Annotated in this window: 153 protein-coding genes, 3 tRNA genes and 1 pseudogene; 112 read left to right on the top strand and 45 right to left on the bottom strand. The window is 59.6% G+C overall.

The features are described from left to right. Positions 1–345: 345 nt before the first annotated feature. From ACTQXO_RS01735 to ACTQXO_RS01755, 5 genes are all read right to left on the bottom strand, one after another. A tRNA-Gln gene (locus tag ACTQXO_RS01735) sits at positions 346–420 on the bottom strand. 38 nt (positions 421–458) lie between these two features. Further along, positions 459–1,364 carry a peptidoglycan-binding domain-containing protein gene (locus ACTQXO_RS01740; protein ID WP_441038911.1) on the bottom strand — a complete coding sequence of 302 codons (906 nt, stop codon included), beginning with the start codon at positions 1,362–1,364 and terminating at the stop codon, positions 459–461. 138 nt (positions 1,365–1,502) lie between these two features. Then, positions 1,503–2,516 (bottom strand): polyprenyl synthetase family protein, encoded by a 1,014-nt coding sequence (locus ACTQXO_RS01745; protein WP_441038910.1) that lies wholly within the window; start codon positions 2,514–2,516, stop codon positions 1,503–1,505. 128 nt (positions 2,517–2,644) lie between these two features. Then, positions 2,645–2,965 carry an HAD family hydrolase gene (locus tag ACTQXO_RS01750; RefSeq protein WP_441545382.1) on the bottom strand — a complete coding sequence of 107 codons (321 nt, stop codon included), beginning with the start codon at positions 2,963–2,965 and terminating at the stop codon, positions 2,645–2,647. Continuing rightward, positions 2,914–3,105, bottom strand: coding sequence for a hypothetical protein (locus tag ACTQXO_RS01755; protein WP_441038908.1), 192 nt, complete (start codon positions 3,103–3,105; stop codon positions 2,914–2,916). The genes ACTQXO_RS01750 and ACTQXO_RS01755 overlap by 52 nt, the downstream gene beginning before the upstream one ends. A gap of 224 nt (positions 3,106–3,329) precedes the next feature. Between ACTQXO_RS01755 and ACTQXO_RS01760 the strand changes: the two genes are divergently transcribed. Together ACTQXO_RS01760 and ACTQXO_RS01765 are read left to right on the top strand one after the other, a co-directional pair. Further along, entirely contained in the window at positions 3,330–4,049 is a 720-nt protein-coding gene (locus tag ACTQXO_RS01760) for a GntR family transcriptional regulator (RefSeq protein WP_441038906.1), read from the top strand. Between the two features lie 328 nt (positions 4,050–4,377). Further along, positions 4,378–5,172 (top strand): annotated as a pseudogene (locus tag ACTQXO_RS01765) (ABC transporter substrate-binding protein). A 114-nt stretch (positions 5,173–5,286) separates the two neighbouring features. On the opposite strand, the gene galE reads toward ACTQXO_RS01765, so the two are convergent. Beyond that, positions 5,287–6,348, bottom strand: a complete 1,062-nt coding sequence (gene galE, locus ACTQXO_RS01770) for a UDP-glucose 4-epimerase GalE (RefSeq protein ID WP_154515134.1) — start codon at positions 6,346–6,348, stop codon at positions 5,287–5,289. A 266-nt stretch (positions 6,349–6,614) separates the two neighbouring features. On the opposite strand from galE, the gene ACTQXO_RS01775 reads away from it, so the two are divergent. After that, the gene (locus tag ACTQXO_RS01775; protein ID WP_441545383.1) at positions 6,615–7,820 is read left to right on the top strand and encodes a PcsB-like coiled-coil domain-containing protein; all 1,206 of its coding nucleotides are present in this window, start codon (positions 6,615–6,617) and stop codon (positions 7,818–7,820) included. Between the two features lie 217 nt (positions 7,821–8,037). Here ACTQXO_RS01775 and murB read toward each other — a convergent pair whose 3' ends face one another. Next, on the bottom strand, positions 8,038–9,000 hold the full coding sequence (murB, locus tag ACTQXO_RS01780; RefSeq protein ID WP_441545411.1) for a UDP-N-acetylmuramate dehydrogenase: 963 nt from the start codon (positions 8,998–9,000) through the stop codon (positions 8,038–8,040). Positions 9,001–9,183: 183 nt separating this feature from the next. Between murB and ACTQXO_RS01785 the strand changes: the two genes are divergently transcribed. The 26 genes from ACTQXO_RS01785 to hisE all read left to right on the top strand — a co-directional run bounded on the left by ACTQXO_RS01785 (position 9,184) and on the right by hisE (position 35,337). Beyond that, positions 9,184–10,212 carry a LacI family DNA-binding transcriptional regulator gene (locus ACTQXO_RS01785; protein ID WP_118388843.1) on the top strand — a complete coding sequence of 343 codons (1,029 nt, stop codon included), beginning with the start codon at positions 9,184–9,186 and terminating at the stop codon, positions 10,210–10,212. Positions 10,213–10,416: 204 nt separating this feature from the next. Continuing rightward, positions 10,417–12,945 carry a phosphoketolase family protein gene (locus ACTQXO_RS01790; RefSeq protein ID WP_441031398.1) on the top strand — a complete coding sequence of 843 codons (2,529 nt, stop codon included), beginning with the start codon at positions 10,417–10,419 and terminating at the stop codon, positions 12,943–12,945. A gap of 446 nt (positions 12,946–13,391) precedes the next feature. Then, positions 13,392–13,880, top strand: a complete 489-nt coding sequence (locus ACTQXO_RS01795) for a hypothetical protein (RefSeq protein ID WP_441031396.1) — start codon at positions 13,392–13,394, stop codon at positions 13,878–13,880. Between the two features lie 38 nt (positions 13,881–13,918). Next, the gene (locus ACTQXO_RS01800; protein WP_441031394.1) at positions 13,919–14,686 is read left to right on the top strand and encodes a GntR family transcriptional regulator; all 768 of its coding nucleotides are present in this window, start codon (positions 13,919–13,921) and stop codon (positions 14,684–14,686) included. Next, positions 14,671–15,384 carry a GntR family transcriptional regulator gene (locus ACTQXO_RS01805; RefSeq protein ID WP_427719867.1) on the top strand — a complete coding sequence of 238 codons (714 nt, stop codon included), beginning with the start codon at positions 14,671–14,673 and terminating at the stop codon, positions 15,382–15,384. The genes ACTQXO_RS01800 and ACTQXO_RS01805 overlap by 16 nt, the downstream gene beginning before the upstream one ends. 193 nt (positions 15,385–15,577) lie before the next feature. Then, complete coding sequence (locus ACTQXO_RS01810; RefSeq protein ID WP_441031392.1) at positions 15,578–16,693, top strand: SIS domain-containing protein; 1,116 nt, start codon at positions 15,578–15,580, stop codon at positions 16,691–16,693. A gap of 60 nt (positions 16,694–16,753) precedes the next feature. Then, a complete protein-coding gene (locus ACTQXO_RS01815; RefSeq protein ID WP_441031390.1) occupies positions 16,754–17,815 on the top strand; it encodes an SIS domain-containing protein in 1,062 nt (353 codons plus the stop codon). A 46-nt stretch (positions 17,816–17,861) separates the two neighbouring features. Further along, on the top strand, positions 17,862–18,281 hold the full coding sequence (locus ACTQXO_RS01820; protein WP_427719849.1) for a PTS sugar transporter subunit IIA: 420 nt from the start codon (positions 17,862–17,864) through the stop codon (positions 18,279–18,281). A gap of 57 nt (positions 18,282–18,338) precedes the next feature. Then, positions 18,339–18,821: a PTS sugar transporter subunit IIB gene (locus ACTQXO_RS01825; RefSeq protein WP_427719850.1), complete on the top strand. Its 483-nt coding sequence runs from the start codon at positions 18,339–18,341 to the stop codon at positions 18,819–18,821. A gap of 60 nt (positions 18,822–18,881) precedes the next feature. Next, positions 18,882–19,655 carry a PTS mannose/fructose/sorbose/N-acetylgalactosamine transporter subunit IIC gene (locus ACTQXO_RS01830; protein ID WP_427794525.1) on the top strand — a complete coding sequence of 258 codons (774 nt, stop codon included), beginning with the start codon at positions 18,882–18,884 and terminating at the stop codon, positions 19,653–19,655. Beyond that, positions 19,636–20,469 carry a PTS system mannose/fructose/sorbose family transporter subunit IID gene (locus ACTQXO_RS01835; protein WP_427794524.1) on the top strand — a complete coding sequence of 278 codons (834 nt, stop codon included), beginning with the start codon at positions 19,636–19,638 and terminating at the stop codon, positions 20,467–20,469. The genes ACTQXO_RS01830 and ACTQXO_RS01835 overlap by 20 nt, the downstream gene beginning before the upstream one ends. 88 nt (positions 20,470–20,557) lie before the next feature. Beyond that, positions 20,558–21,448, top strand: a complete 891-nt coding sequence (locus ACTQXO_RS01840) for a DMT family transporter (RefSeq protein WP_441031387.1) — start codon at positions 20,558–20,560, stop codon at positions 21,446–21,448. Between the two features lie 225 nt (positions 21,449–21,673). Next, positions 21,674–22,447, top strand: a complete 774-nt coding sequence (locus ACTQXO_RS01845; RefSeq protein WP_035137735.1) for a PTS mannose/fructose/sorbose/N-acetylgalactosamine transporter subunit IIC — start codon at positions 21,674–21,676, stop codon at positions 22,445–22,447. Continuing rightward, positions 22,428–23,261: a PTS system mannose/fructose/sorbose family transporter subunit IID gene (locus tag ACTQXO_RS01850; protein WP_427794524.1), complete on the top strand. Its 834-nt coding sequence runs from the start codon at positions 22,428–22,430 to the stop codon at positions 23,259–23,261. Before ACTQXO_RS01845 ends, ACTQXO_RS01850 begins: the two co-directional genes overlap by 20 nt. Before the next feature lie 91 nt (positions 23,262–23,352). Continuing rightward, positions 23,353–24,567, top strand: a complete 1,215-nt coding sequence (locus ACTQXO_RS01855; protein ID WP_349100734.1) for an MFS transporter — start codon at positions 23,353–23,355, stop codon at positions 24,565–24,567. A gap of 170 nt (positions 24,568–24,737) precedes the next feature. Beyond that, a complete protein-coding gene (locus ACTQXO_RS01860; RefSeq protein WP_441031384.1) occupies positions 24,738–25,799 on the top strand; it encodes an SIS domain-containing protein in 1,062 nt (353 codons plus the stop codon). Between the two features lie 73 nt (positions 25,800–25,872). Further along, positions 25,873–26,709 carry a sugar phosphate isomerase/epimerase family protein gene (locus ACTQXO_RS01865; RefSeq protein ID WP_441031382.1) on the top strand — a complete coding sequence of 279 codons (837 nt, stop codon included), beginning with the start codon at positions 25,873–25,875 and terminating at the stop codon, positions 26,707–26,709. 464 nt (positions 26,710–27,173) lie between these two features. Then, positions 27,174–28,889: an ATP phosphoribosyltransferase gene (gene hisG, locus ACTQXO_RS01870; RefSeq protein WP_441031380.1), complete on the top strand. Its 1,716-nt coding sequence runs from the start codon at positions 27,174–27,176 to the stop codon at positions 28,887–28,889. Between the two features lie 105 nt (positions 28,890–28,994). Beyond that, on the top strand, positions 28,995–30,431 hold the full coding sequence (hisD, locus tag ACTQXO_RS01875; protein WP_441031378.1) for a histidinol dehydrogenase: 1,437 nt from the start codon (positions 28,995–28,997) through the stop codon (positions 30,429–30,431). Between the two features lies 1 nt (position 30,432). Continuing rightward, positions 30,433–31,548, top strand: coding sequence for a histidinol-phosphate transaminase (gene hisC / locus ACTQXO_RS01880; protein ID WP_441031376.1), 1,116 nt, complete (start codon positions 30,433–30,435; stop codon positions 31,546–31,548). Continuing rightward, the gene (gene hisB / locus ACTQXO_RS01885; protein WP_441031374.1) at positions 31,549–32,136 is read left to right on the top strand and encodes an imidazoleglycerol-phosphate dehydratase HisB; all 588 of its coding nucleotides are present in this window, start codon (positions 31,549–31,551) and stop codon (positions 32,134–32,136) included. Positions 32,137–32,273: 137 nt separating this feature from the next. Then, on the top strand, positions 32,274–32,975 hold the full coding sequence (gene hisH / locus ACTQXO_RS01890) for an imidazole glycerol phosphate synthase subunit HisH (protein WP_441031372.1): 702 nt from the start codon (positions 32,274–32,276) through the stop codon (positions 32,973–32,975). Then, positions 32,972–33,715 carry a HisA/HisF-related TIM barrel protein gene (locus ACTQXO_RS01895; protein WP_441031370.1) on the top strand — a complete coding sequence of 248 codons (744 nt, stop codon included), beginning with the start codon at positions 32,972–32,974 and terminating at the stop codon, positions 33,713–33,715. The genes hisH and ACTQXO_RS01895 overlap by 4 nt, the downstream gene beginning before the upstream one ends. A 3-nt stretch (positions 33,716–33,718) precedes the next feature. Next, the gene (gene hisF, locus ACTQXO_RS01900; RefSeq protein WP_441031368.1) at positions 33,719–34,501 is read left to right on the top strand and encodes an imidazole glycerol phosphate synthase subunit HisF; all 783 of its coding nucleotides are present in this window, start codon (positions 33,719–33,721) and stop codon (positions 34,499–34,501) included. 142 nt (positions 34,502–34,643) lie between these two features. Next, positions 34,644–34,973, top strand: a complete 330-nt coding sequence (gene hisI / locus ACTQXO_RS01905; RefSeq protein WP_154515095.1) for a phosphoribosyl-AMP cyclohydrolase — start codon at positions 34,644–34,646, stop codon at positions 34,971–34,973. A gap of 46 nt (positions 34,974–35,019) precedes the next feature. Continuing rightward, positions 35,020–35,337, top strand: a complete 318-nt coding sequence (hisE, locus tag ACTQXO_RS01910; protein WP_006235893.1) for a phosphoribosyl-ATP diphosphatase — start codon at positions 35,020–35,022, stop codon at positions 35,335–35,337. A 110-nt stretch (positions 35,338–35,447) separates the two neighbouring features. Here the strand turns inward: hisE and ACTQXO_RS01915 are convergent, their stop codons facing one another. Beyond that, the gene (locus ACTQXO_RS01915) at positions 35,448–36,359 is read right to left on the bottom strand and encodes a PHP domain-containing protein (RefSeq protein ID WP_441031365.1); all 912 of its coding nucleotides are present in this window, start codon (positions 36,357–36,359) and stop codon (positions 35,448–35,450) included. Positions 36,360–36,697: 338 nt separating this feature from the next. Between ACTQXO_RS01915 and larC the strand changes: the two genes are divergently transcribed. The 5 genes from larC to ACTQXO_RS01940 all read left to right on the top strand — a co-directional run bounded on the left by larC (position 36,698) and on the right by ACTQXO_RS01940 (position 40,605). After that, the gene (larC, locus tag ACTQXO_RS01920; RefSeq protein ID WP_441031363.1) at positions 36,698–37,183 is read left to right on the top strand and encodes a nickel insertion protein; all 486 of its coding nucleotides are present in this window, start codon (positions 36,698–36,700) and stop codon (positions 37,181–37,183) included. A 59-nt stretch (positions 37,184–37,242) separates the two neighbouring features. Beyond that, complete coding sequence (gene yfcE / locus ACTQXO_RS01925) at positions 37,243–37,791, top strand: phosphodiesterase (protein WP_427748071.1); 549 nt, start codon at positions 37,243–37,245, stop codon at positions 37,789–37,791. 2 nt (positions 37,792–37,793) lie between these two features. After that, a complete protein-coding gene (gene mazG / locus ACTQXO_RS01930; RefSeq protein WP_441031361.1) occupies positions 37,794–38,654 on the top strand; it encodes a nucleoside triphosphate pyrophosphohydrolase in 861 nt (286 codons plus the stop codon). Between the two features lie 168 nt (positions 38,655–38,822). Continuing rightward, complete coding sequence (locus ACTQXO_RS01935) at positions 38,823–39,584, top strand: hypothetical protein (protein WP_441545384.1); 762 nt, start codon at positions 38,823–38,825, stop codon at positions 39,582–39,584. A gap of 19 nt (positions 39,585–39,603) precedes the next feature. After that, a complete protein-coding gene (locus ACTQXO_RS01940) occupies positions 39,604–40,605 on the top strand; it encodes a Ppx/GppA phosphatase family protein (RefSeq protein WP_441545385.1) in 1,002 nt (333 codons plus the stop codon). A gap of 149 nt (positions 40,606–40,754) precedes the next feature. On the opposite strand, the gene ACTQXO_RS01945 is transcribed toward ACTQXO_RS01940, so the two are convergent. Both ACTQXO_RS01945 and ACTQXO_RS01950 read right to left on the bottom strand, forming a co-directional pair. Then, positions 40,755–40,839, bottom strand: a tRNA-Leu gene (locus tag ACTQXO_RS01945). 31 nt (positions 40,840–40,870) lie between these two features. After that, the gene (locus tag ACTQXO_RS01950) at positions 40,871–41,494 is read right to left on the bottom strand and encodes a hypothetical protein (protein WP_441545386.1); all 624 of its coding nucleotides are present in this window, start codon (positions 41,492–41,494) and stop codon (positions 40,871–40,873) included. Between the two features lie 163 nt (positions 41,495–41,657). Between ACTQXO_RS01950 and ACTQXO_RS01955 the strand changes: the two genes are divergently transcribed. Beyond that, entirely contained in the window at positions 41,658–41,945 is a 288-nt protein-coding gene (locus tag ACTQXO_RS01955; RefSeq protein ID WP_055252380.1) for a PTS sugar transporter subunit IIB, read from the top strand. 11 nt (positions 41,946–41,956) lie between these two features. Further along, complete coding sequence (locus ACTQXO_RS01960; protein WP_427718886.1) at positions 41,957–42,331, top strand: VOC family protein; 375 nt, start codon at positions 41,957–41,959, stop codon at positions 42,329–42,331. Positions 42,332–42,627: 296 nt separating this feature from the next. Here the strand turns inward: ACTQXO_RS01960 and ACTQXO_RS01965 are convergent, their stop codons facing one another. From ACTQXO_RS01965 to ACTQXO_RS01975, 3 genes are read right to left on the bottom strand one after another with little or no spacing between them, the layout of a single operon-like run. Further along, positions 42,628–43,923, bottom strand: coding sequence for a sensor histidine kinase (locus tag ACTQXO_RS01965; RefSeq protein WP_441545387.1), 1,296 nt, complete (start codon positions 43,921–43,923; stop codon positions 42,628–42,630). After that, complete coding sequence (locus ACTQXO_RS01970) at positions 43,907–44,692, bottom strand: response regulator transcription factor (RefSeq protein ID WP_441545388.1); 786 nt, start codon at positions 44,690–44,692, stop codon at positions 43,907–43,909. Before ACTQXO_RS01970 ends, ACTQXO_RS01965 begins: the two co-directional genes overlap by 17 nt. An 18-nt stretch (positions 44,693–44,710) precedes the next feature. Continuing rightward, positions 44,711–45,253 (bottom strand): hypothetical protein, encoded by a 543-nt coding sequence (locus ACTQXO_RS01975; protein WP_055252376.1) that lies wholly within the window; start codon positions 45,251–45,253, stop codon positions 44,711–44,713. Between the two features lie 556 nt (positions 45,254–45,809). Between ACTQXO_RS01975 and ACTQXO_RS01980 the strand changes: the two genes are divergently transcribed. Together ACTQXO_RS01980 and ACTQXO_RS01985 are read left to right on the top strand one after the other, a co-directional pair. Continuing rightward, positions 45,810–46,049 (top strand): hypothetical protein, encoded by a 240-nt coding sequence (locus tag ACTQXO_RS01980; RefSeq protein ID WP_427728509.1) that lies wholly within the window; start codon positions 45,810–45,812, stop codon positions 46,047–46,049. A gap of 85 nt (positions 46,050–46,134) precedes the next feature. Continuing rightward, positions 46,135–46,860 (top strand): metallophosphoesterase, encoded by a 726-nt coding sequence (locus tag ACTQXO_RS01985; protein ID WP_441545389.1) that lies wholly within the window; start codon positions 46,135–46,137, stop codon positions 46,858–46,860. Between the two features lie 15 nt (positions 46,861–46,875). Here ACTQXO_RS01985 and gluQRS read toward each other — a convergent pair whose 3' ends face one another. Then, positions 46,876–47,772 (bottom strand): tRNA glutamyl-Q(34) synthetase GluQRS, encoded by an 897-nt coding sequence (gene gluQRS, locus ACTQXO_RS01990; protein WP_441545412.1) that lies wholly within the window; start codon positions 47,770–47,772, stop codon positions 46,876–46,878. Positions 47,773–48,400: 628 nt separating this feature from the next. Here gluQRS and ACTQXO_RS01995 point away from each other — a divergent pair. After that, positions 48,401–50,344, top strand: a complete 1,944-nt coding sequence (locus ACTQXO_RS01995; RefSeq protein WP_441545390.1) for a DUF2207 family protein — start codon at positions 48,401–48,403, stop codon at positions 50,342–50,344. 272 nt (positions 50,345–50,616) lie between these two features. Here the strand turns inward: ACTQXO_RS01995 and ACTQXO_RS02000 are convergent, their stop codons facing one another. Then, entirely contained in the window at positions 50,617–51,258 is a 642-nt protein-coding gene (locus ACTQXO_RS02000) for a GNAT family N-acetyltransferase (protein WP_427728515.1), read from the bottom strand. 277 nt (positions 51,259–51,535) lie between these two features. Here ACTQXO_RS02000 and purH point away from each other — a divergent pair, with 277 nt between their 5' ends. The 4 genes from purH to ACTQXO_RS02020 all read left to right on the top strand — a co-directional run bounded on the left by purH (position 51,536) and on the right by ACTQXO_RS02020 (position 56,031). After that, entirely contained in the window at positions 51,536–53,143 is a 1,608-nt protein-coding gene (purH, locus tag ACTQXO_RS02005) for a bifunctional phosphoribosylaminoimidazolecarboxamide formyltransferase/IMP cyclohydrolase (RefSeq protein ID WP_441545391.1), read from the top strand. A 278-nt stretch (positions 53,144–53,421) separates the two neighbouring features. Next, entirely contained in the window at positions 53,422–54,129 is a 708-nt protein-coding gene (locus ACTQXO_RS02010; protein ID WP_441016061.1) for a hypothetical protein, read from the top strand. A 177-nt stretch (positions 54,130–54,306) separates the two neighbouring features. Continuing rightward, on the top strand, positions 54,307–54,978 hold the full coding sequence (locus ACTQXO_RS02015) for a response regulator transcription factor (protein ID WP_427728526.1): 672 nt from the start codon (positions 54,307–54,309) through the stop codon (positions 54,976–54,978). 9 nt (positions 54,979–54,987) lie between these two features. Then, positions 54,988–56,031, top strand: coding sequence for a sensor histidine kinase (locus ACTQXO_RS02020; protein WP_427728528.1), 1,044 nt, complete (start codon positions 54,988–54,990; stop codon positions 56,029–56,031). Positions 56,032–56,283: 252 nt separating this feature from the next. On the opposite strand, the gene ACTQXO_RS02025 is transcribed toward ACTQXO_RS02020, so the two are convergent. Continuing rightward, the gene (locus ACTQXO_RS02025) at positions 56,284–56,721 is read right to left on the bottom strand and encodes a universal stress protein (protein ID WP_154515052.1); all 438 of its coding nucleotides are present in this window, start codon (positions 56,719–56,721) and stop codon (positions 56,284–56,286) included. 242 nt (positions 56,722–56,963) lie between these two features. Between ACTQXO_RS02025 and ACTQXO_RS02030 the strand changes: the two genes are divergently transcribed. Further along, complete coding sequence (locus tag ACTQXO_RS02030; RefSeq protein WP_441040884.1) at positions 56,964–57,944, top strand: undecaprenyl-diphosphate phosphatase; 981 nt, start codon at positions 56,964–56,966, stop codon at positions 57,942–57,944. 146 nt (positions 57,945–58,090) lie between these two features. Beyond that, positions 58,091–60,994, top strand: a complete 2,904-nt coding sequence (locus ACTQXO_RS02035; protein ID WP_441545392.1) for an ATP-dependent helicase — start codon at positions 58,091–58,093, stop codon at positions 60,992–60,994. Between the two features lie 287 nt (positions 60,995–61,281). On the opposite strand, the gene ACTQXO_RS02040 is transcribed toward ACTQXO_RS02035, so the two are convergent. Both ACTQXO_RS02040 and ACTQXO_RS02045 read right to left on the bottom strand, forming a co-directional pair. Continuing rightward, on the bottom strand, positions 61,282–62,214 hold the full coding sequence (locus tag ACTQXO_RS02040) for a type I phosphomannose isomerase catalytic subunit (protein WP_441545393.1): 933 nt from the start codon (positions 62,212–62,214) through the stop codon (positions 61,282–61,284). Positions 62,215–62,286: 72 nt separating this feature from the next. After that, positions 62,287–63,006, bottom strand: coding sequence for a GntR family transcriptional regulator (locus ACTQXO_RS02045; RefSeq protein WP_427748088.1), 720 nt, complete (start codon positions 63,004–63,006; stop codon positions 62,287–62,289). Between the two features lie 340 nt (positions 63,007–63,346). On the opposite strand from ACTQXO_RS02045, the gene ACTQXO_RS02050 reads away from it, so the two are divergent. From ACTQXO_RS02050 to nhaA, 3 genes are all read left to right on the top strand, one after another. Then, entirely contained in the window at positions 63,347–64,300 is a 954-nt protein-coding gene (locus ACTQXO_RS02050; RefSeq protein ID WP_427728539.1) for an ROK family protein, read from the top strand. Between the two features lie 166 nt (positions 64,301–64,466). Next, positions 64,467–65,390 carry a manganese-dependent inorganic pyrophosphatase gene (locus tag ACTQXO_RS02055; protein WP_427748089.1) on the top strand — a complete coding sequence of 308 codons (924 nt, stop codon included), beginning with the start codon at positions 64,467–64,469 and terminating at the stop codon, positions 65,388–65,390. A 263-nt stretch (positions 65,391–65,653) separates the two neighbouring features. After that, positions 65,654–67,012, top strand: coding sequence for a Na+/H+ antiporter NhaA (gene nhaA, locus ACTQXO_RS02060; protein WP_154515038.1), 1,359 nt, complete (start codon positions 65,654–65,656; stop codon positions 67,010–67,012). Between the two features lie 100 nt (positions 67,013–67,112). Here the strand turns inward: nhaA and ACTQXO_RS02065 are convergent, their stop codons facing one another. Further along, a complete protein-coding gene (locus ACTQXO_RS02065) occupies positions 67,113–67,367 on the bottom strand; it encodes a hypothetical protein (RefSeq protein WP_441545394.1) in 255 nt (84 codons plus the stop codon). 158 nt (positions 67,368–67,525) lie between these two features. On the opposite strand from ACTQXO_RS02065, the gene ACTQXO_RS02070 reads away from it, so the two are divergent. The 7 genes from ACTQXO_RS02070 to ACTQXO_RS02100 all read left to right on the top strand — a co-directional run bounded on the left by ACTQXO_RS02070 (position 67,526) and on the right by ACTQXO_RS02100 (position 74,463). Continuing rightward, the gene (locus ACTQXO_RS02070; protein WP_427718927.1) at positions 67,526–68,830 is read left to right on the top strand and encodes an aminotransferase class I/II-fold pyridoxal phosphate-dependent enzyme; all 1,305 of its coding nucleotides are present in this window, start codon (positions 67,526–67,528) and stop codon (positions 68,828–68,830) included. Between the two features lie 66 nt (positions 68,831–68,896). Beyond that, positions 68,897–69,211 carry an STAS domain-containing protein gene (locus ACTQXO_RS02075; protein WP_154515032.1) on the top strand — a complete coding sequence of 105 codons (315 nt, stop codon included), beginning with the start codon at positions 68,897–68,899 and terminating at the stop codon, positions 69,209–69,211. A 153-nt stretch (positions 69,212–69,364) separates the two neighbouring features. Next, positions 69,365–69,937, top strand: coding sequence for a twin-arginine translocase TatA/TatE family subunit (locus ACTQXO_RS02080; protein ID WP_427718929.1), 573 nt, complete (start codon positions 69,365–69,367; stop codon positions 69,935–69,937). After that, a complete protein-coding gene (gene tatC, locus ACTQXO_RS02085; protein ID WP_427718932.1) occupies positions 69,937–70,734 on the top strand; it encodes a twin-arginine translocase subunit TatC in 798 nt (265 codons plus the stop codon). Before ACTQXO_RS02080 ends, tatC begins: the two co-directional genes overlap by 1 nt. A gap of 6 nt (positions 70,735–70,740) precedes the next feature. Continuing rightward, entirely contained in the window at positions 70,741–71,097 is a 357-nt protein-coding gene (gene hypA / locus ACTQXO_RS02090; protein ID WP_152068469.1) for a hydrogenase maturation nickel metallochaperone HypA, read from the top strand. A gap of 54 nt (positions 71,098–71,151) precedes the next feature. Further along, positions 71,152–71,835: a hydrogenase nickel incorporation protein HypB gene (gene hypB, locus ACTQXO_RS02095; protein ID WP_441545395.1), complete on the top strand. Its 684-nt coding sequence runs from the start codon at positions 71,152–71,154 to the stop codon at positions 71,833–71,835. A gap of 54 nt (positions 71,836–71,889) precedes the next feature. After that, positions 71,890–74,463: a DNA topoisomerase I gene (locus tag ACTQXO_RS02100; RefSeq protein ID WP_441545396.1), complete on the top strand. Its 2,574-nt coding sequence runs from the start codon at positions 71,890–71,892 to the stop codon at positions 74,461–74,463. 144 nt (positions 74,464–74,607) lie between these two features. Here ACTQXO_RS02100 and ACTQXO_RS02105 read toward each other — a convergent pair whose 3' ends face one another. After that, the gene (locus ACTQXO_RS02105) at positions 74,608–75,594 is read right to left on the bottom strand and encodes a zinc-ribbon domain-containing protein (protein ID WP_441545397.1); all 987 of its coding nucleotides are present in this window, start codon (positions 75,592–75,594) and stop codon (positions 74,608–74,610) included. 291 nt (positions 75,595–75,885) lie between these two features. Here ACTQXO_RS02105 and tmk point away from each other — a divergent pair, with 291 nt between their 5' ends. The 20 genes from tmk (at position 75,886) to nagA (ending at position 95,791) form a co-directional block, all read left to right on the top strand. Beyond that, the gene (gene tmk, locus ACTQXO_RS02110; RefSeq protein WP_427747986.1) at positions 75,886–76,569 is read left to right on the top strand and encodes a dTMP kinase; all 684 of its coding nucleotides are present in this window, start codon (positions 75,886–75,888) and stop codon (positions 76,567–76,569) included. Between the two features lies 1 nt (position 76,570). Then, complete coding sequence (locus ACTQXO_RS02115; protein ID WP_441048701.1) at positions 76,571–77,698, top strand: DNA polymerase III subunit; 1,128 nt, start codon at positions 76,571–76,573, stop codon at positions 77,696–77,698. Further along, positions 77,689–79,383 carry a PSP1 domain-containing protein gene (locus ACTQXO_RS02120; protein ID WP_427718946.1) on the top strand — a complete coding sequence of 565 codons (1,695 nt, stop codon included), beginning with the start codon at positions 77,689–77,691 and terminating at the stop codon, positions 79,381–79,383. Before ACTQXO_RS02115 ends, ACTQXO_RS02120 begins: the two co-directional genes overlap by 10 nt. Before the next feature lie 150 nt (positions 79,384–79,533). Further along, the gene (locus ACTQXO_RS02125; RefSeq protein ID WP_441545398.1) at positions 79,534–80,292 is read left to right on the top strand and encodes a ComF family protein; all 759 of its coding nucleotides are present in this window, start codon (positions 79,534–79,536) and stop codon (positions 80,290–80,292) included. 604 nt (positions 80,293–80,896) lie between these two features. Further along, positions 80,897–81,889, top strand: coding sequence for a substrate-binding periplasmic protein (locus ACTQXO_RS02130; RefSeq protein ID WP_441545413.1), 993 nt, complete (start codon positions 80,897–80,899; stop codon positions 81,887–81,889). A 317-nt stretch (positions 81,890–82,206) separates the two neighbouring features. Next, positions 82,207–82,791 carry a ribosome hibernation-promoting factor, HPF/YfiA family gene (gene hpf / locus ACTQXO_RS02135; protein ID WP_055285508.1) on the top strand — a complete coding sequence of 195 codons (585 nt, stop codon included), beginning with the start codon at positions 82,207–82,209 and terminating at the stop codon, positions 82,789–82,791. 80 nt (positions 82,792–82,871) lie between these two features. Further along, positions 82,872–83,825, top strand: a complete 954-nt coding sequence (locus ACTQXO_RS02140; RefSeq protein ID WP_427718953.1) for a DegV family protein — start codon at positions 82,872–82,874, stop codon at positions 83,823–83,825. Between the two features lie 98 nt (positions 83,826–83,923). Beyond that, complete coding sequence (locus tag ACTQXO_RS02145) at positions 83,924–85,003, top strand: NAD(P)-binding domain-containing protein (protein ID WP_427718955.1); 1,080 nt, start codon at positions 83,924–83,926, stop codon at positions 85,001–85,003. 5 nt (positions 85,004–85,008) lie between these two features. Continuing rightward, complete coding sequence (locus tag ACTQXO_RS02150) at positions 85,009–85,437, top strand: hypothetical protein (protein ID WP_427728604.1); 429 nt, start codon at positions 85,009–85,011, stop codon at positions 85,435–85,437. Positions 85,438–85,452: 15 nt separating this feature from the next. Further along, positions 85,453–86,151, top strand: a complete 699-nt coding sequence (locus ACTQXO_RS02155; protein WP_427718960.1) for a hypothetical protein — start codon at positions 85,453–85,455, stop codon at positions 86,149–86,151. 6 nt (positions 86,152–86,157) lie between these two features. Beyond that, positions 86,158–87,243, top strand: a complete 1,086-nt coding sequence (locus tag ACTQXO_RS02160) for an isocitrate/isopropylmalate dehydrogenase family protein (RefSeq protein ID WP_441545399.1) — start codon at positions 86,158–86,160, stop codon at positions 87,241–87,243. Positions 87,244–87,369: 126 nt separating this feature from the next. After that, positions 87,370–88,455, top strand: coding sequence for a hypothetical protein (locus tag ACTQXO_RS02165; RefSeq protein ID WP_441545400.1), 1,086 nt, complete (start codon positions 87,370–87,372; stop codon positions 88,453–88,455). Positions 88,456–89,100: 645 nt separating this feature from the next. Further along, positions 89,101–89,544: a PTS fructose transporter subunit IIA gene (locus ACTQXO_RS02170; protein WP_117743271.1), complete on the top strand. Its 444-nt coding sequence runs from the start codon at positions 89,101–89,103 to the stop codon at positions 89,542–89,544. Further along, positions 89,544–89,825, top strand: a complete 282-nt coding sequence (yajC, locus tag ACTQXO_RS02175; RefSeq protein ID WP_022094612.1) for a preprotein translocase subunit YajC — start codon at positions 89,544–89,546, stop codon at positions 89,823–89,825. Before ACTQXO_RS02170 ends, yajC begins: the two co-directional genes overlap by 1 nt. Positions 89,826–89,861: 36 nt before the next feature. Continuing rightward, positions 89,862–90,344 (top strand): PTS N-acetylgalactosamine transporter subunit IIB, encoded by a 483-nt coding sequence (gene agaV / locus ACTQXO_RS02180; RefSeq protein ID WP_154514998.1) that lies wholly within the window; start codon positions 89,862–89,864, stop codon positions 90,342–90,344. A 90-nt stretch (positions 90,345–90,434) separates the two neighbouring features. After that, the gene (locus ACTQXO_RS02185; protein WP_154514996.1) at positions 90,435–91,235 is read left to right on the top strand and encodes a PTS mannose/fructose/sorbose/N-acetylgalactosamine transporter subunit IIC; all 801 of its coding nucleotides are present in this window, start codon (positions 90,435–90,437) and stop codon (positions 91,233–91,235) included. Continuing rightward, positions 91,225–92,307 (top strand): PTS system mannose/fructose/sorbose family transporter subunit IID, encoded by a 1,083-nt coding sequence (locus ACTQXO_RS02190; RefSeq protein ID WP_138374505.1) that lies wholly within the window; start codon positions 91,225–91,227, stop codon positions 92,305–92,307. Before ACTQXO_RS02185 ends, ACTQXO_RS02190 begins: the two co-directional genes overlap by 11 nt. Positions 92,308–92,491: 184 nt before the next feature. Beyond that, the gene (locus ACTQXO_RS02195; protein WP_154514994.1) at positions 92,492–93,223 is read left to right on the top strand and encodes a GntR family transcriptional regulator; all 732 of its coding nucleotides are present in this window, start codon (positions 92,492–92,494) and stop codon (positions 93,221–93,223) included. A 114-nt stretch (positions 93,224–93,337) separates the two neighbouring features. After that, entirely contained in the window at positions 93,338–94,504 is a 1,167-nt protein-coding gene (gene agaS / locus ACTQXO_RS02200) for an SIS domain-containing protein (RefSeq protein WP_441048695.1), read from the top strand. A 117-nt stretch (positions 94,505–94,621) separates the two neighbouring features. After that, positions 94,622–95,791: an N-acetylglucosamine-6-phosphate deacetylase gene (gene nagA, locus ACTQXO_RS02205; protein ID WP_154514990.1), complete on the top strand. Its 1,170-nt coding sequence runs from the start codon at positions 94,622–94,624 to the stop codon at positions 95,789–95,791. Between the two features lie 75 nt (positions 95,792–95,866). Here the strand turns inward: nagA and ACTQXO_RS02210 are convergent, their stop codons facing one another. After that, positions 95,867–96,451 (bottom strand): flavodoxin domain-containing protein, encoded by a 585-nt coding sequence (locus ACTQXO_RS02210; protein WP_229770598.1) that lies wholly within the window; start codon positions 96,449–96,451, stop codon positions 95,867–95,869. 155 nt (positions 96,452–96,606) lie between these two features. On the opposite strand from ACTQXO_RS02210, the gene ACTQXO_RS02215 reads away from it, so the two are divergent. From ACTQXO_RS02215 to ACTQXO_RS02230, 4 genes are read left to right on the top strand one after another with little or no spacing between them, the layout of a single operon-like run. Continuing rightward, a complete protein-coding gene (locus ACTQXO_RS02215; RefSeq protein WP_154514986.1) occupies positions 96,607–97,488 on the top strand; it encodes an aldose 1-epimerase family protein in 882 nt (293 codons plus the stop codon). Positions 97,489–97,546: 58 nt separating this feature from the next. Beyond that, entirely contained in the window at positions 97,547–98,482 is a 936-nt protein-coding gene (locus tag ACTQXO_RS02220; protein ID WP_441545401.1) for a hexose kinase, read from the top strand. Between the two features lie 37 nt (positions 98,483–98,519). After that, the gene (locus tag ACTQXO_RS02225; protein ID WP_441545402.1) at positions 98,520–98,654 is read left to right on the top strand and encodes a hypothetical protein; all 135 of its coding nucleotides are present in this window, start codon (positions 98,520–98,522) and stop codon (positions 98,652–98,654) included. A gap of 32 nt (positions 98,655–98,686) precedes the next feature. Then, positions 98,687–99,160, top strand: coding sequence for a YhcH/YjgK/YiaL family protein (locus tag ACTQXO_RS02230; RefSeq protein ID WP_117778978.1), 474 nt, complete (start codon positions 98,687–98,689; stop codon positions 99,158–99,160). A 212-nt stretch (positions 99,161–99,372) separates the two neighbouring features. On the opposite strand, the gene ACTQXO_RS02235 is transcribed toward ACTQXO_RS02230, so the two are convergent. Beyond that, positions 99,373–99,448: transfer RNA gene (locus ACTQXO_RS02235), tRNA-Thr, on the bottom strand. Between the two features lie 206 nt (positions 99,449–99,654). Beyond that, positions 99,655–100,707, bottom strand: a complete 1,053-nt coding sequence (locus ACTQXO_RS02240; protein ID WP_441545403.1) for an aldose epimerase family protein — start codon at positions 100,705–100,707, stop codon at positions 99,655–99,657. A 205-nt stretch (positions 100,708–100,912) separates the two neighbouring features. Between ACTQXO_RS02240 and ACTQXO_RS02245 the strand changes: the two genes are divergently transcribed. Continuing rightward, on the top strand, positions 100,913–101,677 hold the full coding sequence (locus ACTQXO_RS02245) for a DeoR/GlpR family DNA-binding transcription regulator (RefSeq protein ID WP_441545404.1): 765 nt from the start codon (positions 100,913–100,915) through the stop codon (positions 101,675–101,677). Positions 101,678–101,952: 275 nt separating this feature from the next. On the opposite strand, the gene ACTQXO_RS02250 is transcribed toward ACTQXO_RS02245, so the two are convergent. Beyond that, positions 101,953–102,690 (bottom strand): GntR family transcriptional regulator, encoded by a 738-nt coding sequence (locus ACTQXO_RS02250; protein ID WP_055310562.1) that lies wholly within the window; start codon positions 102,688–102,690, stop codon positions 101,953–101,955. Between the two features lie 54 nt (positions 102,691–102,744). After that, positions 102,745–103,644, bottom strand: coding sequence for a DUF7916 family protein (locus tag ACTQXO_RS02255; protein WP_006234814.1), 900 nt, complete (start codon positions 103,642–103,644; stop codon positions 102,745–102,747). Between the two features lie 377 nt (positions 103,645–104,021). On the opposite strand from ACTQXO_RS02255, the gene ACTQXO_RS02260 reads away from it, so the two are divergent. Both ACTQXO_RS02260 and ACTQXO_RS02265 read left to right on the top strand, forming a co-directional pair. Beyond that, on the top strand, positions 104,022–105,716 hold the full coding sequence (locus tag ACTQXO_RS02260) for a PTS lactose transporter subunit IIBC (protein ID WP_195503282.1): 1,695 nt from the start codon (positions 104,022–104,024) through the stop codon (positions 105,714–105,716). Positions 105,717–105,878: 162 nt separating this feature from the next. Then, entirely contained in the window at positions 105,879–106,274 is a 396-nt protein-coding gene (locus ACTQXO_RS02265; RefSeq protein ID WP_441545405.1) for a DeoR/GlpR family DNA-binding transcription regulator, read from the top strand. Positions 106,275–106,315: 41 nt separating this feature from the next. On the opposite strand, the gene ACTQXO_RS02270 is transcribed toward ACTQXO_RS02265, so the two are convergent. Next, a complete protein-coding gene (locus tag ACTQXO_RS02270; RefSeq protein ID WP_138374621.1) occupies positions 106,316–106,621 on the bottom strand; it encodes a type II toxin-antitoxin system RelE/ParE family toxin in 306 nt (101 codons plus the stop codon). Next, positions 106,611–106,877, bottom strand: a complete 267-nt coding sequence (locus tag ACTQXO_RS02275) for a type II toxin-antitoxin system Phd/YefM family antitoxin (RefSeq protein ID WP_138374620.1) — start codon at positions 106,875–106,877, stop codon at positions 106,611–106,613. Before ACTQXO_RS02275 ends, ACTQXO_RS02270 begins: the two co-directional genes overlap by 11 nt. Before the next feature lie 731 nt (positions 106,878–107,608). Between ACTQXO_RS02275 and dcm the strand changes: the two genes are divergently transcribed. The 3 genes from dcm to ACTQXO_RS02290 are packed head-to-tail and all read left to right on the top strand — an operon-like array spanning position 107,609 to position 110,323. Then, the gene (gene dcm, locus ACTQXO_RS02280) at positions 107,609–108,781 is read left to right on the top strand and encodes a DNA (cytosine-5-)-methyltransferase (protein WP_117769896.1); all 1,173 of its coding nucleotides are present in this window, start codon (positions 107,609–107,611) and stop codon (positions 108,779–108,781) included. Further along, positions 108,762–109,979 (top strand): type II restriction endonuclease, encoded by a 1,218-nt coding sequence (locus ACTQXO_RS02285; protein ID WP_441545406.1) that lies wholly within the window; start codon positions 108,762–108,764, stop codon positions 109,977–109,979. The genes dcm and ACTQXO_RS02285 overlap by 20 nt, the downstream gene beginning before the upstream one ends. Before the next feature lie 38 nt (positions 109,980–110,017). Further along, positions 110,018–110,323 (top strand): hypothetical protein, encoded by a 306-nt coding sequence (locus ACTQXO_RS02290; protein WP_148346292.1) that lies wholly within the window; start codon positions 110,018–110,020, stop codon positions 110,321–110,323. A gap of 17 nt (positions 110,324–110,340) precedes the next feature. Here the strand turns inward: ACTQXO_RS02290 and ACTQXO_RS02295 are convergent, their stop codons facing one another. From ACTQXO_RS02295 to ACTQXO_RS02310, 4 genes are all read right to left on the bottom strand, one after another. Continuing rightward, the gene (locus ACTQXO_RS02295) at positions 110,341–112,065 is read right to left on the bottom strand and encodes a DUF2326 domain-containing protein (protein WP_441545407.1); all 1,725 of its coding nucleotides are present in this window, start codon (positions 112,063–112,065) and stop codon (positions 110,341–110,343) included. Further along, positions 112,046–112,291 carry an ABC-three component system middle component 6 gene (locus ACTQXO_RS02300; RefSeq protein ID WP_117769892.1) on the bottom strand — a complete coding sequence of 82 codons (246 nt, stop codon included), beginning with the start codon at positions 112,289–112,291 and terminating at the stop codon, positions 112,046–112,048. The genes ACTQXO_RS02295 and ACTQXO_RS02300 overlap by 20 nt, the downstream gene beginning before the upstream one ends. Next, the gene (locus tag ACTQXO_RS02305; protein ID WP_117769891.1) at positions 112,278–112,730 is read right to left on the bottom strand and encodes a hypothetical protein; all 453 of its coding nucleotides are present in this window, start codon (positions 112,728–112,730) and stop codon (positions 112,278–112,280) included. Before ACTQXO_RS02305 ends, ACTQXO_RS02300 begins: the two co-directional genes overlap by 14 nt. 139 nt (positions 112,731–112,869) lie before the next feature. Continuing rightward, positions 112,870–113,067 carry a hypothetical protein gene (locus ACTQXO_RS02310; RefSeq protein ID WP_117769890.1) on the bottom strand — a complete coding sequence of 66 codons (198 nt, stop codon included), beginning with the start codon at positions 113,065–113,067 and terminating at the stop codon, positions 112,870–112,872. Positions 113,068–113,230: 163 nt separating this feature from the next. Here ACTQXO_RS02310 and ACTQXO_RS02315 point away from each other — a divergent pair, with 163 nt between their 5' ends. After that, the gene (locus tag ACTQXO_RS02315) at positions 113,231–113,560 is read left to right on the top strand and encodes a hypothetical protein (RefSeq protein ID WP_368137029.1); all 330 of its coding nucleotides are present in this window, start codon (positions 113,231–113,233) and stop codon (positions 113,558–113,560) included. A gap of 76 nt (positions 113,561–113,636) precedes the next feature. Next, entirely contained in the window at positions 113,637–113,933 is a 297-nt protein-coding gene (locus ACTQXO_RS02320) for a hypothetical protein (RefSeq protein ID WP_117769888.1), read from the top strand. Here the strand turns inward: ACTQXO_RS02320 and ACTQXO_RS02325 are convergent. Continuing rightward, a complete protein-coding gene (locus tag ACTQXO_RS02325; RefSeq protein ID WP_441545408.1) occupies positions 113,902–114,801 on the bottom strand; it encodes a hypothetical protein in 900 nt (299 codons plus the stop codon). The genes ACTQXO_RS02320 and ACTQXO_RS02325 overlap by 32 nt on opposite strands. Positions 114,802–114,943: 142 nt before the next feature. Between ACTQXO_RS02325 and ACTQXO_RS02330 the strand changes: the two genes are divergently transcribed. Further along, positions 114,944–115,288 (top strand): hypothetical protein, encoded by a 345-nt coding sequence (locus tag ACTQXO_RS02330; RefSeq protein ID WP_117769886.1) that lies wholly within the window; start codon positions 114,944–114,946, stop codon positions 115,286–115,288. Between the two features lie 87 nt (positions 115,289–115,375). Here the strand turns inward: ACTQXO_RS02330 and ACTQXO_RS02335 are convergent, their stop codons facing one another. From ACTQXO_RS02335 to ACTQXO_RS02345, 3 genes are all read right to left on the bottom strand, one after another. Beyond that, the gene (locus tag ACTQXO_RS02335; RefSeq protein WP_171021499.1) at positions 115,376–115,534 is read right to left on the bottom strand and encodes a hypothetical protein; all 159 of its coding nucleotides are present in this window, start codon (positions 115,532–115,534) and stop codon (positions 115,376–115,378) included. A 310-nt stretch (positions 115,535–115,844) separates the two neighbouring features. Next, positions 115,845–117,266 carry a 6-phospho-beta-galactosidase gene (gene lacG / locus ACTQXO_RS02340; RefSeq protein ID WP_441545409.1) on the bottom strand — a complete coding sequence of 474 codons (1,422 nt, stop codon included), beginning with the start codon at positions 117,264–117,266 and terminating at the stop codon, positions 115,845–115,847. 75 nt (positions 117,267–117,341) lie between these two features. Beyond that, on the bottom strand, positions 117,342–119,099 hold the full coding sequence (locus ACTQXO_RS02345) for a PTS lactose transporter subunit IIBC (protein WP_441031294.1): 1,758 nt from the start codon (positions 119,097–119,099) through the stop codon (positions 117,342–117,344). Between the two features lie 284 nt (positions 119,100–119,383). On the opposite strand from ACTQXO_RS02345, the gene ACTQXO_RS02350 reads away from it, so the two are divergent. Continuing rightward, on the top strand, positions 119,384–120,385 hold the full coding sequence (locus ACTQXO_RS02350) for a LacI family DNA-binding transcriptional regulator (RefSeq protein WP_441031412.1): 1,002 nt from the start codon (positions 119,384–119,386) through the stop codon (positions 120,383–120,385). Positions 120,386–120,741: 356 nt separating this feature from the next. Here ACTQXO_RS02350 and lacG (ACTQXO_RS02355) read toward each other — a convergent pair whose 3' ends face one another. Together lacG (ACTQXO_RS02355) and ACTQXO_RS02360 are read right to left on the bottom strand one after the other, a co-directional pair. Then, positions 120,742–122,181, bottom strand: a complete 1,440-nt coding sequence (gene lacG / locus ACTQXO_RS02355) for a 6-phospho-beta-galactosidase (protein ID WP_154514977.1) — start codon at positions 122,179–122,181, stop codon at positions 120,742–120,744. A gap of 66 nt (positions 122,182–122,247) precedes the next feature. After that, on the bottom strand, positions 122,248–124,023 hold the full coding sequence (locus tag ACTQXO_RS02360) for a PTS lactose transporter subunit IIBC (RefSeq protein ID WP_427718986.1): 1,776 nt from the start codon (positions 124,021–124,023) through the stop codon (positions 122,248–122,250). A gap of 357 nt (positions 124,024–124,380) precedes the next feature. Here ACTQXO_RS02360 and ACTQXO_RS02365 point away from each other — a divergent pair, with 357 nt between their 5' ends. The 7 genes from ACTQXO_RS02365 to ACTQXO_RS02395 all read left to right on the top strand — a co-directional run bounded on the left by ACTQXO_RS02365 (position 124,381) and on the right by ACTQXO_RS02395 (position 130,944). After that, positions 124,381–125,385 (top strand): LacI family DNA-binding transcriptional regulator, encoded by a 1,005-nt coding sequence (locus ACTQXO_RS02365; RefSeq protein WP_427718989.1) that lies wholly within the window; start codon positions 124,381–124,383, stop codon positions 125,383–125,385. A 214-nt stretch (positions 125,386–125,599) separates the two neighbouring features. After that, complete coding sequence (locus tag ACTQXO_RS02370; protein WP_055252615.1) at positions 125,600–125,938, top strand: PTS lactose/cellobiose transporter subunit IIA; 339 nt, start codon at positions 125,600–125,602, stop codon at positions 125,936–125,938. Between the two features lie 415 nt (positions 125,939–126,353). Then, positions 126,354–127,364: a hypothetical protein gene (locus ACTQXO_RS02375; protein ID WP_441031291.1), complete on the top strand. Its 1,011-nt coding sequence runs from the start codon at positions 126,354–126,356 to the stop codon at positions 127,362–127,364. Between the two features lie 310 nt (positions 127,365–127,674). Beyond that, a complete protein-coding gene (lacA, locus tag ACTQXO_RS02380; protein WP_006234830.1) occupies positions 127,675–128,103 on the top strand; it encodes a galactose-6-phosphate isomerase subunit LacA in 429 nt (142 codons plus the stop codon). Between the two features lie 63 nt (positions 128,104–128,166). Next, positions 128,167–128,691: a galactose-6-phosphate isomerase subunit LacB gene (gene lacB / locus ACTQXO_RS02385; RefSeq protein WP_006234831.1), complete on the top strand. Its 525-nt coding sequence runs from the start codon at positions 128,167–128,169 to the stop codon at positions 128,689–128,691. Between the two features lie 379 nt (positions 128,692–129,070). Continuing rightward, positions 129,071–129,952 carry an aldose 1-epimerase family protein gene (locus ACTQXO_RS02390; RefSeq protein ID WP_427748000.1) on the top strand — a complete coding sequence of 294 codons (882 nt, stop codon included), beginning with the start codon at positions 129,071–129,073 and terminating at the stop codon, positions 129,950–129,952. Between the two features lie 56 nt (positions 129,953–130,008). Then, positions 130,009–130,944 carry a hexose kinase gene (locus ACTQXO_RS02395; RefSeq protein ID WP_441031288.1) on the top strand — a complete coding sequence of 312 codons (936 nt, stop codon included), beginning with the start codon at positions 130,009–130,011 and terminating at the stop codon, positions 130,942–130,944. Positions 130,945–131,213: 269 nt separating this feature from the next. On the opposite strand, the gene ACTQXO_RS02400 is transcribed toward ACTQXO_RS02395, so the two are convergent. Both ACTQXO_RS02400 and ACTQXO_RS02405 read right to left on the bottom strand, forming a co-directional pair. Beyond that, complete coding sequence (locus tag ACTQXO_RS02400; RefSeq protein ID WP_441031286.1) at positions 131,214–132,842, bottom strand: UDP-glucose--hexose-1-phosphate uridylyltransferase; 1,629 nt, start codon at positions 132,840–132,842, stop codon at positions 131,214–131,216. Beyond that, complete coding sequence (locus ACTQXO_RS02405; protein ID WP_441031284.1) at positions 132,833–134,038, bottom strand: galactokinase; 1,206 nt, start codon at positions 134,036–134,038, stop codon at positions 132,833–132,835. Before ACTQXO_RS02405 ends, ACTQXO_RS02400 begins: the two co-directional genes overlap by 10 nt. A gap of 383 nt (positions 134,039–134,421) precedes the next feature. On the opposite strand from ACTQXO_RS02405, the gene ACTQXO_RS02410 reads away from it, so the two are divergent. Together ACTQXO_RS02410 and ACTQXO_RS02415 are read left to right on the top strand one after the other, a co-directional pair. Continuing rightward, positions 134,422–135,408 (top strand): LacI family DNA-binding transcriptional regulator, encoded by a 987-nt coding sequence (locus ACTQXO_RS02410; protein WP_154515200.1) that lies wholly within the window; start codon positions 134,422–134,424, stop codon positions 135,406–135,408. Positions 135,409–135,537: 129 nt separating this feature from the next. After that, entirely contained in the window at positions 135,538–136,698 is a 1,161-nt protein-coding gene (locus ACTQXO_RS02415) for an FprA family A-type flavoprotein (RefSeq protein ID WP_441031280.1), read from the top strand. 65 nt (positions 136,699–136,763) lie between these two features. Here the strand turns inward: ACTQXO_RS02415 and ACTQXO_RS02420 are convergent, their stop codons facing one another. Further along, positions 136,764–137,567, bottom strand: a complete 804-nt coding sequence (locus ACTQXO_RS02420; protein WP_441031278.1) for a DeoR/GlpR family DNA-binding transcription regulator — start codon at positions 137,565–137,567, stop codon at positions 136,764–136,766. A 334-nt stretch (positions 137,568–137,901) separates the two neighbouring features. Here ACTQXO_RS02420 and ACTQXO_RS02425 point away from each other — a divergent pair, with 334 nt between their 5' ends. Beyond that, positions 137,902–138,759 carry a class II fructose-bisphosphate aldolase gene (locus tag ACTQXO_RS02425; protein ID WP_441031276.1) on the top strand — a complete coding sequence of 286 codons (858 nt, stop codon included), beginning with the start codon at positions 137,902–137,904 and terminating at the stop codon, positions 138,757–138,759. A 700-nt stretch (positions 138,760–139,459) separates the two neighbouring features. On the opposite strand, the gene vsr is transcribed toward ACTQXO_RS02425, so the two are convergent. Beyond that, positions 139,460–140,449, bottom strand: coding sequence for a DNA mismatch endonuclease Vsr (gene vsr / locus ACTQXO_RS02430; RefSeq protein ID WP_441031274.1), 990 nt, complete (start codon positions 140,447–140,449; stop codon positions 139,460–139,462). 262 nt (positions 140,450–140,711) lie between these two features. On the opposite strand from vsr, the gene ACTQXO_RS02435 reads away from it, so the two are divergent. Together ACTQXO_RS02435 and ACTQXO_RS02440 are read left to right on the top strand one after the other, a co-directional pair. Next, positions 140,712–141,497: an ABC transporter ATP-binding protein gene (locus tag ACTQXO_RS02435; protein WP_427719015.1), complete on the top strand. Its 786-nt coding sequence runs from the start codon at positions 140,712–140,714 to the stop codon at positions 141,495–141,497. After that, complete coding sequence (locus ACTQXO_RS02440) at positions 141,487–143,694, top strand: ABC transporter permease (RefSeq protein ID WP_441031272.1); 2,208 nt, start codon at positions 141,487–141,489, stop codon at positions 143,692–143,694. The genes ACTQXO_RS02435 and ACTQXO_RS02440 overlap by 11 nt, the downstream gene beginning before the upstream one ends. 528 nt (positions 143,695–144,222) lie before the next feature. On the opposite strand, the gene ACTQXO_RS02445 is transcribed toward ACTQXO_RS02440, so the two are convergent. From ACTQXO_RS02445 to ACTQXO_RS02460, 4 genes are all read right to left on the bottom strand, one after another. Further along, positions 144,223–145,254 (bottom strand): 3-deoxy-7-phosphoheptulonate synthase, encoded by a 1,032-nt coding sequence (locus tag ACTQXO_RS02445; protein WP_154514938.1) that lies wholly within the window; start codon positions 145,252–145,254, stop codon positions 144,223–144,225. Between the two features lie 304 nt (positions 145,255–145,558). Continuing rightward, a complete protein-coding gene (locus tag ACTQXO_RS02450; protein ID WP_441031269.1) occupies positions 145,559–147,415 on the bottom strand; it encodes an ABC transporter ATP-binding protein in 1,857 nt (618 codons plus the stop codon). Next, complete coding sequence (locus tag ACTQXO_RS02455) at positions 147,415–149,781, bottom strand: ABC transporter ATP-binding protein (RefSeq protein ID WP_441031267.1); 2,367 nt, start codon at positions 149,779–149,781, stop codon at positions 147,415–147,417. Before ACTQXO_RS02455 ends, ACTQXO_RS02450 begins: the two co-directional genes overlap by 1 nt. After that, complete coding sequence (locus ACTQXO_RS02460) at positions 149,778–150,227, bottom strand: MarR family winged helix-turn-helix transcriptional regulator (protein ID WP_154514934.1); 450 nt, start codon at positions 150,225–150,227, stop codon at positions 149,778–149,780. Before ACTQXO_RS02460 ends, ACTQXO_RS02455 begins: the two co-directional genes overlap by 4 nt. Before the next feature lie 250 nt (positions 150,228–150,477). Here ACTQXO_RS02460 and ACTQXO_RS02465 point away from each other — a divergent pair, with 250 nt between their 5' ends. The 11 genes from ACTQXO_RS02465 to ACTQXO_RS02515 all read left to right on the top strand — a co-directional run bounded on the left by ACTQXO_RS02465 (position 150,478) and on the right by ACTQXO_RS02515 (position 161,780). Next, entirely contained in the window at positions 150,478–151,227 is a 750-nt protein-coding gene (locus ACTQXO_RS02465) for an SDR family NAD(P)-dependent oxidoreductase (protein ID WP_427728112.1), read from the top strand. A 110-nt stretch (positions 151,228–151,337) separates the two neighbouring features. Then, positions 151,338–152,360 carry a 2-keto-3-deoxygluconate permease gene (locus tag ACTQXO_RS02470; protein WP_427794436.1) on the top strand — a complete coding sequence of 341 codons (1,023 nt, stop codon included), beginning with the start codon at positions 151,338–151,340 and terminating at the stop codon, positions 152,358–152,360. 469 nt (positions 152,361–152,829) lie between these two features. After that, positions 152,830–154,881, top strand: a complete 2,052-nt coding sequence (gene pflB, locus ACTQXO_RS02475; protein WP_441031265.1) for a formate C-acetyltransferase — start codon at positions 152,830–152,832, stop codon at positions 154,879–154,881. Between the two features lie 85 nt (positions 154,882–154,966). Next, positions 154,967–155,218 (top strand): autonomous glycyl radical cofactor GrcA3, encoded by a 252-nt coding sequence (gene grcA3 / locus ACTQXO_RS02480; RefSeq protein WP_055252439.1) that lies wholly within the window; start codon positions 154,967–154,969, stop codon positions 155,216–155,218. 457 nt (positions 155,219–155,675) lie between these two features. Continuing rightward, positions 155,676–156,530 (top strand): DegV family protein, encoded by an 855-nt coding sequence (locus ACTQXO_RS02485; protein WP_441031264.1) that lies wholly within the window; start codon positions 155,676–155,678, stop codon positions 156,528–156,530. 186 nt (positions 156,531–156,716) lie between these two features. Then, complete coding sequence (gene pflA / locus ACTQXO_RS02490; RefSeq protein ID WP_427718181.1) at positions 156,717–157,535, top strand: pyruvate formate-lyase-activating protein; 819 nt, start codon at positions 156,717–156,719, stop codon at positions 157,533–157,535. A 227-nt stretch (positions 157,536–157,762) separates the two neighbouring features. Continuing rightward, positions 157,763–158,881: a serine hydrolase gene (locus tag ACTQXO_RS02495; protein ID WP_441545410.1), complete on the top strand. Its 1,119-nt coding sequence runs from the start codon at positions 157,763–157,765 to the stop codon at positions 158,879–158,881. A 79-nt stretch (positions 158,882–158,960) separates the two neighbouring features. Continuing rightward, the gene (gene mtnN / locus ACTQXO_RS02500) at positions 158,961–159,698 is read left to right on the top strand and encodes a 5'-methylthioadenosine/S-adenosylhomocysteine nucleosidase (RefSeq protein WP_154514922.1); all 738 of its coding nucleotides are present in this window, start codon (positions 158,961–158,963) and stop codon (positions 159,696–159,698) included. A 42-nt stretch (positions 159,699–159,740) separates the two neighbouring features. Then, a complete protein-coding gene (yihA, locus tag ACTQXO_RS02505; protein WP_055252447.1) occupies positions 159,741–160,331 on the top strand; it encodes a ribosome biogenesis GTP-binding protein YihA/YsxC in 591 nt (196 codons plus the stop codon). Positions 160,332–160,432: 101 nt separating this feature from the next. Continuing rightward, a complete protein-coding gene (locus tag ACTQXO_RS02510; protein WP_441031257.1) occupies positions 160,433–161,116 on the top strand; it encodes a DUF3990 domain-containing protein in 684 nt (227 codons plus the stop codon). 31 nt (positions 161,117–161,147) lie between these two features. Next, positions 161,148–161,780: a helix-turn-helix transcriptional regulator gene (locus ACTQXO_RS02515; RefSeq protein ID WP_441031255.1), complete on the top strand. Its 633-nt coding sequence runs from the start codon at positions 161,148–161,150 to the stop codon at positions 161,778–161,780. Positions 161,781–162,144 lie beyond the last annotated feature (364 nt).

Raw genomic sequence — 162,144 nt, forward strand, 5'->3', positions numbered from 1 at the left:
GCGGCCGCGCCCCGCTGCGTCGCTCCGCTCCTTGCGTGCTGCGCTGGAAAACGCTTCGCGTTTCCTCAGCTCCGCACCCTTGCGGGTTCGAATCCCTCCGCATGCCCACAAAAAAGCGCCCCGGGCTGATGAAAGCCCGGGGCGCTCAGTTACCTTGGCTGGGACGGAGGGATTCCGCGTCCGCCCGCCGGCGGCCGCGCCCCGCTGCGTCGCTCCGCTCCTTGCGTGCTGCGCTGGAAAACGCTTCGCGTTTCCTCAGCTCCGCACCCTTGCGGGTTCGAATCCCTCCGCATGCCCACAAGAAAGCGCCCCGGGCTGATGAAAGCCCGGGGCGCTCAGTTACCTTGGCTGGGACGGAGGGATTCGAACCCCCAACAGCCGGCACCAAAAACCGGAGTTCTACCGTTGAACTACGTCCCAATGTGTGGTGCTGCCCAAAAGCAGCTCGTCTAGTTTACCTAATCTGCGAGGGCATCGCAAACGCCATCGAGCAGGCGTACGGCGAGTGTCTGGGCGTCGCTTGCGGTGAAGGTTCCGTTGTAGCGCGTCATGCCCGTGAGCTCAATGCGGATACGTGCAGGCTTTTGTTGCGCGGCGATATTGGCAGTGCGGATGCGCTGCGCCAGGTTGTGACATTCGGCAAGGGCGATCGTGGCGCGCGGCGCTGCATCTGCGGGCAGCCCATCGCTTGCGATCTCGAGTACCAGGTCCACGTCGGTCGGAACCTCGGAATCGCAAAGCATCATGCCGCTGTTGTCGGTCGTCGCCGTGGCGATGTTCCACATGCGCGATGCAACGCTGCGTGCGATGGGGTCCTCACCGATGACGGCAATCTGGAAGCGCTCGAGCACGTTGGCGGCGCGGGCAAAGCCGATGCGCGACTCGGCCTCGGTAACCGAGGGTTTGCCCTCCCACACGTGATGCAGACGGTTGATATAGGCGTAGGTATCCTGGAATGCCATGCCGTCGGCAAACAGGCCGACATTTTCTTGGAACTGCTGCAAGGCCGCCTCGGTGTGCGGGCCAAAGTAGCCGTCGTCCTCACCGCAGGCAAAACCCAAAACGTTGAGTGCCCTCTGCAGGGCCCGAACGTCGGCACCATGGAAATTGGGCATGCGCAGATAAAGCGTGCGGTCGCCCAGCTTATACGAGGCGTCTACCAGGGCGCTCCAACAGGGGATATCGACGGCGTAGCCAGCGGCAAGGCCGCTGTCGAGCCTAAAGGTGCCAACAGCCTGCTCGGTGGTGGTGCCAAAGCGCTTGTCGGCGACCTCGGCGTCATCGATTGTATAGCCGAGCTGCAGAAGGCGGGACTGGACGTCCTCGACGGCTGCTCCCTGCATGCCCGTTGTGATAGGTTCCATGAACGAACCCCTTTCGGCGTACCATTCGTACTATTTGAGCGTGTGTCGGATAGACAACGCAAAGGGTTGCATAAACATGCACTCAACAGTGTAGCAAGTTGTACCCAAATGCGCTGCTGACAGGTTTTATAACCCCCGCTAGTTAAGGCGCTCCACAAAGAAATCTGCCATGGAGTCGAACAGCTCGCGTGCATGCGGGTCGAGCTCGACACCTTCGATAGCGGCCTTGGCCTTGGCAGTCAGGTTGAGTGCGTAAGTGTGGGCGAAATCGACAGAGCCGGTCTGCTGGAAGATCTCCACGGCGCGTGCGAGTTGCGCGGGGTCCTCGGTGCCCGAGGAAAGGATTGCCTCGACTTCGTCGTGATAACGCTCGTCTGACAGGGCATGCACGGCGACGAGCGTGCGCTTGCCCTCTGTGATATCGGTGCGGAAGTCCTTGTTGGCGGCCTCCTTGGTGCCAATAAGGTTGAGCAGATCATCTTGGATCTGAAAGGCAAGGCCCGTGTGCAGGCCAAAGGCACGCAGCGCCTCAATCTGGTCTTCGCTGCCGCCACCGATAATGGCTCCGGCGGCAAGTGGCGCGGCTCCGCTGTAGTACGCGGTCTTGTGCGTCGCCATGTCCAGATAATCGTCGACCGAGATGTCAAAGCGCCCATCGCGGACCCAGCCCAGGTCGAGCGCCTGACCCTCGATGGTGCGAACGATCATCTCGGTGAGCTCGTGGAGCACGCGGAGCTTCACGTCTGCCTTGAGCGTGGGGTCGTCGAGAACCGTCTTGGTAACCATGGTGAGCGCTAGGTCGCCGCAGTTGATGGCAAGTCCCGTACCCTCGGTAAGGTACATACAGGGCTTGCCGCGGCGCAGCTGGCCGTTGTCGGCGATGTCGTCATGGATAAGCGCTCCCGACTGAAAGTGCTCGATGGCCGCCGCCGCGCTTCGGGCGCTCTCAAAGCTGCCGCCTACTGCGGTGGCGGCGAGCATGCAGATGAGCGGGCGGTGGCGCTTGCCGGCATTGGCCGTAAATGCCGAGAGCGGGCCATACAGGTAGCGCTCGATATCGGCAGAGGTCGCCTGTCCGTCAAAGAACGTGGCCAGATAGTCGTTAATCTGGTCAAAATGCTGGGCTAAAAAGCTGGTAAACGGACTGGACACGGGTTCTCGCATTCTTTCTTAGGTTGCATCGTTGCGTTATGCAGACAACATATTGCCACATTAGGGCATCGAGCGCGGCGGTTGAAGACGATTGAGCCATGTTGTCGCAAATGCGGCAAGAGGCGCGGCTAGATAAGTCCAAAGTGCTCGAGCGCGGTGACGACGCCGTCGTGGTCGAAGCTGTCGGTGACGTAGTCGGCCTTTTCCTTGAGGAAGTCCGGCGCGTTGCCCATGGCGACGCCAACATCGACCGCCTCCATGAGGGCGATGTCGTTGCTTGCGTCGCCGATGCCGTACACAGTGCCGTGATCTGGCCCCAGGGCGTCAAGCACGGCCTTGATTCCGGCCCGTTTGGTGCACTCGCGAGGCGAGATTTGCAAAAAGCAGTGGGAGGCGTTTAAAGACCGTCCACGAGCCGCGCTGGATGATAGCCCAAAAAAACATACCAAGGGGTTCCGTATACGGCGAGGTCGCCGACGATGTCCGCAGACGTTGCGAGGGCGGAGACGCCGACCATAAGGCCCGATATGGAAAACAGCATGGCGGGCGCGAACATTGCCCCGCCAAAGCGTTGGATTTTCTGCAGCATAATATGCCTTCCGGATGCAACATGCTGTGCGAGCAAGAACGTTTAAACAATGAACTCATTGTAGAGGACTGGCTGCTTGCCGCATTGACGGTTTTGATTCGGTCCGATTTGGGTGCCGGGGGAACCGTCGACGGTAAATAATCCGTGCTTTGCCGATAGACGGTTTAAACAACCCCAAGAAATGCTATCGTGCCTAGCCATACATATTCATTAGAGGTGAAGCCATGCCAAAAGCGATTTACGAAGGAATCTACCGCGAGATCCGTTCGCGCATCATTAACGGGACCTATGCGTTTCAGGAGATGCTGCCAACCGAAGCCGAGCTGACCGCAGAGTTCGACTGCACGCGCAATACCGTCCGCCGCGCCTTGAGCATGCTGGCCGACGAGATGTTTGTGCAGCCCATACACGGCAAGGGCGTACGCGTTATTTGGCTCAAGGGCGAAACCGACATGTTGGGTGCACTCGAGGAAGTCGAGTCGTTTGGCGAATTTGCAAAGCGCAAAAATGCCGTTGCATCGACGGACGTTAAGTCCTTTGAACATCTGGTCTGCACCGAGCAGCTCTCTCGTCGCCTGGGCTTTAAGGTGGGCGAGGAGCTGATTCGCGTAGTGCGTGTCCGAAGCCTCAACGGCAGCGCGCGCCAAGTGGACCATGGCTACTTTTTGGAGTCGATCGCCAAGGGTCTGACCCCCGAGATCGCAGCAGAATCTATCTACGACTATCTGGAGCACAGGCGCGGCATCAAAGTGATGGCAAGTCGCCGTACGGTGAGTGTCGAGCTCGCCAACGATGAAGACTGCAGCTATCTTGACCTCGGCAAATACAACTGCGTTGCCGTCATGGAGAGTCAGTCGTACACCTCGGACGGCATCTTGTTTGAGGTGACGCATGTTCGCACACACCCCGAGATCTTCCATTACCGCGTCAATTCCAAGCGATAGGTAACAGACGCATAAGCTTGCGTTTCGATATGAAGCGCCCCGTGCGGTCGATGGGATATCGGCCGCACGGGGCGCTTTAATTGTTTAGACAATATTTGTCAAGTACGAATGTATCAAGAACCGTTCACCGAAGTTTTTCTACCGCTCTAACAATACTTGTTCAGACAACTAGGCAAACAGCGTATTGCACAAATCAGAAAAAGGGGCAAAGTCCCCGAACCAATCTCCGAAGGCGGCGGCAAAGGGCGCCGCCACGGTCTTTGGCCTGGGTCTCGTGGGCTGCGGTGGCTCCGCCGGCTCCGGCTCCTCTGCTTCTGGTGACGCTGCCGTGGTCTACTTCCTCCAATTCAAGCCCGAGGTCGACAAGGAGTGGAAGGAGATCGCCAAGGCGTACAAGGAGGAGAAGGGCGTCGAGGTCAAGATCGTGACCGCCGCCTCCAACACCTACGAGGAGAAGCTCAAGTCCGAGATGTCCAAGAGCTCCGCTCCGACCCTGTTCCAGGTCAACGGGCCCACCGGTCTTAAGAACTGAAAGGACTACTGCGCCGACCTGTCCGATACCAAGGTCCGCGGTGAGCTCGTCGACGACTCCCTGGCTCTGCAGTCCGACGGCAAGGATCTAGGTATCGACTGGGTCCAGGAGAGCTACGGCATCATCTACAACAAGCAGCTCCTCGAGAAGGCTGGCTACAAGGCCGAGGACATCAACTCCTTCGACAAGCTGAAGGCTTGCGCCGATGACATTCAGGCCCGCAAGGACGAGCTTGGCGTTGACGGTGCCTTCACTTCCGCCGGCATGGATGACTCCTCCAGCTGGCGCTACACCACCCACCTCGCCAACCTCCCGCTCTACTACGAGTTCGAGAAGGAGCACAACCAGGAGGATGACGAGATTAAGGGCGAGTATCTCGACAACTTTAAGCAGATCTTCGACCTGTACATCACCGACTCCACCTGCGATCCTTCGCAGCTTGCCTCCAAGACCGGCGACGACGCCACCAACGAGTTCGCAACTGGCAAGGCCGTCTTCTATCCTTCTCGTTGTGGGGTCGGCCTGCCGATGGGTGTGCAGTCCGCCTCCGATGTTCTGATTCGATACACCTATTGTATACATGTTGTTTAAACATGTATAGGCAAGATAAAAAAGTTGGTCGATTTACGGCGAATGGTTACATGCCATGAAAAAGCCCCGGTCTCACATCGTGAGATCGGGGCAAGAACGGTGTGTAGGTTTTTGCTACTCGGCGTCGGCGAAGCCGTTGGGGTTGTGGCTCTGCCAGTTCCAGCTGTCGCGGCACATGTCCGCGATGTCGTACTGTGCCTTCCAACCCATCATGCGCTCGGCCTTGGAAGCGTCGCACCAGTTGGCGGCGATGTCGCCGGCGCGGCGCTCGCGAATCACGTAGGGCAGCTCTTTGCCACAGGCCTTGGAGAAGGCGGCGACGACCTCGAGCACCGAGGTGCCGGTGCCGGTGCCTAGGTTAAAGATCTCGACGCCGGTCTTGCCGTTCATCCAGTTGAGGGCGGCCACATGGCCCGATGCCAGGTCACACACGTGGATGTAGTCGCGCACACCGGTGCCGTCGGGGGTGGGGTAGTCGTTGCCAAAGACCTGAACGGCCTCGAGCTTGCCCACGGCAACCTGCGCGACATAAGGCACCAGGTTGTTGGGGATGCCCTTGGGGTCCTCGCCGATCAGGCCCGACGGATGGGCGCCGATGGGGTTGAAGTAGCGGAGCAGCACAACGTTCCACTCGGGGTCGGCGGTGTGAACGTCCATAAGGATCTGCTCAATCATCCACTTGGTCCAGCCATAGGGGTTGGTCGCGGGCTTCTTGGGGTCTTCCTCGGTGACGGGCGGGTTATCCGGATCGCCGTAGACGGTCGAGGAGCTCGAGAAGATGATGGACTTGCAGCCATGGTTGCGCATAACGTCGACGAGCACCAGGGTGTTCTCGATGTTGTTGTGATAGTATTCGACGGGCTTGCTCACCGACTCGCCGACGGCCTTAAAGCCGGCGAAGTGGATGACGCGGTCGATCTGATGGGTATCGAAGATCTTGTTCATGGCATCGCGGTCGAGCACGTTGGCCTCGTAGAAGGTGAGGTTCTTGGCGGCCTTGTCGCCCACGATGGTCTTGACACGGTCGACGGCGACGGCGCTGGAGTTGGAGAGGTCGTCGACGATGACGACCTGGTAGCCACCCTCGAGCAGCTGAACGACGGTGTGCGAGCCGATAAAGCCGGCGCCACCGGTTACGAGGACGCAGGTGTCTTTGGGGTCGAGTGCTTTGGACATGTAGTCTCCTATCGAATCAGGAACACTTCCTGAGGGAGTATAGCGCAGGCAGGGGCACCCAAAACGTGCAGGGCAGGAAAAGCAGACGAACATGCTAACGTACTCATGGAAATGTTTGGCGTGGGCATAACCTTGACTTTGACGTTTGCATACGAGCCGCCGACCATGGGGTTTGCTGCCGTTCGTGGAAATCGTTGGGACGTGTCGGATGTACGCTAATATGTATGAGTTGAGCGACATATAAATAAACATGTAACGGAGTAGATATGTCACCAAACAGCGATTCCATCCTTTCCCAGGAGCTTTCGCGTCGCACTGCCCTCAAGGCCTTGTTCGGCGCCGCTTCTGCAGCCGTTCTTTTTGGTCTGCCCGCTCGCGCCCATGCTGCGGAGGCCACCAAGGAAACCACCGACAAGCTCAATGCGGCCCAGGCTCAGCTTGACGAGGTCCAGGCCCAGCTCGACAGCATCGCAAATGAATACGCGGCGCTGGCCAACAAGAACGCCCAGACCCTCAACGATATCGAGAGCGTACAGGGCCAGATTGACAGCACGCAGGCGCAGATTGACGAAAAGAAGGCCGAGCTCAAAAAGAAGCGCGGCGATCTTTCCGATCGCGTTTCCGCCAACTATAAGTCGGGCGGCACCAACATCCTGTCGCTGCTGCTCGCCTCGGGCTCGTTTGAGGAGCTCGTCGCCAATGCGCACTATGTTGAGAAGATCAACAAGAGCGACCGCGACGCCATCGAGGATATCCAGACCATCCAGAAAGAGCTCGATACACAGAAGTCCGAGCTCGAGTCGCAAAAAGCCGACTTGGAGAAGCTCAAGGACCAGCAGACTGCCCAGATGCAGGACATGCAGGCCAAGCAGCAGGAGGTCCAGACGGTTCTGAACGGCCTCTCCGACGACGTCAAGGAGCTCATGGCCCAGCGCGATTCCGAGATTCTCGCTGCCGCCCAGGCTGAGGAGGCTGCCAAGAAGGCCGCCGCTGCCGCGGCTGCCGCAAACAAGAACAATTCCTACTCGGGTGGTTCAAACTCGGGTGGCGGATCGTATGCGCCCGGAAATCCGCAACAGAATGCCGGCTCGGGCAAGCAGCAGGCTGTCGTCAACGCATGCTACTCCACGCCTTCGCCTGGCCTAAACTGGTGCGCCGCCTGGGTCACCAACGTCTTCCGCAACGCCGGCGTGGGCTACTTTGGCGGCAACGCGTGCGACATGTTTAACGCCTGGTGCTACAGCTCCGATCGTTCGGCGCTGCAGGTGGGCATGATCGTGGCCGACTCGTCGCACAGTGGCACCGGTATGCCGGGTCTGCTGTACGGACACGTGGGCATCTATGTTGGCGGCGGCATCGTTATGAGCAACGAAGGCGCCATCACGTCGAGGTCGCTTGACTCGTTCATTGGGTTCTACGGCACTGGCTCTGGTGTGCGCTGGGGCTGGCTTGGCGGTATTGCGCTGTCGTAGCTGCGGCTTGGTCCGGGACTGCGGGCGAGGCATAAGGTTGCCTGCTCTACAGTCCTGCGCAAGACGAAGGCCACATTAAGTGGCCTTCTTTGCGTGCGGAACTCGCGACCAACCTTATGCCTCGCCCGCAGTCCCGGACCTTCCGGGTTCAAGGCGCGACACACCGGACTGGTTGTCTGAATTAAAGAAAGTGAAGGCCCCTTTTGGGGCCTTCTTTTTATAAAAATTCGCCTACTCGGTGGACTTCGGGTTCTAGGTCTACGCAGAATTGGTCTTTGACGGTTGCTTGGATGTGGCGGATGAGTTCGTCGACGTCGGCGGCGGTGGCGTGGTCGGCGTTGACGATGAAGCCGCAGTGTTTTTCGCTCACCTGGGCGCCGCCGACGGCATGGCCGCGCAGGCCGGCATCCATGATGAGCTTGCCGGCAAAGTGGCCCTCGGGGCGCTTGAAAGTGGAGCCGGCGCTCGGCATGTCGAGCGGCTGCTTGTCCTCGCGGCGTTGGCGGTAGTCGTCCATGTCGGCCTTGATCATCGCGGCGTTGCCCGGGGCGAGATTGAAGGTGGCCGAAAGCACGATGAAGCCGTCGTCGGCGATGCGGCTCTTGCGATAGCCCAGATTGAGCTCGTCGACATCGAACTCGATGATGCTGCCGCTACCGCGGGTGCCGTCGTCGAGCATGCGGGCGGGCTTGTAGACGCGTACAGACTCCAGCACGTCGGCCATGCAGGCACCGTAGGCGCCGGCGTTCATGTAGCAGGCGCCGCCGACCGATCCGGGGATGCCCGAGATGGGCTCCATGCCGGTGAGACCGGCCTCGGCTGCCGCGGCCGCAACATCCGAAAGCAGCGCACCGGCTGCTGCCGTAACGTGCGTGCCGTCGACGGTAATGTCGGAGAGGCCCTCGCCTAGCGCTACGACGACGCCGCGTATGCCCTTGTCGCCGACGAGTAGGTCGGAGCCGTTGCCCACGATGGTGAGTGGCAGATCGCAGCGATAGCAGGTATCGAGCGTGGCGACGAGGCCCTGCTCGGTGTCGGGCGTGACAAAGACGTCGGCCGGGCCGCCAATCTTAAACGTGGTGTGCTCGCGCATGGGCTCGCTCATCAACACGTTGTCCTCGCCGGCAACGCCAGCGAGCGCGCACAGCAGGTCCTCGTTAAAAAAGTCGTTCTCGTGCATCCGAATATCCGCCTTTTGGTGGTCGTTGTCATCAATCGATTGCAATATACCCCACCTGGACGTATTTGGTGCGCTGGCGGCGATAAAACAGCCGTCTACCGGATTGGTAAAGTGTTTATCACCGAGGTAGAGGGGCAGTCGCTATACTTTCAAGAGATTGCGCGTAAACCCGGAAGGAGCGAGATGGCCAACAAAGTCACCCTCAAGCAGATCGCCCAGGAGGTGGGGCTTTCCCCCTCGTCGGTCTCGCTTGTTCTCAACAATCGGCCTTGTCGCATCTCGGAAGAAAACCGCAAGCTCATCAAGGAGGTCGCGGCGCGCAACCACTATGTTCCCAACCAGATTGCGCGCAGCCTGGTCATGCGCGAGTCACGCACCCTGGGTCTTATCGTCCCCAACATCGAGAGCCGATTTTTTGCCTCACTTGCCGGTAGCTTGGAAAAGCGCTGCCGCGAGGACGGCTATGCGCTCTTTATTACCAGCTCGGGCGGAAGCGCCGACGACGACCTGGAACTGCTGCGCCAGCTGGTGACGCGCGGCGTCGATGGTGTCTTCCTGGTGGTAGGCGACGAGTTCTCGGACGACCGTGCCCTGCGCGAAGAGGTCAGCCATCTACCCATCCCTGCCGTGATGGTCGACCGCGCCATTGAGGGGCTCGAGTGCGACAAGGTGATGTTCGACCACGAGATGGGTGGCTATATGGCTACCCGCTATCTGATCGAGCAGGGCCACCGTCGCATTGCCTGCTTGGTTAATGCGCGTCGTTCCAATACGGGTCGCAAGCGACTTGCCGGCTATGAGCGCGCGCTGCGCGAGGTTGGCCTGCCTATCGACGCGCGTTTGGAGTTTGAAAGCGAGTACTACATTCCGAGCGCCTACGAGGCCTCGGAGGCGGTGCTCGCAACCGACGCCACTGCCGTATTCGCAAGCTCGGACAACATTGCCCTCGGTTTGCTCAAGCGTTTGCACGAGATGGGGAAGAGCATCCCGGGCGATATTTCGGTGGTGAGCTATGACAACTCGGCGGCCGACGTTCTCTTTGAGCCGGCGCTGACCGCCATTGAGCAGGATCCTGGTGTCCTCGCGGAACATGCTTTTGGCTGCATGTCCAAGCGTCTTGCCGGTAGGGGCGGTAGGCGTGCCGAAGAGGTCGTCCTGGAGCCGGCGCTTATCGTTAAGGGCAGCGTGCTCGAGCTTACTAAACATAACTAAACACGTTTATCAATTTGCAGAGACCGAATGTGGAGCACCTGTGGCAGACAATGCCGCAGGTGAATGTCGCGTTTTGTTGATCGATGTGATTGATAAGGGTGATAAAACGTTTTTTCACCACGATAAAACGTTTTAGCAAATATACTAGTCCCAACGAATGGTTGCCGTATTGGAGGGCGACCGCACAGCGGAGGGACATAAACAATGGCTAAAACACTGGGGACGCCGTGGCAAAAGCTGGGCCACGAGGTGCCGGCTTCTGAGCTCGAGGGCGTCGACCTGTATTGGCGTGCATCGAATTATCTGTCCGTCGGTCAGATCTACCTTCGCTCTAACCCGCTCATGCGCCCCGACTTTGTCGATGAGAAAACCGGCGAGGTGCGCGACTTTGGTCGCCCGGACGTTAAGCACCGCCTGGTCGGTCACTGGGGCACCACGCCCGGCATCAACTTCCTGTTCGGTCATGTCAACCGCCTCATCGCCGATCACAACCAGAACGCGATCTTCTTGATGGGCCCGGGTCACGGTGGTCCCGCTGGCACCGCCCAGTCGTTGCTCGATGGTACCTACCGCGAGATTCGCCCCGACATTACCAATGACGAGGCCGGCCTGCAGAAGTTCTTCCGCCAGTTTTCCTACCCCGGCGGTATTCCGAGCCATTTTGCGCCCGAGACGCCTGGCTCCATCCACGAGGGCGGCGAGCTCGGCTACACGCTCAGCCACGCCTACGGTGCCGTCATGGATAACCCGAGCCTGCTGGCCGTGGCTGTGGTGGGCGACGGCGAGTCCGAGACCGGTCCGCTCGCGACCTCTTGGCAGTCTAACAAGCTCGTGAACCCGGCAACCGATGGTATCGTCCTGCCGATCCTGCACCTCAACGGCTACAAGATCGCCAACCCCACCATTCTTGCCCGCGTGTCCGACGAGGAGCTCACCAAGTTCTTTGAGGGCATGGGCTATAAGCCGCATTTCTTTGTCGCCGGCTTTGACGACGAGAGCCATGCGAGCATTCATGCGCGTTTCGCCGCCCTGTTCGAGCAGGTCTTCGATGAGATCTGCGACATCAAGGCCACCGCTATGGCTCAGGCCACTGCGGGCGAGACCGTGGTCCGTCCGGCCTATCCCATGATCGTGTTCCGTACGCCCAAGGGTTGGACCTGCCCCAAGCAGATTGATGGCAAGAAGACCGAGGACTCCTGGCGCGCCCATCAGGTGCCGCTGGCGAGTGCCAAGGACACCCACGAGCACTTCCGCGTGCTGCGCGAGTGGCTGCGCTCCTACAAGCCCGAGGAGCTCTTTACGCCCGAGGGCCAGGTGCGCCCCGAGGTGACGGCCTTTATGCCGACCGGCGAGCTGCGTATCGGCGCCAATCCCAACGCGAACGGCGGCAAGGTACGCCGCGAGCTCGAGCTTCCCGATATTCACGCTCACGAGATCCCCGTCGCAAGTAAGGGCCACGGCTGGGGCTCCACCGAGGCCGCCCGCGTCTTTGGTGAGTACACTGCCGATGTTCTGGCCAAGAACATGGATGATTTCCGCATCTTCGGTCCCGACGAGACCGCGTCCAACCGCCTGCAGGCTGCCTATAAGGTGACCAAGAAGCAGTGGGATGCCGGTTTCTACGAGGACGATGCCAACGACGAGCTGCTGGCCGGTTCCGGTAAGGTTGTCGAGCAGCTGTCCGAGCACCAGTGCGAGGGCTTCCTCGAGGCCTACGTGCTCACCGGCCGCTCCGGTGTGTGGAGCTCCTACGAGAGCTTTGTCCACGTGGTCGATTCCATGGTCAACCAGCACTGCAAATGGCTCGAAGCAACCAAGCGCGAGATTCCGTGGCGCGCTCCTATCAGCGGCCTCAATATTTTGCTGTCGAGCCATGTCTGGCGCCAGGACCACAACGGCTTTTCGCACCAGGACCCCGGCTTTATCGACCTGCTGCTCAACAAGGCAAACGACACGCATGTCGTGAATGCTTATTATCCGGCCGATGCCAACATGGCCCTTGCTGTGGCCGAGCGCGTCTACCAGTCCACCGACTGCGTCAATGCCATCTTCTGTGGCAAGCAGCCCGCCCCCACCTTCCAGACGGTCGACGAGGCCAAGTCTGAGCTCGCCGAGGGCGTAGCGACCTGGGAGTGGGCATCGACTGCCGACTCGCTCGCCGAGGCCGACGTCGTGGTCGCTACTTGCGGTGACGTGCCGACGCTCGAGGCACTGGCCGCAACCGATATGCTACGCGGGCTGGGCATCAAGGTCTGGTTTGTCAACGTAGTCGATCTGCTCAAGATCCAGAACGTCTGCGAGAACGACCAAGCCATCAGCGATGAGCGCTGGGCTGAGCTGTTTGGCCGCGGCGAGAAGCCCGTGCTCTTCGCATTCCACGCTTATGCCGGCACGATTCGCCGCCTGATCTGGAACCGTCCCGGCCACGATGCCTTCCGCGTTCACGGCTACGAGGAGAAGGGCTCCACGACCACGCCGTTTGACATGCTGCGCCTGAACAACATGGACCGCTGGGCCCTGGCCGCCGACGTGCTGCGCATGGTTGACGCCGATAAGTTTGCCAAGCAGATTGATGAGTGGGAGGCCTTCCGCACCGAGGCCTTTGAGTTCGCGTGCGACGAGGGCTTCGATCACCCGGCCTTTACCGATTGGGTCTGGCCCGACGCCGCAGCCGCAACCGCTGCCGACGGCGTACTCTCCGCAACGCAGCTAACTGCCGGCGACAACGAATAGCATCCGGGACGGTCTCGCGCTGGGGCCGCCTCCGGGCGGGTGCCTTCCCCTGAGAAGTGGGCTTCGCGAACTTCTCAGGGGAAGGCACCCGCCCGGAGGCGGCCCTCTCGACCGTTTCGATATGCGGGGGCTGATTCTTTTTTATGTAATGGGGACCTTGCTAACGCTGCCTTAGAAGCCGTGCATCTAACTATGGTTAGCCAAGATTGCATTGCCGGGGCGGGGACGGGGGGGGGTGGGTTTTTTTTTTTTTTACCACCCCACCAAAAAAAAAAACACCCCCCCCCCCCCCCCCCCCCCCCCCCCCCCCCCCCCGCCCCGGCCCTCGTCCGTGAACTTTTCCGCTGGGCGAGCCATAGACACCACGCACCGATGCGGTAAAGCGGCGGCTTGAAATTGGTGCTATATTCAACTTGAGTTGTTTAATACTAGTACGGGAGGCTGATATGGGGCTGTTCAAGAAGAAAAACCCGCAGGATGCCTTTGATCCCGATGTGTTTACCATCACGGATACGATTTTGGACCCGCCGCGGTTTACATTTTTGCCGGCTATCTACCAGGATGCCACGCGCCGCAAGTGGGCCGTGCATCAGCGCGGCGGCGAGCCGAAGATTTTTGACTATGCGGACGTGCTGCAGTGCGAAGTGGCAGAAGCTGGCAATCCGGAGGCCGAAGAAGCGGTCTCCAAACAAGAATTTGCCCAGCGTATTCTGGCAAATCCCGCCAAGGCGGCAAAAATGAACGCTGCCAAGCGTAATATGTGTCTTGGTATGGGCGTTGTTGTGGCGGTTCAGACGGGAAAAGGCAAGGTTTCCAAATTAGAGATTCCCGTTATGACCGACGAAGTTAAACGCGATTCAAACCTATATAAGTCGTATCGGAATGTCGCCGAGAAGATCAAGGCCGAATTTGATGCCATGGGAGGGCTGGCCTAATTTTGGCGGCATACGTTTCTGAATGAGGAGTCTGTGCAATGGCAGGCGAATCTTATGCAATCCCCCCCAAAGATTGTGCTGTTGAGGGAATTCTTTGGTATATCCAGCACCATCAGCTTACCGGCGGCGATCGCCTGCCGGCTGAGCGAGTGCTGTGCGAAGAGATTGGCGTTTCGCGTACGGCGTTGCGCGCTGGCATCACACGGCTCATCTCGTGTGGAACGCTCGAGAGCCGTCGCGGATCGGGTACATATGTGTGTCCTCCCAAGCCGCTGAACATCTTCCAGGAAACGTATAACTTTTCCGATGCCGTGCGGACTGTCGGCCTGCACCCCTCTTCTCGTCTGGTTTCCACCGGGACCATCGAGGCGGATGAGGCGCTTGCCGACAAGCTTGGGGTGGCTGTGGGCGCTCCTTTACTCCGCATGCAGCGCATTCGACTTATAGAGGGCGAGCCGGCGTCAATCGAGACTGCTCACGTTAACCTGTCCCTGTGCCCATCGCTTCTCGAGCACGATTTTGAGTGTGAGAGCCTTTACGATGTCTTGCTCAAAGAAGGTGGCGTGCGTGTTGAGCATGGACGTGAGCATATCTCCATCTCGCGTTTGAACGCCGAAGAGGCCGAGCTGCTCCAGCAAGAAGAGGGAACGCCGGTGTTCTATGAGAGCACGATCGAATTTGATAAGGACATGCGTTTTGTGGAGCATTGCAAATCGGTGATTTTGCCCACAAAGTTCCGCTTTGCCGATAACGGCGAAAAGAACGGAATGAGAAGCGTGGCAGGTGAACAATGGCTGAAACAGTAGATGCCACCCCGGTTTATATGCGCATTCGACGCCGCATCGAGGAACGTATCGAGCGCGGTATATATCCCACGGGTTCCATGATTCCGTCCGAAAAAGACCTCGCCGAGGAATTTGGTACGACACGCTTGACCATCCGAAGCGCTGTCGATGAGCTGGTTCGGCGCGGGCAGATTCGACGCGTCCGCGGAAAGGGCGCGTTTGTGGCGCAGAAAGTACCCGTTGCCTACGAGCGAACAGGAGGCTTTCGCGAGTCGGTTCGTGCTTCGGGCGGCGAGCCGTCCGTCCGTATCCTCGCGCGTTCCAAGCGTTATGCGGGCCCATATTATGCCAACCTGTTTGGCATTGCCGAGGACGATTTGTTGTATTCGATTCGGCGTTTGAACTGCGTCAACGGCGATCCCGTATCGATTGAGATGGCGTTCATCCCGTGCCGGCTGTTTCCCACAATCGAAGATATTGACGTGTCGGTCTTCAGCTTGTACGAGACCTATGAGATGCTAGGCCGAAAGCCGGTCATGGCTCAGGAGAAGCTCGATATCGAGGCGGTGGGCGCACGCGACGCGGGCTTGCTTGGCTTGGAACAAGGGGATCTTGTTTTGCTTTTGGAATGCGTGAGCTATGACGCGAGCGGTCAGGCTATCGAGTATGTAAAGTCCTTCAATCGTGGCGATGCGGGCGGCTACACCTATACGTACTAGCTGGGGCTTTGCATCGCGCGCGGTAACAGCCGGTCTGTTTGGGCAATTTGACCGACTGTATATACAACCTTACATGGCTCAAAATCGACCGTTCGCCGAAGGGGATAAATTAATCGACAAAGAGGTATCAAAAAGCCGTAACCTGTAACTGTGATTGGTATCAAATACTAATGATTTGTTACGAGGTGAGACGATGAAGATGCTCGATTACGTTCAGCTTGCCCATGTGCGTATGGGAGAGAACCTCGAGCGTTCGTCTGAGCTGGTAGCGCAGCTCGTTGATATTTTCCAGTCCGGTTCTTTTGACGCGCTGCGCATCGTTGCTTCGGGTTCGTCGCGCCATGCTGCGGATTGCGCCCGCGATTACCTGCAAGATGCGCTGCAGATGCAGGTGTCCGTTGTGACGCCCGAGGCCTTCGTCGATTTTGAACACACCTATCCACAGCATGCGCTCAACATCGCCGTCTCGCAGAGCGGCTATTCAACCAATACGATTGCGGCGCTCGATTACATGCGCGCACACGATATGGCTGCAGTTGCGCTCACGGCAAACGTCGAGGCACCCATCAAGGAGCACACTGACATCGTTCTTGACTACGGTGTGGGCGTCGAGTCGGTGGACTTTGTGACTCTGGGCGTCGAGGTTCTCGTTGAGTACCTGGTGCTCTTTGGTATTTACGGCGGTCAGGCGCGCGGAACGATTGACGCCAAGGGCGTTGCCCAGCGTCTTGACGACCTGCGCGAGGCTATCCATGCCAATGCCGTGATGTGCAAGACCGCCGAGGCATATGTCCAAGACCACATGCTCGATCTTTCTGAGCACACGCCCGCCATGGTCGTCGGCAACGGACCCAACTACGGTGTTGCCGAGGAGGCGGCGCTCAAGCTGAGCGAGACCATCAAGATTCCTGCCATGCACCACGAAGGCGAGGAGTTCGTCCACGGTCCCGAGATGCAGATTGTTCCGGGCTATCTGGTGTTTATCGTCGACGATCCGCAGGGGTCGGAGCGTCTTGCGGATATCGCCGATGCGCTATCGAACGTTACGGCAAAAACGGTGCTGCTCACGGCCCATCCCAAGGGTAAGGCTCACGAGGTTGTGGTGCCTCAGGTGGCTCCGCTGCTCAGCGCAATTCCCAATCTTGTGTTCTTCCAGACGATTGCGGCAATGATCGCCGAGCGTCTGAAGTCATGGGACGTGCACCCGTATCTCGATGCCGTCTCCAAGCAAATGGAGGTCAAGGCAGAGGGCTACGAAGAGTCAGTCAATGCGCTTAAGGCCAAAGCGGCTGAGTGTTACGGAATGTAAGCGGGTTTTGATGCCCGTTGGCATGGGGGATGTGAAGACAACCCCAGAAAGGAGAGACAAATGAAGGAAACCGAGAAGATCGAGATCATGCATTTCGACCAGGAGGGCTACCTCGAGGACGGCAAGGCGCTCTACGAGACCGGCAAGAAGATGACCGCGCTCGCCGACAAGGTCGCCGACGAGGGCTACGACGCCGTGTTCCTGATGGGCGTCGGCGGCACCTGGGACGAGCTCATGCAGCTCGAGTACCTCATGAACAAGTTCGGCGACCGCGACCTCGAGGTCTACCTGATCCACGCCGCCGAGTGGAACGTCTCCGGCCACAAGCGCATGACCGAGAAGTCCGTCGTGCTCACCGCCTCCGAGTCCGGCACCACCCCCGAGGTCCTCGAGGCCGTCAAGAAGATGAAGGGCATGGGCGTGCGCGTCTACGCCATGACCAAGCCCGAGGGCCCCATCGGCCAGGCCGTCGGCGCCGAGAACTGCGTCGCCATGGCTTCCGACCATGGTTCGGGCGGCTGCGAGAAGGGCTACTACCTCGCCGACTGCTTCGGCCTGCGCCTGCTCAACCGCCGCGGCTGCTTCCCCAAGTTCGACCTGTTCATCGAGCAGACCAAGGACATCTGGAAGGACATGCTCGACATCCGCAAGCGCTTCGAGCCGCGCGCCGAGGAGCTCGCCAAGAAGTACGCCCTGGCCCCCTACACCATGTTCATCGGCTCCGGCGCCCTGTGGGGCGAGACCATCCTCTTCTCGATGTGCATCCTGGAGGAGATGCAGTGGAAGCGCACCCGCTACATCACCTCGGCCGACTTCTTCCACGGCACCCTCGAGCTCGTGGAGCCCGGCGTCCCCGTGTTCCTGTTCATGGGCGAGGACGAGAACCGCAAGCTCGACGAGCGCGTCCGCGCCTTCCTGACCCGCGGCGTGACCGGCGACACCGACGTCAACGTCATCGACACCGCCGAGTTCGCGATCCCCGGCCTTGACGATGAGTTCCGCGTCATCGTGTCCCCGTGGATTCTGACGGTGCTCGTTACCGACCGCCTGGCTCGCTACTACGAGACGGTCACCAAGCACAACCTCAAGTATCGTCGCTACTATCACCAGTTCGACTACTAAAGAAAACGGGTGCGGGAACGCGCCGGGCTATTGAGAGGAACACAGAATGAGACAGTACATCATCGCCAGCCATGCGCACTTCGCTACCGGCATCAAGGAGAGCATCGAGCTGCTCTCGGGCGCTCGCGACAACGTCCACGATCTTTCGATGTTCGTCGATGACCGCATGGACGTGGCCGAGGAGGCCCAAAAACTGCTGGCAGGCATGGCTGCCGACGATGATGTCGTCGTGTGCACCGACCTCTTTGGCGGCAGCGTCAACAACGAGTTCACCAAGATCGTCCAGACGCGCCCCCGCACGTACCTCGTTACCAACATGAACCTTCCTCTGCTCATTCAGCTGCTGTTCTCTGACGAGTCGGTGCCGGTTGAAGAGACGATTCGCACCATCGTCGCTGCGGACGATACGCGCGTGAAGTTTGTCAACGATCTTTTGGTCGATGACGACGAGGAAGAAGAGTTCTAATCCGCAGCACCTACTGACACGCCGTAAGACGGCACAAGACCTTTGGGGGGTCACATTATGATTCAGCTACTTCGCGTCGACCATCGCCTGCTTCATGGCCAGGTCGCGGTCTCTTGGGTTCAGGGCCTCGGCTCCAATTGCATCTTCTGCGTGGGCGATAAGGTCGCTAACGACCCGGTGTGGAAGACGACGCTCAAGATGGGCAAGCCTGCCGGCTGCAAGCTCGTCATCAAGGATATGGCGAATGCCATCGAGGCCATTAACTCGGGTGTGACTGACAAATACAAGATGATTATCTGCGTCGCCACCATCGCTGAGGCAAAGCAGCTTGTTGAGGGCTGCCCGCAGATCAAGTCGGTCAACCTGGGCAACACCAAGCCCAAGGACGAGAAGCGCCCCGATGCTCGTCAGGTCTCTCGTCAGATCTTCCTGACTGCGGCCGAGGAAGCCGATGTGCGCGAGATGCTGAGCCGCGGCGTCGAGGTCGAGATTCGTCCTCTGGCCGACGACCCCAAGGTCGACTGCGCAAGCGTGCTCTAGGCGTTTAATTTCGAAGAGCCTGCGGGTTCTTCGTAGTGTCCTATTAGGAAAGGGGGATGTATGCTTACCCAAGCAATCCTCATCGGACTTATCGCCGCGTTTGGTAAGTTCGACTACCAGCTCGGTACGCTCTATGCGTTCCGCCCCATCGTCCTGTGCCCGCTCGTGGGCCTGGTGCTGGGGGACCTGCAGTCCGGCCTCGCGATCGGTGCGAGCCTGGAGCTGCTGTTCATGGGCTCAATCTCCATCGGTGCCTACGTGCCGCCCGATGAGACGATCGGCGGCGTGCTCGCCTGTGCCTTCGCTATCCAGCTGGGCCAGAGCACCGAGGCAGCCATCGCGCTCGCTATGCCCATCGCCACGCTGTGCCTTGCCATCAAGAACATCCTCAACGCCGCCCTGCCGATTTTGGTTGACCGCGCCGATGTTTTCTCTGCCCGGGGCAACCTTAAGGGCGTCTATGCGATGCACTTCCTGATCGGTTCCACCGGTATCATCATGGCGTTCCTGTTGTGCTCGCTGTCGTTCTATCTGGGTGCTGACGCTATCCAGGGCGTGCTCGACTTTATCCCCGACTTTGTCCTTGCTGGCTTTGGCGTTGCCGCCAACATCCTGCCTGCCATGGGCTTCGCCATGCTCGGCCGCCTGGTGCTCACCAAGCAGCTCGTGCCCTTCTACTTCCTGGGCTTCCTGCTGTGCTCCTACGCCAACGTGCCCGTCCTGGGCGTCGCCCTGATCGCCATCATCATCGGCATCGACAAGTTCGACCTGCTCGGCCTGGGCGGAGCCCAGCCCCAGCTCTCCGCGGAAGGGGATGAGGACGATGACTTCTAGTCCCGAGAACAAGATCACGCGCTCCGACCTCATCAAGAGCGCCGTCAACACCGGCGCCCTGGGCATGGAGTTCTCCTGGACCTACTACAAGCAGATGAACATCGCCTTCTGCCTGATGGTCGCCAACATGCTCAAGAAGATCTACGCCGGCCGCCCCGACGACTACGCCGAGGCCCTGCACCGCCACTGCGCGTTCTTCAACATCACCGTCCAGTTCGCCCCGTTCGTCGGCGGCATCGCGATGGCCATGGAGGAGAAGGTCGCCCGCGGCGAGATCGAGCCCGAGAGCGTCAACGACGTCAAGGCCGCCCTCATGGGTCCGCTGTCCGGCATCGGCGACTCCATCTTCCTGTCGACGCTGCGCGTGGTCGCCGCCGCGGTGGGCATCAGCCTGTGCCAGGCCGGCAACCCCTTCGGCCCCATCGCCTTCCTGCTCATCTACAACGTCCCCGGCTTCGCGCTGCGCATCTGGGGCGCCGTCAAGGGCTACGAGCTGGGCGTGGGCTTCCTGGACGAGGCCCAGAGGACCGGCCTCATGCAGAAGATCATGACCTGCGTGGGAATCGTGGGCGTCATGGTCGTTGGCGCCATGTGCAAGGACATGTTCTGGGCCAGCATCCCGGTGGCCATCGGCTCGGGCGACGACGCCCAGACCCTCCAGGACATCCTGGACGGCATCATGCCCGGCATGCTCGGCATGATTGCCTTCTGGCTGTACTACTGGCTGCTGTCCAAGAAGATCAACCCCATGGTGCTGATCGTGGCCACCATGGCCGTGGGCATCGTCGGCGCGTTCTTCGGCGTGCTGGCGTAGGTTCCTGCGTTCTATTCTGCCCCCAAGGGAAACGGCGACCCATTGCGGTCGCCGTTTTTTATTACCGAAAGCTAGCTGGAGGTGCTTCGTGATTCGATCTGACAATCCACCCGATAATGGCGTGAGCGGGGCGATGTATCTATTTGGCACGGCGCTCTTGTGGAGTTTTATCGGCATCCTCGTTCGCGCCAATTCGCAGTCAGCTCTTTTGATCGGTGCCGTTACGGCAATATTTATGGCGCTCTTTATCCTGCTCGTCGGCAGGCCCGTCTTTCGCGTCAGCCGTCTTATTGTCCTTGTGGCCGTCTGCAACTTCGTGACGGGCACCACGTTTAACTTTGCCAACCAGCTCACGGCGGTCGGCAACGCGATCGTTCTGCAGTACACCTCGATGATTTTCGTTATCGTGTATCAATCGCTCGCAACTCGCACGTTGCCCTCGCCTGCGAAGATTGCCTCCGTGGTGGTTGCTTTTACGGGTATGGGACTTTTCTTTTTAGGTGATTTGAGTGCCGAGGGCATGCTCGGAAATCTGCTTGCCGTCATTTCGGGCGCCACCTTTGGGCTGTGTTTCTTTTTAAACTCTCGCCCCGATGCGTCGCCTATGGTGTCCTCGCTCATCTCCTGCGGCATCTCGATACTTCCGATCGTCTATTTTGCCGGCGACCTAGGCTCCGTGAAACCCTTTGAGTGGGGGCTTATGCTGGTGCATGGCCTTTTTTGCAGCGGCCTTGCGAGTGTGCTGTATGCCAAGGGGATTGCGCGCACCAACGCGTTTGCGGCCAACTTGGTTTGCATGAGTGAGGTCGTGCTCGCTCCCTGCTGGTCGGCGCTCCTCTTTGGCGAGGTCTTTCGCTGGAACGAGTTTTTGGGCGCAGCGATTATCGTTTTGGTGATTATGGCCAACTTGGCATCCGATGCCTTTGGCGATGGCTTTCTGGTGACGCTTGTCCTCCATCGAAACAAAGAGCGCGCCTGACGGGATACGTCTGCCGTTTACGGTAAAAAACACTCCGCTGAGCGAGTGGTATTAAATAGTAAGAACCTGCATACCTATAATTGGTATCAAATCATTTGTGCCTGGCATGGGTGTTAGCAGCACACCAGGTACGCTTCGAGCCGTGGAATCGAACTCCCGGAATTGATATCAACAACGCGCGCGACGGGAGTGACGACGGTTCGAGATTCCTTATTGGGAGGAATTATGCTTGTCCAAGCAATACTCGTCGGCTTAGTCGGAGCGTTTGGATGCCTCGACTACCAGCTCGGCACCCTCTACGCGTTCCGCCCCATCGTCCTGTGCCCGCTCGTGGGCCTGGTGCTGGGGGACCTGCAGACTGGCCTTGCCGTTGGCGCCAGCCTGGAGTTGCTGTTCATGGGCTCGATCTCCATCGGCGCCTACGTGCCGCCTAACGAAACCGTCGGCGGCGTGCTCGCCTGCGCGTTTGCCATTCAGCTCGGTCAGGGTACCGAGACGGCCATCGCGCTCGCCATGCCCATCGCCGTCCTTGCACTGACGATCGGCAACATTACCAATGCCTTGTTCCCTGTGTTTGTCGATATGGCAGACAAGTTCGCCCTCAAGGGAAACCTCAAAGGCATCTACGCCGTTCATTGGGGAATTGGAATCTGGGGCTGCGTCGAGTACTTCCTGCTGTGCGGCGGCGCCTTCTATTTGGGTTCCGACGCCATCCAGGGCCTGCTCGACTTCATCCCGCCCTTCATCATCGACGGTTGCGGCGTTGCCGCCAACATCCTGCCTGCCATGGGCTTCGCCATGCTCGGCCGCCTGGTGCTCACCAAGCAGCTCGTGCCCTTCTACTTCCTGGGCTTCCTGCTGTGCTCCTACGCCAACGTGCCCGTCCTGGGCGTCGCCCTGATCGCCATCATCATCGGCATCGACAAGTTCGACCTGCTCGGCCTGGGCGGAGCCCAGCCCCAGCTCTCCGCGGAAGGGGATGAGGACGATGACTTCTAGTCCCGAGAACAAGATCACGCGCTCCGACCTCATCAAGAGCGCCGTCAACACCGGCGCCCTGGGCATGGAGTTCTCCTGGACCTACTACAAGCAGATGAACATCGCCTTCTGCCTGATGGTCGCCAACATGCTCAAGAAGATCTACGCCGGCCGCCCCGACGACTACGCCGAGGCCCTGCACCGCCACTGCGCGTTCTTCAACATCACCGTCCAGTTCGCCCCGTTCGTCGGCGGCATCGCGATGGCCATGGAGGAGAAGGTCGCCCGCGGCGAGATCGAGCCCGAGAGCGTCAACGACGTCAAGGCCGCCCTCATGGGTCCGCTGTCCGGCATCGGCGACTCCATCTTCCTGTCGACGCTGCGCGTGGTCGCCGCCGCGGTGGGCATCAGCCTGTGCCAGGCCGGCAACCCCTTCGGCCCCATCGCCTTCCTGCTCATCTACAACGTCCCCGGCTTCGCGCTGCGCATCTGGGGCGCCGTCAAGGGCTACGAGCTGGGCGTGGGCTTCCTGGACGAGGCCCAGAGGACCGGCCTCATGCAGAAGATCATGACCTGCGTGGGAATCGTGGGCGTCATGGTCGTTGGCGCCATGTGCAAGGACATGTTCTGGGCCAGCATCCCGGTGGCCATCGGCTCGGGCGACGACGCCCAGACCCTCCAGGACATCCTGGACGGCATCATGCCCGGCATGCTCGGCATGATTGCCTTCTGGCTGTACTACTGGCTGCTGTCCAAGAAGATCAACCCCATGGTGCTGATCGTGGCCACCATGGCCGTGGGCATCGTCGGCGCGTTCTTCGGCGTGCTGGCGTAAGGGCCCGGCTGCATAGATTTTCGTTGCAACCTGGAAAGGGGATGGAGCAGGCCTATGCCCTCCATCCCCTTTTTGTATAGAAGGAGTTCGCATGTTCGCGAAGGATCGCGAAGCAATGCGCCTGACGCCGGCAGAGGTCAGGCTGATTCTTATTGAGTCCCTGCAGTGGTGCGCCAACAACGCGGTCTACTTTTTGGGGCTTATCGGTGCGGCCACGTATGATCTGGCCGGCACGGCCTTTTTGGTTGCCGCCATTACGCTCGTGCGTAATCTTATGACGTCGGCGGGCAATATGGTGTCGGGCTCGGTCATCGATCGCTTTGGACCGCGCCGGACGTCGTTTGTGACGTGCGTGATTACGGCAGTGCTATCGCTTGGCGTGGGGTTGGCGCCGTTGTCTGTCCCCGGGCTTGTGTTTGCCGCGTGCGTCTTGGGACTTGCGGGCGGCTTTATCAACACCTGCACGCATGCGTTTCCGGGATACCTGGAGTCGACCACCGAGGGCCGTACCCGCGTGAACGGCCTCATGGTGTTCTACAGCAATATCGCCTATACCGCTGGCCCGCTGCTCGGCGGTGCCATCGTGAGCTGTTTTGCCACGCAATCGGTCTATCTGCTCATGGCGGGCATGATGGGTGTGGCGGCCGTGCTCTCCTTGGGCTGTCACGAGTGTGTTGCTCCCGCAAAAGGGGAGAAGCCGAAGGGCGGTATTCTGGGCGGCATGGCCGAGGGCGCGCGACTTACGTTTCGCGACCACGACCTGCGTCTCATCTTTATCTCGGGCTTTTTGGGTTTCTTTGCGTTTGGCGCGTTCGATTCGCTGGAGTCGTTGTTCTACCGCGATGTGCTCAACGTGGATATCGTCTGGCTGGGCTGGCTGTCCTCGGTCGTGGGCCTCACTTCCTCGGTGGGCGCGTTCATCCTGACCAAGCTTTCTGCTCGCCATGTCAACCTGCGATTGTTGCTCGGCGCGCTCATGGCCGTGGGCATTGGGTCCATGGTGTACGTGGGCACCGATATGCTGGGGGTCGCGATTATCGGTCAGGCGATTAACGGTCTGGCCTGGGGATTCCTGGAACCGCTGCAGATGATCTTGATTCAGGAGCGCGCCGACATCAAATACCTGGGGCGCATTACCGGCTTTGTGCGTTTTGGCCTGATGAGCGCCGGTGTGCTGCCGCTGCTGGCGGCTCCTTTTTTGGCGGAGGCTTTGGGCGTCCAAGCGGTGCTATTTGGGGCATCGACCATTATTGCGCTGGTAGGAACGCTGTTCTTTGTCACACAAGGGAGGCGCCAGAGGTGTTAGCTATACATTCAATTCTAATTTAATACCACTCACCAGAGAATTTCGACCGTTCACCGAGGATTGGAACAGATTGATAAGTGGTATTAAAAACACCTTAGGTGTATGTCTATAATTGGTATCGAAAAGGAACGCGATGTATAGAGTCGCGTGCAGGACAGAAAGGAAAAGCCATGAAGGAAACCGAGAAGATCGAGATCATGCACTTTAGCCAGGAGGGCTATCTCGAGGACGGCAAGAACGTCTATGAGACCGGCAAGAAGATGATCGAGCTCGCCGACAAGGTCGCCGACGAGGGCTACGACGCCGTGTTCCTGATGGGCGTCGGCGGCACTTGGGACGAGCTCATGCAGCTCGAGTACCTCATGAACAAGTTCGGCGACCGCGACCTCGAGGTCTACCTGATCCACGCCGCCGAGTGGAACGTCTCCGGCCACAAGCGCATGACCGAGAAGTCCGTCGTGCTCACCGCCTCCGAGTCCGGCACCACCCCCGAGGTCCTCGAGGCCGTCAAGAAGATGAAGGAAAAGGGCATTCGCGTCTACGCCATGACCAAGCCCGAGGGCCCGATCGGCCAGGCTGTCGGCGCCGAGAACTGCGTCAAGATGGCTTCCGATCACGGTAATGGCGGCTGCGAGATGGGCTACTACCTCGCCGACTGCTTCGGCCTGCGCCTGCTCAACCGCCGCGGCTGCTTCCCCAAGTTCGATAAGTTTATTGAGCAGACCAAGGATGTTTGGACCCACCTGGTCGACATCCGCAAGAGCTTCGAGCCGCGCGCCGAGGAGCTCGCCAAGAAGTACGCCCTGGCCCCCTACACCATGTTCATCGGCTCGGGCGCCCTGTGGGGCGAGACGATCCTGTTCTCGATGTGCATCCTCGAGGAGATGCAGTGGAAGCGCACCCGCTACATCACCTCGGCCGACTTCTTCCACGGCACCCTCGAGCTCGTGGAGCCCGGCGTCCCCGTGTTCCTGTTCATGGGCGAGGACGAGAACCGCAAGCTCGACGAGCGCGTCCGCGCGTTCCTCAACCGCGGCGTGACCGGCGACACCGACATCAACATCATCGACACCGCCGAGTTCGCGATCCCCGGCCTTGACGACGAGTTCCGCGTCATCGTCTCCCCGTGGATCCTCTCCTCGCTGATTACCGATCGCCTTGCCGCTTACTACGAGACGGTCACCAAGCACAACCTTAACTATCGCCGCTACTATCACCAGTTCGACTACTAAGAGCAAATAACGTTTGTGTAATTGGGCCCCGCTCCTATATGGAACGGGGCCTCGTTTAGGTTGGAGAGTAATTATGAGCTACCCCCTGCTTGCCGTCATGAATATCAGCCATCGTTATTTTGACCTTGAGGAATTCTTTTCTTCGGCAGCGGCCTCGGGCTACACGTGTTGCGAGCTTTGGACCGGGGCGATGCATCTGTATGTCGATTGCCATGGATACGATTCGCTCGAGCAGGTGCGAAAGCTGTCGCAGCGGTATGGGGTTCGGATTGTGGGGCTTTGTCCCGAACAGAACAACCCCAAGCCGTGGAATATCGCGGCGCGCGGGAATGAGGCGCGTGCCCGCACGCTCGCGTACTTTAAGAACGTTGTGGATATCGCGGCGGAACTTGGAGCCGAGCAGGTCATGGTCTCGAGCGGCTGGGCATTTTTGAACGAACCGATCGAGGACGCGTGGGGTCGCAGCGCCTCGATGCTGCGTGCGATTGCCGAGCATGCGGGAGAGCGCGGCGTGCGACTGGTGCTCGAGGCCCTACAGCCGGTTGAGTCGATGATCGTGAACTCGGCGGCCGACACGAAGCGCATGATCGAGGCGGTTGATCATCCGGCACTTAAGGCGTGTCTGGATTTGGGCGCTATGGCGGTGGCGGGGGATACCATCGACGATTATTTCGATCTGCTTGGCGAAGATGTCGCCCATGTGCATTTTGTCGATGTTGCGGCAAACGGCACGACGCATCTTGCCTGGGGTGACGGCGACCGCGATATGCGCGCCGACCTGGATAGGCTGGTGGCGCGCGGCTATCGCGGAGTTGTTTCGGCCGAGACCTATGACTGGCGCTATTTTGCCGACCCCGCAGCTGCCGATGCGCAGGTAATGGCAGAGTATCGTCGTGCGATTGGCGCCTAAGTGGGACAGGGCGCCGAGCTGGCGTTTGGCGAATTTTAGTTTGGCGCTCCCTGAGAAATGGGACAGGCTTTCCGCTTGAAGCCCAACCGGAAAGCCTGCCCCGGAATGAGCTTCCAGAATGGGATGTACTTTCCGTATGCGGTCCCATCCGGAAAGTACATCCCATTCCAAGCCCAAATTCCGGGACGCACTTTCCGCTGAAGACCTCAACCGGAAACCGCATCCCGTTCTGGACTGTAATTTCGGGGCGCAGTTTCCGCCAGAAGTCTCAACCGGAAACCGCATCCCAGTTTTTGGCTGGCGGGCGGGATGTGCCTCCTCCAATGTTTCCAAATGAATACGCTGTGAGCCGAGGGGGACGGTTCTCCCCGCAAGCACTCTAGTATGCTAAAGTACCCAGAAGACCGGCGGAGCTATGCCGGTCTTTCGTTCTATATGAAACGCAGTATGAGGAGGCTCACCAGATGACGGCCACACCGTGGGGATTCCGGGACATATTGCCCGAGGAGGCTCAGGCACGCGAGGAGATCGCGTATACGGTGAAGGGCTGCTTAAGGGAGCATCATTACCTTCCGGTCGAGACGCCGCTGCTCGAGGACAAGGGTTCGCTCGAGGAGGGCGGCCTCATTGCGGACACGCCGTTTAAGCTCTTTGATGACGACGGCCGCCTGCTGGTGGTCCGTCCCGACAACACGCTGCCGATCGTGCGCCTGGTTTCGACCCGCATGCGTGCGGCCGATCTGCCCCTGCGCCTTCGCTACGAGGCGCCGGTGGTTCGCGAGTGCCAGCGCCATGCCGGTGGCTCGCGTCAGTTTACGCAGCTGGGCTTTGAGCTTATCGGTGCGGGCGATACCGCGGGCGATGTAGAGATTGTTTCGCTGGTGGCCGAGGCCGTGCGTAAGCTGGCGCTTCCCGATGCTCGTATTATCGCAGGTAGCGTGCGTCCTTTTAAGGAGCTGCTCGCGGCGTGCGAGGATCGCGAGCTGGCAGCCGAGGCCCTGCGCTGCGTGCATGCCAACGACTTTGTGGGCCTCGATGCCCGCGTGGCTGCCAGCACCGAGTCTGATGCCGTCAAGGCCGCCATTAGCGAGCTGCCGCGCCTGCACGGTGGTGCCGAGGTGCTCGACCGCGTGGACGCGCTGCTGGAGGCCGCCGGTATCGTCGCGCCGCCGACGCGCGAGCTGCGTGCCCTGGTCGAGGGTTTGGCTCCCGAGGACGCCCAGGTGCTGTCGTTCGATTTCTCCATCATGAACTCTTTCGATTACTACACGGGCCTGGTCTTTAAGGCCTATGCCGGTGGCTTGCCCGATCCGGTGGGTTCGGGCGGACGCTACGACTCCATCTTTACCGGCGCATTTGGCGACGGCATCGAGGTGCCGGCGGCGGGCTTTGCCTTTTCGCTTGAGCGTTTGGAGGCCGCGCGTACCTCGGCAGAGGAAACCGCTTCCGACGGCGATCACGCCGCGGGCCGTGGCGCCGAGGGCCCGCTGCGCATTGCCGTGCCCAAGGGCTCGCTTAAGGCAGACACGCTCGACGTGCTCGAGGCCGCGGGCCTGGACGTCTCTGAGTTGCGTGACCCCGGCCGTCACCTGATTGTGCGCGGTCGCGACATGCGTGCCGGTGAGGGCGCGATCGGCGATATCGAGTTTGTTATCGTGCGACCCAGCGATGCGCCCGCCTTTGTGGGCTGCGGTGGCGCCGATTGCGGCATCTGCGGCTGGGACTCGCTCATCGAGGCCGACCTCAACCTGCTGCAGCTGGTCGATCTGGGCTATGGCCTGTGCACCTTTATCGAGGCAGAGCCCGCGTGGCGCGCCGGTCAGGCCGAGCGCAACTATGCCCGCCGCGGGTCGCTTCGCGTGGCAACCAAGTATCCGCGCATCGCGAGTGCCTGGTATGCCGAGCGCGGTGTGAACGCCGATATCGTTTCGCTGCACGGCAACATCGAGCTGGGCCCCATTGTCGGCATGACCGATCGCATCGTGGATATTACCGCCACGGGTGCCACGCTGCGCGACAACGATTTGGTCATCACCGGCCGCATTATGGACTGCACGGCGCGCTTTTTTGTCAACCCGGGTGCCGCTCGCTTAGATCCGCGCGTACGCAATCTGGCAGATCGCTTGGCGGCGGCCGTTAAGGACAAGCATTTTGAGCCCGTTGCGGGCTCGGCACAATAGCGCGAGCACGCACGGGCGCCCCAACGTCTGGGCTGCGGGCCGATTGGCGCCGCCGCCCGGCCTCTCGTTTTTCGAACACAACCTCGACCGATAGGGGATACCGATATGAAGACTATCAAGCTTGCTCCCGGTGAGCGTCTCGTTACCAACCAGCTCAACCGTAAGGGCGTGCTGCCGCAAAACATCGTCGACGCCGCCCGCGATATCGTGGCCAACGTGCGCGCCAACGGCGATGCCGCGGTGCGCGACTACTGTCAGCGTTTTGACGGTGTAGAGCTGCAGAGCTTCCGTCCGCCGCAAGAGCAGATCGATGCCGCGCTCGAGGGCCTCGATCCGGCCTTTGTTGCGGCGCTCGAGAAGGCTGCGCGCCAGATTCGCGAGTTCCACCAGCGCGAGGTCGAGCAGAGCTGGTTTACCACGCGTGCAGACGGCACCATGCTCGGCGTTAAGGTGACCCCGCTTGCGGCGGCCGGCATCTACGTGCCGGGCGGTCGCGCGCAGTATCCCTCCACGGTGCTCATGAATGCCATTCCCGCCAAGGTCGCCGGCGTCGAGCGCGTGGTCATGGTGACCCCGCCGCAAAAAGATGGCCTGATCAACCCCTACACGCTCGCCGCGGCAAAGCTCGGCGGCGTGGACGAAATCTATATGGTGGGCGGCGCCCAGGCCGTGGCCGCGCTGGCGTACGGTACCGAGACCATTCCTCGCGTCGACAAAATCACCGGTCCGGGCAACGCCTTTGTTGCCGCGGCCAAGCAGATTGTCTCGGGCGACGTGGGCATCGACATGGTCGCCGGCCCCTCCGAGGTCTGCGTGCTGGCAGATGCCACGGCCAAGCCCATGGTGGTCGCGGCCGACCTGATGGCCCAGGCCGAGCACGATCCGCTAGCAGCCTGCTATCTGGTGACCTGCGACGAGCAGTTTGCGCGCGAGGTCGAGGCGGGTATCGACATTTTGGTGGCACAGTCCCCGCGTGCCGAGATCACGCGCGCCTCGCTCGACAACGAGGGCACCATCGTGGTGGCCGCCGATATGGCTGCTGCCGTCGAGGCGGTGAACACCGTGGCGCCCGAGCACCTGGAGCTGCACTGCAAGGATGCGATGGGCCTGCTCGGCGGCATTCGCAACGCCGGCGCCATCTTTGTGGGCGCTTGGAGCTCCGAGTCGCTTGGCGATTATGTTGCCGGCCCCAACCACACGCTGCCGACCGGTGGCACGGCCATGTTCTCCAACCCGCTTTCGGTCGAAGAATTCGTCAAGCGCTCGAGCGTCATTTGCTATACGCCCGAGGGCCTGCTCTCGGACGCTCCCGCGACGCAGCGCCTGGCCGAGGCCGAGGGCCTGTGGGCGCACGCGCTTTCCGCCGCGCTGCGTCGCCGTGTGCTGGAGCAGGGCGAGGGTGCCGTGAGTGCTGAGTCTCTGGCCGCGGCCGACCTGACCAAGGTCGCCTGGCCGGGCGACGCCGTGGCGACGGTCGCCGAGGGTGTGGACCTAGCGGCTGCAAGCGCGGATGGCGCTGGCGCGACCGGCGAGGAGGCCTAATATGGCCGAGCTGACGTCTCGCATGAAGGAACTCGTCCAGCCCTACTTGGCTGGCATTGAGCCCTACAACCCCAACTTTACGCCCACGCGCATCAACCTTTCGGCCAACGAGAACACCTATCCCGTGCCGGCTGGCGTGCGCGAGGCGGTCGACGCCGCCCTGGCTGCCACGCCGCTCAACCGCTACCCCGATCCCATGTCGAACGACCTGCGCGACGAGCTTGCCGCTTGGCATGGCGTGGCGCGCGAGAATATCTGCGTGGGCAACGGCGGCGACGAGCTGCTCTATAACTACCTGCTGGCGTTTGGCGGCGCGGGGCGGACCCTGCTCAACTGCCCGCCGTGTTTTAGCGAGTATGCGTTCTTTGCGTCGCTCTGTCAGACCGAGGTGTGCGACGTGTGGCGCGACCCGGCGACCTTTGAGCTCGACCAGGCTGCCGTGCTAGCGGCGGCGCCCGAGTGCAACTTGGCCATTGTGACCTCGCCCAATAACCCCACGGGTGACGTGGCACCGCTCGACTTTGTCGCGGCCCTGTGCGATGCGTGCCCCGGCATGGTGATGGTCGACGAGGCCTACGTTGAGTTCGCCGACGCTTCGTTTGGCGCGGTCACCACAGCGCAGGGACTTATCGCCGAGCATCCCAACCTGGTGATCCTGCATACGCTGTCCAAGGCGTTTGGCGCCGCCGGCACGCGTCTGGGCTATGTGATTGCGGCGCCCGAGGTCATCGACGTGTTCGCGGCGATTCGCCAGATCTATTCGGTCAACGTGCTGAGCCAGGCGGCGGCGCTTGCCTGCGTGCGCGCCCGCGATGCGTATGCGCCCGTGGTGGCACAGGTCGCATCCGAGCGCAAGCGCGAACTGTGTGCCCTGCGCGCAATGGCTGCCGGGGGTCTGCCCGTGGAGGCATGGCCGAGTGCGGCGAACTTTGTGCTCGTGCGCACGCCGCATGCTACGCGCGTGCGTGAGCGCCTGCGCGACGAGTATTCGATTTTGGTGCGCGACTTTAGCTACGCGCCGGGGCTTGCGGACTGTCTGCGCATTACCGTGGGCACCCCGCAGGAAAACGATGAGGTGCTGGCTGCGTTTGCCGCGCTGGTGAAGGAGGAGATGTAGATGAGCCGTTATGCCGAGGTGACCCGCAAGACGGGGGAGACCGACATTGTTGTCAAACTCGACCTGGACGGATGCGGCGTGTGCGATATCTCGACCGGCGTACCGTTTTTCGACCACATGCTCAACGCCTTTGGCCGCCATGGCCTGTTTGATTTGACGGTGCATGCAGTAGGCGACGTGGAGGTCGACGCGCACCATACCGTCGAGGACACGGGCATTGTGCTGGGTGAGGCGTTTTGCCAAGCGCTGGGCGACAAGGCGGGTATTACGCGCTTTGCAGACGCGGCGATTGCCATGGACGAGACGCTCGTGATGGCCGCCGTGGACATTTCGGGTCGCGGCCAGGCCTACTGCGAGCTACCCGTGCCGACCGAACGTGTGGGCAGCTTCGATACCGAGCTGGCCGTCGAGTTCTTCTATGCCTTTGCGCGCGATGCCAAGCTCACACTGCATGTGCGCGAGCTCGCAGGCGGCAACTCGCATCACATTATCGAGGCCGCCTTTAAGGTCGTGGGCCGCACGATGCGCCACGCCTGCGAGCTCGATCCCCGCGTGCAGGGCATCCCCAGCACCAAGGGCTCGCTGTAACCTACCAAAAAGGGACAGGTTTATTTTGGCAGGTTTTATCTGCGGAAATGCTGTCTCATACGGTGGGTGAACGTTTAACCGACCAAAATAAACCTGTCCCTTTTTGGCAGGTTTTGAATGGGAAAAAGGAGGGTCGCGTGGGCGAACCGAAGATCGTGGTGGTCGACTACCACAAGGGCAACTTGTCGAGCGTCGTGCGCGGGCTTGTGCGCGCCGGTGCCGCCGCCTGCACGTCGGACGATCCGGAGCAGATCCGCCGCGCCGACGGCCTGGTCATCCCGGGTGTGGGTGCGTTCTATGACGCGATCGCCTTTATGCGCCAGAGTGGCGAGGAGGCGGCCGTGTTCGACGCCGTCGCCGCCGGAACCCCGCTGTTCGGCATCTGCCTGGGTCTTCAGCTATTTTTTGAGCGCGGCAACGAGGGCGTGCCTGCGGACGAGGGCGCGGTCGCCGACGGCAGCGCCCCCGAGCAGGCTGGCGGTCCCTGGGTCGATGGCCTGGGCATTATGCGCGGTTCGTGCACGCGCTTGGAGTCGAGCCGCCTGAAGGTGCCGCACGTGGGCTGGGACCAGGTGCACATGACGCCCGCCGGTGCGGCCGATCCGCTGCTTGCCGGTTTTGCCGAGGGTGCCAACATGTACTTCACCCACAGCTACGCGGTGGCTGACGACGCCGATGCCGCCGATGTGCTGGCGTGCACACACTATACGCGGAGCTTCCCGTGCATCGTGCGCCATGGCAACGTGTGGGGCTGCCAGTTCCATCCCGAGAAATCCTCCGCGCTGGGTCAGCGCATCCTTAAGAACTTTGTGAGCATCGTCGAGGAGGTTGGCCGATGATCCTGTTTCCCGCAATCGATCTGATCGGCGGCAAGGTCGTGCGCCTGGAGCGCGGTGACCGCGGCCGCTGCAAGGTATATTCCGACGATCCCGTGGCCGTTGCCCGCACGTTTGCCGAACAGGGCGCGAGCTGGGTGCACGTCGTCGACCTGTCCGCTGCCTTTGGCGAGGACGAGGGCGCACGCGCTGCCAACTCGGCGGCGATTAAGGCCATCTGCGGCGTCGACGGTCTGTCCGTGGACGTGGGCGGCGGCGTCCGCTCGCTTGCGCGCATCGACGAGTTGGCAGGCTACGGCGCATGCCGTATCGCGCTGGGCACCGTGCTGGTGACCGAGCCGGGTTTTGCCGAAGTGGCAGCCCAAGGCTTTGGCGAGTTGCTGGTGGCAGACATCGCCGCGCGCGACGGTCAGGTCAAGGTGAACGGCTGGCGCGACGGCGCAGGTGTGGCGCTCGACGATGCCGTGGCGCAGCTTTCCGAGCTGGGCTTTAAGCATCTGGTGTATACCGACATCGCGCGCGATGGCATGCAGACGGGTATCGATGTGGCGGCGTATCGCCATGTGGCCGAGGTCGCGGGCTTTCCCGTCGTGGCTTCGGGCGGCATCTCGACGCTCGACGACATCCGCGCACTGGCCGCGGTGGGTGAGGGCGCGATTGAAGGCGCCATTACCGGCCGTGCGCTCTACGAGGGCAACTTTACGCTGGCCCAGGCGCTGGCCGCCGCCCGAGGGGAGGAGTAGCCCATGCTTACCAAGCGCGTAATTCCCTGTCTGGACGTCAAGGACGGCCGCGTGGTCAAGGGAGTTAACTTTGTGAGCTTGCGCGATGCGGGCGATCCGGTGGAACTGGCCCGCGCCTACGACCGCGAGGGTGCGGACGAGGTCGTCTTCCTGGACATTACCGCCACGAGCGACAACCGTGCGACGACCATCGAGATGGCGGCGCATGCGGCCGAGGAGCTCGCCATTCCCTATACCGTGGGCGGCGGCTTTCGCGACCTGGCGGGCATGCGCACCATGGTTGCCGCCGGTGCCGACAAGGTGTCGCTCAACTCGGCGGCCGTGCGCGATCCGTCGCTGATTAGCCAGGCCGCCGCGGCGTTTGGCAGCCAGGCCGTGGTCGTGGCGATCGATGCCAAGCGCGTCGGTTTGCCCGGCGCATCCGGTGCCGACAAGTGGGAGGTCTTTACCGCAGGAGGTCGCAACGCCACGGGCATCGACGCGGTGGCGTGGGCCGAGGAGTCGGCTCGTCGCGGCGCCGGCGAGATCTTGCTCACCAGCATGGACCGCGACGGCACCAAGGCCGGTTTTGATTTGGCGCTCACCCGCGCCGTGGCCCGCGCGGTGCCAATCCCCGTCATCGCGAGCGGCGGCGTGGGCACGCTCGAGCATTTTGCCGAGGGCGTGATCGAGGGCGAGGCCGACGCCGTGCTGGCGGCGAGCGTCTTTCACTTTGGAACCTTCAGCATTCGCCAGGTGAAGGAGTATATGGCCTCGCAGGGCATCCCTGTGAGGCTGGACTTCTAGCGCTGCGGCTTGCCCAGGCACCCGACCTTCCGGCTCCAACCCTCCTCGCGTACTTAAGTACGCGTCGTCGGGCTTGTCGCTCGGAATCTCGGGCACCTGGACAACCCTCGCCGACCTGCGAAGTTTGAATTTGGGGAGAGAAATGGAAGAGATAACCGATCCTTCAAAGCTTGCGTACGATGCCCGTGGGCTGATTCCTTGTGTGGTTCAGCAGTATGACACCGGCGAGGTGCTTATGGTTGCCTGGATGAACGAGGAGTCGGTGGGGCTGACGCTCAAGACCGGAACCACGTGGTTTTGGAGCCGCAGTCGCCAGGAGCTTTGGAACAAGGGCGCGACGAGCGGCAACATGCAGGAGGTTCGCGAACTCTGGGCCGACTGCGATAGCGACACGCTGCTGGTCAAGGTCGACTCGCCGGGTCCGGCCTGCCATACCGGCAACCGTACCTGCTTCTTTAAGAAACTCGCGTAGGGCGGGCGCTCGACCAGGCGCTTGGCCAACCAGAAAGGATTGAACCATGGGTGTGCGTACCGCAAATGTTCAGGATGGAAATATCGGCGAGACGCTAACGGGGCTGGCCGAGGTGATTCACGGTCGTCGCGATGCGTCGCCGCAGGAAAGCTATACCGCTCGACTGCTGACTGACGTCGAGGACGAGCTGCTCAAGAAGCTTGCCGAGGAGGCGAGTGAGGTGATCATGGCCTGCAAGGATAACGACCACGATCACATTCGCTACGAGGCTGGCGACCTGGTCTACCACCTGCTCGTGACGCTTGAGCGCTACGGCATTACCCTCGACGAGCTGGCCGGCGAGCTCAACGCCCGCCGCCACTAGTCGTTAAAGAACGCCCCCGATGACCATAGAAGTTGCGGTGGAATAGTTCTTGTTTGACGGTCTTAGGGCTATAAACAGGAGCTATTTCACCGCAACTTATGAAGGGATGGCTAGGCGAGGGGTGTGGACTCCCATTCGCCGGTGGGGTGGGGGATGTCGAAAGTTCGGTAGCCGCAGTCGTAGGCATGGGCTTGGGCCTCGCGGATATTCCAGCAAATATCACAGGCGCGGTGCGCATCCGAGCCAAAAGTAATCGGCACCTCGGCATGGGCGAAGCAGCGCAAAAGGCCGGTCGCGGGATAGTAGTCGTCGAGCCCCTTGCGCGGTGCGGCGGTCGAGACCTCAACGCGGCGGCCCGTATCGTGCGCACACTCGGCCATCTGCTGCCAAAACGGTGCAGGGTCAAAATCGGGCGCAAAGCCTTCCTTCGAAAAGCGCATGACCAGGTCGGGGTGAGCCATCACATCAAAGTTGAGCGAGCTTTCGCAGGCGCGGCACCAGTCATCGACATAGCGCTCCCACACGCCGCGCACGCCTAAGTTTTCCCAAACGTGCAGGTTGGTGTCGTCGTCGATCCAGCCGCAGCGTGAGTCGGGCGTATCGGGGCGTGCGACGCCCTCTGTCCCCGTCGCGCCCGCAGCGCCTGCCATGATATTGCCCGGGTTACCAATCCAATGCACGCTGCCCAGGCGTACGACGGCGCCCCGGGACCAGCGCTCAACCAAAGGCTCGCAGCCTTCGTACCAATCGCACTCAAAGCCATAGACAAGCTCGAGCTCCGGCGCAATCTGCGCGGCAAGCTTGCGGGCATCCTCAAAAGCCAGACGATGCGCCGGCAGGTCGCCCTCGACAACCTGCACCTCGCAGGTGGCATCCATGCTGGCAGGCAGGGTAAGGTGATCGGCCGAGACCATGGTGCGGCAACCGGCCGCAGCAGCGGCGCGGACGTTGTCTTCAAACGAGGCGTGTCCGTCCGAAAACGAGGTGTGAGTATGGCAATCGACCAGCGGGCAGGCAGGCATGGTGGCTCCTTTACGTCAAGCGAATCTGCTCCATTGTAACGGCGCGGCCCCCAGTGCGATGTACGCGCCGGGGGCCGAAATCGACTGGAAAGGACGGGCGGCGCATAAGGGCGGGCTCGCGACATCGGCCTTGCTTCGAATCATGTACCTCAGCCTTCAAAACCGACAAAAAATGACATGTTTGGAGGCTGAGGTACATGTTTGGCCGAGGCGGTGGAGTGTCGGTTCTTGCAGACAAGGAAAATCGCGCTCATCGCGCGCCGCCACACTTGCGCCGCTCGCGATGTGCTAGCGTTTGGGTGAATAAAACGAGCCCGTGCGGAAAGGAGCCGGACCGTATGCAACGTGGAACTACATCTCCGCTGTCCCGCGAGACCGATGCGCCCGAAACCATCGTCAAGCTGGAGTGCGACATCGACGACGCGTCGCCCGAGGTGCTCGCCTACGCCGCCGACCGCCTGCGCGAGGCCGGCGCGCGCGAGGTGCACTGGCTGCCCCTCTATTGCAAGAAAGGCCGCCCTGGCTGGCAGTTGCAGGTAATCTGCACCCACGAGGATATCGAGCGCCTGCAGACGATCATCTTTTTGGAAACCACGACCAATGGCATCCGCCGCCAGGTTATGGAGCGCGTTTGCCTGGCACGCCACTTTGAGCGCGTAACGACGCCGTGGGGCGAGGTGTCCGTCAAGGTGGCCACCTTGCCCGACGGCAGTGAGCGCGCGGCGCCCGAGTACGAAGACTGCGCCCGCCTTGCCCGTGAGCACAATGTGCCGCTCCAACGCGTGATGCAGGCGGCCCAGAGCGCGGCACTGCGATTTGAATAACGCGGCTGGTGGCGACATTCCGCGCTCGGCCACGTCAACCCCACCCCGAAAGGACCTCCATGAAATACCTCATCGCTTCTGACATCCACGGCTCGGCATATTGGACCGAGCGCCTCTGCGCCGCCATCGAAGCCGAGCAGCCCGACCGCATCGTCCTGCTGGGCGACCTGCTTTATCACGGTCCGCGCAACGACCTGCCGCGCGACTATGCTCCCAAGCGCGTGATTCCGTTGCTCAACGCCCTGGCCGACCGCATTATCGCGGTGCGCGGCAACTGTGACGCCGAGGTCGACCAGATGGTTCTCGACTTTCCCGTCATGGCCGACTACGCCACACTGTTCGACGAGGTCGGCCGCGAGCTGTTCCTGACGCACGGCCACGTCTTTGGCGCCGGCATGCACAACAGCGTCGATCACGCGCCCGCGCTGCCCGAGGGCTCCGCGCTCGTCTACGGTCACACGCACGTCAAGGTCAACGAGGAAAGCACCGCGCACCCGGGTCTGTGGCTCTTCAATCCCGGTAGCGTGAGCATCCCCAAGGACGGCACGCACAGCTATGGTATCTACGAGGGCGGCGCGTTCCGCCATGTGATCATGGAGGAGGACTAACCATGGCCGAGCACATGGCTCAGCAAAATGCCGAAGGTTCGCGCGACCTGTCCACGCTGGTCGATGCATCGGCCGAGTTACAACATCTGGTACAGACTATCTGGCGCCTGCGTCAGCCCGACGGCTGCCCGTGGGACCGCGAGCAGACGCACCAGAGCATTGGCAAGAACATGATCGAGGAGGCCTACGAGGCGCTCGACTGCATCGAGGCGGATGACGCGGCCCATCTTCGCGAGGAGCTGGGCGATGTGCTCATGCAAGTCGTGCTGCATGCGCAGATCGCGGCGGACGCCGGCGAGTTTACGCTGGCCGACGTGGCGCGAGATATCGACGCCAAGCTCATTCGCCGCCATCCGCACGTGTTTGGCGATGTGGATGCCGGCAGCTCCGACGAGGTGCTCAAGATTTGGGACGAGGTCAAGCTTGCCGAGAAGGCCGCCAAGGACCAGGCCGTGGCGGCGGGCGAGGCTGCGCCCGAGGGCCTGCTCGACGGCGTGCCCACGCATCTGCCGGCGCTGATGCAGGCTCAGAAGGTTTCGCGCAAGGCGGCTGCCGTGGGCTTTGAGTGGGATACGGTCCAGGACGTGTGGGACGAGGTCGCCGAGGAACGTGCCGAGTTTGAGGCCGAGGAGCCCGGCTCGCCCGAGCGCGAGATGGAGTTTGGCGACCTGCTCTTTGCCCTGGTCAACGTTGCGCGCAAGGAGGGCATCGACGCCGAGAGCGCCCTTCGTGCCAGCACGGCAAAGTTCCGCCGCCGTTGGGCCGCGATGGAGCAGATGGCGGCCGATGCCCATGTTGATCTTGCCGAGCTTTCGACCCACGGGCTCAACGACCTGTGGGATGCCGCAAAGGCAGAGGAGTAGGACACGGTGTTGGTCGGCGGGGCGTAAGGGCGGCGTCCCGTCGACTTGCCCGTTGGCGACCACGCGCGCTCGAGTAATGGATTTGTCCTACGGCTCGTCCGGCTGGTCCGCCCGCGTGCTATAACTAAAGGACTTAGCGCAAACAAACCTCAACCGCACAAGGCGCACATGGATCAGATTTACGACAACAGGCACTATTCCGCCGGTTCGCGCGAACCGTCACCTCGCCGTGCGCATTCGGTGCAGCTTGGCGGGTCTGGTTATGCTGGCGCTGATCGCTCCAGGTATAGCTCGCCGGCGACTTCGCATCCCAATGCTCAGCCAAATAGTTCCTCGGACAGTCCGGTGCGCCCATCGCGTTCCAAGCATACGTCGCGCCCTTCGACCCAGGCGTCCGACAAGCCGCGCCGTCCCTCAAGCCGTCTTTCGGGTTCGGACTTTATGCACTACGCCAACGATAACGCGGTGGTCAAGGCAATCTATGATTTTACCCACGGTCCCCAGCGAGGGCTGTTTGTTGGCATTGTCGTCGCCCTGGCGCTCGTGAGCCTGTACTTCCCCGTGCGCGACCTGTATGTGGCAAAACGCTCGAGCGACATCTTGGCCAAGCAGGTCGAGATTCGCGAGCAATATAATGACGACCTGCAAAAAAGCGTCGACAAGCTGCTCTCGGAGGAGGGCATTAAGGACGCGGCGACCGAGGACCTGGGTCTGGTTATGCCCGGCGAGAAGAGGATTGAAGTGCAGGGCCTGGACGACGATTCCGATGCCTCGTCGAGCCAGAAGTCGTCGAACGCTAAGAAGGCCAGCGAAGTTGCCAAGGAAATCGAAGAGGTCGGCAAGGACGCGCCGTGGTACATCCAGACGCTCGACATGCTGTTTGGATTTAACGGCGTCGAGGGCCAGACAGTCGTGTCCAATGGCGAGTAGCGCCCGGAGGGGGGCCGCAATGACGAATTGCAAACGATATAAGGTGGCGGCGATTGACCTGGGAACGGTGTCGTCGCGACTGGTGCTGGCCCAGGTCGAGGACGGGGCGATCGTGGAATCGTCCAAGCATACCGAGATTACCGACTTGGGCGAGGGCGTGGACGCAACGGGGCGCTTTTGCGAGGCGGCCGTTGGGCGCGTGCTCGCTGCGTGCCGAATGTTTGTGGACGAGGCCCGTGCCTTTGGGGCCACGTGCATCTGCACCACGTGCACGAGCGCCGCGCGCGATGCGTCCAATGCCGCGCTGCTGCTGGACGGCCTGCGCGAGCTGGGGCTCGATCCGCAGGTGATTCCGGGCGAGGTCGAGGCGCGCCTGACGTTTTTTGGCGTGGCGCACGACTTTGCCGGCGAGCGCATCATTGTTACCGATTCGGGTGGCGGATCCACGGAGCTCGCGACGGGCGTCTATGCGCCGGAGCGTGGGATCTTTGCGCTGGAGGGAACGCGCTCGCTGGACATCGGCTGTCGCCGCGTGACGGAGCGGTTTTTCTCGGCGCTGCCGCCAACGGGCAGCGAGCTTGCCGCCGCTGGCGCGTGGGCAAACGAGCAGTTTGCAGGCTACTTTAAGAGCTTGCCTGTCGACTTTGAGCGAGCCGAGCGCCTGGTCGCGGTGGGTGGCACCGTCACCACGCTCGTTGCGCTCGTTCACGAGCTGGAGCCGTATGATTCGAGTTTTGTGCACCTGCGCGAGCTTTCGCTGGACCAGGTTTCGGCCGCTATCGAGCGCATGTCCTCGCTGGATGTCGCGGGCATCGCCGCGTTGCCAGGCGTGCAACCCAAGCGTGCGGGCGTGATCCTGGCTGGTGCTGTGGTGATTCGCGAGCTCATGCGAGCCGGCGGCTACGACGCGCTCACTGTAAGCGAGAACAGTCTGCTCGCCGGAATGGCCGCCACCATCAACGAGGTTCTCGACGGCGCGACCCCCACCATCGCCTGGACCCCCAGCCTCAGCGTCCTTTAACTATCCCCTCATAAGTTGCGGTGAAATAGTTCCTAAATGGGCTGATAAACTGCCAAAACAGGAACTATTCCACCGCAACTTAGAGGCTTGACGGTGTCCAAAAGAAACGAGCCCGCATTCCAAAGGGACACGGGCTCGTAAACAATACGTGGTAGGGGCGGTGGGACTCGAACCCACAATCCTTGCGGCGAGAGATTTTAAGTCTCCTGCGTATGCCAATTCCGCCACGCCCCCGTAAGACTAGAAGTCTAGCACAAGCCGTCCGTTACGCGTTGACGGCCATCGAGTGTTGGCCCGACTTCTCGAGGAACTCTTGGAACTTTGCCTCGTCGCCCTTGTTTTGGTACTGCAGGGCCAGCAGGTACTCCAGTCGGCAGCGCTTGACCGGGTCGTTGCCGACATCCTCGAGCATGCGCTCCAGCTCGGGAATGTCGTTGTGGCGCTTGAGGATCATCGTGTCGTACATCAGCTGGCATTCGTGCGCGACTGCCTCGGCTTGGCCACCCTCAAAGCCCTTGATCTCGTGCAGCAGCTCCTTGGACTTTTTGCGGTCCTCCTGGCCAACGTAGTAGTTAAAGGCCTTGATCACCAGATCGACGCGCTGCATCTTGGGCAGGTTGAGCCCCAGCAGCAGGTCAAACATCTCGTCGGCGCGCTCGTGGTCCTCGCGCAGCAGATAGGAGTTCAGGCGCAGGTAGTCGCGGTTGTAGCGCGGGTACAGCATGCTGGTGAGTTTGCCGTCGAGCAAACGATCGAACTCGTCCCACTGTTTGGCGGACATGAGCCGCTGCAGGCGTTTAAACGTGGTGCGTTTTTTGATGCTAAAGAGCAGCGACACGGCGATACAGATGACAACGACGACGGTCCAGAGTGTGCGGGAATCGGGCATATTGAGCTCCTCGGTCGCTCGTAAAACAAGCGGTATGACAAAACGTACTAGATGTATTATACGCAGCGTGCAAGCAAACTGGCACAAAAGTGCATCGAGGCCGAGCGCCATCGCTCGCTGCGGTACACTTACCTAAAGTAAACCATGAAGGGAGACATTACCTATGAAGAAGATCGTTTTGGCTTGCGGTGCTGGCGCTGCTACTTCCACGCTCGTTGCCCAGAAGGTCGCCACCATGCTCGACGCCAACGGTTACGCCGGCAAGTATGAGATCGTGCAGTGCGCCATTTCCGAGGCCAAGGACGCTTGCGACGAGGGCGCCGACCTGCTGATCGCCACCACCGTTGCCCCCGAGGGCCTCACCTGCCCGTACGTGAGCGGCGTGCCCTTTATGACCGGCATGAACCGCGTCGCTGCCGAGAAGGCCGTTCTCGACGTCATGGCTCAGTAGACGCTGCCTGTATGAACGAGCAGAACGCCAACCCGGTCGAGCTCTTTGGCATGCGCGTTGCCCATGTGGGCATTAACGCCACCGACCCGGCAGACGCCCTGGAGATCGCGGAGCTGTTCTCGACGATGATGGGCCTGCCCGTCAGCGAGACCCCGATTTCGTACTTTAACGACTCGCTGGTCGAGATCATGAAGCAAAACGGTCGTGGCGCCAAGGGCCACATCGGCTTTGCCGTCAACGACATCGATGCTGCCGAGAAGTGGTTTGCCGAGCACGGGCTCGAGGTCAACGAGGAGTCGCGCGTGCTGCTGCCCGACGGCGGCACCAAGCTTGTGTACTTTAAGCGCGAGTTCGCCGGCTTCGCCGTGCACCTGTGTCGCGAGTAGCGCGCAAGCTGCTATAACGAAAAAAAGGGATAGGGCCGCATGGCCCTATCCCTTTTTTATGCCGAGGGGTCGACCTTTTGAGGGGACATGAAATCGGGGTCTAATACTTTTCCCGAGAAGTGAACGAGCAGAATTGGACCCCCGAAGCATCGACACTTTGAGGGTACCGTTTCCTGCGGTTTTGATGCTGGAATCCTGCGACTTTCCCGTCGAAAAATGTGGATGCTTCAGGGGTCCAAATACGCTCGTTCACTTCTCCGGAAAAATATTAGACCTCGATTCACGAGGGGGGCTTCCTACCGTGGCAGGCGAATCGTAAAGCGGCTGCCGACGCCCTCGACCGAGGTCACGCCAATGGCGCCGCCATGGCTATCGACAATCCACTTAGCAATGGCAAGCCCCAGGCCCGAGCCCTGCGCGCCGGCATCGCGTGCGTTGTCGGCGCGGTAGAACCGTTCAAACGCGTGAGCTGCAGACTCCTGGTTCATACCGATACCCTCGTCCTCAACACTTATGTCGATCGCGCCCGTGCCCGTATCGGGAGTTATGGCAAACGTGACGGTCGTTCCCGCGTTCGAATACTTGGCGGCGTTCTGCACGATCACGCGCAGAGCCTGCTTCACAAGCGCCACGTCGACAGGTGCGTCGCAGCGCGGATCGTTGGCAAATGCAGCGTCAAAAGCCAGCCGATACGTGTGCGCGGCGTCGATCATCTGCGATTCCTCGCACACCTCGCCGACCAGTGCGGCCAGGTTGGTATGCGCACGCCGCAGGACCGTGCGCCCGGCATCGCCGCGTGCCAAAAACAGCAGCTGCTCCACGAGCTCCTGCATATGCTCGCTTTCGGCCTTGAGGGACGCGATGGATTCCGCCAGCACGTCCGGGTCGTCTTTGCCCCAGCGGTCGAGCATGTTTACGTAGCCCTGAATCACCGCGATGGGCGTGCGCAGCTCGTGGCTTGCATCGTTGACAAAGCGCATCTGCTGCAGCTTGGCCTCTTGCATCTGGCGCAGCAGCCGGTTGAGCGCGACCTCGATGCTTGCCAGGTCGGCGTCGCCGGTGGTGACGCTTGGCGAGTCGACACTCGCGCGCTCGATGGCCTGCTCCAGTGTTTCCATCTTGCCGCCGGAGAGTTGCATGCGGCCGAGTTCGTCCACGCGCAGGGCCAAGTTGTTGAGCGGTGCCATGGTGCGACGCACGTGCCTTGCGCCGCCGAGCATGTTGAGCACGCTGATGACCTGCCAACCCACAACGACAAAGTAGAGAGGCCATAGCGCGACGAGGTCCTGCGCGAGGGGGAAGGTCTTGGTGGTACGCGCAAGCTCGACAGTATAGGCGAGCGTTGTCAGGTCCCAGTCGCGCGCGGGCTTCAGCGACATGCCGTGAACGGCGGCGCTGGGGATCCATCCTGCGGTAAACGCGCCTTCGGGCAGCGTCTGGTTGTATCCATAGACGAGGATCGCCGCCGCAATCACCATCAGCAGCAGATCGAGCCAGACGTAGCTCATCAGGCGGCGCCATATATAGCTCCAGTTGATGGCGCGGGCGATGGAGGTGACACGCTTGGCCTCGGCGTTACGTACGGCAGACATAGCCCACCCCGCGCACGGTCTGGATGATGCGGGCGCCGCCGGCGTCCTCGATCTTGGCACGCAGGTGCGCGATGTGCACGTCGACGTTGTTGGTGTCGCCCACGTATTCGTAGCCCAGCGCCTCGTGCGCGATGCGCTCGCGTGTGAGCACGGTTTCGGCATGTGTCATAAGCAGGGCGAGAACGTCGAACTCGCGGGCCGTGAGCGCGATGGGCGAGCCGCCGACCGTGACTTCGCGGCGGTCGGGGTCGAGCACGACCGAGCCCACGGTGAGCGCGGCGGGGGAGGGCGCGACGGTAGCCTTGGTCGACTCACTGACCGGGGGCACCGCAGCGGCGTCGCCGCCCGCGCCGCCCGCCATGCCCGCCCCAGCGCCGGCGCCGTCAACGCCCGAAGCCGCCCGCACGGCCTCCGCGCGCTTCAGCGCCACGCGAATCCGTGCGAACAGCTCCTCAATCGCAAACGGCTTGGTCAGGTAATCGTCGGCGCCGGCATCGAGCCCGGCCACCTTGTCCATCACGGCATCGCGTGCGGTGACCATAATCACCGGCACATCCTTGTGCTTGCGGACACGCCGCAAGACCTCCATGCCGTTGAGCTGCGGCAACAGCACATCGAGCAGAATCAGATCGTAGTCGCGCTCCAGCGCCAGGTCCACGGCGGTGCGGCCGTCGGCGGCGTGCTCCACCTGGTAGCCCTCGTGCTCCAGCTCGAGCGTCACAAAGCGGGCGATTTTCTCCTCGTCCTCTACGATCAGGATCTGTGTCATGCGTGTCCCCGTCTGCGATTACTTGTCGTCGTTCAGGTTTTGCTTGATGTCGTCCGCGGCGTCGGCGGCGTGATTCATAAGGTTGTTGATGCTGCCGGGCACGTCGCCGTCGCTATCGATGCGGTAGCGCATGCCAAAGAACAGGCCAATCAGCATGAGCCATATCGTGGCGCCCCAGGCAAACAGGGCGACGATGGGGATCAGAATGGGAATGTTGAGGATGATGGCGTCGCGGCGCGTGGCGATAAACTTGGTGTCCAAGCTCAGGCGGAAGAGCTTTTTGAGGTACTCCCACACGCTGTCCATCTTCTTGGAAAAGTCAGTCTTTTCGCTCGACTTCTCGTAGGCTGCCTGCGCGGCGACCATCTCGGCCGAGGGTTCATCGACCGGCTCGGATTCGGTGGCGGCGTGCGCCGATGTGGTCTGGGTCTTGCCTTGCGATTCGAGCCAAATGATGGCGTCCAAAACGTTGCCGTCGGCGGCGTCGAGCGCGGCCTTGGCATCGGTGTAGCTCACGTTGCACTTGGTGCGGATGGTTTCAACTTTTTCGAGGTCGTCCATGACCTGTCCTTTCGTTCGATGGGCGCGACGTCGGGCGATCTGCCCGGGCGCGAGCGTTGCGTTCGGCGGTCTGCGTTGCGCGGCGCCGCCCCGCCCTTGGTCGAACTTTATAGTGCAGGTTATAGATTAAGCGATTCTTGAGCCAAGATTAATGTTGGATGAGTTTTTGGGTGGTGTGGGGAAGGAAGAGGTGCCCTTCTGGGTAGCTAGCAGCGAGGTCTAATACTTTTCCCGAGAAGTGAACGAGCTAAAACGGACCCCCGAAGCATCGACACTTTAGAGGTGCCGTTTCCTGCGGTTTCGATGCTGAAATCCTGCGATTTTGCCGACGAAAAATGTGGATGCTTCAGGGGTCCAAAAACAGACGTTCACTTCGCGGAAAAGTATTAGACCTCGATAGCGGGGGATGGGGTGCCGGTGCAAAACGGCGTTAAGGGTTGGTCGAGCGGGCGGTTTCTCCATTGATGTCCGCACGGCATGTGACACTTACCCTGCCGCCCTGCTCTGCCGCGGCGGCATGTGCCCAAACAACGGCCCTCTAAGGAGCTCGATAGCAATGAGTGACAACACCAAGCATCTCGCAAAGAAGTGCGTTAAGGACGTGGGGCCGTGCCTCGCGCTGTGCGTGGTCGGCGCAGCGGTCGCGCTGCTGGCTGTTCTGGGGCCGTTCGACGCGCTCCGAAGTGCCAGCTCTCTGCGCGTTTGCATGGCCCTTGCCGGCGCTATGATGACCGGCGGCGTGCTCGATCTGATTTTTTGGGTGCTTGATCCGTTTGGATGGAAGAGCGAGGGGTAAGCCCTAAGGGATGGAAGGGCTGGAACGGTTGGCTTAGTGATCGTGCAGAATGTGGACTATCTACTTACGGGGAAGTGGTAATCCGATGACGGTCTATGTGACGGGCGATATTCACGGCGGCGTCGACATGCAAAAGCTGCGCGACTGGGATCTTGGGGATAGTCTGACGAGCGACGACCATCTGATTGTCGCGGGCGACTTTGGCTTTCCGTGGGATTTCTCTGCCGAGGAGTGCGCCGACATCGCTTGGCTGGAATCGCGTCCCTATACCGTGCTGTTCGTCGACGGCAACCACGAGCGTTTCGATCACTGGGCGGAGCGTCCCATGGAGCTGTGGCACGGTGGGCTAACGCAACGCCTGTCGGACACCTCTCCCATACGGCGCCTGACGCGCGGCGAGGTTTTTGAGCTCGACGGCTCAACGATCTTTACCATGGGCGGCGCCACGAGCGTGGATAAGGAATACCGCATTCCCTATTCCAGCTGGTGGCCACAGGAGCTGCCGGACGAGCGCAGCTTTGAGGAGGCGCGGACAAAGCTCGACAGCGTGGGCTGGAAGGTTGACTACGTGGTCACCCACACCTGCTCTACGCGCATGCTTTCGCCCACGCTCTATCCGGGGCCTGGCTGGAATTACCCCGCCGTTGATCGGCTTACGGCATTTTTCGATGAGCTGGAAGACTGCTTGGCCTACAAGCGCTGGTACTACGGGCATTTTCATCGGGATGCCAACCCTGCCGAGCGCCATACCGTGCTCTACGACTGCATCGTTCGCTTGGGCGACGAACTCCAGCCCTGGGACGTTGCGTAGGGGCGAGGTATTTGGCTACTCGGCCGTTACGGTGATGTTCTCGCGGTGCGCGCGGATGACATTCCAGCTAAAGTGCTCGACCAACTGCTCGGCAGAGCGCGACGTGGTGTCCGGCGCGATGCCCGTTTGCCCGGCGAGCCATCCCAGCAGTGCCTCGGGCGTGCCAAAGCGTGCGCGTAGCTCGCCCAGGTCCAGATCGCGGTCGCGCTTGGAAAGGCGGCGGCCGTCCGGCGACATGAGCAGCGGAATGTGCGCGTAATGCGGCGTGGGAAGTCCCAGCAGATGTTGCAGGTAGATTTGGCGGGGCGTGGAGCCCAGCAGGTCGCATCCGCGCACGACCTCGGTGACGCCCATGGCAGCGTCGTCGACCACCACGGCTAGCTGGTAGGCAAAAACGCCGTCGCTGCGGCGCACCAAAAAGTCGCCGCACTCGGTGGCGAGTGCCTCGCATTGGGCGCCGTACGTACGGTCCACGAATTCGATCACGTCGCCGGCGAGGTCATCGACGGTAGGCACGCGCAGACGCGTGGCCGGGGCGCGCAGAACGCTGCGGCGGGCGATCTCTTCGACAGAAAGGTTTCGACAGGCGCCGCGGTAGATGGGCGTGCCGTCGCTGGCATGCGGCGCGCTCGCGGCGTGGAGTTCGGCACGCGTGCAAAAGCAGGGATAGGTGAGGCCGGCGTCTTTCAGTCGGCGCAAGGCGCTCTCGTACAGGTCCAGACGATCGTGCTGGTAGTAGGGGCCTTCGTCCCACTCAAGCCCTAGCCAGGCCAGGTCGTCAATCAATTGAGCGGCAAGTTCCGGGCGCTTGCAGCGATCGTCCAGGTCCTCAATGCGTAACACGATACTGCCGCCCTGGCTGCGGGCCGAGAGCCACGAGCACAGGCAGCTGAACACGTTGCCCAGGTGCATGCGGCCCGAGGGCGACGGGGCAAAGCGACCCACGACAGGTACGGGAACGGAGGCGGGTGGCGTTGTTGGCGCGTTCGCGGCGGGCGTTGCTATGTTGCGTGCGTTGATATCCATGCGGACGAGTATAGCGCGGGGCGCGATGGGGAGGCGTCACTGCGGTCCGCAAGTTGTCGAGGCCCCGCATTGCGTATGGTGGGCCGCAGGCTCGGTGCTTTAATTCCTGTCGATCAACTCAGTACCTTAGACAACAGAAACCCCGGCAGCTCTTCGCAACTGCCGGGGTTTCCGCGGAAAAGGGGGACATGATCCTCGAGCGAACGGCAAAGGGGCAAACCGGTTTCGCTTAACTGCTTTATGCCCCTCGGCTGGCGGCTCAATCAGCGCGTGCCGCGCCCACACAAAGCTGCTACACCTGTGACGGAGCTGTGAAGTGGTATCTATTGCTGGCGCGGGCCATGCCAAGGGTGTCCCTCATGACTAGTCATTTAAGAACGTCCCCAATGACTAGCTGCTGGCGGCAGGCATGTCTTTCATCCCGTTTGGCGCTCCGGTCGCCTAGATGTTCGTCATGTGTACCCGCAAACGTGGGACAATGGCGCTGTTGGTTTTACAGACAAAGGATGTGCCTATGAACGCCCCCGTTGCCAATGCTTGTCGGCAGCGCTGCCCGTTTGCGCGATTTGCTTCCATTTGCGCACTCGTCGCGTGCGTGCTGCTGCTGTTGCCCGCCGTTGCACGTGCCGACGGGTATTCCATGACCCAAACCTATATCGGTGCCACGGTTGAAGCCGATGGGTCGCTGACCGTTGTCGAGGGACGCCAGTTTGATTTCGACGACGACATCAACGGCGTGTATTGGGATATCAATACGGGCACCAACCAGCAGGGTGGTACGGCGGGTGTCGATGTGCTGAGCGTCGAGGAAGATGATGCCGCGTTTAGCAGGGTTGACTATGCAAACAAAGGCGACAACGGCGTCTATACGGTTGAGCAGTCCGACGGCGGCGTAAAGATCAAGGTTTTCAGCCCCCACGAGAGCGGCGACAGCGCGATCTATTACGTGAGCTACACCATGACCGGTGCGGTTATGAACTGGTCCGATACCGCCGAGCTCTACTGGAAGTTTGTGGGCGACGGCTGGTCTGCGGACTCCGATGACGTCGAGATGGAAGTTTACTTCGCAAATGCCGCTGCCGGAACGGCGGCCGTCAAGGGCGATAACTTCCGTGCGTGGGGCCACGGTCCGCTCACGGGCGACGTGTCGCTCGACGCGGATGAACCCATGGTCACCTATACCATACCCTGCGTGCATCAGGGCGAATTCGCCGAGGCGCGCATCGCCTTCCCCAGCGATTGGGTGCCGCAGCTCGCCGCCTCGGGCAAGGAACGCATGTCGACAATTCTGAGCGAGGAGAAGGCGTGGGTCGAGGAGGCCAACGCCCGCCGCGCTCACGCCCGCATGATCGCCAATGCACTTGCCGTGGTTAGCGTTGTCGCGGCGGTGGCCTTTACCGGCACAATCGTTGTGCTCAAGCTGCGCAAACGCAAGCCCAAGCCGCTGTTCCAGGACGAATACTTCCGCGATGTGCCTTCGGCCGACCATCCCGCCGTGCTTTCGGCCCTCATGAGCTGGAACGAGGTGCCCGATCAGGCATATATCGCCACACTCATGAAGCTCACCGACGATCGCGTGATCAAGTTAGAGGAGGCAATCGCGACCAAGGGCAAGAAGGGCCTGCTCCGTCGCGAAAAAGAGGAGCAGACGTATCGTGTGACGGTGAGCGATGCGGGCTGGAAGTCGGCCAAGGGCATTGACCGCATGGTGCTCAAGGTCTTCTTTGCCGGTGCTAAGCCCGACGAGAACGGCGATCGCTCGCGCACGTTTGACGAGCTGCAACACTATGTTAAGCAGCACGCTACGCCCGTGGGCGACAAGCTCAAGGACTATCAGAGCACCGTTAAGGGCAAACTGGCCGATAGCGAGTACGTTGCCTCGGACGGCATTGTCGCAATGGTGTTTTGCCTGGTTCTTGGTACTCTGATCGCCTTTGTTCCCGTGGGATCCATCTTCTTTACCGACGGCGCACAGGTGAACATTGTCGCCGCGGTTATCTCGGTGCCGATTGTGCTGGTGGGTATTGGCGTGGGCCTTACGTTCCGCCGCCTTACGCCGGAGGGCGCCGAGGTGGCGGCTCGCTGCAAGGCGCTCAAGCATTGGCTCGAGGACTTCACGCGTCTAAAGGAAGCCGTCCCCGGCGATCTGGTGCTGTGGAATAAACTTCTGGTGATGGGTGCGGCGCTGGGCGTTTCCAAGGAAGTTCTGCGTCAGCTTGCCGAGGCCGTGCCGCCCGAGGTGCGCGAGGCCGACGGCTTCTACGACAATTACCCCTGCTACTGGTGGTACTACCATCACTACGGAAACCAGTCTCCGCTCGATTCGTTCGATGGCGTGTATCACGAGAGCATCCGTGAGCTGGCTTCGAGTTCCGATAGCTCGAGCGGCGGCGGCGGTGGTGGCTTCTCGGGCGGCGGGGGCGGCGGCGTCGGCGGAGGCGGCGGCGGAACGTTCTAGCGGTCCTAAATTATGGGATGGGCTTTTCTCGGCAGCCGTCGGGGAAAGCCCATCCCCTTTTTATGCGCCAAAATGCGCCGATCTTTTACTTTTGCCACCGCTATTTGCAGACTCCTCTATAGGGTGATGCCAGCGAGGGCTTCGGCGACTCTTTTGTTCAAGACTGTCCCCGGCGACTAGTCATTTAAGAACGTCCCCAACGACTAGGTGTGGTTGCTGCCAAGGAGTGTCCCGGGGCGCCGGCACAAAGGGGACGTCCCTAACTGCCGGTTTTAGGCTGTTAGGTCGAGTTCGTAGAGGAAGCTTTCGCGCGGCATGTCGTGGCGGCGCTCTTCGCGGTTGGCGCGGTGCGTGGCCGTGCGCTTAAAGCCGTGCAGCTCGTAGAACTTCCACGAGCAGTTGGAGTCGGTATACAGGTGCGCTCTCGACGCTCCGCGCGAGGACAGGTGCGAGACCGCGGCATCGAGCAGAACCGAGCCAACGCCCAGGCCGTGGACATCGCGATCCACGGCAAGCAACGTGACCTCGTTGTCATGCGGCAGCGGGCTGCTCTCGAGCAGGCGGTTGTTGGTCCGAATGGTGGCGCGCACAAACGAGAGATACTCGGCACAGGCATCGGGCTCCAGCTCACGCATCTGCGACAGCAATGCGCGTTCGGTATCCATCCAATGCTCCTTAACGGTGGCGCCGCTGCTTTGCCCCGCACGTGCGAGTGCAATGCCGCGCGCCTGGCCGTCGATTACGGCGACCTGCGAAAACGTCGAGGAAGAAAGGCAATAGGCAAGATCGCACGCGGCCTCAAGGCGGTTGTACTCTTCGTTATCCGAATTGTTATGCCAAAGCTGCTGCAAGATCAGCGCGATGGCGTCGAAGTCTTCGGTATCAAACGGTCGGTAGAGAACCCGCGAGACCATAGTGCCTCTTTCTATTGCGGATGCATATCGAGCACAGTTCTACCATGCCATTGGCATCTAATTATGGTGCCCCTGTGTTCCATCAACTCACCGTGCCCAGTGGCGCTCCTGCAACCCCCGCTCGCAAGCTTTTTCTGCACATGCGCCCGTTACGGGGTGCATCGATGCGCTCGATGCGCTACATTGAATCAGTATTTTCAATGCCGCTGCGCGAGCGCTGCAGATCGACGTATCACCGACTCACAGAGCACGGCGGCGTACCAGACAGGAGGACTGCATGGGATCTGATGTGAAGATCGCACGCGCGTTGATCTCGGTTACCGATAAGACGGGCGTCGTCGATTTCGCACGGACGCTGGTTGACGACTTTGGCGTCGAGATCATCTCTACGGGCGGCACGGCTCGTGCCATCGAGGACGCGGGCGTTCCCGTAACCCCCATCGAGGAGTTCACGGGCTATCCCGAGATGATGGACGGCCGCGTCAAGACGCTGCACCCCAAGGTTCACGGCGCGCTGCTGGCTCGCCGCGATTCCGAGCAGCACATGCAGGAGGCAGCTCAGCACGGCATTAAGCTGATCGACCTGGTCGTCGTCAACCTGTACGAGTTCGAGAAGACCGTCGCCAACCCCGAGGTCACCTTCGCGGATGCCATCGAGCACATCGATATCGGTGGCCCCTCCATGCTTCGCTCTGCCGCCAAGAACGCCGCGAGCGTTACCGTCATCTCCGACCCGGCCGACTATGATGCCGTCCTGGCCGAGATGCGCGAGACCGGTGGCTGCACCACGCTTTCCACCCGTCGTCGCCTGCAGGTGAAGGTCTACCAGACCACCGCCGCCTACGACACGGCTATCTCCCGTTGGCTTGCTGCCCAGGCAAGCGACGTGGCGGACACCTCTGCCAAACTCGAGGTCTCGCTGGAGAAGGTCGACGACCTGCGCTATGGCGAGAATCCTCAGCAGAAGGCTACGGTCTACCGCTTTGCCGATGGCTGCGAGAACTCCGCGAGCTCGCAGTTCCCGCTCGTGGGCTCCGAGCAGATTCAGGGCAAGCCGCTCAGCTACAACAACTATTTGGACGCCGATGCCGCTTGGAACCTGGTTCGCGAGTTCGACGAGCCTGCCTGCGTGATCCTCAAGCATCAGAACCCCTGCGGCTCCGCCGTTGCCGAGGACATCACGGCTGCCTACGACCGCGCCTTTGCCTGCGATCCCAAGAGCGCTTTCGGCGGCATCATCGCCTGCAACCGCGAGGTTCCCTTTGAGCTGGTTGAGCACTTTGCCGATCAGAACAAGCAGTTCGTCGAGGTCATCATCGCCCCGAGCTACACCGCCGAGGCGCTCGAGCGCATGGCCAAGCGCCCCAACCTGCGCGTGCTGGCTACCGGCGGCGTGGACCACGGCGCCGAGGTGGAGCTGCGCTCCATCGACGGCGGCATGCTGGTGCAGGAGATCGACCACGTGATCGAGGATCCCGCGACCTTTACGTTCCCCACCGACCGCAAGCCCACCGATGCCGAGATGGCCGAGCTTGAGTTTGCCTGGAAGGTCTGCAAGGGCGTCAAGTCCAACGCCATCCTGGTCTCCAAGGGTAAGGCCGGCATTGGCATGGGCCCGGGCCAGCCCAACCGTGTTGACTCCGCACTGCTTGCCTGCGAGCGCGCCGAGGACTTCTGCGAGCGCGAGGGCGTGGAGAAGGGCGGCTTTGCCTGCGCAAGCGACGCGTTCTTCCCGTTCCGTGACAACGTCGACGTGCTTGCTGAGCACGGCGTGACCTGCATCATCCAGCCCGGCGGCTCCAAGCGCGACGACGAGAGCATCCAGGCCTGCAACGAGCATGGCATCGCAATGGTCTTCACGGGCGCCCGCCACTTCCGCCACTAATGATCGTTACGCGGTTTTACCAAACCGCGTAACTGCTCGACGCTGTGCCGGCCCCAAGCACCTCATCTCGCCGCTCAAACCGTCGCTCGCGTACAGAAGTACGCGTCGCTCCTCTTTCGCGGCGACCTGAGGCACTTGGGTCCGGCTCGCTGGCTTATGCTCCACCAGCGGTATTGGCTCGCCCCGAACTAAAGCTATCTATTGCCGCCTGTGCCGGTTGGTGCAGGCGGCTTTTTTGGGTATAACGGTGCGGTGTATGTTTTTGAGAAAGGTTGGATATGGCCGTTGTGGATGATGCCGAGCTGTTTGGCAATGCCGAGGACCAGCGTGCGTACGAGGACTTTTGCGCCAATCAGGAGGCGGTCGAGAAGTTTACGCTCGACAAGCCCGCGCTTGTCTGCCGTTGGCGCATGTCCAACAAAAAGGTGCCCATGCTCAACCGTCACATTCGTGCGCTGTCCGAGCGCCTGGTGCAGGGCGAGCCGCTCACCCATAACATGCTCAGCTGGGCCAAGCAGCACGTTGAGTGGTCGCTTGCCGAGGGCGATTACACCGCGCGCGACGGCGTGCTCATGCTGGTGATCGACGTTAACGGCAATGCCGCCATGACGGTAGGGGAGTACGAGCCGCTGGCCGATACTTCGGCCAAGGCGCTGCGTGCCCGCTCCGCCGAAGCCCGCTCCGAGGCCGACGAAACCGGCGTGGCGCCCGAGCTGCTCGCCGCCGTCAACAACGGCGAGCTGGTCTTTGTGGCACCGGCGGACGAGTGCCTGTGTGGCACGGCGACGCTTATCGAGCAGCTGGCCCAGACCAAGGGCATCCCGGTCACGCGCGTGGACATTCCCGCGCAGCTCAAGGGCGCGCTGTTCCTGGTGAGTGACGAGCACGGCGTGGTCCCTGCCGCCGAGACGGACGCCGTCGAGTCCGACGCCGCTACGGTTGCCTTCTTTGCCGAAGGCTACGAAAAGCTCCGTGCCCACCGCTAAATGATTTTCCTGGGACGGGGATTTAATAATCATTTGATCCTCGCTCCCGTTGCGAGCGAGGGGCGAGCCAAACGCTTTCGTTCGCGAACAGTTCTGTCACCTTGGTGCCTCGCGAGGCACGCACCTGCGGCTCCGCGGTCATAATGGGGCAAGACAACCAAGAGGGGAGCGGAATCCATGGCGCTGATCTATGTCGTTGAGGACGACGAGCGCATTCGTCGTGAGCTTGTCGACATCCTTGCCCGCGCCGGGTTTGAAATCGAGGCCTGCGAATCGTTTGAGCATGTCTCGCGCGATATCCTTGCCGCCGCGCCCGACCTGGTGTTGCTCGACCTCACGCTTCCCGTCAAGGACGGCCAACATATCTGCCACGAGGTTCGCCGCGAATCCGAGGTTCCTATCATCGTCCTCACGTCGCGCACGACCGAGATCGACGAGGTCATGGCCATGACGCTTGGCGCGGACGACTTTGTTCCCAAGCCTTACAGCGCCCGTGTGCTCGTGGCGCACATCAATGCGTTGCTGCGCCGCACCGCGGCGGCGGGCGATCGCAGCACGCTCGTCCACAAGGGGCTGGAGCTCGACCTCGCCCGCTCCATGGTCACCAATACGGCAACCGGCGACAGTACCGAGCTCACCAAAAACGAGCTGCGTATCCTCTCGCTGCTCTTGGGCCGCGCGGGCAAGATCGTCTCGCGCTCGGCTATCATGCAGGACCTGTGGGACTCCGACGCCTTCGTGGACGACAATACGCTCACCGTCAATATCAACCGCCTGCGCACCACGCTCGAAAAAATCGGCATCAAGGGGTATTTGACGACGCATCGCGGCCAAGGCTATTCGGTCTAGGGGCCGGTTATGTCGTTTGCCAAGTTCTTTAAAGATGCACTGCTTCCCGTTGCCGTGTGGACCTGCGGCGTGCTGCTGAGCTGTTTTGTACTGACGGTCGCCGGCGCCCCGGCATCCATCGTGGTCGTGGCGGTCGGTGTGTCCTTTATCTTTGGCATGCTGGGCATCGTGATCGAGTACGTGCGCCGTCGTCGTTTTCTGTGCCAGCTGGAGCGCGCGGCAGAGGAGCTGGGGAGCCCCGCATGGGTGCAGGAGATGGTGCAATGCCCGACCTATGCCGAGGGCGAGCTCGAATATGAGGTCTTGCGCCGGGTGGGCAAAGCCGCTTGCGACGAGGTGGCGGAAGGTCGGCGCCAGACCGATGACTACCGCGACTATATCGAGAGCTGGGTCCACGAGGCCAAGCTGCCCCTGGCGGCGGCTCATCTGATTTTGGAAAACCTGGACGGCAGCGAAGACGACCTGTCGCGCGTGGATGACCTGGGTCGCGAGCTGGCTCGCGTGGAGCGCTATATCGATCAGGCGCTGTACTATGCGCGCTCGGAAGTCGTAGAGCGCGACTACCTAATTCGCCGCTGGGGTCTCAAGAGCTTGGTGACGGGCGCGATTAAAGCCAACGCGCGCGAGCTCATTGCGGCGCACGTGGCTCCGGTGTGCGAGAACCTCGACTTTGAGGTGTTCACCGACGAGAAATGGCTCGAGTTTATTCTGGGCCAGCTCATTCAGAACAGCATTAAATATGCACGTGAGGACGGCGCGAAGATTGTGTTTTCGGGTGCGTTGCTGGACGAGGGCCTGGCAAGCGAGCGCATCGAGCTTACCGTCGCGGACAACGGCTGCGGCGTGAGCGCGGCTGACCTGCCGCGCGTGTTCGAGAAGGGCTTTACCGGCGATAACGGCCGCACCACCAAGCGCGCAACGGGCATCGGCCTCTACCTGGTGGCGCGCCTGTGTTCCAAGATGGGCATCGACGTCACCGCGGCATCCGACTCCGGCGAAGGCTTTGTCGTAACATTCGCTTTCTCGACCAACAAGTTTCAATACTTCGAGTAGTCGGGCCGTCTTGTGGTGCGGATGGCCATGTTCCCGAGCGTGAACATGGCTATGAGGCTCTAAAAAATCACCCAAACAAAACGTGCCGCCCACCCAGGGCGGCACGCCATCTCTCTATTCAGCTAACTCGCTGAAGTACGGTGACGAAGGCGCAAGGCCGGGAGGGGCTATCTAAGCCGACATCCCGCAGCCGCGAAGCGGCGAGGACGTCGGCGTGATAACCCCGCAGGCCTTGCGCCGGCGGGAAGGAACCTACTTCACGACCAGAATGTCGCAGTCGGTGTTGCGCAGCAGGAATGTCGAAATCGAACCCAGGAGCGCATACTTGATCGAGGAAAGGCCACGAGCGCCGCAGAGCACCAGATCGGGCTTGACCACGTCGAGCATCTCGTCCTTGAGCGTCTCGCGAATACGGCCGGCGCGAATCATGACTTCGACCTCGGGAATGTTGGGATTAGCCTTGGCCTCTTCGAGCTGCTTGGCGATGGAGTTCTTAAAGGCCTCCTCCAGGCCGTTGACCAGGTCGACCGGATAGGAACCGGCGCTCTCGAGCGCCGTGGAATCGATGACGTGACCGATGATCAGCTTGGCGCCATTGTTTGCGGCGACCTTGATAGCGCGTGTGAGCACAAAATCCTGCTGCTCAGTACCGTCGAGTGAAACAAATACCTTGGTATAGCCCTCGTTCATGGTTTCCTCCTTGGTCTATCGCACGGGCGCGGGGCTCGTGCATCGGACGACGTGTTGGCCGCCGGACACTTTAGCTTGTTGCAGTTATACCCAAGGATTTCGGTTTGACCGCTCGCAATTCTGTGAACGGGCGAGATTTTTGGTAAGGGTGGGCGCGGCCGCGGCCGAACGGTTGATAATGGGACATCGCCCGCAACCGTCCGCAGAACAACTATCGGCGGGTGACAAACGAGGGGGTCCCTTTGGATATCATCGAGCTTCTAAAATCTGCCTTCATGGGCCTGGTCGAGGGCATCACCGAATGGCTGCCCGTTTCGTCGACGGGCCACATGATCTTGGTGGACGAGTTCGTCAAGATGAATGTGAGCGAGACATTCTGGAATATGTTCCTGGTCGTGATTCAGCTTGGCGCCATTTTGGCCGTTTGCGTTCTGTTCTTCTACGACTTAAATCCGCTCTCGCCCAGCAAGGGCAAGGAGGGTCGTCGCGACACCTGGGTGCTGTGGGGCAAGATTGTGCTTGGCTGTATTCCCGCCGCGGCGATCGGTCTGCCGCTCAACGACTGGATGGAGGAGCATTTCTATAACGCTCCCGTCGTGGCGCTGGCGCTCATCGTGTACGGCGTGTTGTTTATCGTGATTGAGAACTGGCGTGCGAGTAAGCGCGAGAACGCCGCTCTTGCCGATTCGTTTGGTTCGCGTGCTGTGGTGGCGGGCGGGCGTCCCGCCGGTGCACACTTCGCGGCGCCTGCGGCGGATATTGCCGAAGACAATGACAATGACGAGGATTTGGATTTTGGATCCATCGCCACGCTCGAGGACCTGAGCTGGAAGACCGCATTGGGTATCGGTTGCTTCCAGGTGCTTTCGCTGATTCCGGGCACATCACGTTCCGGCTCCACCATCATCGGCGGCCTGCTGCTGGGCTGCACGCGCTCGGTGGCGTCCAAGTTCACGTTTTTCCTGGCCATTCCCGTTATGTTTGGCGCGAGCGCGCTCAAGCTGGTCAAGTACTTCGTTAAGGGCGGTACGTTTGGCACCAACGAGATTGCCATTCTGGGCGTGGGCTGCGTCGTGGCCTTTGTGGTTTCGCTTATTGCCATCAAGTGGCTCATGGGCTTCGTTCGCCGTCACGACTTTAAGTGCTTTGGTGTCTACCGCATTATTCTGGGCATCGTGGTGCTCGCGTACTTCTTTGTTCTGGAGCCTATGCTCGGCCTGTAACTTGGTTGACGCTGCGCGGCGGCCAGAGCGCGGCGCACGGAGTCGTGGTGTGATTTGCATCGGTGTCCGCGCGGCTCGGTATACTGGTACGGCTCAAACTATGGCGTCGCCCGCAGGCGCGCCGTCCGTCAGATGAGGAGTCGCCCATGACCCAGCCCTTGCCCTGGGAAAAGAACGCCGCGGTACCCATGCCGCCCGCGCCGGAACCCGTGCCGCTCGATGCATACACCGCCCCCGCTGCGCCGGAGCCCGAGCTCGTTCCGCTCGACATCTACGACGCTCCCGCGCCGGCACCCAAGCCCGTCAAGCCGCTCGTCGACATCGACAGCCTTAATCCTGCCCAGCGCGAGGCCGTCCTGACCACCGAGGGCCCGTTGCTGGTCCTCGCCGGCGCAGGCTCGGGCAAGACTCGCGTCCTGACCTTCCGCATCGCGCATATGCTCGGCGACCTGGGTGTTAAGCCTTGGCAGGTTCTTGCCATCACGTTTACCAACAAAGCCGCGGCCGAGATGCGCGAGCGTCTGACGGCGCTCATTCCCAGCGGTACCCGCGGCATGTGGGTGTGCACCTTCCACGCCATGTGCGTGCGCATGCTGCGCGAGGACGCCGACCTGCTGGGTTACACCGGTCAGTTCACCATCTACGATGACGATGACTCAAAGCGCATGGTGCGTGACATTATGCAGGCGCTCGGCATCGAGCAAAAGCAGTTCCCCATCAACATGATTCGCAGCAAGATCAGTTCGGCCAAAAACGCCATGATCGGTCCCGAGGACATGCTCAAATCCGCCGATAGCCCCAACGACAAAAAGGCCGCGCAGGTTTACCTGGAGCTGGAGCGCCGCCTGCGCGCCGCCAACGCGATGGACTTCGACGATTTGCTCGTTCGCACACTCGAACTGCTGCGCACCCGCCCCGAGGTGCTCGACAAGTACCAGGAGCGCTTCCGCTACATTAGCGTCGACGAGTATCAGGACACCAACCACGTCCAGTACGAAATCGCCAACCTTCTGGCCGCCAAGTACCAAAACCTCATGGTTGTGGGCGACGATGACCAGTCCATTTACAGCTGGCGTGGCGCCGACATCACCAACATCTTGGACTTTGAGCAGGACTTTAAAAACTGCAAGACCGTTAAGCTCGAGCAGAACTACCGCTCTACGGGCCATATCCTAAACGCCGCCAACGCCGTGGTGCGCCACAACTCGCAGCGCAAGGACAAGCGCCTGTTTACGGCCGAGGGCGATGGCGAGAAGATTCAGGCCTTCCAGGCGAGCGACGAGCGCGACGAGGGCCGCTGGATTGCCGGCGAGATCGAGAAACTGCATGCCAAAGGCACGAGCTACGACGACATCGCCGTGTTTTATCGCACCAACGCCCAGTCGCGTATTCTCGAAGATATGTTCCTGCGCGCGGGCGTGCCCTACAAGATCGTAGGCGGCACTCGATTCTTCGACCGTGCCGAGATTCGCGACGTCATGGCCTACCTCAAGATGATCGTGAACCCGGCCGACGAGATGAGCGTCAAGCGCGTCATCAACACACCGCGCCGCGGCATTGGCTCCACCTCAATCCAAAAGATCGAGCAGCTGGCACGCGACAACCGTTGCTCGTTCTTCCAGGCTTGCGAGATCGCGTGCGCCGAAACCGGCATGTTTAGCGCCAAGGTGCGCAACGGCCTGTCGAGCTTTGTCTCGCTGGTGCGCGATGGCCGCCGCATGGACGGCGAGCTCAAGGACGTTGTCGAGATGATTGTCGATAAGACGGGCCTGCTGCAGGCGTTTCGCGCCGAGGGCACCATGGAATCTGAGAGCCGCGCCGAGAACATCCAGGAATTTCTGGGCGTTGCCGCCGAATTTGAGGAGACGCACGAGGATATCGAGGGTACGCTCGAGAGCCTAGAAGAGCTGCGCGCAGCCGGTGTTGCCGACGTGCCTGCCGGCGCCGAGCCCGAGCCCGTCATGGTGAGCGTGTCTGCGCCCGAACCGGGGCCATCTGTCCCGGCATCCTCGTTTGAGGCACTCGTCGGCGCCCGTGACGCCGCGGGCTCCAATCCGCTCGATGGCTTGGCCGCTCCGGCGCTGTCTCCGCAGGATGCCCTGGCCGCCGCCATCGCAGGCAACGCGTATGCCGCGCCGACGGAGCTGCCGGCGGCTGCCGTGCATGCCGGCGAGATCGAGCGTACCTACGGTCCGCTCACCTGTAAGGCGCTGCCGGCACTCATGGAGTGGCTGGCCCTGCGCTCCGACTTGGATTCCCTGGCCGGCGAGACGCATGCCATTACCATGATGACCATCCACTCCGCCAAGGGCCTGGAGTTTCCGGCGGTGTTCGTGGCCGGCATGGAGGAGGGTATCTTTCCGCACGTGCACGACTTTGGCGGCAGCGATGATCCGGGCAAGCTCGAGGAGGAGCGTCGCCTGGCCTACGTCGCCATCACGCGTGCCCGCAAGCGCCTGTTCTTGACCTATGCGGCCACGCGTCGCACCTACGGTTCGACCTCCGCCAACCCGCGTTCGCGCTTTCTCAACGAGATTCCGTTTGAGGATATCGAGTTTAGCGGTATCGGTTCTGCCGGTTTTGAGGGCACGGGCTGGGAGAAGCGCGGCGACCGTCGCGGCACCTTTGGCTCGGGCATGGGTTCGGATATGTATGGCGGCAAGGTGTTTGGTTCGCATACGCGCTCGACCGGCGGTTCCGGTTCGCGTGGCGGATCGAGCTTCGACGATTTCTTTGGCGGCAGCAGCTACGGGACCGAGCGCCATCGTGGGGTCTCGCCCGACGCCGGTCGCGTTGCCTCGACCTTTGGCTCGGGCGCACCGCGAGCCAAAAAGCCGTCGTCCAAGGTGTCCCCGACAGTGGAGCGCAAGGTCGATCGCGCCAGCGCGTCGCAGGACTTTGCCGCGGGCGATACCGTGAGTCATAAGACCTTTGGCACGGGTACCGTGATCTCGGTCGCTGGAGACATGATCGAGGTCCAATTCGAAAAGACCGGCCAGACCAAAAAGCTTATGAAGGGCTTTGCTCCAATCGTTAAGCTGAATGCCTAACTGCGAGGTTGGCCGGGCGCGCCGGGGGCTTTGGTCGCCTGCTCGGACAGTCCTGCTCGCACGGAGAGCACATTAAGTGCTCTCCGGCTCGTGCGGAACTCGCGATCGACCAAAGCCCCCGGCGCGCCCTCTTCCTTGTGGCGTTTTAGCCTGCAGCTTTCGAACCTCGCTCTGCTCGTTCGCTTTTTGATCTGGAGAACCGGGTGGGCTGATAGATAGATACGAGTAGGGGCTCTTCCGTACATGGTCGGGAGAGCCCCTTGTTGCGTTTTGGTTGTTGGCGCGACCTAGAGGTGGCTGATAATCAGTTCCATCTGGCCTTCGAGATCAATGGAGCTGACGGTGCTGGGTGCCAGCAGGTGACTTCCCTTGTGGACGGGGTCGCCGCAGACGGTGCCTTTGCCGTCGATGACTGACAGGCACATGAAGGGCCAGCGCTGCTCCAAGGTCTTGCTGCCGTCGACGCGCACGCGATCGACGGTGTAGCAGGAGTTAGACTCGAGCTCGGTTACGCCGTTCACCTCGGGCGCGGCCACCGTGCCGTCGGTCGGAGCCTGAGCATCAAAGTCGATGCAGTCGAGGCTCTGCTCAATGTGCAGCGGACGCAGCTTGCCGTCGGTGCCGGGACGGTCGTAGTCGTACAGGCGATATGTCACGTCGCTTGACTGCTGCGTCTCCAAAATGAGCGTGCCGGTCTTGATGGCATGCACGGTACCGGAATCAATCTGGAAAAAGTCGCCCTTGTGGATCGGCAGTACGTTGAGCATGTCGTCCCAACGGCCCCCCTCGATCATCTGTGCGGCCTCGGCGCGGTCATGCGCGCGCTGGCCGACGATGATCGTGGCGCCGGGCTCGCAGTCCAGCACATACCAGCACTCGGTTTTGCCCAGGCTGCCGTTCTCGTGCTTGGCAGCGTACTCGTCGTTGGGATGAATCTGGATCGAAAGGTCGTCCTTGGCGTCCAGAATCTTAACGAGCAGCGGGAACTCCTTGCCCTCGCACCTGCCAAAGAGCTCGCGGTGCTCGGCCCACAGCCACGACAGCGTGTGGCCTGCATACGGGCCTTCCGCAATCTGGCAGTCACCGTTGGGGTGGGCCGAGATGGCCCAACACTCACCGATGGGTCCATCGGGAATGTCGTAGCCAAATACGGTTTCGAGTTGACGGCCGCCCCAGATCTTCTCGTGGAAGATCGGCGTCAGTTTAATCAAATCGGACATATTCATACCCCATTGTGTTGCGCGGGCGTTGCACAAACAGCTCAAAACGAGCGCCCGCATGACTACAAAAACCTATGCCAACGTTACGTTGTGCAACTCAAAGCGGTCGCCAACGTTGCGCGAGACCGAATACTCAAAGGCCGCGCCGCTGTCCAAAAAGCCAATCTGGTTGAGCTCGAGCAGGGGAGAGCCAGGTTTGGTGTCCAGGCGCTCAGCCTCTTCCTCGGTTGCTGCCACGGCGCGAATGGTACGGTGGAAGCTCGAGATCTTCAGCCCACATTGCTCGCGGATAAAGCCGTAGACCGATCCGTACAGGTCCTTCTTTTTAAGGCCCGGAATCAGCTCGAGTGGCATATAGGTGTACTCGATAACGATGGGCTTCTCATCGGCCTGACGCACGCGCACGATGTGATAGGCAAAGTCATCCTCGGCAATTCCCAGCTGGGCTGCGATGTCCGCTGGTGGATTAACAATCGAGAAATCGTAGACCACCGAGGTCACCTTCTCCCCGCGGTGCTCATACGAAAAGCCCTGGGCACGGTCGTTTTTGCCCTGGAAAAACGCTTGGCCGGGAAGCCCCGCCGTGTCCTTAACGTAGGTACCCGATCCACGACGGCTGGTAACAAGACCTTCCTCGGTGATTTGCTCGATAGCTCGTTTGACGGTGATTTTGGAAACGCTATAGAGCTCGCAGAACTCAACGACGGTGGGAAGCTTGTCGCCTGGTTTAAGAGCGCCATCCTCAATACTTCGACGAATATCTGCAGCTATCGCCTCGTATTTGGGAATCATGAAACCTCCTTTCCGACTTGATTGAGTATAAAAGAAAGTATATTCAACACCTAAGTATCCCTATTGAGTCATTGAAAAGTTCGATAGATATATTACTAAAAGTCGCTTTGCGCTAAAAATAAAAGCGCTCTAAATAAATATACATTCGAATAATGTCGTGTTGAGAAATCTAATCGGTCCGAGGACGGGGCCGAACCGATTTAGCACCCAGCGAATCGAATCCTGTATTCTGCATTTCCTCAGATAAAACCTACCAAAACAAACCTGTCCCTTTTTGGTAGGTTTTTGCCTTGGGAGCGGTACCATACAGACAATGTTTAAACGAGAAAGGCGGGCCCCTATGGAACCTAAGCAGTACTACATCGGCATCGACGTCGGCGGCACTTCGGTTAAGGAGGGCCTGTTCGACGGGGATGGCAACCTGCTTGCGAAGGTCAGCGTGCCCACGCCTCCCATCGTTGACGCTGCGGGCTTTGCCGCGGTGACCGAGGCTATCGACCAGGTGGTCGCCAAGGCACAGATTCCGCGCGCCTTTGTGGCGGGCATTGGCCTTGCTGTTCCGTGCCCCATTCCGGCAGCGGGCGATGCCAAGGTCAAGGCCAACATTGCCATTAACCTGCCCGAGTTGAAGATCGCCATTCAGGAGCACTGCCCCGATGCGGTCGTTAAGTACGAGAACGATGCCAACGCCGCTGCCATGGGCGAGGCTTGGCTCGGTTCTGCCAAGGACGTGCAGAATGTGGTGATGGTCACCATCGGTACCGGCGTGGGCGGCGGCGTTATCGTCAACGGCGATGTGGTGTCGGGTGTTGTGGGCGCCGGCGGCGAGATTGGCCATATGTGCCTGAATCCGGCTGAGGAGCGCACTTGCGGCTGCGGCGGTCATGGCCATCTGGAGCAGTATTCCAGCGCCACCGGCGTGGTGAGCAACTATCTTGCCGAGTGCAAGAAGGCGGGCGTCGAGCCCATCGAGCTCACCGGCCCCTCCGATTCCAAGGACGTGTTCCAAGCCTGCCGCGAGGGTGATAAGCTCGCGCTGGCCGCGGCCGATACCATGGCCGACTATCTCGGCCGCGCCCTGGCGCTTATTGCCAACGTGGTCGATCCCGAGATGTTCCTGATCGGCGGCGGCGCCTCCGCCTCGGCCGATGTCTACCTCGATAAGGTTCGCGAGTACTTCCAGCGCTACGCGCTTTCCGCCTCGCGCGAGACGCCCATTAAGGTTGCCTCGCTCGGAAACGACGCCGGCATCATCGGTTCTGCCTACGTAGCCCTGCGCGCTGCCGGTAAATAGCTGGTGCAAGGGGGCCAGGTTACTTTGCACCAACATGGTGCAAAAGGGACAGCCTTGGCCCCCATACCTGCCACAAAATATGCCGTGGCCCTTCCGTCCCCAAAGGCCAGCTGCCAGCGTGCTAACATAGCTACGTCTAAGTACACATACCAAGTGGAGGATACCCATGGCAAACGTTCTTGTCTTTGGTCACCAGAACCCCGATAACGACGCCATCATGAGCGCCGTCGTTCTGTCTCAGCTGCTCAACCAGGTTGAGTATGCCGGCAACACCTATGAGGTCTGCGCTCTTGGTCAGCTTCCGGCAGAGTCCGCCAAGCTGCTCGCAGACGCCGGCATTGCCGAGCCCCGCGTGATTGAGTCCGTCGAGGCCGGCCAGCTTGTCGTTCTCACCGACCATAACGAGTCCGCCCAGTCCGTCGCCGGCCTTAAGGACGCCACGGTCTTTGGCGTCGTTGACCATCACCGCATCGGCGACTTTGAGAGCGCCGGCCCGCTGCACTACATCTGCCTGCCCTGGGGTTCCAGCTGCACCATCGTCACTAAGCTCGCCGGCGTGCTCGGCGTTGAGCTTTCCGACGTTCAGGCCAAGCTGCTGCTCTCGGCCATGATGACCGACACGCTCATGCTCAAGAGCCCCACCACCACCGATGTCGACCGCGCCGTCGCCGCCAAGCTCGGCGAGCAGGTGGGTGTCGACCCGGTCAAGTTTGGCATGGAGGTCTTCCTCACCCGTCCGTCCGGCTCCTTCACCGCAGCCGAGATGGTCGGCAACGACATCAAGATGTTCGAGCCCGCCGGCAAGAAGCTGCTCATCGGCCAGTACGAGACCGTCGACAAGAGCCGTGCTCTCGGCATGATCGACGAGATCCGCGAGGCCATGCGCGCCTACGCCGCCGAGAAGGGTGCCGACGGCATCGTCCTGTGCATCACCGACATCATGGAGGAGGGCTCGCAGGTCCTGCTCGAGGGCGAGACCGAGGCCGCTCAGAAGGGCCTGGGCATTGCCGACGAGCACGACGGCGTCTGGATGCCGGGCGTCCTCTCCCGTAAGAAGCAGGTCGCTGCCCCCATCATGGCCGCCTGCTAGGTTTTGTAACCTGCTACGACCGGACCGCGGACGCCCCGCGCTCCGGTCGTTTTTTGTGCGCGGGACCGTGTCCTCTATTGGACAGGGGCGCCCGTACCGTTGGGCAAATAATGTTCAACCTGTGGTTCCGCTTTTCGGCCACGCCTGCGTGCTTGTCGTGCAGGGTAGGCTAGATGCAAGCGTAATACGTTGGAGCGCGGTGCCGCCACTTGGGCGGGCCGTGCTTTTTTAAGACGGGAGCTTTCCCGTGAAAGGAGCCGCCCATGGCAGCAACTGAGCAGCTGTTCAACGTTCGTGAGCGCAAGCGCTTTGAACGTCATGACATCTGGGAGCGCATCGCCGAGAACGGCACGATTTCCGCCGCCGTCATGGTCATCGCCGCCATCGCCGCCGTTATCTGCGCCAACACCGATGTCTACGAGGCTATCCATCACTTTTTGGAGACCCCGCTGTATGTGGGTCTGGGCAACCTTACGGCTGGCCTCACCGTCGAGCTTTTCGTCAACGACTTTCTCATGGCGATCTTCTTTTTGTTGGTGGGCATTGAGCTTAAGTACGAGATGACGGTCGGCGAGCTCAAGAATCCGCGTCAGGCCATGCTTCCCATGCTGGCAGCCGTGGGCGGCGTCGTCGTTCCCGCCTGCATCTACCTGATCTTTAACCATGCCGGCGCCCGCAACGGTTGGGCCATCCCCATGGCAACCGATATTGCCTTTGCGCTGGGCGTGCTGTCGCTTTTGGGCAATCGCGTGCCCAACGGCGTGCGCGTGTTCTTCTCGACGCTCGCCATCGCCGACGACCTCATCTCCATCGCCGCCATTGCCATTTTCTACGGCCAGAGCCCTAGTCCGTTTTGGCTGGGTGCCGCTGCAGTTGTGACCTGCGCACTTGTGTGGCTCAACAAAACTCAGCATTATCGCCTTGCCCCGTACTCGGTGCTTGGTCTGCTGCTGTGGTTTTGCATGTTTAAGAGCGGCGTGCACGCCACGCTTGCCGGTGTCATCCTGGCCTTCACCATCCCGGCCAAGTGCGGTGTTAAGCTCGATAGCCTTACCGATTGGCTAGGCGAGTACCTGCCGTTGCTCGACGACCGTTACGACGACGAGGCGCACATCCTGGGCCAGCACGACTTTACCCTTTCGACTACCAAGGTCGAGCGTGTCATGCACCGTGTGACCCCGCCGCTCATCCGCATGGAGCGCCTGATCTCCACGCCGGTCAACTTTGTGATCCTGCCGATCTTTGCGTTTGTCAACGCGCAGGTTCGCCTGGTGGGCGTGGACATGAGCGTGCTGCTTACCGACCCGGTGACCCTCGGCGTGTACTTTGGCATGCTGCTGGGTAAGCCGATCGGTATCTTTGGCGTAACGTTTGCCCTGGTCAAGCTTAAGGCTTGCGAGCTGCCTCATAACGTTAACTGGCATATGATCGCCGGCGTGGGCATTTTGGGTGGCATCGGCTTTACCATGTCGATCCTCATCAGCGGCCTCGCCTTCCCGACGGCCCAGTTCGAGGTTCTGGCCGCCAAGGCCGCCATTCTTGCCGGTTCTGTTACCGCGGCCGTGCTGGGCATGATCTACATGAGCGTGGTCTGCAAGCACCCTTCGCCCAAGGACGAGTAGGAGCGCGAAAACCGGGGCCGGACATGCCCCGGATGCCCTCGTGTGAAAAAACGCCGTTTGTGAGCACTGTCACAAACGGCGTTTCATTTATTTGCCATTTTTATTCCACGGTGCCGTAGACGGCGCCCCAGCCGTGGGCGGCAAGGGCCGAGTTAAGCTGGTCGCAAAGCGATTGGCGGTCGTAGTGGCCGGGCGGCAAAAGATTCACGATTTCCATGAGATCGGGCGCCAGGTCCAAGATCTCCGCCTGAACGATTAGATCCAGGCGGTCAAGGGCCTTACGGTCATAAAACAAGCCGTCGACCAGACGCTGCAGGTCTCCGAACTCCTCGGCTTGAAAAGAGCCGTATTCCATACTGCCTCCTTGGATGTGCCATGCGGCTATACGGGTCATACGGTGGATATCGTAATTCATTGCGATGGACTTAATCTATCACGGCTTCATACCGTTGCGGCGGTAGCGGTCTATACTTAGACAAACTGCAACGTCCCGCTTTGCGAAAGGTCGCACCCATGCAGACGATCTACCAGAAGATGGAAACCACCGAACTCGATGCCGCCATCGAGGCTCTCAAAGCCGAGGTTGCCGAGGTCAAGGCCAAGGGCCTGGCGCTCGACATGGCGCGCGGCAAGCCGTCGCCCTCCCAGGTGGACATCTCGCGCCCCATGCTCGATATCCTCAATGCCGACGCCGATCTGCACGACGGTAACGTCGACTGCTCCAACTACGGCTGCTTTGAGGGCATCCCCTCGGCACGCAAGCTGGCGGGGGAGTTCCTGGGTTGCCCCGCCGATCAGACGCTCGTACTGGGTTCGTCGAGCCTTTTGATCGAGCACGATATCGCCGGTATGTTCTGGCGCTGCGGCTCGTGCGGCAGCGAGCCTTGGGAGGCTTATGAGGCCGCGCACGACGGTAAGAAGGTCAAGTTCCTGTGCCCGGTTCCTGGCTACGACCGTCATTTTGGCATCACCGCCGACCTGGGTATCGAGAACGTCCCCGTCGCGATGACCGGCAGCGGCCCCGACATGGACGAGGTAGAGCGCCTGGTTGCCGCCGACGACTCCATCAAGGGCATCTGGTGCGTGCCCAAGTATTCCAACCCCACGGGCATCACCTTTAGTGAGGACACCGTGCGCCGCTTGGTCGAGATGCCCACGGCCGCGCCCGATTTTCGCATCTTTTGGGACAACGCCTACTGCGTGCACGACCTGTACGACGAGACCGACGAGCTCGCCAACATCTTCGATCTTGCCCGCGCGGCGGGTACCGAGGACCGCGTGGTGGCATTCGCCTCGACGTCCAAGATCACCTTCCCGGGCGCGGGCATCGGCTTTATCGGTGCGAGTCCCGCGGTCATCGCGGAGTTCTCCAAGCGCCTGAAGGCCGGTCTTATCAGCGCCGACAAGCTCAACCAGCTACGCCACGTGCGCTTCCTTCCCACCATCGAGGCGGTCAAGGAGCACATGAAAAAGCATGCCGAGTTCTTGCGTCCGCGCTTTGAGGCCGTCGAGCGCAAGCTCACTGAGGGCCTGGGCGATACGGGTTGCGCTACTTGGACGCATCCCCGCGGCGGCTACTTTGTGAGCTTTGATGGCCCCGAGGGCTCGGCCCAAAAGGTCGCCGCGCTTTGCGCCGACCTGGGTGTCAAGCTCACGCCGGCAGGTGCCACCTGGCCTTATGGCAAGGATCCGCGCGACACCAACATCCGCATCGCGCCGAGTTATCCCACGGTCGAGGACCTGGAGGCCGCACTCGACGTGCTGGTGCTGGCCGTCAAGCTCGTCGCTGCCGAGCTTGCTCGTGCCGAGCGCGCCTAACGCGTAGGGCCCCGCAAATCCGCGTCCAGTACCATCCGCACTCTCGATACGCAAAGGAGCGTATACATGGATTTGGGTATTTCCACCAACCCCACGCCGGAGCTCTACACCATCAGGGTGACCGGTGAGATTGATATCTCTAACGCCGATAGCTTGCGTAACGCCATCGACTTGGCGCTCGAGCAGCCCACCGAGGCCGTTGAGCTCGACTTTGCCCAGGTGAGCTATATCGACTCGACAGGTATTGGCGTACTTGTGGGCGCCGCACACCACGCAGCCGATCACGACAAGCGGTTTGGCTGCGTCAACGTGCAGCCCCCGGTGATGCGCGTGGTTCAGTTGCTGGGTGTCGACCAGGAGATTTCAATTACGGCGGCATAAGCCCTGCCCCAAAAAGGGCGTGCCGTTTGGTATATGTTTGTGATGCGCTCGGATGTTTTGACGTCCGGGCGCTATACTTGACCGAATGAATAGACGAGTTCCGGCCGAATGGCGCGGTGCGGGCTCGACTCACATCGAGCCTTGGAGGTATGTGTGTTTGGTATTGGAGAGGGTGAGCTCGCGATCATCGTGGTCTTCGGCTTTTTGCTGTTTGGCCCGGATAAGCTCCCGCAGATGGGCCGCACGATCGGCCGTGCCATCCGTCAGTTCCGCGAGACGCAGGAAAAGATGACGGCTGTTGTTCAGTCCGAGATTATCGATCCGGTAAGCGAGGCCGCTTCGGCTCCGGTCAAGCCCAAGAAGGCTGCCGTCGATGACGATTCCGATGCGGACGAGGATGCCGTCGAGACGGCCGCGCCCGCAAAGAAGGAGACCTTTGCCGAGCGCCGTGCCCGCCTTGCCGCCGAGAAGGCCGCGAGTGAGGGTGCTGCCGAGGACGAAGGTGCTGCTGGTGAGGCTGAGGGCCCCGAGTCTGCCGCTGCCGCCGTCGAGCCCGAGCCTGCTGCAGAGCCGGAGCCGGAGCCCGAGCCGGCAGAGCCCACGACGGCTGACCTCTACGCCCGTCGTCCCCGAAAGCGCAAGGCCGTCGTCGACCAGCTCGCTCGCGAGCTCGAGGCCGAGGACGACGCCGCTGCCGCTCATGCCCCGAAGGGAGGCGATGAGTAATGCCTATCGGACCTGCGCGCATGCCGCTCTTCGATCATCTGGGTGAGCTCCGTCGTCGCCTGACCATCGTGGTCGTGTCAGTCTTTGCCGCCGCCATCGTGCTGTATTTCGCCACGCCCGTGGTGCTTGACATCCTGGAAGACCCCATCCGCTCCTTTGTGCCGGACGGCAAGTTCTACATCACCACCACGCTCGGCGGCTTTGGTCTGCGCTTTTCGCTGGCCCTCAAGATGGCCGTTGTCATGTGCACGCCTATGATCATTTGGCAGATTCTGGCGTTTTTCCTGCCGGCGCTTCGCCCCAACGAGCGCAAGTGGGTTGTGCCCACGGTGCTCGCCTCGACGGTGCTGTTCTTCCTGGGCGCAATCTTTTGCTACTTCATCATCATCCCTGCGGGCTTTGAGTGGCTCATCGGCGAAACCTCGGCCGTCGCTACGGCGCTGCCCGATCTGGAGAACTACGTCAACATGGAGCTGCTCTTTATGATCGGCTTTGGTGTGGCGTTTGAGCTGCCGCTCATCATCTTCTACCTGTCTGTCTTCCATATCGTGTCCTATGCGGCCTTCCGCGGTGCCTGGCGTTACGTATACGTTGGCCTGCTTGCGGGCTCGGCTGTGATTACGCCCGACGGCTCGCCCGTTACACTGGGTCTCATGTATGGCGCCCTGCTCTCGCTCTACGAGATTTCGCTCGCCATCGCCCGCGTGGTCATTACCGCGCGCGATGGCAAGGAGGGCTTGTTTGTGAGCCGTCTGGATCTGTTCTCGAACGACGACGAGGACGACGACGAGGAGTAAATCCGTATGCACGAGGTTGGCATTGTCAACGGCATACTCGATACAGTGATTCGCGCGGCGCGTGGGGCGGGGGCCTCGCGCGCTGTTTTGGTAACGCTGCGCATTGGGGATATGACCGAAGTTGTGCGTGAGGCGCTCGACTTTGCGTGGGAGACGTTTCGCGACGAGGACATGCTCACGCGCGGCTGCGAGCTTGCCGTGGAGGAAGTCCATCCACAAAGCGAGTGCCTGGACTGCCGCGAGGTCTTTGAGCACGACCGCTTCCATTGCCGCTGTCCTCAGTGTGGCGGCACCAACGTGCGCCTGCTGCATGGCCGCGAGCTCGACATCGCCAGCATCGAGATTGAAACCCCCGACAATTAACCAGCCTGCCATTTGGGGACGGGGTATAAATGGTAGAAGTAAGGAGTGCCGAGTATGGCCGAGAAAACTATTGATATCGCATCGCCAATTCTGTCGCGCAATGAGCGCCTGGCAGATCAGCTGCGTCAGCGATTCAAAGAGACAGGCACCTATGTGATCAATGTGCTGTCGAGTCCCGGCTCTGGTAAGACCACCACGATTCTGGGCACCAACGAGCGCCTGCGCGACAAAGCCGGCCTGCGCTGTGCCGTCATCGAGGGCGATATCGCCTCGGATGTCGACGCCATCACCATGAAGGAAGCCGGCATGCCCGCCATTCAGATCAACACGGGCGGTCTGTGCCACCTCGAGGGCAACATGATCATGAAGGCCGTTGACGCGTTCGACCAGGCAGTGGGCCTTCAAGACATCGATGTTATCTTTATCGAAAACGTTGGCAATCTGGTCTGTCCGGTCGACTTTGACCTGGGCGAGAACCTGTCCATCATGATTCTCTCGGTGCCCGAGGGCGACGACAAGCCCATTAAGTACCCGGGCATCTTCCAGCACGCTGGCGCACAGCTGCTCAACAAGGTCGATGTGGCCCCGGCTTTCGATTTTGACATGGATAGGTATACTAAGACACTCGATGACCTCAATCCGCAGGCGCCGCGGTTTGCCGTGAGCGCACGCAAGGGCGAGGGCATGGATGCCTGGTGCGATTGGCTCATCGGGCAGATCGAACAAACAAGGGCGTAAGTCGGCCGTCGTACGTGCGGGCGCAGCCGCAGACACACGAGATAGGAGCCTCTTTTGAAGCTCATCATCGCCGAGAAAAACGACGCCGCGCGTCAGATTGCCGAGCGTCTTTCCACGGGCAAGCCCAAAAAGGACAAGGTGTACAACACCGCCATCTACCGTTTTGAGTGGAAGGGCGAGGAGTGCGTGACAATCGGCCTTGCCGGTCACATCCTTGCGCCCGATTTTTGCGACAGCGTGCTGTTCGATAAAAAGCTGGGTTGGTACTCGGTCACCGAGGACGGCGAGATGCTGCCGGCCGACATACCCGATGGCCTGGCGCGTCCGCCCTATGACACCAAGCGCAAACCGTTCCTTGCCGACGGTATCTCCATCAAAGGCTGGAAGCTCGAGAGCCTGCCCTACCTTACCTGGGCGCCCGTTATCAAACTGCCGGCCGAGAAAGAACTCATTCGCTCGCTCAAGAACCTTGCCAAGAAGTCCGACAGCGTCATCATCGCCACGGACTTCGATCGCGAGGGCGAGCTGATTGGTTCGGACGCCCTCAACAAGGTGCGCGAGGTTGCGCCCGACTTGCCGGTTGCCCGCGCCCAGTATTCTTCGTTTACCAAGGCCGAGATCACGCAGGCCTTTGATAACCTCGTCTCGCTCGACCAGAACCTGGCCGATGCCGGCGAGAGTCGTCAGCACATCGACCTCATTTGGGGTGCGGTGCTCACGCGCTACCTGACGCTCGCCAAGTTTGGCGGCTTTGGCAACGTGCGTTCTGCCGGCCGCGTGCAGACCCCGACGCTCGCCTTGGTGGTCGAGCGCGAGCGCGAGCGCATGGCGTTTGTGCCCGAGGACTACTGGCAGATCCGCGGCATGGCTGCCGCGCAGGCTGCTGCCGAGGACGACCGCTTTAAGATCGCGCACAAGACGGCGCGTTTTACCGACAAGGATGCTGCCGAGATGGCGTACGGCCATGTCGACGGCGTTGCGACGGCAACCGTTGCCGCGGTGACCAAGCGCTCGCGCAAGCAGCAGCCGCCCACGCCGTTTGCGACCACCTCGCTGCAGGCTGCCGCTGCGGCCGAGGGCATCTCGCCCGCACGCACCATGCGCATCGCCGAGTCCCTCTACATGGCGGGTCTTATCAGCTATCCGCGTGTCGACAACACCGTGTACCCCGCGACGCTCGATCTGGGCGCCGTGGTGAGCGATCTGGCAAAGATCAACCCGGCGCTGGCGCCCGTATGCAAAAAGGTGCTCGCCGGTCCCATGAAGCCCACGCGCGGCAAGGTCGAGACCACCGACCACCCGCCTATCTACCCCACGGGCGAGGGCGATCCGTCCACGCTCGACGGTGGCCAGCGCAAGCTCTACGACCTCATCACTCGTCGCTTCCTGGCGACGCTTATGGGCCCCGCCACCATCGAGAACACCAAGCTCGAGCTCGACGTGAACGGCGAGCCGTTCGTGGCTTCGGGCGATGTGCTCGTGACCCCGGGTTTCCGCGAGGCATACCCGTACGGACTCAAGCGCGACGAGCAGATGCCGCCGCTGGAGCAGGGCGACACGGTCGACGTATTCGACATTAAGCTCGAGGCCAAGCAGACCGAGCCGCCCGCACGCTACAGCCAGGGCAAGCTCGTGCAGGAGATGGAAAAGCGCGGCCTGGGCACCAAGTCCACGCGCGCGAGCATCATCGAGCGCCTGTACGCCGTGCGCTACCTCAAAAACGATCCCGTGGAGCCGAGTCAGCTGGGTATCGCCATCATCGATGCACTGTCGCAGTTTGCCCCGCGCATCACGAGCCCCGATATGACCAGTGAGCTCGACGGCGACATGACCCGCGTGGAGCGCGGCGAAGATACCGAAGAGCATGTCGTGACGCACTCGCGCGCGCTGCTGGCCGGCGTGCTCGATGAGCTGCTCAAGCATACGCAGGAGCTGGGCGACGCCATCAGCGATGCCGTCACGGCCGATGCGCGCGTGGGCGCCTGCCCCAAGTGCGGCAAGGATCTGGTTATGAAGACGAGCGCCAAGACCCGCGGCAGCTTTATCGGCTGCATGGGCTGGCCCGACTGCGACGTGACCTATCCGGTGCCGAGCGGCGTCAAGGTGAGCCCGCTCGAGGGCGAGGCGGCCGTGTGTCCCGAATGCGGCGCACCGCGCATTAAGTGCCAGCCGTTCCGCCAGAAGGCTTTCGAGATCTGCGTGAACCCCACGTGTCCCACCAATTACGAGCCCGACCTTAAGGTGGGCGAGTGCAAGGTGTGCGCCGAGGCCGGACGCCATGGCGATCTGATTGCGCACAAGAGCGAGAAGAGCGGCAAGCGCTTTATCCGCTGCACCAACTATGACGATTGCGGCGTGAGCTATCCGCTGCCGGCGCGTGGTAAGCTCGAGGCGACGGGTGAGACCTGCCCCGAGTGCGGCGCTCCCATCGTGGTGGTCAACACGGCGCGCGGTCCGTGGCGTATCTGCGTCAACATGGACTGCCCGACCAAGGAGAAGAAGCCCGCCCGCGGCCGCAAGACGACGACCAAGGCGAGTACGGCGAAGAAGACCACGGCGAAAAAGACGACTGCCAAGAAGGCTGCCGCGAAAAAGACGACCACAAAGAAGGCGGCCGCCAGCAAGTAGCGGCGCAGCCGAAACATTGCCCAAAACAAAAACGGGCGAGGGTCCCATGATCCTCGCCCGTTTTTTGTTCGGCAGTTAGGGACGTTCCTTTTCTACCGGCAGTTTAGGAACGTCCCTAACTGCCAGCTCGGGAACGACAAAACGCTAGTTCACCTCGACGGGTTTGGCGCTGGGATAGCGGTCCTCAAAGTCCAAGCGATACTTGTTGCTGCTGGTTCCCGGCTCGTTGTCGCGTGCCAGCGGCGCCACGATTTCGTCCTTATGGTCCGAGGGCTTTGCGTACTTTAGGCTGATCTCCCAGGCATCGCAGATCGCGTCGATGCGGTGATCAAGGTCGTCATACAGGGCAATGATGTCTTTCCAGGAGTTGTAGTTCTTGGAGCTCATGGGGACGTTCAGGTCCTCGACGATATCGTAATACTGCTCGATGGTCTCCTCCGTGCGCTCGGCGACGTCGGCGAGATTTTGACGGGTGGTGCGATCTTCTTCCAGATAGCTACCATTGAAGGCCTGCGCGCAGGCGCGGACCTGGCTATCGAGGTCCGCGAGCAGGTCGTAGTATTCGCTCAGGCGACGGTAGAGGTTCTGCTCGGAGAGGGTTGCTTCGCCGCCAGCCTCGTCCTCGTCGTCATCGTCATCGTCGTAAAGGCTATTGGGGTCGCCGAGGGGCTTGAGGTCATCATCGTCAACATCGTGGTGCAGCTTGGTAACCTCGGCAGTCGTCTGCGTGGCGGAGTTGTCGAACGGTTTGATCACAAAGAAGATGACCAGGGCGATGATGATTGCCACCAGCGCAACGATAACGGCGACAAGCGCCCCGGTGCCGCTCTTTTTGGGAGCGGGGGTCTGTGGCGAAGCAGGCGCGTATGCGGGAGCCGGCTGCTGTTGGGGCGAGCCGCTCGTGACGGGTATGCACTGCGTGGTCTCGACGGCCGCGGGGCTTGCGGCGGGGTCGGGGCGATAAGCGAGGGGATCGTCCGCCTTGGCTTGCGGCGTATCAAGGGGCCCGGTCTGCTCAAACGCGGGTTGGCCATTGCCCGCGGCTATCTGTTCAACGGGCGCACCGCACGAGGTGCAGAACTTGGCATCATCTGCAAGAAGCTTGCCGCACGAGGCGCAATACCGAGACATTGCCACTCCTTTCGCCACATTTCAATACGACGATTATACCCAGCGTCCAAAATTCCCCATCATAAGTTGCGGTGAAATAGGGGCTGTTTGGCGGTCTTAGAGCTTCAGTCAGTCCCTATTTCACCGCAACTTTGGAAAGGCACCTTTAGTCATTGGGGACGTTCTTAAACGACCAGTCAATTAAGAACGTCCCCAATGACTAGGTTGGATTTGGGGTGCGCCTGCCCCTGGGGTATCATGATTTGGTTGATATATCTGCATTTACGCGCCTTGTAGGAAGGGACTGCGCCCATGGCTTTTGAGCCCGCTCAACATAGCTTTATCACGCTCGAGGGCGTCGATGGTGCCGGTAAGTCCACGCAGGCGCGCCTGCTGGCCCGTGCGCTCGAGCTCGCTGGCTACCAGGTCGTGACCCTGCGTGAGCCGGGTGGTACCGCCATTAGTGAAAAGATCCGTGCCCTGCTGCTCGACCCCGCCAATACGGCGATGGGGGATACCTGCGAGCTGCTGCTCTACGAGGCCGCACGCGCCCAGCTGGTGCACGAGGTCATAGCTCCCGCCCTTGCGGCCGGCAAGGTGGTCCTGTGTGACCGCTTCTATGATTCCACGACCTGCTACCAGGCGTTTGCCGACGGTCTCGATCGCCAGATGGTACGCGACGCCAACAACCTTGCTGTCGCGGGGACGCACCCGGCGCTCACGCTCGTCTATCACATCACGCCCGAGCAGGCGGCGCTGCGCATGTCCGCCCGTGGTGCGGTCGACCGCATGGAGGCCAAGGGCATGGCGTTCCAGGAGCGCGTTTACCAGGGATTTAGTGCCATTGCCGCCGAGGAACCAGATCGCGTGAAGCTCATCGACGCCACCGCTTCCATCGAGGACGTCTTCGCGCAGACGGTCGAGCAGGTTCGCGCGTACGGTCTCGACATTTCCCAGGACGCCGTCACCGCCACGCTTGCCCAGGAGGCCGAGTAACATGGCCCCCGCTCAGACAAGCCTGCTGGCCAAGCTCGACACCCAAGAGCGCGTACGCGATTTTTTGACCAACGCCGTCGCCAGCGGCCGCGCATCGCACGCCTACCTGTTTTTGGGCGCTCCCGGTGCCGGCAAGCTCGATGCCGCCTGGGCGCTCGCCCAAGCCTTCCTGTGCGAGCAGGACGGCTGCGGCTCATGCGATAGCTGTGTGCGTGTCGCCCGCCATACGCACCCCGACGTGCACTATTACACGCCCGAGAGCGCCACGGGCTACCTCATCGCCCAGACCCGCGAGCTGCTCGACGACGTGCCGCTGGCGCCCATCCGTGCCAAGGCCAAGGTCTACATCATCGACCGTGCCGAGCAGCTGCGCGCCAACACCGCCAACGCACTGCTCAAGACGCTCGAGGAGCCGCCCGAGGGCGTTATGTTTATCTTGCTGGGCACCTCGGCAGACGTGATGTTGCCCACCATCGTGAGCCGCTGCCAGTGCGTGCCGTTTCGGCTGGTGTCGCCCGCCGTGGCCACGAAGGCCGTGAGCCGCGCGACGGGCCAGGATCTCGCACGCTGTCGCATGGCGGTCGCCGTGGCGGGGAGCCCCACGCGCGGCATCGAGTTCCTTAAGAGCGCCGAGCGCCAGGATGCTCGCCGCCAGATGATCCGCGCCATCGATTCGCTCATCGCCGCCGACGAGGCCGATGTGCTCAGCCGCGCCAAGTCGCTCATCGTCGCCGTTAAGGCTCCGCTTGCCGAGGTCAAGTCCACGCAGGAAAAGGTGCTCGAGCAAAACGCCGATTATCTGTCGCGTGGAGCATTGAAGCAGCTTGAGGACCGCAACAAGCGCGAACTCAACGCGCGCGAGCGTTCGGGTATCATGGAAGCGCTGGCGAGCGCGCGGACGCTCATGCGCGACGTGCTGCTGACGCTTCAGGATGAGGCGGCAGACATTGTGAACGAGGACGTGCGCGACACGATCGGGCGGCTTGCCGCCGCGACGAATGTTGCGGGTGCCACCCGGGCGCTCGAGGCGGTCGCGACCGCCGAGCGCAACATTGCCAGAAACGTTACTCCCCAGCTGGCCATCGAGGTCATGCTGTTCGATATCAGGAAGGCACTGAAATGCCGTTAGTCGTACCCGTTAAGTTTACCTACGCCTCGCGCGACCTGTGGTTTGACCCGCAGGATCTGGATATCCTCGAGGCCGATTATGCCATTTGCTCCACCGAGCGCGGAACCGAGATCGGCCTGGTCACGGCCGATCCCTTCGAGGTGCCGCAAGATGAGATCGGTCAGCCGCTCAAGCCCGTGCTGCGTGTGGCGAGCGATATCGACCTGCAGCTTGCCGACGACCTGGCCATCCAGGGCGATGAGGCCATGGTCGATTTCCGCCGTCTGGTCAAAGATCTCGACCTCGAGATGAAGCCGGTGGGTGTCGAATACCTGTTTGGCGGCGAGAAAGCCGTGTTCTACTTTGCGGCCGAGGAGCGCGTCGATTTTCGTCAGCTCGTCAAGGACCTGTCCTCGACGCTGCACATTCGCGTTGACATGCGCCAGATTGGCGTGCGTGACGAGACTCGCTTGGTGGGCGGCTATGCCCAATGCGGACAGGAGCTCTGCTGCACGCGCTTTGGCGGACAGTTTGAGCCCGTCTCGATTCGCATGGCAAAAGAGCAGGACCTGCCGCTCAATTCGTCTAAGATCAGCGGCGTGTGCGGCCGCCTGATGTGCTGCCTGCGCTATGAGTTCGAGGCGTACAAGGACTTTAAGAGCCGTGCGCCCAAAAAGAAGACGCTCATCGATACGCCGCTCGGCAAGGCGCGTATCCAGGAATATGACACGCCGCGTGAGCAGCTGGTGCTGCGCCTGGAGAACGGTAAAGTCTTTAAGGTCAACTTGGCCGATATGACGTGCTCGGAGGGCTGCAAAAAGAAGGCCGCCGAGCAGGGCTGCAGCTGCCGCCCCGACTGCGTGACGCGCGATGTGCTCGAGCGCATCGAGTCGCCCGAGATGCGCCTGGCGCTCATGGAACTCGATCGCGAGAACGGCGTCGACGTGGGCGATGGCCTGTCGAGTGCCGACCGTCTGGCCGGCACGTCGATGCCCAAGCGCCGTCGTCGCGATGCCGAATCCGATGCTTGTGCCGGTCAGGGCCAGGGCGAGGGTCGTGGCCGCGGAAAGGGCCGCGGCAAGGCCGAGGCTTCCGAGGCCGAGGAGGCGGCCGGCGGCCGTCGTCGCCGCAAGCGCGCGGCGTCCGTCGACAACGGCGAGACCGCGGGCAAGAACGCCTCTCGCGAGCGCGAGGCTCAGCAGCCCCAGCAGCAAAACCGCGGCGGCGGCATGAACCCCACGCGCCGTCGTCGCCGCCACCTGTCGAGCGAGGAGCGCGAGGACGCCTTCCGCGCCGCAGCCGCTCGCGAGGCCGGTGCCGCTCCCAAGGGTGCCTCGGCCTCCGACGCGCCTGCCGACAAGGCTGGCAGGCCACGTGGCGAGGAGGAGCGCGCGCCGCGTCCGCGCCGTCGCCATTCCTCGGGCACGCAGCAGAAACCCTCGGTTCCTTCTGTGGCCGATCAGGTTTCGGATGGTGAAGTCAAGGTCACGCGCCGTCGCCCCGGCGATGGCGGAGGAGCTGCCGCCAAGGCTTCGCGCGGCGGTGCTCGCGACGAGCGCGAACCGCGTGAGGATCGCAGTGGCGAGGGTTCGGCCGACCAGAGTCAGAAGCGCCGCCGCCGTCGCCGTTCCCGCAAGCCGCGCCAGGATGGTGGCGAAGGCTCGACCCACACCTCGTCCGCACCGCAACCGCCTGCCGGCGAATAGCGCCCTCAAGCGGATTCGACTTGTCTGACCCCAAGTGCAACGGGGTATCATGGCACTGAATCGACAACCCTCCCTTCGCCCAAGCGTAGGGAGGGTTTTGTCATAAATAACTATCTGAATGGTTTGAGCCGCTTGCGGAGTGCCGGCATCTTGCCGTTTGCGGATGAATTGCTACCGTTTGCCGAGCGCGCGGCGCATGAGGCACTCGAGGTTCTTTCGCCCACGCGATGCGCCGGTTGCGAGCGTGCCGGTGCGCTTATTTGTCGGGAGTGCCTGGCGTCGCTCACGCTTGTCGATCCGCGCCACAGCTGCACGAGGTGCGGCGCTCCGTTTGGAGACCTGCTGTGTACCGAGTGCTCGGTCGAGGGTGCGTCTTCGGCGGTGGCTAAGGCCCTCGATCGCTGCCTGGCGTGCGCTGTCTATGCACATCCGTTGCCGCGCATCATCAAGGCATACAAGGATGCGGGCGAGCGCCGTCTGGCACCGTATCTGGCAGAGCTGCTCTACGACACCGCCTTGCATGCCCAGGCAGCAGCCCCCGACCGTTACGGCGGCGTGCTGTCCGGTGCCGACGCGGTGGTATTTGTGCCCGCGACTGCGGCGGCGTTTCGGCGGCGTGGTTTTGATCACATGGAAGCAATCGCGCGCTCGTTTTGCGATCTTTCGGGCGTGCCATTGCTGGACGCCTTGGTCAAATACGGTCATGGCGACCAGCGCGAACTCGGTCGCGCCGAGCGCCGGGAACATGCCCGGGACATGTACGAGACGGTCGAGGATGTATGTGGCTGTCGTCTGCTGCTCATCGACGATGTCATTACCACGGGCGCAACAATGGCAGCGGCCTCGGCGGAGCTTAAGCGCGCCGGCGCCAAAGCCGTCGATGGCCTCGCTATCGCACGCGTTTGGTAGGGGCGGTTTTGTGGCAGTGAAGATTGCGCGGCGCGTCGAGCCGGCAGGCGAGCAACTGGCAGCCTCTGTGATCCTTACCGGCGCCTCGGCGCTACGCATGATGCGCGCCGAGCGCCGGCATATGGGTCACATCAGTTGGAGGGACTTCCATCCCGATAAAGAGCGCCGTGTGCTGCCCGCCTCGACCTGCGAAATCTGTACTCGCGGTGCGAATGACGACCTAACCTTAAACTTTAGCTTGAACTTAGCTATAATGCGCTACGTTCCCGCCAGGCTGTGGTTGCGGACGGGCAATGCGCCCATCCAAGTCCAAGACAGACGCGGTCAAAGGGATCCACGTAAGCGACCGCGTGCGCGCGGCGCGATCATGGCGCGTCCTAGATGTAAGCCGCACCGTCCGTTCTACTTTCTTTGGGGCAATACCGCCTCGCGGGCGAGCGGGCCAGTCGTGAAGGTGGCTGCGGCCTCCCGAGCAAACGCCCCGGTGCGCAAGTGTGGGGTCAAATACCAGGTCAGCTGGTGGGAACAACCCGATATTCCGTGCAGGGCACGGATCGTATACGACACAGAAGGCAGGGTAGCGGACATGGTGAGGGGCAGCTTGATGCATGCAGCTCGGTTGGGTGCTGGGACCGCGGCGGTCATTGCCGTTTTGGGCCTGAGTGGATGCGCGTTCAATCCACTGTCCACGTTCACGACGCCCACGATCGACCAGATCGAGCGCGAGACCGTTACCCCCACGGTATCGGACGATGCCCTGGTCACGCCGGGAACCCTGACGGTCGCCCTCGATACTTCCGATGCCCCGCAAGCCATGCAGGATGCCGACGGAAACCTCACGGGCTATGCGGTCGATGCCGCTCGTGCCCTCGCATGCCGCATGGGTCTCAAGGTCGCTTTTGTCGATGCATCCTCGGCCGATTCCGCGCTCAGCGATAAAAAGGCCGATATCTTCATTGGCGACGTCAGCTCTACGGACGGCGATATCAGCTCGCTTGGCACCTGTCTGTACGACGCCCCCGCCGTATTCGGCAAGAGCAGTGACGGCGAGTCGCCGAGCGTTTCCACCGAAACCCTTAACACCGCTACCCTGGGCGTTCAGACCTTCTCGGCCTCGCAGGAAGCGCTCGCCAAGCAGGGCATCACGGCCAACCAAAAGACCTTCTCCAACATCAACGAGTGCTTCGAGGCACTCGAGTCGGGCGAGGTCGATTACGTGATCTGTGATTCCACGGCCGGTGGTTACCTCGCGCGCCTGATGAGCCAGATCTCCTGTGTCGGCACGCTCGAGACGCCCTCCACGCTTGGCGTCGCAGGCCTTAGCTCTAACGATGAGCTGTGCCGTGCCGTGGGCGATGCCCTCGACGACATCACGGTCGACGGCACGCTCGAGGCGGTCCACTGCGTCTGGTACGGCCAAATGCCCTATGACCTTACCGCCAAGACTGTTTCGGGGGCCAATGTGCAGGCATCCGAATCCACGTCCAACGAGACCGAGTCCTCCGATGGCGACACCTCCGATAACAACGGCGACAGCCCCTCGTCTAGCCAGGAGGGCGCCATCACCGACGATGACATCAACAAGCTCAATAGCTAGTTATTGGTAGGGGTGGCGCCTGCCATACATTGAACAAGGCGCTTCTTCACGGTTTCAACACGCATGGCCGGGTCTCCCCCATAGGGGAGCCCGGCTTTTCAATTTTGATAAAACCAGCAGCTCAAGGGCAATTTCCAGGAGAAAAACCAACTCCGCCGACGCCCTCATATAGCGCACTTTGCCGCGGAAAAGTGCGAGACTTCGGTATGCGGTATCAAGCAGTCGTTATTCGGGCCTTTGGGAATTCGGGTGATTAAATGCACGGCAATGGGTACATAGCCAGTACAGTAAGTCCCCGAGGCAGATTGGAGCCACGTATGGATATCAAGGTTTCTGGACGCAAGACGACGGTAACCGATGCTCTGCGTGCGCATGTGGACGAGAAGATCGGCGAGGCGCTCAAGGTTTTCGATATCGAGCCCATGACAGTCGACGTCGTGCTTCGTTATGAGAAGAACCCCTCGAACCCCAACCCGGCAATCGTCGAGGTCACGGTTCGTGCCCGCGGCTCTGTGATTCGCGTCGCCGAGCACGGCGCAGATATGTATGCCGCCATCGATCTCTCCGCCGATAAGGTCACCCGCCAGCTGCGCAAGTTCAAGACCAAGGTTGTGGACAACCGCCAGGGCGGTGCCAGCGCCGCGGATGTCGCACCGGTCGAGCGCGTCGAGGATCTGGCCGACCTGCTGCTGCCCGAGGAGGACGACGACCTGCTCGTCCGCGAGAAGGTCATCGATGTCACCCCGATGACTGAGGAGCAGGCGCTGGTGCAGACCGATCTGCTCGGCCACGACTTCTACGTGTTCGAGAACGCGACGACTGGCCTCATCAATGTGGTGTATCACCGTAAGAATGGTGGATATGGCATCATCAAGCCCCGCATCGAAACACTTGACGAGTAAAATACGTTAACTTGCATGAGTTAACGGTTGGCGGCCATCCCATGCGGGTGGCCGCCTTTTTTACGTAAGGAGTCGCTTTGATGGACAAGGCCGCATCCGCCGGTCATTCGGACCGTTGCCGTATCGTCGTCGATACCTGCTGCGACTTTAACCCCGAGGTCGCCGCGAACCTCGATGTCGATATCTTGGGCTTCCCTTTCATTATCGATGGCGAGGAGCGCACGGACGACATCTGGTCGAGCATGAGCCCTAAGGAGTTCTACGACCGCATGCGCGCCGGTGCCCGCGTGTCCACCTCGGCTGTGTCGCTCGGTCGCTATATCGAGTTCTTTACCGAGTGCGCCAAAGAGGGCACGCCCACGGTTTACCTGTGCTTTACCTCGGCGCTGTCGTCGAGCTACAACTCCGCGTGCCAGGCGGCAGATGCCGTGCGCGCCGAGTATCCCAACTTTGAGCTCTACGTGGTCGACAACGCTCTGCCCTGCGCGACCGGCGAGCTCCTGGCGCTTGAGGCCGTGCGCCAGCGTTCGGCGGGACTGACTGCCAAGCAGCTGGTCGATTGGGCAAACGAGGCCAAGACCTACGTGCACGGCTACTTTACGCTCGAGAGCTTCGATGCGCTGGCTGCCGGCGGCCGCATTCCGCCCGCGGCGGCGCAGCTCACGGCAAAGCTCGACGTCAAGCCCGAGCTCTCCTACGACCTTGCCGGCTCGCTGTCGCTGATCGGCGTCAACCGCGGCCGCAAGAAGGCGCTCAAGTCCATCCTCAAGTCGTTCCGCGAGAACTACGTGCCCGATCGCACCATGCCCATCGCCATCATGACGGCCGATGCCGAAAAGGACGGTGACTGGCTCGAAGCCGCCATCCGCAAGGAGGAGGGCTGCGCCGACGTCACGATCATTCGCAGCTCCGTGGGCCCCACCATCGGCTCGCACGTGGGCCCCGGCATGGTGGCCTGCGCGTTTTGGGGCAAGAACCGCACCGACAAGGCGTCGCTTTCCGACCGCATCGCCCGCCGCGTGCGCGGCCAGTAGGCAAGCGCTGCGTCCGTAATCGCCCTCGACTCACAGCTCAAACGCTGGCAACGAGTATTCAACCTGGTAATAACACCCAAGCCAAAAGGAAAGGTTTCATGGCAAACAAGCTCTCTGTCGCATTTATCGGCACCGGAATCATGGGTGCCCCTATCGCCGGCCACATTCTGGACGCTGGCTATCCCGTCACGGTCAACAACCGCACCAAGTCCAAGGCTGCAGCGCTTGTTGAGCGCGGTGCCGTCTGGGCCGATACGCCGGCAGATGCCGCGGCGAATGCCGACGTCGTCTTTACCATGGTGGGCTATCCCTCCGAGGTCGAGGAGCTCTACCTGGCGGGCGACGGTCTGCTCGCGTGCACTAAGCCCGGTGCGGTCCTAATCGACCTCACCACGAGCTCGCCCGAGCTGGCGCGCGACATTGCCGAGGCCGCCCAGGTTTCCGGCCGCATGGCGTTTGACTGCCCCGTCACCGGCGGCGAGTCGGGTGCTATCGCCGGCACGCTTACGGCTATCGTGGGCGCTACCGAGAACGACATTGCCCCGGTCCGCGATATCCTTTCCACCTTTGCGGCAACCATCTGCTGCTTCGATGGCGCCGGCAAGGGCCAGGCTGCCAAGCTCGCCAACCAGGTGTCGCTGGGCGCCTGCATGGTCGGCATGGCCGATGCGCTGGCGTTTGCCGAGCTGAGCGGCCTTGATATGGAGAAGACCCGTCAGATGATCCTGGGCGGCACCGGCAAGTCCGGTGCCATGGAGAGCCTGGCGCCCAAGGCGCTCGACGGCGACTACAAGCCCGGTTTTATGGTGGAGCACTTCATCAAGGACCTTCGCTTGGCGCTCGCCTATGCCGACGACCGCGAGCTTGCGCTGCCCGGCGCCGACGTGGCCTTTACGCTCTATGACATGCTCGACGCCATCGGTGGTGCCAAGCTGGGTACCCAGGCCATCAATGTCCTCTATAAGGAGGAGGCCGACGCCATTGCCGCCGGTCTGGACTGGTCGCAGTATCGTCCCGAGGAGCATGGTGCTCACGAGGAAGGCTGTGGTTGCGGCGAGCATGGCGACGACCACGAGTGCGGTTGTGGCCACCACCATGGCGAGGACCACGAGTGCTGCGGCGGCCACGGCCATGACGACGGCCACGAGTGCTGCTGCGGCCACCATCACGAGGAGTAGCGCCCATGAGCTGGACGTTCGTGGTGCTTGCACTAGTGCTCTTTCTCTTTGCGATCTACATTGGCTTTTTGTGCGGCCAGTGGGCGTGCGAAAAGCGCGTCGTCACCAAGCGCGACTACTGGATTGCCAACTTTGCAGGAGCGGCGGCAGTCGTCCTGCTGACCTGGGTGTTCTCGCTGTTCCCACTGGTGCAGTTTGCGCCGATCGGCTGGCTTGGCGGCTTTATCGCCGGCCTTAAGATGAGCTTTGGCGAGTCCGTTGGTCCGTGGCGCAAGCACGATGAGGTCTTTAACGTCAACCAGGCTCATCGCGCCGCCGCCGACGCAGGAGACGCCGAGGAGCGCCGCCGCGCGCGTCGCAATGGCGCGGCTGACCGACAGCTCATCTCGGTCACCGATGACAGCAAGGGTGCTGGCAGGCACACTAAGAAATAGTAAGAAGAGGTAACTATGGCAGAAAACAAAGACGAACAGCTCACCGACGAGGAGCTGGCACAGCTTCAGCTGGCAGAGGAGAACGAGAACACCGTCGACCGCTTGGTCCAGGAGCTCGGCTGCCCCACGCGCCGTATCCGCCAGTTTGCCGCCCGCGTGCTGCACCTGCTTGCCGAGCGCGACCCGCAGCGCGTCGTGCCCTGCGTGCCCGCGCTGATCGAGGCGCTCGACCGGCCCGAGGCTCAGACTCGCTGGGAGGCCCTCGATGCCCTGGCGGCGCTCGCCACCACCTGCCCCGACCAGCTGGGTGATGCCTTTGAGGGCGCCGAGACCGCACTGTTTGACGAGATTTCCTCCACGCTGCGCTATGCCGCCTTCCGCCTGCTGTGCGTATGGGGTGCCACGAGCGTCGAGCGTTCGCGCGAGGCTTGGCCCATCCTGGACGAGGCCATCCAGTGCTACCACGGTGACCTCGAGTATCGCGATATGCTCGGCTGCCTGTACGAGTTTGGCAAAGGCGAGATCGATGCCGAGATCGCCGAGAAGCTTGCGCTGCGCCTTAAGTTCGATGCCGAGAACGGCAAGGGCAGCTATCTCAAGGCCCGTTCGAGCGAGATTTGCGAAATGCTTGTTAAACGTTTTGGCCTGGATCTCTCCAAAAAGAAGAAGCGTGCTAGCGTTAAAAAATCTGACGACGCCGAAGACGAGGAGTAACAGATTATGGCGCACGATGTAGTCCTGATTCCCGGTGACGGGATCGGTCCCGAGATTACGCAGGCCATGTGCCGCGTGGTCGAGGCCGCCGGTGTCCAGATCAATTGGAACGTCCAGGAGGCCGGTGCCGGCGTCATGGACGAGTTTGGCACGCCGCTGCCCCAGCATGTACTCGATGCCGTCGCCCAGACCAAAGTTGCCATCAAGGGCCCCATCACCACGCCGGTCGGTACGGGGTTCCGCAGCGTCAACGTTGCCCTGCGTAAGTACTTCGACCTGTACGCCTGCGTGCGCCCCTGCCTGTCGCAACCGGGCGATGGCTCGCGCTTCCGCGATGTCGACCTGGTTATCGTGCGCGAGAACACCGAGGACCTCTACGCTGGTATTGAGTTCGACGAAGGCGCTGCCGAGGTCGAGGAGCTTTCACAGCTTGTCGAGCGCTCGGGTCAGAAAACCTTCGCCGCGGATTCCGCCATCTCGATCAAGCCCATCTCCATCGCCAAGAGCCGCCGTATTGTGGAGTACGCCTTTGAGTATGCTCGCCGCTGCGGCCGCAAAAAGGTGACGGCCGTGCATAAGGCCAACATCATGAAGGCGACTGACGGCCTCTTCCTGCGCGTGGCTCGCGAGGTGGCTGCCAACTATCCCGATATCGAGTTCAACGACAAGATCGTCGACGCCACCTGCATGGGTCTGGTTCAGAACCCCAACGACTTCGATGTTCTGGTCCTGCCCAATTTGTATGGCGATATCGTCAGCGACTTGTGCGCCGGTCTTGTAGGTGGCCTTGGCATGGCCCCCGGCTCCAATATCGGAGCCGACTGTGCCATCTTTGAGGCCACGCACGGCTCCGCGCCCGATATCGCTGGCCAGGATATCGCTAACCCCACGGCCGAGATTCTGTCTGCCGCCATGATGCTCGATCATCTGGGCGAGAATGAAGCTGCCAATCGCATTCGCGCCGCCGTATCTGCCACGCTCGACGAGGGCGAGCAGGTTACCGGTGACGTGCGTCGTGCCCAGACCGGCTCCATTGAGGGCGCCGTGGGCACGCAGGCCTTTGCCGATGCCGTTATCGCGCATCTTGCCTAAGGGGATACGGCTTCAAACGCCTAAGCGGTACTTATACGTTTGCGGATAACCTGAGAATGAATACGCCCGGCGCTCTGTCGGGCGTATTCTATTGAGGACTATGTTTCTTAACAAGGAGTAACTGATATGGGTCTGATTCAAAAGAAGGACGAAAAGGACGAGATCGACGGCATCCAGATCATCGAGCGCGGCAAAGGCCCCGACGGTGACGAGGACGAGAAGATCGATCTGGTCGCAGGTACGTCTGCCGAGCACATTGCTGCCGGCACGACCGCCGAGGAGGAGGACGCCCGCCTGGAGGCTCAGATTGCCGCGGATGCCGCCGACGAGAACCTCATGCCTGAGGAGCAGGACGAGGACGATGACTCCGACGTGGACGACAGCGCATCCAAGCACAAGAAGACGATGATTGCCGCCTTTGTGGTCGCCATCGTGATCGCTGCTGTGGTCGGCTTCTTTATCGGCAACGGTGGTTTTGGCGGCAAGGGCGTCGGCTCGGCGACCCTCACCGAGGACCAGCTCGATTCGACCGTGGCAAGCTACAGCTACAACGGCAAGAAGAGCGACATCACCGCGCGCGAGGCCATCGAGAGCCAGTACAGCCTTGATACCGTCAAGGATAGCGATGGCAACTACACCGCTCCCTCTGCCGACGTTATCCTGTCCTACGTGCGCAACCAGATTCTGCTGGACGCCGCCGAGGATGAGGGCATCACCGTCTCTTCTAAGGAGATGAAGAAGTACGCCGAGGATTCTATCGGCACTTCGGACTACAAGACCATGGCCACGCAGTATGGCGTGTCCAAGGACCAGGCCAAGCAGATCGTCCGCCAGTCCGCAACGCTGCAGAAGCTCTACAAGAAGAAGGTGGGCGATAGCTCCGCAAGCATGCCGATCGCTCCGACCGAGCCTTCTGACGGCAACGAGGACACCGCGAGCAAGGACTACGCCGATTACATCATCAACCTTGCCGGTGACGAGTGGGATAGCAAGAAGGGCAGCTGGAAGGACGCCGATAGCACCTACGCTAAGGCTTTTGCCGACGATGCCTTTACGGCCGATAGCGCTACCTATAAGCAGGCCATGACCGCCTATTACACCGCCTACCAGCAGTACTCTTCGCAGGCTTCGAGCGCCAGCTCCAAGTGGACCGAGTACGCCAACGGCCTCTACGCCAAGGCCAATATCAGCATCTACGGCCTGTTTGCGTAAAGATTACCTGAGCCTTCGAGTACGAAGCCGAAATATCTGATGAAGCCCCCTAGAACGGACATCGTCTAGGGGGCTTTTTGCGTTGGAGGGCTATCTATTGAGACGGAAAGGGCAGATTGAATGATCACGCACGTGCTTCATCGGGTCTCCCTAATTCATCTGGGAAAACAACTGCAAACGATTGCAAGTAACCGGCGAACGGTCGAAAACGACCGTTCGCCGATAATCTCAAAACTGGTTCAGACTGGTATTAAGTCAAAAAGACCAATTCACATATCTTCACAATGACCTGCAATTTTTCTACACGCTATTTTTAGCCGCCCTGCGTTGTTTAGACACGGAATAAGATCCGATCTTTTGCCAAAGCATTTCGAAACGGTTTCAAAACCGCAGGTAGATGTGTTAACGACCGGTAAACGGTCGAAATATCACCGTGAGCGGTGCAAAAACGTTTTACTGTATGAATCAACGAAAGCGACCTCTTCTGGGGTGATATAGTGACAACAACACGTCACGTGGTTACTACCAGTTGAGAAACCACTGGTCTTCAAAGAACGCTTTCCAAGAAGCTTTAAGGGCGAGCGCCCGCTGGCTTCCGAAAATCATCGGACTCAGATCGTACACACCTTCGGAAGGGAAATTTGAATGGTTGGCTTTATTCTTACCGGTCATGGACAGTTCGCACCCGGTCTCGCAAGCGCTATCGCTATGGTTGCCGGTGACCAGCCCGCTTTTACCGTCGTTCCTTTCGAGGGCGACCAGGCTGCTTCCTACGGTGAGGATCTCCGCGCCGCTATTACCGCCATGCGCGAGGAGTGCGATGGCGTGCTCGTCTTTACCGACCTGCTTGGCGGCACCCCGTTTAACCAGTCGATGATGATTGCCCAGGATGTCGACAACGTCGAGGTTCTGACCGGCACTAACCTCCCCATGGTTATTGAGCTTCTGTTCCTCCGCGGCAATGCCACGCTCGCCGAGCTTGGCGAGCAGGCAGTGACCGTTGGCCAGACGGGCATCACCGCCCAGACGGTCGCATCCGTTGCCGGCTCCGACGAAGAGGATATCTTCGGCGACGAGGACGGCATCTAATGGCCGATTTCGGAGCCAACGTCCTGAGCTCCTCGGTCGCCCTTTTAGGCCTGCTTGTCATCATGGGCTTGATTTACACCATCTGGTCGCAAATCAACATGAAGAAGAAGCAGAAGTACTTCAAGGAGCTGCACACCGAGCTCAAGCCGGGTCAGGAGGTTCTTTTCGCCGGCGGTATCTACGGAACCGTCAAGGGCATCGAAGGCGAGAAGGTCCAGATCAAAGTCCGATCCGGAGCCGTCGTAGATGTTTCGCGTTACGCGATTCAGGAGATCAAGTAACTGTCGTCAGCAAATAGCGAAAGGAAGCTGATCAACATGGCAGAACCCAACATTCTTCTTACCCGCATCGATAACCGACTGATTCATGGTCAGGTTGCCACCCAGTGGAACTCCACTCTGGGCTCCAACCTCATCCTCGTCGCCAACGACGACGTGTCAACCAATACCATGCGCCAGAACCTCATGAAGATGGCCGCTCCCGCCGGCGTCGCTACGCGTTTCTTCTCCCTGCAGAAGACCATCGACGTCATCGGCAAGGCGAGCCCGCGCCAGAAGATCTTCATCGTGGCCGAAACACCGGAAGACGTGCTTACGCTCGTCAAGGGCGGTGTGCCTATAAAGAAGGTAAACATCGGCAACATGCACATGTCGGAAGGAAAGCGCCAAGTCGCCACCTCCGTCGCAGTTAACGACGAGGATGTCGCTGCGTTTAAAGAGCTGCAGGAATTGGGGGTGGAGCTGGAGATCAGGCGCGTTCCGAGCACGCCTGTTGAGGACACGAGCAAGCTCTTCTCGTAATCCTCGTGATCCACATTGTCAGGAGTGAAACCCTGACGTTCTGTACGTGATATCAAAAGTGCGTACATGCATTTTGAAAGGAGGAGCAAGATGGAATACTCGATCATCCAGGTCGCTCTGGTCTTCATCGTCACGTTCGTCGCGGCAATCGACCAGTTCAACTTCCTCGAGTCTCTCTATCAGCCCATCGTCACCGGCGCCGTCATCGGTCTTATCCTTGGCGACCTCAACACCGGTCTTCTCGTGGGTGGTACCTATCAGCTCATGACGATCGGCAACATGCCGATCGGAGGCGCTCAGCCGCCTAACGCCGTCATCGGCGGCATCATGGCAGCCATTCTCGCAATCGCCACGGGCCTCGAGCCTAACGCGGCAGTCGGCCTTGCCATTCCGTTCGCTCTGCTTGGTCAGCTCGGCGTTACCTTGGTCTTCACGCTCATGTCGCCGCTCATGTCCTCCGCGGACAACATGGCTCACAACGCTGACACCAAGGGTATCGAGCGTCTGAACTACTTCGCCATGGCTCTGCTCGGCCTGATCTTCGCTATCGTCGTCACCCTGTTCTTCATCGCTGGCGCTACCATCGGTCAGACCATCGCTTCCGCCATCCCGGCTTGGCTGCAGACCGGTCTCTCCGCTGCAGGCGGCATGATGCGCTTCGTCGGCTTCGCCGTCCTGCTCAAGGTTATGATGAACCGCGATATGTGGGGCTTCTTCCTCATGGGCTTTGGCCTCGCGATCATCACCGTTGCCAACGATTCTCTGGCAACTCCTGCCCTGCTCATCCTCGCTCTCATCGGCTTCGGCATCGCTTTCTGGGACTTCCAGCAGCAGACCGAGCTGAAGGGTGCAGCTGTTTCTGACGGAGGTGACTTCGAAGATGGCATCTAATGAGTATGTGATCCCGGAGCACTACGAGGATCTCACTCCTGCTCCGCAGCTCGACCAGAAGACCCTCAACAAGATGGCTTGGCGCTCCTGCTTCCTGCAGGCCTCGTTCAACTACGAGCGTATGCAGGCCGCTGGCTGGCTCTACTCCATCATCCCCGGTCTGGAGAAGATCCACACCAACAAGAACGACCTCGCGGCTTCCATGAGCCACAACCTGGAGTTCTTCAACACTCACCCGTTCCTCGTCACCTTTGTTATGGGCATCGTGCTTTCGCTCGAGCAGAACAAGGTTGACATCCCCACGATTCGCGCCGTCCGCGTCGCCGCAATGGGCCCGCTCGGTGGTATCGGTGACGCCCTGTTCTGGCTGACGCTCGTGCCTATCACGGCTGGCATCACCTCCAACATGGCCATCAACGGCAACGCCGCTGCGCCGATCATCTTCCTGGTGATCTTCAACGCCGTCCAGTTCGCACTGCGCTTCTGGCTCATGAACTGGTCCTACAAGCTTGGCACCAGCGCTATTGACGCTCTGACCGCCAACATGCAGGCCTTCACGCGCGCCGCTTCCATCATGGGCGTCTTCGTCGTCGGTTGCCTGGTCGTCACCATGGGTGGCACCCAGATCAACCTCCAGATTCCCAACGGCACCACCCGTGGCCTCTCCGCTACTACCGTGATCGTCTCCGAGAAGGAGGCCGAGAACTTCACCGGTATGGAGGGCATCGATACCGAGACCGCTGAGGCCGGTACCATCGCCATGACCGATAAGGACGGCAACGCCCTCACCGCTTCCGATGCCGACGGCAACGCTGTCGAGTGCGGCGTCACCGATCTGGGCAACGGCATGGAGTCCGTGACCTACGGCACCGTTACCGAGGATCCGGTCAACTTCTCTGTTGCCGACACCCTCAACACCATCGTCCCGAAGCTCGTCCCGCTTATGCTTACGCTGCTGCTTTACTACATGTTCGCTAAGCACAGCTGGACCCCGACCAAGGGCATTCTGCTGCTCTTCGTCCTGGGCATCCTGGGCGCTGGCCCGCTTGGTCTCTGGCCGAGCATCTGGTAAGGCTCTAGCTTGAGGGGTGTGTCCCTACGCGGCTCACACCCCGACCCCTTAAGCCATGTGTATGTTAAAAGCCGCGTGCTCGAAAGAGCGCGCGGCTTTTGTTTTCTTGATGATTCGGATGTGGCAGACAGATAATGTTAACCACCCAAGGTAGTAGCCGAGTTTGAGAAAATGGGAGGATAGGATGGCGATCGGGGCGCGTAAGCAACCGCTGTACGATCAGCTGGTCGATATTCTGACCGAAAAGATTGACCATGAATATCGTGCCGGTGACATGATTCCTTCCGAGCGCGAACTTTCGGAGCGCTATGGTCTCTCGCGCACCACGGTACGCCTGGCTCTGCAGGAACTGGAGCGTTTAGGACTGGTGGTTCGGCAGCACGGTCGCGGTACCTTTGTGACCGACCGTTCGGCAAAGGCAACCAATCTTATGCAGTCCTACAGCTTTACCGAACAGATGCGCGCGATGGGTCGTGACCCCGAGACCACGATTCTCGAGTTTTGCGAGATGGAGGCCGATAAGAATCTAGCCGAGCATATGGGATTGCATATCGGTGATCGCGTTTTTAAGCTCAAGCGCCTTCGTTCTGCCGACAACATGCCCATGATGGTCGAACGCAGCTATCTGCCGGTTCGTCAATTTCTGTCCCTAAAGCGACCACTGCTGGAGAGTAAGCCGCTTTACGATGTGATTGAGCAGGACTTTCAGCAAAAGATTCGCGTGGCCGAAGAGGAGTTCTATGCGAGCATAGCCCGTCCCACCGATGCCCACCTTTTGGCAATTGTCGAGGGGTCGCCTGTGCTCGATTTGGTCAGGACTACGTATAACGAGTCAAACGAGGTTGTGGAGTATACGCTCTCGGTTGCTCGTGCCGATCAGTTTAAATACAAGGTTTACCACCAGCGTAGCAACTAGTGTTCGCATCGTTTCCATATGGTGATTCCTTGCATTTAACTGGTTACTACCAGATAACCAACCGAAGTGTATAATTGCACGTCAGAGGATTACTTCTAGAGAGAGGTATTAGAAATGTTCGAGAAGAGTGTCGAGGAGCTCACCGAGCTCGGCGCCCAGATCACCACGGCCGAGATTGCTCAGCAGCCCGAGCTTTGGCGTGATACGCTCAACATCTATCGTGAGAACAAGGAGGCCATCGAGGCCTTTCTGGCCGAGGCTCGCGCTATGGGCGAGGGCCGTCTGTCCGTTGTCTTCACCGGTGCCGGTACGTCTGACTACGTTGGCGATACCTGCGCCCCGTACCTGCGTCACGCTGGCAACACTGATCTCTACGACTTTAAGCCCATTGCCACGACCGACATCGTGAGCGCCCCGCGCGACTTCCTGCGTGCCGAGGATCCCACGCTCGTGGTTTCCTTTGCCCGCTCTGGCAACAGCCCCGAGAGCCTTGCCGCCGTTGCCGTTGCCAAGGAGCTTGTCCACAACGTCAAATTCCTCAACATCACCTGCGCTCCCGAGGGCAAGCTCGCCGTCGAGTCTGCCGATGATCCCAACGCGCTGACGCTGCTCATTCCGCGCGCCAACGACAAGGGCTTCGCCATGACCGGTTCTTATTCCTGCATGACCCTGCTCGCCACCCTTATTTTCGACACGGCCTCTGACGAGCAGAAGGCCGAGTGGGTCGAGACCATCGCCAAGATGGGCGAGGAGGTCATCTCCCGTGAGCCCGAGATCGCCGATTACCTCGCTGGAGACTTCAACCGCGTGACCTACTTGGGTTCTGGCTCCTTCGGTGGCCTTGCCCAGGAGAGCCAGCTCAAGATCCTCGAGCTCGCTCACGGCCTGGTTGCCACTTCTTACGACACTTCCATGGGCTATCGTCACGGACCCAAGTCCTTCGTCGACGACAAGACCCTCGTGTTCGTGTTCGTCAACAACGACGCCTACACCCGTCAGTACGATATCGACATCCTCAATGAGATCGGTGGCGACGATATTGCTCAGCACACCGTTGCCGTTCAGCAGGATGGCGCTACTGTCTACGAGGGTGAGTCCTTCACCTTTAAGGGCTACGAGGCACTTCCCGAGGGCTACCTTGCTCTGCCGTTCGTGATGTTTGCCCAGGCTATCAGCCTGCTTAACTCCGTGCGCGTGGGCAACACGCCCGACACGCCGAGCCCCACCGGCACGGTCAACCGCGTGGTCAAGGGCGTGACGATTCACCCCTTCACCGCTTAATCGCGTCCCCCTGTAAGGGCGCCCGTCCGCTCATAACGGCGGGCGGGCGCTTTTTGTTTTACGTGAGCTGGGTATAAACATCACCACAGTCAACTGCTTTAGAAGTGAGGAGTACATATGAGCACGTACGCAATTAAGGCTGACAAGTTCTTCTTGCCGGCAGGCCCGCAACTGGGCGGCTATCTTATGGTCGAGGACGGCGTCTTTGGCGCTTGGCAGGCCGACGAGCCCTCCTGCGAGATCAAGGACTACACGGGATCGTGGATCGCGCCGGGCATGGTCGACACCCACATCCATGGCTTCTATAACCATTCGACTACCGATAACGATCCCGAGGGCATCGATATCAGCTCGACCGAGCTCGCCCGTCGCGGTACCACCAGCTGGCTGCCCACGACGTTCACCGATGGCGTCGAGCAGATCAAGGACGCCTGCGCCGCCATCGCTCAGGCGGACGAGGGCCGTGGCCCCGACTTCTGCGGTGCTCGCATTCAGGGCATCTACCTGGAGGGTCCTTTCTTTACCATGAAGCACGTGGGCGCGCAGAACCCCGCTTATCTTATCGATCCCTCCGAGGAGGTCTTCGATCAGTGGCAGGAGGCTGCGGGTGGTCGCATCGTTAAGAGCGCCATGGCGGCCGAGCACGACGGTGCCGCTGCTTATGCGGCTGCTCTGAACGCCAAGGGTGTGGTGACCAGCATCGGTCACTCCGACGCCACCTACGATGAGTGCATCGCCGCCATCAACGCCGGTGCCAGCTGCTTTACGCATACCTATAACGGCCAGCGCGGACTGCATCACCGTGAGCCCGGTGTTGTGGGTGCTGCCATGTCCACGCCCGAGACCTACGCCGAGATCATCTGTGACGGCAAGCACGTAAACCCTGGCGCTATCAAGGCGCTGCTGCAGGCAAAGGGCTGGCAGCATACGGTGCTCATCACCGACTGCCTGGGTTGCGGCGGCATGCCCGAGGGCAGCTACACCAGTGGCGGCATGGACGTCATCATGAAGGACAACCTGTGCTGGCTCGCCGACGGCAAGAGCATTGCCGGCTCGGTGCTCACGCTTGCCCAGGGCGTTAAGAACATCGTCGACTGGGGCATTGCCAGTGCCGATATCGCCATTCGCATGGCAACCGAGGTGCCGGCACGCTCCGTGCACATCGAGGATAAGTGCGGCAGCATCATGCCGGGTCGCGACGCCGACTTTGTCGTGTTCGACCATGAGCTCACCCTCGTCGAGACGTATGTTGGCGGTCAGAGCGTCGGTAACGCCTTTACCGAGTAACGATAGAAAAAGACGGCGGGCCCGAATCTGCTCGGACCCGCCGCATGGGTTAAACGCTCAAAAGTACCTTCACAGTTACAGCTTGTTAGCGATCTTCTTTACCGTGCGCTTAACGCCGGCCACCAGGCCTCCTGCAGGATGCTCCTTCTCGTATGCTAGGCGCTTCTCGCGCTTGGCGTACTCTTCGACGATGATGTCGCCATACTCGTCTTCGATCTTGTCGAAGAAGTCGACGGCGCCCTTAATTTCCTCAGCGGTCGGGTGTCCCTTTTGGACACCGCCGGTGAGTTTGAACGGCCCCCACGTATCAAAGCCGGGGCAGCCGTAGACACCCATAAAGATGGCCTGCCTCATGCGGCAGATGCCATCGATATCCTTGCCGTACCACTTGTTTTTGCCGCCGTAGGTCATAAGGCCAAACACCTTGTCCTGCGGCTGCAGCACGTTGGTGAGCACGCGTGCCATGTCCTTGTCGATCTCGGAGTAATAGATGCCCGTGGCGACACCGATCAGATGATATTCGTGCAGATTGGGATACTCGTTTTTGCCGAGCGCCTTGACATCGAGGGTATCGATCTCGGGGTGTGCCTCGACGATGGCGTCCACGAGCTTTTTCGTATTGCCGTGATGGCGCGAGGCGTAGAGGATGATGGTTCGCATAAGAAGGCCTTCCAGCTGTAATTGCATCAATGTCTGTATGGTACCCCGTTGCATGGCTGGGATACCGGACACATCGTTGAGCGTGCGGGTTTGTCCTTTGGTCAGGGCCGAGACGGATACTTGCGAGCAAAAGCAGTTGTTCGAAAGGATGGGCAATGGTATACGCTCTCTCCAACGATTCGATTTCTATTAAGGTGTCCACGGCTGGTGGTTCGTTTACCTCGATTGAGGCCGGAGGCCGCGAGTACTTGTGGCAGGGCGATCCCGCCGTGTGGTCCGGCCAGGCACCGATTTGCTTCCCGATTTGCGGAGGCCTGCGCGATGGCAGCGCCATGACGTTTGCCGGGCATCATGTAAAGCTCGCTCGCCACGGGTTTGCGCGCAAACAGGAGTGGAAGCTGCTGAGCCAAAGCGCAAACGAGCTGGCTATGTGCCTGGCTTCGGAGGATAACGCCGCGCTGCTGAGAGATTATCCCTACCCGTTTAAGCTTGTCGCTCGTTATACGCTCGAGGACGCTGCCGTGCGCGTTTCCTATGAGGTGACCAACGAGGGCACCGAGGACATGCCGTTCTTTATCGGTGGACACCCCGGCTTTAGGTGCCCGCTCGACGAGGGCGAGGCCTATACGGACTACGAGTTGCGCTTCGAGAAAGACGAGGCTGCGGAGCTTTGCACCGCCGTACCCTCGACTGGCTTGATTGATGTAGCTAACCGTTCAAAGAATCCCATGGTGGGAAAGACGCTGCCCCTGTCGCATGAGCTCTTCGATTTTGCGGAGACCATCTTTGACGTGCTCGAGAGTCGTCAGGTCACGCTTTCCAAGAAGGGCGAGGACAAGGGCGTTCGCTTGAGTTTTGAGGGTTTCCCGTACCTCATCGTGTGGAGTAAGCCCGAGGGCGATTTTGTGGCAGTTGAGCCCTGGGGCGGCCTCTCGACCTGCTCCGATGAGGACGACGTACTTGAGCATAAGCGCGGCTGCCTTGTCGCCAAGCCCAAGGAGACCGTCGTTCGCTCGTTCACGATTGAGATTCTGTAATTCCGTTTTGTCGACTCGTATCGCGAGGCCCAAGGAGCCCGCGAGATAAGGAGCTAAAATGATCCTCACCGTTACGATGAACCCGTCTGTCGATACGCGCTATCAGCTCGATGAGCTCATTATCGACGACGTCAACCGTGTGACGCCCGAAAAGACCGCCGGCGGCAAGGGTCTCAACGTGGCCCGTGTGCTGGGCCAGCTGGGCGACGACGTTGTGGCAACCGGTCTGCTCGGTGGCCATATGGGCGCCTATATGGTAGAGCTCATGGATGCCAACGGTATTAACAACGACTTTGTGCCCATCAAGGGAGAGACTCGCATTTGCCTCAACATCCTCCACGCCGGCAACCAGACCGAGCTGCTCGAGAGCGGCCCGACGATTGCCCCCGAGGAGCTGGATGCCTTTACCGCCAAGTTTACCGAGCTTGCGAGCAAGGCCGACGTCGTCACTATTTCGGGTTCGCTGCCCCGCGGTGTCGAGGCAGACTACTATGCCAAGATTACGGGCATTGCCGAGAACGCCGGCGCCAAGGTGCTGCTCGATACCTCGGGCGCTTCGCTTGAGGCTGCCCTCAAGTCCGAGGTCAAGCCCGAGCTGGTCAAGCCTAACCTAACCGAGATCAACGGCTTGTTGGGCACGAGCTTTACCACCGACGATGTGGACGAGCTCCGTGCTGCGCTCGCCTCTGACGCCCGCTTCTCCGATATCCCCTGGGTCGTCGTGTCCATGGGCGCTGCCGGCTCCGTGGGCTTCCACAACGGACGTGCGTTCCGTGCCAAGACCCCCGATATTCCTGCCGTTAACGCTACGGGTTCCGGCGACTCCACTATCGCCGGTTTCGCGCATGCCATCGCTGCCGGCGCGGACGACGAGACGGTGCTGCGTACCGCCAACACCTGCGGCAAGCTCAATGCCATGGATCCCATGACCGGTCATCTGGTCATGGACCGTTGGGACGAGGTCTACAACGGCGTTGTCGTGGCCGAGCTGTAAGAACTTGGGCGTCGGCTCCGGCATCGGTTGTTTGCTTGTGGATAGAGCCAACGACAAGTGCGGTAGCATTATGCCGGGGCGCGACGCCGATGCTGTCGTGTTCATTCCCGACCTTACCCTGGTCGAGACGTATGCGGGTGGCAACAGCTTTGGCAACGCGTTTGCCGAGTAGCCGCCAAAGAAACGATCCGAGAGGGGATTTAGATGATTTACGGTGCATTGGGCGATATCGAGGAGTATCGCGGAATGCTTAAGGGCCTCGACGTGCTGATCGACTGGCTCGAGGAGAACGACCCGGCGGAGCTCGAGGTCGGCAGCCATCCGATTCTGGGCGACAAGGTCTTTGCAAACGTCATGGCTCCCACGACGCGTCCCGAGGCCGAGGCTCACTATGAGACGCATCAGCGCTATCACGACCTGCAGATCGACGTCGAGGGTCGCGAGGCCTTTAAGGTCGCCACGGGCAGCCTGACGCTGGTCCAGGAGTTTGACGAGAAGGACGACTACGATCTGGTCGATTCCGACGCCTCGATCGCCGGCGATCTTGCCGACGACAAGTTTGCGCTGTTTGTTGCCGGCGAGCCGCACATGCCCACGCTCGAGTTCCCGGGCGATGGCGCACAGCCGGTCAAGAAGATCTGCTTTAAGCTGCTTGCAGACGCTTACTGGGAGGAATAGCGCGCTGCTCTGCTGAGCTGTTCGTATGCCGGCGTGTTTTCCCTAAGGGAATCACGCTGCGACCCCGTTAATCGTGTTTTCCCTAGGGGAATCACGATTAACGGGGTTTCTGTTTTTGAATAGGGGAGCTGACGCTGTTGCGATGCGTGGGTGGGCGCGCGCACTCAAAATCGAAAACAAAAAAGCCGCCCGAAGGCGGCTGTCTTGTGCGATGGAGCCAGCGACCGGGCTCGAACCGGTGACCCCCGCTTTACGAGAGCGGTGCTCTACCAACTGAGCTACGCTGGCGGCCATGTGGTGACGCAGCTGAGGCGTCAACGGCTGTCTATGATACGGGACATCGCAAATCCGCGCAAGTGTTCTGACGGCTTTTCTCACGTTAAATGCACTAATCACTCAAGCCGGGATGTGCCTGGTTGCCTACAACTAGGTAGAAAAACGCCCGTCGGCGGTGTGCCGGCGGGCGCTGCTGTGCGATATGTTGCGTTATGAGCTTAGTGCCTCATAAAGTGGTATTCGATCACATTGCTGTAGGGATGACCCGGGCCCACAATGCCCTGCGGGAACAGCGGCTGGTGCGGCGTATCGGGGTACATCTCGGCCTCGAGGGCAAAGCCGGCGCCCCAGCCGTAGTTGGCATCGTCCTTGGCGTGCTCATCGCCTAGCCAGTTGCCGGTGTAGAGCTGCACGCCCGGGGCGGTGGTGTAGTAGTCCAGCTCACGGCCGGTCCACATCTCCTCGACGTGCAGGGCACGGCGCAGATTGCGGCCGTACTGATAGCCGCCAATGCACAGGCAATGATCGTAGCCGCGTGCCTGCTTAATCTGCGGATGGTCGGCCTCCATGCCAGGCGCGACGGGGCGTAACTCGCGAAAATCAAACGGTGTTCCCTCGACCGGAGCAATCTCGCCAGTAGGAATGTTCTGGTCGTCAATGGGCAGGTAGTGGGTGGCGTTGGCAACAAAGAAGTGCTCGCAGTCTATGCCGGCGTTATGGCCGGCAAGGTTAAAGTACGTGTGGTTGGTCATGGACACGTACGTGGCGCGGTCGCTCTCGCAGCCATATTCGATACGGAAGCGGCCGGTGTGCGTCACGGTAAACACGGCCGTAAAGGTGCGGTTGCCGGGCAGGCCCAACTCGCCATCCTCAAGTGAGGTGGTCATGCGCACGGCGTTGTGGGCCTCGTCGAGCTCAACATCCCACACGCGCTTGTGCAGGCCGTGTTCAAGATCGCTGTGCAGGTTGTTGGCGCCTTCGTTGGCGGGCATATGCCAGTCCGTACCGTCGATGGTGATCGTTGCACCCGCGGTGCGGTTTGCCACGGGGCCGATGGTCGCGCCAAAGCAGGCGGGGTTGTCAAAGTAATCCTCGAGCTTATCGAAGCCCAGTACCACATCGCGCACGTTGCCGGGAATGTCAGGCACATCGATACCAAGCACGGTGGCGCCATAGTCCATAATGCGAACGCAGATCTCGGGCCCGTTGAGGGTGTAACGATGAACGGGGGTACCGCACGGCGCGGTGCCGAAAAGCTCGGAAGTGATCATTTGGTTCCTAACAACGAGGTATTTCGGACAAACTGTAGCGCGAACAGGCGAGATTATCACTACACCCCACTAAAGCAGGGGGTATTTTTCTCAAAAAAGTGATGATTGGAGCCGTGCGGGCGTTCATTTTTGACGCGAACGAGTCTGATACAATTTGTTCGTTATTGTTTGAATTGACGTGAGCGTGGAACAGCGAGGACTCATCGTGATTAAAGCGGAGCGACAGGATAAGGTTCGGCAGCTACTCGAGGAACAGGGGACGGTCTCGGTCAAGGAGATTTCGGATGCGTTAGGTGTCTCGGATATGACGATCCGCCGTGATCTTGAGGAGCTCGCGAGCCTGGGCGAGATCGAGCGCGTGCACGGCGGCGCCCGCAGTGCGCAGGGTCGTCCCCACGCTATGTTGCGCCACGAGTACTCGCACAGCGAAAAGCGCACCAAGCATGCCGAGGAAAAGCTGCAGATTGCGCGCCGCGCCGTGGAGCTTATCGAGGAAGGTTCGACCATCTTTTTGGGTACGGGCACTACGGTTGAGCAGATGGCCTCGATGCTGCCGGCGTGCCGCCTGCGCATTGTGACCAACTCGCTTTCGGTGTTTAACCTGCTCGAGGCGCGCGAAGACTGCGACCTGTGCCTCGTGGGCGGCATGTATCGTCGCCGCACCGCCGCTTTTGTGGGACCAACGGCCGAGGATACCCTGCGTGCGCTGGGTATCGATGCGGCGTTTATCGGCGCCAACGGCATTTTGGACGGCGACGTGTCCACATCTAACATGGAAGAGGGTCGTATCCAGCAGCTCGCCTTTAGCAAGGCCGACTCGCGCTATCTGATCGCCGACTCCAGCAAGATCGGCAAGCGCGACTTCTACACCTTCTGCCGCCTGGACAATTTGGACGCCGTGGTGTGCGAGCCGGGTATTACCGCCGAGGATCGCGCCGCCATCGAGGAGCATACGCAGATCATCTGCTAGCTAGCGCTGCAGGATTGCTAGTAAGCGCTGTGTGAGGACTTTTGCCCCCCCTGTCATTGTGGGGAATCGGCGCGTCAGCGCTATGCGATATGACGCGCAAATGAGGACTCCACTATCAAATCGTCTCAATCTGTAACATCTAGACGTCCAAAACCGGTCTTAGTGTTACAGATTGAGACGATTCGGCGGGGTCTACCTTGTTTGTCTCGATCTGTAACGGTTAGGACTTAAAAAATCGGCTACGTGTTACAGATCGAGACAAAAGAAAAAGAACATTAGGACTTGAAAATAAAGTTTTGATAAGGGATTCGCCCAGTTAAGACGGTGCGGCAGACAATTGAAATTAATTTGCCTCCGGAGTCGTAAGCATAATGAGTCAGTTCGATGACCGGAAGTTTTGCAACACCATAATTACTGGCTTCGGAATCGCTAAGCTGACGTGCTCTATAGCTTTCCCTAACAGATTGGATAGACTTGGACAAGTCGTCCATGATTCTGCTAAATGCCTGAAAATCTAACTGGTTATTCGGAACGCGCGACTTTGAAATGAAGAACGTATCAGCGCCTATGAAGCTGCCTTCAAGTTCGTAGGTCAATTCAAGACGCTGAATTTCATCGCGACTTTGACATCCAAATTGTTGGAGCATCATTACGGAAATTGGACGACCTGATGTGAGGCCGCCGAAATGTTTGGTGATGGCATCCGGATCAACGCCATCGCAATGGCTTGCAAAGTCAAAGTCTAAAAGTGAATTGAGCTCGCTAACGCGTTTCGGTGCAACAAACGATCCCTTACCTTGGATTCGATAGATACTTCCACGACGCTCCAGCTCACTCATGGCAAGTCGGACGGTTGTTCTGCTTACGGCGTATTCGTCGCAGAGTTCCATTTCTGTCGGAAGTTTATCGTCTGCTTGATATTCATCGACGATCTGCTTGAGCAGTGCGTCGGTGAGCTGTAAATAGAGTGGCCGTTTTTCGTGTGTATCGAGCATTAGAGCCTCAGTTTGCATGTTGGTTATACCTGATGGTTGCCTCAGCCGGGATGTAACGTGGGCAAGGTAACCTTAACGTATCACAGAGCGGCTCAGCATGACGATCTGATGCCTGTATCCACGAAGGGCTTGTCCGAGCGTGAAGATATTCTGGGGCAGGCAAATACCGTTCATGGAGTCCCCGATATGCTGGAGGTCAGCGCCGGCTGCTTTTGCTGCAAGGCCTATTTTCTTAATGGTCTCGCTGTCGCAGGAGTCTTGACTCGTCCCGTTCGCCGCCATGACGAGAACCTTCTCTTCAATTGACTTGCCTACGTTGTGGGATCGTACAAAGTCTACGATGGCGCGCAGGTCTGCTTCTTGGAAGCAAGGGACGGTGTAGGGGGCTGGCACGAGAAGGATATCGACGCCGAGGTCAACAAACTTACGCGCAATTTCGAGCGTCATGACAGGTTCCGCAACGCCCGCTCCATGCATTTTTCCGGCTATGACCAGGCCATTGAAATGCTCTTTGGAGAGTTTAATCGAATGGGCGATTGCATCGTTGGAGACGCCGGTTCCAGGGTTGCCCGTCAGGCAGATAAAATCAAATCCGAGTTCGTTAGCCTTTTCTAAGGTCTTGGGAGAGACGCGACGACCCATGGGGATTTCCGTTCGGGATTCAGACATCTCTGCCTCGTTATCAACTGGCTCCAGATTGACGCCAATGGGCCTTCCGCATGCTCGCTTCACCCAAGTGACCGGGTTTTCATTGAGATCATCTGGAATACCGGCAATAACTGGATCGAACACATCGAGCGCGTTAAACAGAAGCAGGTCGGCACCTGCGGCACGTTCGATTTCTGCATTAGTAACGCCGCCGAGAAATTGGGAAGAGGGTACGTTTTCCGCCATGATGGTACGTCCCTCGGAAGCCAGAATTGCCTGCTTTAGATCCATGGGTGACGTGGCGGCAAAATCGGATGCGGACATGTTCAGTAATCGTTTGGGCATTGTTACTTCCTTTGACTAGAACGACAGGCTTGTGACATTGTCTCTAATATTGTTACAACAATATATTCAAAATGTTATATCCAATCGGTGAACGGTTGTAAGCTTATTGTACTGCTCTGTAAAAATAGCCTTTAGCTGGGAAAATCTTATATTAATCAACTACCGTTCACCGAATAAGTATTTGAATTCTTGACATACCGACAAAGCGGAAAAAGAATTGGTTATGACAAATCGCGCAAATGATATTACATTTCGCACGAGAACGTATTCACTTACATAAGTGGATACAAACGGGGACGACGACGGTTGAGTCCGGATAAATCGTTACGTGCCCGGGAATCATGAAAGGATGTGTTATGGACGCTATCGTCAAATTCCTTGAAAAACACCAGCCCCTCTTCGACAAAATCTCGAGGAACATTTATCTGGTGGCGATCAAGGATGGCTTTCTCTCGAATATGCCAATTGTGCTGTTCTCGAGCCTGTTCCTTCTTCTTTCGACGCTCCCTGCCTATGTAGGCATCACGCTTCCGCCTGAGGTGCTGGATTTCTTCAATAAAATCTATGCATATACCATGGGGCTTCTTGGCATTATGGTGGCCGGCACCACGGCGAGCTCACTTGCCATGTCGATGAACCGTCGCATGCCTTCGGGCAAATCTCTCAACCCCACCTCGTGCATGGTTTGTGCCATGTGCGGCATGCTCTTGCTATCGGTGACGAACGATGTTGTCTCGATTGGCGGAGCAGATACATCTGTTTTTGAAACCGGCTATATGGGAACCAAGGGTTTTCTCGCTGCGTTCGTAGCCGCATTTTTGACCGTTAATATCTATAAGGTGTGCATTAGCCATAATGTGACGATCAAGCTCCCCAAAGAGGTCCCTGGCTCTATTGCGCAGAGTTTTCGCGATATCTTTGCATTTGGGTTTTCGATCCTTGCGTGCGCTTTTATCGATCTTGCGAGCCGCAAGCTGCTTGCTGTGCCGTTCGCCAATTTGGTATCCGCTCTCATCTCGCCGCTGTTCTCCGCGGTCGACACCTATCCTGGCATGGCGCTTATCGAAGGCGCGGTCGCACTTTTCCAATTTATGGGTATCCACGGTGCTTCGGTTGTCATGAGTCCGATCAATGCTGCGCTCTACGGCAATACCGTTACCAATCTTGAGGTTTTCCAAGCAGGTGGACACCCGTCAATTGCTCTCACGCAGGACTTTACAAGCTTCATCGGCGGTCTGGGCGGTTCTGGCTGCACGTTCATCGTTCCTATTATCCTGATCATGTTTATGCGCTCCAAGCAGCTTAAAGCTATGGGTAAGGCATCGATTATCCCGGTGATTTTTGGAGTTAACGAGCCTGTTATCTTCGGTATGCCGATTGTTCTCAATCCCTATATGTTCGTGCCCTTCCTAGTGGCTCCTATGGTCAACGCCATTATCGGTAAGTTCTTCATTGACGTCATTGGAATGAACGCCCCCATGTATACCATGCCGTGGGCGCTTCCCGGCCCAATCGGTGCATTCCTCACCACGGGTCTCGATCTGCGTTCTCTCGTATTGATGGCAGTGCTGTTGGTCGTTGACTTTGTGATTTACTATCCGTTCTGCAAGGCGTATGACCATCAGCTTTGTTTGGAAGAGTCTGCAAAGGAGACTGCAGGAACCTCGGATGCAGATGCTATTGCCGCACAGGAAAATGTCGCAAAAGCTCTCGAGGCGGTAAAGGATAAGGCGGAGCAGATCCGCGTGCTTGTGCTTTGCCAGGGTGCCGGCACTTCGACTCTCTTGGCAAATGCTCTTCGCGAAGGTGCCGCTGCTAAGGGTATCGATCTGGTTTCTCAGTCCGGTGCGTACGGAAGCCACTATGAGACGATGGATCAGTACAACGTGATTGTTCTGGCGCCCCAGGCACGCATGTACTATGACGCTATGAAGGCCGATACCGATCGCCTTGGAATTAAACTGCTCACCACAAGGGGCAAGGAGTATATCGACCTTACCAACGATCCCGAAGGTGCAATTGACTGGATCGTTCAGGAGCTGGCCAAATAGTGGATGCACTTCGTCGTTGATTCGTCGGTGTATGGTACGGCCCCGCAGCTTATTGAGCTGCGGGGCCGTATTTCGTTGAGTATCTAATTGAGACAATGAGCGCAACCGTCGTGAGATCGCATTGGCGCTCTCCGAGTCACCGACAAACTGCCTTCCATCTATGTGACCAATTCGCTTTCGGTGTTTAACCTGCTCGAGGCGCGCGAAGACTGCGACCTGTGCCTCGTGGGCGGCATGTATCGTCGCCGCACCGCCGCTTTTGTGGGACCAACGGCCGAGGATACCCTGCGTGCGTTGGGTATCGACGCGGCGTTTATCGGTGCCAACGGCATTTTGGACGGCGACGTGTCCACATCTAACATGGAAGAGGGTCGTATCCAGCAGCTCGCCTTTAGCAAGGCCGACTCGCGCTATCTGATCGCCGACTCCAGCAAGATCGGCAAGCGCGACTTCTACACCTTCTGCCGTCTGGACAGCCTGGATGCCGTGGTGTGCGAGCCGGGTATCTCGGTCGAGGACCGCGCCGCCATCGAGGAACACACGCAGGTCATTTGTTAGCAAGCGCTGCGGGAGATCGGACCAAGTATTCAGTTTGTGGGCTAGACCAGGCGGCCGTAGTCCTGTGACTGATGAAAGACATGGGCGATATAGATCGTATCGCGCTCAAACTTGTAAAGACACACGTATTTGTTGACGGTAAACGATCGATAATTGCGTGCCGCCAGCTCTCGTATGTGGGAGAGGGGCCGTAGGAGCGGCTGCTCGCGAAGCAGATCAAGCTGATATTCAAACTCAGCAACAAAATTGCCTGCTGCACGTGGGTTCATAAGGATTTGAGCAAGGTATCTGACAATAGCCTCGTATTCATATTGTGCGCTTTCGAGTATTACGACGTTATAGGCCATATTTGTCTCGTATCGCGGTCGCGAAGGAGTCGTAGTCGCTGTAGTCGCCTTGCGATATCTCGTCTTCTGCCAACATCATACGAGACAGCAGCTTGGCTTTGGCGATTTCGTCTTGCATGAGACGATACTGGTCGCTGCTGATGCAGTGCATGGCCTCATAGCCGTTCTTAGTTACGGTGACGTCGCGCTCGGACTCAACAAGCGCGGTAAATGCAGCGGTGTCCTTCATGTCTCGGACGGGCACACAGGTGGGCATAGGTACCTCCTTTGCGTTGGGACACAATTGTACCACGCCTTGACAAGAATTCGGTACCGTCAAATTGTCTCAATCTGTAACGGGTGGGTGTGATCGGAGAGTCTGAGGGTCTTTATGGGTGGAGCAAACGGCGTGACATGCGCTGTTGAATCCGTACGCCCGGTTGCGTTTTCGAGTGAAGAGGCAGCAAAGTTGATTGGCGTAAGCGCGAAGACCCTTGCAAATTGGCGCTGTCCTAGTAAGGGGCCGGAGTACATTCGCCTCGGCAAATCCTCGCGATCCCATGTTCTTTATTGTTACGATGATCATGAGGCTTGGCTGCACTCTCTGCGCCAGCAGGCCAAGGTAAATTGATTGATAGCTGTTGGGCGCGGACAATATCGTTTGGACGGGTATAGCATGGTTCCATGCTCCGCGTTGCTAATTGCGCCGCTGCGTTATTTGTGAAATGGAATGATTGATGATGGAGAGGCGTGAGGTTCTCGGCTTGCCGCTTTTCACTTGGACTAATGACTGCGGCGGCAGAAAAATGTCCTGGCGAACGACTATCGTATAGAACGCAGCGGTGGTTAGATGGGTCTTCGCGGTTTGAGTGGTACATGGATTGTCGGATGTGGGAGACGTGAGAAACCCATGGTTTGGGGCAAGGTTGCTATTCTGACGAGTTTATCTCTTCATCCCTGTGGCAAAATGAGGACATATTGTCCTGTTATCTATCCAGAAGGTGCGTCATGCAATTATCAGCAGATGAGGTAAAGGCCAAGAGACAGGAGCTCGGCTTGACTCAGAAGGAATTCGCCGCTGCCCTAGGCATGGGCCCCAACGGCGAGCGAACGGTGCGCCGCTGGGAGGCAGGCGAAACAAGGCCCACCGCAGCCGAGTCGAAGTACATCTCCACCCTCGGCCATCGCGCCCCCTTTGCACCCGCAGGGGAGGGGAAGCCTGCCTTCACCTTTATCGACCTGTTCGCAGGCATCGGCGGGATCCGCATGCCGTTCCAGGAGCTGGGCGGCAGGTGCGTCTTCTCCTGCGAGTGGGATAAGTTTGCGCAGAAGACCTACCGCATGAACTACGGCGAAACCCCGGCGGGGGACATCCGTGAGGTCGCCGCTTCAGACATCCCCGACTTCGACGTGCTGCTCGCTGGCTTTCCATGCCAGCCGTTCTCGCTTGCGGGTGTGTCCAAGAAGCGCTCCCTTGGTCGCGCTACGGGCTTCGAAGACAAGACGCAGGGCACGCTCTTCTTCGAGGTTGCACGCATCCTGAACGAGAAGCGCCCGAAGGCGTTCCTGCTCGAGAACGTGAAGAATCTGATCAGTCACGACAGGGGCAGAACGTTCGACGTCATCATGCAGGTCCTCCAGGACGAGCTCGGTTACCACGTTCACTACAAGGTTCTGGACTCCAAGGGTTGGACATGCCAGCACCGCGAGCGCATCTACATTGTTGGCTTTCGCGACGATGTGGAGTTCTCTTGGGACGACCTCGACTGCCCGAACAGTGGTCAGAAAGCCGCGGAGATTCTGGAGGAGGATGCGGACGCGAGGTACGTGCTCTCCGACAAGCTGTGGTCATATTTGAAAGCATACAAGGCCAAGCACGAGGCCGCCGGCAACGGGTTCGGCTACGGTCTTATCACTCCATCGGACACCACGAGGACGCTCTCCGCACGCTATCATAAGGACGGTAGTGAGATCTTGGTCTCGCGCGGCGAGGGCGAGAACCCCCGTAAGCTGACCCCTAGAGAGTGCGCGCGCTTGCAGGGATTTCCCGACCGGTTCATAATCCCGGTCTCCGACACACAGGCCTACCGCCAGTTCGGCAATTCGGTGACGGTCCCTGTAATACGGTCGGTGGCCAAGCTCATGATGGGAGCGTGTCAGGATGGATTACGGGGCGCTTAGCAGCTACTTCGACGGCGCGGTCTCGAAGACCCTCGCGGACGTCGATATCGACGCAGGTAGGAGTAATCAGCACGAGTTCAACGGCACGCTGCCGCTGAGGTCGCTGTTCGGTGACGACGACATCCGCGACATCCGCACCACGTTCGCCTACATGTGCGACGAGGCGGAGCCGGAGATGTGCGACGGGACCGTGACTTGGTACGATGCGCGCCGCAAACATCCCACGAGAACCGAGTACCGTCTCTACTACAAGGACAACCCCGCCATCAGGCAGGCATCCGCTGGCGACCTCATGGTGGTCGCCAACTCCGATGACCTCGGGCTGCTCATCATCTTCGCTAAAAAAGGCTCGACCATCGAGTCGCAGCTGAGGTGGCTGTTCGGCTTCGAGGAGCCCGACCGCTCGGGCTATGCCGTATCAAAGGGCGAGCGCAACCGTATCGGTGCGGTGGCCTCGCGCATCCTCGGCATGATTGGTATCGAGACGCGCGCTCCCTTGAGCGCGGATATCTACTTGGACGATATGGTCAAGAGGTTTGGACATACGTTTCCGAAGGGCATCGACTTTACGGAGTACTCCATCTCAACCCTTGAAGGTCTCGACTGGGCGGATGACCCCGATCGAAGCCTGCTCGCGTGCTACGAGCGCGAGGAATTGCTGTTCAAGGTGTTTGAGCGCCATCTGCTTGAGAGAGACCTTGCGCCCTATTTGAACGGCCAGTTCGACGTCGACGGCATTCTGAAGACCACCATGTCGACCTTCCAGCGCAGGAAGTCCCGCGCGGGCACAGCGTTCGAGCACCAGCTTGAGTTCCTGTTCAAGGGTAGGGGAATCCGATACTCCGCACAGCCCTACACCGAGGGAAAGTCGAAGCCGGACTTCATTTTTCCGTCAATCGAGTGCTACCGGGATGAGGGGTTCCCCTCCTCGAGCCTTACGATGCTCGGTGCGAAGACGACCATCAAGGAGCGCTGGAGGCAGGTGCTCGAGGAGGCGAACCGCATCGAGCGTAAGCACCTTATCACGCTGGAGCCCGCCGTGAGCGTGGACTACACGAACGCCATGCGTGACAGCAAGCTCCAGCTCGTCATCCCCTCCCAGCTTTTCCCCACCTACACGCCTTCACAGCAAGAATGGCTCATGGATGTGGGAGGCTTCTGCGAGATGGTCGAGGAGAGGCAACGGGTACTTGACTAGGCCGGGACAATAAGAGCGTTGAGGCGGCGCGCAAGCGCATGACCATCCTGAAGGGCTCCGAAAAGATTGTGGCATCGCTCAATCAGTTCGGCGTTGTCCGGCGCGTGAGGCGGGGGCACTACGTGATTGCAGAGCCCATCGAACTGAATGACGAGCTTACGCGGTTTTTGGTCTTTGCCGACATGCTGGTAAACCGGTCGAGTTACCGGACGTTCCTGGAACTGCAGGACGTGGCCGAGTTGTTTCCGTTCGCGTGCCGTGTGAGCAAGGAGGGACTTGTGGCTGACGAGCGGTTCGAGGTGAACAACTTCGGCGGGGAGTTCTCGGTGGGGGTACGGGAGTAGGAGAGTACAGGTCACTCCTACGACGCAACACCTTTGCCACGCGTGAAAAGCATATCGTCAATCGAAAGCTGCAGGATTTGCAGTTTACCCTGCTCCTCGGCTGGTATCAGCGACGAATCGAGCTTCTCCTTAAGGACTGCGACTATGTACTGGCAGTTGATTGTGCTGGCGCGTGCGATTATGTCACGCAACACCTTACCCTCGATGTTTTCAAGGACGTCATGCACTATGAAGCGCGGAGTCTTGATGCCCTTTGATTCTGCAAACTGCTGATACGCTAAATCAAATGCGGCGATGAGTGACTTGCGTGTGCCCGTGCTGGAGCCAGCGGTATCACGTATTGCAACGGGGAACTTGTTCGACTCTTCATAGTAAACGAGCAGCGGCGATTCGTTGTTGAACTCCCTGGCAAGCGGAGTGAAGAATGCGTTAAACGCAAGCATCATTGCAGCAAAATCGTTGGATTGCGGCTCGTCGCCATCATCAGACGAGCCAAGCGATGCGATTTTTCCCTCAATGCTGGTCTGTTCTACCTCAAAGCTGTTGAGCGTATCTATTACTTCTCGGCATTTGCCGATACTGCTCGAAAGCTCAACTAGGCGTGCCTGAAGCGACTCGTACTCATCGATGAGGTCTTGCTCCACCAATGACATGAATTGGCTGTTCTGCGATGACAGGTGGCTGATTTCACGTTGCACAGATGCACGCTCGGCCTTCAGTTTTTCTGCCACACTCGCGAAATAGGCAATCTTGTTGTCGCAGAGCTGGTTGTTGAATGCGACCATCTCTTCGAAAGTTGCATTCACCATCGGGATCATCGAACAGACTTCCTCGAAAAACCGTCTGCTCAAATTAACGTCGGCTTGTCTACCGCGCTCTTGCATAGCAGTCTGCAGGGCCTCTTCATTTCGTTGCAGCCTGTAGTCTATGTCTGAGAGTTGCAGTGTCAGAGATGCGTATCGGGTGCGTGTAGCCGCGATTTCATCGCGGTTGGCCCTGTAGACATCGGCGTCGATGATGCTGTTGAGCTTGCACTGGACTTCTTCATGCTCGGCTTCGAGCCCTGCAAGTATCTGCTGCTGCTCGCTGACCGTATCGACGTTCTGGACTTTCTTATAGCGTTTGATGGACTCACGCGTCTTGTTCAAGTCCTTGTTGAGGTCGTCACGCTTTTTGTCGAGCGCCGGATCTGAGATGCCGAACAGAGCGTTGTAGACACTCCGGTAGATGGATGTGCTGCCGCTGGGAACGGTTTTGAGGAAGGAATTATCATCCCCGCCTACGGACACGCGGACAAATGAATTGATCAATTGGCGAAACGTGGGCACATTCGCTTCGTTCCCGAAAAGCAAGACATTGAGTCGTTGCTGGTAAGCTTTCTGCCCCATCTTTTCGCCGTCTATGTAGTACCTTCCATTCGGGAAGAGGTCGATTGTGAGAATCACGTCATCGCCATCGGGAAAATCCGATGTCAGTGTCATGTCGACGGCGATCTTGTTTGTGACGATGAAATCGCGTAGCTCCTCGGTCACCGTGCCCGTGTCGGCGTCTGTGTAAATGAGCTTCCTGTCCTTGGCGCCCATTGCGATATCAATGAGCTTGAGGAAGGTTGTTTTTCCAACGCGATTGTGCGATTCGGAGTCCTCGGTATCGACGATGAGGTTGGCACCCTTGTGGAATAAGACCTCGCGAACTATTTCGTCAGTTGTTGTCTTGCGAATTCTAAGCGACTTGATGAACATGTAGCCCTCCCTTCTCGTCTATTGACACGCGTCCGAGGAGGAAGAGAAAGTCCAAAGCCATGACAAAGAAGTCGTAGCTCACTTCTTTCTTGACCAGAGTGTTCGCCGTTACCTCATAGAGTTGACCGGCGTCCAAGCCTGGGTTCTGGTCGATGTAGCCATCCAAGGCGGCAGCGATGTAATAGACCGTGCTCGTCGGCTCATTATTGCGATCAAGCAGCAGCATCGTCATCACCTGGCCTCAGAAGGACTCTGCATTTTGCCACGGCAACGGCAATCAACGCAACGCAGAACTGGTTGATGATTTCTTCGGGGACCTCGTCAGCCTGAAAGCCTGCGTCATTCACAATCATGTTATAGATCTCGTTCTCGATGAGCTTGAGCTGTGCATCGCCGTTTCCTACGCACAGCTTGCCGTCATCGCGAACGTCTGCCACATTGACAAACATCTTGTTCAGCCTTTGGATGATGGCTTCGCTGTCGGGGAATTCCTTGATCACGCTGTCGAGACGAGCGTAGTTCTCAGAATACTCGTTGATGATGTTTAGGTAACGCGGTGCGTGGTTGTAAATCAGCTTCTTCTCTATAGGAGGCGGAGGCGTAAGGGGGAAATCTTCGCCCGTTGGCTCAGTCGACGAAATCATGATTTGCAGGAGTTTATACATGAGCGTCTTTGTAAGCGGCCGGTGCGGGCCAGACGAGACGGGCTGGTAGATGTTTATGTCATGTGAGTCATAGCTATTGGAGTCGCCGGTTATGTTCGTGGCGACCTTTCCAATTGCGCTCTGGCTTGTCTGCGTTGGCTTATCGCGAAGCATGGATGTTCGCCGAGTTGTTGCTGCCTACGACGTTTGTGGCAACTTTACCTGTAGCGGTCTGCGAGTTGTCGCTTAGACTCTTTTTGATTGACTTGATCTCTTGCTTGTTTTGGAGCGAGATGACGGCGGCGGCGATGGATGCGATAGACGCGATAATTCCAAGGATAAGGTTCACAGTCTCCATCTTGCCTCCCAAATGTCAAATCCAATATTCTAGACCATTATCGAGCGTTCGCTCGTTGCGTTGCCTCTAATTCTTGCTAATGGTCACAAACTGCCGAACGGACTGGATGACCTCACTTTGTGACCGACCTTTAGCCTATTTGCATGGTTAAGGGACGGTTCGTTTGTGCTGGCCTATGTCAATCGAAAGGCAGGCCGACATGGACGGAGACGACCATAGCATCGACGACGAGGAAGAGGTCGCAGCGCAGGCGGGCGGCCAAGAAGGGGTCGCGCAGGCGGAAGAGCCGCAGGCAGTGGACTCGGAGAGGGGCTACCAGGCGCTTCTCGCCAAGCAGGAGGCTCGCATCAAGGAGCTTGAGGGGCAAGTGGCCGAGGCTGCCAAGAGCGCCGAGGTGGCGGACGCCCTGCGCGGCGAAATCCAGCAGGTGAAGGCCAGGCGGCCGATGAGCGCATCGCCTTCGCGGCAGACATGGCGACGTTCGCAACCATGAACCTGACCCACCTCTTCTACTCATGCACGGCGCTGGAGGTGGTCTCCGGTTTGGGCAACCTCGCAGGTGTCAAGTCGTGCGGTTCGCGTTCGCTTCGCGCTCGTCGCCCGCCGAGCTGGACTTCCGAGGCTTCGACCCGTCTGCGCTCACCGACCTGACCTACTGCTTCTCGGGGTGCTCGTCGCTGGTGACGATCTACGCCGACGCCACCTGGGCGCTGCCTTCGAGCGGGGTTTCGGACTCGCAGTGCTTCTATAACTGCTACAAGCTGACGGGCGGCAACGGAACCACGTATGCAAGCAGCAGGACGGTTTATACCCACTTCCGTATCGATACGACGGCTACGCCTGGTTACCTGACTGTCTCTGCTTGACATGCTCTTTGGCTACGGTATTTGCGTCAGTCTGGGTAATATCCGAGAACATTTCATCAACGATGCGGACATGGCATTCATAAGCTGCATACCTGCTGGACCTCACCGCATTTTCCGCTTCCTGCAGGCGTGTTGCAGCATCCCTGAATCGGGATTTTGCCGCCATTTGCCCCATGATGGAGTCTGGGTGGTTGTCACTGAGTACGTCTGCGTCTCTCAGTTCTATTTCCGCACTTGCAATGCGTTCCATAAGCAGATTGTATTGGGCATCGCCGACCTCAGACAGGCAGAGCACAAGGTCTTTAAACGCTGCTGCGGTCAGCATTCGATTGAGCACTGCCCTGCAAGCTTCTGGCTCGGCATTCGCCTTCGCGACCATATCATTCACGAGGTATTTTTCCCATTCCTCATGGTCTCTGCCGTTGCCGCCAGACTGTTCCGGAAGCCACTCCGCACTAACTTTTCTCGTCATACGCTCGATGGACAGAACAGCCTCGCCGCTGAGACCAAGGAAGTCAGCAATATCTTGGAGCTCGTACGTATCACAATCGGTCTCCCCGATGAGAAAACCTACTGGCTTTCCGAATATGTCAGCCAGATCTACGAGGTCATCCCATTGAGGAAACTGATCTCCTTTTCGAAATCGGCTGATCTTTCTCGCAATCGCCTTGCGGCCGTTCTCCCTTTCCACTGCATAGCGGTCATCGGCTAGCGAGGCATCATCGGCACCGTTACGCTTTTGATAGAGCAGACGCGCAAGGCCGATATTGCTAATGCCTCTGCGCCCCTTTTCTATTTCATAGCTTTCCATCAAACCGCTGAGTCTCTTTGGAAAAATGTCCTTAGGGCGATCTTTGCGGACGTACATTGTCTTAATCATTCCTCATTAACAACAGATAAGACAATTATAGGACATATACCGTCTTATTTACCGATGGCATGATAGCACTGTCGAAAGTGAGCACCCCAGTGGAAGCGGTGCTGAAGTGAAAGAAAGTGAGGAAAAGGCAATGACGACTTGGGACTATGCGCAATTGTCGCATCTGGCGAAAGAGCTCGGTGGGCCTCAGGCGCTGATCAGCAATATCAGAGCGGGCGGGATTTCCGTTGGAAGAATCCAGGGTGGAGTAATCGGTTCTGTAGCCACGCTAGTCGCAGGTGGAATCGGACTGTATGCCTACGACAAGCACCAGAGGAAGATCGCTCTTGCTGAACAGAGTGCAACCATTCTCAAGGCGAACATCGAAGTATACGAAGAGGCACATTCGTCAACAGAAGTTGATGAGGCTACGAGAGAGACGCAACATAGTGAGGAGGAAACGGTAACTGAATCCAGTGGCGGCGAAGAGGCCTAGCCACCAGATTCATTAGACAGCCACTACCACGAGGAGCCCCGGTATGTACCAGGGCTCCAATTCGTTCTTATACCTTGCAGCGGATACTTAGATCTCTCGGGACTTGCAGTAGAGCGGGTCGCCCTCTCCGACCAGCACATCCCACCGCCATTGCGGGGTCTCGGTGCCGGACTGGCAGAGCGCATCGAGGGGCATGACTTTTTGCTCGGGCGAGCAGGGGCAAAGGTCTGCCTTGATGTGGGCCATGTCTTCGGCCTGGCCGGCGAGCTTTTTTATCCGGGGACCATGCTTTCGGCACGCGATCCCCCATCCTCAACCTCCCAAATCAAAAACTCAATCTGTAACACCTAGACTCGATTTGAGCAGATATCTGTTACAGATTGAGACGTTTCGGCAGAGTGATTCCCGTTTGTCTTGATTTGTAACAGGTAGAGGCAAAAAACTCGACTTGATGTTACAGATTTAGACAAACGGCTGCCGACCCGCGCGAAAACAAAAAGGCCGCATGCGAGCCCGTGGGGGATTCACATGCGGCCGACAGGGTATGTGACTGAAACTAGGCCATGAGCAGGCCGGTCTCCGCGACGTTCTTGTACCAGTACGCGCTCGCCTTGGGATAGCGCTTCTGGGTCTCAAAGTCGATGTAGAACAGGCCGTAACGCTTGTTGTAGCCGTTGGTCCAGGAGAACTGGTCCTGCAGCGACCACACAAAGTAACCGTCGACGTTCACGCCGCCGTCGATTGCCTTGAGGATCCATGCGAGATGCTGACGCATGTAGTCGATGCGAGGGGCGTCGTCGATAAAGCCGTCCTCGAAGTCGTCCTTATAGCCCATGCCGTTCTCGGTGATGTAGATCTTCTTGTAGTTGGGGTAATCGTTCTTAATGCGCAGCAGCAGATCGTAGAGGCCCTCGGGATAGATAATCCAGTCCCAATCGGTGGTGGGTACGCCTTCGCGCACGCACGACTCGCCCACGCCCTTGAGGAACCAGCGCGAGGAGCCCTTGTCGCCGGTGCCATTGTGGTTGATGTCGTTTTCGCCCTCGGCGGCACGCAGGAACTGGCACTTGTAGGTGTTGACGCCCAGGCAATCGTTGTAGGGGAGCGCCGCGGTCAGCGCGGCGATGTCCTCGTCGCGGACGTCGAGCTCGCCGCCGGCGATATGGGCCAGCTTGGTTGCGGCTTCCATGGTGTCGGCTGCATAGTGGCCGCGGAAGGTGGCGTCGAGCACCCAGCGGTTGTTGATGACGTCGGCCATGCGGGCGGCCTCGCAGTCGGCAGCGCTGTTGGGATCGAGGGGATACTTGGGCTCCAGGTTCTGGACAATGCCGATCTCGCCCTCAAAGCCGCCCTCATGGAAGGCGACGACAGCCTTGGCGTGGGCCACCATCATGTTGTGCATGAGCTGGAAGGCCTTGTCCAGGCGGTACTTCTCGCCGTGCGGCCAGTTGCCGACGATAAAGCTGCCCTCGGCGGTTGCGGGAATCTCGTTAAACGTGAACCAGTGCTTGACCTCGGTGAACTCGGCAAAGCAGAACTTGGCGTACCCGACAAAGGCGTCGATCGTCGTGCGCGTCAGGAAACCCTCGCCGCCGTTCTGGTAAAAGGCCTCGGGCGTATCGAAGTGATCGAGCGTGACATAGGGGATAACGCCAGCTTTGTTGCAGGTGGCAAAGAGCTCGTGATAGAAGGCAACACCCTCGGGGTTAATCTCGCCAGTACCGTTGGGGAAGATGCGGCTCCAAGCGATGGAGACGCGGATACCGTTGATGCCGAAGCGCTGGCACAGGTCGATATCGACCGGGTACTTGTTGTAGAAGTCGCTTGCAGGATCGGGGGAGAAGCGACCCTGAGCAGCCAGGAAATCGTCCCAGGGCACTTTGCCCTTGCCGTGCGTACGGGTCTCGCCCTCAACCTGGTAAGCAGCGGTGGCGCCGCCAAACACAAAGCCGTCGGGGAACTGCATGGGGTTGGTCATGAGGCATCCTTTCTGTGGGGTACGAATAGGGAGAGGTGCCCGAACTGGGGATCCGGGCACCAACAGAGGGAGGAACTAGTCGAGGTTCTCGCGGAGCCACTTGATGGCGCCAGCGGGGTCGCGAGTAAGGTCGATATATTCCTTACCGCGCGGGGCGAGCAGCTTAATGCCCAGGCGATCGGTGTCGGCCTTCATGTCGTTGTAGTAGCTACGAACCTGCGGGGCAAGCACGATAACGTCGTACTGATCCATGATGGCAGTGTGCTGACCATAGGCGCCCGCGGAGGAAGCGATGTTCTCTCCGGTCTGCGCGGCACCTTCCTTGATGGCGTTGGCAAGCATGGCAGAGGTGCCAGCGCCGGCGCACAGGACGAGGACCTTCAGGCCATCGACATCCTTCTTGGCGGATGCGTCGGCGGCGGGCTCGGGCTGATCGGCGACAGGCTTGCTGTCGGCGGCAGCGGCGGTCGGCTCGACGGCGGGCTCAGAGGTGCTGGCGGCGATGGTGGCAGCACCATCGGACTCGAGACCCAGCTCGGCGGCGCGCTCGGCCTCCTGGTCGCAGAGCAGCTTGTCGTATGCCTTCAAGAACGGCAGGTAGATGATGGCGTCCAGCAAGATGATGATCGCGACAAATACCAGGGCGATAAGCTGGAAGTTCGTGGTGATGAAAATGCCGATGGGGGCAGGGGTAGCCCAAGGCACCACGAAGGAGAAGCCGTTCATGCCCACGTTATCGATAAAGAACTTGGCAACACTTACGTTGACGCAGCCGGCAGCAACAAAGGGGATGAGCATGTAGGGGTTGAGGATCATGGGCGCGCCAAAGAGCAGCGGCTCGTTGACAGCAAAGGCGACCGGTACGATCGAGGCCTTACCGACGGCTTTGAGCTGCTTGGACTTCATAAAGAGAATCAGCAGAAGCGGCACGATGAACGTGGCGCCGGTGCCTCCGAACTCACCCACGAGCGACATGTTAAAGGTGAGGGAGTGGGCGGGGTGACCACCGGCCAGCAGAACCTGCAGGTTCTCGGCCTGGTTGGCAAGACGGATGGGGTCGATGCCCGGCTGGACAATCGAAGGACCGTGGACACCGATGAACCAGAAGAACGCGGTGGCTGCCTGGATAAGGATAAGGCCAGGATAGGTTTCTGCGGCGGTAAAGAGCGGGGAGAGCAGTTTGATAAGCAGCTCGGAGAACGGAACGCCCATGAGGTTGCGCACGACGACATCGATGATGCCGCAGATGATGACGGCGCCGCCAAAGGGGATGATGTCGCGGAAGTTCTGAGCGATGGCGCCCGGGACTTCCTTGGGCAGCTTAATGGTCAAATCGCGCGAGACGCAGAATTTATAGACCCACACGGTAATGAACGCGGCGATATAGGCCGAGAACAGACCGCGCGTGCCCATGCTGGTGCAGTCGAAGACCGAAAGTTCGGAGCCGTCGAGCTTGGTGGTGAACTGCGTAACGGCGAGCAGCAGCATGCTGCACTGGGCGGCCACCATGGTGGAGCCGTCGTTGAGCACCTTGCCGGCGGGCATGCGTCGGTTCATGGAGGCCGTGAAGTTCTTGGCGGTGGTGCCGGCAACCATGATGCCCATGACGCCCATGGTGAAGTTGTACAGCTTGTTGCACCAGTCGATGAGCGGTTGGGGCAACGTGATGCCGACCACGCCGGGAAGCGTGGCGATTAGCAAAAAGATCGAAGAGGTGAGGACGATGGGCATGCACCCAAGGAATCCGTCCTTAATGGCCTGGAGGTAGATGTTCCTCGAGATCTTCTCAAAGAACGGCTGATGCTTTTCGAGCATCTTTACGATGGCGTCCATAAAGCTCCTTTGTTACTTGATGCGCGATGCATGTGGATGGAACTGGTCGTCGATGGATGGTCAGGACTGCCCGGAAACCTTCCCGCTTAAGGAAGGCATTGCGAAATGACAACGTTGTCATTTCGTTAATGACAACGTAAGACATTTTTGGAAGAGCAACAAGGATTTACGGGTGAACGGTCGATATTGTCCGATAAACGGCTGATTTGTCAGTCGGGCAGGTAGTGTATGCTAGAACGCAAAAAACAAGCGATAGAGAACCGAGTGGAGAAGCAGTGGCAACGATGGACAAGAAAAACGTCTCGATGAACGATGTGGCGATTGCCGCGGGTGTTTCTCTCAAGACGGTGTCGCGCGTGATCAACGAGCCCGATAGCGTGCGCGAGTCGACGCGCGATAAGGTCCATTCCGCAATGGAGGTGCTCGGGTTTCGAACCAACTTTGCCGCGCGTTCACTCAAGTTGGGCCGTTACGGGTGCATCGGCGTCGTGCTGTTCCACTTGTCGGGCGGCGCCGTGGACATGATTGACGGAATCGCCGATGCCGCCGAAGAGCGAGGCTTTGCGCTCACGATGATCAAAAAGCGGGCGGGGGAGAAGATGACCCTTGCCGAAGCGGCGCGCAGGATGTCGCAGCTTCCCGTCGACGGCATGATCTTCAACCTGCGTCAAATGGTCGATGACTTTGATACCTTTGAGGCGCCGAAAGACCTCAAGACGGTGATTATCACGCCGATGGAACATCCTACCTGCTCTACCGTTAGTGACGATCAAGAGGACGGTGCGCGCATGGCGTGCGAGTACTTCTTAAATCGCGGGCACAAGAACGTGTATTTCGTTTCTGGTAAAAAAGAGTCGCTGTCGAGCCAGTGCCGTATGAAAGGTTGGCGTGCAGCACTCGAGACGCGTGGCATTGAGCCGCCCGAGCCTCTGCAAGGTGATTGGAATGCGGATAGTGGCTATGCCGCGGGCCTTGTGCTTGCCGATAAACCCGATTGCACGGCGGTCCTCGCTGCTAACGACTGCATGGCAAACGGCGTGATGATGGCTCTACGTGACAAAGGGCTCAGTGTGCCCGACGACGTGTCCGTGATCGGCTTCGACGATGAGCTCTACAAGACGATTCCCAACTCGATTCTGACGTCGGTGAAGTTTCGTCACCGCGAGCTGGGCATCCGTGCACTTAACGAGGTCGTCGCAGGCCTTGAGGCTCCGAGCTCCAGAAGCCGCACGCTTGTGTCGGGCGTGCTGATCGAGCGTTCCAGCGTGAAAGACCTGCGGGCGTAGACGTGCTCAGCTCGTTCATCTCAATCTGTAACAGGTAGGACCGAAATACTCGGCTAGATGTTACAGATCGAGATTGAGAGGATTGTCCTGTGCGTTTGTCTCGATCTGTAACAACCAGACGTCCAAAACCGGTTTTAGTGTTACAGATTTAGACAAACGGCCCCGTCTTCCCGGTTTGTCTTGATTTGTAACAGCTAGGGACCAAAAACTCGGCTAGATGTTACAGATCGAGACAAACGGCCCCCCAGCCGAACAAAAACAAAAGGCCGGGGGCGGCGCGCCGTGTGACGTGCCACCCCCGGCTGAGAAATGGGGACAGGTTATGTGAGCGGGGCAATTCCGCTGGTCGCCAGCCGCTAGTCCAGACGACGGGTCTGCGCCACGTGCTTGTACCAGTAGGCGCTTGCCTTGGGCGTGCGCTTCTGGGTTTCAAAGTCAACGTAGAAGAAGCCATAGCGCTTGTTGTAACCATTGGTCCAGGAGAACTGATCCTGCAGACTCCACAGGAAGTAGCCGCCCACGTTGACGCCCACCTCCATGGCCTTGAGCAGCCAGCGCAAGTGCTGCTCGATGTAGTCGATGCGCGGCTGGTCGTCCACAAAACCGTCCTTGTAGGGATCCTTGTAGCCCATGCCGTTTTCTGTAATGAAGATCTGCTTGTAGTTGGGGTAGCGCTGCTTAATGTAGACGAGCAGATCGAACAGGCCCTCGGGATAGATGATCCAGTCCCAGTCGGTGGTGGGGATGCCAGGCTTGTTCACGTGCTCGCCAATACCCTTAACGCGCCAGCGGCCGGTGCCCTTCTCGCCCGTACCGTTGTGGTGCAGGTCGTTCTCGCCGTCGTAAGCCTTCAAGAAGCGGCACTGGTAGTTGTTGACGCCCAGGTAGTCGTTGTAGAGCGCGGCCTCGCGCATAATCTCGAGGTCCTCGTCCAGGATCTCGATGGTGCCGCCCGAGACGGCAGCCAGACGGTTGGCGCACTCGAGGGTGTCGGGCGCGTAGTCGCCGCGGAAGGTGGCGTCGAGCAAGAACTGGTTCTGCAACACGTGCTCGTTGTTGGCGGCTTTGATGTCGGCGGGGTCGTTCTCGTTGAGCGGATACTTAAACTCCAACGACTGAATGACGCCGATTTTGCCCTTAAAACCGCCGTTGTGGAAGGCCAGTACGGCCTTGGCGTGGGCGAGCATCATGTTGTGCTCGCACTGGAAAGCCTCGGCCAGATGCGCCTTGACGCCGCCGGGGAAGGTGCCCTCGATGTAGGTGTTGGAGGCATCGGCCCAGATCTCGTTAAAGGTGAACCAGTAGGTCACCTGGTCGGCGTACTCCTTAAAGCAGAAGGTGGCAAAGTCCACAAAGGCATCGATGGTCTCGCGGTTGAGGAAGTCGCCCTTCTCAAAGAGGGCAAGCGGCGTGTCGAAGTGATGCAGCGTGACAAACGGCTCAACGTGGTGCTTGTGGCACTCGGCGAAGAGATCGTGGTAGAACTGCACGCCCTCGGGGTTGATCTCGCCGGTGCCGTTGGGGAAGATACGGCTCCAGGCAATGGAGAGGCGAATGCCGTTGATGCCGAACTCCTCGCACAGCTCCAGATCGACGGGGTACTGGTTGTAGAAGTCCGAAGCGGGATCGGGGGAAAAGCGCCCCTGGGCCTCCAGGAAGTCGTCCCAGGCAACCTTGCCTTTACCGTGGGTGCGGGTCTCGCCCTCTACCTGGTAGGCAGCAGTGGCGCCGCCAAAGACAAAGTCCTCGGGAAACTGCGCAGGCGGGTTGGTGACGCTAGCAGGGTTAACGGACATGATGATCCAATCGTCTAAAGCGAAGGGCCAGCCGGTCTTGGATGGTCGGCTGGCCCTGTGCGTTACTTACTTCGAGAGTTGCTCGCTTACGAAGGCGAGAGACTTATCGCCGTTCTGGGAAAGCTCAATGTACTGCTTACCGCGGCAGGCGACGCACTTGTTGCCCACGCGCTCGCAGTCCTTCTGCAGGTCGGCCAGGTAGCTTGCGGCTTGCGGGGCCAGGACGACCAGATCGAAGTCGGGGAGCATGTCCACGTGGTTGCCATAGGCCTCGGCAGCGGTTTCAAGATTGATGCCGCGCTCCTTGGCGGCCTTGGCCAGCGCGTTGGCGAGCAGGCCCGAGGTACCGCCACCCTGGCAGAGCACGAGCACGCGTTTGCCGTTGAGGTCGCTGGTGGCCGTTGCCTCGGCAGCGGGTGCTGCGGAAGCGGCGGGAGCGCCGGCTTCCACGGCCTCGGCAGCAGCGCCGGCGGCAACGCTCTTGGCGTCGGCCTTGCCCTGGAAGGCATCGTTGAGCTTGGCGGCCTTCTCGGCGTTCTTGGCGGCGAGCTCCTCCTGGGAAATCTCGGCCTCCTCGGCGCACTTCTGGGCGTCATAGGCACGGAAGAACGGATAGTACAGAACGAAGTCGACGACCAGGATAAGGGCGAGCATCACAAAGGCGAGCGGCTGGAAGCCCAGGCCCATGATGGTGCCGATGGGGCCGGGGACGGTCCAAGGCAGGGTGTACATAAAGCCGTTCATGCCCAAGAAGTCGATAAAGATCTTGAGGATCCAGATGTTGGCGATCGGGGCAAAGACAAACGGGACAAAGAAGACGGGGTTGAGCACGATAGGCGCGGCGAACAGCAGCGGCTCGTTGACGGCAAAGCACACGGGGACGATGGCGGCCTTACCGACAGCGCGCATCTCCTGGGACTTGGCCAGGAAGCAGAACATAAAGACCAGGACGAGCGTGGCGCCGGTGCCGCCCATGCAGACGACGAAGTACTGGGCACCCTGGGTCAGGACAGCGGAAGCGTGCTGGCCGGCCTGGAACGCAGCCAGGTTGTCGGTCATGTTGGAAACGAGGGCGGCGGCGATGGCGGGCTCGACGATCGAGGGGCCGTGGACGCCCACGAACCAGAACAGGCTCATGGCGCCGTAAATCACAGCAAGGCCGATGTAGCCGTCGGCAGCGGTGAACAGGGGCTGGAACACCTGGATGACGCCCTGGGCAAAGCAGAAGCCAAAGGCAGCGCGGAAGACGATGTCAAAGACCCAAAAGACGGTGATGCAGACGGAGAAGGGGATGATGTCCTTAAAGGTCTGCGAGATGTTGGGCGGAACCTGCTCGGGCATCTTGACGGTGATGTTGCGCTTGATAAAGAACTTGTAGATGATGCCGGTCACAAACGCAGCGATGAAGGCGGTCAGTAGGCCCTTGGAACCAAGGTAGGTGGTGTTGAAGCCACTGGCGGCATCCGTGGCGATGGTGTCGCTCGAAAGGAGCAAGAAGCCGATGATGGCCGCGCACATGCACGAGATAAAGTTGATCTGGTTATTCTTGGGCAGATCGCGGTTCTGGGCGTCGGCGAAATGTTTGGCCGTGGTAGCGGCGCAGGCGATGGCCAGGATGCCCATGGAGTAGTTGTAGCACTTCCACAGGGCGTTGTTGATGTCATCGGGCCAGTAGAAACCCCAGATGTTGGGGACCGAGGCTACCAGGCAGAAGATGGACGAGAAGATGATGATGGGGATGACGGAGATAAAACCGTCGCGGATCGCCTTGAGGTACTTGTTGCGGGCGATCGCGTTGAAAAAGGGCTGGCCCTTTTCGATGGTGGCGATGAGTTGCTCCATGCAAAGCTCCTAAGAGTCGGTGGGTTAGCAACGATGGTAGCTTTTGACGTTTGGTTGCCAAAATGTTGACGTTGCCATTTTGTGACACAAAATAAGACACGAACCGATGGCCCCTGTGCCTGCGGACCGTCGATTTCTTGCGCGTAAACGTTTGAGCCGCCCGGTGGCTCTGTGTTTGCACAATGGCAACGTTAACATTTGGGCGATAAAAGCCGTTCGGGGAAGCAAAAATGTCGGTGAACGGTAGGTTTTGGGTGGTGAGCGTATGGTGGGGGAGGCGTTAGATATACTTGAAGACGTTTCATTTGACTGCGTAGGGTGCCACCAATGGCATCGTTGACATAGAAAGATCGACCTATGGCCGCTGTTAAAAAATCGGTTTCCGTTAAGGATGTGGCGCTCCTCGCGGGCGTCTCAGAACAGACGGTCTCGCGCACCGTCCACGATTCACCCAGCGTGCGCCCCGAGACCAAGGAGCGCGTGCGTGCCGCCATGCGCGAGCTGGGGTATCGCCCCAATTTTGCCGGTCGATCGCTGCGCCGCGGCAAGTTTAAGACCGTCGGCGTCGCCATGTTCAACATTACCGGTACCGGCAACCTCGACCGTATGGAGGGCTTTGCCGCCGCCGCCGATAAGCACGGCTACGCCATTACCCTCACTAAAGTAGATGGACATCCGTATACCCTCGAGAGCGCATCGTCGCGCATGAGCGCACTGCCGGTGGATGGCATGGTCGTAATCATGAATCGCATGCCGGCGGACTTTGGCACCTTTGAGCCGCTGCCTGGTATGCAGACGGTGCTCGTTACCATGCTGGAGCACCCGCTGTGCTCGACGGTCGATAACGATCAGTTCGATTGCTCGCGCCAGGTTGTCGAGTACTTGCTGGGGCAGGGGCACAAGACCGTGCACTTTATCTCGTGTCCCGAACGCTCGCTTTCGGGCATGCAGCGCGAGGAGGGCTGGCGCGAGACATTGCGCGCGCATGGTATTGAGCTGCCGCGACTCATCCGTGGCGACTGGACGGCGCGGAGTGGATATGCCGCAGGCCAGGCTCTGGCGGACGATCCGACCTGTACTGCCATCTATGCCTCCAATGACGCCATGGCCTACGGCTGCATTCGCGGACTCGAGTCGCGCGGAAGGCGTGTGCCCGAGGACGTGAGCGTGGTGGGGGTTGATGATAGTCTGGGCGACATCGTGCCCGATCGTCGCCTGACCACCGTGCGCTTTGACAACAAGCGTGTCGGCATGTGGGCAGTCGACAAGATCGCCGGCGCCGAGGGAGTTGCGTCTGGCGTGGAGCACATGCTGATCCCCGGCGTGCTCGTAGAGGGCGATACGGTGCACGATTTGCGTTAGGGCGCGGTCCTGTTTGGGTTTCCGTTAATCATGTTTGATATTGTTCGAAATGGTTTGGAAACCGTTCACGGGCAAAAATTGACCGTTCATAGCTTGAAATTACGTTTTGCGCTGTTCTTTTTTGTTTGAATGTTATTGTTTCTGTCATACACAACGCAGCGCGTATGCCCGGACGCGGTGCTCTCCGTTGGTTCATATGTGAAAGGAACGCAATATGGCAACCAAAGAAGAAATCTCGATGGTTGGATTCGAGATTGTCGCATACGCGGGTGACGCCCAGACTGATCTGCTTGCAGCGCTCGATGCTGCTCGCGAGGGTGATTTTGAGAAGGCCGAACAGCTGCACAAGGATGCCAGCGATGCGCTTATCGGCGCCCACGACACGCAGACCAAGCTGCTTTCGCAGGAGGCCGGCGGCGGCGAGATGGAGATGACCTTCATCATGGCTCACGCTCAGGACACTCTCATGACCACTATGATCCTGGAGAAGCAGGCCCGCTTTACCATCGATGCCTACAAGCGCATTGCCGAGCTCGAGGCCAAGCTCGCCTAACGAGCCCGCACAACCAAGTCCCCTTCCAAAAGCCCTGCCGCTATCCGCGGCAGGGCTTTTCTGTATCCCATCTATCTCGGTTGCGGCGAAAAAGGGGTCGATAGACCAAAATGACCCGCTTTTCCTGTCCCCGGAGGATCAGTTAGCAGTACTCGCCACGAAACTGGACCATCTACTACGTTTAACCCGGTGCCCCCGAACACACCTGCGTTTCATGAAAAACTGCAGGCGTTCTACCTGTGGTTTTGTTTTTACGCCACGGGGCATGGTCGGGGATGGGCAGTTAAACGTAGTAGATGGCCCATTTCGTGGCGGGCAGGTCATGCAGCAGTCTGTTGCGCCTCTTGCCGTTCGGTTTTTCGCTGGGTGGGTATACTTCCATCCGCAATACAGGCCGGAATGAGGAGGTATCCAAATGCCGGACAACGGATCGATTCAAAAGAGAGACGCGAGCGAGATGACTCATGGGCGTCCTGTCCAGATAACCGAGCAAACAACGGTGACCGAGCTGCAGCCCAGCCTATCCGATGTCGTGTGCGCAAACAAAAAACTGCAGATTGGCCTCATCGTTGCGCTCATGGTACTGGCGCTGCTGTCGGGGTTTGTGGCTCGTCCGCATTTTGCCGATACCAAGACTTGGGACTCTACCATCGAGGTCATCGATCAAAAGAAGGGCAATGTATTGGCGCTCACGACCTCGTGCGTCGCCCTATCTGCGGGCATTACCGCGCTGCCGGGTGATACGGGAACGCCGGTTGCCGAGCAGCTCGCACAGCTTTCGGGTAATCTTGGTATCGTGCTTGCCGTGCTATACCTAGAGAAATATTTACTCACGATTTTGTGGTCGGTTGGCCTGGGCATCCTGATCCCGTTTGCGCTGGTGCTCTTTGCAGCGTCGCTTGGCATTCACGGACGCTGGAGCACGAGCACGGTCATTCGTCGCGTGGCAACGCGTGTGCTGGTGGTCGCCATCATTAGCATGGTGTTGGTGCCCGCGAGCGTATGGGTGTCGCAGAAGGTCGATGAAACGTATCGAGTGAGCATCGAGGCGGCCGAGCAAAAGGCGACTGACGCTGCGAGTGCGGCAGATAGCGATAGCTCCAAAGCAACCAAGAAAAAGACTGAGTCCGCAGAGTCCAAGAACGTGCTTGAACAGCTTGCCGACGGTGCCTCGGGTCTCGTCACGACGGTGACCAGCGGCGCCAAGCAGATGACCGATGAGATTGTGCAGCAGGTGACCGATCTGATCGAAGGCGTCATTGTGATGATAGTGACCTCGTGCGTTATCCCATTGCTGGTGCTCGCGGCGTTTTTGTGGCTGGGGCACACACTGCTGGGGATTGATATTTCCGGGCCGACGAATTATTTGACGGGCCGCTTTCTGGGCACTCCGTCCAAGCATGCCAAGAAGGGCGGGCAGTCCTAGTAGCTAAAACAGCTGTATATACCGGGGAATACCGCCGAAGGGCGGCCGAGACACGTTCTCGGCCGCCCTTTTGTTTGTTGAACACATGGTCGCTACGCCCGCGCCCGGTCCAAACGGTCAGCAATCATCCGTGAACGGTATTTGTTCAAAAAAGAACAAAGATAAACAAAAAGTTGTTGCAGTTACTGTTCGAATGTGTTCAAATAAACATGAACAGTGAAGAATCGCACATTCAGATGCCCGGACCTGAACGAGATTCAACACTTCCAAACAGAAACAACGCACCTGCGTATCTCTCAAGGAGGATGTCATGAGGGTTGTAATCGCTTCCGATGCCGACGGCATGTCGATGAAGGAGTCCATCAAGGAGATGCTCATCGCCGATGGTCACGAGGTCGTCGACTATTCCGAGACCCCTGCCGCGGACTTTGTCGATTCCGCTACCGCCGTTGCCAAGGACCTGCTGGAGCACAAGGATTCCCAGGGCTTCGCATTCGATAAGTACGGTGTCGGCTCCTATATGGCCGCCGTCAAGATCAAGGGCATGGTCGTCGCTAACATTTCCGACGAGCGTTCCGCCTACATGACCCGCGAGCACAACGGCTCGCGCATGGTCACCATGGGCCCGGGCGTTGTGGGCACCGAGGTCGCCAAGAAGATCGCCCGCGAGTTCCTGCGTGCACAGTACGCCGGCGGCCGTCACCAGATCCGTGTCGACATGCTCAACAAGATGGCCTAACGAGAGCCACCGAGAACTCGAACTTCTACCTCAACTTGTGAATTCAGACGAAAGGACGTTCTGATGAAGAAGACCATCGCAATCGGTTGCGACCATATCGTTACGGACGAGAAGATCTATCTGGCCGACCGCCTGGAGCAGGCTGGCTACAAGGTGCTCGACTGCGGCACCTACAGCCACACCCGTACGCACTATCCCATCTACGGCAAGGCCGTGGGCGAGGCTGTTGCCAGCGGCAAGGCCGACTTTGGCGTGGCCCTGTGCGGCACCGGCATCGGCATCACCAACGCCGTCAACAAGGTTCCCGGCGCCCGCTGCGCCCTGGTTCGCGACATGACCTCTGCCCTGTATGCCCGTCGTGAGCTCAACGCCAACATCGTGGGCTTTGGTGGCAAGATCACCGGCGAGTTCCTGATGGCCGACATCATGCTTGCCTTCCTGGAGGAGCCTTACGAGAAGACCCCCGAGCACGATGCCCTGATCGCCAAGATCGATGCCTGCAATAAGGCCGACGCCGAGGCTCAGGCTGACCCACACTTCTTTGACGAGTTCCTGGAGAAGTGGGACCGCGGCGAATACCACGACTAGTGGGGTTACGCGGTTTTGCCAAACCGCGTAACGGGTCGATGCTGCGCGGCGTTCAGGCACCCCATCTCGTCGCTCAAACCGTCGCTCGCGTACATGAAGTACGCGTCGCTCCTCTTTCGCGGCGACCTGGGGCACCTGATCGCCGCTCGCTGACGTTGGGGGTACCTGTGGGGTTACCGCTGTTGTTGCGAAGCGTTCTGGTTCGGCGAGCTGCTCCGATAACACGTTTGCTTGGCTTGACTTGAGTGCTTCGCTCTTGGCGGTACCCGGCATTCTGCAGCTTTTCAATTGACGGCTCGCGTTTCTGTGAGGGGGCGCGGGCCGGTTTTCTATCAGCCCTATTGACTTGGTGTGCTGTCGTAAGAAAGGGAAGACTCCTATGGAGTTTGTTCTTGATAACGGTTCTATCCGCGTGGCACTGAGCACGGCGGGCGGGTCGTTCACTTCTATTGCGGCCAACGGCCGTGAGTACCTGTGGCAGGGTGATCCGGCAGTCTGGTCGGGCCAGGCCCCCATTTGCTTCCCGATCTGCGGTGGCCTTCGTGACGGCCACGCAATGACTATGGGCGGCCGCGAGGTAAAGCTCGCCCGCCACGGCTTTGCGCGCAAGCAGGAGTGGAAGCTCGAGGAACAGAGCGACAACATGGTTGCGCTGAGCTTAAGCTCTGCCGACCATGCCGAGTTGCTCGAGCAGTACCCGTATCCGTTTAAGATCGTTGCTCGTTACACGATCGATTCGGAAAAGGTTGCCGTGTCGTACGAGGTGACCAATGAGGGCACCGAGGACATGCCGTTCTTTGTGGGCGGTCACCCCGGCTTTAAGTGCCCGCTCGACGAGGGCGAGTCCTATGACGACTACGAGCTTCGTTTTGAGCAGCGTGAGGCCACCGACCTCTGCACTGCCGTTCCCTCGACGGGCCTGATTGATGTTGAGCATCGCAGCAAGAACCCGATGGTTGGCCATGACCTGCCGCTGACCCACGAACTCTTTGACTTTGCGGAGACCATCTTTGACGTGCTCGAGAGCCGCGTGGTTACGCTGACCAAGAAGACCGAGGACAAGGGCGTGCGCCTGACGTTCCCCGATATGCCGTACCTGATTGTGTGGAGCAAGCCCGAGGGCGACTTTGTGGCCGTGGAACCGTGGGGCGGCCTGTCCACCTGCTCCGACGAGGACGATATTCTGGAGCACAAGCGCGGCTGCCTGGTGGCCAAGCCGGGGGAGACCGTCACCCGCGGCTTTGAGATCGAGATCCTTTAACGAGCTATCGTATGTTTGGGGTCGCGCGTGTCGTGCCCCGGAAACAGGAGTTCAATATGATTCTGACTGTTACCATGAACCCGTCGATTGATACACGCTATCAGCTCGATAAGCTGGTCATCGACGATGTTAACCGTGTGACGCCCGAAAAGACCGCTGGCGGTAAGGGCCTCAACGTGAGCCGTGTGCTGCTGCAGTTGGGCGACGATGTGCTCGCGACTGGCCTGCTTGGCGGTCACATGGGTGCCTATATGGCCGAGCTTATGGATGCCGACGGCGTCAAGAACGACTTTGTACCCATTGCCGGCGAGACGCGTATTTGCCTGAATATTCTGCACGAGGGTAATCAGACCGAGCTTTTGGAGAGCGGCCCGCAGATCGCCCCGGCCGAGCTCGAGGCCTTTACGGCCAAGTTCGCCGAGCTTGCAGCGAAGGCGGACGTTGTGACGCTTTCGGGCTCGCTGCCGCGCGGCGTCGATGCCGGCTACTATGCCGAGCTCGTCAAGATCGCCGAAGAGGCGGGCGCCAAGGTGCTGCTCGACACCTCGGGTGCATCGCTGGGGGCCGCGCTGGAGTCCGACGCTAAGCCTGAGCTCGTAAAGCCCAACCTGACCGAGATTAACGGCCTGCTGGGTACGTCCTTTACGACCGATGATGTCGATGCCCTGCGCGAGGCGCTTGCCGCCGATGACCGTTTTGCCGGTATCCCCTGGGTCGTCGTTTCGATGGGCGCTGCCGGCTCGGTGGGCTTCCATGAGGGCCGCGCGTTCCGCGCCAAGACGCCCGCGATTGCGGCTGTGAACGCGACGGGTTCCGGTGACTCGACCATCGCCGGTTTTGCGCATGCCATTGCTGCTGGCGCCGACGACGTCACGGTGCTCAAGACCGCCAATACCTGCGGCAAGCTCAACGCCATGGATCCCAAGACCGGCCACCTGGTCATGGACCGCTGGGACGAGGTCTACAACAGCGTAGAGGTAACCGAACTTTAGAGTTACGGCGTACCGAACAAAACGAGAGTGGATAATCTCCCATTTTGGGCTCGCAAGCGGGCTTAGAGTGGGAGATTTTCCACTCTCATGAGAGGCAGCTAATTTGGGACGGGGCTATTTTGACTACTTCTAGATGCAAAGTAGTCAAAATAGCCCCGTCCCAAATTAGCTGCCCTTGCACCAAAAACGGCGCCCGCCGGCGATGTTGCCGGCGGGCGCCGTTGTCTTGAAGACGAAATGATCCGTTTTCCTCCGTCCCCAAGGGATCATTACAGCGAGTTGATAAAGCGCTGCTGGGCGGCGCGACCGGCTTCGTCCCACTTAAAGACGCCGGCGTTGTCGAGCACGTGGCCAAACACCATGCCGACTTCCTCGTGCAGGATGTCGATGGCGCTATCCGCCGTAAGCTCGTCGGCGCGGCGGGCAAAGACGTCCTCGGCCCATGCGGCGTGGCTGCGGCAAAGGTCGTCGCCCTCGAGCGCGCCGGCAAGGTCGTAACTGACATCGGCCTTGGCTGCCAGCAGGTGCTCGCGGACAGCGCCGAGCTCGGGAACCAAGCGCGGCGGCAAAATGGCCAGGCCCATGACCTCGATCAAGCCGATGTTCTCCTTCTTAATATGGTGGTACTCGGCATGCGGGTGAAATACGCCCAGCGGATGCTCGTCGGTTGTGATGTTGCAGCGAAGCGCCAGGTAGGCCTCGTAGATCTCGCCGCCGGCATTGCCGCGAGAGTCGACGCGGCGGATGACGGGCGTCACAGTGTTATGCGCCACGCCGTCGGCTGTGTGCGCGATGACGCCCACAGACTCATCGGTCCACTCGCGCCAGGCGAGGATAATCTTCTCGGCGGCGTCGAGCAGCTGGGCGCGGTCGTGCGAGCGCAGTCTCAGCACCGAAAGCGGCCACTGCAACACGGTACCGCTGACCTGATCAAAGCCGGGCACGTTAAACTGCGAGACCTCGGCGGCATGCATCATGGGGAACTCGTGCGCGCCGCCCTGGAAGTGGTCGTGCGACAGAATCGAGCCGCCCACGATGGGCAGGTCGGCGTTGGAGCCAATAAAGTAGTGCGGGAACAGGTCCACAAAATCGAGCAGGCAGGTCAGTCCCTTACGGTCGACGTGCATCGGGCGATGCTCGGCGCTCATAGCAATGCAGTGCTCGTTAAAGTACGCGTACGGGCTGTACTGGAAGCCCCAGCGCTCGCCGTTGAGCTGGATGGGGATAACGCGCAGGTTCTGGCGAGCGGGATGGGCGCCGCCGTCGGCTGCGGCGGAGCGTCCAGGGTAGCCCTCGTTCTCGATGCACAGTTGACAGGCGGGATACTTCTCGCCCGTGTTCTTTGCGGCGCCGGCCGCGGCAATGTCGCGCGGGTCCTTCTCGGGCTTCGACAGGTTAATGGTGATTTCCAGGTCGCCCCAGTTGGTGGGGGTACTCCATTTGATATTGCGCGCGATGGCGGCGCGGCGCACGTAACCGGCGTCACAGCACAGACCATAGAACCAGTCGGTCGCGGCGCGGGGCTCGTTGACGCCCATGCGTCCGTTGAACTCCTCGTTTACAACCGAAGGCCTCGGCATGAGCGCGCCCATGATGCGCATGGCGATGCGGTCGCGGCCCGACGCCGTGTCCTCGGCAGCGCCGTTGGCAACGGCGTCCTCGGAAAGCGCGGCAAGCGTGCCCTCCAGGTCAAAATTGGGGAGCGTATCGGGGTGCAAGAGCGAGAGCTTCTCGTTCTGCATCGCCCAAGCCATGTCGAGCGCAGGACCCGTGGCGCCGATGCACTCGAGAATGGTGTTGTAGGCCCAGATGCGGTCATCCTGTCCGATCATGGATCGATGGATGGCATACTCAATCAGGCCCTGCGCGGCCTCGCGCACATCAGTCATTACAGCCATGCCGCGTAAGCCCCCTTGTCAGAAATTGCGTAGTGGCGGGCAGAGCCCTCGCCCAGCCAGCCGTTCATCTTGGTGATGAAGGTGTCGACCAGGTCGAGCGGCACGAAGGCCTGGATAGTGCCACCAAAGCCGCCACCGTGGATGCGGACGGCGCCGCGGCCGTCGAGCACATGCTCGGCCAGCGCCAAGGCATACATGGAAGGTTGCTCGGAGCCCAGTTTGGCGACGACATTCTGCAGGTACATGGCAGAGCTGGCACCGGACTCGCGCGTCAGGACCAGGAACTGGTCGATGTTGCCGGCGCTAAGGGCTGCCCAGCGCTTATCGACCAGGCCGTTCTCGTACCAGTAGTGAACGGCGCGCAGGCAGGCGCGGTCGCCCAGCTTGGCGCGTAGCTCGGGGAGCTTGGCGTCAAAATCCGCCACGTTTACCTCGCACAGGCGTGTCTTGCCAAACTCGGCGGCGACGTCCTGCATCTCGCGCGGAACGGCGGCGTAGTCGTCGGTGGCGGCCACATGGTCGGCGCCAACCTTAACGAGCACGAGCGCATAGCCGTGATCCTCAAAGTTGAGTTCGAGCTTCTGGGTTTTAGGCTGAGCCTGGTCCTCAAAGTCCATGTAGGCGAGGCCGCCCAGGCACACGGCGGCCTGGTCCATAAGACCGCAGGGCTTGCCGTAATAGTTGTTCTCGGTGCGCTGGCTCATCTGGGCGAGCGCGACGGGCTCGATGGCGGGTGCGCCCCAGAGCGCCTCCATGGCACGACCGTACGCCGCCTCGACAGCAGCAGAGCTCGAAAGGCCGCCGCCCGAGGGGACGGAGCAGGTGAAGGCGAAGTCGAAGCCCTGGGGCTCAACGCCCAGAGCAGCGATTTCGTGGGCCATGCCGCGGACGAGGCTTGCGGACGTGCCCTTCTCGGACTCCTGAACATCTAGCGTGTCGAGCGTGATCGCAAACGTAGGATAGCCCTCGTCGGCGACGCGGATCTTGTTGGAGTCGGTTGCCACGGCGATACCGTCAACGGCGACATCGAGCGAGCCGGCGATAACATGGCCGCCCTCGTGGTCGGTGTGATTGCCGCTGATCTCGGAACGGCCGGGCGCGTGCACGTAGAGCACCTGGCGGTCGCCGATGGGTCCAAACTCCTCCTCAAACAGCTTGGTGAGCATGGTGAGTGTCTTTTCGTCGGGGGTGGTCATGGGAGTCCTTTCCTTGGCGCGCACGGGTGAGTTTTGCGTCGTTATGAGTACGTTAACAACTTGAAGCGGCATGAACCAAGTGTTCACGATGCCGCGCGTTACGGGCTATGTTAACGTACTCATAACAGATCGCTTGTCACTTTTTGAGAATCTGGTAGTCGGTAGAAATACAGCCGTGAACGGTAATGCCGTATGGACTTATAAAGCAGAAGAGATGCAGATAGAAAAAGTAGAGTACGTTAACATGCGTCCGACGATAGCGGGCTTCGGCGCGGGGTGTGTTTCTGCCCGGGTCGGCATGCACGCTATTCAGATTTCGCAAGGGTGAAGGTGATTCTGTGGCAAGGCACTCGTCCAACGATACAGGTACGCGTCCGGTCTCCATGGCCGACGTCGCCCGCGCTGCCGGTGTTTCGCAGCAGACGGTTTCGCGCGTCGCCAACGGCTTGCCCAACGTTAACGAGCAGACGCGCCAGCGCGTGCAGGCCGCTATGCAAGAGCTCGGTTTTCGTCCGAGTTATGCCGGTCGCTCGCTGCGCGACGGCCGTTACCATTCGGTCGGTCTGTGCGTCAACGATATCACCAAGTTTGGCAACCTCTCAATGATCGACGGCATCGCCAGCGCTGCTCGCGAGCATAATTGCGCCATCACACTGGTCGAGATGTCCAAGACCGAGGAGTTTTCGCTTGCCGAGGCCACGCGTCGTATGGCTGCGCTGCCGGTGGACGGCATCATCATCGGCATGAGCCGCATGGCGCCCGATTTTGAGACGTTTGATCCGCTGCCGGGCATTGGCACGGTTATTGTTACCATGTACGCGCACCCGCGGGTGACCACGGTCGACTCCGACCATTACGGCTGCTCGCTCTTGCTTATGGATCATCTGTTTGAGCTGGGGCACGAGCAAATTCGCTATATTGGCGGCCCGTCGTTCTCGGTCGACGAGCAATTTCGTCGCGCCGGCTGGCAGGATGCGCTCGAGCATAAGCACATTAAGCCGCAGGCGCCGCTCGAGGGCGACTGGTCTGCCAACAGCGGCTACGAGGCCGGCAGGTACCTGGCCGAGCACGATCGCACCATGACGGCGATTTATGCGGCAAACGATCAGATGGCAAATGGCGCGATTGCCGCGCTGCGTGATAGCGGCCTGCGCGTGCCCGAGGACGTAAGCGTGGTGGGCGTCGACGATTCGCTCGACGACTTTGTCGCGCATAACGAGCTCACGACCGTTCGATTCGATTTACATCAGCGTGGACGCGAGGTGTTTGAGCACGCGGTTCCCGAGGCGGGTACGGCGGGCAAAACCGTTGCTATCCGTATTCCCGGCCAGCTCATTATTCGACATAGCACGGCGATGCCACGCTCATAGTTTACGCAGGTAAACGACGATTTATCGTATTTCAATAACAATCGGTAAGGATGCCGGCAGACAACAGTTGGAATGCTGCCAAGTGCTATGATAGACAAGTTATTTTGTCTATCTAGGAGGCTTTGTCTGATGGAGATCACCAAGGATATCCGCTACATTGGCGTCGACGACCACGACATTGACCTGTTCGAGGGCCAGTACGATGTGTCCGAAAACGGTATGGCATACAACAGCTACGTTATCTTGGGCAATAAAATCGCTGTCGCCGATTCGGTCGACGGTGGTTTTGTCGACGAGTGGCTCGGCAACCTCGAGGCCGCGCTCGATGGCCGTACGCCCGACTACCTGGTCATCCATCATATGGAGCCTGATCACTCCGCCGGTATCGCCGCCTTTATGGAGCGCTATCCCCAGGCGCAGATTGTGGCCAGCATGGGTGCTTTCCGCATGATGGTCAACTACTTTGGCACCGACTTCCCCGAGCGCAAAATGGTTGTCAAAGAGGGCGATGTGCTCGACCTGGGCGGCCACAGCTTGACCTTTATCGGCGCCCCCAACGTTCACTGGCCCGAGGTGCTCTTCTCCTATGAGGCCACCGACAAGGTGCTCTTTAGTGCCGACGGCTTTGGCAAGTTTGGCGCCAACGACATCGAGGATCCCGAGGGCTGGGCTTGCGAGGCTCGCCGCTACTACTTTGGCATCGTGGGAAAGTTTGGCAAGTTTGTGCAGGCTGTGCTCAAAAAGGCTGCCGATCTGGATATTCAGATCATCTGCCCGCTCCACGGTCCTGTCCTTACCGAGAATCTGGGCTATTACCTCGACACCTATAACACCTGGTCGAGCTACCAGCCCGAGGACGAGGGCATCACGATTGCCTATGCGAGTGTGTATGGACATCTGAAGGCTGCCGTCGAGGAGCTCGCTGCAGCGCTCGAGGCTCGCGGCCAGAAGGTTTCCGTCTTTGACCTGGCTCGCGACGACATGGCCGAGGCCGTTGAGGATGCGTTCCGCTATGACCGTCTGGTGCTCGCCTCCATCACCTATCAGGGCGAGATCTTCCCGTTCATGAGCACCTTTATCCACACGCTCGCCGAGCATGCCTACCAGAACCGCACCGTGGCGCTCGTCGAGGCCGGTTCCTGGACGCCCGCCGCTGCCAAGGTTATGACCAAGGAGCTCGAGGGCATGAAGGACATCACCCTGGCGCAGAACAAGGTGACCGTGCTGGGCTCGCTCAACGACACATCACGCGCCCAGATCGAGGCCCTCGCCGACGAGCTTTCCAAGTAGCGATATTTCGCTTTTAACGGGCAAAACCACCACAAAGGGGACAGGCCCTTTGTGGTGGTTTTTGTTTAAGCGCCGGCGATGATGAGGGCTGGACGTGCGCTGTCGGCGGCCTCGGCGATTGAGGTGGCGACGGCGGCGTCGGGGTCGCTGTCCATCACGATGATGTCGACGTCGGCAAGCTCGGCAAAACGGTACATGCCGCGTCCGTTGACCTTACTGGCGTCCATGAGGGCGACGCTTTGACGGGCGGCACCGACCATAGCCGCTTTGGTCTCGGCCATCTGAGGAAAGTCGGTCGTAAAGCCGCAGCCGGGAACAAAAGCGCCAGGACACATGACGGCAAGGTCGGCGTGGACCTTTTGGAGCGCCTGCATGGTAAGTGGGCCGTACAGATAGCGATGACCTTTGCGCAGTGCCCCGCCCAGCATGACGACATCGACCGAGGGCATGCTCTCGTCAATATAATCGGCGATGGTAATGTCGGCCGTGATAACGGTGATGCCGTCGCGCTGATCGAGGAGCCGGACGAATTCGAGCGCCGTGGTGCCCGAGTCGACGAGCAGCCTGTCGCCGTCATTAACGAGCTCGATGGCGCTTTGCGCGATGGCCTGCTTGGCGGCGACGTTGACATTGATGCGGCGATCTTGCGTGGAGACGGTCAGGCGTTTGTGGAGCGATACGGCACCACCATGTGTGCGACGCAGCTTGCCTGCTTCGGCGAGCGCGTCTAGGTCGGCGCGGGCGGTGACGGAGGACACACCAAAGGTCTGGGCGATTTCTGCTACCTGCACCGAGGCGTTATGCTCGAGTATTTCCATAATGGCGGTACGGCGCTCGTCAGCAAAAGCACGGTTGGTAGCTTGGGCCATGTTTGCTCCATTCTCGGCTATATTTGCAGGAATTGTGTTGACTCTATTTTCGTTCATTTTCTTTTTGAGTAAGAAAACACCTTTCGATTACTTATCTTTTCTATAAAAGAAAGACGCTAAACGCTCAAAATTCAATATCGAACACGCCCACTCGGTTCCAATTCCTTCCGTTTACTTTTCAAAAACGACTGTATTGGCCTGCATGGACTCAATATCTCGCACGTGCAAAGCCGCTGAATTTCATACAATGAACGCAGTAAAACGCAAGGTAAAACGCCTTGTGAACAACTACGCCCGATATCCAGATGCGGGCGAGGGAGAGGAGCAAACGCTCATGGCACTTGTTACCACCGAAAAGATGCTCAAGGACGCTCAGGCCGGCCACTACGCCGTCGGCGCGTTCAACGTCGAGAACCTCGAGTTTGTTATGGCCGTTCTGGCCGCTGCCGAGGAGACCAAGTCCCCCGTCATCATGCAGACCACCCCGGGTACCATCAAGACCGCTGGTCTGGACTACTTCTACGGCATGGTGAAGGCCGCTGCCGAGCGCGCTTCCGTGCCCGTCGCTCTGCACCTCGATCACGGCGATGGCTATGACCGCTGCATGCAGGCTTTCCGCACGGGCTACACCTCCGTCATGATCGACGGCTCGCACGAGTCCTTTGAGGACAACATTGCCCTGACCAAGTCCGTCGCCGACGCTGGCCGCGCCATGGGCGTGCCCGTCGAGGCCGAGCTCGGCAAGGTTGGCGGCAAGGAGGACGACGGTCCCGCGGTTGAGGGCGAGAGCCCCTACACCGATCCTGCCGAGGCCAAGGAGTTCGTCGAGCGCACCGGCTGCACCTCGCTGGCCATTGGCGTTGGCACCAGCCACGGCGTGTACACGAGCGATCCGCACATCGAGCAGTCCGTGGTCAAGGCCATCCGCGACGCCGTCGACGTGCCGCTGGTTCTGCACGGCACTTCCGGTGTGCCCGATGGGCAGGTTGCCGAGGCTGTGAAGAACGGCATCTGCAAGGTTAACTACGCTACCGAGCTGCGTCAGGCCTACACCAAGGGCTTCATGGCCTACATGGCCGAGAACCCTGCCTGCTTCGATCCCAAGAAGCCGGCCAAGGAGGGCATGCGTGAGATCACCGAGCTGGTTAAGATCCGCATGACCAACCTCAACTCTGTGGGCAAAGCAGAGTAACAGCAAGGGTACTCTGATCCCACCGGGCCGTCCGGAAACGGAAAAGGGCCTATCTCTCAGAACGTCCTCGGACATGTCGGAAGCCCCGCTGCGCGCTACGCGCTGCGGGGCTTCCTCCGTCCTGCGGAATGTTCTGAGAGATAGGCCCTTTTCCGTTTCCGGACGGCCCTGCTCGATCGCCCTTGTGGCGTTGGGGCGGAAATTGGTGGGGCGTTAGGGCTTCTTTGTTGGTGGGGGTTAGTATGCCCGGGCTTGGTTTGGGAATGACTTGTTTAGGGATGCTTGGAGCTTATCGAACGATGCTCGCAAGTTGAGATTCTGATCGGTTGAGCGTTTGGCTTTTGTGGTGGGGGAGTCGAGGAGGCCGTTTCTCTGTGTCGGGGGGAAGGAGAAAAGGTCTGCATATTTTAGGGATGGCTGCTGTGCTGCGTCATTGGAAAAATGCATGCTTATGCGGCCTCCTCGATGTCCATCAAAAGGTTGCGCACGGGGTGTGCTGCTAGGTCCCGTTCGTTGGCAGTATTATGCCGCGGCTGCTGCAAAGAAGCACTAAAGAAAGGCTTAATCAGGTTTGATATAACAATGAAACTGCAGGTCAAAGGTATCGAATAACACTCTTGAAAGGTTTTGAGCTTAAGGGCTTTCTAAGGTTTGTGGCGCGGATGTGGCGCGGACGTGCGGAGCGTGTGAATGATCGCTGTTAGCGCTGCGGTGCGGCGGCGCGTACCTGTTCGATGACCTTTTCCATGGTGGCGTCGATGCGGTCTTTCTTGAGCTCACATTCCCAGACGGTGATGGGCATCCAGCCCATTTGGGTAAGCGCGTCGATGGCGGCTCGGTCGCGCTCGACGTTGCGGCGAAACTTTGCCTCCCAAAACTCAACATTGCGCTTAGGCTGGCTCGGATTGCACTTAGGGCAGCGATGCCAAAAGCAGCCGTTGACGAAAATGGCGATCTTGCGCCCGGGAAAGGCGATGTCAGGCTTGCCGGGTACCTTCCATTCCAGACGGTATCCCGTAAGGCCCGCTGCCCGCAGGCGCTGGCGAACGAGCAGCTCAGGTTTGGTGTTGGCGCGCTTGTTGCCCTTCATGGACTTTTTTATAGCGGCGCGACGGCGCACCAGTTCGCGCTCGTCAGCGGAGAGGTCCGAGGTATCGATGCCGTCGAGCAGACCTGGTTTGGGACGCTTTTTGCTGCGGCGCTTAGGTGCGCGCTTGGGCTTGGTGGCGGGTTTGTCGGCCGTGTTGGGCGTGGCGTCATCGGCGGCGCCGTTGGCCTCAAGCCGATCTTCCTTCAACTCAATCAGAGCATCGATAAGCCCCTTGTCGGCGGGCATCCACTCAACGGTGGCAAGCGAGGTGCGCGGAATCCAGCGGATATCGAGCTGGCGGTCGTGCTTCTGGGGCTCATCGGATTCTTTAGCCAGCGAGCAGTAGTAACACTCCATTGAGAGATGAAAATCGGGGTAGTCATACTCAACGGTGTAAAAATCGCGCAGGTTGGTGACTTTTACCTGCAGCTCTTCCATGAGCTCGCGGCGTACGGCGTCCTCGGGCGTCTCGCCGCGCATGAGCTTGCCACCGGGGAACTCCCAAAGTCCCTGCATGTCGCCGTAGCCGCGCTGCACGGCAAGCAGCTCGTCAGATCCTTCCTTGCGAATGATCCCAGCGGCAACATGAACAGTCTTCAACAGGAGTCCTCTTTCAGCATCAACACGTGGCAGGGTAGCTCATTTGGGTAGTCTTTTTGGGACGGGGCTTTTTTAGCTACCCTATCCGTAGCCTTCGAAGCATGAGGTCGCATTTGACATAGGGCAGCTAAAAAAGCCCCGTCCCAAAAAGACTACCCCTACCTTACGCAACGGTAAGGCAAGCGTAAGCGATATCGATGGTAGCCGACTCGGCTTCTTGCGACTATAGATGCCGTAGACTAATCGCAAGAAAGGACTCGGTATGCAAACCACGCACATGGCGACCCCGGTACTGGAAGTCGTGCATCTCGAAAAGGTATACGGAGCGCTGGGCAACGTGACCCGCGCGCTCAACGACGTCAGCTTTACTGTCAACCGCGGCGAATTCGTTGGCATCATGGGCGCTTCGGGCTCGGGCAAGTCGACGTTGCTCAACTGCGTGTCGACCATCGATAGTGCCACAAGTGGCACGATCCGCATCAACGGCCAGGACGTGACGCGCATGAAGCAGGCTAAGCTTTCGCAGTTCCGCCGCGAGGAGCTTGGCTTTATCTTTCAGGACTCCAACCTGCTCGATACGCTCACGGCACGCGAGAACATCGCCCTGCCGCTCACCATCGCCCGCACAAACTCGGCAGAGATCTCGACCCGCGTGCAGGATGTGGCAGCGCGTCTGTCCATCAGTCAGGTGCTCGACAAGTATCCCTACCAGATGTCCGGCGGTCAGCAGCAGCGCGTTGCCGCGGCTCGCGCGCTCGTCACCGACCCCACCATGATCATGGCCGACGAGCCCACCGGCGCTCTCGATTCCAAGAGCGCTCGCCTGCTGCTCGAGAGCCTGGAGGCCCTTAACCGCCGCCTGCGCGCCACCGTGCTCATGGTCACGCACGACAGCTTTGCCGCCAGCTACACGAGCCGTGTGCTGTTTATTCGCGACGGCAAGATCTTCACCGAGCTGCGCCGCGGAGACACCGACCGCCGCGAGTTCTTCGACCGCATTATGGAGGTCGTTGCCATGATGGGCGGTGAGGGCTCCGATGCTCTGTAAACTCGCTTGGGGCAACGTCCGCCGCGCCGGCCGCGACTACCTCGTCTACCTTTTGACGCTCACCCTGGGCGTCACGGTCTTCTATGCCTTTAACACCATCTCGATGCAGGTCGACATCGCCGGAATCGATGAAGAGGGCTTGGCGCAGGTTATGGGCAGCATGCTCGGCTACCTGACGTACTTTTTGGCCGGTGTCATGGCCTTTTTGATGGTGTATGCCAATAACTTCATCATGAAACGCCGCAAGAAGGAGTTTGGCCTGTACCAGGTGCTCGGTATGGGGCGCGGGCGCGTCGCCACGATCATGGCGCTCGAGACCGTGATAGTATCGGTTGTGGCCTTTGTCGCCGGCATTGTGCTGGGTGTGGGACTCTCCCAGCTCATGACGTTCTTTACGGCCTCGCTCTTTAAGACACAGATCGCCAATTTCCACTTCTTTTTCTCGGTGCATGCGTTCAACCTGACCCTTGCCTGCATGCTCGTAATGTTTGTGCTCACGCTACTGCTGAACCTTCGCGCCGTGCGTCGTACCAAACTCATCGAGCTTATGGGTGCCGAGCGTCGCAACGAGAGCATCAAGACACGCAACCCCTGGATCGCGATTGCCATCTTTGCCGTGGGCGTGGTGCTTGTGGGCGTGGCCTATTACCGTCTGCTACGTGATGGGTTCCCGCTAACCGCGACGGACAGCAAGCTGCAAGAGGCCATGAACCAGTTTGGCATTACGACCGCTATGGTTACCGTGGGCACCTTTGCCCTGTTCTGGGGACTCTCGGGCATGCTTATCAAGCTGCTGCAGAGCCTGCGCGGCGTGTATTGGCGCGGCCTCAACATGTTTATCGTGCGCCAGCTTGCGGCCAAGGTCAACACGGTGTGCTTTTCGATGGGCGTCATCGCGATGATTCTGTTCCTTGCCATTACTTCTGTGACTTGCGGCATGTCGATTGCCAGCGTGATGAACGAGAATCTGGAGCGCTATACGCCGGCCGATATGTCGCAGACGTATGTCTATTACACGCCCGATACGCTCGACTACTACAAAGAGTATGTCAATCCGTCTGAGGCCGATCGCATGGTGCTGGCCGATACAACGGTCGATTTGTACTCCGCATGGCACGGCGATCGTAAGGGCAAGTCGGCGGACAACAACGACGAGACCGGCAAGAAGGTCTATATCGCCGATGTTGCCGGTGAGCATGTGCAGATCGATTCGTATCTGAGTTACCCGCTTGGCGGTTCGAGTCCTTCGGTGTCTGCGGGTGAGATGTGCAAGACCATGGGCGAAAAGCTTCCCAAGGCGTTCGGGGGTAGCAAGGCCGATGCGATGGGTCTGTTTGTGACGCCGGCGAGCCAGTACAACAAACTGTGCCAGATGATGGGCGAGGAGCCGGTGAGCATTGGCCGCGACCAGTACTTGCTTACGTGTGATATGGGCGGTGAGCTGGTCGACCTGTACACCAAGTATATGGCTGGCGGCCATGCCCTTACCTTGGGCGGGCATACGCTCAAGCCCGCAACCGATAAGTCGGACGAGGACACGGCGGCCATCGCCAACTCGGCGATGGGCAGTAATCCGGGTACCGTCGTCGTTGCCGACGAGCTGTTGTCCCAACTTAATCTGCAGCCGTATTCCAGTAGCCTGCTCGTTAACTACAAACAGGGGATGGATACGACCGAGGCAGACGAGAGCATTGAATACACTGTGCTCGACAATCTGCTCGTTGACGGCAAGGAGCCGGGATCGTGGGGAATCTTCATCACACGCTCCGAGATGTACACGCAAGCAGCGCAAATGAACGGTCTTATTAGCTACCTAGCCATCTACATCGGCTTTGTATTGGTTGTTGCATGCGCGGCGATTCTGTCGATCCAGCAACTCTCCAACGTGGCCGACGGCAGCCGCAGCTATCGTGTGCTGGCACAGATCGGCTGCGACGACCGCCAGATTCGCCATTCGGTGATGGCGCAGCAAGCGGTATTCTTCCTGTTCCCGCAGGCAGTGGGCCTGGCGCACTCCTTTGTGGCACTTAAGGTGATCATCGAGCTGGTGAGCATATTCGGAAATATGAGCATCGGCGGCACCGTGGGCCTCACTTGCGCGATCTTCCTGGCAGCGTACGGTGGCTACTTCCTGGTGACGTACCTCATGAGCACCGGAATGGTGCGAGCTGCCATAGCCACCCGCTACAGCGAATAACAAGCGGGCAAAATCGTCGCAAAATCAGAGGCGTATGACCGCCGCGAAGGGACAAGGGGCCCTTTCGCGGCGGTTTTTTACAACCTGGTGCGTCTCAGATACAAGTGAGTAGACTTTTTTGAACCTGCCGAGCACATCGCGACAAATGCTCAATAAAACCGCAGGTCAGAGCTGTGGCGTTTTGGGGCGTGCTTGGCCTCCTGCAAAAAGCCTACTCACTTGGTTTTTCTGCTAGAAGACCGCCGCGAGGGAAGGCAACTCCCCCGGGTAGTCGTTGGGGACGTTCTTAAACGACTAGTCAAACAAGAGCGTCCCCAACGACTACCCCAAAAGGAGCGTCCCCAAGTGCCAGCTTTGGCAACGACGCTGGTAGAAAAACGTCAGCGAAAACCCGTACACGCGAGCAAGGTGCCTTGAAGCGAGGCGGCATTGACCTTTTGGTCATGCCGTCGAAGCTGAAAGGCAGATTGCTCGCGTGTACGGGTTTGTAGCGTCGGCCGGTTACGGCGTTTGGTAAAACGCCGTAACCTACACCCGCTCTGCGATCTCGTGGATGAGGTAGTCGGTCTTTTCCCAGCCCAGGCACGGGTCGGTGATGGACTTGCCAAAGACGCCGCCGTCGACAGACTGGTTGCCGTCCTCCAGGTAGGATTCGATCATAAAGCCCTTGACCAGCTTGGAGATGGACTCGTTGCGGCGGCAGCTGTCGAGCACCTCCTTGCAGATGCGGTGCTGCTCCAGCGGGCGCTTGCCCGAGTTGTCGTGGTTGCAGTCGATGATCGCCGCCGGGTTGGCGTAGCCGGCATGCTCGGTATAGCGCTCAGCCAGACGCTCCAGATGCTCGTAGTGGTAATTGGGGTAGGTACGACCGTCGAGACCAATGTAGCCACGCATGACGGCGTGCGCGAGCGGATTGCCGTCGCACTCGACCTCCCAGTTGCGGAAGATGAAGCTTTGATGTGCCTGGGCGGCGTAGATGGAGTTGAGCATAACGGTGGTGGAACCGGCGGTGGGGTTCTTCATGCCCACAGGCACCGAAATGCCGCTCGACACCAGACGATGCTCCTGGTTCTCGACCGAGCGCGCGCCCACGGCGACGTAGCTCAGCAGGTCGACGAGGTACTGGTAGTTGGACGGGTAGAGCATCTCATCGGCGGTAAAGAAACCGGTCTCCTCGATGACGCGCAGGTGCATATGGCGGATGGCCTTGACGCCCTCGAGCAGGTCGTCGGGAGCCTCGGGGTCGGGGTTGTGCAGCAGGCCCTTGTAGCCAGTACCCTTGGTGCGCGGCTTGTTGGTATAGACGCGCGGAATGATGATGAGTTTGTCCTTGACCTCTTCGGCGACCTTGGCCAGTCGGCTCATGTACTCAAGCACCGAGTCCTCGCGGTCGGCAGAGCACGGGCCGATGATGAGCACCTTGCGCGCGTCCTCGCCGGTAAAGACCTTGGCGACCTCGGCGTCGAATGCCTGTTTTTTGGCGGTAAGATCGGCGGAAAGCGGCATTTCCTCGCGGATTTCCATGGGGATCGGCAACCTGCGCTTGAATTCCATGGCCATACGGGGCCTCCTCAATCAAATAAGACAAAGTGTGCATTGTCGAATGCTCGGCATTATCCGCTGTCGCACGCTAAAGTGCAAGCCCTCGTCACCCCAAAACCTGCCAAAAAGGGACAGGTTTATTTTGGCAGGTTTTATCTGGGCAAACGTTGGCTGGCCCTGGAATGGAATGATGCCACGCGGCTTGGAAGAGGCCGTCGATTTGGTCCCAGGGGAGGCGGTTTGAGGGTCGCAGAACAAAAAACGGGGCACAGGTTGTCCTGCGCCCCCGTTTTCGGGTGTTATCCGTTCCCTGCGGCAGAATTTACGCCGCTTCGTCGAACTGCGAGTTGTACAGGTCGGCGTAGAAGCCGCCTTGGGCGAGCAGCTCGTCGTGCGTGCCCTTCTCGACGATGTCGCCGTCGCGAATTACCAAGATCACGTCGGCGTTGCGGATCGTGGACAGGCGGTGTGCGATAACAAAGCTGGTGCGGCCCTGCATCAGCGCATCCGTGGCGCGCTGAATAAGCTCCTCGGTGCGGGTATCGACGTTGGATGTCGCCTCGTCCAAAATCAGCGCCGGGCGGTCGGCCAAAATGGCGCGGGCAATGGTCACGAGCTGGCGTTGGCCCTGCGAAAGGTTGGTGCCTTCCTCGTTGATCATAAAGTTGTAACCGCCGGCGAGCGTATGGATAAAGTGGTCGCAGCGTGCAGCGCGTGCAGCGGCCTCGACCTCGGCATCGCTTGCATCGGGGCGTCCGTAACGGATGTTCTCGCGGATGGTGCCGTTAAACAGCCACGTATCCTGCAACACCATGGCAAACTCGCCGCGCAGTGCCGCGCGGTCCCAATCGCGTACGTCGACGCCATCGACGCGCAGCGAGCCGCCGTCCACGTCGTAGAAGCGCTGAAGCAGCTTAATGAGCGTGGTCTTGCCCGCGCCGGTGGGACCGACGATGGCGATGGTCTGGCCGGGCTGTGCCTCGCAGCTAAAGTTGTGGATGATGGTCTTGTCGGGCGTGTAGCCAAACTTGACGTGGTCAAACTCCACATGGCCAGGGCGCTTTTCGGGAATCTGCGCGTCGGCCTTCTGCTCCTCCTCGGGCGCGGCCAGGAACTCAAAGACGCGCTCGGTGGCAGCGGCCATAGACTGCATCGTGTTGCTCACGTTGCCCAGCTGCTGCACGGGTTGCGTAAAGTTGCGAACGTACTGGATAAAGCTCTGGATGTCGCCGGGCGTGGCATTGCCGGTCAGCGCGAGCTGTGCGCCCACCACGACGACGCCCACGTAGCCCATGTTGCCCACCAAGCTCATAAGCGGCATCATCAGGCCCGACAGGAACTGCGAGCGCCAGCCACTAATAAAGAGGCGGTCGTTTTGACGGTCAAACTCTTCGATTGAGGCCTCGGCGCGGTCGAACACCTGAATGACGTTCTGGCCGGCAAAGTCCTCCTCGATAATGCCGTTGACGGTGCCCAGGACCTGCTGCTGCTCGCGGAAGTACGGCTGCGAGAAATGAATCATCACGGTCAGGATAATCGCGGCGGCCGGCAGTGTGAGCACGGTGACGCCGGTAAGCGGCAGGCTGATCGACAGCATCATGACGAGCACGCCGACAATCTGCGTCACCGACGTGATGAGCTGCGTCACGCTCTGGTTGAGCGACTGACCCAGCGTATCGACGTCGTTGGTGATGCGGCTGAGCACATCGCCCTTGCTGTGTCCGTTAAAGTAGCTCATCGGCACGACGGCAATCTTGGCGGCGATCTCCTTGCGCATGCGGTAGCAAATCTTTTGCGTGACGCCGGTCATGAGCCAGCCCTGGATGAGGCTGCAAACAGAGCTTGCCAGATACAGGCAGAGCAAAAAGCCGAGCGTCTTGGCGATCCAGGCAAAGTCGACATCGCCGGTACCGTTGACCTTGGCGACCAGGCCTTCGAACAGCTTGGTCGTAACCTGGCCGAGCACCTTGGGTCCCACAATGTTAAAGACGACCGAGCACACGGCAAAGGCGACGGCGGCAAGCACGGCAACCTTGTGTTGACCGATATAGCCGAGCAACTGCCGCATGGCGCCCTTAAAGTCCTTGGCCTTCTCGCCGCGGCCCATGCCACCCATGCGGCCCATGGGACCGCGCTGGCGGGTGGGCTTGGGAATCTGAGTCTTGGTCTCGTCTGCCATTAGTGCTCGCCTCCCTCCATAACGGCTGCAATTTCTTCTTGAGTGAGCCCCAGCTCCTCGGCGGAAAGCTGCGACTGTGCGATCTCCAGGTACGCCGGGCAGCTGTGCAGCAGCTCCTCGTGCGTACCAGTGCCCACCACGTGGCCGTCGTCGAGCACGATGATCTGGTCGGCGTGCATGATGGTCGCGATGCGCTGGGCTACGACAACGAGCGCGGCGTCGGTAACGTTTTTGGCAAGCTCTTCGCGCAGGCGCGCGTCGGTCTTGTAGTCGAGGGCGCTAAACGAGTCATCGAACACCAGGACCTCGGGCTTTTTTGCCAACGCGCGGGCGATGGCCAGACGCTGGCGCTGACCGCCCGAGACATTGGAGCCGCCCTGGCTGATGGGGGAGTCGTAGCCGCCCTCGCGCTCGGCGATAAAGTCCTCGGCTTGGGCGATGCGCGCGGCCTCGTGCATGTTCTCGTCGCTTACCATGTCGCCGGCAAACTTAAGGTTGCTCTCCACGGTGCCCGAGAACAGACGCCCCTGCTGCGGGATGTAACCAATGCGGCGGCGAAGCTCGGAAAGGGTCATATCGCGCACGTCGATACCGTCGAGCGAAATGCTGCCGCCCGTGACGTCGTATAAGCGCGGAATCAGCTGTACGAGCGTGGACTTGCCCGAGCCCGTGGAACCAATGATGCCGAGCATCTGACCGGCATGCGTGGTGAAGTTCACGCCGCTAATGACGTCGGCGCGGGCATCGGGATACTGGAAGCTCACGTCGCGGAAGGTGAGCTCACCGCGCGGTGCGCTGGCCGCGGGCAGTTTGGGCGAGGCGGGGTCGTTGATGCTCGTGGGGCAGGTGATGACCTCTTCCACGCGCTCGGCTGCGACCTCGGCGCGGGGCAGGATGACCGAAACCATGGTGAGGATCATAAACGCCATGACGATCTGCATGGTGTAGGAGATAAACGCCATCATGTTGCCGACCTGCATCACGCCATCGGACACGCCCTGCGCGCCAAACCAGACGATAAGCACGGTGATGCAGTTCATGACGAGCATCATGAGCGGCATCATAAAGCTCATGGCACGATTGGTGTAGAGCTGCGTGGTCATTAGGTCGAGCGAAGCCTTGTCAAAACGCTCGAGCTCATGCTCCTCGCGGTTGAACGAGCGGATGGGCATAAGGCCGTCGAGCAGCTCGCGGGCGGTGAGGTTCACGCGGTCCACAAAGCTCTGCATCTTTTTGAACTTGGGCATGGTGAGGCCCATAAGCACGCCGACGACGGCCGAGACCGCGATGATGGCCACAGCGATGGTCCATTCCAGGCCGGTGTGGTTGGCCAGGACGCGCATGACAGCGACGATGCCCATGACGGGGGCCATCAGGCACATGCGGATAAACAGGGTTGAGGCCATCTGAATCTGCTGAATGTCGTTGGTGCAGCGGGTGATGAGCGAGGCCTGGCTAAACTTGCCCACCTCGGCCGGCGAGAAGTGCATAACCTTGTTGAAGGTCTCGCGGCGCAGGTCGCGTGCGATGGAACAGGCGGTGCGCGAGGCCACGGCGCCGGTCAGGATGGTGGCGATGAGCGAGATCAGGCACAGACCAAACATCGTGGTTGCCATGCGGCCCAGATAGGCGTTCTGCACGTCGGCGGGGTCGATGCCCTGCGCCTTGTACTCGTTTTGTACATAGCTCACGGCGCGTTGGGTCACGATGGAACCCGACATGGAGCCCATTTTGTCCGCCATATCGTTGGCACCCTCGACGAGCTTGCCCTGGTCGATTAGGCCGCCTTCAACGCCTAGGCGCAGGCTCTTCATGGTGATCTTACCGCCGTCGGTATCAATCTGCTTTTGCATGTTCTGCGCCGCCGCGGCCTTCTGCTGCATCTCGGCGAGCTGCTCGGGCGTCATTGCCGCCATCTGCTCGGGGGTGGGCATGGCCTGGGCGGCGTTGTTGTTATTCTCGCTGGACGAACCCATCATGTCATCCATGGAGTTGGCGTCAATGCCCTGGTTGAACGAAAGGACGACGGTCTCGGGCAGGCTCACGATGTCGGCAATCTTGCCGCCGTCGGCGCGCTCTTCCTCGGTGCCCTTGTACGTTCGAATGCCGTTATTATCCGCCTTGCTAAACACGGCCTCCACAGCTTTGGCGTCCTTATCGCTCATAAAGAGTTCGAGGTCGTCGAGCGATTCGGTGCGAATGGTGTCAGGTACGGGCGAGGCGATACCGCCTTGCTGCACGCCCACGTCGACGATGTCGCTCATATACGTAGGCAGCGCCAGATCGGCGTTGCAGCTGATTACGATAAGTACGATAGCTGCGAACAGTGCCAGGACATGCTTTTTAAAGAGCTTGAGAATCCTCACTCGGCATCTCTCCTTTCTTGATTGCGGTCGATAATTTCGTTGGCACGCCTAAGAAGGCGCACCATCTCTTGGGTATCTGTTTCGCCGAGCTGCTCGAGGAAGGCCGCGGTGCGGTCCTCGAATTCCCGATGCTTGATTTCGAGATCATGGAATCCCTTGTCGGTCACCGTGACGTGTACGCGACGACGGTCGGTCTTTGAGTGCTCGCGCTCGACCCAGCCTTTGGCTTCGAGAGCGCGCAGGATATTGGCGATGCGGGCGCTCGAGACCCAGGCACGATCGGCGAGTTCGCTTGGCGTGAGCGAACCGCCAGCGAGCATGAGGGCGCGCATGACGGCCATCTCACCACTGAGGGCTTTGTCCGCAAAGCGCGAAATGCGCTGATGCATACTGCCGAACTCGGTAAGGAGCTGACGCCCAAGTTCACGGAAATCGGTATCTTTCACCGAAAACCCCTAACACTAGAAACTATTTTTGGTAGAAGATGATACCCCCATATGCGGGCCTCATGCAGTGGGCAATATTAAGAACGCATAAAGACTTAAAATAATTCAATTGCTGAAGCGTTTCAAAGAACTATCATGCCCGCGGTTAGGCGAGGGGTTGTCACCACCATGACGACTGGGACTCATTTATCGCCATGTGCGATGCTCCAACTTCCCGCAAGGAGACATCTGAATCAAGGGGGTTGGAGTCATGGCATTTGACTTCACGGGTAAAACCGCGATCGTTACCGGTGGCACTCAGGGCATTGGCCTCGAGATTGCCAAGGGTATCGTTGCGGGCGGCGGACACGTCGCGCTCATCGCAAGGAACGCTGCTAAGGGCGAGGCGGCTGTGGCCGAGCTTGGCGAGGGCAACAAGTTCTATCAGCTCGATGTCGCCGATGCGCCCAAGGCGCGCGAGACCGTCGAGCAGATTTTTACGGACCTGCCGCAAACCAACATCCTGATCAACTGCGCCGGTGTCATCAGCACCAAGAAGTTTGACGAGATCGACGACACCGAGTGGCGTCGCACCATCGACATCAACCTCAACGGCACCTTTACCATGATGAATGCCGTGTACCCGCACTTTAAGGCGGCACATGCCGGCACTATCGTCAACGTGAGCTCCGTTGCTGGCAAGATCGGCGGCGGCCTGCTCGGCACCGCGGCCTACGCGAGCTCCAAGGCCGGTGTCAACGGCCTTACCAAGGCGGTCGCCAAGGAGGGCGGTAAGTTCGGCATCCGCTGCAACGCTGTGTGCCCGTCGCTCACGCTTACCGACATGACGTCGATCCTTTCTGACGAGAACTCTCAGCGCATCATCAACGGTATTCCTCTGGGCCGCGCCGCCCAGGCCAGCGAGCCTGCGCAGATGGTGCTGTTCTTCGCTTCCGACCTCGCCAGCTTCGTGAACGGCGAGATCGGTGACTGCGACGGCGGCATCGTCCTGGACGGGTAATACCCCGCGGTAATCGTTTGGCGGCGACCCTGGCGAATCGGGGTTGTCGCCTTCTTTCTGACATAGGCGCGTGCGGCTACGATTCGCATGCATCCAAAGGAGATATATATATGAGTGAATCGACTGCGGTGGAGGCGCCGGCTGCAAAGGAGCCGTTCTTTAAGATGTCGTCCATCCCGGGCGCCAATATTTTGGTGCCGCTTTTGCTGGGCTGCTTGCTCAACACGCTATTCCCCGACCTGTTCAAAACGCTCGGCAGCTTTACGCTTGGCATGACCCAGCAGGGTGCAAGCCCACTCGTGGGCGCTTTTTTGCTCATCGTCGGTACGACGATTTCGTTTAAAAGTGCGCCTGCCGCCGCTGCACGCGGCGCCATCATCATCGCTGTCAAGCAGATCGTGGTCGTTGCCGTGTCGCTGCTCATCCTTTATGTATTCAACGACAACCTGTTTGGCATCTCTGCCATGGTGATGCTGGCGGCTTGCACCGGCGCCAACAACGCTATGTACGCTGGTCTGATGGGCACCATGGGCAACGAGGCCGAACGTGGCGCCGTCGCCATCACCACACTCGTTGTCGGCCCTCCGGTCACAATGATCGTGCTCGGCGCTGCTGGCCAGGCTCCGATCGGCTGGTCGCTCGTGGGCGCCATCCTGCCGATCGTCGTCGGCATTATTCTGGGTAACCTCTTCCCGAGCTTTAAGAAGATGATGGCTCCGGCACTTTCCGCCATCATCGTGCTCGTCTTCTTTGCCATGGGCTCGACCATGACCTTTGGCCAGCTCATCAACGGCGGTCTTCCCGGCATCCTGCTCGGCGTGATCTGCTCGGTGGTCTTTGCAATTCCCGTCATCGCGGTCGATAAGTTCACGGGCGGTACGGGTGTCGCAGGTGCGGCCATTTCGAGCTGCGCCGGAGCCAATGTGGCCACGCCTGCCGCCATGGCGAGTGTCAACGAGGCCATGTACGGTGGCGCCGTGCTCGCGACGGCTACGGCGCAGGTTGCAGCGTGCGCCATCGTGACGGCCATTTTGACCCCGCTGGTCACCAGCTGGTGCTACAAGCATTTTGAGGGCCAGGGTCACGGCGACAGCAAAAAGGCCGCGGCCGACAAGGTCGCCGCAGCCGCTTAATGCCAAGCGGCAATCAAAGCTAAATAACTAGCCACGCCACAGGGCGGCCCCGGGGGAAATCCCGTGGCCGCCCTGCAGTTTCTGTGGGTCTCTGGGGCACTTTACCCTGCTAAAGCTGGCATAACAGCTAGAGTGAACGTCGTACAAAGGCAAGGAAAAATACCAAACAAATCGGTGAACGGTAGTTGTTCGCGCTCGCATTTCCTGCGGATTTGTTAAAAACGCCCTAATGGTATAAAAAAAGAAACATATAACAGCCCTGATGAAGGGGGTGGCTATGTTATCCTTCTCAAACGGGTGAAATCTTGGGTTTTGGGTTGCAGTTCCAAGGTGGACAAACGTTTTTCCCTGTGCTAACGCGCGATGGAAGGCGAATGAAGCCGGTCATGCAACCCGAACATTCAAGAATTCAATAAGCAGCGGTGTGAGAGAGCGCCGCATTATACGTAACTAGGAGCGTGGTTACACAATGCAGGAGGCATGGGAAGGCTTCAAGGAAGGCATCTGGACGGGAGAGGTTGACGTCCGAGACTTCATCCAGAAGAACTACACCCCCTACGAGGGCGACGAATCGTTCCTCGCCGGTCCGACCGAGCGTACCAAGGAGCTGTGGGGCGAGGTTCTCGACCTGCTGCTCAAGGAGCGCGAGCAGGGCGGCGTCCTCGATATGGACACCAAGACTGTCACGGGTATCGTGAGCCACCCCGCTGGCTACATCGATAACGCCCACCGCGAGAAGGAGACCATCGTCGGTCTTCAGACTGACAAGCCGCTCAAGCGCGCTCTGCACGTCAACGGTGGTATCCGCATCGCTTGCCAGGCTGCCAGCCAGCACGGCTACAAGATCGACGAGAACGTCGTCGAGCGCTACACCTTCGAGCGCAAGACCCACAACGCCGGCGTCTTCGATGTCTACACCCCCGAGATGCGTGCTTGCCGCTCGGCTCACATTATCACCGGTCTGCCCGATGGCTATGGCCGCGGCCGCATCATCGGCGACTACCGTCGTGTCGCCCTGTACGGCGTCGACTACCTGATCAAGGATAAGGAGGCCCAGAAGGCTTCCACCCCGACGGTCATGACCGCCGACAACATCCGCGATCGCGAGGAGCTGCAGGAGCAGATCCGCGCCCTCGGCGAGCTCAAGATGATGGCCGAGACCTATGGTTTCGATATTTCCAAACCTGCTACCAACACGCAGGAGGCCATCCAGTGGATGTACTTCGCCTACCTCGCTGCCGTCAAGGAGCAGAACGGCGCCGCTATGTCCATCGGCCGTACCTCTACGTTCATCGACATCTACGCTGAGCGCGACCTTGCCAACGGTACCTTTACCGAGGAGCAGATCCAGGAGTTCGTGGATCACTTCATCATGAAGCTCCGCATGGTCAAGTTTGCCCGTACCCCCGAGTACCAGGCCCTGTTTACCGGCGATCCGCAGTGGGTCACCGAGTCCATCGGCGGCATGGGTGTTGACGGCCGTACGCTCGTTACCAAGATGAGCTTCCGCTACCTGCACACGCTCGAGAACATGGGCACCAGCCCCGAGCCCAACATGACCGTTCTGTGGTCGACCCGTCTTCCCGAGAACTTCAAGAAGTTCTGCGCCAAGACTTCTGTCGCCAGCTCCTCGGTCCAGTACGAGAACGACGACCTCATGCGCGTTTACCATGGCGACGACTACGGCATCGCCTGCTGCGTGTCCTCCATGCGCATTGGCAAGGAGATGCAGTTCTTCGGCGCTCGTGCCAACCTGGCCAAGTGCCTGCTGTACGCACTCAACGGCGGTGTTGACGAGGTCTCCAAGAAGCAGGTCGGCCCCAAGTATCGCGCCGTCGAGGGCGACACGCTCGATTACGATGACGTTATGGCCAAGTACAACGACATGATGAAGTGGCTCGCTGGCGTGTACGTCAACTCGCTGAACATCATTCACTACATGCACGACAAGTATTGCTACGAGCGCATCCAGATGGCTCTGCACGACAAGCACGTGCACCGCTGGTTCGCTACGGGCATCGCTGGCCTTTCCGTCGTGGCTGACTCCCTGTCCGCTATCAAGTACGCCAAGGTCCACCCCGTCCGTGACGAGAACGGCATCATCGTCGACTTCGAGACCGAGGGCGAGTTCCCCAAGTACGGTAACGACGACGACCGCGTCGACCAGATCGCTCACGACGTTGTGCACCAGTTCATGGAGTACATCCGCATGAACGACACCTACCGCAACTCCGTGCCCACGACCTCGGTTCTGACCATTACCTCCAACGTCGTGTACGGTAAGAAGACCGGCTCCACGCCCGACGGCCGCAAGGCTGGCCAGCCGTTCGCCCCGGGTGCTAACCCCATGCACAAGCGCGATAGCCACGGCGCCATCGCTTCGCTGTCTTCGGTTTCCAAGCTCCCGTTCCGCGATGCCCAGGACGGCATCTCCAACACCTTCTCCATCATCCCGGGCGCGCTCGGCAAGGAGGACCAAGTGTTCTTTGGTGATATCGACCTTGATCAGCTGGGCGAGTAACTATTGTTAGTGCTATACTAACAATAACGATTACTGATTAGTGCGCCGGTTTCGGCCGGCGCCTATCGATTGAAGGAGACACATTATGAAGGTTTCTGAAGTTTCCGAGACTCAGGCCGACAACCTGGTCCACATGCTCGACGCTTACGCCGAGAAGGGTGGCCACCACCTGAACATCAACGTCTTCAACCGTGAGACGCTGCTCGACGCTCAGGCTCACCCCGAGAAGTACCCGCAGTTGACCATTCGCGTTTCCGGCTATGCCGTGAACTTCCACACGCTCACCAAGGAGCAGCAGGACGAGGTCATTTCGCGTACCTTCCACAACAAGTTCTAAAGGGACTCAACTCCCACCGGAGACCCGGTAAGGCCTACGCACTTTAGGGAACCACGCTAAATTAAATTGGTGTCCTCGGACATGCAAGAAGCCCTCGCTGCGCACTTCGTGCGGCGAGGGCTTCTTGCGTCCTGCGGATTGTTTTGGGAGGTAGCCCAAACAGCCCCGGCGGGGGTCCTGTGTAGTCACCCTTTAGGCGGAACTCTCCTAATGGGTTGAGCGTTCTGGATACTTACTTGCTACCGTTTATCGCGTATAGCTACCGTTTGCGGAGTAAGTAACACTTAGTAATAAAGCGTGTAAAATCTCAGTTAAGAACGGAGTTTTCCAGGGAGACGCTGTCCTTTGTTTTGTGCAAGGGACGGCGTCTCTTTGGCGCTTGGAGGCCGTTCTGTAGCAGGGCGGCGGACGTGCGTCACATATTAAAAAGTCAACGTCGAGATGGGTCGTGATAAGAATGGGCAAGTACGTAATCGTGGTTGAATCTGGTTCGGATGTGACGCCAGGGCTCTGCGAACGCTACGGCATCGTGCGTGTGCCCATGCATGTCACGATTGGTGACGAGACCGTCGAGGACGGCTCGATCGATCCGCTCGAGATCTATTCGCGCTGCAACGAGTTTGGCGTGATGCCCAAGACCAGCGGCTGCGCGCCGGCAGATTTCTCTCGCGTGTACGACCGCATTCACGCCGAGCAGCCCGACGCGACCATTTTGCATCTTGCGTATTCCGAGGCCACGACCTGTTCGCATCAGTCCTCGAAGATCGCGGCAGAGGGGCGCGACTACGTGTTCTCCATGGACACGCGTTTTGTCTCGGTGGGCCAGTCGCTTGTTGTCGTCGAGACCGCCAAATACATCGAGGCTCATCCCGATGCCACCGTCGACGAGATCTTCGCCTTCGCGAGCTCCGTTATGGACCGCGTGTTGCTGGGCTTTGTTCCTACCGACCTTGCCTTCCTTAAGGCGGGCGGTCGCTTGTCCAACGTCGCGTTCCTAGGCGCCCATCTGCTCAAGATTAAGCCCTGCATTGAGGTAACGGGCGGCAAGTTCGTGGCGACCAAGAAGTTCCGCGGCTCTATGCTCAAGTGCGCCCGCGCCTTTATTGACCACATGGTTGCGAAGGGCGAAATTGACTACTCGTACATTGGCCTGGCGTATTCGGTAGGCCTTTCCAAGGAGCTGCGCGACGACATGGAAGTCTATGCGCACGACCTGGGCTTTAAGGACGTTACCTGGACTCAGGTCGGCGGCGTCATCTCGAGCCATTGCGGCCCGACCGCCTTCGGCGCGGTGCTCACGCTCAAGGCGTAACGCCTGGCGTCTATCGATTTCTATTGCCTTGGCGGCGGGCGGGTTGCGACAACCTTCCCGCCGCTTTTGCATGGGGCCAAATAGGACAATCCAATTGACCGCTAAACCGTTTCGCCATCAAGCATATAGGCTAGAATGACTCTGGCATTTATGTAGCTAAAACCAATGAGAGGCAAGGTAGCGGGAATGGCTGAGATGAAGCTCGAGGGTATGGACGCTCGTCCTGAGGACTCCGCGTTTGCCCTGGGCCGCGTGCATTCGATCGAGACGATGGGAACGGTCGATGGACCCGGCATCCGCTTTGTGGTGTTTGTTCAGGGCTGCCCCATGCGCTGTGCGTATTGCCACAACCCCGATACCTGGTCGGTTAACGGCGGCACCATGGTGACCGTCGAGCACCTGATAGACGAGTTCCAGAGCAACCATGAGTTTTACCGCAGCGGTGGTATTACGGTATCCGGCGGCGAGCCGCTCCTGCAGCCTGAGTTCTTGGCCGACCTGTTCCGCGCAATGCACAACAACCCCGATGGTCGCGTACATACCTGCTTGGATAGTTGCGGCTATGCGTTCGACCCCGCGCATCCCGAGAAGTTCGATGCCGTACTCAACGAGACCGATATGGTGCTGCTCGACATTAAACACGCCGATCCCGTCGAGCATAAAAAGCTGACCGGTTGCGATCCTGCGCGCATCCTGGCGTTTGGCGATGAGCTGGCGCGTCGCAGGATCAAGGTCGTTATCCGTCACGTGGTAGTACCGGGCATTACCGACACGGCAGAGGAGTGCGAGGCACTCGGTCGTCTGATTGCCCCGTGGCATAACGTGGTGGGCCTGGAAATGCTGCCGTATCACACGATGGGCGTCGTCAAGTATGAGCAGCTGGGGATTCCCTATAAGCTCGAGGGCGTTCCGCAGATGGATACCGCGCGCATGCCCGAGCTGCGCAACGCCGTCATGACGGGCATGAAAAAACGCCGCGCGGAACTCAAAAACGCCATCGGCTAGGGGTAGCTCATTTGGGGCCGGTAGGGTGGAGAAGTAGCTAAAAGAGCCCCGTCCTAAAAAGACTGCTCTCTGGGTTGCGGTGAGATGCGCAACAGAATCGTGCCATTTGGATAAATACGCTTGTGGTTTCTTTAAAGACACCTTAAACGCTTCTGAATATCTTTGGAAAGAAATGCCTGCTCGGTATTATGCTGCTCGTATATGAACGTGAGCAATCAGGAGACCACGTGCGAAACAACGCATCGCGGGACGAGCATGTGCCGCAGCATAGCAGCAGATATGAGACGAAGGGCACGTCTTCGCGTGGCCTTGCCGACGCTCGCATCCGCGTGACGAAGATTGCCGCCATTGGGATGCTAACGTTGGCGGTTATTATCCTCGGAATTACCGCTAAAACCTACGCGTCGGAGCGAATGGCACACTCAGATGCGTCAACGGTACAGACGCAAAACAAAAAGGTCTCTAAATCTAAAGCCACCGCAAGTCAAACCCTGTCGACAGCGAGCCTCAAGACGAGGCTTTCGAAGGCGGACTTTAACGATATTCCCTCAGGCGATACCGTGCAGACCTTCTCACTGGTTGATGACCAGATCCCCGCCCTGGAGGATGAGAGCCTCGCCGCGCTCCAAGATACCCTTGATCAGGCCCAGGAATTGGGCGACGTGGGTGTGGTGTTTTACGATCTGTCGAGCGGCAAGGGCGTGACGTATAACGCGGACGCCGAGGTGTACGGTGCGAGCAGCTACAAGGCGCTCTATGTACTCTACGTCTGCGAGTTACTGGTCGAGACAGGGCAAGTATCGCTCGATGATACTCTGGGCACCTATGGCGGCTACAGTATGGGCTGGCTGACGGTTCGCGACCTGATCGAGACCTCGGTCGTCAACTCGGATAACGACTCGTTTATCGCGTTGCGTGCAACGTTTGATCAAGATGGCTACGAGGATTGGATTGCCGCACTCGGCGTCGAAGACGAGGTCGCGCTCGATCCAATGAGCGATTTCCCAACCTACTGCCCGCGCACCTCGGCCAAGTTGTGGCGCGAGATGAGCGAGTATTTGAGCCGCGAGAGCGAGACGTCGCAATGGCTGTCGGGCCTTCTGGCCTCTACGACCCGGTCCTTTATCCGTGACGGCATTGCGGACGACCATGCCATGGTGCGTAACAAGGCCGGTTGGATCAGCGAGGCAGGTTGCAATGCGACGTGCGATGCTGGCCTCATCGATGTCGATGGCGACACCTACATTATGAGCATCATGTCATCGATGCCGTGGAGTGACCGTTCGAGTGAGGCCGTGGCCGCCATCGCCAAGGCGCTCTACGATACCCGCGCTGCGCTGGCCTAACGGCTTCGTATTGCGCGGTTGAGTCAAAATGCTGGTACCATACCGTGGATAAACAGTTTTCACAGGTTTGGGGGATGGTATGCCTACCATCGCAATCATCGGTGCACTCGAAAAAGAGGTTGCGCAGATTAAAGAAGAACTGAACGGCGCCCGTGTGTCGCAAGAGGCGGGCTTGAGCGTTGTAAGCGGCGAGCTCAACGGTCTGTCAGTGGTCGCCACGACCGCTGGCATGGGAACCGTAAACGCCGCTGGTGCAACACAGCATCTCATCAGCAGATATGCTCCGCAGGCCGTTGTGTTTTCGGGCATTGCGGGCGGCTTAAACTCCAAACTCCATATCAATGACGTGGTTATTGGCAAGTGCCTGCGCTATCTGGATACCGACACGGCGCTCATCGCCGAGTCGGCGCCGGAGCTTGAGGAGTTTGCCTCGACACCGGCTCTGGTTGACATCGCCACCACCGTGCTTGCCGAACATGGGTTTATCGATGCTTACGCTTCTGATTCCGCTGCGGAGAAGGACCCTAAACAGTTCCTGGTTGGCACTATCGCTACAGGCGACCGCTTTGTAACGGGCGACGCCATGCGCACCGCCGCCATCGAGGCGACGCATGCCGATTGCGTTGAGATGGAAGGTGCTGCGATTGCCCATATTGCAGCCAAGAACGGTGTCGATTGTCTGGTGCTGCGTGCTATCAGCGATAATTGTGACGAGGCATATGACGCGTTTTGCGAGCGAGAGTTCGATTTGGACGAGTACGCCCGCACCGCGAGCGGCATTACACTCGATATCGTCCGCTGCATCGCCGCTGCGTGATCGTGCAGCCCTATTGTAAGAACCTGCGACCAAGGAGTATCCATGGCCGATTCCATTAACTACCAGCTTGCCAAGTTCGTCGCCAGCTACGGCAAGGTTTCGCAGATCCCCGAGTCCACCTGTCCCGAGGTGAGCTTTGTGGGCCGCTCCAATGTGGGCAAGTCGTCCATCATGAACAAGCTCTTTGGCCGCAAGAACCTGGTCAAGGTTTCGAGCACGCCGGGCAAGACGAGCAATATCAATTTCTTCGAGGCCGACGACGTGCACTTTGTGGACCTGCCGGGCTACGGTTTCGCCCGTCGTTCCAAGGCCGAGCGCGACCGCTGGGCCGAGCTCATCGGCGACTTCTTCGACTCCGAGCGCAGCTTTAACCTGGTTGTGTCGCTGGTGGACATTCGCCATGACCCCAGCAAGCTCGACCATGACATGATCGACTACCTGCAGGGCAACGAGTTCAACTTTATCGTCTGCCTCACCAAGGCCGACAAACTCAGCCGCACCCAGCAGGCACGCCAAGCGGCAGCCATCAAAAAGCAACTCAACGTCCCGGCCGAAAACGTAATCATCACAAGCTCCCAGACCGGCACCGGCATCGACGAGCTCAAGCGCCGCATTGCCGAGGCCTGCCTCTAGTAGGGGCTCTTGGCAGACAATAGTATTCATCCATCTATATCACCCCAGTGATAGTTGTTGGTACACTATCACTGGGGTGATATTTTTGTTCGGAGGTCGATATGGAGCTTTGGCACGGGTCGGAGGTTGTTATCGAACGTCCGTCGTTGGATAAATGCAGACAATTCAATGACTATGGGCGCGGGTTTTATTGCACGCCACATGAGGAAATGGCGATGGAATGGGCATGCCGGACCGAGTCCGATGGCGTTGCCAATCGATATGAGCTTGATTTAGATGGCCTTTCGGTCTTGGATTTGGAGTCTGGGGAGTTTTCAATCCTCAATTGGCTTGCAATTCTGGCGAATAACAGGGAGTTCAATGTTTCGACGCCATTGGCGCGTGAAGGGCTTCGCTATCTACTTGATAACTGCTTAATTGATACATCTCCTTATGACGTTATTCGAGGTTATCGTGCTGACGACTCCTATTTTTCGTTTGCAAGACAGTTTGTCAGCGGCATGATATCGCTCAGACAGCTGCAACGTATCATGTGCTTGGGTGATTTGGGTATCCAATATGCCCTTATGAGCGAGCGTGCATTTTCGATGATTAGATTCTGCGATTGGAAGCGGGCTTCGGGGTCTGAGTTTTATCCCAAGCGTTTTGAGCGAGAGCAGAATGCTCGACGCAAATACTTGGATACGGTCAATGGGTTCGATTCCGAAGGTATCGACATTAGAGATTTAATGGCAGGGAGGGTTGATTTAAATGATCCAAGAGTTAACAGATCGTGGGCCGAGTAGGACATATCCCGTCTACTACCTCGAGGACGCAATGAACAACCTCGGCGACTGCTTCGACTATGCCGTCAATGACTATGGAGCAGAAGGATCTGAAGTTGCTGAACTCTTTTGCCTGAGCGGGGTTGCTCGCGAGTTTGAACGCGGCAACGCATGGGTAGTGTCGGGGAAATCGGGTGTTGAGCTGTTCGCGCTTATCGCTGAAAGGTCGGGCTATCAAAACAGGCCTATACCGGACTGCACCTATCGATTTGAGAAGACGCCGGAATATTGGTCGGGCTGGATGCTGGCATACCTGCAGTGGCGCCTAGGAGAGTCTTTCGAAGATTTGCTGCATGTCGTTCCATTTGATGTGCTGCGCAGTCTGTATTACCCCTGGCACGAAGCCTCGGAGGAACGAGTGGTTCGCCTCGTCTGCGATATGGCGAAAAAAGCGTCCAGGCAAACCAAACTTGCGTTAGCAAGAAAGAAGCTTAAGAAAACCCAACAAGACCTAGCATACGAATCGGGTGTGTCACTCCGCTCAATCCAAATGTACGAGCAGCGCCAGAGAAACATCAATGAAGCTTCGGTAACAAGCGTAAGAGCCATAGCAAAAGCCCTCCACTGCAACATCGAAGACCTCCTAGAACCAGTCTTCGAATACAAGGAACCCAGTGCGGCGTAAACCAAGCACACAGTCGAAGCCTGTTGTTGGTAAGTGCTCCAGCCTAGCAAGAGCCCCTATCAATAAAGGGCCATAATTTCAGCCCGACGCCCCTTCAAAGCGTGGGTCCCTATAGACATCGCTAGCCACGTTGCCATAGGGCCACCCGGGGGCATCCCCTTAAAAACATTCCGCAGCACGAGGCCCGCTTATCCGCAGCTCCGAAGGAGCGCAATATTAAATCAGCGAATGCGATTATCCTGTCGAGGTCGCGTAGGTCTCCTTGGGGCTTCCCCTGAAAACAATCCGCAGATCGAAATGCCCCCTCCCCCCCCCCCCCCCACCGGGGCAATAAATATAGCCGCAGGTTTAACGGGGAGCCCCC

The sequence above is a fragment of the Collinsella sp. LCP19S3_D5 genome, from assembly GCF_052121415.1.
Classification (GTDB): domain Bacteria; phylum Actinomycetota; class Coriobacteriia; order Coriobacteriales; family Coriobacteriaceae; genus Collinsella.

Bases quoted from the DNA above. Each gene is read 5' to 3' on its own strand.
- ACTQXO_RS01800 (WP_441031394.1), top strand. From the start codon at position 13,919: ATGGCAGGCGAATCTTATGCAATCCCCCCCAAAGATTGTGCTGTTGAG.
- ACTQXO_RS02040 (WP_441545393.1), bottom strand. From the start codon at position 62,214: ATGTCCGATTTGATTAAACTGACGCCGATCTTCCACGAGAAGATCTGG.
- ACTQXO_RS02165 (WP_441545400.1), top strand. From the start codon at position 87,370: ATGGGTCTGATTCAAAAGAAGGACGAAAAGGACGAGATCGACGGCATC.
- hisC (WP_441031376.1), top strand. From the start codon at position 30,433: ATGGCCGAGCTGACGTCTCGCATGAAGGAACTCGTCCAGCCCTACTTG.
- tatC (WP_427718932.1), top strand. From the start codon at position 69,937: ATGCCTATCGGACCTGCGCGCATGCCGCTCTTCGATCATCTGGGTGAG.
- purH (WP_441545391.1), top strand. From the start codon at position 51,536: ATGGGATCTGATGTGAAGATCGCACGCGCGTTGATCTCGGTTACCGAT.
- ACTQXO_RS02410 (WP_154515200.1), top strand. From the start codon at position 134,422: ATGGCCGACGTCGCCCGCGCTGCCGGTGTTTCGCAGCAGACGGTTTCG.
- ACTQXO_RS01965 (WP_441545387.1), bottom strand. From the start codon at position 43,923: ATGTCTGCCGTACGTAACGCCGAGGCCAAGCGTGTCACCTCCATCGCC.
- ACTQXO_RS01815 (WP_441031390.1), top strand. From the start codon at position 16,754: ATGAAGGAAACCGAGAAGATCGAGATCATGCATTTCGACCAGGAGGGC.
- mtnN (WP_154514922.1), top strand. From the start codon at position 158,961: ATGCCTACCATCGCAATCATCGGTGCACTCGAAAAAGAGGTTGCGCAG.
- ACTQXO_RS01985 (WP_441545389.1), top strand. From the start codon at position 46,135: ATGACGGTCTATGTGACGGGCGATATTCACGGCGGCGTCGACATGCAA.
- hisB (WP_441031374.1), top strand. From the start codon at position 31,549: ATGAGCCGTTATGCCGAGGTGACCCGCAAGACGGGGGAGACCGACATT.
- ACTQXO_RS02220 (WP_441545401.1), top strand. From the start codon at position 97,547: ATGATCCTCACCGTTACGATGAACCCGTCTGTCGATACGCGCTATCAG.
- ACTQXO_RS01955 (WP_055252380.1), top strand. From the start codon at position 41,658: ATGAAGAAGATCGTTTTGGCTTGCGGTGCTGGCGCTGCTACTTCCACG.
- mazG (WP_441031361.1), top strand. From the start codon at position 37,794: ATGGCCGAGCACATGGCTCAGCAAAATGCCGAAGGTTCGCGCGACCTG.
- lacB (WP_006234831.1), top strand. From the start codon at position 128,167: ATGAAGAAGACCATCGCAATCGGTTGCGACCATATCGTTACGGACGAG.
- ACTQXO_RS01820 (WP_427719849.1), top strand. From the start codon at position 17,862: ATGAGACAGTACATCATCGCCAGCCATGCGCACTTCGCTACCGGCATC.
- ACTQXO_RS02360 (WP_427718986.1), bottom strand. From the start codon at position 124,023: ATGGAGCAACTCATCGCCACCATCGAAAAGGGCCAGCCCTTTTTCAAC.
- ACTQXO_RS02160 (WP_441545399.1), top strand. From the start codon at position 86,158: ATGGCGCACGATGTAGTCCTGATTCCCGGTGACGGGATCGGTCCCGAG.
- hisI (WP_154515095.1), top strand. From the start codon at position 34,644: ATGGAAGAGATAACCGATCCTTCAAAGCTTGCGTACGATGCCCGTGGG.
- pflA (WP_427718181.1), top strand. From the start codon at position 156,717: ATGGCTGAGATGAAGCTCGAGGGTATGGACGCTCGTCCTGAGGACTCC.
- ACTQXO_RS01855 (WP_349100734.1), top strand. From the start codon at position 23,353: ATGTTCGCGAAGGATCGCGAAGCAATGCGCCTGACGCCGGCAGAGGTC.
- ACTQXO_RS02140 (WP_427718953.1), top strand. From the start codon at position 82,872: ATGGACAAGGCCGCATCCGCCGGTCATTCGGACCGTTGCCGTATCGTC.
- galE (WP_154515134.1), bottom strand. From the start codon at position 6,348: ATGTCCAAAGCACTCGACCCCAAAGACACCTGCGTCCTCGTAACCGGT.
- ACTQXO_RS02260 (WP_195503282.1), top strand. From the start codon at position 104,022: ATGGACGCTATCGTCAAATTCCTTGAAAAACACCAGCCCCTCTTCGAC.
- ACTQXO_RS01760 (WP_441038906.1), top strand. From the start codon at position 3,330: ATGCCAAAAGCGATTTACGAAGGAATCTACCGCGAGATCCGTTCGCGC.
- ACTQXO_RS02335 (WP_171021499.1), bottom strand. From the start codon at position 115,534: ATGGCCCACATCAAGGCAGACCTTTGCCCCTGCTCGCCCGAGCAAAAA.
- ACTQXO_RS01895 (WP_441031370.1), top strand. From the start codon at position 32,972: ATGATCCTGTTTCCCGCAATCGATCTGATCGGCGGCAAGGTCGTGCGC.
- ACTQXO_RS01755 (WP_441038908.1), bottom strand. From the start codon at position 3,105: ATGCTGCAGAAAATCCAACGCTTTGGCGGGGCAATGTTCGCGCCCGCC.
- ACTQXO_RS02215 (WP_154514986.1), top strand. From the start codon at position 96,607: ATGGTATACGCTCTCTCCAACGATTCGATTTCTATTAAGGTGTCCACG.
- ACTQXO_RS02105 (WP_441545397.1), bottom strand. From the start codon at position 75,594: ATGTCTCGGTATTGCGCCTCGTGCGGCAAGCTTCTTGCAGATGATGCC.
- ACTQXO_RS01940 (WP_441545385.1), top strand. From the start codon at position 39,604: ATGACGAATTGCAAACGATATAAGGTGGCGGCGATTGACCTGGGAACG.
- lacG (WP_154514977.1), bottom strand. From the start codon at position 122,181: ATGTCCGTTAACCCTGCTAGCGTCACCAACCCGCCTGCGCAGTTTCCC.
- ACTQXO_RS02025 (WP_154515052.1), bottom strand. From the start codon at position 56,721: ATGAACGAGGGCTATACCAAGGTATTTGTTTCACTCGACGGTACTGAG.
- ACTQXO_RS02070 (WP_427718927.1), top strand. From the start codon at position 67,526: ATGCAGACGATCTACCAGAAGATGGAAACCACCGAACTCGATGCCGCC.
- ACTQXO_RS01830 (WP_427794525.1), top strand. From the start codon at position 18,882: ATGCTTACCCAAGCAATCCTCATCGGACTTATCGCCGCGTTTGGTAAG.
- ACTQXO_RS02485 (WP_441031264.1), top strand. From the start codon at position 155,676: ATGGGCAAGTACGTAATCGTGGTTGAATCTGGTTCGGATGTGACGCCA.
- ACTQXO_RS02240 (WP_441545403.1), bottom strand. From the start codon at position 100,707: ATGATCACTTCCGAGCTTTTCGGCACCGCGCCGTGCGGTACCCCCGTT.
- ACTQXO_RS02250 (WP_055310562.1), bottom strand. From the start codon at position 102,690: ATGCAAACTGAGGCTCTAATGCTCGATACACACGAAAAACGGCCACTC.
- ACTQXO_RS02300 (WP_117769892.1), bottom strand. From the start codon at position 112,291: ATGCTGCTGCTTGATCGCAATAATGAGCCGACGAGCACGGTCTATTAC.
- ACTQXO_RS02035 (WP_441545392.1), top strand. From the start codon at position 58,091: ATGACCCAGCCCTTGCCCTGGGAAAAGAACGCCGCGGTACCCATGCCG.
- pflB (WP_441031265.1), top strand. From the start codon at position 152,830: ATGCAGGAGGCATGGGAAGGCTTCAAGGAAGGCATCTGGACGGGAGAG.
- hisD (WP_441031378.1), top strand. From the start codon at position 28,995: ATGAAGACTATCAAGCTTGCTCCCGGTGAGCGTCTCGTTACCAACCAG.
- ACTQXO_RS02325 (WP_441545408.1), bottom strand. From the start codon at position 114,801: ATGTACGTCCGCAAAGATCGCCCTAAGGACATTTTTCCAAAGAGACTC.
- ACTQXO_RS02195 (WP_154514994.1), top strand. From the start codon at position 92,492: ATGGCGATCGGGGCGCGTAAGCAACCGCTGTACGATCAGCTGGTCGAT.
- ACTQXO_RS02450 (WP_441031269.1), bottom strand. From the start codon at position 147,415: ATGGCAGACGAGACCAAGACTCAGATTCCCAAGCCCACCCGCCAGCGC.
- ACTQXO_RS02375 (WP_441031291.1), top strand. From the start codon at position 126,354: ATGCCGGACAACGGATCGATTCAAAAGAGAGACGCGAGCGAGATGACT.
- ACTQXO_RS02305 (WP_117769891.1), bottom strand. From the start codon at position 112,730: ATGTATAAACTCCTGCAAATCATGATTTCGTCGACTGAGCCAACGGGC.
- hisE (WP_006235893.1), top strand. From the start codon at position 35,020: ATGGGTGTGCGTACCGCAAATGTTCAGGATGGAAATATCGGCGAGACG.
- ACTQXO_RS02000 (WP_427728515.1), bottom strand. From the start codon at position 51,258: ATGGTCTCGCGGGTTCTCTACCGACCGTTTGATACCGAAGACTTCGAC.
- hpf (WP_055285508.1), top strand. From the start codon at position 82,207: ATGGATATCAAGGTTTCTGGACGCAAGACGACGGTAACCGATGCTCTG.
- ACTQXO_RS01810 (WP_441031392.1), top strand. From the start codon at position 15,578: ATGAAGATGCTCGATTACGTTCAGCTTGCCCATGTGCGTATGGGAGAG.
- ACTQXO_RS01740 (WP_441038911.1), bottom strand. From the start codon at position 1,364: ATGGAACCTATCACAACGGGCATGCAGGGAGCAGCCGTCGAGGACGTC.
- hisG (WP_441031380.1), top strand. From the start codon at position 27,174: ATGACGGCCACACCGTGGGGATTCCGGGACATATTGCCCGAGGAGGCT.
- ACTQXO_RS02015 (WP_427728526.1), top strand. From the start codon at position 54,307: ATGGCGCTGATCTATGTCGTTGAGGACGACGAGCGCATTCGTCGTGAG.
- hypB (WP_441545395.1), top strand. From the start codon at position 71,152: ATGGCCGAGAAAACTATTGATATCGCATCGCCAATTCTGTCGCGCAAT.
- ACTQXO_RS01935 (WP_441545384.1), top strand. From the start codon at position 38,823: ATGGATCAGATTTACGACAACAGGCACTATTCCGCCGGTTCGCGCGAA.
- ACTQXO_RS02370 (WP_055252615.1), top strand. From the start codon at position 125,600: ATGGCAACCAAAGAAGAAATCTCGATGGTTGGATTCGAGATTGTCGCA.
- ACTQXO_RS01845 (WP_035137735.1), top strand. From the start codon at position 21,674: ATGCTTGTCCAAGCAATACTCGTCGGCTTAGTCGGAGCGTTTGGATGC.
- ACTQXO_RS02270 (WP_138374621.1), bottom strand. From the start codon at position 106,621: ATGGCCTATAACGTCGTAATACTCGAAAGCGCACAATATGAATACGAG.
- ACTQXO_RS02120 (WP_427718946.1), top strand. From the start codon at position 77,689: ATGCCGTTAGTCGTACCCGTTAAGTTTACCTACGCCTCGCGCGACCTG.
- ACTQXO_RS01960 (WP_427718886.1), top strand. From the start codon at position 41,957: ATGAACGAGCAGAACGCCAACCCGGTCGAGCTCTTTGGCATGCGCGTT.
- ACTQXO_RS02465 (WP_427728112.1), top strand. From the start codon at position 150,478: ATGGCATTTGACTTCACGGGTAAAACCGCGATCGTTACCGGTGGCACT.
- ACTQXO_RS02350 (WP_441031412.1), top strand. From the start codon at position 119,384: ATGGACAAGAAAAACGTCTCGATGAACGATGTGGCGATTGCCGCGGGT.
- nhaA (WP_154515038.1), top strand. From the start codon at position 65,654: ATGGCAGCAACTGAGCAGCTGTTCAACGTTCGTGAGCGCAAGCGCTTT.
- ACTQXO_RS01835 (WP_427794524.1), top strand. From the start codon at position 19,636: ATGAGGACGATGACTTCTAGTCCCGAGAACAAGATCACGCGCTCCGAC.
- ACTQXO_RS02230 (WP_117778978.1), top strand. From the start codon at position 98,687: ATGATTTACGGTGCATTGGGCGATATCGAGGAGTATCGCGGAATGCTT.
- ACTQXO_RS02405 (WP_441031284.1), bottom strand. From the start codon at position 134,038: ATGACCACCCCCGACGAAAAGACACTCACCATGCTCACCAAGCTGTTT.
- agaV (WP_154514998.1), top strand. From the start codon at position 89,862: ATGGCAGAACCCAACATTCTTCTTACCCGCATCGATAACCGACTGATT.
- ACTQXO_RS02415 (WP_441031280.1), top strand. From the start codon at position 135,538: ATGGAGATCACCAAGGATATCCGCTACATTGGCGTCGACGACCACGAC.
- ACTQXO_RS01995 (WP_441545390.1), top strand. From the start codon at position 48,401: ATGAACGCCCCCGTTGCCAATGCTTGTCGGCAGCGCTGCCCGTTTGCG.
- ACTQXO_RS02285 (WP_441545406.1), top strand. From the start codon at position 108,762: ATGGATTACGGGGCGCTTAGCAGCTACTTCGACGGCGCGGTCTCGAAG.
- ACTQXO_RS02255 (WP_006234814.1), bottom strand. From the start codon at position 103,644: ATGTCCGCATCCGATTTTGCCGCCACGTCACCCATGGATCTAAAGCAG.
- lacG (WP_441545409.1), bottom strand. From the start codon at position 117,266: ATGACCAACCCCATGCAGTTCCCCGACGGCTTTGTGTTTGGCGGCGCC.
- ACTQXO_RS02365 (WP_427718989.1), top strand. From the start codon at position 124,381: ATGGCCGCTGTTAAAAAATCGGTTTCCGTTAAGGATGTGGCGCTCCTC.
- ACTQXO_RS01785 (WP_118388843.1), top strand. From the start codon at position 9,184: ATGGCCAACAAAGTCACCCTCAAGCAGATCGCCCAGGAGGTGGGGCTT.
- ACTQXO_RS02420 (WP_441031278.1), bottom strand. From the start codon at position 137,567: ATGGCCCAAGCTACCAACCGTGCTTTTGCTGACGAGCGCCGTACCGCC.
- ACTQXO_RS02425 (WP_441031276.1), top strand. From the start codon at position 137,902: ATGGCACTTGTTACCACCGAAAAGATGCTCAAGGACGCTCAGGCCGGC.
- ACTQXO_RS02515 (WP_441031255.1), top strand. From the start codon at position 161,148: ATGAACAACCTCGGCGACTGCTTCGACTATGCCGTCAATGACTATGGA.
- ACTQXO_RS02010 (WP_441016061.1), top strand. From the start codon at position 53,422: ATGGCCGTTGTGGATGATGCCGAGCTGTTTGGCAATGCCGAGGACCAG.
- ACTQXO_RS02290 (WP_148346292.1), top strand. From the start codon at position 110,018: ATGACCATCCTGAAGGGCTCCGAAAAGATTGTGGCATCGCTCAATCAG.
- ACTQXO_RS01825 (WP_427719850.1), top strand. From the start codon at position 18,339: ATGATTCAGCTACTTCGCGTCGACCATCGCCTGCTTCATGGCCAGGTC.
- ACTQXO_RS01775 (WP_441545383.1), top strand. From the start codon at position 6,615: ATGTCACCAAACAGCGATTCCATCCTTTCCCAGGAGCTTTCGCGTCGC.
- ACTQXO_RS01795 (WP_441031396.1), top strand. From the start codon at position 13,392: ATGGGGCTGTTCAAGAAGAAAAACCCGCAGGATGCCTTTGATCCCGAT.
- ACTQXO_RS02075 (WP_154515032.1), top strand. From the start codon at position 68,897: ATGGATTTGGGTATTTCCACCAACCCCACGCCGGAGCTCTACACCATC.
- ACTQXO_RS01975 (WP_055252376.1), bottom strand. From the start codon at position 45,253: ATGGACGACCTCGAAAAAGTTGAAACCATCCGCACCAAGTGCAACGTG.
- ACTQXO_RS02400 (WP_441031286.1), bottom strand. From the start codon at position 132,842: ATGGCTGTAATGACTGATGTGCGCGAGGCCGCGCAGGGCCTGATTGAG.
- ACTQXO_RS02435 (WP_427719015.1), top strand. From the start codon at position 140,712: ATGCAAACCACGCACATGGCGACCCCGGTACTGGAAGTCGTGCATCTC.
- hypA (WP_152068469.1), top strand. From the start codon at position 70,741: ATGCACGAGGTTGGCATTGTCAACGGCATACTCGATACAGTGATTCGC.
- ACTQXO_RS01980 (WP_427728509.1), top strand. From the start codon at position 45,810: ATGAGTGACAACACCAAGCATCTCGCAAAGAAGTGCGTTAAGGACGTG.
- ACTQXO_RS02190 (WP_138374505.1), top strand. From the start codon at position 91,225: ATGGCATCTAATGAGTATGTGATCCCGGAGCACTACGAGGATCTCACT.
- larC (WP_441031363.1), top strand. From the start codon at position 36,698: ATGCAACGTGGAACTACATCTCCGCTGTCCCGCGAGACCGATGCGCCC.
- ACTQXO_RS01790 (WP_441031398.1), top strand. From the start codon at position 10,417: ATGGCTAAAACACTGGGGACGCCGTGGCAAAAGCTGGGCCACGAGGTG.
- hisF (WP_441031368.1), top strand. From the start codon at position 33,719: ATGCTTACCAAGCGCGTAATTCCCTGTCTGGACGTCAAGGACGGCCGC.
- ACTQXO_RS02295 (WP_441545407.1), bottom strand. From the start codon at position 112,065: ATGTTCATCAAGTCGCTTAGAATTCGCAAGACAACAACTGACGAAATA.
- ACTQXO_RS02155 (WP_427718960.1), top strand. From the start codon at position 85,453: ATGGCAGAAAACAAAGACGAACAGCTCACCGACGAGGAGCTGGCACAG.
- ACTQXO_RS02130 (WP_441545413.1), top strand. From the start codon at position 80,897: ATGCATGCAGCTCGGTTGGGTGCTGGGACCGCGGCGGTCATTGCCGTT.
- lacA (WP_006234830.1), top strand. From the start codon at position 127,675: ATGAGGGTTGTAATCGCTTCCGATGCCGACGGCATGTCGATGAAGGAG.
- ACTQXO_RS02055 (WP_427748089.1), top strand. From the start codon at position 64,467: ATGGCAAACGTTCTTGTCTTTGGTCACCAGAACCCCGATAACGACGCC.
- tmk (WP_427747986.1), top strand. From the start codon at position 75,886: ATGGCTTTTGAGCCCGCTCAACATAGCTTTATCACGCTCGAGGGCGTC.
- ACTQXO_RS02170 (WP_117743271.1), top strand. From the start codon at position 89,101: ATGGTTGGCTTTATTCTTACCGGTCATGGACAGTTCGCACCCGGTCTC.
- nagA (WP_154514990.1), top strand. From the start codon at position 94,622: ATGAGCACGTACGCAATTAAGGCTGACAAGTTCTTCTTGCCGGCAGGC.
- yfcE (WP_427748071.1), top strand. From the start codon at position 37,243: ATGAAATACCTCATCGCTTCTGACATCCACGGCTCGGCATATTGGACC.
- ACTQXO_RS02445 (WP_154514938.1), bottom strand. From the start codon at position 145,254: ATGGCCATGGAATTCAAGCGCAGGTTGCCGATCCCCATGGAAATCCGC.
- ACTQXO_RS01970 (WP_441545388.1), bottom strand. From the start codon at position 44,692: ATGACACAGATCCTGATCGTAGAGGACGAGGAGAAAATCGCCCGCTTT.
- ACTQXO_RS02115 (WP_441048701.1), top strand. From the start codon at position 76,571: ATGGCCCCCGCTCAGACAAGCCTGCTGGCCAAGCTCGACACCCAAGAG.
- yihA (WP_055252447.1), top strand. From the start codon at position 159,741: ATGGCCGATTCCATTAACTACCAGCTTGCCAAGTTCGTCGCCAGCTAC.
- agaS (WP_441048695.1), top strand. From the start codon at position 93,338: ATGTTCGAGAAGAGTGTCGAGGAGCTCACCGAGCTCGGCGCCCAGATC.
- ACTQXO_RS01860 (WP_441031384.1), top strand. From the start codon at position 24,738: ATGAAGGAAACCGAGAAGATCGAGATCATGCACTTTAGCCAGGAGGGC.
- ACTQXO_RS02045 (WP_427748088.1), bottom strand. From the start codon at position 63,006: ATGATTCCCAAATACGAGGCGATAGCTGCAGATATTCGTCGAAGTATT.
- ACTQXO_RS02470 (WP_427794436.1), top strand. From the start codon at position 151,338: ATGAGTGAATCGACTGCGGTGGAGGCGCCGGCTGCAAAGGAGCCGTTC.
- ACTQXO_RS01850 (WP_427794524.1), top strand. From the start codon at position 22,428: ATGAGGACGATGACTTCTAGTCCCGAGAACAAGATCACGCGCTCCGAC.
- ACTQXO_RS02050 (WP_427728539.1), top strand. From the start codon at position 63,347: ATGGAACCTAAGCAGTACTACATCGGCATCGACGTCGGCGGCACTTCG.
- yajC (WP_022094612.1), top strand. From the start codon at position 89,544: ATGGCCGATTTCGGAGCCAACGTCCTGAGCTCCTCGGTCGCCCTTTTA.
- ACTQXO_RS02145 (WP_427718955.1), top strand. From the start codon at position 83,924: ATGGCAAACAAGCTCTCTGTCGCATTTATCGGCACCGGAATCATGGGT.
- ACTQXO_RS01865 (WP_441031382.1), top strand. From the start codon at position 25,873: ATGAGCTACCCCCTGCTTGCCGTCATGAATATCAGCCATCGTTATTTT.
- ACTQXO_RS02020 (WP_427728528.1), top strand. From the start codon at position 54,988: ATGTCGTTTGCCAAGTTCTTTAAAGATGCACTGCTTCCCGTTGCCGTG.
- ACTQXO_RS02065 (WP_441545394.1), bottom strand. From the start codon at position 67,367: ATGGAATACGGCTCTTTTCAAGCCGAGGAGTTCGGAGACCTGCAGCGT.
- ACTQXO_RS02345 (WP_441031294.1), bottom strand. From the start codon at position 119,099: ATGGACGCCATCGTAAAGATGCTCGAAAAGCATCAGCCGTTCTTTGAG.
- ACTQXO_RS02395 (WP_441031288.1), top strand. From the start codon at position 130,009: ATGATTCTGACTGTTACCATGAACCCGTCGATTGATACACGCTATCAG.
- ACTQXO_RS02210 (WP_229770598.1), bottom strand. From the start codon at position 96,451: ATGCGAACCATCATCCTCTACGCCTCGCGCCATCACGGCAATACGAAA.
- ACTQXO_RS01950 (WP_441545386.1), bottom strand. From the start codon at position 41,494: ATGCCCGATTCCCGCACACTCTGGACCGTCGTCGTTGTCATCTGTATC.
- ACTQXO_RS02185 (WP_154514996.1), top strand. From the start codon at position 90,435: ATGGAATACTCGATCATCCAGGTCGCTCTGGTCTTCATCGTCACGTTC.
- ACTQXO_RS02150 (WP_427728604.1), top strand. From the start codon at position 85,009: ATGAGCTGGACGTTCGTGGTGCTTGCACTAGTGCTCTTTCTCTTTGCG.
- ACTQXO_RS02275 (WP_138374620.1), bottom strand. From the start codon at position 106,877: ATGCCCACCTGTGTGCCCGTCCGAGACATGAAGGACACCGCTGCATTT.
- dcm (WP_117769896.1), top strand. From the start codon at position 107,609: ATGCAATTATCAGCAGATGAGGTAAAGGCCAAGAGACAGGAGCTCGGC.
- ACTQXO_RS02310 (WP_117769890.1), bottom strand. From the start codon at position 113,067: ATGGAGACTGTGAACCTTATCCTTGGAATTATCGCGTCTATCGCATCC.
- ACTQXO_RS02510 (WP_441031257.1), top strand. From the start codon at position 160,433: ATGGAGCTTTGGCACGGGTCGGAGGTTGTTATCGAACGTCCGTCGTTG.
- gluQRS (WP_441545412.1), bottom strand. From the start codon at position 47,772: ATGCACCTGGGCAACGTGTTCAGCTGCCTGTGCTCGTGGCTCTCGGCC.
- grcA3 (WP_055252439.1), top strand. From the start codon at position 154,967: ATGAAGGTTTCTGAAGTTTCCGAGACTCAGGCCGACAACCTGGTCCAC.
- murB (WP_441545411.1), bottom strand. From the start codon at position 9,000: ATGCACGAGAACGACTTTTTTAACGAGGACCTGCTGTGCGCGCTCGCT.
- ACTQXO_RS01915 (WP_441031365.1), bottom strand. From the start codon at position 36,359: ATGCCTGCCTGCCCGCTGGTCGATTGCCATACTCACACCTCGTTTTCG.
- ACTQXO_RS02390 (WP_427748000.1), top strand. From the start codon at position 129,071: ATGGAGTTTGTTCTTGATAACGGTTCTATCCGCGTGGCACTGAGCACG.
- ACTQXO_RS01805 (WP_427719867.1), top strand. From the start codon at position 14,671: ATGGCTGAAACAGTAGATGCCACCCCGGTTTATATGCGCATTCGACGC.
- ACTQXO_RS02330 (WP_117769886.1), top strand. From the start codon at position 114,944: ATGACGACTTGGGACTATGCGCAATTGTCGCATCTGGCGAAAGAGCTC.
- ACTQXO_RS02440 (WP_441031272.1), top strand. From the start codon at position 141,487: ATGCTCTGTAAACTCGCTTGGGGCAACGTCCGCCGCGCCGGCCGCGAC.